Here is a 226,421-nt window from a genome sequence, read left to right on the forward strand (position 1 = left end):
CGGTGCACCGGCGGGGGGCGTCGCGGCCCCGGCGGCCGCAGCCCGCCTGCCCCGGCTCCCCGTCGGGGGGGCGGGCCGCCCCCCCCCCGCCCGCCACCACCCACGCCGCGATCTGCCCCTGTGGACAACTCCACCGGTGGCTTCGTCCGCGGGTCATACTGAGCACCCTGCCAGGAACGAGGGGGAGCGAAAGTCATGACGATGTCGCGAGACGGGGCCCGGCCGCCGCAGCGGGTTCAGGACGTGTCGTCCGCCCGCTGGATCGAGGAGGGGGTCGGCGGGTTCGACAGTGGTGTCCATGCCCTGCTGCCGGCCGGGTTCGAGACCTACGCACGGCTTCTGCATCCCAGCGAGCCGGCGGACGGCCGGTTCGAGCGGTGGGCGGAGGTCGCGCAGCGGTCCGGTCGCCCGCTGCACCCGCTGGCGCGCTTCGAGGAGGTGGCCGGCCCGGGGGACGAACCACCGTGGCAGGGTTCGCTGCCCGCGCATGTACTGGCGGCTCTGTGCGCGGTGCTGGCGACGGAGACCGGCACTCCGCAGCAGTGCCTCTTCGGGCTCTGGGAGGGGTGGGGCTGGCTCCATGACGAGGGGCCCAAGGTACAACTGAGCGGGCGCGCCTACGCGTTGTACGAGGGGCCGGTCGAAGCGGCAACAGCCCTGGGGGACCGGAGCGCGGGGGTCTTCTTTCCGCAGGCGCCGAATCTGTGGTGGCCACAGGACCGGGCCTGGTGCGTCGCCACGGACGTGGATCTCGACTCCACCTACCTCGGCGGGTCCGCCCGCCTGACGGAGCGATTGGCGGGCGAACCACTCTTCGAGGTGTTTCCGGTGGCGCTCAACGACCGGATCGGCTGAGCCGTGCGTTGAGCGCCTGCCGCGAAGTGTCAGCGCTTTCGCGGGACGTTCGGTCAGCTCTTCTTGCAGGCGTTGATGCGGACCGTGGCGCTGGTGTGCTTCACCTGCTTGGTGCGCGGGGTGTACCCGGGCGGGAAGGTGACCACGCCGACGGCGGACCCCGTGTAGTTCTGCCTTTTCACGCAGCGGCGCGCGGCGTTCTGGCTCACCTTGTTCTTTCCGGTGTTGGTCCTGGTCCCGCTCTGCTTGTACAGCGTGCCGTTCTTGTACAGGCCGACGCGGATGGCCAGTTGAGCCACCCGCTTGGTGCACTTGATGTCCGCGGTGACGTTCACCATGTGCCGGTTGTCCGCGTGGGCGTGGTGGGAGTAGTGCGGGAGGTGAGTGGTGATCTTGCAGGTGATCACGTCACCGCTACGGGCGTTCACCGTCTGCACGGTGCCGGTGGCGGTCGCGGTGTCGGGTCCCGCGCCGGCGGGTGCCGAAGCACCCGCGGTCCCCGCTCCCATGGTCAAGGCCAGTGCTCCGGTCAGCGCTCCCGCGAGCAGCGTCCGCTGTACGGTCCTCATGAATTCCCCCTGTGTGTCGCCCGTTGGGGCGCACGGATAGTGCGCCGCCACCTCTCAAGGCCGATGCGAGGTGAGGCGTTTGGTCACATGATTCCGTAAAAGGGACGCGGCGTAGGGGTATTTCACCCAAGTCCCCGCGGGGGTTGGTGCGCCACCATGGCGGCGCACCTTTTCCGAACAGGGCCTACGCGGGCTGCCGGACCGAACCTTCAGGGGCCCGGACCGTCGCGGCAGAGGTCACCGGCCGGAGGCGCGCTGCTTGCGCCACTCCCCGGCCAGGACCGACCAGACCTCCATGTCGTGGCGCACGCCTCGGTACGGGTAGCTCTCCCGCAGCACTCCGTCCCGGACCATGCCGAGCCGCTCGGCGACTTTGATGCTGGCGGTGTTGGAGGAGGAGGCGATCCACTCCACACGGTGGATCCCCCGCTGCTCGACCGCCCAGTCGATGAGCACCCGCATCGCGCGCGTGACCAACCCGCGCCCGACGGCCGCCTCCTCCAGCCAGCAGCCGACCTCGCAGGTGCCGAACTCGGTGTCGAACGTCCTGAACAGGACACCGCCGACGAGCACACCATCCGCCCAGATGCCGTAGAGCCGGCCGCTGTCGGCAGCTGCCTTGTCCGCATAGGACTGCAGGAACGCCGTGGCCGACGCGAGGTCGGTGGCACGGTCCGCCAACGCGACGTACCGACCGATGTACTCGCGGCCCCGGGCCAGGTGTGCGAGGTACTCCCCGGCATGCCATGGCTCCAGCGGCCGCAGCTCGGCACCGTCGTCACCCAGCGCTCTCGCAAACATCTGCTTCTCCCCCGCCCTCGCTGCTACGTCAGCTTGTCTCGTGCTCGCTGCGGCACGAGCTGATCTTCCTTCGCCCCTGTGCCGCGCCCCGAATCGTCCCACAGCGGCCTGCCGGGGGCGGGACCAGCATCGACGAGCGGAATGCGCCCGCACAGGCCCCGGGCCCGGGTGCGGGTGCGGGTGCGGGTGCGAGCAGCGCATGGACACGCTGTTCGAGGAGATCGCCAAAGCCCGCGGTTTCTGCAGGTCCACGACGAGAACATGACGGTGACCGCCGTGGTCCGCGAAATCGCCGAGGGCTGATCGGGTCGGATGCGATGGATTCGGCCCGATGAGTCCGCGTCATGGCGGCAGTCTTACTTCCGACCGCACACTCGGGAAGGTGGACCGATGACCAACCTGCACAACATCCTGGAGACGTACATCAGCGACGGGCCGGTGCCTGGCGCGGTGACTCTGGTGGCTCGCGGCGACCGGGTCGAGGTGCAGACCGCCGGCTCGGCCGACGCCGACGGCACTGCCCCGATGGCCAGAGATTCGATCTTCCGTATCGCATCGCTCACCAAGCCCGTCGTCGCGGCGGCCGTCATGATGCTGGTCGAGGACGGCCGGATCGCGCTGGACGACCCGGTCGGGAAATGGCTGCCGGAGCTGGCGTCACCGACTGTTGTCCGCACGCCGGACGGCCCGGTCGACGACGTGGTCCCGGCTGCCGGACCGATCACCGTGTTCGATCTGCTCACCTCCCGCGCCGGATACGGCTTCCCGTCGGACTTCTCGCTGCCGGTGGTCGGACGGTTGTTCAGCGATCTCAAACAAGGCCCGCCGCAACCGCAGCTCGTCCCGGCGCCGGACGCATGGATGGCGGCGCTGTCCCGCATTCCGCTGCTGCACCAGCCGGGCGAGGGCTGGCTGTACAACACCTCCTCGGACATCCAGGGGGTGCTGATCGCCAGGGTCTCCGGCCGTACGTTGCCCGAGTTCCTGGCTGAGCGACTGTTCGAGCCGCTCGGCATGACCGACACCGGATTCGAGGTACCGGCCGGCAAGCTCGACCGGTTCACCAGCTACTACCGGCTCGGTCCGGGGGGCGAGCGCGAGCTGGCCGACGCCCCCGACGGGCAGTGGAGCAGCCTGCCGGCATTTCCGTCCGGCGCCGGCGGGCTGGTCTCGACCGTCGACGACTGGCATGCCTTCGCCCGGATGCTGCTCGCCGAAGGAACCGTCGACGGCCGCCCACTGCTGTCGCCCGCGTCGGTGCGGCAGATGACCACCGACCAGCTGACCCGGGCGCAGCGCGAGGCCGGGAAAATGTTCCTGGAGGGCCAGGGCTGGGGTTTCGGCGGCTCGGTGGACATCGAGGCCATCGAGCCATGGAATGTGCCGGGACGCTACGGATGGATCGGCGGCACCGGAACGGCAGCCCACCTCACCGCGTCCACCGGCACGGTCGCCATCCTGTTCACCCAACTGGAACTGACCGGGCCGACCCCGCCCCCTGTGATGCGGGACTTCTGGCAGTACGTGGCAGGCGTCTGAGGACGAGGAGGGGTCCCTGACCGGGAGGAGCGGCGGGCTCCGCGGCGTCGGCCGGCGGCACGACGACCGCGGGGCCGGGCATGCCCGGCCGGGAGTGAGGAGCGTCCTCGTACTGGGCTGCCGCTTCCGCCGCATCGAGGAAACTGCCCTTGAGGAACACCCGGTCCCCGCCCGGACGCCCCGCGTACACCTCGTGGACAGCCCTGTGCGGCAGATTCCTCTTCCGGTGCGGCGCACAGGATGGCGCCGGCGGTTGCGCCATGACGGGAAGCGACGATGAGCAGAGAACAAGTACTGTCCGTGGACGGGCTGATGGCCATGCTGGCCGACTGCGCGGACGTCTGGGACACACCGGACCGTTCGGGCGACCCGGTGGACATCCTCGACCACGGTCTGCAGGTCGCGGCCGTTCTGGCGGAGCGGCACCCGCACGACGAGGAACTGCAGGTCGCCGGCCTGGTACATGACATCGGGCATCACCTGGTACCCGGCGACGAGGCGCAGCACGGCGAGCACGCCGCCGCGGCCGTCGCCGGCCTGCTGGGCCCCCGGGTCGCACGGCTGGTCGCGCTCCACATCCCCGCCAAGCGCTACCTCGCGGCGACCGATGCGGAGCATGCGACCGGGCTGTCGCCGGAGAGCACTCGCACCCTCGCCCTCCAGGGCGGACCAATGACGCCGGAGGAGCAGGCAGCATTCGAGGCGAACCCCGACTTCCTCGCGGCGGTCGCGCTGCGGCACGCCGACGACGCGGGGAAGGTCGTGGGCCTTCGGGTGGCGGGCCTGGCACATTGGCGCCCCCGGGTGGCGCAGGTTGCTGCCGACTACGCCGGAACGTCCGCGAGGCGATAACAGCCCCCGAACCACCTCGTCAGGTGGCGTTCCGTACGGGGCGAGGGCAGCGGCTCCGTCGTCACATCAACCGCTCTGGGGCCGGTAGATGCACGCCGCCAGCGGCGTGTGCGTCTTCCAGCCCAGGGTCTCGTACAGTGCGCGCCCGTCGTCGGTCGCGCCCAGCACGCCGAGGTCCGCGCCCTCGCCCACGGCGTGCTCGACGAGGGTGCGCATCACGAAGTTGCCCAGGCCGCGACGGCGGTGGGCCTCCTCGGTCGTGACGCGGTCGATGACCGTGGCCCGCCCGAGGACGGCCATCTGCCCCTGGGCGGCGGGCTCGCCCGCGGCGTCGTGCACCTGGACGTGGACGACGCCGTCGCCGGTCTGCACGGACGCGGTGTAGCCCTTGGGCGCCACCGGCTCGGTGACCCGCAGGTCCACGGCCATCAGATGTCCTGCCTCGTCCTTGTCCACCACCCAGCCCTGCGGGAGCCAGCCCCCGACCTCGTCCGGCTCCATGGGCACCTTGAGCCAGGTGTGCGGCACGGTCACCGAGGCGGCGGCCTCGCGTACCGAGGACTCATCGGCGTCGGGCAGTACATGGCGCCCCACTTGGCCGGGCGTGCCCACCTCGAGATAGAGCCCCCACGGGTGCTCCGTCGGCCGGGGCGTGTGCCGTGACACGGCCCAGCCGGACGCCCAGATCCTGACGAGTTCCGGAACCATCAAGCCCTCCCGACGTAAGCGACGTACCCCCGGAGAGCACCTTACGTCACCGTGCGGGGCAGCGGCGTCACCCAGCGCCTCCGGGCGTCGCGTCCAGTGGTGCTGTCATACGGGGCGCAGACGCCTGAACTCGTGGAGGGACAGGGGAAAGCGTGACGACAGGATTTCGGAGCGCACTTCGCCGGTGAGTGTTGATGCCAGGAACTCCCGCACCCGGCGGGTGGACCGGCGCCGTCCCCGCCGCCGGTCCTTGGCGCCGGCACCCGCCCCGCCGCCTCAGATCCCGGGTGGGGCAACTCGGGTGTAGGTCTTCGGGGCACTGGTGCCACCGGGGGTGGTGACGGTGACATCGACCGGCCCGGCGGCTCCGGGCAGGGCGTCGACCACGATGTGACTGTCGGAGACGACGGTGAACCCGGCGAGGGCGGCACCGAGAAGCACGGTGGTCGCCTGGGCGAGACGGGTGCCGGTGAGGGTGAGGGTGATACCACCGGCGGTGGGTCCTTGATTCGGGACGACCGTCGTGACGACGGGGGCCGCCAGGTAGGTGTAGGAGACCCCGGTGCCGGTTCCGCCGGCGGTGCTGACGGTGACATCGACCGAACCGGCGGCTCCCGCAGGAATCACGGCGGTGATCTGGGTGTCCGAGACCACCGTGAACGCCGTGGCGGCGGTGGTTCCGAAGCGCACCGCGGTGGCCTCGACGAGGTGGACGCCGGCGAGGGTGACGGTGTTCCCGCCCGAGAGCGGGCCCGAGGGCGGGGCGATGCCGGTGAGGACCGGGGTGCTGACGTAGAAGTAGGAGCTCTGGAGGGTCGTGGTACCGCCCGGGGTGGTGACGGTGACATCGACCGGCCCCGGGGTCGCCGCGGGGACCACGACGGAGATCTGGGTCGAGGACACGACCGTGAAGGACGTCGCGGGGGTGGCGCCGAAGCTGACCGCGTTCGCTCCGGTGAGGTTGGCGCCGGTGAGCATGACGGTGTTCCCGCCGGACGTGGGCCCCTGGTTGGGGGTGACGCCACTCAGGGTGGGCGTCACCGAGTAGGTGTAGAAGACACCGTTGCTGGTGCCGCCCGGCCCCGTCACGGTGACCTGCACCGTGCCGGTCCCGGCGGGGGCGATCGCGGTGATGTGCGTGTCGGAGACAACGGTGAACGAGGTCGCCACCACGGATCCGAACCGCACCGCGCCAACGGTGGCCAAGCCCGTGCCGGTGAGAGTGACCGTCGTACCCCCGACCGACGGACCCGAAGCCGGGTTCACAGACGTCAACACCGGCACCGAAACCGCCGTGTACGAGAACGACACACCATTACTCGTACCCCCCGGCCCCGTCACGGTGACCTGCACCGTGCCCGAACCCGCGGGCGCCGTCGCCGTGATCTGCGTACCGGAATTGACCACAAACGAAGCCGACACGGCACCGAACCGCACCACCGTCGCACCCGAGAACCCCGAACCCGTCAACGTGACCGGCATCCCACCCGCCGACGGACCCGAAGCAGGACTCACCGAGGAGAGGCCCGGCGCGGGCGTGGCGACGTAGGCGTAGGTGACGAACTGGTTGCTGATGCCGCTGGGGGTGGTGACGGTGACCTGCACCGTCCCGGTCCCGAGCGGGGTGGTGGCGGTGATCTGGGTGTCGGAGTTGACGGTGAACGAGGGTGCCGGTGTGGCGCCGAAGCGCACGGCGGTGGCATTGGTGAAGCCGGTGCCGGTGACCGTCACGGTGTTACCACCCGCGGAGGAACCCGAGGGAGGAGAGACGGAGATGACTGCGGGCACGGCTGCGGCCTGCTGCGCGGCGGAAGCGGTGGGAGATTGTGCTGAGCGATTCACGGCCAGGTCCTTCGGGGGCGTGAGCCCCGGCCGCTGGGGAGAAGCCCCGGGCCGAGGCTCGTCAAGGGAGGTCGGGTGGGTCCGGGCAGGGCAGGACGCACCCTGTCCGGACAGGCTGTTCGCGCGCCAGGTGCAAGGACCAGGCGGTCAGTGGCTCGGGCTGCCGGTCAGATGCCGGGCCCGGCAACGTAGGTGAAGGCAGCGGTGGCACTGCCACCGCTCGTGGTCACGGTGACCTCGGCGGGGCCGGGGGCACCGTCCGGGGTGGGCGGGGTGACGACGGAAAGCGTGGTGTCGTTGATGACCGAGAACGGTGCGGGCGTAGCGCCGAAGGTGACCGACTGGGTGGTGCTGAGGTTGGTGCCGGTGATGGTCACCACGGTTCCGCCGGTCGCCGGGCCGGAGTTGGGGTTCAGCGTGCCGACGGTCGGCACGTCGACGTAGGTGTAGGACAGACCGTTGTTGGTACCGCCCGCGGTGGTGACACTGACGCTCACCGGCCCGGCCGCCGCGCCCGCCGGTACGGTGACGGTCAGCTGGCCGTCATTGACCACGATGGGGGTCGCCGTGGCGGCACCGAAGTGCACCGCGGTGGCGGTGCTCAGGCCACTGCCGTTGATGGTGACGGTATTGCCGCCCGCGGTGACTCCGGTCACGGGGGCGAGGCTGGACTTGAACGGTGCCCCGACATAGAAGAACGACAGCGGGTTGCTGGTTCCGCCGGGGGTGGTCACGGTCACGGGAACCGTACCGCTGCCGGACGGGCTGGTGACGGTGACCGATGTGGGGGTGTTGGCGGTGATGATGCCTGTCTTGGCGCCGAAGTGCACGGCGGTGGCGCCGCCGAGGCCGGTACCGGTGATATTGACGGTGGTCCCGCCTCCGGTCGAACCCTGGTTGGGGGAGATTGGCATGGCGTTGCTCCTTCGGTGGAGTGTGTGAGTGGGAGTGACGAACCGAGACCGGAGGGCTGCGTTCGGCGCCGGCGGTGCGGTGGGCTGCCTGGTGGAGCATTCGGCCGATACGTCGGCCGGGCCGTCAGGTGCAGCCGATGACGCTGCCTGACGGAGCACAGTTGTCCGGGGTGTTGCCGCTCACGGTGGTGGCCAGCAGGGTCACGCCCCCGGAGTTGACGTAGATGCCGCCCCCGGAGGCGGCGGTGTTCCCGGTGACGGAGCTTGCGGTCAGCGCCACGGCGCCGTTGTCGTTGTAGATACCGCCCCCGGCGACGGCGGTATTGCCGGTGACGGAACTGGTGAGCAGCGAGAGCGTGCCGCCCAGGTTCGAGATGCCACCCCCCGGGAAAGGCAGCACGGCACTGCCGCCCCGGACGGTGACCCCGACCAGGCTCAACTGGCCCTGGGTGCCGGGCACGTTCGCGGCCCCCTGCACCTGGAGGACCCGGAAGGCCGGTGCGCTCGGGTCACGGGTGATGGTGACTCCCAGCCCCAGCAGGGTGATCTGGGTGGTGATCGGCGGTAGCCCCACCGGACCGGTGGGCCCGTTGCCGTGCGCGCTGGTGAGTTGGTACGTGCAAAACGGAACCAGCGCCAAGGTGTCGCCACCGGCCGCGTTGGCCGCTGTGATCGCATTCACCAGCGAGGTTTCGCTGCACAGCACAGGCACCTGGGCGTGCGCCTGGTTCGGGACCGCGACCAGCCCGGCGGTCAGCGCCACGGTCAGGGCGCAGACACCGAGGATGGAGCGCAAAGTACGGACAGTTCGCATGACGTCCCCAGGAAGTGGTGACGTGAGCCGACGCACCGGCCGATGCCGACGAGCGGCACTGCGCGGTGCCTTCACCTTCTCTGCGCGGGAGGGCACCCTCCGCGGTGCCAGGGCTGCACCGCCGCCTACGCCCAAGTGGACTGGGAGACAGGCCGGCTGCCACTCCCCCGAGAGGTTGGGCGGCCCACCGGATTGGATGCCTCAGTAACCCACCCGGGTGAGCACGCCTGCAATGTTCTTGACGCTCCGTCACTCAGACGGCAGAGCGTGCATCGGCTGCGGTGCACAACGCCGGCGACAGCGCTGTGGCTGGAAGTAGTTGGCGCACCGGGCCTGCTGGATCGTCGAGGAAGGGTAGTTGAAGGCTCTCTTCTCAGCAGAGACCGTCTTCTCGGAGAGGCAGCGACGCGCCGCGGCCGCGCGGTGAATTGCGAGCGCGGGATTCCGCACCCTCTCGCCGTCTCGCCGTCTCCGCCGACGATCACCCGGATCCGCACGGCAAACCGCTGCAGCGACGGGCGCCCGCACCGGGGCCGGCGGGGATCGGGGACATCCGTGAGCAGCCGGCGCCGCACGCCGAATTCGCCATAATTCCCAGGCCTGTTCGCCCGGATGGAAGGATGAGGACCATGACGTCGCGACTTCCGTTCGGGGACGGGTTAAGAGCAGAGCTGGGGGCACCCGGACGGCACCGCAGACTGGACAGCAGTCCGCGCTCACGCGTCTGGCGCGTCGCCCTGAACGGGATACCGGCGATCGTCAAGCAGATCGTTGACGCACCCGATGCCGCACAGCGGTACGCGCGCGAGGTGACAGCTCTGCGGCTCGCCTCCCGGGCCGAACCGGCCATCGTGCCCGCGCTGCTGGGCACCGATGCCGGGGAGCGCGTACTGGTACTGGAGCATGTCGAGGCCGGCAGGCCGGCCCGTGACTGGATCGTCGAGTACGCCACCGCCCTCGCGCGGCTGCACGCCACCGGTGCCCCCGAGGACGCCGGTCTCCTGCCGGCCTGGTCCGGCCCGACGCAGGAAGACATCGGCTCCTTCCTCCATCTCGCCGAGGCGCTCGAAGTGTCCGTGCCGTCCTGCGCGCCCGCCGAGCTCGACGCTCTCGTGGACCGGATCGACCGGGCACCGGGGCACGCCCTGCTGCACGGAGACCCGTGTCCCGGCAACGACCTGCACACCGCTCAGGGCGTCAGATTCATCGACTTCGAGCAGGCCGCACTGGGCAACGGACTCATGGAACTCGCCTACCTGCACATCGGATTTCCCACGTGCTGGTGCTCCACCGCGGCAACCGCACCGCTCATGGACCGGGCGGAGACGGCCTATCGCACGGCATGGATCACCGCGACCGGCACCGAACCCCAGGGCGATCTGACCGACGCCTGTGCCGGCTGGCTGCTGCGCGGCGACGCACTGGTGCAGCGGGCCCACCGCGAGACGGTCGACCATCTGGCCCGCATCCCGGACCGTGACTGGAAGTGGGGCACCGCGACGGCCCGGCAGCGAGTGGTCCACCGGCTCGACGTCGTCGCACGGATGACGGCTGACCGTGCCGACCTCCGCGGTCTGCACCGCCTCTCGTCGGATCTGCGCCACCGCATGCTGGCCCAGTGGCCCACGCTCAGGCCATTGCCCTCGCGACGCCGGTAGCGGCCGGCACGCGCGGCCTGATCAGGACGCGGAGATCCGCGTCCGTGTACCGCGCGGTGGAATGACGCGTGGCTGCCCGCTGTCCTGAGCGGGATGTCCGTCGGAGGTCCTCAGCCGTTGCTGTGACGGATGCTGTCCTCCTGGGGGCTGCCCGGCCTCCCCCGCCGCGCGGCGCTGACCGCAGGACCGTGGTGCGGACATCCGCGACCAGGTCCAGCGGTAGCCCGGCATGGAGCCGCACGGGGGGGGAACGAAATCAGCGGGTCGCCGGCCGCACGGCTCGGCGGTCAACTGCTCCCCGCGCACCCGGAGATGAGCGCGGGGAGCAGCTGCCCGCGGAGACGGGGACCGGCCGCCACAGGCCGTTCGACCGCGTCGGCCCGGCGGATCAGTCGAAGTGCGATCCGGTCTTCTCAAGGGCCTCGCGCACCGGCTGGTAGAAGGTCTCGCCGCCCGAACCGCAGGCGCCCCTGCCGCCCGAGGTCAGCCCCAGCGCGGTGTTGCCCTCGAAGAGCGAACCGCCGCTGTCCCCGGATTCCGCACAGATGCTGGCCTGGATCAGGTCGTCGACCGGCCCTTCCTGGTAGTTGACCGTCACCTCGACGGCGATGACGTCACCGGCGTGGACGTGCGTGCTGCTGCCGCTGCGCTGCACCCGCTCGCCCACAATCGCATCGCCCACCTTGTCGATGGACTGCTTGCTGCCGTTGTAGAGGTCCACCTGGCTGGGGTGCGCGATATCGGCGTCGGCGTACTTCGCGATCCCGTAGTCGTCGCCGGGGAAGGAGCCGGCCTCCGTCACCGCGATCTCCGGGCCCCCTTGCTCCGCGGACCAGCTCCGCACCGCGTTGGTGCAGTGCCCAGCGGTCAGGAAGTACGGCTGCCCGTCCCTGATGACGTTGAAGCCGAGCGAGCAGCGTGCGCCGCTCCCCCAGATGGCGTTGCCACCGGCGATCAGGGGCCGGAGCCTGCCCGCCGACTGTTTGAGGGTGACCCGGTCACCGAGCGAGGAGGCGACCTTCTTGAGCTGTGCCAGGCGGTCGCCCGTGACCGTGCGGTCAGCGACGATGACCACCTGGTTGGTCTTGGGGTCCATCCCCCAGGACGTCCCGGGGATGGTGGCCTTCTGCTTGAGGGTCGCACGGGCGGCATTCAGGGACGTGAGGGAGTGCTTGACGACCTTGGCCTCGGCGCCGGCCCCACGGACCTTGCCCGCGGCGGCCTCGGTGGTCACATTGACGATGAGCTTGTTGTTCCGGGCGTCGTAGTAAAAGCCCGCCGCGTTGGCGCCGAGGGCGGAGCTGATACCCCTGGCACGCTGTGCGGCGGCGGTGGCCGACGGGGGCTCAGGGGCGTCGGCAGGAGCGGCTTGGGCGCTCTGCAGCGTGAGTGCGGCGGCGATCAGAGCCACTGCACCCGCACCGACGAGGACGGTGCGGGGTTTGGGTGCGCGTGTGTGCTTCAACTCAAGACCTTTGGTGTGGGGTTGGGCCTGTAGTGGATGTCCGGGCCCACAGAAGTCAGACGTTTTCCCTCCCCCCTTACCGAAGCCGCATCCGCGCCGCACGGTCCTTCACGCAGGGCTTCCCACGCGCTCGCGGCGGCGCATCCAGACCGCGCCTATATCGCCGTACCGCTCTTACCGGGTACCACGTACACCGGCATGCGTTGCATCGTCATATGCCCTGCCCTTGAGGGTTATCGGTGCCACGGACGGCCGGTGCCCGTGGCACGGCGGCATGAAATCATTCTTTCCTGTGCCTGCTTCGTGCTACACCCGCCCGGCCACAGGTCCGCAGGAATCACCTGTACGGCCGGTGGCGTAATTCACCGGCGTCCGGATATCACCGCTCCATTTCCCCGAGGTGTCCCCGGGGGGGCGGCTTCTGGATATGCGCCGAAGGCCGTCATTCCGTGCTGTTCCACGGAATGGCCAAAGGCGACAACCCGCATCACACGCCGGGTCAATTGATGCGGACGGGACTCACGAGGTACTAGCCCGTACGAGTGAAATCGGGTCACCCTCCCTATGCACGGGACGTGGAGCGGTGGGTCAATCAGGATATCCGCGCGACGGGCCGCCCATTCCTCCGCACGGGCCGGATCAGTCCTTCCATCCGATCCCCCGGCGACCCCCTCCGCGCACCCATACGCATCTGCGTGGTGGTCATGGGCCTGGGCGTTCTCCCACAGGAGGCCTCTCGTGCACGATCTCCCCAGACCGCCGTCCCGGTCCACCGGCACGACCGGCCACGCCGTTGTCGGCCGCATCGGCACGCAGGAACCGTCGGTACAGGACGGCACACGATCTGGCCGACCCCAGCGGTTACCTTCTCTGACCGGTCTGCGTTTCGCCGCAGCGGGCGGAGTCGTCTTCACCCACAGCGCGCTGTTGATCAACCCTCACCTCGCCCGGACCCTCGGGCCCGAGGTATGGGTCGGGGCGAGTTCGGTTTCGCTTTTCTTCATTCTGAGCGGCTATGTGCTGACCCATTCCGCCCGCCCGACCGATACCGCACGCGCCTTCTGGCGGCGGCGTGCCGCCAAGATTCTGCCGAATCACGTACTGACCTGGTGCGTGGTGGTGGCCGCGCTCGCCTGCGCCGGCAGGGCGACCGCCCCGCACGGTTCCGGATTGCCGGCGCACCTCTCCAGTCTCTTCCTGGTGAACACCTGGGTTCCCAGCCAGCGCTTCATCTCCGCGGGCAATCCCGTTTCCTGGTCCCTGGCCGCCGAAATGTTTTTCTATCTCCTCTTCCCCCTGCTCCTGCCGTGGGTCATGCGGCTATCGCGTCGTGGTCTGCTGATCGGCGCGGGAGCGGCCATCGCCCTCGTCTGGATCTGTCCGGTGCTCTACGAGTTCGTCCTCAACCCCGGCGGACCGTCGTTCCCCGGATACTGGTCCTTGTACATGCTGCCGATCACGCGGCTTCCCGAGTTCGTCCTCGGCATGTTGGTGGCCCGTATCTCCTCGGCGGGAATACGGATTCCGCGCGTCGGCGTTCTCCCGGCCGCCCTGGGCGTCATCAGCACGATCGTGGTGAACGGTACGTACCTGCCGCACAGCTTCCTGTACGCGGCCTCGACCGTGGCCCCGCTCGCCATGCTGGTGTACGCCACCGCGGAGCTGGACCTGCGGGGCAGAACGTCGTTGCTGCGCACACCTGCCCTGGTGTTCCTCGGTGAGATCTCCTACGCCATGTATCTCCTCCACTTCCTGGTGCTGGGGTTGATGTACCTGTCTCTGACGGGTCATGGATGGAGCAACCTCTCCGTGGTTCTGGTCAGCCTTCCCGTCATCCTGCTGACCTCGTGGCTGCTGTACGCGGGCGTGGAGCGGCCGTGTGTGCGGCGCCTGTCCAAGCCGCGCCGTACTCACCCCCGTGCCGTCCCAACTCCGTGAGCACAACCAGGCGTTCCGGTGGTCCGTGCGGTCCACAGCCGGCCCCGGAGCGGGCCCGGTGTGCCTCCCCCGCCCTCCGCACCAGTGTCCGCGCTCCCCCTTCAGGACTACCTCGGAAAGAAGCCCCCCATGATGAGTACGCGAAGCGAGCACATCGCCGCCCACCGGCCCCGTTACCAGGACGAGCTGGCACGTGGGCTGGAGCGGTTCTTCGAACCACGGCGCACCACGTGCCCCTGGTGCACCTCCTCCCGGCTGCGCGGGCGTCTGCGCACCGCCGACCACCCCCAGCACAAACCCGGGAAGTTCGTCCTCGAACAGTGCCGCAGCTGTGGGCACGTGTTCCAGAACCCCCGGCTGAGCGCGGACGGGCTGGATTTCTACTACCGGGACTGTTACGACGGCCTGGGCGAGGCGACGATGGCGCGGCTGGCCTGCTCGCCCCTCGCGGTGAAGCTCTACAGGGCCCGCGCCCGGGCACTGCTCCCCTTCAGCCGCCCCTTACGCTGGCTGGACGTCGGCACCGGTCACGGCCACTTCTGCGCCGAAGCCCGAAGAATCCATCCGAACACCCAGTTCCACGGGCTCGACTGGGGTGAAGGCGTCGAGATCGCCGCACGCAAAGGCCGCATCGTCCGGGCCTACCGAGGCTCCTTCGTCGGGATGGCAGGCCAACTGGCCTGCCAGTACGACGTGGTGAGCATGCATCACTACTTGGAGCACACCCTGGCGCCGCGGCAGGAACTGGCCGCCGCCCACACGGCGCTCCGGCCGGGCGGTCATCTCCTGGTGGAAGTGCCCGACCCGGAATCCGCCGCCGCCCGGCTGCTCGGCCAGTGGTGGGGCCCGTGGCTCCAGCCGCAGCACCTGCACTTCGTCCCCCTGGACAACCTCTGCGGCGCACTGGCCGAGCAGGGTTTCACCGTCGTGGCCACCGACCGGCAGGAGCCCCATGTCCCCACCGATCTGACGTCCGCGGCGGTGAACCTGCTCAAGTCCGTTCTGCCGAGCGAAGATCTGCCCTGGCTGGCCGAAAGACCGGGACCGTTCCACCGCTGGATCCGCCGGCTGTCCCTGCTGGCCGTCGCACCCGTGCTGCTCATCCTCGTCGGGCTCGACATCCTGCTCGCGCCCCTCACCCGGCGCACCCGGCTGTCCAACGCCTACCGGGTGGTCGCGCGCCGCGACTGAGCCCTGCACCGGGGCGCCCCCTCGCGGGGCGCAGGCCCTGCCCTCGTCCACCACACAACTGCGCGGGAATTCAAGCGCGTTCGGCTGCATCAGAAATTCGGCGGATAGACCACCCGAGTGAAGCCGAGCGCGGTCGGAATCATCGCCGTCGACGAAACGGAACACTGCCGACCATGCACATCCTGATCGCTACCGCGGGTTCGCACGGGGACGTGGCTCCTTACACCGGCCTGGGGGCCCGGCTGCATCGCGCCGGGCACCGGGTGGTGATGGCCACCCATGCGCGCTCGGCCGCGCTGGTGCGCCGCAGCGGCCTGGGCTTCCACCCCCTTCCGCTCGACCGGTACGCCACGTCCGGAACCGATGACACGAGAGGGCACGGCCCGGGGAAGGGCGGCCAGGGGGCCCGCCTCTCCAAGGTCGAGCAAGTACAGCTGGCACGGGAATTGGCTCCGCAGATGGCCGACGCGGTGACCGAGGCCTGCGCATCGGGCGCAGAAGTCCTTTTGTTTTCCAGCAGCCTGGCTCCCTTGGGGCTCGTGGCGGCGGAGGGTCTGCAACTGCCCAGCGTCGGCGTGTTCTTACAGCCCCTCGAGCCCACCCGGGAGTTCCCGCCGGTCATCTTCGACATGCCGTCCTGGGGACCGTTCGCCAACCGGGCCTTGGGACGGTGCGCCCAGTCGTTGCTGGCCCGCGCTTTCGCTCCCGGGGTGCGCCATCTGCAGCGTCGGTTGGGCGTGCGGCAGGATGCCCTGGAACGTCGTCGGGCGACGTGGCCCGTCCATCATGGTTTCAGCCCGGCGGTGGTGCCCCGGCCCGCCGACTGGCGGCCGGGAATGGAGGTGGCGGGCTACTGGTGGCCGTCGGAGGCCCCCGGCTGGACGCCGGAATCCAGGCTGGCCGATTTCCTCCAGGCCGGTCCGCCACCGGTATTTGTGGGCTTCGGCAGCATGGCGCCCGGCGACCCGGAACGCCTCGGACGTCTCCTGGCACGAGCCTTGCGGCTCGCCGGAGTGCGCGGCGTGGTCCAGTCGAGCTGGGCCGGCCTGTCGGTCGAGGGGGACGACGTACTGACGGTGGGTGAGGTTCCGCACGCCCAGCTGTTTCCGCAGATGGCAGCCGTCATCCACCACGCGGGTGCCGGGACCACGGCAGCCGGCCTGCGCGCGGGCGTGCCGGCGGTCCCCGTGCCGATGATGCTGGACCAGCCCTTCTGGGCGTCGCGTCTCACTTCGCTCGGAGTCAGTCCCGGCAGGCTCCCCTTCCAGCGGCTGACCGCGGAGAATCTCGCGGCCGCTGTACGGAAGGCCGTGCACGACCCCCGTTACCGTCATCGCGCCCGGCAGGTGGCGGCGCTGCTCGGCACGGAGGACGGTGCGGGCCGGGTGCTGACGGCGGTGGAGCAACTGGCGGGTGGAGACAGCGGAGAGGGCCAAGGCCCCGGCCGCTGAGGTTGCTTGACGGAGGGCCGCCCGCACGCGTCGCGGCGGCGAACCCCCGGGGCCCCGGCCTCCCTCGGCCAGCCCGGACGCGCCTCAGTGAACGGAGTCCATGAAGCTCACCATGCGGCTGTTGACCGACTCCGCGTGGTCGATCTGTGGTCCATGGCCTGTGTCGGCGACGATGTCGACGCGGGCGCCGGGCACCAGGCGCGGGACGCGCTCCCGCTGCCGTTGCGGGTGGACCAGCAGGCTCCGCTTCCCGAGCAACAGATAGAGCGGGGTGCGGATACCGCTCAGCTCCGCTTCGGTGAGAGGGAGCGGTGCGGGACGGCGGATGCGGTAGGCGCGAACGCCGAGCCGCACCATCGCGCGCAGTTCCGGCACCACCAGGACCGGCTGGTCGAGCCAGGCGGCCAGGCGTGGACGCATCGCCTTCGGCGCGCAGGTCGCGAAGAGGCTGACGAAGATCCAGGCGAAGAACCGGAGTCCCACCTTCTCCAGGCCGCCCGGGTCCAGCAGGGTGACCGAGGCCAGTCGGCCGGGCCGGTGCAGCGCCTGGTTGAGGGCGAGCCATCCGCCGTAGGAGGACCCGACGAGGTGGACGCGGTCGAGTCCGAGGCCGTCGAGCGCCTCGTCGAGCCACTGTGCGGCACGTTCGGGCTGATGAATGGGTTCGCGCTGCACGCTGCGGCCCGGGTCGCCCGGGGTGTCGATCGCATAGACCGGGCGCTGCGCGCTCAGCGCGGCGACGTTCGGGTACCACTGCGACGAGTTGCCGCCGGCGCCGTGCACCAGGACCACCGGGGTCCGGAACGCGGCGCCGGGCTCCGTCGGCCCGTACCGGTAGACGTGTGTGGTCCCGGAGCGGGTCTCCACGTCGCACTCATCACGCGGGGCCGGCCCGAGGGCGTAGACGGCGTCGCACGCGGCGAAGTACCGGTCGCGTACGGCCTCGTTCACATAGCGGCCGACAGCGGGGTTGCGGTCATGCGTCGTGGTCTCGGGCACGGCAGGCCACCTCCGGACAGCGGGTTTAGTGGTACCACCGTATCACCAAAGTGGTACAGCGGTACCATGTAGCTGATCCCGCAGGCCGGACGGAACGAATGAGGCGGAGGGCACGGGCTGATGCCGAAGCGCGTGGACCACGAGGAGCGTCGTACCCAGATCGCCGAGGCGCTGGTCCGGGTCGCCGGGCGGCGCGGATTGCACGCCATCGGGATGCGCGATGTGGCGGCCGAAGCGGGAGTGTCCCTGCGGCTGGTGCAGTACTACTTCGAGACCAAGGAAAAGCTGCTGCTCCACGGCTTGCAGCAGCTGACCACCGAGCTCGGCGCCCGTATCGCCGACCGGGTCCGGGCCGCCGGGGACGCCCCGGGACCGCGCGAGATGATCGAGGCCGTGCTCCTGGAATCGCTCCCCACCGACGAGGAGAGCCGGACCTTTCACCTCGTCTACACCGCCTACGCCGTGCTCTCCGTGACGGATGAGGCGCTGGCTGCCCAGCCGTTCATCGACGGGCCCAATGCCGCCGAAGACTTGGTAGCCGGCCAGTTGGAGCGGGCGCGCGAAGCCGGCCTGACCGCACCCGACATGGACGTACGCACGGAGGCGGTCAGCCTGCTCGCCCTGTCGGCGGGCCTCGGCACCAGCGTCCTGGTGAGCCAGCGCACCGCGGAGTCCGCAGCGGCGGTCCTCCGCCACCACCTGGACCGGCTCTTCCCGAACGGCGGGTGAAGCGGCCCCGCCGTCCCCCGCAGCAGTGGCACACGGAGCACCTGCCCCACAGGCGGTCGCCCGGAAAATTGCGTCGACTAGCTCCGCATCCGGAATTAGCCTCGGCCCCCATGAACACCCTGCAGACGATCCATGACGTGCCCGTCCTGATGTGCGCCCCCGAGGGCGAGACGATCGGAGACGAACGCGACGTCCTGGATCTCATCGGCAATGCCGTCCACCAGGGTGCCGAGTGGGTCGTCATCCCCGCCGAGCGGTTCGATGAGACCTTCTTCCGGCTGCGCACCCGCATCGCCGGCGAGATCATCCGGAAGTTCGTCAACTACCGCGTGGGGATCGCCGTCCTCGGCGACATCTCCCGTCATACAACGGCCAGTTCGTCGCTGCGGGACTTCATCCGCGAAGGCAACCGCGGGCGGCAGACGCGGTTCCTCGCCGATGCCGGAACTGCGCGAGCGGCTGACGGCCAGGGAGCCGCGATGATGCTCCCAGGGAAGGAATGTGCATGACCGAGGCGTTGGCCCAACGACTCATCACTGCCGTCTACGAGGACGAGGTGCGCCAGGTGGACGCCCTCCTGCGGCAAGGGGCTTCCCCGTCCACGCCGCACCCCGACGGGGAGACGCCGTTGTACCTGGCCGCGGTAGGCGGGCGCACGGACATCGTGCGGCTGCTCCTCGAAGCGGGAGCCTCACCCGATGCGGAGAGCAGGGGAGAGCCGGGGAGCGAGGGTCTGCCGCTGTGTGCGGCGGCCTGCTGGGACCATGCCGAGGTGGTGCGCGAACTGCTCGCGCACGGCGCCGACCCCAACCTGCGGGAGGATGACGGCACCTCCTACTCCGCCTTGATGTGGGCGGCCACCGGCGGCCACCACCGGACCGTCCGGCTCCTGCTCGAAGCACATGCCGATCCGGACGCGGGCAACCGCGACCGCACCCCGTTGATGGCGGCGGCCGAGCGGGGATCGATTGCGGTGGTGCGGGCTCTGCTGCGCCACGACGCCGACCCCCAACTCACCGATGCGCTGGGCCGGACGGCAGAGGACATCGCCCGCGAGAAGTGCGGCAAGGACGTCGAGAGCGAGCTGCGGAAGAGGGCGGGCGCCGCCCCGGGTGACGGCTGCGAGGTCCGGCGCAGCCCGCGCCCCGAGGGCACGGAGCTGGTCGAGCTCACGGTCAGCTCACCGGACGGAACTCACGGGTCCCAGTGGCAAGAGGAAACGGGACACGCCGCGATCGCAGCGCTGTTGCAGGATGGAGTCATCGAGCAGTAGTGACGTCATGTGTCGAGGGGCCGGGACAGCGGGGATGCGACGGCCCGGACAGCCCTGCGTCACCGGCACGTTCGGCAGTGCTCCGGTAGGCGAACCACGGCAGGAAGAACTGGGTCGTCGGGCCGACCGTGAGTGCGTAGAGCACGGTGCCCGCCCCCACGCTCCCACCGAGCAGCAGACCCATGGCGAGCACCGTGATCTCCATCAGGGTGCGGATGAGGCGGAGGGAGCGCCCGGTGGTGGCGGATGCGCCGGTCATCAGCCCGTCCCGGGGGCCGGGTCCGCAGCGCGCGCCGACGTAGACGGCGACGGACAGCCCGTTGAGGAGTACACCACCGGCGAGCAGAGCGACCCGGGCGGGGAGCCCGAGGTGCTGGGGGATGAGCAGGAGACCGAGGTCGGATGAGCACGCCAGGACGATGATGTTGGCGACGGTGCCGAATGTCGGCCGTTGCTGGAGCGGGATCCACAACAGCAGTACGAGCAGGCCCAGAACGGCGCTGATCGTGCCGAAGCTCAGGTCGGTGTGGTTCTGCAGGCCCTCGTACAGGACGCTCCAGGGGTTGACGCCCAGCGAGGCCCGGACCATGGCCGAGAGGCTCAGTCCGTAGAGGGCGAGGCCGGTGAACAGTTGGGGCAGGCGCCGCAACGGACGCTCACCGAGAGGGACATAGGCGAGTGGGGGCCGGGACGGGCGCGTACGGGATCTCAGCGGCGTCGCGGCGCGTTCCCCGTGACGGCGCCGGAGTCCGCGCGCGAAGTGGTCCGTGATGTCCTGCCGCATGCCCGGTCGCCTCCACCGTGTGCTGTCTGTGCCTCAAGGCCAACGGGGCAAGTCTGTAGAGTGATTGGCCTGGGCAACACGACCAATTCCGGGAGAGTGGTATGGCTGACCCGCATCCGTTCCAGCAGGTGGAAAGGGCGGACCGCACCGACCGGAACCTGGGGAGCCGACAGCTCGCCGCGATGCTGCCCGACCCGGCGGGAGCGCGGCCCGCCTACCGCCACCTGGCCCGGGCGATCAGCGCGCTGATTCTGGACGGACGTATCGGGTTGCACGTCAGACTTCCCGCCGAACGGGAACTGGCCACGGCCCTGAACACCAGCAGGGCCACCATCACCGCCGTGTACGACCTGCTGCGCGAGAGCGGCCACGCGCACAGCCGCCAGGGATCCGGTACCTGGACGTCCTTGCCCGAGGGCCAGGCCCCCAGCGGCATCACACGCCTCCTCGGCCCCCAGGACACCGCGATCGACCTGGCCAGGGCCGCCCCCGGACTGCCGGAGCAGATACTCGTCGAGGCCCTTGCCCAGGTCACCCCTCGGCTGGCCGAGCACACGCACACTCCCGGCTACCACCCCTACGGCCTCCCGGAACTGCGCGCCGCCGTCGCCGAGCGGTTCACCCGGCGCGGACTGGCCACCGTGCCCGAGCAGATCCTGGTGACCGCCGGCGCCCAGCACGCGCTCACGCTCGTCCTGGGGCTGCTGTGCCGCGCCGGCGACCGGGTCATGGTCGAGAACCCGTCCTACCCGAACGCGCTGGAGGCGATGCGCCGCGCCCAGCTGCGCACCCTGTCGGTCCCTGTGACCGACACCGGCTGGGATGTCGAGATCATCGAATCGACCTTCCGCCAGGCGGTGCCCCAACTGGCCTATCTGATCCCCGACTTCCACAATCCGACCGGCTGCCTGATGCCCGATGAAGAGCGCGTCCGCATCCTGCACGCCGCTCGGCGCTCCGGTGCCTGGCTGGTCATCGACGAGACCCTGGCTGACCTCGCCCTCGACGTCCCCGCCCCGCCGCCCTTCGCCTCCCGCGCCACACCCGGCGGGACCGGCCAGGTCATCACCATCGGCTCGATGAGCAAGACGCACTGGGGCGGTCTGCGCATGGGCTGGCTGCGCGCCCCCGCCCGCCTCGTCACCGAGCTCGCCGGCCAACGAGTCGCCACCGATATGGGCGGCTCGGTCCTGGACCAACTGCTGGCCCTCTCCCTGCTGGCCCGCGCCGGCGACCTGCTGCCGCCCCGCCTGGAACAGCTGCGCCGGCAACGCGCCGCTCTGGCCGCTGCCTTGACCGAGCACATGCCGCAGTGGACCTGGCAACTGCCGCCCGGCGGACTGTCGCTGTGGGCCGACCTCGGCGCGCCCGTCGCCTCGGCGCTGGCGGAGCGGGCCCTGGACTACGGGGTACGGATCGAGGGCGGTGCGTACTTCGCCACCGACCCGGGGATTTTCGAACAGCGCCTCCGCATCCCGTACACCACGTCACCGGACACCCTCCGCGAGGCCGTGCACCGGATGGCCACCGCCCTCACCGATGACATTTCGCCGTCCTCCACCACCCGAAGAGCGCACTGGGTCGTCTGAGGCGGACACTGCTTCCGAGCGCGCCCGCCGCCTACGGCGCTTCCGCTCGGCGTGCACCGCACGGGAGTTGGCGCGATCCCCGTAGCGGCCGCACGACGGCCGGACCCCCTTGGCCGCCACGCCATGCACCAACTCCCCCACAGCCATATTAGTCTGATTGTTACTTTCTTTCGCCTTCCATCTGTATTGTGCAAAACCTTTGGTGTTGGCGGGATTTGGGCGGTGTCGTGGTGCATTGTTCAGTCATGCCCGGCCATCGGCGGGGCATCTCGCACCATGGCAATGCAGAAAGGCAGATCCTCAATGACTGACGGATTCAAGCGCGCCATCGCTCTCGGCGCCGCCACCGTTGCCCTCGCAGGAGGCGCCATCCTCTCCTCGGTGGGTGTCGCCTCGGCCACGCCGTCGCACCACGGAGACCATACGGCCACGCGACACGTCGACCGGGGGCGGTGCCACATGGTCCACGGGCACTGGTCCCGCACCTGGCACCCGGCCTGGCGCGACCGGCACGGCGTGCGCCACCACGGCTACTGGACCAGGATCTGGCACCGGGAGCACCTGGTCTGCCACCGGCACTGACCACTCCCCTTGAGCAATTGCAGGGCCCCCGAGCCGACGCAGACTCGGGGGCCCACCCGTTTCCGTAAGCCGGATTACCTCACCCGGAAGCCGGGTCGGCATGGCACCGGATGACGCGCCCGTCTTCAGTGCACGCCGTGCGGCCGGAACTGGACGCTGACCCGCGGACCCGCCGCCCGCGCGGTCTTGGGGATCGCATGTTCCCAAGTCCGTTGGCAGGAGCCGCCCATCACGATCAGATCGCCGTGCCCGAGCGGCCGCCGTACGGTGCCGCCGCCGCGCCGGGGACGCAGCAGCAGATCGCGCGGCGCCCCCACGGACAGGATGGCGACCATCGTGTCCTCGCGTCTGCCGCGGCCGATCCGGTCGCCGTGCCAGGCCACGCTGTCGCGGCCGTCCCGGTAGTAGCAGAGCCCGGCCGTGGTGAACGGTTCGCCGAGCTCGGTGGCGTAGCGGGCGGAGAGCGCGTCCCTCGCCTCGTCCAGTACGGGGTGCGGCAGCGCGTCGTCGGCCTTGTAGAAGGCGAGCAGCCGCGGTACGTCCACCACCTGCTCGTACATCCGCCGGCGCTCGGCCTGCCAGGGCACCTCGGCGGCGAGCTGCGCGAACAGGGCATCGGCGCCGCTCAGCCACCCAGGCAGCAGATCGAGCCAGGCCCCGTCGCCGAGCTCGGTCCTGCGCATCCCGCGCAGCGGGCCGAGACGGACCTCGTCGGCCTGGTCGAAGAGCGAGCCCTGGAGATGCATGGACATGCTTTCAGGGTACCCAATAATCGAATAAGTGTTCTGTGCGCCCGCTGTCGCGCACCTCGGGGCGGGGCCCACCCCACTCGGGCACACCCTTCTCCGCAAAGAAGCGGCAGCCGCCACGGGACGGCCTTGCCTGCGCGGGGCACCGGGCGCAGGCTGAATACATGGGCAACGGAGAAGGCCCTACGCTCATCACTTCCGTCCAGCGAGCCTTCCGCTTGATGGAGTCCGTGGGTGCGCATGAGGGCGGCGCGCCGGCGAAACAGCTGGCACGGGAGACGGGGCTGCCTCTGGCCACCACGTATCACCTGTTGCGCACGCTTGCTCACGACGGATACATCCGGAAGCTGGAGGACGGCGGTTTCGTCCTCGGGGACAAGCTGGACACCCTGCGCACCGGCGGGCAGGGGCAGGCGCTGCTCAACCGGGTCCGGCCCGCGCTCGCGGCTCTGCGGGACGATCTGTCGGCCGCCGCCTATCTGACCTTCTACGAGGACGGCGAGATTCGGGTCGCCGAGATCGTCGACGGCCCCCGGGCACCACGCGTCGACCTCTGGGTGGGCTTCGAGGACGCCGGGCACGCCACGGCGCTGGGCAAGTGCGTGCTGCGCGAGCTGGACGACGAGGCCCGCGACGACTACCTCTCCCGGCATCCCCTTGCCGACCTCACACCGCGCACCATCACCGGCCGCGCCGAATTGCTGCGGAAGCTCGACACCCTGCCCATGGCGCCGGTCGTGACGGACATGGAGGAGTACGCGCTCGGTACGTTCTGCGTCGCGGTACCCGTCTACAGCGGTCAGACGCTCGGGGCCCTCGGCGTATCGCTCCGGGCGGACCGGGTCTCCCGTATCGACGAGGTCCGGAAGCGGCTGCTTCCCACAGCGAGCCGTGTGACCAGGGGACTGTCACTCACTATCTGAAATTTCGGTCCTTGCCCCTTCCCCGCAGATGCCCGTTTCCTTGATGAAGCGGACATTTTGGAACTCAAGTGCGTTGAGCAGGGAAGCGAGCTGCGGACCAGTACCATGCGCCAAGCCCGGATCCATCACCACGACCACCGGCCGCGGTGGCAGCTCACCAAGCCGTTCTCCGCTCTGCGGGCACCGGTCCGGCAGACCGCCCCGCCCCGGGGCGACGCACCGTCCGGCGTCTCGGACGCCCGCCGGCACTACACCTCCAGCGTGCCGGTTGTGCTCATTGCGGCCGTGGCGATCCTCGCCTTCTCCGGCGGCACCGGTCTGAGCTGGCTGCCGCTGCTCGCCGTGGGCCCCGCGCTGGCAGCCGCCACCAGCGGGCCTTGGGGGGTGATCCGCATCGGTGTCCTGGCGGTGGCGGTGGGTGCGGCGCTGGGCGTTCATGGTGGTGCGCCGGGCAACGAACAGGCGATCGTGCTGTCCACGCTGTCCGCCGTGACCCTGGCCAGCGCTCTGGCCAGCGGCCTGCGCAAGCGTCGCGAACAGGTACTGGCCGCCGTCCGCTCGGTCGCCGAGGCCGCTCAGCACGCCTTCCTCAAACCGGTGCCGGCGACGGTCGGGCAATTCCAGACGGCGGTCCGCTACAGCGCCGCCGCTGCCGAGGCCCGGATCGGCGGGGACTTCTACGCCCTGGTGCCGACGCCGTACGGGGTCCGGCTGATCGTGGGCGATGTACGCGGCAAGGGGCTGCCGGCCGTGGGGATCGCCGCGCTGGTCCTGGGCGTGTTCCGGGAAGCGGCCTACGACGAGGCGGATCTTCTCGATGTGGTCCACAGGATCGAGCGGAGCTTGGCGCGCAACCTCGGTCCGGACGACTTCGTCACCGCAGTGCTGGCCGGATACCCCGAGGCCGACCGTATGGAGCTGGTCAACTGCGGGCACGCCGCTCCGCTCCTGGTCCACGACTCGGGCGTGCTGCCCGTCGAGCCGGTCCGTCCGGCCCCGCCGCTCGGTCTGCGGGCCCTGGCCGGCGAGGCCCCCGGCCTTCAGGACATCGCCCTGGCCGACGGGAACCAACTGCTCTTCTACACCGATGGGGTGACCGAGGCCCGTGACCACAAGCGGGAGTTCTACCCGCTCGTGGAGCGGCTGTCCCGGCACATTTCGGATGAGCCCTCCCGCACCCTCGCCGCGCTCCATGAGGACCTGCTCGCGCACGTGGGCGGCGAGCTGCACGACGACGCCGCCATGCTCCTTCTCCGGAAGCCGGCCCGTACCGCGCCGGTGGCACCGAACGAACCGGACGCGCTGAGCGGACCGCGCTGCTCCTCTTCAGTGGCCGCCGAGTAGCAGTGCAGCACCGGAGGGTGTGTGGTGTGGCGGCGGACCGGGGAGACGGGAACCGGTGCAGGGCTGAGTACAGTCGATCATGTTGATCGTCCTGACCGGCCAACAGCACCGTACTCACGTACTGAGGAGCGCCGCGTATGTCGAAACCACCGCTTCCCGATGCAGCAGTCGCCATGTTGGGCAAGCCGAATCCGGCCGTCATCACGACGCTACGGTCGGATGGACAGCCGGTGTCCACGGCCACCTGGTATCTCTGGGACAACGGCCGGGTCCTGGTCAATATGGATGAGGGCCGCAAACGGCTGGAGCATGTCCGCAATGACCCCCGTGTCTCGCTGACCGTGCTGGACGAGGGCAACTGGTACACGCACATCAGCATCGTCGGCCATGTCGCCGAGCTCCGTGACGACGAGGACCTGGCCGGCATCGACCGGCTGGCGCAGCACTACATCGGCAAGCCGTACCCGCAGCGGGACCGCCGCCGGGTCAGCGCCTGGATCGAGATCGACCGCTGGCACGGCTGGGGCAGCTTGAAGGACAGCAGCCAACCGGGCTGACGACGGACGAAGACCGGCCCTCCCTCCCCGCTGTCGTCATACGCGGCGGGGAGGGAGGGCTGGTCCTCGGCCGTACGTCCGCGGTACGGCGCGTGCCCCGGAAGCGGCCACCGGCCCGTTGCCGTCATCACGGCGGGCAGCTCACGTCTCGGCCAGGAGTCCCTTGCGCAGGGTGGTGCAGGTGCGGGTCAGCAGGCGGGAGACGTGCATCTGGGAGAGGCCGAGCTCCTCGCCGATCTCGGACTGTGTCATTTCCTCCCCGAAGCGCAGCTGGAGCAGGGTGCGTTCGCGGTCATCGAGCTTGGCCAGGTGCGGCTTGAGGGCCTGGATGTCCTCTGCCAGGGCGAGGGCGGGGTCCTCGGTGCCGATGAGGTCGGCGACGAGACCGGACTGCTGCTTGCCGCCGGCTTGGATCGGCCGGTCGATGGAGTCGCTGTCGTAGCCGTTGCTGGCCACGAGCCCCTCCGCCACCTCGGCCTCCTCCAGACCGAGATGGGCGGCGAGGTCGGTGACGGACGGCTCGTGGCTGCCCTCGCCCTCCAGCTCTTCCCGGGCGCGGGCGAGGTCGATGCGGAGTTCCTGCAGGCGCCGCGGCACACGCACCGACCAGGTGGTGTCGCGGAAGAACCGCTTGATCTCGCCCTGGATGTAGGGGACGGCCAGCGTGGTGAACTCCACGTCGCGGGAGGGGTCATAGCGGTCGATCGCCTTGATCAGACCGATCGTCCCGACCTGCAGGACGTCCTCCATGGACTCCTTGCGGCTGGAGAAGCGCCGGGCGACATAGCGCACCAGGGAGAGGTTCATCTCGATGAGGGTGTTCCGCGCGTACTGGTACTCGGGGGTCCCCTCGTCCAGTTCCTGCAGCCGCAGCAGGAACTGCTTGGACAACTCCCGTGCGTCGGAAGGAGCGACGCGCTGCGGAACCTGGATCTGCGGCAGCACCGTCGGAGCCGGAACGGCACACTCCGTCGACAGGGTCTCCGGCTCCGTTCCCACGGTCGTGGTGCTGGTGCTCATGCTCTGGCTCCCGCCTGTTGCTGAGCCCCCGTCGCACGCTCCCCTACCCGCCGCTGCCGCAGGCATGTCCGGTCGTTTCCCTTTCCCGCCCTGTCCCGTCGGCGCCCCCATTCCGCCCTACGCACGCGGCAGATGACCTCAGTGCCGGGCCGACGCCTCCGGGCCGGTCGAGAGGAACAGCGGGGTGACCGAGGCATGAAGGTGCACTCTGGTGCCGTCGCTCTCGACGGGCACGGGGGTGCCGAACGCGTCGAGGGCGTGGACCGTCGCATGGGGCCACGGCCAGTCGACGGGTGTCCCGGGCTCGTCCTCTCCGGTGAAGACGTCCCCGGCCGCCCAGAGGACGTGGAGCGGCCCGCGGCCCTCACGTGACACCTCGAAGGCGTACAGCTCCGGTCGGCCTTCGGCATCGAGTCGACGGACGTGTGTGGTGCCGTCGAGGAAGGCGGTGAGGAGGGCGAAGGTGTCGGCGGACGGATGGCGTCGGGTGAGGCCGGTGCCGTCGTAGTCCATCAAGGCCAGTTTGCCGAACAGGAATCCCATCATGTTCAGACGGTCACGGTAGCCGGGGATTTCGGGGGCCAGATTCCAGCATGCCGTCCGGGGCACACCGGCGGCGAGGGCGAGGACGTTACGGGTGACGATCTGGCGGCAGTTGATCCGGTCCCGCTTCGCGGCGAGCCCGGGGGGACAGCCCTCCATGAACATCTGTAGTTGCGGCGGGAGTTGAGGCATGCGGGCGTAGAGCAGGCGCATGGTCCTGCGGTCCGGGGGCTCGTGGGGCGCCTCGTCCAGGGGCGCGTCAACGGCCGCTTCCGGGGGCGCGTCCACCGTTCCGTCCGAGGTCTCATCCGAAGGCCGGGGCTCGGGAGCGGCCGGGTCCGTCCCCGCGAAGGCCGCCATCATCGTCTGCTGGAACACGGCCTGGGCCTCGGGGAATTCGAAGAGTGTGGGCCCGTTGTACTCCCCCGCCACCACAGGCCGCTCATAGCCGTGGCGGCGCATCATCCCGCGGACGGACTCCACCTGCTCCGGGATGTCGTGCGGGTCGCCGTAGAGATGGACGGAGAACAGGTCGAAGGCCTCGCGGCCGTGGTCGACGACATGATCGAAGAACTGCCGGGCCGGGCTGTCGGCGGGACTGGAGAGCACGTCGTAGCCGCAGCCCCCGAGGACGACCTTCGCTTCCGGGTCCGCACCGCGCACACAGCCGTGAAGGGCGGTGAGCTGCTCCACGTAGTCCGGCGCGGTTCCCGCCCACAGGAGGCCGGTGTTGCTGGGCTCGTTGTTGCACTGCCAGTAGTGGACGCGACCACGGCAGCGGGTCACCAGATCGCCGACGAAGCGCTCGTACCGCCGCAGGTCGTGGGCGGGCGACGACGGCAGAAAGCCGGTCCGGTGCCGGGTCGCCCACGGGGAGCTGGAGCACACGGTCACCCATACCTCGTCGGCCGGATCCAGCTGATCGAGGATCGCGTCGACGACCGTCCAGTCATGGCGTCCCGGCTCCGGCTCGACCTGGCCCCAGTAGACGTAGACACGCACCAGAGTGCCGCCGAGCTTCCTCATCTCGGGCACGAAGCTGTCCGGAGCTCCGAACATGCCGTAGCTGATTCCCCTGACGATGCCCAGACGGACCCCGGCCGGGGCGGCGGTCTGACTCATGTGCTCTCCCTCGCTTACGTATATGACATATACCTTACCTTGATTCAGTAAACTCACCATGTGAAGGAGAATCCGAGCAGCTCACCGGCCCCCTCGATCTGGACCCAGCCCTCGCCACAGCGGCGCCGGAGCCCACTGGAGCGGGACGACATCGTGCGGGCCGCCGTCGCGGTCGCCGACGAGGGCGGGGCACAGGCGCTGACGATGACGGCGGTCGCCAAGCGGCTCGGGCCCTACACGCCGATGGCGCTGTACCGCTATGTGCTCAGCAAGGACGGCCTGACCGACCTGATGCTCGACAGCGTCACGGCGGAGATCCCGGTGCCCGACGAGCCCGGCGACGACTGGCGCGCCGACCTGCAGGCACTCGCCACGGAGAGCTGGGAGATGGTCAAGCGCCACCTCTGGTACGCCCAGCTCATGCCCACACGCCCGCCCCTGGGCCCGCACCTGATGCGCCGCACCGAGTTCGTCCTCCAGGTACTGGTGCGGCAGGGCATCACGGTCGGCGAGGCCATGACCTACGCGGCGCTCCTGGACCGGCACATCCTCGGCAGCGCGCAGCAGGAGGCGGAGGAGCTCGCCATGCGCCGCCGGCATGGACTCCACTCCCCGCAGCAGCTCAGCGAGGCCATCACCGCCGCCCGCGACCTGGCGGCCGAGGGCGGGCGCCATCCGCTGCTCACGGAGTGGATGACCGCGCCGTCGGGAGCCGGTATGGACGAGCAGTTCGAGCTCAGCCTGGCGTTCCTCATCGACGGCATCGCGACGCGCCTGCCGCGCCGGGAGGCGTCCACGGGAAGGGACGGCGCCGCCACTCCTTGACGAGTTCCCGCTGCCGGACCAGGCGTCCCGGCCCCACGCGATCGTCGCCGGTCCGGCCGGTGACTGCTGGTTCACCAAATGGGGAGCCAACCGCATCGGGTCCATCGGTCCTGGCGGCCACATCGAGGAGTACGACCTGCCGAGCCCCTCTTCGGAGCCGCACGGCCGGGCCTTCGGGTCTGACGGGTGCGACGCGTCCATGGTGGTGCGGCCGAGGTCGCGGAGCGACACCGCGCGACGGATTCGGGCCGTCGCTCTCGTACCTCATCGCGGTGTCGCTCTCGGCAAGCTCCGTCTCGGTGTCACCATCGAAAGCACACGCATCGCCGCTGGGAGCAATGGCGACCGACGGTGCCACGAGATGGACAGCCCACGGGGCGAAGGCTCGGCGAGCTGTCGCCCGAGAAGAGGTACCTCAATGAGCAGTCCAGCCGCCCGGGGGCGCATGCTGGGTGACCTGATCGCCGCCAGTCACGTGATCACGCTGGAGCAGCTGCCGGACCTGGTCGTCAAGCACACATCCCGGGTCGGCTGGACGGGGGTGCTGATCTACCTGGCCGATCTCCAGCAGGACGTCCTGTGCCTGCTTGCCGGTCAGGGGCCCGGTGCGGGCGGCGGGGTGGCGGCACCGCCGCAAGTGGTGCGGGTGGAAGGCACCCTCGCCGGGCGGGCGTTTCAGACCGGGGGCATCGTCGCGGGCGCCACGTCCGAGGCCGCCCATTGGTGGGTTCCGCTGCTCGACGGCACCGAGCGGCTGGGCGTGCTGCGGGCCTCCGCCGCCCCGGGCACGGAGATGGACTCCCAGGCGGCCCAGGACTTGCGCAACCTTGCCGGGCTGATCGCGTTGATGATCGTCAGCAAGCGCGCGGTGAGCGACACCTATGCCCGTCTGGTACGGCGCCGGAGCATGAATGTGGCCGCGGAGATGGAGTGGCGCATCATGCCGCCGAGGACCATCGCCACCGACCGGGTGCTGATCAGCGCGGTGATGGAGCCCGCCTACGAGGTCAGTGGCGACGTTTTCGACTACGCCATCGCCCACGAGACGGTGCATCTGGCGCTCTTCGACGCCATGGGCCACGACACGGCCGCCGGGCTGACCGCGAACCTCGCGGTCGCCGCCAGCCGCAACCGGCGCCGGCAGGGCCCCGGAATCCTGCAGATCGCCGAAGCCGTCGAACGGGCCCTGGTGGAACAGTTCGGTTCGAGCCGCTATGCCACGGGCATTCTGGCCGAGCTGAACGCCGCCACAGGGGTACTCACCTGGACCAGCCTCGGGCACCCTCCGCCGGTCGTCATCCGCAAAGGACGCACCGCACTGATCCTGGACTGCCCGCCCGCCCCGCCCATGGGCACCGACCTGGGCCTGCCGCCCACCCTGGGCCGGGACCAGCTGGAGCCCGGCGACCGCCTGCTGCTCTACACCGACGGCATCACCGAGGCCCGCAACCGCGAAGGCCGGGAATTCGGCCTGGCGGGCTTCACCGACTTCCTCATCCAGCACCATGCCGACGGGCTGCCCGTGCCGGAGACACTGCGCCGCCTGATCAGGCGGCATCTCGCCTACCACGACGGGCGGCTCGGCGACGATGCCACCGTCCTGCTGCTGGAGTGGAGCGGCCCCACCCCCTACCGCCCCGCCCGGGTCGAAGCCCTCGCCGGCCTCCCGGAGCACACGACCGCCGCCACCCCTCAGGCAGCCCCCTGGACCACACCCACCAGAGACGTCCTTTGAAGCGCCGGGCCCCCTGCAGAGGGCGGGCGAAGGGCCGGCGGGTACGTCCTCGGCGGAGGCAACCGGAGTGCACCCCCGACGACGGGGCAGAAGCAACTCGCTCTCGTCGGTCGTGGAGACCGGCCGGGTGGCCCCCGGCGACGGGGCAGAAGCCCTCTGGAGGTCCCACATGCCCTCTCGCCGATATCCCGGCCGGTCCCTGGCTGCCGGCCGCGATCGCCGCAGGTCTGGCGTGGTCCGGCCTCATCTCGTTCGCCATGGCCCGTCGGCGCAAGGTCCGAACCGGCGAGGCCGGGCCGCCGTCCGCCGGAATCGTCACCACGCTTCCCGCACTCCCGCCCCCACAACAGGAGCTCCCTTCGCATGACGGAAACCCATCAGAATGCCCCGGCCGCGCGGGCCGTCTACCGCGCCGAGGCCTTTGTGCGCAACGGCCACTGGCACCTCGAAGTCGCCAGCCTCGACCGCGAACCCGACACCGGCGACACCGAAGCCCTGCTCGTCACGCTGTGGCCCGTGGAAGACACACCCGACGGCAGCGGCTTCCCCGCCGCCTCGCTCGGCGCGCAACTGCTCGACAACGGCTTCGCCCTCGCCGACCCCGGTCAGGGCACTGGCGGCTGGACGCCCACGGGCGACCGGGGCCACTACGCCGCCTCGTGCTACGCGGCGGACGAGGCGACTGCTTGACCTGTCGTACGCGTCGCGGCCGGGAAAAGGGCTCAACTTCCGTACGGTACGGACCTGTTCGGCCACCAGGGCGGTACGGCACCGGCCGCACGCCGGTGATCACCGGACGCGCCGGCCGGTGATCGGCATGGGTGGCACCGGAGGGGCAAGCCGGGTGCAGCCTGCCCCTCCGGGCCGTCGGTCAGCCGGTCTGCAGGGTCGCGTCGTCGACGACGAAGCTGGTCTGGAGGCTGGAGTCCTCGGTGGCGGTGAACGTCAGGGTGATCCGCTGTCCGATGTAGGGGGTCAGGTCCAGGGAGCGCTGGGTGTAGCCGCTCGAAGCATCGGTGTTGGAGAGGGTCGTCAAGGTGGTGCTGCCCACCTTGACCTTGAAGGTGTCGTAGGCGACGCGGTCGGTCTCATCGGTGTCGAGGTGCAGCCAGTAGGTCAAGGTGGCCTTGCTGCATCCGGAGGGCACGGTCACCGACTGGTTGAGGGAGTCGGTGGCGGCGGAGCCATAGCCGCCGAGCCAGGCGAACCTGCTGCCGCCGTGGGCTGACTGACCGGCGTGAGCGCCGATCGCCCCGGTGTCGCCCGTCCAGGGTGTGGTGCCGTTCTCGAATCCGCCGTTGCCGATCAGCTGTTGGGCGGTGCAGCCTCCGGCGCCCTTGACCGTCAGGGCGTAAGGCGTGGTGTGGGTGACGGAACCGGTGCCGGTGACGGTGAGGGTGTAGGTGCCGGGTGCCGCGCTCGACGTCGTGGCGACCGTCATGGTGGAGCTGCCGCCGGAGGTCACCGAGGCGGGGCTGAAGGCGACGCTCACACCGGCCGGAGCGCCCGAGGCCGACAGCGTCACCGGCTGGGCGGACCCGCTGGTGGTTGCCGTGGAGATGGTGCTGGTGGCCGAGGCGCCGGGATCGACGCTGCCGGTGGCCGGGCCCGCGGTCAGGGAGAAGTCGTTCGCCGGGGTGGTGTCGGCGACGGCGAGCTTCCAGAGGGTGGCGGCGATGCCGTCGACGCTGCGGTTCAGTCCCGTGCTGTTGATGTTGCTGGTGGTGTCACAGGACTGGTGGTAGCAGGAGTCGTAGGCACGGCTCGCGGTGCCGCCCCACTTGGTCGCCTGCGCCGAGGTCTTCCGCGCACTGGCACCCATCGCATATCCGGAAGTGGGGATGCCCGCCTGCTCGAACGAGTAGTCGTCGGAGCGGCCGGCGCCCTCGGTGTTCTCCTCGGGCTGGAGGCCGAGGGAGTCCCAGTACGCCTTCATCGGCTGGGCGGCGGCGGAGGTGAGGTGGTTGATGAAGTAGCCGCCGTTGGGTGAGGCGATCATGTCGAAGTTGTAGTACGCCTTGATTTTCGACCGCTCGGCGGAGGAGAGGGAACCGACGTAGAAGTCGGAGCCGTTGAGGCCCTGTTCCTCGTCCGTCCACCAGCCGAACCGGACCCGGGCCGCCATGGTGGGGTGCTGCTGCGCGAGGGTGAGTGCCGTCTCCAGCAGCGCGGCCGAGCCGGAGCCGTTGTCGTTGATGCCCGGCCCTGCCCCGACGCTGTCGAGGTGCGCGCCGAACATATAGACCTTGGTGGCGTCGCCCTGCGGCCATTCGGCGATCAGGTTGGGCCCGGCCCCGGTGGCGCAGCCGGAGGTGCAGGGCTGTTCGGTGACGGTGTAACCGGCTGCCTGGAGCTTGGCCTTGGCGTAGGCGACGGAGTCCCGGTAGCCCTGTCCGCTGGATTTGCGGGTGCCGCCGTTGCGGGTGGCGATGTTGTTCAGCTCGGTGAGATGCGCCTGGACCTTGGCCACGTCGATGTCGGGGGCGTCCGCGGTCCGGGTGCGGGCGGCGACGGGGCCTACGACGGTGCCCGGCCCGCTGTGCACGGCCCGGTCGCCGGCGGATATCGCAGCGGCGGGCGGGCGGGCTGACGGATTGCTCTGCGAGGTGGCCGCGGCGGTGGGGGCGATGGCCAGCACGGCTGCTTGGAGGGTGGCGGCGAGGGATACGCCGGCCACCGCGAGTCTTCGTAACACCATGACTCCTTGAGGGGGTAGGGGTTCTACCGACGGAGGTTCTGGTGGAGCACCGGGCCATGGCGGGGTCGTCGTCCCGGCCGGCTTCGACCACGTGGGGCAGCGTCTGCGCGGCGGGAGAACGGCATGTCCATGACCCAGGCCGCCGTACCATCACACGCGACACCCACCACGTCAACGGATGTCCCGGCGCAGCGCGTTGTTTGTCGAAAAACGGCAGATGGCGCCCGATATCCGGGCACCTAGCCGGGCCCCGCGGGCGGTTCCGGACGCCACCGGCATGACGAACCCCCGCCCTGCGCGAGGCAGGACGGGGGAGGTCGAGGGCGCTGAACCGGGTGCGGGACCCGGCCTGCGGCTACAGGAAGCTGACGTTCTGGGCGAGGGCGAGCCGGCTGGAGTAGTTGATGGTGTTGGTGGCGGAGCGCATATAGGCGCGCCAGGCGTCGGAGCCGGACTCGCGGCCGCCACCGGTCTCCTTCTCCCCGCCGAAGGCCCCGCCGATCTCGGCGCCGGAGGTGCCGATGTTGACGTTGGCGATGCCGCAGTCCGAGCCCTCTGCGGACAGGAAGAGCTCGGCTTCCTGCTGATCGCGGGTGAAGATGCTGGACGAGAGGCCCTGCGGGACGTCGTTGTGCAGGGCGATGGCCTCTTCCAGGGTGTCGTAGGTCTGCACGTACAGGATGGGGGCGAAGGTCTCTTCGCGGACAACGTCGGTCTGTTCGTCGACGCGGACGATGACCGGTTCGGCATAACTGGCCCGGGGCGCGGCATCGGCGAGGCGCCGGTTGCCGCCCGCGAGGATCTTGCCGCCCTCGGCCTGTGCCCGCGTGAGGGCGCCCTGCATGGCGTCCAGGGCGGTGGCGGAGATGAGGGGGCCGACGAGGGTGGTCTCGTCGAAGGGGTCGCCGATGGGGAGCTTCTGGTAGGCGGCCGTGAGCCGTGCGATGAGGGTGTCGGCGATGTCCCGGTGGACGATGAGACGCCGCAGCGTGGTGCAGCGCTGGCCCGCGGTGCCGGCCGCGGCGAAGACGATGCCCTGCACGGCGAGGTCGAGGTCGGCGGAGGGTGCGACAACGGCCGCGTTGTTGCCGCCGAGTTCGAGCAGACTGCGTCCGAAGCGGGCGGCGACGCGGGGGCCGACCTCGCGTCCCATGCGGGTCGAGCCGGTGGCGCTGATCAGCGCGATACGGGGATCGTCGACGAGCCTTTCGCCGATGGTGCGGTCGCCCAGCAGCAGGCGGTGCACATCACGCGGGGCACCGACGTCCTCGGCGGCCTGTGCCAGCAGCCGGTCGCAGCCGAGGGAGATCAGCGAGGTGAGCTCGGAGGGCTTCCAGATCACGGTGTCACCGCAGGCCAGGGCGACGGCGGTGTTCCACGACCACACCGCGGCGGGGAAGTTGAACGCGGAGATGACGCCGACCACGCCGAGGGGGTGCCAGGTCTCGGCGAGACGGTGGCCGGGGCGCTCGGAGGCGATCGTACGGCCGTAGAGCTGGCGGGACAGACCGACGGCGAAGTCGCAGATGTCGATCATTTCCTGGACCTCGCCGAGCGCCTCGGAGCGGATCTTGCCCGCTTCGATGGTGATGAGGTCGGCCAGGTCGCTCTTGTGGTCCCGCAGCAACTCGCCCAAGCGGCGCACGAGTTCACCGCGACGGGGCGCCGGGGTGGTGCGCCAGGTGAGGAACGCCTCACGGGTGGCGGCAATGGCCTCCTCGGTGTCGGCGGCGGTGGCCGCGCGCAGGCCGAAGAGGTCTTCGCCGGTGATGGGGCTGCGGGCGGAGAAGTCATCGCCTTCCCGGACGGTGACACCGAGGGCGGCGAGGCTGTTGCGGGCCCGGGCGCGCAGATCCTCGGTGGTGGGGAGGATGGTGCTGGTCATGGTGCTCCCTTGGGGTATTGAGGGGCGCGGGTGGCGGGTGGGGTGGTCAGGTGGGCGTACCGTCGAGTCCGAGTTCTCGGGCGACCTGCCCGAGGGAGCGGTTCTGCTGCTCCTCGTAGAGGTCGAAGGGGTCCAGGACGTCGCGTCCGAGGGCGCCGGAGAGCCATGCACTGTCGTAGGCGGCGCCCTGCTGGTCGTTGTTCCTGGAGCCCTCCTCACTGAGGTTGGACTGGAAGATGCCGGCCGCGGAGCGGGGCAGGAAGTCCTCGTAGACGAGCGGTTCGGCACGGACCCAGCCCTGTTCCAGCAGGTCGTGAAGCCCGGCGGGCGGCCGGCTGCCGTCACGTGGCCGGTCGGGCGCGACGTGATACGTGAAGTGCGCCAGGCCCTGTACGGCGAGCCCCTGCTCGCTGTCGGGAAGTTCCTCCGCCCACAGGGCGCGGGCGAGTTCGGCCCGGTCGGTCCCGGGGTGGCGGGCCGCCTGCTCGTCGACGCGGGCGAGCAGCCGGTCGTAGCGGGCCCGGCCCTCGCGGCTGAGGGCGATACCGCGGGCTTCGACCTCACCGAAGCGCACCCGCAGGGCTCCGCTGATCACGCTGCCGTCCGGGGTGCGCAGGGCGCGGGGCTCGGCGAGGGCCCGGAAGGAGGTCTGGCGCAGCAGGACGTCGGGGCCCTTCCAACGAGGCGGCCCCTGAATGGTGTCGATCATCTCGATGCCGCGCTCGGTCATCCGCCGGTAGAGCTCGTCGATGTCCAGGACGCGGGGGGTGAGGTGGTTGATATGGGTGCTGCGCACTCCCCCGATGTCCGCGGCGACGGCGGAGACCCGTTCCAGGGTCGTGTACCACGCCTGGTCGACCGGCTCGGGGGACAGTTCGAAGGCCTGCACGGCGAGTTGGAGGAACCGTTCGGCGTCCGCTTCGGGCAGTTCCCCGGCGCTTTCCGCGCGGTCGGCGAGGGCAAGCAGTTCCGGGGGGAAGAGCTGACGGTCGGCGAGGAAGTTTTCCAGGCGGGCGCGCAGGTCGGGGTCGAAGAACCTGGGGTCTGCGGGGGTGAGCAGGGAGGTGAAGACGCGGAACGGGTTACGGGCCAGTTCCTCGCCGTCGACGGGGCGGAACGCGGTGGACACGACGGGGACCGCGCTGGCGGCGGCCTCCCGCAGATCGTAGAAGCCGACCGGGTGCATCCCCAGGGCGCCGAAGATGCGGGCGACCTGGCGGAGTTCCTCGGGGGTGCCGACGCGGATGGCGCCGTGCCGTTCCGCGGTCACCCGGCCGATGGATCCCAGGCGCTCGGCGTCGGCGCCCTGCGCACCCAGCACATCCTCGTTGACCTCGCGTGAGACATCCACGAGCGTGGTGTAGGCGGGCACCTCCCGCCCGTACATGTCCGAGAGCCGCTGGGCGAATGCGGCGCGCAGTTGCCACTGGCTGATCATCGGCAGGTCATCCTTCCGTCGGGGGGATTCACACCACATGGATTTCGGGGCGGGTCTCGGCACCGGCCGTGAAGCGGTCGGCGCTGAAGGGGGTGACATCGACGAACGGTGTGCGCTCCAGGTGGAGGTCGCGCATGATCTCGCCGACCGCCGGGGCCTGCAGAAAGCCATGGCCGGAAAACCCGGTGGCGTACAGGAAGTTGTGCGGCGCGCCGGCCCGTCCGATCAGTGCGTTGTGGTCCGGGGTGACCTCGTACAGCCCGGCCCAGCCGCCGGTGGTCTCCATGTCGGCGAGGGCGGGGGCCCTGCGCCGTGCGGCGGCGCGGAACAGTTCGAGCCAGTCGGGTGTCCAGGTGGTGTCGAAGCCGTCGGCCTGCTCGGGGTCGGCGAGGCCGAACAGCAGTCCGTCGTCGCTGTTGTGGAAGTAGGCCGACGAGTCGAAGTCGATGGTGAAGGGGAGGCGCGGGGCGGGCGGCGCGATTGGCGCGGTGAAGGCGAGCTGGCGGCGCACCGGGCGCACCGGGAGGTGGACGCCCGCCATCTCGCCGAGCCGCGCGGACCAGGCGCCCGCGGCGCAGATGACCGTGGAACAGGAGATCCGGCCGTGATCGGTGTGGACGGCGGTGACCCGGTCACCGGTGGTGTCGAGGCCCGTGACGGTGGTGTGGGGGGCGAATGCGACGCCGGCCCGGGCGGCGGCGCGTGCATAGCCCTGGACCGCGAGTCCGGGCCGGGCGTGGCCGTCGGTCGGGGAGTAGGCGGCGGCCACCAGCCCGTCGGTGCTGAGGTAGGGGCACAGCTGGTGTGCCTCGCGGGGGCGGATCATGCGGCTGGGGACGCCGAGGCTGTTCTGGATCCGGACGGCGGTCTCGAAATCGGCGGCCTGCCGGTCGCTGGTGAGAAGGAAGAGATAGCCGACGCTGTCCAGCCGGATGTCGGCGCCGGGACGCTGTCCGAAGTCCTGCCAGGCGCGCAGACTCCTGCTGCCCAGTGCGATGTTGAGCGGGTCGGAGAACTGCGCCCGCACCCCGCCGATCGGCTTGCCCGAGCTGCCGCTCCCCAGCTCGCCCCGCTCGATGACGACGATGTTGTGCACCCCGGCCTCGGCCAGATGGAACGCGATGCTGGTGCCCATCACACCGCCGCCGACGATCACGACGTCTGCGGTCGGCGGCACGGTACGGGAGATGGATGACATGGACAAGAGGCCGATCCCTTCCGGAGGCCCCAGCCGGCGCCGGGGGCAACCGTCCGGCGCGTGGCGAGGGCTGTCAGTGCATGGCGAGAAGAGCTGATCAGCTAGCTGCCCGCCATCGTGCAGCACCCCAACCGTTGACGTCTACGAACAGTTACTGCGTCCGATCTATTACGATCTCTATATGGACTGGACGAGTGCGCAGCTACGGTCCCTGGTGGAGCTGACCAGGCGCGGAACGATCACCGCGGCGGCACAGGCCCTTGGATACACGCCCGGTGGCGTCTCTCAGCAGATCGCCGCGCTGGAGAAGGCCGCGGGCATGGAGCTGCTGCGGCGGGTCGGGCGGCGGGTGGAGCTGACCGACGCCGGCCGGACGCTGGCGCGGCACGCCGAGCGGATCCTGTCCACGGAGGCGGAGGCCGTCGAGGCGCTGGAGCGCACCCGGCACGAGATCTCCGGGGTGCTGCAGGTAGGGCTGTTCGCCACGGCGGCCGCCGAGATCCTGCCGCCGGCACTGCAGGAGGTACGTCGGGTCCATCCCGGGCTGACGGTGCACAGCCGCGACATGGATGTGGACGAGGTGCACGACGCGGTGGCGACCGGAGCGGTGGACCTGGCGCTCGGCCTGGACTACCCGGACGTGCCCATTCCGCGCGAGTCCGCCCTGCAGGTGCGGCAGCTGTACCGCGAGCGCTTCTCGCTGGCGGTACCCGCCGGGTCGATGGCCGGACGCGAGGTGGTCGGCCTGGCGGAGACCCAGGATCTGGGGTGGATCCTGCCGTCGGCCGACAGCTACTACGGCCGCGCGGTGCGCACCGCCTGCCGGCGAGCGGGCATCGAACCCCGTGTCCGGCACGAGGTGACCGATACCGCGGCCACGCTGGCGCTCGTCGAGGCGGGTATCGGGGTGAGCACCGTGACGGATCTGATGCTCGGCCTGCGCGCGTCACGCCTCGATGTCGTACGGCTGCGGGAGACGGTCGAGCGGCACATCGTGGTGATGTTCCGTTCCTCCGTCGAGCACCGGCCGACGGTGGCGGCGCTGGTCGACGTCCTGCGGGCGGTGTCCGGGGCGCGGCGCGGCACCCATGACCGCCATGATCCGTAGGACGGGCCCCGGCCGCTGCCCGGACGCACCGCGCCACGCCGTGCCGCCAACAGGCGTGGCCCCTGGACGAGTTGCCCTTCCCCGGAACAAGGTGCCGTGTGCACAAGAATCCGGTCTTCTCGCCCTGCGGCGCCCTTCCATCAGTTCCGCTTGCCCTCAGCCACGCAAGTTGTCGCGCTGGGGTCCCTTTTGCCGGGGAGGATCGTGAGTGATGGTTTCAGGCCAGTGGTGACCCACGCCACGACGGTGGCCCGTCGTGCCGCCGTTGCCTGACAGGGAGCGAGCGATGTCCCCCCATCACACCCCGAATTCTCCCCTTCGCGCGTTGCTGGGAAGAGGTCCCCAGGGAATCTTCAGGCGAACGCTTCCCCATGAACAGCCGACCGGTGAGCGCATGGTGCGCACGCTCGGCCTCACCCAGCTGACCATGATCGGCATCGGCGCCATCATCGGGGCCGGCATCTTCAGCCTGGCCGCGGCCGTCGCCCGGGACGTGGCCGGCCCCGCCGTCCTCATCTCGTTCCTCGTGGCCGGAGCCGCCTCGCTCTGTGCGGCCTTCGCCTACGCGGAGTTCGCCGGCATGGTGCCGAAGGCCGGCTCGTCCTACACCTACTGCGCCGCGGTCCTCGGGGAGATCGTGGGCTGGATCGTCGGCTGGGACCTGCTCCTGGAGTACACCGCCATCGTGGCCGTCGTGGCGATCGGGATGTCGGGCTATCTGGGATTTCTGCTGCAGGCCGTCGGCATCCATCTGCCGGCCTGGGCCCTGGGCGCCCCCGGCACCGGCACCGGCCACCGGGTCGACCTGCTCGCGATGGCGATCTGTCTCGGCGTGGCCTGGCTGCTCAACCGCGGCACCCGCACCTCGGCACGGGTGGAGACGGTGCTGACCATCATCAAGATCGCCATCGTGCTGCTGGTGATCGTGGTGGGCTTCACCAAGGTCAACACCGGCAATCTGCATCCCTTCGCGCCGTTCGGCTTCGGCGGGGCCTTCACCGGGGCGGCCACGGTCTTCTTCGCCGTGTTCGGCTATGACGCGCTGAGCACGGCCGCGGAGGAGTCGGTGGAGGCACGGCGCAAGCTGCCGAAGGCGATGATGCTGTCGCTGGCGGTCTCCATGGTGCTGTACGTGCTGGTCTGCATCGTGCTCACCGGGATGCAGCACTACAGCAAGCTCAATCCGAACAGCGGCATTTCCAGCGCGTTCCAGAGCGTGGGGCTGAACGGGCTGGCCAATGTGATCGCCGTCGGCGCGGTCATCGGCATCGTCACCGTGACCTTCTCCTTCATGATGGGCGCCTCCCGCCTGTGGTACGCGCTCAGCCGCGACGGGCTGATGCCGGCGTGGTTCGGCGCCATCCACCCCCAGCGCAAGGTTCCGCACCGCGCCACCTGGCTGATCGGCGCCGTGTCCGCCGTGCTGGCGGGTCTGCTGCCGATCAACGCGGTCGCCGAACTCACCAATATCGGAGTGCTGCTGGCGTTCGTGGTGGTCTCCGCTTCCGTGCTGCTCCTGCGCTACCGGAAGCCGGACCTCAAGCGCGGATTCCGGTGCCCGGGAATGCCGGTGGTGCCCGTCCTCGGGATGGCCTTCTCCATCTGGCTGATGTCGTTCCTGCAGTGGGAGACCTGGGTGCGGCTCGGCGGCTGGCTGGTCGTCGGCCTGGTCATCTACGCCACCTACGGCTACCGCCGCACCCGCAAGGTCATGCCGGGAGGCTCGGTGGATCTCGACGCCCTTGACCACATGTCCGAGTCCGACGAACCCGAGCCCGCACCGGTCCGGTGACGGGCGGTCAGCCGCCCGCGCCGGTGCTCCGCCGCTCCCCCGCACCGGGAGCGGCGGAGCCCCTCGCCCGGACGGTCACTCGGCCTGCGCGGGGTGCAGATAGGGCTCGCCGTCGGGTACCGCGCGCCGCAGACAGCTGAGCACGGCGGGGAGCAGCGGGTTGCTGTTCTCGCTGCGGTGCAGCGCCATCACCTTGCGGTGTGCGGAGCGCTGGGTGACCCTGGTCGCTTCAATCCCTTCGCCGGGCACATGGCCGAGCGCCGGGACCACGGCCACCCCGAGCCCGGCGGACACCAGCTCCCGCACCACGTTGTAGTTGTTGCTGCGGAAGGCGACAGCGGCGTCGAACCCCGCGGCGGCACAGAGGCGGACGAACGACCGGGCCCCGGCGGTGTCCTCCCGACTGGTGATCCAGCGGGCCCCGGACAGCTGGGGCAACTGCGCACTCAGCTCGCTGTCGCGGGCCCTGAGCAGGACCAGGTCCTCACGCAGCAGCTGATGGCGGGTCAGGCCGTCGGGCCACTGGCGGGGGCTGAGCCCGTACTCGAAGACGAGCGCGACATCGAGATCGCCGTGGCTGAGCGCGGAGATGAGCTCTTCGGGCTCGCCCTCCTCCAGCTGGATCCGTGCCCGCGGATGGCTTTCGACGAGCGCGGACAGGGCGGAGGGCACCAGCCGCACGTCGGCCGTGGGAAAGCTGCCCAGCCGCAGTCGGCCGGTGGCGCCGGTGGCCAGCTCCTGCACCTGGTGGTCCAGGTCGTCCATGGCCGCCAGCACACGGGTGCTGAGATCGACCAGGCGGTGGGCCGCGGCCGTGGGGCGGATCCCGTGCGCCTCCCGCTCGAACAGCACTAGCCCGGTCTCCTTCTCCAGAGCGGAGATCTGCTGGGAGATGGCGGACGCGGTGTAACCGAGGTCGCGAGCCGCGAGGGCGAACGATGCGCTGCGGACGACGGCCTTCAGTGTGAGCAGATGCAGTGGCTTCAGCAACACGGGCTCCCAAGGACGCGGGAAGGCGAGCATAAACATCTGCCGCCCTCGAAGGCGAGCCTAAGGATCTGTTGCTCTCAAGCATGAATTCTTTCGTCCTGCTGGCCCTTGTCCCTCGCCCCCGGCGGCCCACATCGTGGACGGGACCAGGCGGAACATGACCGGTGAGCACGAAGGAGCGAGCACGGTGACCACGACAGCGCAGGGCCTCGGCGGCCTCGACGCGGCAGCTGTGGCCGAAGCCCTCGACCGCGGGGACTGCGGCAAGGTCGCCGGCGATGCCGGGCACCGGGCACAGTACGCGTCCGATGCCTCCAACTACCGCCGGATCCCGCTCGCCGTGGTCTTCCCCCGCGAGCGGCAGCACGTCCTCAACACACTCCGTGTGTGCCGTCGCCTGGGGGTGCCGGTCACCGCACGCGGCGCGGGCACCAGCACCTCAGGGCAGGCCGTCGGGCCGGGCGTGGTGCTCGACTTCTCCCGCTTCTTCCACCGGCTGACCGCGCTCGACGCGCACACCCGGACCGCGACCGTGCAGCCCGGCATCGTGCTGGACGCACTGCAGAAAGCTGCCGCCGAGCACGGCCTGCTGTTCGGCGCCGACCCCTCCACGCACAGCCGCTGCACCCTCGGCGGCATGATCGGCAACAACGCCTGCGGTTCGCACTCGCTCGCCTGGGGACGCACCGCGGACAACATCGTGGAACTCGAAGTGGCCACCTACCGCGGCACGGTGGTCCGGCTCGGCGAGATGACCCGTGAGGAGATCGACGCGGCCATTGCCGCGGGAGACGACCGCGGAGAGCTGATCGCCTCCCTGTACGGCCTCGCCCAGCGCAATCTGGCGACGCTGCGCACCGAGCTGGGGCAGTTTCCGCGGCAGGTGTCGGGCTATGCGCTGGAACAGCTACTGCCCGAGCGGCGCTTCAACCTCGCCAGAGCCCTGGTCGGCAGCGAGGGCACACTGGCCGTCGTCCTCTCGGCGACCGTCCGCCTGCTGACGCCTCCCCCCGCACGGGCCCTGGTCGTCCTCGGCTTCTCGGACGCCGGCGCCGCGGCCGATGCGGTCCCCGTGCTGCTCCGGCACGAGCCGCTGGCCCTGGAGGGACTCGATCGCGCGCTGACCGACATCGTCACCCGGCCCGGGACCAGGGCCGCCATCGACACCCTGCCGACCGCACAGGCCTGGCTGTTCGCGGAACTCGGCGGTCCGGCGGACACGCTGTCCCAGGAGGCCGAGGCGCTGGCCGAGAGCGCGCACCGGGCCGCCGGCTGCACCGGCAGTGAGGTCATCACCGATCCCGTGCGCGCCCGTGAGCTGTGGCGGATCCGCGAGGACGGCGCGGGCCTGGCCACCCGCCTGCCCGACGGCTCCGAAGCCTGGCCCGGATGGGAGGACGCGGCCGTCCCGCCCGACCAACTGGGCTCCTATCTACGCCAGTTCACCGCTCTGCTGCACCGCTATGAGCTGCAGGGCGCCGTCTACGGGCACTTCGGCGAAGGCTGTCTGCACGTCCGGATCAACTTCGACTTCACCACCGAGCAGGGCACCGCCGTCTTCCGCGCCTTCCTCTCCGACGCCGCCCGGCTGGTCGCCGCACACGGTGGCTCGCTGTCCGGCGAGCACGGCGACGGCCAGGCCCGCTCCGCGCTGCTGCCCCTGATGTACGGACCCGACGTCCTCGCCCTGTTCGAGGAATTCAAGAACATCTGGGACCCCGACAACGGCCTCAATCCGGGCATGATCGTGCAGCCGCTGCCCGTCGACGGCAATCTGCGGGTCAGCCCGCACCGCACCCCCCTGCCGCTGGCCACCGTCTTCCCCTTCCACGCCGATGACGGCGACTTCGCCAAGGCCACCCGCCGTTGCGTCGGCGTCGGCAAGTGCCGCTCCGCCGAGCATCGCGGTGATGTGATGTGCCCCAGCTACCGGGTCACCCTGGACGAGAAGGACTCCACCCGCGGCCGCGCCCGTCTTCTGTACGAGATGACCCAGGGAGAGGTGATCACCGACGGCTGGCGTTCCACCGAGGTCCGCGACGCCCTCGATCTGTGCCTGTCGTGCAAGGGATGCAGCGCCGACTGCCCCGTCGGGGTGGACATGGCCACCTACAAGTCGGAGTTCCTCCACCACCACTACAAGGGACGCCTGCGCCCCGCGTCGCACTACACCATGGGCTGGCTGCCACTGCTGTCACGGCTGGCCGCCCGGATCCCCGGTCCGGTCAACGCGCTCACCTCCTCCCGCCTGGCCCCCGCCGTCAAACGGCTCGGCGGCATCGCCGCGGAGCGGGACCTCCCACGCTTCGCCCATCAGACCTTCCTGGCCTGGTTCCGCCGCCGCACTCCCCGGGGCGACGGCCGGCGCGGACCGGTCCTGCTGTGGGTCGATTCGTTCAACAACCACTTCAGCCCCGATGTCCTCAAAGCCGGCGTGGCCGTGCTGGAGCACGCCGGATTCCGGGTGCAGGTCCCCGAGGGCACACAGTGCTGCGGGCTCACCTGGATCACCACCGGCCAGCTCGGCATCGCCCGCCGTATCGCCCGGCGGACCGTCGCCGCGCTGGCTCCCGCGGTCCATGCCGGCACACCCGTCGTCGGACTGGAGCCGAGCTGCACCGCGGCCCTCAAGAGCGACCTCCCCGAACTCCTCGACGGCAACGCGGACGCCCGCGCCCTCGCCCGGACCACCCGCACCCTCGCCGAACTCCTCGTCCACCACACGCCCGGCTGGCAGCCCCCGCGGATCGAGGCCCGCTCGATCAGCCAGACCCACTGCCACCAGCACGCCACCTCCGGCTTCAGCGCCGACGCAGCGCTGCTGGCCCGCATGGGAGTCGACAACACCACGCTCGATTCGGGCTGTTGCGGCCTCGCCGGCAATTTCGGTTTCGAACGCGGCCACTACGACGTCTCGGTCGCCGCGGGCGAACAGGTACTGCTCCCCGCGGTGCGCTCGGCCGCAGCCGGCACACAGATCCTGGCCGACGGCTTCAGCTGCCGCACCCAGATCGCCCAGCAGACCCGTCGCGGCGGCACCCATCTCGCCGAGCTGATCGCCCAGGCGCTGCCCCCGGCCGACACCTCCGCCCGACCCGCGCTCCCGTCCCTTCCTACCGACAAGGAACACACCCGTGACTGATGCACTCTCTCTCGTCGACGAGTGGGGCCCCGAGAAGATCGTCGTCGTCTCGCACCGGCGCACCGGCATGAAGGGCGTCCTGGTGATCGACAACACCGCTCGCGGCATCGGCAAGGGCGGCACCCGCATGAGCCCCGGCGTGACCGTCGACGAGGTGTCCCGGCTGGCCCGTGTCATGACGTGGAAGTGGGCCGCCGTCGACCTCTTCTACGGCGGAGCGAAGGCCGGCATCGTCGCGGACCCGGCCTCCCGCGACAAGGAGGCGGTGCTGCGTGCCTTCGCCCGCGCACTGTCCAACGAGGTGCCCCGCGAGTATGTGATGGGGCTCGACATGGGCCTGACCGAAGATGACGCGGCCATCATCCAGGACGAGCTGGGCGACCGCGGCGCCGCCGTCGGCACCCCCGAGCATCTCGGCGGCGTGGCCTACGACAAGCTCGGTGTCACCGGCTACGGCGTTGCCGAGGCCGCCGACGCCGCGGCACGGCACCAGGGGCTGCCGATGGCCGGCTCCCGGGTCGCCCTCCAGGGCTTCGGCGCGGTCGGCAGCGCGGCGGCCCGCCGCTTCGCCGAACTCGGTGCCACCGTCGTGGCGGTGTCCACCGCCCACGGGGCGCTGTACGACCCCAGCGGTCTCGACGTCGACGCTCTTCTGGCGGCGCGCGAGGAGCACGGCGACCGCTTCGTCACCCGCCACTCCCCCGGCACCCGGCTCGCTCCGGGCGGCGAACTCACCGTGGACTGCGACATCTTGGTGCCCGCCGCTCTGCAGGACGTCATCGACCGCACCACCGCGCCCGACATCAAGGCGAAGCTCGTTGTGGAGGGCGCCAATCTGCCCACCTCAGCGGAAGCCCGGAGCATCCTCGCGGAGCGTGGCATCACGCTGCTCCCCGACTTCGTGGCGAACGCCGGCGGCGTCGTCGCGGCCGCCTTCGCGATGGACGCCCGCTACTCCGGCTTCCGGCCCGACACGTCCACCATTGTCGAGACGGTCTCGACGCGGCTGCGCGCCAACACCATGACCGTCCTGGACGCGGCCCGGCTGCAGCACATCACCCCGCACGCCGCCGGCCGGCGCCTGGCCGAGGAACGCGTCCGAACAGCCATGCACAGCAAGGGGCGCATCCCACGCGGCTGATACGGCCCGGCGGATCGGGCCCGGCGTACCTCTACGGGCACGACTCCTCGCTCTTGACGACGGTGAGCGTGACCCTCCGGCCCTGCAGAGGGGTGCCCGCCGCCGGACTCTGCGCACAGACCTTCCAGCCCGCCGGCCAGAGCACATGGCGGCCGGCGCCGCGCCCGTCCTTGAGCTGGACGGAGGTGTCGTAATGGAGAGCCTCGTAGGCGGAGACCAGCCGATGGCCCGCCACCTGCGGCATCTTCTCGGGGCCGTCGGCATGAGCCGAAGCAGCCGGCACCAGGCAGCAGAGGGAGAGGACCGAGGCAGTGACGATTCTGTTCACCACCGGAGAACGATCACCGCGCGCAACGGTCACCTCGGGAGCTCACTGTCCCGGGTCCAGGATCATCAGATTCTGAGGATGCGGGAAGGGTACGAAGCCGGCCTTGGCGTAGACCTCGTGAGCATCGAGGGTGGACAGCAGCACCCGCTTCAGCCGGTAGGGGGCGAGGTGATCGCGGATCGCCCCGGCCAGCCAGGTGCCGAGGCCTCTGCCGCGGTGCGCGGGAGCGACATAGACATCGCAGAGCCAGGCGAACGTCGACAGGTCGGTGACCACACGCGCATACGCAGCCTGGGCGCCATGGACGTCGTAGAGACCGAAATTCAGAGATGCACGCACGGACTGCTCAACCGTTTCGCGACTGCGTCCCAGCGCCCAGAACGCATCGGTCGAAAGCCAGTGATGAATCAAGTCGATGTCGAGACGGTCCGGATCGAGGGCGATCTCGTATCCGTCCTCCCTTCGCGCAATCATGATCGTGCATGGTAGTACGAGGCATCTCTTCCATGGACGGAGAGGTCACAAGAGCTCCCCGGGCCGGGGAACCCTCCCTCAACGCCACGCACCGAGAGCCAGTTGGGAATCATCACCATGACCCGCATACTGACCCGAAGTGATCTGCAGGCCGTGCTCGATCCCGAGTCCTGCACCGCCGCGTTGCGCGAGGGGTTCCGCCGCGCCGACGCCTCGCCCGTCGCCGGGCAGCGCGTGCGCACGGATCTGCCGTTCCCCGGCACGGCCACGGCTCTGATCCCTGGCCTGTTGCCCGGTATCGACGCGTACACGGTGAAGGTGAACGCCAAATTCCCGGGTGCCCGGCCTGCTCTGCGGGGAGTGATCTGTCTCCACAGCGGCAGGGACGGAGAGGTCCTCGCGCTGATGGATTCCGCCACCGTCACCTCGGTGTGCGGAACGGCGCGGCATCGGAACCACGACCGATCTGCTCTCTTGACCGCCGCCACACCGCCCGTGTGAGGAATGCCGATCGTCACGCGCGTCGACGACGTCCGCGGCGGCCATCGGCTGGATGCGGGTGGCGGGCAGGCGGACGGTGTTGTCGTCGGAGGTCCACGACAGGACGGCCGCTCCGGCCGGCGCTTCATGGCGGCAGGGTGCGGGTCCGTGGTTCGTGGCCACCGGCTCGCGCCGCCCTTGGCGTGACCGAAGCCCACGGCGCTCCGGTGTACGGGGCGCCGCCCGGCGCGAGGGAACGGGCGGCGCCCCGGGCGCTTAGGGGCCGGTCGTCCAGGAGCGGAGCGCCGCGGCCACCTCCTCGACATCGGGGCCGGTCCAGGCGCGGGCGATATAGCCGTCCGGCCGGATCAGCGCGGCGGACAGCCCCGACCACGGCGGTGCCCCGGCAACCTCGACCCGGGCCGAGCGAAGGGGCCCGAAGACGGCGTCCGGGGTGAAGTCGGCGAGGAGGAAGCGGTCGACCGCCAGCCGGCGTTGCACGGTGCCGTCCGACAGTTCCAGGTCGGGCGCGCGGCAGCCGTCCAACGGGTGCCCCGGGGCAGGAGGGGGATAGGACAGGCCGAGGCCGGACAACCAGGCGGTCAGGTCGTCCGCCGTCTCGCCGCCCTTGGCGATCAGCCCGCTCATCAGGTCACGCAGCGCCGCACCCGCCGGGCTGAAGGTGGTCATCAGGGCCGCCTGAGCCAGCGTGTTGCCGGCCAGCTTGACGGCGACCGGGGCGCGCTCGCTCTCGTAGCCGGCCGCTCCCTCGGTGATCACGGTCGGGGCCCAGCCCTGGATCTCGGCCGCCAGCTTCCACGCCAGGTTCGCCGCGTCCTGTAGGCCGACGTTCATCCCCTGGCCGCCTGCGGCCAGATGGACATGTGCCGCGTCGCCGGCCAGGAAGACACGGTTCCTGCGGTACTTCACGGCGTGCCGCGTCGTGTCATTGGCCGTGGACAGCCACAGCGCCTCGCGCAGTCCGTGGTCACTGCCGGTCATCCGGTGCAGGAGGGCGCGCAGTTCGTCGACGGTCAGTGCCCGCGCCTGGCGTGCGCGTACCTGGTCGGGGGTGAGCCCGGTGTCCGCGGCTTCGGTGCCGAACACCCGGTGCCTACCGTCGGGGAGGGGGACGACACTGATCTGACCGCGCCGGTGGTCCCAGTAGTGCGCGACGCCGTCCGGAGGATCGGTCAGGGTGACGTCGGCGACGAATCCCACCATGGACGGCGGGGTCCCCTGGAAGTCGATGCCGGCTTGCCGTCGTACGAGGCTGCGCGCGCCGTCGGCGCCCACCAGGTAACCGGCTTCGCGCACCCGGCCGTTGACGGTCACCCGGACCCCGTCGGCATCCTGGGTGAACCCGGTGACGTCGTCACCGTAATGCACTGGTATTCCGCGGCTGCGGAGGTGGTCCGCCAGCACTCGCTCGGTCGTCGTCTGCGGGACCATCAGCACGAAGGGGTAGGGCGTGTCGAGCTTCGTGTAGTCGAGCATGGCGGGCAGTGCGGCGAAGTGCGCGCTCGGTACGGGGCGCCCCAGCGAGACCAGTACGTCGGAGAGCCGCCGGCCGCCTTCGGTGCGCAGCAGGGTGAGGACCTCCAGGGTCCGGGGGTGCACCGCGGTGGCTTTGGCGTTCTCGCTCTGACCGGCCCTGCGCTCCAGTACCTCCACGGTGACCCCCGCGGCGTCCAGCAGAGCAGCGGTCAGCAGGCCGACCGGCCCGCCTCCCGCAACGATCACCTCGACGCTCATCGACGCCCCCGCCCGGGGCGCAACAGCCAGATACCCGCGGCGAGACCGGCGGTGGAGGCGAGGTGCACCGTGAGCGCCTTTTCGTTGGGTGCCCAGACACCCGTCGTGGGGCCTCCGGACCACATCGCCGCCGCAAAGCCGGCCCCGGCGGCCGCCATCGCGCCCCACAACGACCGGCCGCGCCGCGGCCCGGCGAGAACGCCGATGCCGATGGCCGTCAGGCTTCCCACGGTGATCAGGGCCTCGCGGGCCATGTGGTACTGCACATGGCCCGCGCCGTCCCGCGCCTCGGGCGCCCGATAGGTGTCATCCGTGATGTGGGTGACGGTCTGCCAGACCGACGGCAGGGCCGCCGCCATTCCGGCGACGGTGACGACTTGGCCGAGCTTTTCCCGCGCGGTGCGCGTCATGGCTCCTCCTAATTGCTTAACGTGAAGATAATTAATGTTCGCCTTTCAGTCAACGCGCTGCTAGGATCCGATGTGTGACCACAAGCTCGCCCCGCGACCGCGTCGACGGCATGATCGACGTCATCTCCGCCGCGCACGACCCGGCCGACCTGGAGTCCAAGGCGTTGGTGTATCGCCTGCGGAGGGTGGCGCACCACATGGAGATCGAGCTCAAGCGCGAACTGGCGCGACACGGGATCGAGTTGTGGGAACTGGAGCTACTGGCCTGTCTGCGCAGGGCCGCGCCCCGCCATCGCCTCAGCGCCAAGGACCTGATGGAGCAGATGCAGCTCACCACCGGAGCCGTCACCAACCGCGTCTCCCGCCTCGAAGCCAAAGGGTGGGTCAGCAGAGAACTCGACCCGGAGGACCGCCGCAGCGTTCTCGTCACGCTCACCGAGCGTGGCCTCGACCGCGCGCTGCAGGTCTTCGCCACCAAGACCGAGGCCGAACGCACCTTGCTCGCCGCGTTCACGCACGAGCAGCAGCACGAGCTCAATGCCGCGATGCGCACGTTGCTGATCAGCCTGGAGGGACGTCACCCCTGACCGGGGTGCTCCGCCTCCTCGCCACGGTAGGGCTGGGCGGCGTACGACCCGGCCCGGCGCGCCACGGCCGCCGCCGAACCGGCACGACGAGCACGTAGAGTGACCGCTCCAGCACGGAATCGGGTGCTCCGCAGCACTCGGTCCCACCGGAGAAAGGGACATGCATGCGCGCTCGCCATCTCCCCACGGCTGCCGTTCTGGCGCTCACCACTGCTCTTCTCGCCGCCGCCCCTGCCCCGGCGCGCCCTTCCACCGCGCCGTCCGGCGGCCGGGCCGCCACCCGCCTCGCCGGAAACACCGAGGTCCCCGTCGAGGGCGGCTCGGCCCGCTTCGACGCGCCCCCGACGCTCCTCGCCGCGCTCAAGGCCCGCGGTGTGGCGATCGCGGAGATCGACACCCAGGGCGAGATCAGCCCGCACTACTCCACCGGCAGCGTGCGTCTGGGCATCAAGAGCGGTGTCGTCACCAACAGCGGCGGCAAGGTCGGCGGCGAGCTCCGGTTCACCCGTGCCGGTATCGCGCTGATCAACATCAAGACGAAGAAGGTCGTCAAGGTCACCGGCTTGGTCGGCGACCTCACCCAAGGCACCCTCAACGCCGCCCTGGACCGGGGCCGGAAGGCCACTCTGGGCACCTTCACCCGGCCCCGCACCACGTCATCCGTCGACCCCGAGGCCGCCGTTCTGCGTATGGACACCGGCATCACCGTCACCGCGGCCGCCGCCGCCAGGCTCAACGCAGCCCTCGGCACCAGGTGCTTCACCGGCGGCGGACCGCTGCTGCACGTCCGTATCGACGCCGCCCTCGACCCGTCCGTCGACCTCGCCACCGCCCTCAACCTGGGCCACCGCGCGTCCCGGACCGACGAAGAGGGCAAGGTGGCCGACAGCGCGCGGTGACGAGCGGCACCGGCCATGCTCCAGCTCCATCAGCAGGCGCGTACGACGGAAGGACACCGAGACCTTCGCTCGGGCGCTCAGCGCCTCGCGGAAATCCTCGACCGTCGGTGTGTACGACAACTCCACCCGTGCCACGATCCGTTGTCCCCCCGCTCATCCGCGCTCCCCGCCGAAGCATCCGGACGGAGATACTAGCGCCGCCCTCCGCGCAGGCCGTCGGCCCCTCACGCCGTCACAGCGGCTGGGGATTCCAGGGCAGTGACAGGCCGTCACTGTGACGTCGGGGAACCAGATGGACATGGGCGTGGAAGACCGTCTGCGTCGCCGCCGGACCGACCGCCGCGATGATGTTCAGGTCGCCCGCCAGTTCCGCGCCCAGCTCCGCCGCGCGCTGCATCACCTCGGCGGTCACGGCCGGATCGGTCGTCGCGTCCCGTACATGGCGGCGCGGGACGACCAGGAGATGGCCGGGGGTGACCGGGCGGCGCGGCACGATCGCCACGGCGTCCGGCCAGTCACGGACGAGCTGGGCGGGCGCGGTGCCGGCGGCGATGCGGCAGAAGACGCAGGCCTCCAGTTGCTTGGCGGGTTCGCGGTGGATCAGCGGGCGGGCGATGTCGCGGTGCTCGACCTCGGCGGCGGTGCCGCGTTCGGCGAGCCAGTCGGCGACCGCCCGGGCGACGGCCGGAGCCCGGTGGCGGCCGTACCAGCAGGCGACGTACAGATGCACCGCTTCCTCGGCGGCGGCACGGTGCAGGGCGAGTACCTGACGGCCGGTGCGCTCGACGGTCAGCCGCGCGTCCGGGCCGGACAGGACATAGTCACGGACCGCGGGGTCCAGTCCCGTCAGCGGGACCAGGGACGCGGTGACGGCGGTGTCGGCCGGGTCCCACATCCGGTCACGGACGTCCAGTACGAGTGCGCCGGCGTCATGCCGGGGCGGGGCACCCCAGCGGGCGCCATAGGACGTGATCCGGACCGGGGCGGCGCTAGTGGGCATGACCTCTCCTGCCATGGGGAGATGGGGGACCTTGCGGGGCGGGAGACCGTTCCCGCGTGCCGCCATCGGCATCGCCGTCAGCGGGCTGCGGATTTCCCTGTGCCAGATGTACATGACGTGAGGCGGGCCGGGCCATGGGATCCGCACGCGGCCTCTGCCTGGCGATCGGCCTCGCGCTCGGCCTCGGGCTCGTGAACGGCCTCTCAACGACCGGCCCGCCGGAGGCAACGGCGGACCGAGGAGGGCCGTCGGAGGCGCCCGGAGTAGGGCGGCAGGCCGGTCGCCACGGCCCTCCGGGCAGCGGACCGTACCGACGGGCAATGGGTGTGCCCAGTTCCGAGCCCGTTCAGCTGCTGGTCACGCTCACCGCCCAAGCTCTGGAATGAGATATTCCGCTTGGTGACATCGCTGTGGTCAGGCACACCGGCCACGGCACGGAGGGCCTCATGGCCGGAATTGAAACCCACATCCCCACCAACCGTCGTCGCTTCCTCCTCAGCTCCGGTGCCGCCGTCGCCGGAGCCGGTGCCGCCTGGGCACTGCCGAGTCAGCGCGGCAGCAGCGCGGCCCCGGCCGCCGCACCCGCACAGCCCCTCACCGATACGTCGCCGGTCCGCTCCGGTGCGCGGCGGTCGGCACCGTACGGAGCCACCACGCTGGACACCGCGGCCACTCTCGCCGGCAGCGGCAGCTACCGCCGGATCACCTCCGGTCCCGGATGGCCCCTGGTCGTCCGGGGTGACATCGCCTCCGCCGCGGCCGGGCGCCAGGACCGGCGGACCGCCCTGGCGTGCTTCGTCCAGTTCACCGACCTCCATGTGGCCGATGTCCAGAGCCCGTTGCGCACCGAGTACCTGCGCGCCGGATCGCCGGGATCGTGGCGGGCGCAGGAGGCGCTGTCGGTGGCCGGTTCGGTGTCGCTGGTGGAACAGGCCAACGCGGTCCGCGGCGGACCGCACACCGGCCGGCCGCCGGCCTTCGTCATGTCCACGGGTGACAACATCGACAACCACTCGATGGTGGAGCTGGAGTGGTTCCTCACCCTCATGAGCGGTGGCCGCATCACGCCCAACACCGGTGACCCGACGTCGTACGAGGGCGTACAGAATTCCGGCCTCGCGCTGTACTGGCACCCGGACGACAGCCTGCGCGACCAGGACAAGAGACGCGGCCTGCCGCCGATACCCGGCTACCTCGAAGCCGCGATGCGCCCGGTCGTCAGCCCCGGCCTGCGGCTTCCCTGGTACTCGACACCCGGCAACCACGACGACCTGCCGGGTGGTTGTCTGGCCCCGCAGGACCCCGTGCTGGCGGACTACCTCACCGGGGCGCGCAAGCTGTTCTCCGTGCCGGATGCCGACGTGGCCGCCTTCGCCAAGGTGCTGAACTCCGGCGGCGACCCCAAGAGCACCGTGCTCAAGGAGATCCTCAGCCGTAACGCCGCCGGCGCGCGCACCGTGACCGCCGACGAGCGCCGCCGGATGTTCACGCCCCACGAGTACCTGCGGGCGCATCTGAACCCGGCGTTCGCCGGAGCGGGACCGGTCGGGCACGGCTACACCGACAACCACCTCGACGGTGACCAGATGTATTACTCCTTCACCGTCGCCGAGGGTGTCATCGGCATCAGCATCGACACCACCTACCGCAGCGGCCACTACGAAGGATCGCTGGGCACCGAGCAACTCCGTTGGCTGGAGCGGACCTTGGCCGCTCACAGCTCGCGCCACTACGACGCGGACGGCCGGCTGGTGCGCAACACCGGCGCCGACGACGCGCACATCCTGGTGTTCAGCCACCACCACAGCCCGAGCATGACCCGGCGCCCCGACGCGGCCCGCACGGAGGAGAAGCGGCACGACGGCGAGGAGGTCATCGCGCTGCTGAGCCGGTTCCCGAACGTGGTGGCATGGATCAACGGCCACAGCCACGTCAACCACATCACGCCGCATGCCCATCCGACGGCCGCCCGCTCCTTCTGGGAGGTCAACACCGCCTCGCACGTGGACTATCCACAGCATGCGCGGATCATCGAACTCGTGGACAACCACGACGGGACACTGTCCCTGTTCGCCACCCTCATCGAATCCGCCGCCCCGCACCACACGGACTTCGACGACCTCTCCGCCGTCGGCCTCGCCTCGCTCTACCGCGAGCTGTCCTACAACGCTCCCGGCCTCGCCGCCGGACTGACCGACGGCGTCCACGAAGCAATGGCGGGCACCGCGGCGGACCGCAACACCGAACTCCTCGTCCGCCGGGCGTGAGACGGGACCGACGCCACCGGTCCCGCACCGGTTCGTCACGGACGTCCCCGGCTTGCACCGCGCGCTGAGCGAGGCGCTCATCGGCCCCGGAGCGTACTTCAGCCGGGCACGGGGACGCGTTCAAGGACTGCCTGTGCGGCGGCTTCGGCGTGGCCGCGCCCCTCACCCTGATCTGGCACGACGCCGATGTCGTGCGCCAGGCACCGGCAGATGTCGTCTCCGCCCCACAGGGACGACTCTCCTACGTCGAGAAGAACGTGCAGCTCCTCGAAGGCGCCGGTGCCACGGAGGTCCTGGAGTGAGGAAGGGCCGGGGGTAGCTGAGGCTCCCTCAAGAGGCGCCGTTCGACCGCGGCTCGGCGGAGGGCGGGTGGCGTTCCTCGTCTGCCCGCGGGCCGGTGCGCTGGAGCGTCCGGGGGACCCCGGCCGACACCTGCGTCCCCGTGGTAGCCGCGAGCAGTACCTTCAGGGGGATATAGCGGTAGATACGCGACAGATCAACACCATCGGTGGAGTCTGCATGTCACCCTCCGTCACACACAGGTTCGCGCGCAGACGCATCGTCCGTACCCTGGGCGTTGTGCTGGCCGTCGGCGTCGTCATCACCGGGCTGGTCCAGGTCGCGCCGTCCCCCACACCCCAAGCGCTCGACCCGCGGATCACTTCGGTCCTGCGGAAACCGGACTACCGCCATGCCCGGTGGGGGCTGCTCCAGCAGAACCCGGAGACCGGCAAGGCGACGCAGTCCCGCCTCGCCGACCAGTTCTTCATCCCCGGGTCAACGGCCAAACTGTTCAGCGTCAGCGGCATCTGGCACACCCTCGGCAGCGGCCACCGCTTCGTCACGCCGGTCCACGCCGTCGGGCAGCGCCGGAACACGACACTCAAGGGCAACCTGGACCTGGTCGCGCAGGGCGACCTGACCCTCGGTGGCCGCACCCGCAAGGACGGAACCGTCGCCTTCACCGCCATCGACCACACCTACGCCAACGACATCCCGGGAGCCACCCTCACCCCGCAGGACCCACTGGCCGGTATCAACCACCTGGCCCGGCAGGTGCGCAACTCGGGGATCCGTCTGGTCGACGGGGACGTGGTCATCGATGCGCGGCTGTTCCGGCCGGACCCCGTCCTCGACCCGACCCCCACACCACTGATCATCAACGACAACGTCATCGATCTGCTGACGACCCCCGGCGCCAAGGCGGGCACCCCGGCCGGCCTGGAGTGGCGCCCGAAGGTCGCGCCCTACCACGTCACGTCCTCCGTCCGCACCGTCGCGGCGGACCAACCGGCCGACATCGCCGTGAGCAGCTCCGCCGACGGCACCCGTATCCGCCTGTCCGGCACCATCCCCGTCGGCTCCGCTCCCGCCCTGCGGGTGTCCGGGATCAAGGACCCGAACGCCTTTGGCCGCACCGCCGTGATCGAGGCACTGAAACGGGCCGGGGTCGAGGTCCGCGCAAAGGCGATCGGCCCCAACCCGGCCCGGCAGTTGCCCAGGACCTACCAGGGCGCACCAACGGTGGCCCGGTACACCTCCCCCACGTACGACCAGTACGCCAGGCTCATCCTCAAGGTGAGCCACAACCTCGGGGCGAACCTCGGGGTCTGTCTGATGGCCACCAGCACGGGAAGCCCCAACTGCGAAGCCGGCTTCCCCGTACTGGCCGCGTTCCTGGACCATGCGCGGGTGGACCGCAAAGCCGTACAGCTCGCCGACGGCCGCGGCGGCAACCCGATCGACCGGACCACCCCACGCGCCGTGGCACAGATCCTGACGTACTGGCAGCACACCCCCGAGGCACAGCGCTTCCGCACCTCGCTGCCGATCCTGGGCGTCGACGGGACCCTGGCGGACTCCTGCCGCAGCTGCCCGTCACGCGGCAAGGTTTTCGCCAAGACCGGCACCGCGGCGGGCGGTGACGCCCTCAACGACCGGCTGGCCGTGGGCGGTGAGACGGCGGCCGGCTATCTGGAGACGCGCCAGGGCCACTTCGATGTGTTCTTCGCCGGAGTGAACGGCGCCTCGACCCCCAACGCCGGTATCAACGGTGTCCTGGCCATCGGCAACGATGTGGCCGATGTCGCCGCCTACCTCCAGCAGCAGTCCTCCGGACGGCACTGAACAACGAGGCCCGCGCACCGGCCGGGTGGCGGCGCGGCGCGCTCTGCCCACAGCCCGAGAAAGGGCGGTGCGGTGTCCCGTCTCCCCATGCATTACGAACGGGGATACGGGCCACCGGCCCCACACCATGTCGTCGATAGCCTCAAGCCATGCAGCGAGAGCCTGACGGTGGGCCACCATGAACGCCGCCCGCCGCATCGCCGCCCTCACTCACGGCGACCGCGCGGCCTGGGAAGGCACCGCCGTCTTCCACGAACTCATCCGGGTCACGCTCGAAGACACCGATCCCCTCGCCGCCCTCCCTGAAATCGTGGCGCTCATCGCCCCCGCCCACCGCGCGCGTTACGCCACGGTCCTCGCACCCGGCTGGCACCCCGACCAGGCCACCGAATTCAACGGAGCTGTCTGGCCCTGCCTGGGCTCCGCCGTATGGGCCCTGCGCACCACGGCCACATACGAGGACGCGATACGCGCGGCCATCGACCTCGGCGGCGACACCGACACCGTGGCCGCGGTCACCGGCGGACTCGCGGGCGCGTACTACGGCCTGGACGCGATCCCCGCGCGCTGGACCGCACTTCTGCATGTGCCCCTGCCGGGCTTCGGCGGAGGCGTACGGAAACTGCCAGAGCTTCTCGACCTGGCACACCGCCTCACGGCGTGACACCTTCCCGCGTTCACACACCTTCCCTCAGGTCCCTCACGTCACCCCTCCCCCTCCCCCTCCCCTGTCCAGACCCCCACCGCTGCCCATTAATTGGTATCTTGGATACCACTTCTATAGAATGCAGAGGTGCGACTCACCAAGAGCACCGACATCGCCCTGCGTATCGCCATGCGCCTCGCGGTGCGCGGCGACACGGACGACGCGCCCACCACCCGCGAGGTGGCGAGCGCCGTCGAAGTGCCGTACACCCACGCCGCCAAAGTGGTGAGCAAGCTCCAGCACCTGGGCGCCGTCGAGGCGCGGCGCGGACGGGGCGGCGGGCTGACGCTGACGACTGCGGGGCGTACGGGTTCGCTCGGGCGGTTGGTCCGTGAACTGGAGGGGGTCGATGACGTGGTGGGCTGCGAGGACGACCCGCCATGCCCGTTGCGCGGTGGCTGCCGGCTGCGCGGCGCACTACGGGCGGCACAGGAAGCGTTCTACGCCTCGCTCGATCCGCTCTCGGTTGCCGACCTGATCGAAACCCCGACCGGGCCGCTCCTGCTCAGCCTGACGCCGCGCCCCACGGACTGAGCGCGTCGGCGCGGGCCGAAGACGGTCGATCGACCCGAGCCCGCGGCACGGATTGCAGGTATCCGAAGGCAAGGCATCCACCTCGGACGGGAACCCCCGCAGCACGGCCGCCACCCCCACGCGCTCCAACCCGTCCACCTCATCCCCAAAAATACGAATCCAAGATGCATATTTCATTACCCTCTCCCTCCCCCAAGAGTCCGGAGTTGTCGATGCTGTCACCGAAGTCCGCCGAGACCGTCCGTGCCACCCTCCCCGCCGTGAGCGGAGCCATCGGTGAGATCACGGCGCTCTTCTACGAGAAGCTCTTCACCGCCCACCCCGAGCTGCTGCGCCATCTCTTCAACCGCGGCAACCAGGCCAACGGCAGCCAGCGACAGGCTCTTGCCGGGGCCGTCGCCGCCTTCGCGAGTCGTCTCATCGAGCACCCGGAGCGCCGGCCCGACGCCATGCTCACACGGATCGCCCACAAACATGCCTCTCTCGGGGTGCCTGCGGACCAGTACCCGATCGTGCGGGAACACCTCTTCGCGGCCATCGCCGAGGTGCTCGGCGACGCGGTGACCGACGAGGTGGTACGCGCCTGGGACGAGGTGTACTGGCTGATGGCCCATGCCCTGATCGCCGTCGAGAAGCGGCTCTCGACCGAGGCGGGCGTCCCGGACGGCGAGGTGTGGCGTCCCTACCGAGTGGCCGCCCGCATTCAGGAGACCGACGAGGTCGCGACGTTCATCCTGCGGCCGGCCGATGGCGCGCCCGTCCCCCCGTCCCGTCCCGGCCAATATGTCTCCGTACAGGTGCAACTCCCGGACGGTGCACGACAGATACGCCAGTACAGCCTGTCCGGGCAGCCGGACGCAGGGTTGCAGATCTCCGTGAAGCGGGTGCCTGCCGCCCGCCGGCCCGGCGCCCCGTCCGACGATCCGGCGGGCGAGGTCTCCGGGTATCTGCACGCGCACGTCCACGGCGGCGAGACCCTGCGCGTGAGCCCGCCGTTCGGTGACGTGGTGCTCTCCGACGAGGACGATGGGCCCCTGCTCCTCGCCTCGGCGGGCATCGGTTGCACACCGATGGTCGGCATGCTCGCGCACCTCGCCGCCGCCGGCTCCCGACGCCGCGTCATCGCCGCCCACGCCGATCGGTCACCCGCCACCCATCCGTTCCGTACGGATCTCCACCGGCTCACCGGCAAACTCCCCGACGCGACAACGGAACTCTGGTACGAAGACGGTCTCCGGTACGGGGACGGACTCCCGTACGAAGACGGACTCCCGTACGGCGATGAGGGGGCCGGCCGGCCGACGGGTGGTGCGGCGGAGCCGGTGACCGTGCGCACCGGGCGGATGGATCTGACGCAGATCGCCATTCCGGCCGGTACCACCGCGTACCTCTGCGGGCCGGTGCCCTTCATGAAGACGGTCCGCGCCCAACTCCTGGCATCCGGAGTGCCGGCCCGGCACATCCACTACGAGGTCTTCGGCCCGGATCTCGGCCTCCAGGCATAGCCATCGGCGGCCGGAGAACGCGCCGCAGCCGCCGGCAGCCGGCCGGTTCCGGCCCGGCGGGCCCCGCCTACGCGTCCGCGAAGCGCCGTACGAAGCGTCGCTGCCAGGGGGTTTCCACAGCGCGATGGTGGTAGTGCCGACGGACGAAGGCTACGGCCCGGTCTGCCGGCACCCCGTCGAGAACAGCCATGCAGGCCAGCGCCGTTCCCGTCCGCCCGCGCCCGCCGCCGCAGGCCACCTCGACGCGTTCGTCCGCTGCCCGGGACAGCGCCTCCTTGAACACGAGGCGAGCCTGCCGACGGTCCTCGGGCAGCAGAAAATCAGGCCAGCGCAGCCATCTGGCGTCCCACTCGGTCGACGGAGGCTGCTTGCCGAGAAGATAGATCGCGAAGGTTGGCGCCGGTCCTGCGGGAAGGGGGTGGCGCAGGCCCCGGCCGCGCACCAGGATGCCCGAGGGGAACCGCATGACCCCTGGGTCCGACGAGCTCCAGTTCTCAGCCATACGCGCACCCTATCGACGGCCGATGCGGGCCGAAGTCAGGGTGAGAACTCCTGGAGCAGCGCCGCGGTGCAGCGCCCGACGCGCCGCTATCTTGCAGCGGTGACCGGTTCTGCAGAGCGCCCGCTCCTCTTTCTCGATGTCGACGGCCCCCTCATCCCGTTCGGCCCGGCGCCTGACGACCGTGCGGGCGGGCATCCGACATACGGCACGGGCCACGAACCGGCGGAGGCCGGCTCGAATCCTCTGCTGGCCAGGATCAACCCGGAGCTCGGGCCCAGGCTGGCAGCCCTTCCGTGCCGCCTCGTCTGGGCAACGACGTGGATGACCGACGCGAACGAGTGCATCGCGCCGCGACTCGGACTGCCGGAGCTGCCCATGGTGACGTGGCCGGACCCCTCCGACGACGAGGAACGAGACGCACGGGCGGGACTGCACTGGAAGACCCGCACACTCCTCGACTGGGCGGCCGGGCGCCCATTCGCCTGGGTCGACGACGAGATCACCGGCATCGACCGGTCCTGGGTGTCCGCCCACCACGGCGAGCGAGCCCTGCTCCACCGGGTCGATCCCCGCCGTGGCCTCACCGACGCGGACTTCGTCGTCCTCGATGACTGGCTGCGCCGGATGGTGAACTGACGTGCCGTGGCACGCTCCTGGCAAAGCCGGCGTTGCCCGCGGCCGGTGCGGACAGCAAGATGCGGAGGATGACAACGAATCCGCCTTCAGTGCCGCCCACCGTGGTCCGGCTCGCGCGGTATGCGGCAACGGAACTGCGTGAGATCGTCGGCGACGACGAGGACCCCTTCGGCGTCTCCGGGACCGGTCTGACCTGGCTGCCCAAGCGGGAGCACTTCGCCCTCAGACGGGACGGCCGCCTCGTGGCACACACGGGTCTGGTCACACTTCCCCTTTCGGCCGGCTCGGCCGAAACACAGGTGGTGGGCTTCGGCGGGGTGGTCGTCGCTCCTGACCTGCGGGGACACGGGTTGGCCCGGCTCGTGGTCACGGCCGCCCTGGAACATGCCCGCACGATGGGACCGCAGTACGGACTCCTCTTCTGCCGGCCGCACCTCCTCCCCCTCTACCAACGCCTCGGCTGGCGGGCGCTGCAGGAGGAGGTACACGTCGAACAGCCCGAAGGGCCCGTGGTCATGCCGTTGCGGACCATGTGGATCCCACTGCGCGACGGGGCACATTGGCCGGTGGGGCCGGTACGTCTGCGGTCCCTCCCGATGTGATCGGCGGCCCCACAGGCCACGACACCGTCCGTCTGTGACGTGACGTGGCGGGGCGGAGCGGGGCCGCCGAGTGCGGTGGCCGGCACCGCGGTCGGCGGCCTCACCTCCCCTTCGACCCCCGGCTCACCGACCCGGAGCCTGGAGGGGGACGGCCTGCCCCGTTACCTGCACCCGCGGGTCGTCGGGGCGGAGGTCGACGTAGAGGTCGCTGGGCCGGCCCATGTCCTCGCCCTGCCGGATGTGCACCCGCAGGGGCTCCGTGACCAGGCCCAGTGCGCGCAGATACCCGCCGAAGGCCGCCGCGGCGGCGCCGGTTGCCGGGTCTTCCACGACGCCGCCGACCGGGAAGGGGTCGCGGGCGTGGAAGTCGAGGCGGTCGGGGGACGGACGGTGGACGAGGTGCACGGTCGTCCAGCCCTGCTGCCGCATGATGTCGTGCAGCGCGTCGAAGTCGTAGTCGAGGGCGGCCAGTCGTGCCCTGCTCCGGACTCCCAGCACGAGATGCTCGTTGCCCGCGAAGGCGATGTGCGGCGGGAGGCCGTCGTCCAGGTCGTCCCTGGTCCAGCGCAGGGCCCGCAGCACCGGCTCGACCTGGGTGGTGTCCTCGGCCGGGTGGGAGTGGGCCGGCACGCTGGTGAGCGTGGCCCGGACCAGTCCGTCGACGAGGCTCGTACCCACCCTGATCTCGCCCACCGGCGTGTCGAACAGCAGCTCACCGGTTCCGGTGCGGGAGGCGAGGGCCACGGCCGTGGCGATCGTGGCATGTCCGCAGAAGGCGACTTCGGCGAGGGGGCTGAAGTACCGCAGCCGGTAGCGGCGGGCGGCGAGGTCATGTGCCGTGACGAACGCGGTCTCCGAGTACCCGACCTCCGCGGCCATGGCAAGCATCCGCGCGTCGTCGAGGGCTTCGGCGTCGAGCACCACACCGGCCGGGTTGCCGCCCGCCGGGTCGGTGGTGAAGGCGGAGTACCGCAGCACCTCGACGGTGCCCGAGCTGTGGAGGGCGTCCGAGCTCTCGGTGGTGTCCGGGCTCAGGCTCGGACCGGTGGGGGAGGTGTGTGTGGTCATGGCTTCACGATGACAGCGCGATGCGATCGCGTCCAACGATGGTTCATGCTCGACTCCATCGAGAATCGCGATACCGTACGTCCGGTGGACACCAGACTTCTGCGTACGTTCGTGACTCTCGCCAGAGCGGGAAGCTTCACCGCCACAGCCCGCGCACTCCATCTCGCGCAATCCACGGTCACCGTCCAGATCCGCACCCTGGAAAAGGAGTTGGGGACCCCGCTGTTCGACCGGATGCCGTCCGGGACGGTCCCGACCCGGGCCGGGTTGCGCCTGCTGGAAGAGGCCGAAGCGGTACTCGACGCGGTGGCCCGGCTCCGCGCGACGGCTGCGGCCGGCGGGCAGCGTGACATGGCGGGCGGAACGACCGAGGGCCAGGTCGCCGTCGGCGCGGGTGATTCGCTGTGCTCCTCACGGCTGCCCGGGGTGATCGCTTCCCTGCGGCGCACACACCCTCGCCTGGATGTCCAGCTGCACGCCGTCAGCACGGCCACGGCGGTGGACGGACTGCGGACCGGCCGGCTCGACATCGCACTGTTGCTGGAGCCGGAGGTCGGCGAAAGTGATCTGCTGGCCCGCAGGATCGCGGACGAGCCGCTGACGTATGTGGCCGCACCCGGGCATCCGTTGGCCGGACGGGCGGCCGGCTGGGACGAGTTGGCGGGCGAATGCTTCTTCGTCCACGAGGAGGGGTGCTCGTACAGTGACCGGCTCGTACGCACCTTGCAGGGCCTGCCCGGTGCCCACCCCCGGATCACCCGGTTCGGCAGCATCGATGCCGCCCGGTCGTGCGTCGCCGCCGGTCTCGGCCTGACGCTGCTCCCCCGTGTGACGGTCGAACACCACCTTCACGAGGGCCGGTTGACCGCAGTGGACGGCCCCGAGGCCCAGCCCGTGCCCGTTCAGCTCGTCCGGCACCGGAGACGGTGGTTCGCGCCGGGCGCACAGATCGTGGCCGAGGAGCTGACGCGCACCTTCGCGGCGGCGTGAGGAGGTGACGCCGCCTCAGGAGCGTCAGACCTCAGGAGGGTGCGTGAGCGGGCGTACACGGTACGCCGGCCGGCCGGAGCACTGCTCCCCGTCTTCGCCTCTCCCCGTCAGCCCAGGAGCCCCACAAGAGTTCGGTTTTGTCCTTCGTCCGCGTGGAGGCTCGGCGCGTCGTTTGGACAGCCCGCGGGCCTCCGACACGGTGAGGTCGTGCGCCCTCTCCTCCTTCGCCTCACCGCAGCGGCGGTCGTCCTCCTGGCCACCAGCAGCTGTGTGTCCCTTCCGGCCGACGGCCCCTGGCACGATCCCGGTCGCGCACCGGGCGGACGCACGGTCGCGCCGGCCCGGCCCTCACCGCTGGTGCTGCCCACGCGGCGCTCGTCGCATGAGCAGCTGGTCGATGTCGCGTCCGTGGGGCGGAAGTCGAAGCGGCCCTCGACGTTACACAAGGCAGCTGCCGCTCCCCGGCACGCAGCGCCGGTGAACCGACGGCAACGGCCCCGCGGACGGACGCTGCCCCGCCCCGCTCACACCACGCCGTCGAGGCCGCGTCCGGTGCCGGTACGAACGCTGCCCCGCCATCGGCAGCCCACGGCCTCGGCCCCGCGAGAGCTTCCGCGGACGTCGCGGCCTCGCCCGAACGTCGATGCCGGCCTTGTGTGCCGGATGGCGTCCGGCCGCGTCCGGCCGGATCTTGTGCGGCTGTGCCACCGGACGTACGGACGCTGAAGCGGCACCTGCGTGGTCGCGCGGTCCTGCGTCTTGACCGTGGTTGCCCGATGGTGGGGCGCCTCAGCCGGCGGTCGGCAGCTCAGGGCGGAGCATCGCCCTGAGCTGCTCGAACGCGGTGGGGACCGGTTGCCGCGGCAGAAAGTCCCTGATCTGCCGCGCACAGTCCTGCGCGCTGGTCGTGGCGGTGTCGCACTCGATGTCGTACAGGCCGTGGGCGTGGACCTGCTCCACCTGGCGGGCTGCCAGCCCCACCGGACGGTCGCCTCGCCGGCTCTCGCGCCGTTCCAATTCCTGCAGCGGACAGCGCACGCCGACCAGCACCACGTCCCTGGGAGGGAACAGCTCAAGGCAGTCCAGCAGACGCCGTGGCTCGCTCAGCATGTGGTCCACCACCACGTTGTTGCCACCCGCAGCCATACCGGCGACCGCCCGGTGGAAGCCAGGTGCGGTGGAGAACGGTGGGCAATTCTTCCGAGGGCAGCTCGTTGCCGGACCGCATGGCATGGAAGGCGTCCACGGGAAGATGGAAGTACGGCTCGTCCAGGACCAGAAGCAGTTCCTTGGCGATACTCGACTTCCCGGAGCTGGAGGTGCCGTTCAGGAAAATGATGCGCCCGTGAGGAGAGCTGTCGGCTCCATCGACCGGGGAGGTGGCCGGCTCAGACATCATTCCGCCTTCGTGGGGCATCTCGGGTCTTTTGCTGCTCGCCAGTTGGTGTTCCGCACTTCCGGGTGGCATCCGCACATCATGGTCTCGCAGGGGGACCGACACCTGATGCGCGCTCAGCGACGGCCGGTTTCCGCTCGCGCTCTGCCATGACCCACGGCAGTTGCGCCAGGCGCCCCTCCGGCCGTCGAAAAGGGAGATCCCTCGGGCGTGCCCGTCGGCCTTGGTCAGCCTTGCGTAAACCACTTGCCGTGGTCGTCACGGGTACTGAGGATTGCGTCATGCCTGCCTTCACCGCTCCCGACGGGACTGAACTCGCCTACCACAACGTGGGTGAGGGCGAACCGCTGCTCTGCCTGCCGGGTGGGCCGATGCGCGCCTCGGCCTACCTCGGCGAGCTCGGTGGACTGTCGAGGCACCGGCGGCTGGTCATGCTCGACCTGCGGGGAACCGGCGACTCCGGTGTCCCCGTCGACCCGGCCACCTACCGCTGCGACCGGCAGGTGGCCGATGTGGAGGCCTTCCGCGAGCACCTCGGGCTGGAACGCGTCGACGTTCTCACGCACTCGGCGGGCGGCGATCTCGCCCTTCTGTACGCGGTCCGGTATCCGCAGCGCATCCGCACTCTCACTCTGATCACGGCCCGGGCTCGCGCCCTCGGTGTCGACTTCACCGAAGAGCACCGCCGGGAGGCGGCCGCATTGCGTGCGGCCGAGCCGTGGTTCGGTGCCGCGATCGAGGCCTATGAAAAGGTCTGGGCCGGTTCCGCGACGGAAGACGACTGGGATGCCATTGCCCCTTTCTTCTACGGCCGTTGGGACGCGACCGCGCAGGCGCACGCGGCGACCGACGTGGCGCAGAGCAATGACGAAGCGGGGGAGATCTACGCGTCCTCCGGCGCCTTCGACCCTGCCGCGGCCCGCGCCGCCCTCGCCGTACTGGACGCGCGGGTACTGGTCCTTGCCGGTGAAAGGGACAGCGGCCCGCTTCCCCGCGTTGCCGCCGGCATTGCGGAGTTGTTCCCCGACGCGGAACTGGCCGTTCAGCCGGGCGGTGGCCACTTTCCGTGGCTCGATGATCCCCACCGCTTTTCCCGGACCGTGGCGAGGTTCCTCGGCGACGGATGCGTCGGGACCCAGGAGCGGGTCGGGCCCCTCGTCTGACTCTTCGGCTCGTCTGACTCGTCGGCCCTCACCACCCGGTGCGGCACCACCCGGTGCGGCACCGGCCGGTGTCGACGACGTGGATGCCGATCCCGCCTCGGTGCGTGCCGCGGTGTGGATGCCGATCCCCTCGGTGCCTGCCGCGGTGCCGATGGAGCCCCGGTGGGTGAGCGCCCGCGCCCGCGCCGTACGCAGACGCTCCCCGGGGTGCGGGTGTCACTCCAGCGGGATGTCCGCCCCGGCCGACTGTTCGCGGGCAGCGGCGACGACGAGGGCTGCGGCTGCCGCGTCCTGCACTGCCACTCCGACGGACTTGTAGAGGGTGATCTGGTCCGGTGAGGAGCGGCCCGGTTTGCTGCCCGCGAGGAGTTCGCCCAACTCGGCGTGCACATGTGCTTCCGTGATGACGCCCTCGCGCAGAGGGGCCAGCAGGTCGTTGCTGCCCGCGGGGAAGGGCGCCAGCGCCGCCTGCCGTGACTCGACGCACACCAGTGCGTCGGCCACCGTGGCGTCGTCGATCTCCCGGCCGGCCGGGTTGAAGCCCACCGAGGTCACATGCACGCCCGGTGTCAGCCAGGAGCGGCGGATCACGGGGTCGACGGCGTGGGTGGTCGCGGCGGCGATCTCCGCGCCGTTGAGTGCCTCGGCGTAGGTGGCTGTCGCCTCGGCGGGGACATGGAGTTCGGAGGACAGGACGTCGGCCAGGGCGGCCGCCTTCGCCCGGTCCCGGCCCGCCACGCGGATGTGCCGGATCGGGCGGACCCGGCACATCGCCTCGGCATGCGACCGGGCCTGCGCTCCGGTGCCCAGGACCGCCAGCACCGAGGCGTCCTCGCGGGCCAGCAGGCGCGCGGAAAGCGCCGAACAGGCAGCGGTCCGCGCCGCGGTGATGGCCGTGCCGTCCAGCAGTGCCGCGGGCTCTCCGGTGTGCGGATCGAAGACGACGATCAGTGCCTGGTGGGTCGGGACGGGGGTACCCCCGTTGTGCGGGAAGACGGAGACCAGCTTGCTCATGAGCACCCCGGCCGACGGTACAAAGCCCGGCATGGCCGCCAGAAACCCCTCCCGTTCCGGCACCAGGGCGGCAACGCGGTCCGGAGAGGAAGCGCGGCCGGCGCTCAGGTCCGTCATCGCCGACGCCAGTGCGTCGATCAGCGAATCCAGGTCGAGCAACGCCTCCACCTGCGAACGCCCCAGTACCAGCATCCGTTTACACCTCCTGATCACAGCGGTACGGCCGACGGTACGCCGAGCCGAGGGGCCGACCGTAGCCCCCTGCAGATTTCGTTCGGTGAACGATCAGCGGCACATCGCACCGCACCTCGCTCACCGCTGCCACTTCCGCGCGCCGCGGCCCGGACCCGACGGCGGGAGGCAGAGATGCCGGCCACGGGCACTCCAGGACGGCCACGCCGCGTGCGTCGGCCGGTGACGTCCCCAGGCTCTCGCCTGCCGCGGCGCCCGAAATACGGCTTCGCTCACCCCCACTCGGCCACCGGACACCTGGAGCCGGATGCGGGATCCGGGAGGGCGCGCGGTGCAGGAGTGCCACGCCGAGCCGGGGGTAGGCGGCGCGATACAGCCGAAGGCAACGGTGTTCGCGCCGCGCCGCGCCGGACCGGAATGCGCCGTTCTGCGGTGACGAAGCATTGTGGGCGCAGGATCGGGCACGCGAGGACAACAAGACGGCCGGGCAAGGCAGTTGAGAACGTCAGTGGGCAGCCCCGGCGCCTCGCACTGAGGGACTCGACCGCGCTCGGCCGAGGAGAACGGAGGTATTCATGGACTGGCGCCACGACGCGGTGTGCCGCGAAGAGGACCCGGAAATTTTCTTTCCCGTCGGCAACACCGGCCCCGCGCTCCTGCAGATCGAGGAGGCCAAGGCCATCTGCCGCCGCTGCCCGGTGATGGGGCAGTGCCTGCAGTGGGCGCTCGAATCCCGTCAGGATGCGGGTGTATGGGGCGGGATGAGCGAGGACGAGCGGCGCGCCATGCGGCGTAGGGCCGCCCGGAACCGGGCTCGCGGCGCCTCCGCGTAGGGGGCGCCCGGGCCGGCACGGTTCCGGCGGCTCCGGAGCAGGTCAGGACATGGCGTGGTGGGTACCGGGTGTGCCGCCGGTGCGCCTGTACGCTTTCGTCACCCCAGGCAGCGGCCGTGTCCAGCGGCAACGGGCACGCGCTCTGCTGTGCCGGAAGGACGTCACCATGCCCACGGATGCACACCCCGGACCCCTGCGCGTCCTCGTTCTCGGCGCCGCGCTGCGGGCAGGGTCGAGCAATGCCCGTCTGGCTTCCCTGGTCGCCCGCATGATGACCGAGGCCGGCGCCGATGTCGACCTCGCCACGATGCGGGAATTCGACATGCCGCTGTACGACGGTGATGTGGAGGCCGAACAGGGGGTGCCGGCGGGTGCGCTGGCGCTGCGTGACCGGCTGGAGCGCAGCGACGCCTTCGTGCTCGCCTCGCCCGAGTACAACGCGTCCGTGCCAGGAGTCGTGAAGAACGCGATCGACTGGGTCTCGCGGGTCCGGCCGCAGCCGTTCAAGACCAAGCATGCGCTGCTGGTCTCCGCCTCCCCGTCCCTGGTCGGCGGTAACCGGGGGCTGTGGGCGCTGCGGGTTCCGCTGGAGCATTTGGGCACCCGTGTCTACCCCGACATGTTCAGCCTTGCTGCGGCCCATGAGGGGTTCGCCGAGGACGGGCAGCTGGCCGATCCCGCACTGCAACAGCGCCTGAGCGAGACCGTCACGGCCTTCCTCCGCCTCGTCGAGGCCGATGCGCGCTACGTCTGTCTGCAACGCCGGTGGTACGAGTTCCCGGGAGACCGCACCGAGGCTCCCGTCACCCAGCGGGCCGAGGACTGAGCCGGATCGCCTGAGCGCGCCGGTCGTGGGGCGCGCTCAGGCGAGGGGACGGCCGGGGCACGGCACCCGGTCGGCAGGCCCGTTGAGGTGGCGGGTGCCTCGGGTGTACTGCTCCTGTGCTCCGTACGCCCCTCCGTCGTGGCGGGGCGTACGCGCGCCGTCTTCGGTGCGGGTCTCAGTGGTCCGCGGCCGCATCGGAGTCCGCGGCGGCCGCCGCGCTCTCGGCACCGTCCACCAGCTTGCGCATGCCCGCCAGGTCGGTGGGCGCGGGCGCGGACGGCGACGGTGTCACATGGGGGGCGTCGCCCTCGGCGCGCACCCCGTTGCCGCATCCGGCGACGAGCAGTCCGCACATCAGGGTGATCGCCCCGAGCACGGCGGCCTGTCCCCTACGGGTCACGACGAGGCCGCGTTGTGGTGGGTACCGCACCAGGTGGCGACCTTGGCGAGGTCCTTCTGCCGCTGCTGGAGCGTGGGGACGAGGGACTTGCGGTGGGTGAGCTTGTGGTTGAGGAAGGTCGCGATCTCGGTGTGCCCCGCAGCCTTCGCCTTCTTCACACGCTTCTCCAGGCGGGCAACGGAGCCACGGGCTCCGGCCTTGCCCTGCAGACGGTGAAGTGCCTTGTGGATGCGCTTCTCGATCTTCGGGACGCGCTTGCACAGCGCCTGCGCGCCGTCTCCCGTGCGGGTCTTGGCCGAGGCGGACGGTGCCGGGGTGCTGTCCGCGGCGGCGGTGCCGGCGACACCGAGCAGGGCGGTCGCCGCAGCCACCGAAGAGAGGGCGATGTTCCGGGTACGCATAAGGGTCCTCCTCACGAGCGTGGCGGGCACGGTGCCCGTCCGCGAGGAGACGTTAGGGACGTTCTTTGTGGAAACCTTGTGGCCGGTTCGCGGGGTCCGCCAGCCAGTCCCGGTGCGCGGGCAGCGCGGTGTGCTGAGGACGGTGGGCGGGCGCGGCGGGGAACACGACCTCGAAGCGGGCGCCCCGGCCCCCGGGGCCGTCCAGAACCCGCAAACCGGCCCGGTGCAGGGCGGCCTGCTGCGCGACCAGGGTGAGACCGAGGCCGGAACCCGGGCTGTCCGGACGGCGCTGGAAACGCTGGAAGATCGCATCCCGGCGCTGGTGCGGCACTCCCGGCCCCCGGTCTTCGACACCGAGGACGATGCAGGGGGAGCCGCTGTCCTCACCGGCACGGAGGGAGAGCGCAACGTGGGCGCCGGTCTCGGCGGACCGGCCGTGGACCAGTGCGTTCGTCAGGAGGTTGTCCAGCATCGAACGGAGTCCGGGCTGCCATCCGTGGAGCGTCAGCCCCGGGCTGCTGTGGACCACGACGTCGGCCCCGGGGTGCCGGCGCCGGATGTCCGCGGCGGCCTCATCGGCGAGATCCGCCATGTCGATGGCGGCAAACGAGTCCGCCTCGACCAGATCGCCCTGGGCAAGTGCTCTCAGCATCACCAAGAGGCCCAGCAGACGGGCGTGTTCATGCCGCAGATCGTGCACCGTCTCCGCCCGGTCGGCGGCATCGAGGTCCTGGAACGCATCGAGGATGTCGAGGTTGGTCTGCATGCTCATCAGCGGGGTGCGCAGCTCGTGGGACGCGGCGGCGGAGAACGAGCGTGCCGAGGCCAGCGCCTCGGCGGTGCGGGTGGCTTGCTCGTCGTACCGGGTCAGGAAGGTCTGCAGGGTCCGGGCGAGGTCGTCGACCTCGGTGATCCGGGTCGGGGCATGATCCAGCCGAGCGGCGCCGGTGTGCGGGTCGAGTCCGCCGGCCGCCTGCTGCAGACGCCGCAACGGCCGGGCCGCGCGGGCGGCGAGCAGCCAGGCCGCCGCACCGGCCGGCGGAGCGGCGAACAGCGCCACCGTGACGACCCTCCGGCGCACCATCCCGAGCTGTGCCTCGCGCGCCGTGTCCGGGGAGAACAGCCACAGCACCCCGTGCACCCCGCGGCCGGTGACCGGCACGGCCAGCACCCGCCAGCTCTTGCCGTGTGACCGGACGGTGGACGGATGGTGTGTTTCGGCCGGCAGGGGAACCGATGCGGCGGGTTGCGGGCCGTCCATGACGGTGCCGTCGGGGCCGGACAGCCGGACGCCGACCTCCAGGGCCGAGGTGAACAGCTTCCGCTGGCGGGCCTGCTCGGCGCGAGGCCGGTCGTGGGAGCTGGCCCGCAACAGGCCGCGCGCCGCCACGGCCACGCTCTGCGCACGTTCGGTGAGGCGCTGATCCGCCTGGGTGCGCAGATCCTTGCCCACCAGCTGCACCAGGAGCCAGCCGGACAGCACCACCAGCAGCGGCACCACCATCCCGACCACGAGCGCGATCCGGGTGGACAGTCTCATCGCGCCGCCCCGCTCTCGTCGTCCCGCATCACAAAACCGACGCCGCGCACCGTGTGCACGATCCGGCTCCGCCCGCCCGCTTCCAGCTTGCGCCGCAGATAGCTGACGAAGGTGTCCACCGCATCGGTGCGCACCTCGAAGTCGTAGCCCCATACGCGTTCCAGAAGCTGGTCGCGGGTGAGCACCTGCCCGGCGTTGCGGGCCAGGACTTCCAGCAGGGCGAACTCGCGTCGCGTCAGCTCCACTTCCCGGTCGTCGAGCCGTGCGCGGTGCGCCACCGTGTCGAGCGCCAGACCGCCGACGCGTACGGCATCGGTGGGGGCGGGCGGGCGGCGCCGCAGCAGCGCATGCAGGCGCAGCACCAGTTCGTCCAGGGCGAACGGTTTGACGAGGTAGTCGTCGCCGCCCGCCTGCAGTCCGGCGACCCGATCGGTGACCTCGTCGAGCGCGGACAGCATCAGCACGGGTATGTCGTTGCCGCTCTCCCGGAGGCGTCGGCACACCGCGATGCCGTCGAGGTCGGGCATCGAGATGTCGAGGACCATGACGTCCGGCGGCGCCTCGTCCATCCGCTCCAGCGCGGCCCGGCCGCCGTCCGCCAGCCCGACGGTGAAGCCGTTCAGCCGCAGCCCGCGCCCGAGCGACCGCCGGATCGCCGCGTCATCATCCACCAGCAGGACCCGGCTGGTACTGCTTTGTCCGTACATGTATGCCTCCGTGGGACCGCCGCCTGACGAAATCATCCGTCATGGGCTCCGGGGGTCCTCAACCACGGTCCAGAAGGCAAGACCGGTCCTACAGCAGGTCCTCGATCCTGATCGGCAGATCCCGGGTGCGCCGGCCGGTCGCGTGGAAGACGGCGTTGGCGATGGCTGCCGCGGCGCCGACCATGCCGACTTCCCCGAGGCCCTTGACGCCCAGCGGATTCACGACCGTGTCCTGCACTTCCACGAACTCGATGTCGACGTCGGGGGCGTCGGCGTTGACCGGTACCAGGTACTCCCCCAGGCTCGCGTTCGCCCAGCGGCCGTCGCGGGGGTCGACCAGCGTGCCCTCCAGCAGCGCCTGGCCGATGCCCCAGATCATGCCGCCCATGACCTGGCTGTGGGCGGTCCTGGCGTTGAGGATCCGGCCCGGGGCGAAGGCACCGACCATCCGGCGGACGCGGACCACACCGAGTTCCGGGTCGACGGCGACCTCCGCGAACTGCGCGCCGAAGGTGGCGAGTCCGTACGGCACGTTCGCGGGCGGCGGGCTCCAGCTGCCGAGCGCATCCATATCGGTCATGAAGTGGCGCTGCATCAGGTCGCGGTAGGACTCGCCGCTGCCGGGCCGGTCCCGTAGCTCCATCCGCCCCGCACGGACGACGACGGCGGCCGGGTCCGCCAGATGCAGCGGGGAGTCGGGGTCGGCGATCGCCTGCTCGATCATCTGGTCGCGGAGCGTGGTGGTCGCGGTGTGCACCGCGGCGCTGATCATGCCGGCGCCTGCCGAGCCGACCGTGGCCGCGACGTTCGGCAAATCGGTGTCGCCGTACTCGAACCGGACATCCTCCAGGGAGACACCCAGGCCGTCGGCGGCGACCTGGGTCATCGCGGTGGCCGATCCGGTACCGAACTCCTGCGTGCCTGCCTGCACCACGGCGGAACCGTCGGCGTAGAGACGGGCCCGGGCTCGCTGCGGCTGCATGGGGAAGAACACCGGGTATCCGGCGGTGGCCATGCCTTTGCCGATGAGCCAGTTGCCGTCCCGCTCGGAGCGGGGTTCGGGGTTGCGGGACTGCCAGTCGAAGCGGGCCGCGCCACGGCGGTAGCACTCCTGCGCACCGTCGCTCGACCACGGGTGGCCGGTGTTGGGGTCGGACTCGGCGTGGTTGCGCATCCGCAGTTGCACCGGGTCGACGCCGATGCGGTGGGCGAGCTCGTCCATCAGGCATTCCAGCGCGTACATGCCGGTGGTCTCGCCGGGCCCGCGGGTGAAGGTGGGCGTCATGGTGTTGCTGCGGATCAGCCGGTAGACACCCTCGTAGTGGGGGCAGGCGTACGCCTGCGAGGCGATGCTGAGCGAGGGTTCGGCCCAGTCGTCGAAGGGTGAGGTCAGCGAGAGCTTGTGGTGGCGCAGGGCGGTGAGCCGGCCGTCGTCCGTGGCACCGAGTTCGATGCGCTGCTCCTGCTCCTCGCGGTGGCCGCAGGAGGTGAACATCTGCTCGCGGGTGAGTGCCAGCTTGACGGGGCGCCGCACATGCCGGGCGGCCATGGCGGCCAGGGTGACATGCGGCCAGATCATGGCCTTGCAGCCGAATCCCCCGCCGACGAACGGAGCACGGACCCGCACCTTCGACGGGGGAATGCCCAGCAGCGCCGCCACGGTGCTCTGGCTTGCCACGATCCCCTGTGTGGCGTCGTAGAGGGTGAGCCGGTCGCCGTCCCAGACTGCTGTGGTGGCCGATGGCTCGATGGGGTTGTGGTGGTTCGCCGCGAAGTGAAATGTCGCGTCGAGTCGTTGGGTCGCCGCCTGGAAACCGGCCTCGACGTCGCCGCGCACGCTGCGTGCCGGGATGAACCCGGCGAAGATCGCCTCGGGTTCGTAGGCCTGGTCCCGGCCCTCTTCGAGGGTGGTCGTGGAGGGGCTGCGCTCGTAGTCGACATGGACCTGCCGGGCCGCGAACTGGGCGCGCTCGTGCGAGTCGGCGATCACCATGGCCACGGGCTGTCCGAAGTAGTGCACGGCATCGTCCTGCATCGGGAAGAAGCTCTCCCCGGGGGCGGCGTGGCCGGCCAGCGACGGAAGCAGATGGGGCCGGCCGGCGACTCTCGGCAGGTTGTGGTGGGTCAGTACGGCGAGCACACCGCCGGCGTTCTCCGCGGCACTCGTATCGATTCCGGTGACCCGTCCGCAGGCTGTGCGGGCGCCGACGAGCGCCGCGTACACGGTGCCGGGCAGGGTGTACTCCGCTGCGTAGCGGGCGCTTCCGGTGACTTTGGCGCGGCCGTCGACGCGGGCGAGAGGCCGGCCGATGGCGGTGAGAGTGGCGCCCGTGGTCATGCTGTCCCCTCTCCTTGCGCGGCAGCGGTCTGCAGGGCACGGACGAGGGTCCGCCGGGCGAGTTCCGCCTTGAACGCGTTCATCGGGCGGGTGAGGGCGGGGGCCAGCTCCACGCCCGCGGCCCGTGCGAACACGCCCACGTCGGCGCGCTGCCCCACGAGAGCCTCCTCGGCCCGGCGAGCGCGCCACGGCTTGGTCGCCACGCCGCCGAGGGCGAGCCGGACCTCGCGGATCACCCCGTCCTCCAGCGCCAGCGCCACCGCTGCCGAGGCGAGGGCGAACTCGTAGGACTCACGGTCGCGCACCTTGAGGTAGAGCGACCTGCGCGCCATGGGGACCGGGGGCACCTCGATCGCGGTGATCAGTTCGCCGGGTGTGAGGGGGTGCTCCCGCTCGGGTGTGTCGCCCGGGAGCAGGAAGAAGTCGTCGACCGGGATGCTGCGGGATCCATGGGTGCCCTCCACATGCACGACGGCGTCCAGGGCGACCAGCGCGACCGCCATGTCCGAGGGGTGGGTGGCAATACAGTGCTCGCTCGTGCCGAGGATCGCGTGACCGCGATGGACGCCGTCCAGAGCGGAACAGCCGCTGCCCGGAAGGCGCTTGTTGCAGGCGGATTCGGGGTCGCGGTAGTAGGCGCAGCGCACGCGCTGCATCAGATTTCCGCCCATGGAGGCCATGTTCCGCAGCTGCGCGGAGGCCCCGAGAAGCAGTGCCTGGGACAGCATCGGGAAGCGCTCCACGACTGCCCGTGCCTCCGCCACCTCGCTCATCCGGGCCAGCGCGCCGATGAACAGCCCTCCGTCGGCCCGGTCCTCGATCCCGGCCAGGGGCAGCCGGTTGATGTCCACGAGGCGATGGGGACGCAGCACATCCAGCCGGAGCAGGTCGACTTCAGTGGTGCCGCCCGCCAGAAAGGAACTTCCGGGGTCACTCGTCACCGCCGCGACCGCACCGGTCACATCCGTCGCACGGGTGTAGCTGATGGCACGCATCACTGTCCTGCCTTCCGGCCACGCACCTCGCGGATGGCGGAGCGGATATGGGGATAGGCCGCGCACCGGCAGATGTTCCCGCTCATCCACTCGGCGATCTCGCGGTCGTTCCCGGCATGCCCTTCGTTCAGCAGGGCGACGGCCGACATGATCTGCCCGGGTGTGCAGTATCCGCACTGGAAGGCGTCGTGCTCGACGAATGCGCGCTGCATCGGGTGCAGCTCATCGCCCTCGGCGAGACCTTCGATGGTGGTCACTTCCCGGCCTTCGCAGGTGACGGCCAGGGTCAGACAGGCCAGCACCCTGATCCCGTCGACCCAGACCGTGCACGCTCCGCAGGTTCCCTGGTCACAGCCCTTTTTGGAACCGGTGAGAGCCATGTGCTCACGCAGGGCGTCCAGGAGGCTCACCCGGGGTTCCAGGTCCAGGACGTGGGAGACGCCGTTGACGACCAGGGCCATTTCCACGCTGTCGGGCCCACGCGTTTCCATGGTCGAGGACTCGGCGACGGACATGTGCGCACCTTTGTCTGCCACGACACTCACCTCGGAGTCGATGCCGTACGTCGAGCGTCCGTCCGGTCGTCCGGGCTCGCAACCGGGCGGGGTGTTCCACGGGAGCGGTCGTGGGTGCACCCGGAGGTCCTGTGCCGTGCCCCTTACGGGATAATGCGGAGCATGCGGATTTCAGCCAGAGCGGACTATGCCGTGCGGGCGGCGCTGCAGCTCGCCGCTGCCCGGGATGCGGGCCCGCTCAAGGCGGAGGCCATCGCCCAAGCACAGGACATCCCGCATAAATTCCTCGAAGGCATCTTGAACGACATGCGCCGGGGCGGGCTCGTCCACAGTCAGCGCGGCGGCAACGGCGGCTACCGGCTGGCCAAGCCTGCGGAGGCCATCAGCATCGCGGATGTCATCCGTGTCGTGGACGGCCCGCTGGTGTCGGTACGCGGCGTCCGTCCACCGGAGTTGTCGTACTCGGGGCCCGCCGAGTCACTGCTGCCGCTGTGGATCGCCCTGCGGGCCAACGTCCGCCAGATCCTCGACGGTGTGTCGCTGGCCGATGTCGCCTCGGCCGAGCTGCCGGACCCGGTGTCCGCACTGACCGAGGACCCCGCGTCCTGGACCAACCCCTAGCCAGCTGAACAAGTACATGAAGCGGGACGTGCCGGCGGGGGGGCTGGTGGGTGGCGCGAGCCGCTGCGGAGGACCAGCAGGGCTGGTGCCTACATGTGCGCCTTCGTCGGACGCACCGGGAGGCGGTCCTGTTCCCGCTGCAGAGATGTGAAGTCGTCGAAGACGGTGTAGTTGTGCGGGAGTTTGTCACCCTTGTCGTGCTGAACGGTGAGGTTGACGTACAGGCTGTTCAGCATCCAGGGCTTCTTGCCCGCGTTGATGTTCGTCACCATCGCCTTTGCCTGCATCACACCGTAGGTGGCTACGGCCAGCCGGCCCGTCTTCCGGTACTTCTTCACCTGATCCCGCATGAAGTGCTTGTGGCTCTCGAACCACGGGCTCATCCGCAGGAAATCGTTCCACTGCTTCTGTGTGAAGGGCTGCTCCTTCGCGAGCTTGAGAAGCTGCCACACCTTCATTCCCCGGGTGATGTCCATTTCTTTCTCGTAGGCATTGACGAAGTCCGTGGGAATGGTCTGGGTCATCTGCTTCTCGTAGTACCCCACCAGCGAGAACTCGGTGACGAGGAACTTCTTGTTGTCGTGGAGCTTGGGAAGTACGTAGTTGAGGTACTTCTGGGCGGCTTCCGCCGACGTCACGTGCGGATGGATGTCCAGGCCCTCGAGCTGTGGAGTCTTGTTGACGAACTCGATCCAGCCCCTGGTCGCCTCCGAGATCATTCGGGGATCGTCGAGGCGGTTGAGCGCTCCCATGTAGAGATGCGTCCGGCAGCCGTTACGGAATCGCTTCTCCCGGTAGGCAATGACGTGCTTGGCCACCTCCCGGTAGAAGGGGTTGAGCTTCGTCACCCTCTCCTCCTGATGGGTTTCGAGGAAGGGCTCGTTGCCGATGGTGAGGATGTCCACCTTGTCGAGTACGGCCTGCAACACCTTGTCCACCGCGGCCAGTTCGGCTTTCATCTCTTCCGTCGCCGGGGAAGGGACGGTCTGATGTTCCTTGCTGAACTGGAATTTCAGCGCCAGGATCGTGCCGAACCCCTGTCCGTGCATCTCCAGCAGCTTCCGGATCGCCGGCTGCTGCAACGGGTCCGTGCCGTCCTTGATTGTGTCCATCAGCACGAAGCCGCGTACCCAGGTGGCGCCAAGGGCCTTCAGCACGGCCTTGTCCACATGGGCCGGGTCCTCATTGAAGTTTGCGCCCAGTACACCGTTCGGGCCGGCGACGGCGGCGCGGTTCTGCAGGGCATCCTTACCCTCGGGCTTCTTCGCCGAGTCCACCTGGTCGCCCTGACTTTCCTTCGTACAGCCGACTGCCAGGAAGGCCCCGCCGGAAACCCCCAGCAGCCATCTGCGCGAGACCGGGTTCCCTCCCCGGGAGGTCCGGACCTCAGCGTCCTGGTTGATCTTCATGGCACAACTCCCTCTCGTTGCGTGCGGATTCGATGGTCACAGGATCCGAAGCTGCCGTCAGCGGCGCGCGGACGCCGGGTGCGGCGTCGAGCCGGGGCGGTGAGCTCGCGGGACTCCCCGGGCAGGGCAGGCTGCACCACCTCGCCCTCCGGCCCGGTGTCAACGCCCGGCACACGAAGGGACCATGCATCCCAAGAAGGGCGGTCGCGCCGCGCGCGACAGGCCCGATATGGCCCGTGCAGCCCCCGTGCTGCCCGCGGACTTGAGGCTCCCGTCCGCGTCGGCAACGACGCTCGTGTGCGGCGCAACCAGCGCTTGGTGCCCAGCTACGCAGACCGCAGGCCGGACATCGGGCGCTGGATGCGCCGCGATTCGGCTTCCTGCATCTATGCGGCGTCGCGTCTGCCAGTCGGCTCCTGCCGCGGCCGGAGCACGTTCCGCTTTCTGACGACTCGCATGCGGACAGCGTGTCAGGGCCGGAAGTTTCTGACAAACGCCCGCACACAGTTCTGGCCCCTCTCCGGCCTCCGGCTCATGCATGGGTTTCGTACGACCGGCTGGACCAGGGCCCGTCTGATAGGTCGGTGACAACCGGACTGCCGAGCGGCTGCGCCAGGCGACCGGTACCCAAGTGTGGGTGGTGGACGACGTGCGGCTCCCAAGTGCGGTGCGCCGGCCGGCAACAGCGACGGGCGTCGCCGCCGAAGACGCCGGGGCGACCGCGCCGAGGCACTGGCGCAGTGGCAGCAGTGGCAGCAGTGCATCCTCCGGCACGCGATGGAGCACGGCGGCAGCCGCTCCCGGTGAGCGCCTTGTGGGGTGCTGTGAAGGTCAGCCCTTCCTCGTCGGTGGCTTGATCAGGTAGAGCCGGCGAGCCAGGTCCAGCGCGGTCAGCAGCACGTGGGCCCCATTCCAGTCGTATTCACGGCGCTGCTGCCACACCTCGCCATAACCGCTCGGGTCGGTGGCGCGTGCTTGAAAGACGACCCTGGACCGCTGGTCCCAGTTCCTGATCTCGTCCGCGTGGTTGCCCACGACCCAGGCCGACCTGCCACGGATCGCCTGAGCGATCTGCGCGGGAATCGCCTGGAACCGCGCCCCTTCCGCCAGGGCCACGGCCAATGCCTGGACTCCGGTCTCCAACGTGTGGGTGCTCGTGTTCGGGTCGTGATGGAAGATGGCGAGCACCGCCTCCCGCAGGCGGCTCCGGCTGATAGTGGTGGTGGGGAGGCCCTGGTAGGTGACGCCCCAGCCGAAGTGCTCCCTGCGGACGCGCGGGTACACGTCGTTCGGGACCATGTCCCTCGTGCGGCCATTCACCTGCTCGGTGAACGTGTAGAACACCCGCCGGCTCGCGTCCCGGTTCTCCACGTAGAACCCCAGCAGATAGCTGTCGGACCTACGGAAGACCGCTCGGACCATGCCGCCCAGGATGAACTCGTCCTCGGTGAACCGTCCGATGTTGATCGACTGAAAGGCTTCGGGGTCGGGATTCTGGATCAGGTGGCCGGCACCGGGCCGTCGGACGCTCTGCTCCCCCAGCATCGCGCCGCGGACGTTCGCGACTGTACGGGTATAGAGGTCGGCGAAATCCTCGTCATCCGTCACCGCCCTCGGCTGCGCCTGCTCCTGGGACTGGGCTTGGACACTCTGGTCCTGTCCGGGCCGGGCCGGTGCACCGTAGGTAACCGCCTCTCCCGCGCCCAGGGTGCCCGCCAGCACCGAAACCACCACCGCCGCGCTGACCAACCGCCGCCGCACCGGCCCGCGTTCGGACCGTTCGGCCCGCTCAACCCTTCGCGTCATCTCTTCCGTGTCTCCCATGTCAGGCCCAGAACTCGAACTCGGCCTGCAACTGGCCCTTGGTGACCCGGCCCCCGTCGCTGTAATAGAGGGCCTTGTACTCCTTGCCCTTCGTCAGGTTCGCGTCGATCAGGGTCGAGCCGTACGCGCCGCAGTTGGCGTTGCCACAGGCCCAGTCCCACGTGATGCGCTTGCCGCTGCTGTCCTGGATCTCGATCCAGTCCCAGCCGTTGTACGGATCCCGCCCAGAGGGCGCCACCCACGTGACACTGACCCCCTTGATGTGGGACTGGTACCAATAGCCCCTGAACTGCGCCGGCGATACCTCGCTGATCAGGTAGTCGGTGTTGATCTTGCCTGGCTGCGGGTCATCGGGGCCATCGCTCCGGACCGTCGGCGGCTGCCAGTGCTCACGCGCCGAGTCGGTCGCCGGAGCCGCCTGCACAGCACCCTTCGTCGGCTCCCCCGAACCCTGCGACGCCGCGGAAGCCGTCCCCAGCGCCACCATGGACACACTCACGAGCACCCCGGCCATGACCGCGGACCGCCGCCGGGGCGTGTTCACCCCGGCGTATAAGGAAGAGACCTTCCCTTTGCCTCGCGTGCGGAACAACATGCGTACTTCACCTCGCCGTTGATCGGAGATCGATGCGCCAGAAACGCTAGGGAGCCGCGATCTACGTTCCATTGACGACTGCTCAACGCGAGCCTTCACGAATGCCGGACATGAGGCCGAGGAGCCGTTGGCGCGACTCCGCGGCTGTCCGGCGGGTCACGACCGAAGCCAGAGGCGAACAGCAGCAACGGTCACGGTGCCGTGGAAGAGGTACGCCACGTCTTGTCGCCACCCAGGTGGCCGGGGCGGGTACGCGGATGACCGCCGGCCGGACGTGGGGCACGGATGCGTCCCAGGGCCTCATCTGAACGAGGTCGAGCAGGTCGGCCCGCGTCGTCCGGGGAAACGCGGCGCGTCGGTGCGGGCGCCTGCGGCGTGCTGATGGGCGCGGCAGGAGGTTGAGCCCACGCTGACCATGTCCCCGTATCGGTTGTTCGGGGCGTTCGGGTCCGGGTCGTAGGCCGGGTTCTCGAGCACGCGGACCTGATCGGCCCGGGAATCGGTGACCATCGCCAAGTTCATCTGGCCGCCGTTCCAGGTGTCCTGGCCCGAATTGCCGAACCTGCGAGGGTCGGTCCGGAGGAAGTACACGTAGCGGTCGCCATGGTGGACGCCACTCCCGTGGAACTGCCGTGAACGCCACTCCCGTGGAACTGCCGTCCTCCCCTCGCAGGTAAGAGCCCCAACGTCGGCCAGCCGGCCAGGACGTGTCCGGCCGATCGTGCGCTGAGCGGGAGGACGGGCACGTATCGGGACGCAGTGGACCCTGGCGCCCGGTCACCACGGGGGTACCACAGAGCGCGCGGCCGACTTCGCAGCGGGCCCGGCCGCCCGGAGGGCCTCCACAAGCGGTCCGGATGTCAAGACCGGTCTGTCCACCCTTTGAACGCCCCTTGATCCGCCCGCAGTCCGGAAGCATTCTATTCCCTATCAATCCAGTGGGAAAACTAGGGAAGCCGGAGGGGGTCGAAGTGGGCGTGCGGACACCGATGCGTTCCGTTCCTCTGGCCGGCGGCCGGATCTCCCTGCCCGCGCCGGAGACACCCGACAGGACGGTGAACGGCGCAATGCCGAAGAAATCCGCAGTACGGCCCGCCTTCATAGAGCTCAACCACCTTGCCGATGAAGGGCTCCGGCTCCGTGTCACCCGGGAGATCGCGGACGATCTCGCCGTCGACGCCCTCGGCCGCGACCGCGCGGGCAAGCCGCCGTTCGACGAGGTCTCACGGCTGCGCGAAGCGGGACTGCCCGCGCTGCTGACGCCGCCCGGTCCGGCCCGGCGCGGCACCGACTGGCGCACCGCCTGCGCGGTCATCCGGGAGATCGCGGCGGCCGACAGCTCGGTCGGCGAACTGCTGGGCCGGCACTATGTGTTGTCGTGGAGCGCACGGTTCTTCGGCAGCCCGGAAAAGGCCGACGGACTCGAACTCCGGACGGCGGCGGAGCAGTGGCTCTGGAGCGGGAGTACCGATCTCCCGGACCTGGAGCCGACGGCAGGTCCCGACCTGACGCTCACACCGGTCGACGGCGGGTACGTCCTCCACGGGTGCAAGACACTCGCCGCGGGTGTCCAGGTCGCCGACCGGCTGGTGCTCGGCGCGGTATGCGCCTACAGCGGTGAGTCACTGATCGTGTATGTCGACCCGGCTCATCCAGGCGTGGCGGCCGATGCCGAGAACGACCGCCTAGGCCAGCGGCTCACCGGCGCCGGCAGCATCAGCTTCGACGGCGTCCCCGTCCCCGCTGACCACGTCCTCGGTGCCGTCCCCCGCGACGAGCACGCCGTCGCCCCCTTCGCCACGCTCGCCCCGCTGGCTCTCCGGCTCGCCCTCGTCCATGTCAGCCTGGGGACCGCCGAAGGAGCGCTTGCCGAGGCCCGGGACCTCAACCGGGCCGCACCGCGCAGTTGGCCGGCCGCCGGTGCGGACGACGGCGCGTACCCGGAGCGGCCGGGTGCGGATCCCTATCTCCTTCTCGCGTACGGGGAGTTGGTGACGGCCGCCCACACCGCCGCGGCGGTGGTCGACTCGGCGACGGAGGCACTGGCACGCGGTCTGCTCGCGGGGCAGGGGCTCGGTGTGGACGAGCGCGCGGACATCGCGGTCCTCGTCGCCGCGGCCGAGGCCGTCACCAGCAGGTCCGCGATGGACATCACCACTCGCGTCCTGGAACTCACCCAGGGCGCCGAGTCCCCGGCCGGTGCCCCGGGATTCGACCGGTTCTGGCGCAACGCACGCATCCTGACGGCGCAGGCCTCCCCCACCCACAGGCTCCGTGACATCGGCGACCACTATCTGAACGGTACGCATCCGCCCTTGACCTTGCGCGTCTGACGAAGCTGCGGTCCGCCGGGCGGAGTCCGTCATTCCGCGCGGAGCCGGGGTGAGGTGGTAATTCGCCGGAACTGTCGGCGTAGCGTCGGACGGATCGGCGCCGCGGCTGCTACATCTCGTGTGTGCATCCCGAAGCGGGGGCAGCCTGTCGGTCCTGTGAGGTGGCGCCTTGTCCGTAGTTCGCAGCGATTCCCTGCCGCCCGCCAGACGGGGGGAACCCCTGCAGCGGTTGCTGTTCGGCGGGGTGTACGGTTCGGTGCTCGCCAGCGCGCTGGCGGCCGCGCTGAGCCATGAAGGCACACCGGCGGATCCCGGGTACGACGCATTGTGGGTGGCGCTGTCGGCAGTGGCGTCGGCCGCGGCGCACGGCTATGCCCACTCCATCGCGCACCGGACGGACGACGACGCCCAGGTCACCGCCAGCGCGGTACGTTCGATGCTGACCGAATGGCCGCTGGTGGCCGCGATGGTGCCGACGATGGCCGTGCTGCTCGGCGCCCAGGCGAAGTGGTGGGGCGAAGAGAGCGCGATCGACGTCGCCCTGACCATCAACATGGTGGCGTTGTTCGGCTGGGGGGTATGGGCGGCCCGGGTGGCGGGCCGGGGCTGGCCGGGGTCCTTCCGGGTCGGTGGTGTGGATGTGCTGATCGGGCTGTTCATCGTGGTGGCGAACGTCTTGATCAAGTAGGGGGACGGCGGTGGTGGCCGGGGCGCGCCGTGCTCGGGAGACGGCGCGCCGCCGGGACCGAAGGGAGGAGGGGGACGACGCGGCCTCGGCCTCGCGGCGCCGTGGTCCGCGGCCGACCGCCGCTCCGGGGTCAGGTCAAGGTTCCACCGCCAGCCAGGTGGCGATGGCCTGGGCGATGGGCTGGTCGGTCTCCAATTGGACGAAGCCGAACTGGCCGCCCTGGTTGCATTCGAGGAACCACCAGGCCCCATCCGGGTCTTCTGCGAAGTCAAAGGCACCATAGGCAAGTTGGGCGGTTTCCATATAGTTGCTCACCGCCCGGTGGACGGAGTCCGGCACCTCGGCAGGTTCCCAGGTGCCGTGCTGGGTGAAACGGCTGTCCACTTCCTCGGGATCGGCTTTCTTGCGGGCGGCGAAGAGATGTTCGCCGACGCAGGTCAGCCGAATGTCGGCCTCCTTGGGGATGTGCTGCTGGAGCAGGGTCGGGCCGGCCGCGACCCCGCTGAAGTCCGCGTCCGGGCTGATGCGTGTGGTGGGCAGCACCAGTGGCGGGTCGCCGGGGTGCTTCCCGCTGACCGATTTCACCACGAGGTCCTGGTGGGCGGCGGCGAACTGCCGGGCGACCGCGGGGAACGTAGTGATCAGCGTGGGGGGCACGAGGAAACCGCTGCGATGGGCTATACGGAGCTGCCACGGCTTGTTGCGTGCCTGCAGGGAGGCGACGGGATGGTTCATCCAGCGTGCCGGGGTGCAGGAGAGCATGCCGTACAGCGCCTGTTCGGACTCCGCCGTGATCCAGGCGGACTGTTCCGCGGCGCGCGCCCCTGGGGTGCCGGGGCGGCGGACCCATACCGAGCGCAGACTATTGAGGCTCACCATGCGTTCGCCCGATTTGAGATACCCGTGGAAGTCGTTCTCGGCGTACTCCGCCGACACGGCGACCCTCCCCGGCAGGTCGGCGGGGTCGAGGCGGACGAGCGGGACCCCGAGGTCCTGCAGCGTCGACACCACGATGTCCGCCGTCAAGTCTTCCTCGCAGGTAAGGACCAGGACGGTCATCGGCGCTCAGTCGTCGAAGTGGGTCTTGGAACCGGCGGTGGAGGCGGTGGTGCCGGTTGCCAGCAGCACCGCCCGGCTACAGGTGGCCGGGCGCCCGTCCGGGAGGACGTTGAGTTGCCGGGTGGCGTCATAGCTGTATGGGGTGGTCGTCGGTGATTTCACCGCCGGACGGGCGTAGCTCAACGCAAACGGTCGCATACCTTCTCCTTCGAAAGCCCGGTTTCTGAGCCCTTGGCACGGGGCAAGCTTTTGGGCCCCGTTTGATGACTCTGCACGGAAGACGCGACAATCTGGTCAGTAAGTTGCCTCTTTTGCTCGTTTCCGGCGATTCTCTTGACGGAAAAGCGACGATCACGTACTCGCCGGCCTTGCCAAGTACCGCCGTCGAGGCATGCCCTGACGGCCCGTTCGGGCAAGAGCGCACTCGGATGCCCCCACCCTGAAGAAGACTTCCCCACACGGGACTTGGGCACGCGGAAGGGCCCCGGCACGGGATCCGTGGGGCGGCGAGAACCGCGCCGGATCAGGCCATCTCTCCCTGCGTCCCGGCCGTGTGGCGACTGACGGGGCGCCGGAAGAAAAGCGTGCCGTGCGGGGCTGCTGGTGCGGGCGGTGCGGGCCGCTACCCGGGGAACCTTCCGTCGGCCGAGACCTGCAACGGTGTGCCGTCCAGGAGGGCGGCGACGAGATCCACGGTCAGCCGGTGCCACTGGCGGGCGCCACGGAGCATGGTGTGTCCGCCGCGCGGCATGGCGACCGAGTGGGCCCGGGCTCCCAACTGCCGGGCGCGGTCGGCGAAGAGCCAGGAGCCCTCGGCGTCGGTGATCCGGTCGTGCGTGTCGTGCAGCAGCACGACGGTCCTGTCGCGCAGATGGGAGACGGGCTCGTCGGGCGGGCACCACGGGGCGAGGGCGACGATGCCGCGGACCGCCGGATGCCCGCCGATGTGCAAGGCGGCCCTGCCGCCCATGGAGTGGCCGACGAGCACGACCGGTAGGTCAGCGGCGAGCGCGACCAGCTCGTCGAGCGCCCGGCGGGCGTCCTGGGCGGCGTCCGCCTGCGGCCCGTTCCATCCTCGGCAGCGGTAGCGCACGGAGGCGAGCAGCAGCTCCCGCCCGCGCGGGGGCCGGGAAAGCGCGGATCCGAAGGGCCGCATCCGCAGTGCGGGGAGGTTGAGCCGCGGGGGTGGAGTGCGGCCGTCGGCCCTCCCCCCGTGCATCAGCAGCACCGCGGCCCGTGGCGCGTCCGGATGGCGGTGGACCACCAGCGGCCGGTGCGCGCCCCGGCCTCCGTCGCCGCTGCCGGGGTCCGTGGGCCGTGCCGGGCCTGTCCTCATGGGCGGGGATCCTCCGGGTCGGGGCGGCGGCGCGGTGGCAGCGGAAAGAAACCGCTGGTGCGGGCCGTGTAGGCGGCGTATCCGGGGCGGTCGGCCAAGTGGTTCTCCAGCAGTCGCTTACCGCTGCCGTAGATCAGCAGGTACGACATCACCAGCGGCGAGACCACGGCGACCGCGGCGCTCTGCACGGTGCCACAGGCCAGCAGGAACAGCCCCCACCAGACGAGGAAGTCACCGAAGTAGTTGGGGTGTCGGGTCCAGCCCCACAGGCCGCGGTCCATCACCCGGCCCCGGTGGTCCGGGCCGGCCTTGAACCGGTCGAGCTGGAAGTCCCCGACGCTCTCGAAGACGAAGCCGACCGCCCACAACAGCCCGCCGGCGACGGCACTCGCCCCCAGCGGCACCGCCACATACTGCGCCAACTGCACCGGGAGCGAGATCAGCCACACCAGTCCGCCCTGCAACAGGTACACCGTGCGCAGGGCGTAGACATCACGGCTGCCGGGGGCCTTGGCCAGCAGGCGCTCATAGCGCGGGTCCTCCCCGTGCCCGTGCCCGCGCCCGCGACGGGCGATATGGACGGAGAGCCGCAGTCCCCACACCGCCGTGGCGAGGGTGACCAGGATCCGCCGGCCGTCGTCCCCGTGACCGGTGGACAGGGCACAGGTCGTCAGGGCCACCGCCGTGAACGCCGCTCCCCATGCGATGTCCACCAGCCGGTGCATCCCCTTGACCCGGGCGACGGCGAACGTGGTGAGCATGACGGCGAACGCGGCACCGGCCGCCGCGGCGAGGTTGACGGCAAAGGCCGCCCAGGGAAATCCGGTCATTGCCGGACTTCCCGTGTATGCCAGTCGTCCGGCGTCGCCGGCATGAGGGCTTCTCCCTCCGGAGTGGGGCGTACGGCGAGGATCTGGTCGACGCCCATGCGGCGCTCGGTGAACGCCAGGCCGGCACCGGCCAGATACAGCCGCCACACCCGGGCGGTCGGTTCCCCTCCCAGCGCCACGAACTCCTTCCAGCGGGTCTCCAGTGTGCGGTGCCAGGCGGCGATGGTCCGTGCATAGTGTTCCCGCAGGGATTCGACGGACCGCACTTCCAGCCCGCCGGCCTCCAGCAGGCCCACGGTCTCGCCCAGCGGGCGCATATGCATGTCGGGGGCGATGTAGGACTCGATGAACGCACCGCCTCCGGGCGCGGCGGCACCACGGGACATCTGCTGGATCAACACCCGCCCCCCGGGGCGCAGCAACGCATGCAGCCGGACGGCGAAGTCCGGGTACTCGGCGTCGCCCACATGTTCCCCCATCTCGATCGCGCACACCGCGTCATAGCCGTCTCCCCTGATGTACCGGTAGTGCCGGAGTTCGACATCGACCAGCTCGCTCAGCCCCAGCGCCGCCACCCGGGCGGTCACAAAGTCGTGCTGCTCTCGCGAGAGCGTGACCGCGGTGACCCGTGCGTGGTACTCCCGCGCCGCGTGGAGCGAGAGGCTGCCCCAGCCGCAGCCGACGTCCAGGAGGCGGGCCCCGGGACGAAGGCCCAGCTTCCGGCAGACCAGCTCCAGTTTGTCCCGCTGGGCGTCGGCCGGCCCGTAGGACGGGTCGTCGGGGCGTTTCCAGTAGCCGCAGGAGTAGGCCATGGTCTCGTCCAGCAGCAGCGCGTACCAGTCGTTGGAGAGGTCGTAGTGATGGCTGATGGCGGCGCGGTCCCGGACGGTGCTGTGGAGCGCGCCCCGCAGCCGTGCCCGCGGCGCCCCGGGCGCGGGCGGGCGCGGGCCCAGTGCACCGAGCCGCAGTGCGGTGACGGCGGCCCTGGCCAGTTGCCGGGGGCCGGGAGAGCCGGGGGCCGGGCCGTGCTCCCGTACCGAGCGCCACACTCTGCTCAGACCGTCGGCGAGGTCGCCGTCGATGTCGAGATCGCCCGCGATGTACGCCTGCGCCAGGCCGAGTTCACCGGGCTGCCACAGCAGACGGCGCAGCGCCCGGGGTGAGCGCAGCACCACGACCGGGGCGGTCTTCGGCCCGGCCTCGCTGCCGTCCCAGGCGCGCAGCCGCACCGGCAGGTTTCCCCCGAAGTGGGCTGCGAGCAGTGCGGCGAGACGGGGCGCAACACGCGTCATCGGAGACCCCCGTCCCGTGCCGTCGTGGCGGCCTTGGTCAGCAGCAGCTGGCGTACGTCCAGGTAGCCGGCCCGGAATCCGGCCTCGCAGTAGGCCAGGTAGAACTCCCACATGCGGCGGAACACCACGTCGAAGCCCAACGCACCGACCGTGGCGGGCTGTGCGGTGAAGCGGTCGCGCCACAGCCGCAGCGTTTCGGCGTAGTGGCCGCCGAATCCGTCGTTCTCCTCCACCCGTAGACCGGCGGGTGCGGCGGACTCCTCGATGGCCTGGACGGAGGGGATGAGGCCGCCGGGGAAGATGTACTTGTGGATCCAGGTGTAGGTGGTGCGGGTGGCGCGCATCCGGTCGTGCGACATGGTGATCGCCTGGAGCGCGATCCGGCCGCCGGGCACCAGCAGGCGTTCGAGGGTGTCGAAGTAGACGGGCCAGTAGTCCTCGCCGACGGCCTCGATCATCTCCACGCTCACCACGGCGTCGTAGGCACCGGTCACCTGCCGGTAGTCACACAGCTCGACCGAGACCCGGTCCGCGTAACCGGCCTGCGCGAGACGCGTCATGGCGAGCTCGCGCTGCTCCTGGGACAGGGTCACGGAGACGACGCGGGCGCCGCGGGCGGCGGCGCGCAGGGCCAGCTCTCCCCAGCCGGTGCCGATCTCCAGCAGGCGCGTGCCCGCGCCGACGCCGGCCAGATCCAGCAGCCGGTCGATCTTGCGGTGCTGGGCATCGGCCAGATCGCTCCACGCGGCGGGACGCTTCCGGAAGAGGGCCGAGGAGTACGTCATGGTCCGGTCCAGGAAGAGCGCGAACAGGTCGTTGGACAGGTCGTAGTGGCGGTGGATGTTCTCCCGTGCGCCCTCCAGTGTGTTGCGCTGTCCGCGGGGCCGGCGCTGCGCCCAGGCGCCGCGCAGCCGCTGCAGAGGGCGCGGTACCAGCGAACTGAGGCGGGAGGCGAGGACCGTCAGCGCGCCGACCAGCTCGTCCGCGTCCCACTCCCCCGCCATATAGGACTCGCCGAAGCCGATCAGCCCGTCGGTGCCGATCCGGCGGAAGAAGGCGTCCGGGTCGTGTACCCGTAGCAGGGGGCCCTCGGCGCCCGTGACGGGTGCGTCGCCGAGCGCGATCCGCAGCGGCAGGGAGGCGAGTGCCCGTTGGACGATCAGCCGGGTCACGGCGGTCCGGCCGGCCGAGCCGCGTGAACCGCGCGCCACATCCGGCCACTTGGCGGCGTCCACCCGCTCCCGAGTCGTCGTGTGTGCGGCGTACGGGGCGAGGGCGGAACCGGCTGCGGTGCGGTCCGGGACGGAAGTCTTCACTGCATACCCTCCTGGATACGGTGGCGGGGGCGGGCCTGGACGGGCAGGCCTCGCAGGAACAGGGCGATGCCGTGGCGGCGGATCCCGGCGGTGACCGCGGCCGTCGACCAGGGGTGGCGCAGCACCGTGGCCAGCAGCTGCCCCGCGGTCGCGGGCCGCCGGGTGCCGCGCACGGTCGCGGTGAACGGCCTGGTGTCACCACGTCGCAGCTGTACGGTCAGATCGAGCCGGTCGGCCGGTTCGGGCAGGCGCATCCGGTAGGCGCCGTCGACCGGGAAGAACGGCGAGACATGGAAGTCCTTGGGGACCTCCGCCCGGCCCTGCTCATCGGTGTGCAGCAGATAGCAGTGGCGCTCGCCGTAGGTGTTGTGCACCTCGGCCACGACGCAGAGGGGCGCGCCGCCGCGGTCGTGGCACCAGTACAGGGTCAGCGGATTGAACACATGGCCCAGGACCCTGGCGTGCGCGAGCATCAGCACCCGCCCGCCGTCCAGCCGCACCCCACGGCTCGCCAGGAACCATTCCAGCCCGGCCCGGAGGGACGGTGCGGTGCCGCCGAAGTGATCCCGGGGGTCGAACCGGGCCAGCGGGCGCAGGGCACAGGGCAGCCGCGGCGGACGGTCGAGGTCGACCAGCCACATGTAGGTGCGGTGGCGCAGGGAGTGCTGGACCGGGGCCGTGCGGGCGTGCGAGATCAGGCACTCGTAGAGCGCGGGTGTGCGGACGCCGGTGGCGGGGACGGCGGCCGGTTCGGCGGTACGCGGCGTCACCAGCGCACCCCCAGGGCCGCGGCGGCCTGCACCCCGGAGCGGCAGCCGTCCTCGTGGAATCCCCAGCCGTGGTAGGCGCCCGCGAAGGCGGTGACCGCCGAGTTCAGCTGCGGCAGACTCTGCTGGGCGGCGACCGACTCCGGTGTGTAGAGGGGGTGTTCGTAGACCATGCGCGCCAGGACCCGGTGGGTGGCGACCCGGTCGGTGGCGTTGAGGGTGACGAGGTAGTCCTCGGGGGTGTCCAGCCGTTGCAGACGGTTCATGTGGTAGCTGACCTGCACCTGGTCCGCGGGCGTATGGCAGGAGGCCATCAGGTAGTTCCACGAGGCCCGGGCCCCGCGTGCGCGCGGCAGCAGCGAGGTGTCGCTGTGCAGCAGGGTGGTGTTGCGCGAGTAGCGGAACGCGCTCAGGACCCGCCGTTCGTCATCGGTGGGGTCGGCGAGCATCCGCAGCGCCTGGTCGGGGTGGACGGCCACCACCACCGCGTCGTACGCGCGCTCCGTGCCGTCCTCGGCGACGACCGTGGCCCGGTCGTGGCTGCGGTGCACCGCCCGCACCGGCGTGCCGGTACGGACCACCGTGAGCTGCTTGCCGACCCGGCTGACGTACTCCACCGAGCCGCCGGTCACCGTCTTCCACTGGGGGGAGCCGCTGACGGACAGCAGCCCGTGGTGTTCGAGGAAGCGGAACAGATAGGCGGCCGGATACTGCATGGCGGTCGTGGGGGCGCAGGACCATACCGCGGAGACCAGCGGAGTGACGAAGTGGGTGATGAAATACCGCGAAAAGCCGCAGTTGGTAAGGAAGGTGCCGAGGGTCAGCGTGTCACCGCGCTCGGTGGCGAGCGTGGTGCGCGCGGCGCGGTGGAAGGCCCGGATCTCGGTCAGCATCCGCAGATAGCGCCCCCGCAGGGCGCTGCGCGGCTGGGCGAACAGCCCGGCCGGCCCGCGGGCGCCGGCGTACTCCAGACCGCAGCCCTCGCACCGTACGGACATGCTCATCTCGGAGTCCTGGGTGGCCACCCCGAGTTCGCGGAACAGCCGCAGCAGCAGCGGGTAAGTGCGTTCGTTGTGGACGATGAAGCCGGTGTCGACGCGGACCACCCGGCCGTCTCCCGAGGCCGTGTCGTGGGTGTGGGCGTGGCCGCCGAGACGGTCCTCCGCCTCGTACAGCGACACCTCACATCCGCCTTGCTGCAGCACATACGCGGCGGTGAGTCCCGCCACCCCGCCGCCCACCACAGCTATCCGTCGACGCTCCACAGCAGGTGCCTCCTCATATCGGGGCGGGGCCGCGTCCGGGGTGCGACGGCCCGCTCACTGAGGGATTCGGTACCGGGTGCGGCGCGGATTGGTCCCGATGTTCCGGACCGCCGCGACGAGCGGGAGTTCGTGGCGCCTGGAGGCCGGCGGTTCAGACCGGGCACGCCGACGGGACCGGCGGCCGCGCCGTGGGACGGCCGGCCGCCGGTGTCACCCGTCGTTTCCGGAGGTCACACCCGGAGCAGGCCCAGCGGCGGACTGGTGGGACTGCTGGAACCACCCGGAGGTTCGGCCGTGACGCCGACCCCGTCCGCGCCCTGCGGCCCGCCGGTCAGCAGCATCGTGCCCGAGGAGCGGCCGGGCTCGACGAGACCGGCGGGCACCATGGTCCCGTTGCGGCTGTACCAGAGTTCGTACACCCGCTGGCCCGGCAGTGCCGGCAGCCCGTGGTAGAGGAAGGCGGTCTGTCCCTTCCGCTTGGAGGCCACCACGGTGCCGCTGCCCCCGCCCTTGAAGGCCGTGGTGTGGAAGGTGGCGTCCGGCGCCGTCATCAGGGCACTGACCGCGGCCGCCTGCTGTTCGGCGCGGACGGTACGGTCCCGCTGCCGGTCGGCGTCGAACCGGGCGTTGACGGCCAGCCCGCCGGCGACCGCGGCGACGGCCAGACAGGCGGCGGCCGCGAAGTAGGGCAGGCGATGGCGCAGTCGCCGTCCGCGCATCGGGACCACGGTCGCCTCACGCCGTATCGGCGGCAGCTGCCGGACCTCGGGCAGGGCCGCCATCACCCGGGTCCGGAGGTCCGCCGGGGGCACCTCGGCGACCGCCAGGGCGAGTCGGGCCGCGGTTTCCTGCAGCTCCCGTACTTCCTGGGTGCAGGCCTCGCACTGGGCGAGGTGGCGGGTGAACTCCGCCGCCTCGTGCTCGGACAGTGCGCCCAGGGCGTAGGCACCGGTGAGCGTGTGCAGATCGACGGTGTTCATGCCGACACCCCCAGGCAGTCGCGGAGCCGGATCAGGCCGTCGCGCAGCCGTGTCTTGACCGTCCCCAGCGCCGTGCCCAGCAGGTCGGCGGTCTCCCGGTAGGTGTAGCCGCGGTAGTAGGCGAGCGTCACCGACTCCCGTTGCAGTTCGGTCAGCTGCCCCAGACAGCGCCGCACCTGCTCACGCTCCAGTCGCCGCTCGACCTGCTCGCTGACCTCGTCGAAGGCCGCGGTGTAGGCGTGCAACCCGGCCCGGTGGTCGCGGTCGGCCGCCGCCTGGACCGAGCGCACCCGGTCCACCGCCCGCCGGTGGGTCAAGGTCATGATCCAGGCCATGGCGCTGCCCTGCCGCACGTCGAAGCGGGCCGCGGACCGCCACACCTCGATCAGCACCTCCTGTGCCACCTCCTCGGACTGGGCCGGATCCCGCACCACCCGGCGCACCAGGCCCAGTACGGAACCGGCCACCGCTGTGTAGAGACTCTCGAACGCGTGCTGGTCGCCGCGGGAGACGCGGTCGAGCAGTGATTCCAGGGCACCGGAATGCGGCGCTGAGGATCGGTCGCCGCGGGCTGCGACGGGCATGGACACCTCCGGACTGTGACATGGTCACCAGTGATTCGGCGCCGGGCGACACCTGGATTGGTCGGAAAGGATTCTGGCGTACGCCGCGGCGGGCGCCGCACGCGGGCCCGGCCACCGTGATGCCGTCACCGGCGTCGGCGCCGGGCGGCCGGGACCGCACGGAACCCGCCTACCCGGCCACCGGGCCGCACCATGCGCGCGACGGCGGACGCGCAACCGGCCCACCGAACTACCGCGCGTCGCATGCCACTTCCCGGCCCCGTACTGCGGAAGGATCACGGTCGGGCTCGTCGAGGCGCAGGGAGGAACGGGCGTCCGGCTCCCGCCGGCCCGCACCACACTCCAGCAGCACTTCCGGGGCTGGTTCGTCCGCACCGGGCGACCGGCCTTCGATCCCGCGACCGCGGATCTGATGGACTTCCGCAGCCCGCACCCCGCACCCCGCAGCCCGCAGCCCGCAGCCCGCCCATGGTCTGTCCTTCGGGTATGTCCTCCCGCTGAGCGAGCGCGCAGCCCTGGTGGAGTACACGGAGTTCTCCCGCCGGATCCTCGGCACCGCCGCCTAGGAGCAGGCGTTGCGCCAGTACACCGGGCACCTGCTGCGGCTGGACGCGTTCCGGGTCAGCACGGTCGGTCCGGTGTCGATGCGGTAGCCGTGGCTTTCGATCCGGCCGGCCCGGCCGCCGGGCAGCTCATCGCGCTCGACGACCGTCAACCGGCGGCCGGCGCCGAGCAAATGCAGCGCGGCGCGGCGGACAGCCCGGAGAGACCCGCACCGACCACCACCACGTGGTCGGTGGGACCGACCCTTGATGCCCCTCATGGACCGCCTCTCGTCACGTCGAGGGGAGGAGTGCCCGGCGCGCACCGTGGGCTGTTCGCCGCCCCGACTGCGCGTCAGGCGGACCGGAAGACCAGTGCGGCGTTCTGGCCGCCGAAGCCGGTGGAAAGGCTGGCGGCGGCGGACTGGGCCGTGGTGCGGGGGACCTTGGCCACGATGTCCAGGTCGATGTCGAGGTCGGTGTCCTCGTGGTTGGCGGTGGGAGGGATGGTGTCCCGTTGCAGGCTCATGACGGTGACGGCCGCTTCGATGGCACCGGCCGCTCCGATGGCGTGCCCGAGCGCGCCTTTGAGGGAGGTGACGGCGGGGGGCTCGGGGAAGACGCTGCGCAGCGCCCTGGCTTCGGCCAGGTCGTTGCGCCGGGTTCCGGTGCCGTGCGCATTGATGTGGTCGATGTCCCCGGGCGCGGTGCCGGCGTCGGCCAAGGCGGCGGTGAGGGCCGCCGCGGCTCCCCGGCCGTCCGGGTCGGGGGCGGCGTAGTGGTAGGCGTCGCAGCTCGCCCCGTAGCCGACCAGATGGGCACGCGGGCGGGCGCCACGGGCAAGCGCGTGGTCGGGGCGCTCCAGCACCAGGACGGCCGCGCCTTCGGACAGGACGAATCCGTCGCGCCCGGCGTCGAAGGGGCGGCAGGCCCGCGCGGGGTCCTCCGTCCGCCGGGAGAGGGCACCCATCCGGTGGAAGCAGGCAGCGGGGATGGGGTGGCGCGCGGATTCCGCTCCGCCGGCCAGCACGATGTCGCAGGTCCCGGCGCGCAGCAGATCACGGGCGATGCCCAGGGCGTTGCTGCCGGAGGCGCAGGCGGTGGATACGGCGAAGTTGGGTCCCGTGACCGTCAGGTCGAGCGCGATTTCGGCGGCTGCCATGTTGGGCACGCTGCGGGTGATGGCGAGCGGCGAGATGTCCAGGGGGCGGCCGGCCGCGAGCTTGGCGAACTCGCCGACATAGCGTTCCATGCTGCCCGTGCCCGTCCCCATGACCACCCCGACGCGCGCGGCGTCCCAGTCGGTGGAGCCAAGGCCGGCGTCGGCGACGGCATGCCGGGCGGCGAGGAGAGCCATGGCCACGAAGCGGTCCAGCCGCCAGGCGGCTTTGCGGCCGACCATGGCGGCGGTGTCGAAGTCCGGCACCCGACAGGAGATGTCCACCGGCAGGCCCGCGAGTTCCGGGTCCGTGGCGGCGGTGGACCGGCCGGTGAGCAGACCGTCCCAGGTTGCCCGGGCGCCGATCCCGGCCGGGCTGATGACCCCGAGGCCGGTGACGGCGACCTCGCGGCACTGACTGGGCATCAGACCCCGCTGTTCGGCGCCGCGGTCAGAGCCGTGTCGGCGTCCCGGGCGTCCATGAGTGCCGCCAGCCCGCCGATGGTCGTCTGCAGGGGAATGTCCTCCAGCGAGATCCCGGTGCGCTCCTGCAGCATCAGACCCATCTCGACGAGAGCGAGCGAGTCCAGCCCCAGATCCTCGAAGGTGCGCTCGGGGGTGACCTCGGCCGGGTCGAGATCGAAGGTTTCGGTGAGGGTGCTGGTGATCAGCTCGGTACTGGTGGGCACGGGTGACTCCTTCGGTGGGTGAGGTGGTGCCGGCGAAGGCCACGGGCGCAGTGCGGTCCGGGCGCGGTACGTCGGTGCGGACGGGCACCACGCGTGCGTTCAGCGGGAGCCCGGGGCACCCCGGAACGTGCCGGTGCGGACGGGGCTGTGCATCGCGGCTCCAGGCAGGCGGGCGGCGGTCGGCACCGGAGACCGGTGCGCAGAGGGCGGTCTCGCGCTCCCTACTGTCGCCGACCCGGTCCTCGGGCAACGGCCCTGATGGCACCTCTGAACGAGTGACTTATCGCTCTATAACGCCGGGTGCGTGTCCTCCCCGGGCTCCGGCCGCGGCCGGCGGAGCGGTATGACCGTCGCGGGGGAGGCGGGCGTCGTGGTGCTCGGCCGGCCGGCCGAGCCAGCGTGCGGCCGCGGCGGCGGTGAGCAGTGTGACGGCTCCGGCGACGACGGCGGTGAGCGTCATCGCGTCCGTGAAGGCTCTGCGCGCGGCGGCCAGCACGCCGGCGCGCAGCGGGCCGGGGAGGCGCATCGCCTGTGCGGGTACGGACAGCATGCTGTGCTCGGCCGCTTCCGCCACGAGTGCGGGGGCGTGCAGATCGGTGAGGGAGGTGGTGAGCCGGGAGGTGAAGACGGCCGCGAGCACGGAGCCTTGGACGGCCACCCCGAGGGCGGAGCCGACCTGACGGGTGGCGTCGTTGATGGCCGATCCGAGCCCGGCTCGCTCGGTGGCGACCGAGCCCATCACGGACTCGGTGGCCGCTGCCGCCACCAGTCCGGCGCCCACCCCCGCGACCAGCTGGAAGGCCGCGCAGTGCGGGTAGCCGGAGTCGGGGGTGGTGGTCGCCAGGACGGCGAAGCCGGCCGTCACCAGCAGCAGGCCGCCGACGACGGGGACCTTCCCGCCCAGCCGTGCCCGTACGGGCACCGCGCACACCGCGCCGAGCGCGAGTCCGGCCGGCAGGGGCAGCGTCCGTACACCGGCCTGCCAGGGGCTGAAGCCGAGCACCCCCTGGAGATACAGGGTCAGCACGAACAGCGCCCCGAACATCGCGAAGGACATCAGGGCGAGGGCCGCCGCGGCCACACCGATGCCCGGCACCCGCAGCAGGTACAGCGGCAGCATGGGGGCGGGCGTGCGCAGTTGCCGGCCGACGAAGGCGGCCAGCAGCAGTGCGGCGGCGGTGAATCCGGTGAGCGCGGCCGGACTGGTCCAGCCGCGGTGCGGGCTTTCGGTGATCGACCACACCAGGGCCAGCAGCCCCGCGGCCGACAGGGCGGCACCGGGCACATCGAAGCCGGTGCGCCGCTTCGCACGGGACTCGGGTACCAGGGCAAGGGCCAGGACGATGATGACGGCGGCCAGGGGCAGATTGATCCAGAAGGCGGCTCGCCAGGAGGCGTGCTCCACCAGCCAGCCGCCGATGACGGGACCGCACAGGCCGCCCATGCCGCCGACCGCGGCCCAGGCGGCGATCGCCCGGCTGCGCAGACGGGCTTCGGGGAACAGCTGGTGAATGACCGCCAGCGTGGCCGGCATCAGCAAGGCAGCCCCGGCTCCCATGGAGCAGCGCGCGGCGATCACCTGCCACGGGTGACCGGCCAGCGCGCCGCCGAGCGAGGAACCCGCGCAGACCGCCACCCCGCAGACGAAGGAACGCCGCCGGCCCCAGGCATCGGTGAAGGCGCCCACGGCCAGCACCGTGCCACCGAGTACCAGGGCGTAGCCGTCCACGATCCACTGCACCTGCGCGGTGGAGGTGTCCAGGTCGCCCTGCAGGTCGGGGACGGCGACATTGAGGACCGTCAGATCCAGGCCGAGCATGAACAGGCCGAGGCACACGACGGCGGCCGCTCCCACGCGCCGGGCAGGTCCGACCGGTCCGCCGGCCGGCGCAGCGGCCGTCATGCCGTCGCCACGGGGTGGTTGATGACGGTGTCGAGCGCACCGGTGAGGTGGCTCACCAGCGCCTTCGTCCCGGTCTGCAGGTAGGTGTGCCCGCCGGGGAAGAGCTCGGGCAGGGTGGGCGTGGTGACCAGGTCGTTCCATGCCTGGAGTTCGTGCACGGGGGTGACGGGGTCCTGCTCGCCGCCGTAGAGAGCCAACGGCACATCGAGGGGCGGCTCGGGGCGGTGGCGGTAGTGCAGAAGCAGCAGGCAGTCGGCCAGCAGCGGGGTGCAGGCGGCGGCCATCAGACGTGCGTCGGCGAGCAGTTGCTCGGGGATCGGGCCGACGAGTTCCCTGATGCCCTCCAGGCCGGCCGTCAGGCGCGGCGGCAGCCCGGCGCTGTAGGCATCGATATGCGGCGCCGACAAGGAGGACACACCCAGCAGCGAGGGCAGGCGGCCGTGAGTGCGCCGCAGATGACGGATCGCCTCGTAGGCCAGCAGCGCGCCCGCGCTGTGTCCGAAGACCGCGAACGGACGGGGGTCGGCCCAGTCGTCCAGCACCGCGGCAAGCCGGGCGCTGAGGTAGGCGGGATCGGTCAGTGACGGTTCCGCCGAGCGGGCCCCTCGGCCGGGCAGCGCCACGGAACACGGCTCGACCCAGGGCGGCAGCATCGGCACCCATCGCAGATAGCAGTCCGGACCGGCCCCGGCGGGCGGCACGCAGTACAAGCGCAGCGCCGCCTGCGGACGGGCGGCCAGCACCACGCGCTGCGGCACGGCCGACGCCGCTACCGTCACCGACGTCGACTCTTCCGTGAAACCGACACCCACGACACACGCCCTTCGCCTCGCGCTCCACTGGTCCGGGCTCCGCCCTTGTAGCGCAGGGCGCCCCGAACGGGGCCGCGTTCAGCCGTGGCGTCGGGACCGTCCCGGCACCACGGCCGGCCGGCCGGCGGGGCCCGGGAGCCGTCCGGCCGGGCACAAGACCAATGCCCACGCCGACCCTGCCCTCCCCCGCCGCCGCACTCCACACACCACGCACGGCGGCGCCCCCCTCTGACACCAACGGCGGCAGCCGGCGCAGGTGCCCTGAAGCGGCCTCCGCTTCATCGGCTGTCGGGGTCGCCTTCGAGCTCTCGGTGCACGGTGCCGGCGCTCCGGTGGTCGGCGTGCCCCGCGGCGCCGGACAGCTGGGAGAGCAGAAGCCGGCGGGTTCGCGGAAACTGAACGCCGGTGTGTGCCGAACCTGCGGGTGGCGGTGGCTCCGCGAGGGGAGGGGGCGCTCGGGCCCGATGAGGGAGGCCTGAGTACCTGTTCTTCGAAGCTCTGGCAGGTCTACGCTCGGCGGATGACCTTGGAATGGGAACAGGTAATTGTTCACTCGGTAGATCCGGTGGCCTTGGGACAGTGGTGGGCCGAGGCTCTTGGTTGGGTTGTGGTCCACTCCTCTGATGAGGAGTTCGAGATCCGCCCGGAGCCGGATCGCCTGCCGGGGTTGGAGTTCGTCCGGCTTGATGAGAGCAAGAAGACCAAGAGCCGACTGCATCTCGACTTCAGGCCTGATGACCAGGACGCCGAGGTGGCTCGTCTGGTGGCTCACGGCGCACAGCATGTCGATATTGGCCAGGGTGAGCAATCGTGGGTTGTCTTGGCAGATCCCGAAGGTAACGAGTTCTGTGTCCTTAGCCGGCGGCGTCGGTAAGGCTCACGCCTGGGTGAGGTCGATGGTGAAGCATGCGGGGTGGGCGGCGCGGCCCCACTGGCCACCGCCCGTCCGTCGCCCCTACCCCTAGTACCTGAGAGCTACGCGGGAAGTGCGCTCCACGGCGGGACGCCGACCAAGTGGGGTGATCCATAGCTTCGGTACCGGAAGCACGACCGGCTTCCGGTACGGAAGGACCCTCCCTCATGGCGCCCCGCCCGCCCGGCAGCCGCCCGCTGCGCACCCTGCTCGCCGTGCTCGTCGCCGCCTCGGTGGCCGTACCCGTGTCGGGGGCGGCCCGTCCCTCGGCCGTTCCGGCACCTGTCCCGGTGGCCCTCGCACCGCTGCGGTCCCCCGGACCCGGCGCCCTCGCCGAGCGGTACGCCGTCAACCGCGACAGCATCCGCGCGGCGGAGCGGATGGCCGAGGGCCACGGCGACCGGGCGCGGGCCGAGGCGTTGCGCCTCCTGGCCGGTCCGGCGCGGCAGTTCCTGTCCTTCGACGGCCGCAACGGGGGCCGCACCGCCGAGGTCTTCGGCGACCTGGCGCGGGCCGACCGGATCGCCGTACTGGTGCCGGGCTCGGACACCAACCTCGACAGGTACGGACGCCTGCGGGCCGGTGCGGCGGCGCTCAGTCAGGAGCTGGGTGACCGGTCCGCCGTCATCGCCTGGCTCGGATACGAGACGCCGGCCACGGTCAGCACCCGGGCCGTGACACCGGGCCTCGCCGAGGATGCCGCTCCCCAACTCCGCGCATTCGTCCGCGAGGTGGTGGCACTTCGGCCGCCCGCCCGGATCACCGTCCTCTGCCATTCCTACGGTTCCGTGGTCTGTGGCCGGGCCGCTTCGGGGCTCGATGCCGCGGACATCGTCCTGTACGGCAGCCCCGGGGCCGGTGCCGACAGCGTCGCCGCACTGCACACCCGGGCAACCGTGTGGGCCGGCCGGGGTGACGACGACTGGATCGCCGAAGTGCCGCACACGCAGGTGCAATTTCCCCTCTTCACCCTGGGGTTGGGGGCCGACCCGGTCTCGCCCGCCTTCGGCGCCCGGATCTTCCCGGCAGGTGCCGGCGGCCACAGCGACTATCTCAAGCCCGGTTCCGTATCCCTGCGGAACCTCGCCCGGATCGTCTCCGGACAGGCCCTTGCCAAGGAGGGCCACGATGCGTGACCTCGTCCGGCGGATCGCCTCCGCGACCCCGCCCGATCGCGACCGTGGCATCGACGCACTGCGTGCGCTCGCCATCCTCGGTGTGGTGCTCGGGCATTGGCTGGTGACCGCCCTGGTCACCGACAGCGGCGCGGTGCACGCCGCCAGCCCGCTCCACTCCATGCCGCAACTCACCCCGGTCTCCTGGGTTTTCCAGACCCTTGCGGTCTTCTTTCTGGTGGGCGGCCGGGTGGCGGCGAGGAGTTATGCCGCTGCCCGTGTCCAGGGGGGTACGTACGGGCGGTGGCTCGGCGCCCGGACAGCCCGGCTGTTGCGGCCGGTTGCGGCCCTCCTGGTGGTGTGGAGCGTGGTGGCGGGCGCGCTGCTCGCCACCGGCGCCGGCCTGGAGACCGTACACACGCTGGGCAAACTGGCGCTGTCCCCCCTCTGGTTCCTGGTGGTCTTCATGGCGCTGACGGCAGCGACCCCGCTGGTCGCCGGACTGCATCCGGTGTGGCCACTCGCCGTCGTCCTGCACATCGACCTGATCCGGTTCGGCCTGGGCGGGCCGGCCTGGCTCGGCTGGATCAATGTACTGGCGGGCTGGCTGGTCCCGTACTGCCTGGGCGCGACCTGGGCCCGGGGCGGGCTGCGGAGCCGGCCGACCGCATGGGCGCTGCTGCTCGGCGGCGCCACCGCCACCGCCGGACTCGTCGTGTGGGCCGGCTACCCCGCCGCCATGGTGGGGGTGCCCGGCGCCGCAATATCCAACCTCAACCCGCCCACCCTCGCGGCCGTCACCTTCGGTCTCGCCCAGTCGGGGGCGGCGCTGCTCTTGCTCGGCCCGCTGCGCCGGATGCTGCAACGCCCTGTGCTCTGGGCGGCGGTGGCCGTGATGAACCTCTGGGCGATGACTGTCTTCCTGTGGCACCAGACCGCGCTGATGGCGGTGACGGCGGTCGGACTGCCGGCGGGCGAGCCGCTGGCCGGCCTGCACACCGTCCCCGACGGCTTCGGCTGGGTGGTCGCCCGGCTGGCCTGGCTGCCGGTGTTCGCGCTGACGCTGCTGATGTGCTGGGCCGCGTTCCGGACGTATGAGCAAGGGCGCCCCCAAGTCGGCGGCGTCACTCGGGTCGTACGCGAACAACAACCCGTACACGTGGCGGAAGTGGGGCGTGACTAGGGTGAGCCTTGTGGATACGGGGGCTGGGGAGGGTGGGGGGCGGCGGTCGACAGCCTCCCTCGGGACGGTGCTGCGCACTTTGCGCACGGGCTTGTGGACGGTGGCACGCGACCCACTGCCACGCCTGCCATGGCTGGCCTGGCTGCCACATGTCCACGTGGTGCTGTTCGCGCTGCTCATGCTCCTGCTCAACACCAACGAGTACCAGCATGAATTCGACCCGATTCCCACCGGCGTGCTGCTGCTCAACGGGCTGCAGTCGGCAGCCGCCGTCCTCGCGCTGTCCCACCCGGTACCCGCCTGGTGGTTGTCGACGATCAGCCTCTTCCTGACCTCGGTGACCGTGGATTACGGTGCCACCCACGACACACCGTGGCCCTGGAGCATCGCGGGGATCGCGCTGCACACCCTCGTGCTGCTCCTCCTCGCACTCCGGGTCCGCCCCCTCATCGCGGCCGAGGCGCTGGTGATCAGCGTCCTGGCGGGAGCGGCCCCCCTGTCCTTGGCGTATCCCGGCCCGCACCAGGACGTCATGCAGGGCGCCGTGAGCTTCGCGATTGCAGTGGTGGTCGGCGGCTCGCTGCGCATCAGCCGGGTGGCCCGCAGACGTCTGGTCGAGCAGGAGGTGCTCACCGCGGAGGAGCGGGCCCAGCGCACTGTGCTGGAGGAGCGCAACCGGATCGCCCGCGAGCTGCACGATGTGGTCGCCCACCATATGTCGGTGATCTCCATCCAGGCACAGGTCGCACCGCACCTGGTCGAGAGCCCGTCCGACGAACTGCGGGAGAACCTCACGGGCATCCGCGAGAGCGCGGTCGAGGCCCTGACCGAACTGCGGCGGGTCCTGGGTGTTCTGCGCTCGGAGGACGCCCTGTCGGCAGGGGCACAGCATGCCCCGCAGCCCACACTCGGCCGGCTGGACGAACTGATCGGCAAGGTACGCGGCGCCGGGGTTGTGGTGACCGCCGAGACCGTCGGTGAGGCTCGCCCGTTGGCACCGGGCATCGAACTGTCGGCGTTCCGCATCGTGCAGGAGGCGCTGAGCAATGCGATGCGGCATGCGCCGGGAGCCGCGGTGCGGGTGACGGTCGGATACCACCCCGACGGCCTCACCCTCCGGATCACCAACACCGCACCGGACGGGCCCGCCCTGCCCTCGCCCGGGTCGGGGCACGGGCTGCTGGGGATGCGCGAACGCAGTGCCATGCTCGGCGGCGAACTGGCCGCCGGCCGCACTCCGGACGGCGGCTACGAAGTCACCGCCGTCCTGCCCGGCAGCCCCCCTCGGCAGACCGCCGGTCCTGCCACCCCTGCCCTCCCCGTCGCCCCTGTTGAGGACGCCCCGTGACCACCATCCGCGTGCTGATCGCCGACGACCAGGTGATGGTCCGCCAGGGGTTCACGGTGCTGCTCAACGCCGAACCCGGCATCGAGGTCGTCGGCCAGGCCGTCGACGGTCTCGATGCCGTCGCCCAGGTCGCCGAACTCGCCCCGGACGTCGTCCTGATGGACGTCCGGATGCCCCGGCTCGGCGGCATCGAGGCGACCCGTCAGCTCACCGAACCGGCCGGCGCCACCGTCAAGGTCCTTGTTCTGACCACCTTCGACCTCGATGAGTACGTGTACGAGGCACTGCGAGCGGGCGCCTCCGGGTTCCTGCTGAAGGACGCCTCGGCGGCCGAACTCGCCCAGGCGGTACGGGTGGTGGCGGCCGGCGACGCCCTGCTCGCGCCGAACATCACCAAGCGCCTGATCGCCGAGTTCTCCCGGGTCACCAGCTCCCCTCGCACCCCGCTCAAGGACCGCATCGGTGACCTGACGGAACGCGAGACCGAGGTCCTGGGCCTGGTCGCCCAGGGTCTGTCGAACGGGGAGATCGCGGAGCGTCTGGTGGTGGCGGAGCAGACCGTGAAGAGCCATGTAGGCCGGATTCTGGTCAAGCTGGGCCTGCGCGACCGGACACAGGCCACCGTCTTCGCGTATGAGACGGGGCTGATACGCCCGGCCGGATATTGAGCCGCCCTTCGGCAGGGCGCTGCCGCACCGATTCCGGTCGACGTCCACTTCCGCATCGACGCCCACGGGTTCGCCGACAAGGGGCGCGGCACGTTCTCCGTCAGCCATCGCCTCGGCAAGGACTCAGGCACTGATCCCTGCGGCTACAGCTGGAAGGAATCGGCCAACAGGTCGATCTGGGCGGTGAGCAGAGTCTGCGCCCGGTGCCCCATCCCGGCGTACTGGCCGGACACCTCCAGGCTGACCGTGCCGTGCAGTTGCGACCAGGTCAGCACCGTACCGGCGAGGGCCGCCCCCGCCGCCTCGTCGTGCGGAGCCAGCCCGGTGTGCTGCGCCAGCCAGTCGGCGACGCCGTCGTCCTTGCGTACCCAGGCGTCCATCTCGTCGACGACCGGCCGCAGCGCCGTAGTGGGGACGCCCTCGGCGAACACCTTCAGGAACGGGCCCAGGACAGCCCGCGCACGGAGCAGGGTGTCGGGCGGAGCCGCGTAGCCGGGTACCGGGGTTCCCTGGATCAGCAGATAGCGGTGCGGCTGCGCGAACGCCCAGCTCCGGTAGGCGTCGGCGAGCGCGTGCAGGGTGGCTCGCGCGCCGTCGGCGGGCACTGCGCCGACGCCCTCGACGGTGCGCGCCACCTCGTCATAGGCGTCCCGGATCAGCTCACCCAGCAGGTCGTCCCGGCCGGCGAAGTAGCGGTAGAGGGCGGGGCCGGACAGCCCCATGTCCTTGGCGATACGGGTGAGCGCCACGGCTTGCACTCCCCCTTCGGCGAGCTGCTGCAGCGCGGCCGCCTTGATCTCCGCGCGGTTCTGCTCGCGGTAGCGGGCCCGGGGGCTCCGTCCTTCGGCGGCCATGTTCTCCTCCTGCGTTCGCGACGGCATCCAGCAAGTGTGAGTGGTCATTGCTGATCGTATCCAACACATCTATTGCAACAGACCATCACTAGAGCTATGGTCTCTAACAGAAGCGAAAGAGCGAAGCGGAGATCGCCTCACCGGCGCTCCGCCCGTCCACCCCCTCGGCCCTCGGTCACCGGCCATCGGCTCGCAGAGAAGGAACCGCCATGTCTGCCACAGCACGTCCCCTCCATGCAGTGCTCGGCGCCGGGCCCGCAGGCACCGCGCTCGCCGGCGAACTCGCCCGCCGCGGTCACGCCGTACGGCTGGTCAGCCGCTCGACTCCGGACACCGCCGTCGAGGGCATCGAGCGGTACGCCGCCGATGTGAGCACTCCCGAGGGGGCACTGGCCGCCGTCGAGGGCGCCGCCGTCGTGTACCACTGCGTGAATGTCGACTATCACCGCCAGGTCGAGGTGATGCCCCGGGTCCAGCAGTCGGTGCTGGCCGCCGTCGAGACCACGGGCGCCCGACTGGTCGTCCTGGACACGCTGTACCCGTACGGCCCGACGCAGGGCGAGGTGATGACGGAGGACACTCCGTGGCGGGCGACCAGCCGCAAGGGGCAGATGCGGGCGCAGCTGGACGAGCTCTATCTCGCCGCCCACCGTGCGGGGCGCGCCCGGGTCGTTCTCGGGCGGTCGGCGGACTTCGTCGGCCCCGGCGTGCTCAACTCGACGCTCGGCGGAGCGGTCTTCCCCGGTGCGCTGACCGGAGGGGAGGTCCTGGGCATGGGGGATATCGACCTGCCGCACAGCTACACGGACATCCGGGATGTGGCGGTCGGCCTCGCCACGCTCGGCGAACGCCCGGAAGGCGACGGCAGGGTCTGGCATCTGCCCACCGCTCCCGCCGTCACCACGCGGGAGATCCACTCGATGATCGAGGAGCGGGTGGGGCGCCCGCTGCGGAGCGTCATCCTTGCCGAGCCGCGCCCCTTCGGGCCGTTCGACGCGGCCTTCATGGACGAGTACGCGGAGATGTTCTACCAGCACACCGAGCCGCAGATCGTGGACTCGGCAGCCTTCGCGCGGACCTTCGGCGTCCATCCGACACCTCTGGGCGCCACCCTCGACGCCACCGTCGACTGGTACCGCACACTTCTGGCCGGCGCCCGCGGCTGACCCGGCCGCCCGCAGAGCGGAGGCCCGGCGCTCGGTGCGCCGGGCCTCCGCTCTGCCGGGAGGGGTCAGGAAGCGCTGGGCAGCTTCGCCGACCAGGCGGTCACGGACAGCGCCCCGCCGTCGACGGCGTTGTCGAACGCCACGACGCTGTGCGAGTTGCTGCCCGTCGGAGACACCTGCAGGTACTTGGCCTGCGCGGAGGACGGACCGGCGTGCGTCCAGACCAGGTCAGCGAAGGCGCTCTTGCCCGGCTTCAGGGTGACCTGGTGCGCGCCGGGGTCCTTGGCGAAGTAGGTGTCACCGTGGTGCGCGGTGGTCTTCAGGGCCGTGTGACCGGCACCCTCCAGCGCCAGCCCCGGGTAACCGCTTATCGCGCACGTGCTCTCCCCCGTGTTCGTCACCTTCAGGTAAGTGCCCGCGTGATTCATTCCGGCCTGGCTCGAACCCGCGCTGGTGGTCGTGGCCTTCAGCGTCCCCGGTTCGCACGCGCCGGCCGCGGCCGCGCCGGATCCTGCCGTACCGGCCGCGGAGGCGATTCCGGCGCTCGCCCCCGCAGCAAGGGCGACAGCGGCGGCGACGGTGGCGACGGTACGCAGACCACGGATGGTCATCAGTCATCAACTCCCTCTTCTCCGGAACCCGGAGAAACATCGGTGCAACACCGCCGTCCGGCCCGCACGGCTCCCTCCAGCCATCCGGGAAGGGTGACTCCGAGCGGGAGAGCCGACGGGGGACGGCCGGTCTCGTTCGTTTCGCACCACTCACCCTGGGTGCCGCCGCTGATGATCGGCTAACGGTTGGCTAACGCCGGGAAAACCAGGGGTGCGAGAAGACGAAGGAGTGCGTGAAGCAGGGGGAGTTGGCGGGGATCCGCGGAACTCACAGCTGCCGCGCGGCTGCGCCGGGACGATGCGGATGAAGCCATTCCGATCAGGCGTGCGATGCTGGAGCACCCCTGACCAAGGCAAGAAGCGGGAGTGTACGGCATCGTGATGGCAGCGATACGGCGGACTGGGACGAGAACCTGGGACCGCTTCGCGGCATCCGACCCAGGGCTCCTGCGGCTCAAGGCGGGGCTGCGGACGGTCGGGGCGATCGTGCTCACGCTCGTCGTCCTCGCACTGCTCCGGACCGGCATCACCCTGATGGTCGCGGGTGCCATGGCGGCCATGGTCGCCACCTTCGCGATCCGGGAGAAGGAGGTCCGCGGCCAGGCGATCACGCTTGCGCTGGGCCTGCCCGTCGCGCTGGCCGCCATGTCGCTGGCGGCGCTGCTGCAGACCCTGGTGATCGCCGGCGATGTGTTCTTCGTCCTCCTGATCTTCGGCGCCGTCTACTCCCGGCGGTTCGGTGACCGCGGCACCGCGCTCGGCCTGATCGGCTTTCAGGTCTACTTCGTCTCGCTGTTCGTGCACGCCACCGTCCCCACCCTCCCCGAGCTGTATCTGACCCTCGGCGTTGCCTTCGCGTGCAGCGCGGTCGTACGGTTCGCCGTCGTCCTGGAGACACCGCAGCGCACCCTGGGCCGGCTGCGCGAGGCCTTCCGGGCGCGCCTCGCCCAGCTGCTGGCCACCCAGATAGAGCTGCTGGACGCCGGCCCCGAGGAACTGGACAAGGTCCTCGACGACCTGCGGCGGCACACCGCCCGGCTGCACGAAGCGGCCTTGATGATCCAGGGCCTCCTGGAGGAGGGCACCCGCGACGCGGGCGTGGCGGGACTGGTGCAACGCCGCGTCGCCGATGCCGAGATCGCCGCCGAGCGGCTGGGCATGCTGATACTCAACGCCCGCAGCGCCGAGCGGGCGGACACCCTCACCATGCATCTGCCGCACGCCCCCGTGCCGGCCACCGCGACCCGTACGCAATCCGAGGACGATGCCACCGTCACCCTGCGCCGGGATCTGAACGCCCTGCTCCTGCTGGTCGCCCGGCGCGCGCCCGACGACCGCGGCACCGCGCTGGCCCATGTACGCAACAGGCTGCTCGGCTACCGCGACGAGGACGACCTGCCGCGTGCCTCCTCCGTCGTCCAGGACGTCTTCCGCGGGCTCGGTGAGGCCGCCCGTGCCGTTCTCGGTCTGCGGCTGGCGCTGGACGGGCCGCAGGACGAGTCGGACGACACCCCGGCCACCACTCGCTCACGCGAAGAGTTCGACGCCGAGGACCTCGCGATCGTCGGGGCCGAGGAGACCGACGAGGCGGAGGAGGACCGCACCGGGCTCCAACGGCCCACCACCCGGGCCGCGTTCCAGGTCGCGGTGGGCTCGACCCTGGCCATCATCGGCGGTGAGTTCCTGTCCAGCCAGCGCTGGTACTGGGCGGTACTGACCTGCTGGGTGGTCTTCCTCAACACCGCCTCCACGGGCGAGATCCTGGTCAAGGGCTACCGCCGGCTGGTGGGCACGGTCCTCGGCGTGGTCGCCGGTGTCGCTCTCGCCGGGCTGGTCGGCAACCACACCTGGACCGCCTTCGCCCTCGTACTGCTCTGCATCTTCGGGATGTTCTTCAGCGCACCGTTGTCGTATGCGCTGATGTCCTTCTTCGTCACCGCGATGCTCGGGCTGCTCTACACCCTGCTCAACACCTACAGCCTGACCGTGCTGGTGCTGCGCATCGAGGAGACGGCGCTGGGCGCCGCGTGCGGGATCATCGCCGCCGTACTGGTGCTGCCGGTGCACACGGACCGCCGTACGGACGAGCAGCTGGGCACGGTGCTGGTCCGGCTGCGGGATGTCGTCTCCGCCGCGGTGGAACAGCTCAGCGGCGGGCCGGCCGTCGACCTGCTGGGCAAGGCGCGCGATCTGGACACGGCGCTGGACGATCTGCGTGCCTCCATCCAGCCCTTGACCCATCCGATCACCCCGCTGCGCGTACGGCGGCAGACCGCCCGTTACCTGGTCGCGCTCCTGGAGACCTGCGCCTACCACGCCCGTTCCCTGGCGGCGACGGCCGAACTGGTGCCGTACAGCAAGACCATCGCGGCCGATCCACGCCTCGAACGAGCGGGCCGGCGGATCGCGCACAACATCGATCTCATCGTCGCGCGCGTGCTGGAGGAGAGCACCGAGGGCGAGGTGGAATCCGGCGTCAGCATCGCCGCGATGCTGGATGCCGCCGGTTCCGGGGCACTGCGTTCCGGCACGGTCACCTTCCGCGTGCTGCGGCACCTCCAGCGCCTCGACGAGGGGGTGGTGGGCATCGCCCGCCCGCTCGACGTACCGGTGGCGGGCCCCAAGGGGGGCAAGGGGGGCAAGGCCGACTAGTCCCGGGCGGTCGTCGGCCGCGTACCGGACTCCGGGCGTCAGGTGCGTCCGGAGTCCGTGTACCTCGGTGAGCCGCCGCCCGGGAAGTCAGGCACCGCTGTCCGCGCCCGTGCGGCACGCGGGGTGCCCCCAGCCGTCCGGGTTCTTGGTGATGGGCTCACCTGCGGCATAGGAGCGTCCGCAGCGGCAGCGTCCCGGGAACTTGGCGTTGAGTGTCCGCGTCGCGTTCCCCGAGGTGCGCCGCTTCGGCGAGGACGCGGTCTTCGCTGCCGCTCCGGAGGCGCCTCGGCGCGTGCCTGCGGGCCGGACTGCGGCCGCGGCGGGCGGCGGCTGCGGGGAGCCGAGCTCACTGCCGGCGGCTTCCTGGACGATCGCCGCCTGGCTCGCGGCGCGGTCCGCGAAGTCGTTGAGCGGGTCTCCGTCGACCTGGTGCGCGGGCACATACCGGAACTCCACGGAGCGGTCCGTGAGCAGCGCGTCGATGCGCATGACGAGTTCCTGGTTGGCGACCGGCTTGCCCGCGGCGGTCTTCCACCCCTTGCGCTTCCAGCCGGGCAGCCAGGTGGTGACGGCCTTCATCGCGTACTGGGAGTCCATCCGGATCTCCATGGGAACGGCCGGATCGGTGGCTGCCAGCAGGCGTTCCAGTGCGGTGAGTTCCGCGACATTGTTCGTTGCGGTGCCCAGCGGCCCGGCCTCCCACCGCACGACGGCTCCCTCACCGTCGCCGATGACCCAGGCCCAGCCCGCGGGCCCGGGGTTTCCTTTCGACGCGCCGTCACATGCGGCAATTACGCGTTCAGCCATGGACGCGATCATGCCAGCCGATGACGCGCCGAGCGAAGTCCCCTCCGGATACGCCCGGAGCCGGCCCGCATCTGAGTTCCAGGTCACACGCGGCACCACGGATCCGGTGGTGGGGCGGCGTCCGGCGTGCGGCCGTGCGCGGCCCGCGGCGCCCCGGCCGCTTCGCGCGGAGTCCGGCGTGCGCATCCGCAGTGGGCTCCTACGCTGGAACGGGAGGCCTCCTGGCCTCCGGCACAGCGGCCTGAGGATCAGTTGCCGGCCGACTTCTCCGGGCGGAGTTCACTGGGCCGTACGATCACGAAGCCCTCCCCGTCGAGGCGGAGCTGCACGGCCTCGCCGGAGCCGCCACGGAGCATCGAGCCAAGGCTCTGCGAACGGTGCAGCGTGGTCTGCAGGCTGCTGCTCCAGCCGACCACGGCGTCGGTGTCGACAAAGACCGGGGACTGCGGGGACACGGGTATGACGAGGGGGTTGCCCTCGCACATCACCGCCAGCTTGCCCTGGCCGCTGAAGACGGAGTTGAAGAGTCCGCCACCGACCATGCCGGCGCCCTTGACGACCTTGATCTCGTAGGAGAGGGACGGGTCAAAACACAGCACGTTGCGGCCGTTGACGGTGATGCCGTCGCCGGGGGCGAGGTCGATGATGAAGCAGTTGGCGGCCTCGTGCGCGAACCACACCTCGCCGCGGCCCCGTACGGCCATCAGCGCCAGCCCCTCGCCGGTGACGGCGCGCTTGAGGAACTTGCCGACGCCCTGCCCCTGCTTCTCGAATTGCAGATCACCCCGGTAGGCGATCATCGAGCCCTGTCGCGCATAACACTCCCCGTCCAGGGCGTACTTGACCGACTTTGCGTTCTGCTGGGTCATCCCGGGCGCGGTGGCCGGCGTGGCCATGTTCTCGGAGGAGAAGAGATCGCTGTTCATGGCCAGCATGCTAGGCCGGGTGCGGACAGGGCACAGCGAAAAGCGCCGGCAGCGAGTGCGAGCGGGGTGCGGCCGCCGCCCGGCCCGGGGCCCCGAAGCGTCGGCCGAAACCCGATCACGCCTCCGTTGCCTTGTAAACAATGGGACACAAGAACACTCAAAATAGGTAAACCGCAGCAGTCGGGCGCATCGTGCTCTAACGTCACGTCCGACACGGAGGCGGTTGTGTGGCCGGGGGGCTCCAACTGCGCCGGAAGTGAGGGGACGACCAAGTGGGGGGCCATGGGGTTGTTCGAAGCTGCCGGATCACGGGTGATCGAATCACCTGCCGGAACAGCCAAGTTGGATCGTGCGCCGGAGCGCAACGAGGGAGGCAGGGACAAGCCGACGGAACGCTGGCTCGTGCACCTGGCGTGGGTCGTGGACGCCTTCGGTGCCCTGGTGCCGGTCGGCGTGCTCTGTGCCGTGACGCGACAGCCGCAGCCGGTGCTCACTGCGGTGCTGGCCGGTCTCTCCTGGCTGGCCGTCGGAACGTCAAAGAATCGTTACACCAGGGATGAGGTGGGCAGCGGCGACGCCGTGAAACCGGCCCTGCGGGACTGGCTGACCATGCTGGGCGTGCTGGCCGTCGTCTGCGTCGCGGTGCGGGTCGAGGTCTCACTGAAGGTCTGTGTCGTCGCGCTGCTGCCCTGCCTGGCACTGAGCGTGGTCCGGCGCAGGCTCGTACACCGGTATCTGCTGGCGATGCGCCGTCGGGCGCAGGCCTTGCGACGCGTACTGATCGTCGGGGAAGCGGGCGCCGTCGATGTGGTGCTCGCGGAACTGGCGCACCGCACCGACCACGAATACGTCGTCGTCGGCAGCTGTCTCGTCGGGGAGGAAATCACCGACTCGGCGCTGCCCGTCCCTGCCCGGCTCGCTTCCGACGGTGCGGCACCCGAGGGGACGCTGGAAGGGGAGACCGTCCTCAGGTGCGCCGCGGAACTCGATGCCGACCTCGTCTTCGTGGCGCCGGGCCGTCAGCTGTCCGCGGCGCGGGTGCGGCGCCTGGCCTGGGCGCTGCACGACGGAGGCCGGAATCTGGCCATACTTCCGGGCCTGATCGACGTGTCACAGCACCGGGTCCGGCTCGCCAAGGCGGCGGGCCTGACGGTGATGCACATAGACCCGGCGGCTCGACGGGGGCTTCCGGTGCTGCTCAAGCAGGCCACGGACCGGTTGGGGGCCCTGCTGCTGCTCGTGCTGTTCGCTCCCGTCTTCGCCGCGGTGGCCGCGGCCATCAGGCTCACCAGCGCCGGCCCGGTGTTCTACTGGCAGATCCGGATCGGCCGGGATCTGATGCCGTTCCGGATGTGGAAGTTCCGCACGATGGTGGTCACCGCCGACCGGATGCGGGCCGCGCTGGAGGCGGCGAACGAGAACGACGGGGCGATGTTCAAGATCCGGCGGGATCCCCGGGTGACACGGGTGGGCCGGCTGCTGCGGCGCTTCTCGCTGGACGAACTGCCCCAGCTCTTCAACGTCCTGGCCGGCCATATGTCCTTGGTCGGCCCGCGGCCCCCGCTGCCCGAAGAGGTCGAGCGGTACGACGGGACCGAGGTCCGCCGGTTATCCGTCAAGCCGGGGCTGACCGGCCTGTGGCAGGTCAGCGGGCGGTCCGACCTCACCTGGGACGAGACCGTCGCACTGGATCTGAGCTATGTGGACAACTGGTCCTACGGCAGCGACATCGGAGTGCTGGTCCGGACCGTGCGTGCCGTCGTGGACGGGCGCGGTGCCTACTAGACGCCGGGAGCCCCGGTGTGCGGCCGGCGCCTCGCCGAGGGGCGGGCGCCGGCCGCACACCATGGGACCGGCCCGTTCACACCCGGGCCGGCTCCGCCTGCCACGCCCGGTAGGTCCGGGCGATGCCCTCGGTCAGCGGGATGGTGGGAGACCAGCCCAGCGCACGCATCTTGCTGATGTCGAGCAGCTTGCGCGGGGTGCCGTCGGGGCGGGAGGGGTCGAAGGAGATCCGCCCCTCGTACCCCACCGCGGAGGCGACACAGGAGGCGAGGTCGGCGATGGTCAGGTCCTCGCCGCATCCGACGTTGACGGTGTCGTCGCCGTCATAGCGGCGCAGCAGTACCTCGCAGGCCGCGGCCAGGTCGTCGACGTGCAGGAACTCGCGCAGTGGGGTGCCGGTGCCCCAGAGCGTGAGCTCCGCCAGTCCCTTCTCCTTCGCCTCGTGGAACCGGCGGATGAGCGCCGGCAGGACATGCGAGTTTTCGAGGTCGTAGTTGTCCCCGGGCCCGTAGAGGTTCGTCGGCATGGCGGAGATGAAGGAGGCACCGTACTGCCGGCGGTAGGACCGGATCTGGACCAGTCCGGCGATCTTGGCGATCGCATACGCCTCGTTGGTGGGCTCCAACGGCCCGCTGAGCAGGGCGTCTTCGGTGATGGGCTGGGCGGCGTGCTTGGGGTAGATGCAGCTCGATCCGAGGAACAGCAGCCGGCGCACCCCGGCGTGGTGCGCACCGGCGATGACGCTGAGCTGGATGCTCAGGTTGTCCTCCAGGAACTGCACGGGCTGGGTGCTGTTGGCCATGATTCCGCCGACTTTGGCGGCCGCCAGGACGACGGCATCGGGCCGGGCCGCGCGCAGAAACGCCGCGGTGGCGTCGGCGTCACGCAGGTCGAGCTCCGCGTGCGAACGGGTCAGTACGTCATAGCCCTGGGCGGTCAGCCGCCGGGCCACGGCGGATCCCACCAGACCTCTGTGGCCCGCGACAAAGACCCGGGCGGGTGTGGGCAGCAAGTCATCCATGGGCCGGATTGTGTCAGTGAACCCGATACGTCCACCGGCTATTTCAGGAAATATCTGCCGCACTTCGCTCTCGACCACCGGCCACGGAGCGGGTAGCGTCCACGCCCCGCGGCCCGCCGGCCGGCGCGGGAATTCCATCGATCGATCCCGATGTACATCACTTCTCGTGGGGGGAAGCCATGCCGAAAACCGCGGTTGTCACCGGTATCACCGGTCAGGACGGTTCCTATCTCGCCGAATTGCTGCTCGGTAAGGGCTATGAAGTCCACGGCCTGATGAGACGCTCGTCGAGCTTCAACACCGAGCGCATCGACCACATATACCAGGACCCGCACACACCGGACCGCCGGCTGCTGCTGCACCACGTCGACCTGTCGGACGGGGTCGCCCTGGTGAACCTGCTGCGTGATGTGCAGCCCGACGAGGTCTACAACCTCGGGGCCCAGTCCCATGTCCGGGTCTCCTTCGACGCTCCGCTGTACACCGGCGATGTGACCGGGCTGGGCGCCGTACGGCTGCTGGAGGCCATCCGCGCCAGCGGGGTGCGGACCCGGCTCTACCAGGCCTCGTCCTCGGAGATGTTCGGCTCCACCCCGCCGCCGCAGAACGAGGCGACGCCCTTCCACCCGCGCAGCCCGTACGGCTGCGCCAAGGTCATGGCGTACTGGTCCACGGTCAACTACCGCGAGGCGTACGGCCTGTTCGGCGTGAACGGGATTCTCTTCAATCACGAGAGCCCGCGGCGGGGCGAAACCTTCGTCACCCGCAAGATCACCCGCGCGGTGGCCCGCATACAGGCAGGCCTGCAGGAGCACCTCTATCTGGGCAACCTCGATGCCGTCCGCGACTGGGGTTACGCCCCGGAGTACGTGGAGGCCATGTGGCTGATGCTCCAGCGGGACGAGCCCGACGACTACGTGGTGGCGACCGGTGTGGCCGCGACCGTTCGCGACTTCCTGCAGGCCGCCTTCGCCACGGTGGAACTGGACTGGGAGCGCTATGTGCGCTTCGACCCGAAGTACGAGCGGCCCTCCGAAGTGGATGCGCTCATCGGCGACGCGTCCAAGGCGAAGAGCCTGCTGGACTGGTCGGCGAAGGTGCAGTTCGACGAACTCGCGCGGATCATGGTCGAGTCGGACGTACGGCAGCTGGCGGACGAACGCTCCGGCCACCGGGTGCGGGTGGACCGATGACGGTGCCCGCCACCGCTCGCCGGCTGCGCGGTTTCAGCGGCACCGGCTACGACAAGGGGCGGGGGCTGCTGGCCCAGGCCGCCTGGTTCGCCGTGCTCAACGTCCTGTTCATGAAGTGGTGGTTCCCGCCGCGGCTCCGACCCCCGCTGCTGCGGGCCTTCGGCGCCCGGGTGGGCGAACGGGTACTGATACGGCATCGGGTGCGGGTGCAGTGGCCCTGGAAGCTGACGGTCGGCGATGACGTCTGGCTCGGTGAGGACTCCTGGCTGATCAACCTGGAGCCGATCAGCATCGCCAGTGATGTCTGTGTGTCCCAGGGCGCCGTGCTGTGCACCGGAAGCCATCAACGGCGCTCGCCCACCTTCGAGTTCGACAATGCGCCGATCCGTCTGGAGCCGGGGTCCTGGGTGGCCGCCCGCGCCATGGTGCTGCGCGGCGTCACCGTCGGGGCGGGTGCGGTGGTCGGGGCCGGCGCGATCGCCCACCGCGATGTGCCCCCGGGGGCCGTGCACACCGCCGGAGGTGCCGTATGAGGATCACCCATGTCGTGACCTTGGTCAGCGACGACGGTGCGTACGGCGGTCCGGTGAGCGTCGCCACCGGGCAGTTGGGCGAACTGGCCTCGCGCGGCCACGAGGTGGAGCTGGTCTCGCTGTGGCGGGGGCGGGGCGCGTCACCCCCGCGGGCCGTGGACGGCGTGCCGCTGCGCGCCCGGCCGGCCCGCACCCTGGTGCCGGGGCAAGGGTTCCTCGGCCTGTTCCACCCGGGGCTGCTGCCGGTGCTCTGGCGGAGTGCCGGGCGGGCCGACGCCTTGCATCTGCACGCCGGGCGCGATCTGGTCTCGCTGGCCGCGCTCGCGGTCGCCGCGGTGCGCCGCCGCCCCTTCCTGGTGCAGACACACGGCATGGTCCAGCCCCGCCGCTCGGCGGTGGCCCGGCTCTTCGACCGGGTGTACGTCCCGCTGCTGCGCCGGGCGGCGGCGGCACTGGTGCTCACCGACGAGGAAGAGGCCGGGCTGCGGCAGGTGCTGGGGCCGCGTGGGCCGTGCCTGGTCAGGCTCCCCAACGGAGTCCGCGCCCGGCCCGTCGCCGCGGACCGGAACGAAGCGGATGTGCTGTTCCTCGCCCGGTTGCAGAGCCGCAAACGGCCCGAGGCCTTTGTGCGGATGGCGGCGCTGGTGCACCGCAAGCGGCCCGAGGTGTCCTTCACCGTGCACGGTTCGGACGAGGGGCGGCTCGCTGAGGTCCGGCGGCTGATCGCCGACGAGGGCCTCGGCGAGGTGGTGACGTACGGCGGGGCCCTCGATCACGACGCCGCCGTGCGACGGACCGCGCGGGCCACCGTGTACGTCCTGCCCAGCGTCGACGAGCCGTTCCCGATGAGTGTGCTGGAGTCCCTGGCGGTGGGCACACCGGTGGTCTGCACGGTCAGCTGCGGTATCGCCGCCGCTCTCCAGCGGCGCGAGGCCGCGCTCGTCACCGACGGTTCGCCGGAACAGCTGGCGGATGCGGTGCTGCGGCTCCTGGAGGACCGCCCGCTGCGGGAGCGCGTCACCCGCGCGGGCCGGGCGGCCGTCGAGGCGGAGTTCTCGCTGGCGGCCGTGACCGACCGGCTGGAGGAGTGGTACGGCTCCCTCGCACGGGCCGGCGCCGGGTGACCCCGGGCGGCGGGGACGGACACCGCCCCGCCGCCCGCGGCTACCGGCCGGCCTTCGCGGTCCGCAGCAGAGCGATGATCCGCTCCAGACCGGCCCGGCTGCTCAGCCGCTGCTCGACGTACTGCGGGCCCCGGGCTCCCAGCCGGGACGCCCGCTCGGGGTCGTCGGCGAGCGCCCGGACCTCCGCCAGCAGCGCCTTCGGGTCCTCCGGTGCGATCACCGATCCGGCGCCCGAGCGCAGCACCTCCTGGGCGGTGCCCCCTTCGGCGGCCACCGAGGCGATCACCGGCCGGCCCGTCATGAAGTACGAGGTCAGCTTGGACGGCAGGCTCATGTCCAGCACGGAGGCCTTCTGGGTCACCGCGAGCACATCGGCGGCGGCGAGCACCTCGGGGAACTCCGCGGCGTCGGCGGGCGGCAGGAAGGACAGCGAGGAGACACCCGCGGCGAGCCGTTGCAGGGATGCGCGCTGGTTGCCGTCGCCCATCAGCACGATCCGTACGGGCGCTGCTTCCTGATCGGCGAGCCGGGCGGCCTCGACCAGTACCTCCAGTCCCTGCTTGAGGCCCATGTTGCCGGCGTGCAGCAGCACGGTGTCCCGGTCGGACCAGCCCAGCCGCGCCCGGGTCCGTTCCCGGTCGCCGCTCGGGCCCTCCACATGCGTCCAGTTGGGCACCACATGCACCCGCGCCCGCGGCACGCCCATCGCCGTCACCCGGTCCACGAACGACTCGTGCACCACCCCGACGACGGCGGCCCCGCGCAGAACCCTGGCCTCCACCGCCCCGGCCAGAGCGGCGGCCCGGCCACCGCCCTGGATGCCGCTCTGTTCGGCGGCGGCTCCCATCAGGTCCTGGACGACCACGACATGCGGGACCCCCGCCTGTCGCGCCAGGCGCCCGCCCAGCACTCCCCCGGCCAGGCTGGGCATCTGGGTGAGCACCACGTCGGGGCGGATGCGCGGTGGCGATACCGCACCGTGCGCCAGGATGCTCGTCTCGAACAGCGCCCGGCGCAGGGCGGTCTGACGCGGCGGCACGGTGTGGCGCCGACGGTGCACCGTGACCCCGCCGCGGCGCTCGCGTATCCGCCACCGGCCGCGATACCCCTCCGCCACCCGCCAGGCCGGGTAGTGCGGCATGCCCGCGAGGACATGGGTGTCGGCGCCGGCCGCGGCCAAGTGCTCGGCTATCTGTGTCGAGTACGGCCCTATGCCGGTGTGTTCGGGCGCGTAGTTGGTCGAGACCACCAGCACACACCGGCCCGCGAACGAGTCTTCCAAGACTGGCCCCCCTCTGGATGTGCGGTCATCGTAGGAGCCCGCCGGGGCTCGCGGACTGTGAATTGGGTTGCGATTGTGTCCCGAAGGCGCCCTTGTCTCCCGATGTCCCTTAGATTGTGGGCGCTGGTGGGGAGTTGGGGGGAGGTGGGCCGATGATGCCTGTGAAGCGGCCCGGCGCCGCGGCACCGGTGCGTGGCATCGCCGCACTGTGCTGCTGGGCGCTGCTGCTGGTGGTGCTGGTGCCGGTGCTGATCCTGCAGTCGCTGGACGCCCGCTTCGGTGCCGCGCTCGCCGTGCAGTGCGTGGTGGTGGTGCACACCGGTGCGGCGCTGGCCCGGGTGCTGACGGATGTCCGGGCCCGGGTGATCGCCTTCGGCTTCTGGCTCTTCTCGTACGTATGGCTGGGGCTCGCGCCGTTGGCCATGCTCGCGACGGACGCGTATCCGCGGGGGTTCGTCGTCGACGCGAACACGGCGTTCGTAACAACGGCCGTGGTCGAGACGGGACTTCTGGCCTACAGCGCGGGCTCGGCGGTGGCGTCCTGGCGGTCGGCGCGTCCCTCCACGGTCCTCGAACCGCTCCTCGCCCGGCGGCTGTCGCCGGGGCGGGTGCTGCTGCTGTGCGGTCTGGCGCTGTTGCTGGCGGTCGTGCTGATTCCCGGTCAGGGCGGACTGTCGGCGTTCTTCCTGAGCCGGCAGGCCGCCAACGAGGCTGCGGCACATGCGGAGCCGTCCGGGTCGGCGGACCGGGCGATGGCGGCCTGGGCCCTCTCCGTACCGGCGTTCTGGGCGCTGGTGGCGCTGGTGCATGTGCCGCGCTTCACCGAGGGCGACCGGACCCTGCGCGGATTACGGTGGCTGCTGCTGCCGCTGCTGATCGCGGTGAACGTCGTGGTCAACAACCCCATCAGCCAGCCGCGTTTCTGGGCCGGCACGGTCCTGCTGGCGCTGGTCTTCAGCGCGCCCTGGCTGCGGGGGCCGCGCGCCTTCCGCTTCGGTGCGGCGGCCGTGGCGGCCGTGGTGCTGGTGGTCTTCCCGTACAGCGACTACTTCCGCTACGACAAACGGGAACCCGTCCATGTCGTCTCGCTCGCCGAGCAGTTCACCTCCAACGGCGACTATGACGCGTTCCAGCAGATGGAGACGGGTGTGGACTACGTCCGGACCCATGGCTTCACCCCGACGGCCGCGCTGGGTCCTCCGCTGTTCTTCGTGCCCCGCTCCGCATGGCCCGGCAAGCCCGACGACGCGGGCATCCTGCTCGCCCGGCATGCCGGCTACACCTTCGAGAACCTCTCCGCCCCGTTGTGGATCGAGTCCTACATGTGGGCGGGCTTCCCGTCGGTCGTCGCCGTCTTCGGTCTGATCGGCGCGGTGGGACGGCGCATCGACGTCCTGCGGCACCGGCTGCGGCGGCGCCGCGGCACCCTCGCGGCGCTGCTGGTGCCCGCATTCGGCTTCTACCAGCTGGTGTTGTTGCGCGGCAGTCTGATGGCCATCGTGGGCCCGCTCGCGCTGCTGGTGTGCATCCCGCTACTGATCACCCGTAAACCGGGACGGCGGGTCCTGCCGCGGTCCCCGGAGGAGCCCGCGTGCGCAGCGACGTCCACAGCGCACCGCGTCGCCTCACCTCTACACACAGGAGGAGCACGTACGTGAGCGTCTTCGACGAGCCTGCGGAGGAGCCGGACCAGATCCGTGACCAGCTGCGCCAGCTCTTCCGGTATCGCGCTTTGCTCGTACTCGGGCTGGTGCTGGGCATGCTCGGCGGCGGCGCCGTGTCCCTGCTCGGTGGCTCGACCTATACGGCGACCGGCGAGGTCGTGGTGCATGCGATCAGTACGGCGCCGTTCGAGGCCGGTGGTGTCTCGGTGGACAAGCAGATCAGCATGGGCACCGAGCGGCAGATCGCCCAGAGCGCCTCGGTCGCGGCCGGCGCGGCCAAGTCCCTCAAGCTCGACGCCGACCCGGCCACCCTCCAGCGCGATCTGCGGGTGAGCAATCCGCCCGAGACCCAGACCCTGATGTTCGAGTACAGCGCGGACTCGGCGGACCGGGCCGCGGCGCTCGTCAACGCCTTCCTGCATGCGTATCTCGACTACCGGCAGGATGCCGCGAGCCACCGGATCGATACGACCGTCACCAAGCTCGGCGCCGAACTCAGGCCCCTGGAGGAGCAGCGCAAGGTGCTGGACCGGCGGATCGCGGGCGCGAGCGGGTCGGGGCGGGCCACCGACGAGTCCGAGCGCAGCAACCTGGTGTCGGAGATAGCGGATCTGCAGGGACGGATCTCCAGCCTCAAGTCCCTCGACACCACGCCCGGCGACATCGTCCGCAAGGGCGATCCGCCGGCCTTCCCGTCCAGTCCGGGTCTCGCCGTGCTGCTGCTCGCCGGCGCCGTGATCGGTCTGGTGCTGGGCATCCTGGCCGCCTGGGTCCGCTCGGTGCTGGAACCGCGGGTCCGGTCGGTGGCCGATGTGCAGGACAACCTGCGGGCACCGGTGCTGGGCATCCTGCCGCGCCGGCAGGGCGGTACGGACCTGCTGGAGGTCGGCCGGAGCGGCCGCGGCAACCGTGCGGAGGCCTACCGCACGATCGCGTTCCGGCTGGTGCACGACCAGCGGTTCGCCGGACGGGGCAGCCTGCTGATCGTCGCCCCCCGGGAGAACGCGGACGCCGTCTCGGTCGCGGTCAACCTGGCCGGTGCGTTCGCCGAGATCGGCAACGACATCCTGCTGGTGGAAGCCGATTTGCGTACCCCGCGGCTCGCCCAGCGGCTCCCGCTGCACCCCGGCCACGGCCGGCCGGTGCCGGGCAGCTGGGCGGACGGCGAGCGGCTGGCCGTGGACGCGGGAGTCGACGGGCGTTTCGATCTGCTGCCCGGCCGGGAGGTACCCAACCCGGCGCGCACCCTGTCCTCCCCGCAGTTCGCACGGCTGCTGAACGCACCGTCGGGGCCGAACGAGAACGTCGTGGTCATCACCGGGCCGCTGCTGTCGCACGCGGACGGGCTGGCCGTCGCCAAGCAGGCCGCGGGCGTCGTGGTGGTCTGCGATCTGAACGAGGTCCGCCGGGACGACCTGGACCGGGTGTGGGAGCTGATCACCGGGGCCGGCGGGCACATTCTGGGCGCCGTACTGGACAAGGGCAGCCGCGGGCCGTCGCTGCGCCGGCTGACGGACGGCGGTCCCACCCACCGCAAGCGCGGCAGCAGCCGTGCGCGCGCCGCCATGGTGGTGGCACCGCCCGAACCGCCAGGCCCGCCGCCGCCTCGCACCGCCCCCGCGCCGGCAGGCGGAACCTCCCTCGACGCCGACACCACCTCGCTGCGCAGATGACGGCCGTCCGTCCGGCGGGCTCCGGCGGCCGGCCCACGCCGACGGCACCCGTACCGGCCGCGGCCGGCGGGCGCGGGGTGTCCACGACCGCACGCGGCAGTCTCTTCGGCCTGGCCGGCTCGGCCGCGAACGCGCTGTTCGGGTTCGTCCTCGTCGCCGTCGTCACCCATGGGCTCGGGGCCCGCGGGGCCGGTGCGGTCTTCACCGGTGTCGCGGCCTTCACCATCCTGAGCAATGCGCTGAAGCTGGGGGCCGATACCGCCCTGGTCCGCTTCGTCTCCCGGGACCTCGAACTCAGCGGCGGGGGCGGGGTTCCGGGGCTGCTGCGGATCTCGGTGCTGCCGACGCTGCTGGCGAGCGTCGCGGGGGCGGCGGTGCTGTTGCTCTCCCCCGGGCTCGCCGGCCTGCTGCTGCCCGATCTGGAGCCGGCCCAAGCCGCGGCGCTGATGCGGCTGTTCGCGGTGTTCCTGCCGGTGACGACGGTGGCGCTGGTGCTGCTCGGGGCCACCCGGGGGTACGGCTCGGTGATCCCCTTCGTGGGCGTGGAACAGATCGGCAAGCCGGCGCTGCGCGTCCTCTTCGCGGTGCCGCTGGTGCTGCTCGCCCCGAGTGTGGCCGCGCTCTCCGCGGCCTGGCTGGTGCCCGGGGTGCTGGGTGCGGTGGCCGCCGGTGTCTCGCTGCGCAGATCCTGCCGTACGCATCCCGGCACCGGCCGACCACCGCCGCAGGCAAGGGAGTTCTGGGCCTTCGCCGGTCCGCGGGCAATCTCCTCGGTGTTCGACATCACCGCGGTGTGGACCGGGGTGATCCTGCTGTCGGTGCTGGGCACCGCCGCCGAGGCCGGCGTCTACACCGCGATCGGGCGTCTGGTCACCGCGGGGACGCTGCTCCAACTGGCGATCCGGCTGGCGGTGGCGCCGCAGATCAGCCGACTGCTCGCGGGCGGCGACGCGCACGGCGCCCAGCATCTGCACCGGCTGTCGACGCGCTGGATCGCACTCTTCTCCTGGCCCGTGTTCCTGGTCCTCGCCGCCTACCCACGGACCGTGCTGTCGCTCTTCGGCCCCGGCTTCTCCGGTGGAGCGGCCGGCCTGGTGGTGCTGGCGGCGGCCTGTCTGGTCAACGTCGCTGTGGGCAACGCGCAGACGGTCATCCTCATGGCCGGACGGAGTGTCTGGAATCTGGCTGTCGCCGGCACCGCGTTCGTGATCCAACTGGGCAGCGGCGTATGGCTGGTTCCGCGGTACGGGGTGCTGGGCGCGGCGGTTTCCTGGGGGCTGGCGATCGTGGTGGACAACGGCGCCTCGGCGCTGCTGGCCCGCTATCGGCTGGGCTTTCGCACCGTCGACCGCGGCTATGTGTACGCCGCACTTGCCGCCGTCGTGGCGGTGGCGCTCCCGGTGTTCGCCATGCGGACATTTTTCGGCGACAGCGTTCCTGGCCTCTTCTTGGGAATTGTTTTGTCGATTGGGGCTTTCGGCGCCGCCGTCTGGCGCTATCGTTTGCCGCTGGGGGTAGGGGAGTTCTTCGGGGCACTACACAAGCGTGGTTCGGAAAACTCGCGATGAACACCGGGCTCATTTCCGCACAGAAATCGCCTCGTTCCCGCTTCCTATCCTGACAATTCCCATCGCGCCATGCTTCCAGGGGGGACCTGTGCGCCAAAGAAACAGAACCATCCATCTCTTGCTCGCGGCCGCGGTACTGGGTACCGCGTCGACGGCACTTTCCGCCGGTCCCGCCCAGGCCACCGGTGAAACCACACTGACCGCCGATCCGCTGAGCACCTGGCAGACCGACGGCATCGTGTGGGCCATGGCCTACGCCAAGGGCATCGTGTACGTAGGAGGCACATTCAGCCACATCCGGCCCCCGGGCGCGGCCCCGGGTACCGGCGAGATCGCCCGCACGAACTTCGCGGCCTTCGACGCCAAGACCGGTGAACCGCTGCCGTGTGCCCCGGCGTTCACCGGCGGCACGGGCACGATCCGGGCCATGAAGGCCTCGCCCGACGGCTCGATGATCTACATCGGGGGCTCGTTCGGGAAGGCCGGTCCGGTGGGGCGGTCCAACACGGCCGCCCTCAACACCGCCGACTGCACGATCGGTGCGGACTGGCAGCCGACGGTCAGCTCGACCGTACGGGCCATCGACGTCACCGCCGACACGGTCTACATCGGCGGAGGGTTCGGCACGGTCCAGGGACAGACGCGGGAGCGGATCGCCGCGCTGCGGCCCACGGGCGCGCTGCTGCCGTTCAAGGCGACGATCCGTGGTTCCTCGGTCTCCAACGACCCCACGCCGGGGGTCAACGCCATCACGGTCGCCCCCAAGCTCAACAAGGTCATCATCGGCGGCCGGTTCACCTCGGTGAACGGGAGCCTGCTGGGCGTGCATGCGCTGGCCGGGCTGGACGCGACCACCGGCAAGGTCGTCAACTCCTTCAGCGGCTGGATCCCCAGCAGATCGGCCGTCAAGACGCTCGTCAATGACGGCACCAACTTCTACCTGGGCGCCGAGGGCACCGGCGGCGGGGTCTTCGACGGCCGGGCGGCCGGCCGGCTGTCCGACGGCTCGCAGCTCTGGAAGGACACCTGTCTGGGCGCCACCCAGGCGGTGCTGCCGTACAAGGGCGTGCTCTACAGCGGTTCGCATGCGCACGACTGCTCCGGCACCCCGGGCGGGTTCACGGACATCAACAACCGCCAGCACTTCCTGGCGCAGTCGATCTCCGACAAGACGATCCTGCCGTGGTTCCCGGACACCAACGACGGGATCGGCGAGCAGATCGGGCCGCGGGCGCTGACCATGGCGGACGGCATCCTGTGGGCGGGGGGCGAGTTCACCACCGTCAATGACGCACCGCAGCAGAGCCTGACCCGCTTCGCGGCGGGGCCGGACACCGGGGCGCCGCAGGTGCCGCTGCTCAGCGGTGCGAGCGGCTCCCGGGGCAAGATCACGCTGAAGTGGAAGGCCTCCTGGGACCGGGACAACGGCGTCCTGACCTACAAGATCTACCGCGATGGCACGTATCTGACCTCGCTCAATCAGGACTCGCGCTACTGGAACCGGCCCGATATGAGCTTCACGGACACCGTGGATCCCGGGTCCCAGCACCGGTACTCGATCGAGGTCACCGACGGCACCAATGTCTCGGGACGCAATGGCCCGGTCTATGTGACCGCCAGGAACTGACCGCAGGGCGAGTGGGGGGTAAATGACGCACCGAGTAGGTTATGCACCCGGGGTCTACGACCTTTTCCACGTCGGGCACCTGAACATTCTCCGGCACGCCAAAAGCCAGTGCGACTATCTGGTGGCCGGTGTGGTGTCGGACGAAATGGCGACTCAGGCCAAGGGGAAGGCGCCGGTGATTCCGCTCACCGAGCGGCTGGAGATCGTGCGCAGCGTCCGGTTTGTGGACGCGGCGTTCGTCGAGACGGTGCCCGACAAATTGGAGACATGGCAGCAGGTGCGGTTCGACGTCATCTTCAAGGGCGACGACTGGCGGGCGACGAGCAAGGGCGACAAGCTCGAAAAGGATTTCGCGACGGTCGGGGTCGATGTGATCTATTTCCCCTACACCGTGCACACCTCGAGCTCCTTGTTGCGCAAGGTGCTCGACGGGCTCGCGAATTCGGCGTGAACCGGCCGAGTTGACCCCGCGCCGTGCCCGCGCAGCTTGACCGGGTGCCCTGTCCGTCCCCGGCCCGTCAGCGGCCGGGGGCGGACAATTCGCGGTACCACTTGACCAGGAACGCCCCCATGAAGAGCACATGGGCGACGAGCAGACAGCAGTACAGCGCCATGAACAGATCCCGGCTGCCGAACAGCAGGAATATCGCGCAGAACACCCCGTAGTCGACCGGAAGCAGCGCGACGGAGCGCAGCGTGGAGGCCGGTGCCGCGGGCGCCGGCCCGCCCGCACCGCTCTTCAGCCGGTCGGCGCGCTTGAGTTGCTCGGTGAGGATGCCGCCGAAGAACACCATCACCGCGGCGAACTGGAACATGACGGGAACGAGCAGACAGCGAGGGTCGGAGAAACCGAAGTGGCGGTAGAACGAGACCAGCACGGCCATGTGGAGGGCCAGCATCTTCGCGCAGTCGACCACATGGTCCAGCCACTCCCCCGCGGCGCTGCCGGTCCGGGTCAGCCGGGCGAGCTGCCCGTCGGCGGAGTCGAGGGCGAAGCCGACGACCAGGGCCACGAATATTCCGACCGCCACTGCGGGGGAGGGACGCAGCGCCGCAATCATCACCACGCCGGTAAAGGTGAACACGGCGCTGATCATGGTGACTTGATCGGGTGTCAGTTTCAGACTGTAGCCCGCGGCAGCTAACACCCGTCCGGCCGGCCGGTTCACATAGCGCGAGTACAGGGACACTCCCTTCGCGGATTTCTGGGCCGCCGACAGCTGTCTGATCGCATATCCGAACTGGCTCATGTCCCCCACCTGATGAATGGCCCCCGAAGGAGCAACATCATGGCAGGCAGAACCTCCCCGTCAACCGGTGGTGCCACCCGCCGGTCCGTGCTGGCGGGCACGGCCGCCGCGCTGGCTGCCACCCTCACCGGGTGCGACTCCCAGCCGCCGCCTGCCACCCGGCAGTCGTCCGACGACGCCAAGGCGCCCGTGGTCACCGGTCACAAGCCCAAGGGCAAGGACGTCATCGACGTGGTGGCGGACTTCGGCGCCAAGGGCGACGGGCGCACCGACGACAGCCGGGCGTTCGCCCGCGCTTACGCGTATGCGGCAGGCCGGGTGTGGGACCACATAGGCCGGACCGTGATCGATGTACCGGCCGGCACGTACCTCATCCGCGCCCCTCACGCCCTGCTCAACGCCCAGGGCGGAAAGCTCAAGGCCAATGGCTTACGGTTCCGCGGGGCCGGGAAACGCATGACCCAGCTGCTCTTCGCCCCGCACCGGGCCGACAACGCCTATCTGTGCCGCAACGAGGACAGCTGGGCGAATGTGATGTTCGAGCAGATCGGCTTCGCCGCCGCCACTCCCGGCGCGTCGTTCTTCTACTCCTACTCGACCGGCCAGGCACAGGACTACCGCTTCACCGAATGCGAGTGGACCGGCGAGTGGACCTACGGGCTGGCCCTCGACGGCAGCAACACCAACTCGGAGATGCGCTGGGACGCCTGCCGCGTGGGCGGCGCCTACCGCAAGGCGTTCCTGTACTCCGGGCTGTCCCAGAAGTCACTGAGCCGCCCGCAGCAGGACCAGTTCCTCAACTACTGGTTCAACGACATGAAGGTCGAGTACGCCTGGGGCAACTTCCTGGAGTTCCCCTACGGCGGTTCCATCACCTGCCGCGGCGGCTCCTACATCGTCACCGGCCGCCGCCCCGAGGACTCCGGCGACTACGGGCACACCAGCACCTTCTTCCGTTTTCCGCGCGGTCCGCACCACGACTCCGTACAGCGCTTCCACGCCGAGGACATCCGCTTCGAGGTGCGCGACCCGGACACCGTCGTGATCGACTGCGCCTGGGACAGCGGAACGGTGCACTTCAACGACTGCGACGACACCGCGAACGCCTTCAAGTCCTTTGCGGAGGACAGCAGCCCCCACCGCTACCGCATCGGTGCCCGGGGCCCGCTGGTGCGCTACGACTCGTGCCAGCTGTCCGGGCAGCACGCTTACGAGCCGGACGGCGGAGGAGCCGGCCCCCGGGCCCGCTACGACATGTGCCACTTCCGCAATCACTCCCAGCAGGACTTCATCAAGGGCGCCGGCGACCGGGTGTCCTTCGTCGACTGCCTGGGGTCCTGAGCGGGCCGCCGGCGGTGGCAGCGAGCCATCGCGGCCGGCGGTATCCGCCGCGGCACGTCCCTGCCGACGGTGATCAACGGCACACGTACTGGTCAGTAGCGTTCTTGTCGTGCGGGCCTAGAGTGAGGGCCGCAATGGCGCCGCCGGGCACCCGGCGGCGGACCGCCCTCCGAGCCGACCAGGGAGACTGCATGCGCTCTCCGAAGGACTTCTTCCGCCCGCTGGCCGTCGGGGCGCCGACACCGGTACGCGAGGTACCGTTCCGGCCGTCCCGGATGATCCACTTCTTCGACCCGGGCAACGAGAAGATGGCCGCGAAGGTGCCGTCCATCGCCCCCACCGTGGACGTGCTGCTCGGCAACCTGGAGGACGCGGTCGCCGCCGACCGCAAGGAAGCGGCCAGGTCAGGTCTGGTGAAGATCGCCAAGGCCACGGACTTTGGTGACACCCAATTGTGGACCCGGGTCAACAGCCTCGACTCGCCGTGGGCGTTGGACGACCTGGTGACCCTGGTCGGCGAGATCGGTGACAAGCTCGACGTGATCATGGTGCCCAAGGTCGAGGGTGCCGAGGACATCCACTACGTCGACCGGCTGCTGGCCCAGCTGGAGGCGAAGGCGCAGGTCCGGCGGCCGATCCTGGTCCACGCCATCCTGGAGACCGCCACCGGCGTCGCCAATGTCGAGGAGATCGCCGGCGCCAGCCCCCGGATGCAGGGCATCTCGCTCGGTCCTGCCGACCTCGCCGCCAGCCGCCGGATGAAGACGACCCGGGTGGGCGGCGGTCACCCCGGGTACCTGGTCCGGGAGGACCCGCACGGCGAGGACGGCGCCGCTCCGCGGGCCACCTTCCAGCAGGACCTGTGGCACTACACCCTCGCGCGCATGGTCGACGCCTGTGCGGCGCACGGCATCCTGCCGTACTACGGACCGTTCGGTGACATCAAGGACACCACCGCCTGCGAGGACCAGTTCCGCAACGCCTTCCTGCTCGGCTGCGTCGGCGCATGGAGCCTGCACCCGGTGCAGATCGCCATCGCCAAGAAGGTCTTCTCGCCCGCACCCGCCGATGTCGCCTGGGCCCGCCGGGTCATCGAGGCGATGGGGGACGGCACCGGCGCGGTGATGATCGACGGCAAGATGCAGGACGACGCCACGTACAAGCAGTGCCAGGTGGTCGCCGAACTCGCCGACACCCTCGCCGCCCGCGACCCCGAGCTGCGCGACGCCTACGCCGCGGCCGAAAAGGAGTAAGTCCCGTGTCCGACGCGATCCTGCGACCGCGCCGCTCCGTGCTCTACATGCCCGGTGCCAATGAACGCGCTCTGGAGAAGGCCAAGTCCCTCCCCGCCGACGCGCTGATCCTCGATCTGGAGGACGCCGTCGCCCCCGACGCCAAGGCCGACGCCCGGATGCGGGTCGCGGCCGCCGCGGCCTCGGGCGAGTACGGCTACCGCGAGGTGGCGATCCGGGTCAACGGGCCGGGCACCGCCTGGCATGCCGACGACCTCCGGGCCGCCGCCGAGGCCGGTCCGGACGCGGTGGTGGTGCCCAAGGTGGACTCCGCCGAGACCGTACGGGACGTCGAGCGTGCGCTGGGGGCCGCCGGTGCTCCGGACCACACGGCCCTGTGGGCCATGGTCGAGACGCCGCGGGCGATGCTGGACGCCCGTGCGGTGGCCGCGGCCGGCGAGCGGCTCACGGTGCTGGTGATGGGCACCAACGACCTGGCGAAGGAGCTGCACGCCGAGCACGTCCCCGGCCGGGCCCCGCTGCTGACCGGGCTGTCCCTGGCGCTGCTGGCGGCCCGCGACACCGGCAAGGTGATCCTCGACGGCGTCTACAACGACGTGAAGAACCCCGAGGGTTTCGAGGCCGAGTGCGTGCAGGGGCGGCAGTTCGGATTCGACGGGAAGACGCTCATCCATCCGTCGCAGCTCGAACCGTGCAACCGGGTATTCGCCCCGTCGGCGGAACAGATCGCCCGCTCGCGGAAGATCATCGACGCGTTCGACGAGGCCACCCGTGAGGGACGCGGGGTCGTCACCGTCGACGGCCGGCTGATCGAGAACCTGCATGTCGAGGACGCCCGCAGGATTCTCGCCCTCGCCGAGGCGCTGTCCGGGCGCGCATAGGCGGGTGCGGCCGACGGCCGTACCGGTGAATCCCATGATCGGACAGGGTGAATACGCAGGACGGGCCGTTGCTCCTGCTTGGTGGATGCGGGCATCCGGGATAGCAACATCCCGGGGACCAACCATGAGGTGCAGGAGCACAGTGTGAAGAACATGGCACGCATCAACTTCGTGATTACAGGGGCTTGCGGTCTGCTCCTGGCCGCCGGAGCGGTCGCGCCCGCCCAGGCCTGGGCGGGTTCATCCGGCGGGGACAGGATCACGAACAGCGATACCGTCTCCAGGGTCAACGCCTCGTTCCGCTGCGGACCGAGAGCCAGATTCTGCGTCAACGGGCCGCTGAGAAGCGGAAACGCCAGGGGACAGGACGTTCGCATCTCCGGCGGCAGCATCAACAACAGCGGCAGCCCGACCAACACCAACGGAAACACCAACTCGAAGGACGAGACGTCCGGCCCGACGACGAAGAGCAGCAACAACGCGCAGGCTCTCGGCGGCGGCAACACGCAGAAGGCTTCGTGACGCCACGCTGATCCGAAAGAACGGCCCCCGGTTTCCGGGGGCCGTTTCGGGTTGAGGGGCCACAAACGACGATCGCCCGGCGGATTCGCCGGGCGATCGTGTGACGGCTCGGGGTGTTGCCGTCAGGGCGGTATCCGGATCAGTGGAGAAGGCCTCCGAGGATGCCCTGAATGTTGTTGCTGCTGCCCGTCGAAGCGCCCGAGACGGAGTCGGCGCTGTTGGTGGACCCGTTGGTGTTGGCGAGATTGCCGCTGTTGTTCGGGTTTCCGTGGTTGACGAAGTTACCGCTGTGCAGGCTGTTACCGCTGTGCACCGGCCCATTGATGCAGGCGTGGCCCGACCGGAACACCGGCGACTTGTAGTGGATCTGGCCGAGGCGGTTGTTGCAGACCACTCCTTGGACCGTGCCGGTCACGCTGCCGATATCGGCGTCCGTCACCGCCGAGAGCAGGGAGTCCGGAATGGTCACCGCTTGGGCGATTCCACTGCCGAGCAGCACCAGCCCACACGCCCCGACGACACTTCCCGCCCGCATGATTCTTCTCACGACGCTCCTTGCCTCTTCATCCTTCTGCTGCCAGACATATCGTGCTGCCGTTGTCGGCCCGCGTCGTCGTTCAACCCGCGTGAGTAAAACGCCCGTCGGCCACAATCAGCCGGGTGGCCCAACACTGCGCTTTCGGCCACCGCGTGGGAGCGGGTGCTCTCGCACCTCGTCCGGCGGTCCGCCTCCCCGGTGCGTCGGGCCGTCCGCGGGCGAGGCCTCGGCCCGGCGCCGCACCGCTCAGGTGGCGCTGTGCGGATGGCAGGCCGTGGCCGAGCGGGGCGGCCACGTCTGGGGGGCGAGGATGCCCAGGACATAGGCGCGGGCTACGAGGGCGGGTCTGGTCGGGGCTTCGAGGAGGTCGCGCAGACGGCTGAGGTGGTAGTCGACGGTCTGCCGGGAGAGGTGCAGGGAGGTGGCGATCTCCGCGTTGCTGCGGCCGGCGGCCAGCAGGGACAGGATGCGGACCTGACTGGCTGTCAGCGGGGGATGCGCCTCATGGGCGAGTCCCTGGTGGGTGACGACCGCCCACACGCTCGTGGCCCGGTCCGCACTCCGGCCGACCGTGGTGAGATGCAGCCGGGCGCGGCACTGCCGGCCACGGGCGTCCTGGAGCACCGCGGAGGTCTGGATCCGCCGGCTGCGGCGCGCTATCAGATCGTGCCAGCTGCGACGCAGTGCCCCTAACTCCGGAGCGGGTGCCAGCACGGTGTGCGCACGGCGGCCGACGAGGTCCGACAGCCGGGTCTGCAGCAGCTCGGCGGCCGCCGCGCTCGCCTGCTGGATCCGTCCGCCCGCGGAGATCAGGGCGCACGCCAGTCCGCTGTGATCGCGCAGCGCATGCAGGCTCTCCTCGGCCTCCCGGCGCTGGCGCAGGGCGCGGGTGTAGTCGCTGATGTCGACGTAGATGCCCGCGACGCAGGCCTGGCCCCCTTCCCGGACGGGGAATCGATGCCCGGCCGCCTGCCCGCTGGTGCCGTCGGCACGGTGGTAGGTGAGGGTGTGCCGCACGGGTTTGCCGCGGGCGAGTACCTCCCGGTCCAAGTCGAGGACTTGCGGACAGTCGGCGGGGCCGTCGACGTCCGCGACGTATGCGCCGATGACGTGTTCCGGTGTGGTCCCGTACAGATGGGCGTAGGCGTGGTTCGCCCAGAGGTAGCGCCCGTCCGCGTCCCGGATGAAGGCCGCGGCGGGGGCGAGGTCCGCGAAGGCGTCGTAGCGGCGGACGCCGGGGGCACGCGTGGCGACCTCCACCGCCAGGCCACGGGAGCGGCCCTGCCGGGGCACGCCGAGGGGCCAGTTCACATCGAAGACACGACCGTCGAACTGCGCTTGCCAATGGCTGGTTTCGGGTGCTGCGGCGGGTGCGGGGAGCTCTCTGCGCACGGTGTCGAGGAACCGCTGGGCCGTCAGCGTGTCATCGAAGGCACCACCGCCGCTGTCGATCACGCGCAGCTCACGGTCGGCCTCCCACCAGGACACCGGAAGGTGTTCGAGCAGCGACTTCAGACTGGTCTCGTCCACGACGGGCCCCTTTGCGGTAAAGAGTTCAACGGGTTCGGACGGCGCGCCATCGCCATGCGTATCCCCCTGCGTTGCGCGGCATGCCCGGTTCTCGGCCGATCTGGTGGCGTCCGCGCACCCCGGCATTGCTGCGGCCGCCATACGGCATCACGGAACCTTCACCGCTGCTCGACGGTATCCACAACTCTGGCATTTGCCTGAGCGGTTGCGGCCCGATGCGGGGAACCGTGTGCCGCACGGCTGCTTCGCTTGAGGCACGGCGTCCGGACGTGAGATCCGGGCGTCCTCGGCCGTTGCGAAGGTCCATACCCGTATGAAGAGGAGTCGGATTCCAGTGAGCAAGGTGCTGTTCGTGTATGCCAAGGGCGGACCGCCCTTGGGGTACGCCCTGTCACGGGTCGCCGCACGGTCGGCAGTGCACCTGCTGGCGCTCAGCGCGCTCCCGCCCACCGTGGCCGCATCCGTGGACCGGCTGTGCGCCTCGGTGCTGAGCCCTTCCGAGCCCGAACGGCGCGACCTGGTGTCCCTGATCGTCTCCCGGGCCCAGGCGGTGGGCGCGGACGCGGTCGTCACCTTCTCCGAGTACGCGGTCGTCGCGGTCGCGGAGGCCTGCGAGAAGCTCGGCCTCGCCGGGGCGGGCGGCTCCTGTGCCCTCGCCCGCGACAAGCGGATGATGCGGCGCACCTGGCAGGACCAGGGCATATCCCAGCCCCGGTTCCGTCCCGTCGCCACCGAGCAGGATCTGCACGACGCGGCCGCCACGCTCCGCTTCCCCCTGCTGCTGAAGGCCGCCTGGAGCGCCGGCTCCACCGCCCACCGGATCATCCGCTGCGCCGGCGAGGTGCAGGCGGCCTGGGAACGGGCGCGGGAGGTGATGGCCGAATCCGCGCAACTGGGCTACGCCGAGCTCCATGTGGCCGGTGCCGGGGCGGACTTCCTCGTCGAGGAGATCGTGCAGGGCACCGCGTCCGAGTGGTTCGGCCAGGAGGGCTGGGGCGACTACGTCAGCGTCGAAGGCGTCGTGGTGAACGGCGACTTCCGCCCGGTGTGTCTCAGCGGGCGGATGCCGACGGTGGAGCCGTTCACCGAGCGCGCCGGCATCACCCCCGCCGCGCTGCCGCACGATGCCCAGCGGCGCATCGTGGCCCTCGCGCGCGATGCCGTCGACGCGCTGGGGCTGCGCAACTGCGGTACGCACACCGAGATCAAGCTCGGTGCCGACGGGCGGATGTGGGTGATCGAGACCGCCGCCCGGTTCGGCGGGGCGATGACCGTCCCGCAGATCGAGGAGGTCTTCGGCCTGGACCTGATCGGTATGCTCACCGACCACCTTCTGGGGCGTCCGGTCTCCTGGCCCGCCGAGGCCCGCACCCCGCAGGAGGCGGACGGCGCGGCCGGATCCCTGGTCGTCCTGGCCGTCGACGGCGCCGGTGACGCCTGGCCGGACCGGCGCATCTGGGACTTCCCGACGGTGCGCGAGACCGTGCCCGTCAGCGCGGGCAGCCGGCTGTCCGTGGTCGACGAAAACTCCCTCCCGGACGGGACGTTGGTGCCGGTGTACGACCCGGCCGCGGGCGCCAACACCATGGCGGCGCTGTGTCTGCTGTCCGCCGCCGACCCGGAGACCGTGATCCGCGACTTCCGGACCCTGGTGGACGCCCTCCCGCAGATCCTCCCCCACGGCACCACGGAGGCGCAGTCATGACCACCGCCGTCCTGCCCTCCGGCGCGCCGGGCCCGGTCACCGATCGCACCGTCATCGGCGAGAACCTCTCGCTGCCGCTCTTCCGTACCCTCTCCGGTGTCCTGGCCGGCCACCCGTACCTCAAGGTCGTGGTGGACCGCATCGAGGACACCTGGCATCTGCTCGACACCGCCGCCCACCCGTTCCACGTCAACTACATCGCCACCCGCGTCCTCGGCATGGAGCTGGCCGCGCTGGACGACTGCCTGGACGCCTTCAACGCCTCGGTCTACATGGACCCCGAGCGCCGCTTCCTGCTGGGTGTGCTCTCGCTGCACACCGACGAGGACCCGGAGGGCCGCGAACGGCCCTTCCTCGTCCTGGAGACGACCGAGGCCGACACCATGAACGGCCGGCTGCTGGAGGAGTTCTACACCTTCGTCCGCCACCGGGTCGACGGCCGGCTGCCGCTCCTGCTGAAACCGGCGAACCACGGGCAGGAGCACGAACTCGCCGCGATCAGCGATGTACGGGTGCCGCGGATCCTCGGCCATGAACTCTTCGGCAACCGCACCCGTACCCCGCTCAACCCCGGCGAGGCCATCGGCCGGCTCCGCTACTTCCGGACCCCCGAGGAGTACGTGGCCGCGGCCGGCGAGCTGGGCTGGTCCGACATCGTGGCCATGCCGTCGCTGCCGGACGATGTGCCGCGGGTGGCCGGCTTCCTCAACACCGCGCCCGGTACACCGCTCTCGCACACCAATGTCCTCGCCTCCGGCTGGGGCATCCCCAACGCGATCGTGCGCGACCTGGAGCGCCTCGTCGAGGCGGACGGCCTGGACGGCGCATGGGTCCGCTACCGGGTGCAGGACGACGAGATCACCCTCGCCCCGCTGGCCCATGTCCCGGCGCTGGACGCCCCGGCCTGGCACCAGCAGCGGATCCGGATGGAACCGCCACTGCTGGAGGACGTGCCCGCGCTGTTCCTGCACCGGCTGCGCCGCGCCGACCAGGACCGGTACGGCACCAAGGCGGCCAACCTCGGGGAGCTCCATCACGTCCTCGACAGCCGCTCGGCCGATCTCACCGCCTTCTACGGGCAGCCGAGGCCGCCCCGCACCGACCTCTACGGCCACCTCGCGGCCCGCCTGGGCACCCCGGACGCATCGCCTGCCGAACTGCGGGAACGGGCCGCCGACTTCGTGGCCGACACCATCGCCGCGCCGGACGGAATCGCCCTCCCCTTCGCCCTGCAGCACCGCTTCCTGACGTCCTCGCCGGCCGTGCAACAGGGCCTCGGCAAGCTCAAGATGGCCCTCGAACTCGACGCCGTCGATGTGCTGGACGCGCTCTGTCTGCATCTGCAGCAGCTCATCCGGAACACCCCCATGCCCGATGAGGTCACCCGGCAGATCACCCAGGCGCTGCCCGACGGACCCGACGCCGGCAACCGTCTCGTGGTGCGCTCCTCCTCCAACGCCGAGGACCTCCCCGGGTTCTCCGCGGCCGGGGTCTACGACTCCATCAGCACCGTCCACGACGCCGACGAACTCCTCGATGCGGTACGCCAGGTGTGGGCCTCTCTGCTGTCGCCGCGCAGCGTCCGGCTGCGTCATCAGGCGGGCATCTCCCTGGACGACACATACATGGGTGTGATCATCCAGCGGTATGTGCCCGCGGACCTCGGCGGCGTCCTGGTGACCTGCGACCCGACCCGGCGCACGGACTTCCGCAATGTCTACGTCAACTGCTCCCCCGGCTCGCCCGAGACGGTCGTCGACGGGACGACGCTGCCGCTGCAGTACCTGTACAACACGGTCGAGGGCGGCGGCCGGACCGTCGCGCTCGGCTCGTCCGGCAAGGACCTGCCCGTCGGCACCCGGGACAAGCTGGCCCGGCTCGCCCTGACCGGGCGGCTGCTCCAGTCCCACTTCAACGACACCGATGTGGACCATCCGCTGGACATCGAGTGGCTGATGACAGATCAGGGGGACTTCCGCCTGGTCCAGATCCGCCCCTACGCGCTGTGATCCGCCCGTTCACGGCCTTGCGAGGAGCCCGCGGTCCCCGGGCCGCGGGTGTGCCCCTGACGCCGCGGGCCCGCCGGATCATCAGGCTCAACAACGGCTTCCAGCTGCTGTTCAACCTGTTGTGGTGGATGCCGGTCTTCTACGCCTACCAGCGGGAGGCGGGGCTCTCCGACGGGCAGATCTTCGGCATTCAGAGCATCTACTACGTCGCGTTCTGCCTCTTCGAGATCCCGACCGGGATCGTGGCCGACCGGATCGGTGCCCGCAACTGTCTGCGGGCCGGTGCCGTCGTGATGACCGCGGCGAACCTGGCCCCGGTCCTCTCCCCCAGCTACACCGGCTTCCTGGTGCACTTCCTCGCCATCGCCGCCGGCCGCTCGCTGACCTCCGGCGCCGCCAGCGCCTATCTCTACGACGGCCTGGCGGCCGAGGGGGCCGGAGAGCACTATCTGAAGGCCGAGGGGCAGGCGCGGGCGCTGGGGCTGGCCGCGAAGGTGCTGTGCTGGCCGCTGGTCGGTCCGTTGATGGCCCTCGCGCACGCCACGCCGTACGTGCTGAGCGCCGCGAGCGCGGCGGGCTCGCTCGTCTGCGCCATGGTGCTGCCGCGGAACGCCGCGCCCGCCGGCCGGGACCGGACCGAGGAGACCTCGCGCGGCGGGCTCGCGTTTCTGCGCGATGCCACCAAGGCACTGCGCTGTGTGTGCGCCACGCCCTGGCTCGCCCTGCTCATGGTGCAGGGCGTGGCCGTCTTCACGCTCTCGCGGATCTGCCAGGTCAACCTCTTCCAGCCGGTGCTGCTGGCTCACGGCATCCCGGAGGGCTCACACGGCGGTGTGCTGGCCGCCATGACCGTCGCGGAGGCGGTGGCCTCGGCCCGTCCGCAGTGGCTCGGCTCGCGGCTGTCACCGGTGGCCTGGGTCTCGCTGCTCAGCCTCGCGATGGCGGCCGCGCTGGCGGGCAGCACCCTCGGCGGGCCCTGGACCGTGGTCGCCCTGCTGTGCGTGTTCGCCGCGGTCACCGGCTTCGCCTATCCGCTCCAGCGCAAGCTGGTGAACGATGCCATCCCGGCGGGTGCGCCGCGTGCCACGCTGCTGTCCGTCGAGAGCATCGTGGACCGGGCCGTGTGCGCACTGGCGGCGGTGGCCGCGGGCGCCTATCTCTCGGCGGGCCGGCTGGACGCGCTGCTGTGGCACAGCGCGGTGGTCACCGGCGTGGTGATGCTCGTCCTGCAGGTGATCCTGCGGCGTGCCCCGGGACGGCCCCGGAAGCGGCCGGCGGCGGAGCCGGTTCCGGAGCTGGTCACCACAGCAGGAAACCCCTGAGCGTCACCGTCATACTGGTGACGTGCGGGGTACGGATGCCGGGCGCTACGGCGAAGGCATGTTCCGTCCGGAAGAGGCCGGCGAGGCCGGTCGTATCGACCTGGGAGCGCTCGCCTACGACGAGGTGAGCGCCGCCCGGTTGACGGCGTTGGGAGTCGGCCCCGGCTGGAACTGCCTGGACGTGGGCGCGGGAACCGGCACCCTCGCGCGCTGGCTGCTGGAGTCGGCCGGTGTCAGGACGGTGCTCGCGGTGGACCGTGACACCCGGTTCCTCGCCGGCGACGGCACACCGGGCCTGACGGCGCTGAGCGCCGACATCACCGCGCCGGACTTCGATCCCGGCCGGTTCCAGCTGGTCCATGCGCGGTTCGTGCTGATGCATCTGCGCTCGTGGCGCCGCATGATCGCCAAGCTGGTTTCGCTGGTCGCGCCCGATGGTGTGCTGGTGCTCAGCGACGCCGTCGACCTGACGAGCGCCACCGCGCCGCATACCCCGTACACCATGGTCATGCGGGCAATGTGGCAGGCGCTCCGGGAGACCATCGGCACGGACATCTCCTGGGTGCCGGATTACCCGCAGCTCCTCCACGAGGAAGGCCTGTGCCACGTGGCCGCCGAGATCCACGTTCCCCCGTTGGTGCCGGACAGCGCGGTCAGCCGCTTCTGGGCCGATACGTGGAGCCGGGCACGGGGCGGCATGCTGGCGACCGGGCGGGTGGACGAGGCCCAGATCGAGCGGGCCCTGCACGATCTGTCCTCGCCCCGGTGCGCCGACCTCTCCCCCGGGATGCTCACCGCTTGGGGATGGAAGACCGAGGAGACCGCCCGTGACCAGCGCAGTTGACCGGGAACGGGAGCGTGTCTGGGAGCTGCACACCAGCAGCGAGTTCAGCACCCTCGATCTCGACATGACGATGGCCACCATGTCGGACGCCCCGGAGGTCGTGCATGTGCCCACCGCCATGGGTGCCCGTGGCAGGGCGTCCGTGCGGCACTTCTACCGCCGCTGGTTCGTGGGCCACAACGCACCGGATTTCGCCATCGAGCCCCTGACCCGCACCACGGGCGGGACACGGCTCGTCGACGAAATGCTGGTCTCGTTCACCCATGACGTGGAGGTGCCGTGGATCCTCCCCGATGTGCCGCCGACCGGGCGGCGCGTCGAGATCCCGCTCATCGCGGTGGTGTCGTTCGACGGTGCGCTGGTCTCCGGCGAGCACCTCTACTGGGACCAGGCCGCGGTGCTGGGCCAGACCGGGCTCCTCCCGGCGGAGACGATGGCGCGGCTGCCGGTCGTGACGGACCAGCGCGGGACGCTGGCGGACGGCCCGCTCAATCAGCTGGCCGGTGGAGGGCGCCGTACCTGAGGCCCCCGCCGGGCGCGCAGCGGCTCGTCGCTGCCGCGCCCGGCGGCACCGGAACGGCCGGCGAACCGCCGTCCCCGGCAGGGCCGTTCAGCCGGCCTCGGGGAGTTGCTGGGTGGAGCAGTGGATGCCGCCGCCGCCCTCGCCGAGGTTGTCGACGGGCAGTGGCACCACCTTCCGCCCCGGGTACAGGTCCCGCAGGACGGCCGCGGCCTTGCTGTCGGCCTTCCTGTCGCCGAAACGGGGCATGATGACCGCCCCGTTGGCCACGTAGTAGTTCACATAGCAGGCCAGGAACCCCTTCCCCCGGCGCCCGATGTCGGCCGGCTCGGGCAGCTCGACGACTTCGAGCCGCTTCCCCCGGGCGTCGACGGCGCGGTCCAGGACCGTGCGGGCCTGCTCGTAGGCGCCGGTGAACTCATTCGGGCGGGAGTTCTTCGGCGGGGTGCTCAGGACCACGACGCCGGGTTCGGAGTACCGTGCCAGCGCGTCGATGTGATAGTCCGTGATGTCCTTGCCCTTGACGCCCTTCACCCAGATCACCGTGGTGGCGCCGAACAGGTCCTTGAGCGCGCGCTCGATGTCCTTGCGGGACCTGCCGGGGTTGCGGTTGTCGTTGACCAGCGAGCTCTCGGCCGCCAGCAGGGTCCCCTGGCCGTCGCCCTCCACCGCTCCGCCCTCGGCGGTGACCGGCGCCTTGATCCGGGTGATGTGCGCTTCGTCCAGGACTGCGCGGGCGACCCGGCTGTCGCGGCCGTGGTCCTGCTTGTTGCCCCAGCCGTTGAAGTTGAGGTCGACGCCCGCGATGCCGTCGGGCCCGAGGACGAAGACCGGCCCGCTGTCCCGCATCCACAGGTCGTCCACCGGGACCGGGACGACCTCCACCCCGGACCCGCACGCCTGCCTTGCCGCCTGCGCCTCCGGCTCGTTGGCCAGGAGGACCACCGGCTCGAAATCGGCGATCGTCCGGGCGATGCGGGCGATGTCCTCGCGCACGCCGGCGATGTCCGGCCCCCAGATCCGGCGGGTGGGCCACGCCATGTAGGTCGACTCGTGTGGATGGGACTCCTCGGGCAGCCGCCACGTGCCGGCCGTGTTCGCGCCCGCGGGGACAGCGCGCTCGCCGTGCGGTGCGGGCCCGCCGCTGTCCTGGGTGCCACAGGCGCCCAAGGCGCCGCCTACGGCAGCGACAACCGCCGCTTGCAGTGTCTGACGTCGGGATATGTTCACGATCAGCCCCCTGACTGAAATTTCGGTCAGGACGATGTTAGGGCATGATCGGAGCCGAGCCACCATGATTCTTCGGACCCAGGAGCATGTGATGCCGGACAGGCCCACCCAGATCCTCGAAGCCGCCGCCCGGCTGATCGCCCGGCGCGGCGTACGCGGGCTGCGCGTCGAGGAGGTGTCCGCGGAGGCCGGCGTCTCGACCGCGCTGATCTATTACCACTTCAAGGACCGCACCGGACTGCTGCGCCGCACACTGGAGTTCATCAACCGGCGGGCGGTCCGCTACACCGACGCAGCCTTCGATGTCTCCGACGACCCCCGTACGCAGCTCACCGAGATCCTGCTGCGGGAGCTGCAGGACGTGGCCCACGTCAGGGAGAACAGCGCGGCGTGGGGCGAGTTGCGCGCCACGGCCGTCTTCGACCCGGACCTGCGGGAGCTGCTGGCCACCGCGACCCGCGAGTGGAACGAGGACCTCGCCGATCTGATACGCCGGGCCCAGGCGTCCGATCCGGCGCTCTCCGGGACCGACCCGTCCGCGGCGGCCGAGCGGCTCACCGCCCTGGTCGAGGGCGTGAGCGAACGCTGGCTGAGCGGCACCACCTCGCTCCGGCGCGCGCACGAGCTGATCCGTGGCGCCGTCGACGCGGAACTCCGGCCGGCCTGAGGGGAACTCCGCTCGGTCCGCCCGTCCCGCGGCCGCCATGACCTGCGGGACCGGGTCCTCTTCCGTGAAGCGGCGTCCTAGCGGAGGAACTGAACGCTTCGGTCAATAAGAGGACATCAACGACTGTTTTCGGTCGGATTCCGGCACGTGACGCTCTGTGCATGATCGCCCGGTCTGGCCGTACAACCGCCATGGAATCCCCTTCCCGCATAGCGGGGCAACGTGTGGCAGTCATCCGGTAGTTGCCGGGATCTGACGGAGAATTTTCTGTTCTGGTGTGTAAATGGTGAAGAAATCCGGCCGAAAGTGTGCATCAGGTTTTGACCCCTGATCGACCGTTCGGCGATGGTCGACCACATGCCCGTCATACCCCGACCCGCAGCCGGCGGCCCGCTGCGTCTGCGCGACTTCCGTCTTCTTCTCGCCGGTGCCGCGGCCGGACAACTCGGCGCCCAGGTCACCCTGGTCGCCCTGCCGCTCGTCGCGGTGCTCCAGCTCAACGCCCCCGCCTTCCAGGTGGGGTTGCTCACCGCCGCGGAGACCGCCGCGTTCTTGCTGGTCGGCCTGCCGGCCGGGGCCTGGGTCGACCGGATGCGCAAGCTGCCGCTGATGATCCGCGCCGATGTGGTGCGGGCGCTGGCGATGGCGAGCATTCCGCTGGCCGCCGTCGCCGGTGTGCTGACGATGGCGCAGTTGTACGTCGTCGCCCTGGTCACCGGCGTGGCGACCGTCTTCTTCGACGTCGCCCACCAGAGCTTCCTGCCCCAGCTGCTGCCCAAGGACCAGCTGGTCTCGGGCAACGGGGCGCTGGAGACGATCCGTTCCTCGGCGCAGGTCGCAGGTCCCGGGATCGGCGGCGGTCTCGTCCAGCTGCTGGGAGCCGCCCTGGCCATCGTCGCCGACGCGGCCGGCTATGTCCTCTCGGCGCTCTTCCTGTGGGGCATCAAGCAGCCCGAGGCCCGCCCCGAACGCCGGCCGGATGCCTCGCTGCGCCAGGACATCGGTGAGGGGCTGCGCTTTGTGTTCGGGCATCGCCTGCTGCGCGTGATCGCCGTGACCACCGGGCTGGCAAACCTCTTCTCCGCGGTGCTGATGGCCACTCAGTCCGTCTTTCTGGTCCGGGTGCTGGGACTTGCGCCCGGAGTGGTCGGCCTCGTGCTGGCCGCCGCGGCCCTGGGCGGACTGGCCGGCGCGCTGTGCGCGGGCCGGCTCGCCGCCCGGCTCGGCCAGGCCAGGATCATCTGGCTGTCCGCGCTGGTCACCGGCCCGTTCGCGCTGCTGTGGCCGCTCTCCGGACGCGGCGCAGGGGCAGCGCTGTTCGCTCTCGGCTCGGGCGTGGTCTTCTTCGGCGCCGTGGTCTACAACGTCGCACAGGTGAGCTTCCGTCAGGCCCTGTGCCCGCCCCGGCTGCTCGGCCGGATGAATGCCACGCTGCGGTTCCTGATGTGGGGCACCCTGCCGCTCGGTGCCCTGGCCGGCGGCGCCCTGGCCGAGGCCTTCGGGGCCCGTGCGGCGCTGGTGTGGTGTGCGGCCGGATTCCTGGCCGTACCGCTGCCGCTGCTGCTCTCCCCGCTGCGGCGGATGCGTGAACTGCCGGTCACAGGGCCGGCCGCGGACACGGATGGCGCCCCGTCGGGCTCCGCCGACCCGGCCGAACCCGCGTCCATCGGCTGACGGCCGGCCACCGCGTCCGGCCGCACCCCTCCTGCCTTCCCCCGCACGGCCTTCCCGTCCGCATCACTTCCGGCGATACATGTCCGCCACGTCAGAGAGGATCACGTGCTCAGCATCACGAGCCAGTACCTGGCCCGCTACCGGCGACTCGACTCCGGCGACGGGGCCCCGGTCCTGCTGCCCGTCACGGGCGCCCAGCGTCGCTTTGCACTGGTGCGTGCCATGGACCCCGCGGGGCGTCCGGATCTCGTGCCGATGTTCTTCGCCTTCCCGCGCGGCACGGTGGATCCGGCACGCCTCGCGGCGGCCGCGAACCGTCTCGCCGCCCTGCACCCCGTACTGCGTGCCCGGCTCACCGTGCTGCGCGGCACCCCCGTGCTCCGCCCGGAAGAGCCGCAGGTACCGGTGACCCGTATGACGTGCGCGTCCGGTGAGGATGCGGCCACGGTGCTGCGCCGCGCCCTGGGCGACTGGACCCCGCAGGGCTCGCCGCTGCGGCTGTTCCTGGTGCAGGACGGTCCTCAGGGTGCGGACGAGGTGCTCGCCGTCGTCCTGGACCACACCGCGTGCGACGGCCGGTCGCTGGCCCGGCTCGTCGAAGAACTCGGCGCCGCCTACGAGGAAGGTCCCGGCGCCGCGGGCCCCGCTCCCTTCGAGATCGCGGCCGAGCTGGCCGCCTACCGGGACGCCGTTCTGCTCCAGCTCGACGCGGAGGAGCGCGCGGGCGCACCGGCGGCGATGGCCTACTGGGGCGAGCGGCTCCGCGCGGTGCGCGAACAGGCCCCCGCGCCACGGCCGGAACTCCTTGGCGCCGGGACCGCGCCGAGCGGTTCGGCCGCGCTGCGGATGCCCGCGCCGTCTGCCGGTGTGCCCTTCCCTGAGCTGCTCAACGCCTGCCGGACGGCGGCAGCAGCGCTGTTCGGGGCGGGCCAGGTGGTGCCGCTCGGCTACCCCTGGGGCGGCCGGCCGGCCGCTGCCGCGCCGGTGCTCGGCTGCTTCCTCAACACCGTGGTCTTCCCGACCACCACCGGGGACACGCCCGCGGCCTCCGCGACGGCCGAGGCCTGGTGGGACGACCTGGACCATGCCGCCACCCCCTTCGACGCCGTGGTGCACGCCGCCCGCGCGGCCGGCTCCGGCTGGACCGGCCGGCTGGACGGCATGCTGACCGTCGACGACACCCGGCGCCATCCCCCGCTCCGCCTGGGCGGGGTGACGGGCCGTGAGATCCATATCGACGGCAGGGCCGTGCGCGGCCCGTTCGCGGTCTCCGTCACCCAAGGACCCGAGCTGCATCTGCGCATGGTGTGGGACCGCGCGATCCTTCCCGACCACACCGCCGAGAGCGCCTTCACCGCGCTCGCCGACGCACTGCGGACCCCGGCTCCGACGGCCGGCTGACCTGCCCCGGGGCCCCGCCCCGCGCTCACCACTCACTTACCGACACCGCCAGACTCGCCGCGCGATCCGCGGCCCGGTCTGCGCACCCCAGGCCGGGCCCGACCACGCCCCGGCCGGAGAAAACCCGCCCCGACAACCTCAGGGATCGCCCATGCTTCCGCTCTCCTCCTCGCAGGAGATCGTCTGGCTGCACGAACAGGTGCAACCGGGCAGCCGCGCCTACAACTTCACCGCCGCACTCGACCTGTGGGGCACCCTCGACACCGACGCACTGCGCCACGGACTCGCCGCCGCACTCGACCGGCACCCCGGCCTGCGGCTGGAACTCGTCGCCGTCGCCGGGGCGATGCCGGGGCAGCGGGTCGCCGAGGGCTGTGTGCCGCGCCTGCACACAGTGGATCTGAGCGGGGAGGCGGACCCGGAGAGCGCGTTCCAGGACCTGCTGCGCACCGAGGCGGAGACCCCGCTCGACACCTTCGAGGCACCGCTGCTGCGCTGGACGCTGGTACGGCTCGCGGACCACCGGCACCGGCTCGTCCATGTCGAACACCATCTGATCCACGACGGTCACTCGTTCGCGATCCTGCTGCGCGATGTGTTCAGCGTCTACCGGGGCCACGTCCTGGGCGAGCCGGTGGAGCTGCCGTCCGCGCCTTCGTACGCCGACCATGTCCGGGCCCGCTCCCGGGACGAGGCGACCGGGGAGCGTCGTGACGGTCTGGAGTTCTGGGCCGGTGAACTGCGCGAGATGTCCTACGACATGCCGCTGCCCGGTCTGACCCGGCCCGGCTCCCGGCGCCGGCACCACGGCGGTCAGCTGCGGCAGTCGATCGGTGCGGATCTGGCGGAAGCGCTGCGCGGCCATGCCCGGGAGCGCGGTCTGACGCCGTTCGCCACGCTCCTGGGGCTCTTCGCCGAGCTGCTGCGCCGGCACAGCGGCCGCTCGCAGATGGTGATCGGCACCGCCGTCGGCAACCGCCCGCGCGGTTTCGAGGGCACGGTGGGCATGTTCGTCAACACCATCCCGCTCGCGCTCCGGCTGGACCCGGCCGCCCCGGCCGAGGAGTCCATGGACGAGGTGACCGACACCCTCATCCGTGCGCTGCCGCACCAGGAGGTGCCGATCCAGGAGCTGACCCGCGCGCTCGGCCTGCACACCTCCGGCGCCGACAACCCGCTGTTCAGCGTCATGTTCAGCGCACACGACGCCGAGTTGCCCGAGATCGACGTCCCCGGTCTGGACATCACCCTGTTCGAGGGCTTCAACACCGGCACCACACGCTTCGACCTGGACGTGGTGCTGCTGCCCGACGACCGGCGCGGGGTCGGCCCCCGGCACGGCGCGCCGGGGATGACCCTGGTCTGGGACTACGACGCCGACATGTTCGGCGAGGACGTGGCGAAGCTGCTCGCCGGACGGTTCCTCGACCTGCTGCGGGCGTATCTCGACTCGCCCGGCACCGCCCTCGCGGACCTGGCGCCGCCGGCGTCACCGCAGGCCGTCCCGGCCGCCGCGCCACCGGCGCCGGAACACGATCCGCTCGACCCCGCCACCGCCCACGACCCGTCCCTGCCCGCGCTGCTCACCGGCGCCCGCCGGATCACCTACGGCGACCTCGATGCTCAGGTCACCTCGCTGGCACAGCGGATGCGGGCGGCGGGGGTGACCGCCGGGCAGCCGGTGGCCGCCGTGCTGCCCCGCGGCGCCGATTCGGTCGTGGCGCTGCTGGCCTGTCTGCGGACCCGGGCGGTGTACTGCCCGCTCTCGCCGTCCGACCCGCCGGCCCGGCTGGAGCTGCTGCTGGGCCGGCTGGGCCCGGCGCTGGTCCTGACCTCAGCGGACGCGGCCGTCACCGTTCCCGACGGCCTGCCGACGGCCACGGTCGACGCCCCGGTCCTGCCGCCGGCGCGGGCGGCCGAGGTCGTGCCCGGTGCCGCCTACCTCATTCACACCTCCGGATCGACCGGCATTCCCAAGCCCGTCGCCGTCGGCCGCGCGGCGCTGGAGAACCATCTGACCGGCGCGGCCCGCCGGTTCGGCCTGGGCCCGGGTGACCGGGTTCTGCTGTTCGCCCAGCCGTCGTTCGACGTGGCCCTCGAAGAGGTGCTGCCGTCGCTGTACGCCGGGGCGTGCCTGGTCGCCCCCGAGCGCGAGGTGCCGACCGGCGCCGAGCTGGCCGCACTGCTGGTCGCCGCCCGCGTCACCGTGGCCAACTTGCCGACCAGTTACTTCCTCGCCACCCGCGAGGAGATGCGCCCCGTGCTCCGCGACGGCCACTGGGCGCCGCGGCTGCTGGTGCTCGGCGGCGAGCGCCTCCCGGCGGACGTGATGCGCGCGTTCCTGGCCGACAGCGACAGCACCGTGCTCAACGTCTACGGCGTCACGGAAGCCGCCATCAGCTCCACCGTCCACGAGATCACCCGGGACGGTCTCGCCGACGCTGCGGAGATTCCGCTCGGCACCGAGCTGCCCGGCGAACGGATCCATGTCCTGGACGCACACCACCGGCCGCTGCCGGCGGGCGCGGTCGGTGAACTGGCCATCGCCGGGGCCGGGTTGGCCGAGGGCTACGTCGGCAACCCCGAGGCCACCGCCGCTCGGTTCCTCCGCGTCGAGGCCCTCGGCGGTGAGCGGGTCTACCTCACCGGCGACCTCGGCTACCGCGGCCGCGACGGGCTGCTGTACTTCCTGGGACGACGGGACCACCAGATCAAACTGCGGGGCTACCGCATCGAACTGGAAGAGGTGGAAGCCGCCGCCTCGGCCGCGCTCGGCGGCCGGTCCTGCGCCGTCGTCCTGGACCGTGAAGCCCCGGGCGGGCCCCGGCTGGTCGGCTTCCTGGAGAGCGCGGACGACAGCGAGTCGTGGGACGAGCAGGCGTTGCACACGGAGCTCGGCCGCCGGCTGCCGAGCGCCCTGGTACCGGGGCGCTGGGCACGGCTCGACACCATGCCGCGGCTGGCCGGCGGCAAGCCGAACCGCGTCGCGCTGACCCGCCGGGCCGCCGAACTGGAGCCGGCCGCCCCCGTCGAGGAGAGCCACGGCGCGCCCGCGCAGCTGCCCGCCGATCCGATGACGCAGCTGCTCGCCGAGGGCTGGCGGGAGGCTCTGGGACACAGCCGCTTCGACGCGTCCTCGGACTTCTTCCGGGCGGGCGGTCACTCGCTGCTCGCCGCGCAGCTGGCGGCCTGGCTCGAACCGCGGCTGGGAGAGCGTCCGCCGCTGCGGCTGCTGTTCCAGAACCCGGTGCTGGCCGACCAGGCCACCGCGCTGGCGGCCGTCGGCACGGCCGTCGGCTCCGCCGCCGTGCCCGCTTCCGCCGCTTCGACCACCGTGACGGAGTCCCGATGACCCAGCCGATGACCGCCCGGACGGCGGCCCCGACGACCACCGCCGGCACCCGACGGCCCACCCCGGACAGCAGCACGCTCAGCGTCGCCCGCGCCGGTGCCCCGGCGACCGACGGCGCGAGCGGAGTGCTCGCCCTGTTCGAGGAGTGGACCCGGCGCTCCCCCGAGGCTCCCGCGGTGATCGACGGTGCCCACAGCTGGACCTACCAGCAGATCGGCGCCGCCGCCGACGAGGTCGCCCAGACGCTGCGCGACCGGGTACGGCCCGGAGACCTGGTCGGCGTCTGCCTCGACCGTTCCGCGGCGCTGGTGGTGACCGCCGTCGCGCTCGCCAGGATCGGCGCCGTCTATCTGCCGCTGGGCCCCCGCCCCGGTGAGCGCCGCACCGCAGCCGTCACCGAGGACCTGAACGTCGTCTGTCTGATCGGCGACCCCGAGGTCCTGCCGCCCCGGCACCGGACGGCCGGCCATCTGCCGCTGGCGCTGCCCGGCGAGGGCGCAAACGCCACCGCCACGGTGGTGGCGGCGTTCGCCGCGCCCGGTGCCACGGCCCGTTCCGCGCCCTCCGGGGCGTTCTACGCCGTGCTGACCTCCGGCTCCACCGGCCGCCCCAAGGCGGTGGCCGTCGGCGAGCCCGCGCTCGGCGCGCTGTTGGGCTGGTATCGCGCCACGAGCGGTCTGGCCCCCGGCGACCGGCAGTCCCTGCTGATCGGCGTCGCGTTCGATCCTCATCTGCTGGAGCTGTGGGCCGGGCTGACGTCCGGGGCGGCTCTGGTGCCCGCGCCGGACGAGGTCCGCTGGGACCCGGTGGTGCTGGCCGACTGGTGGCGGGAGTCCGCGGTGTCGGTGGGTGTCGCGGCCACCCCGATGGTGGAGCCGCTGCTGGAGCGGCCCTGGCCACAGGATTTGACGTTGCGTCATCTGTTTGTGGGCGGTGACCGGATGCGCCGCCGGCCCGGCACCGACGTGACCGCCACCGTCCACAACGCCTACGGACCGGCCGAGGCCACCGTGGTCTCCACCGTGTACGCCATGCACGGCACGGACAGCGCGGCGGGCACGGAGTCCGCGCCGCCGATCGGCCATCCCCTTCCGGGTGTGACCGTGGTCGTCGCCGGCCCGGACGGCCGGCCCGTCGCACGCGGCACGGAGGGTGAACTCCTCATCGGCGGAAGCGGTCTGGCGCTCGGCTACCTGGACCCCGAACTGACCGCGCGCCGCTTCCTGGCCGTGCCCGCGGGCCTCGCTCTGCCGGGAGTGGAGCGCCTGTACCGCACCGGAGACCGGGTGCGGATGCCGGCCGACGGGGAGCTGGAGTTTCTCGGCCGCCTCGACGACCAGGTCAAGATCAGCGGTGTACGGATCGAGCCGGCCGAGGTGGAGGCCGCGTTCGAGCAGGACCTGGCGGTCCTCGGCGCCGTCGTCACCGCGCCGCGTACCGCCGACGGCCACACCCGCCTGGTGGCCTACGTAAGGGCGGCGGCCGGCGCCGTGCTGACCGCGGACGCGCTGCTGCCGGCCGTACGCGCCTGGCTGCCGGAGCAGGCGGTGCCCTCGGACGTACGGATCGTGGACGCCTTCCCCCTGGACGCCAACGGCAAGGTGGACCGGGCCGAGCTGACCCGGCAGGCGGCCGCCACCGCCGAACCGCGTCCCGACGACGTCCCCGCGCACGACGACCGGTCCGCCGACGCCACCCCGGGCGAGCGGCTCGTGCTGAGCGCCGTACGCGATCTGCTCGCGCGGCCCGGGACCTCGCTGACGGAGAACTTCACCGAGGCCGGCGGCACCTCTCTGCTCGCCGCCCGGCTGCTGACCGTCATCGAGAAGGAGAGCGGTATACGGCTGCGCGCCCCCGAACTGCTCCGCCAGCCGGACCTGCGCGCGGTGGCCCTGCTCGTCGACACCCGCCGCGCCGCCCGGCAACCGGCAGGAGTCTGAGATGACCACCCGCACCCCGCACTCCCCCGCTATCCGGAAGGAAGGCCCCGTGCCCACCGAAGGCACCCCGAAGGACGAGCGCACCCCGTCCGGCTCCGCGCCCGCCCCGGCGGCCGGACGGCCCACACCCGCGGCCGGCCTGACGGCCCTCGTGGCATGGCATGCCGCACGGACCCCGCAGGCCCTGGCCGTGGCGGACGGCGACACCACGCTCACCTACGCGCAGCTCGTCTCCTCGGCCCGTGCGCTCGCCGCCCATCTGCGCGAGCACGGCGTGCGCCAGGGTGACTCCGTAGCCCTGCTGATGCCGCGCTCCGCGCGCACGGTCGTCGCCCAGCTCGCGCTGTGGTGGGCGGGCGCCGTGTGCGTACCGCTCGATCCGGCACATCCGCGCTCCCGTTCCGAGGCACTGGCCGCCGACGCGGGCGCGACGCTGACCGTCGGCGACAGCAAGCTCCTCGAATCGGCGGCTCCCGCCGGCGCCACCCTCGCGCTGCCCGGCGAGCCGCTGGTGAACGGCGACCCGGCCCCCGGAGCCGAACTCGCCCCGGACGCCGTGGCGTTCATCATGTTCACCTCGGGCTCGACCGGCCGGCCCAAGGGCGTGGCGGTCCCGCACAGCGCGATCGCCGAGCTGGTCACCGATCCGGCGTACCTCACCCTCGCCTCCCGCGACCGGGTGCTCTTCCACTCGCCGATGACCTTCGACGCCTCGACCTTCGAGATATGGGGAGCCCTGGCCAACGGCGCCGCCGTGGTGGTGTGCACCGCCGAGCGCCCCTCGTTCGAGGACCTGGCCCAGCACGTGGAACGCCACGGCGTCACCGTCGCCTTCTTCACCACCGCGCTCTTCCACCAGCTGGCCGCCCGCCGCTCCCGGGTCTTCTCGCTGCTGCGCACGGTGATCGTGGGCGGCGAGGCGCTGTCCGCGCACCATGCCGGTGAGGTGCTCCACGCCTTCCCCTGGCTGGAACTGGTCAACGGCTACGGGCCGACCGAGGCGACGACCTTCACCACGGCCCACCGCGTCACCGCCACCGACTGCGACGGCCAAGTGCCCATCGGCCGGCCGATCGCCGGCGCGACCGTGCACCTGCTGGACGACGGGGGCCGGCCGGTCCCGGACGGGCAGCGCGGCGAACTGTGGATCGGCGGCAGCCGGCTGGCGCACGGCTACACCGGGCAGCCGCAGCTGACCGCCGAGCGCTTCTGCCACCACCCCGGGTCGGGGCGGCTCTACCGCACCGGCGACCTGGTCTCCCGGCGTCCGGACGGCACCCTCGACTTCCACGGGCGGTCCGACGACCAGGTGAAGATCCGCGGCTTCCGGATCGAACCGGCGGAGATCGAACACGCCCTGCGGGAGCAGCCCGAGGTGGCGGACGCGGCCGTCACCGTGCACCGCCCCTCCCCCGACGACGCCCGCCTGGCGGCCTTCGTCGTGGCCTCGCCCGGACCCGTGCCCCGCCCCGGCACCCTGCGGGACCGGCTCGCCGCCGTCCTGCCCGCCCATCTGATCCCCGACGAGATCCAGCTCGTGGACGCGCTGCCGCTCACCGCCTCGGGGAAGGTCGACCGCCGCGCGCTGACGGATCTCGTCACCGCGGACGGGCCCGACGCGCCGGCCGGGCCGCTGAGTCCGCTGCAGCAGGCCGTCGCCGAGGTCTGGGGCCGGTCGTTGGGCCGTGATGTCACGCGTCCTGATGCCGACTTCCTCGCGCTGGGCGGTCACTCCCTGCTCGCGCTCGCGGTCACCGACGACCTCCGCGAGGAGCTCGGCGTCGAGCTGACGCTCGCCGACTTCTTCGCCGCCCCCACGGTGGCGGGGCACGCCGCGCTGGTCGAGCGCGCCCTCCTCGCCGCGCACAGCGATCTGCACCCCGGCACCCCGGAGGACACCGATGGCCACTGACACCCCCGCCGCCGCGGCGCTCCAGGAGGAGTTGCTGCGCCGGGCCCGCTCCCGCGCCGCCCGCCCCGCCGCCGCCCCCGCGACCGTCCGGCAAGGGCCCGCGCCGCTCTCCCACGCCCAGCGCCGCATGTGGCTGATGGACCGGCTGGGCCATGGTGACGCCTCGTACAGCGTGCCCTTCGCCACCCGGCTGCGCGGCCCGCTCGACCTGGACGCGCTGGCCGCCGCGCTGACGTCGCTGGTACGCCGTCACGAGATTCTGCGTACCCGCTACGGGCAGCAGGACGGTGCGCCGTACCAGGAAGTGCTTCCGGCCCCGGAGGCGCTCGCGCTGCGTGTCGTGGAGTCCGACGCGGACGGCTCCGCCGCGCTGCTGGCCGAGGAGGCGCACCGCCCCTTCGATCTCGCCGCCGGTACCCTTCCGCGCGCCCTGGTCCTGCGGCACGGGGAGCAGGATCACACGGTGTTGCTGACGTTCCATCACATCGCCATCGACGGCGCCTCGTTGGATACCGTCGCCGGTGAACTGGCCCGGGTCTACTCGGCCGCCGTCCAGGGCACCACCCCCGAGGAGCAGCCGGAGCCCGCGCAGTACGCGGACTTCGCGCGCCGCGAGCAGGCGGCCGCCGACCGCCTCGAAGAGGGTCTGAGCCTCTGGGCCGGCCGCCTCGAAGGCGTCTCCCCGCTGCGTCTGCCCCGCCCCGCGCAACCGCCCGCCGACACCGGAATCCGCCCGGCCGGCACACACACCGCTCCGCTCGACCCGCGGGTGCCGGCCGCACTGCGCGAACTGGGACGGCAGCACCGGGCCACCCTGTTCACCGTGGCGCTCGCCGCGTCCTTCGCCGCTCTGCACCGCTTCACCGGCCAGGACGACCTGGTGATCGGGGTCGCCGGCACCCACCGGCAGGGCGCGGACATGCGCGGTCTGGTCGGACTGTGCGTCAACACCCTCCCGGTGCGGGTGAACGCCGCCGGCGACCCGTCCTTCACCGCGCTGCTGGAACGCGTGCGGGAGGCGCTGCTGGACGCCCAGCAGCGCCGCGAGGTCCCTTTCGACCTCGTCCTGGAGCGCCTCGGCGCCGCCGCCCGCGACACGGACGGGACGGCACTGATCCGGGTGACCGCCGACGTCCTGGGCGCACCCGCGACACTGCGGCTGCCGGGCACGGTGGACGAGTATGTCGAAGTCGGCGCCGGCGAAGCCAAGTTCGACCTCTCCTTCGGCATGGTGGACACCGACGCCCCCGCCGGGATCGTCCAGTACAGCCGGACCGCGCTGGACGAGGAAGCGGCGGCCGCTCTCGGCGCCCACTACGCCGCCCTGCTCACCGCCGTGGCGGACGAGCCGGGCCTTCGGCTGTCCCGGCTGCCCGGTGCGCCGCCGGCGCCGCGCGGCGAACCGGGCGGGCACCCGGCCGAGGTGCTGCTGCGGTCGTACCCCGAGGTCGCCGAGGCTGCGGTGGTCGCACCGGTCGGCGGCCCGCTGCTGGCGTACGCCGTACTGCGCGGCATCGGCGGCCCCTCACCCGCCCAGCTCCGCTCCCGTCTGCGCACGGCGCTGGCCGCGGAACTGGTACCCGCAGCGGTGACCTTGCTGGACACCCTGCCGCGTACGGCCGGCGGTGCGGCGGACCCGGCCCGGCTCCCCGGATTCCCGTCGGCCCCCGCACCGGAAGGCGCGCGCGCCGACGCCGTGACCGAAGGATTCACCGCGCTCCTGGGCCACTTGCCCGGACCGGACGACGACTTCTTCCTCCTCGGCGGCCACTCCCTGATCGCCGTCCAGCTCGCCGAGCGTCTGCGCCAGGCGTTGAAACTGCCGCTGACCGGTCTGGACATCCTGCAGGCCCGCACCCCGCGGGCGGTCACCGCCCTGTTGGACGCACGTGCGGCGGAGCGTGCCGCCGCGCCCTCGGCCGCCCCCTCCCGCCCGCGGCGTTCACGCGAGGGCACGGTCCTGGTCACCGGCGGCACCGGCGGGGTCGGCGCGTTCGTGCTGCGCGAACTGGCCGCCCGGGGACGTCCCGTACTGGCGCTGGCCCGCCCGGAATCCGCGCATCTGGTCGCCGCGGAGGGCGTGGACGTCATCGAGGGCGACCTCACCGACCTGGACGGCCTGCGCAAGGCCGTCGACGGCGCCGATGCGGTCATCCACGCGGCCTGTACCTTCACCCGTCCCGAGGTCGATGTGACGGCGATGGCCGCGATGGTCGGCGCCTGGTCGCGCGGCCCGTTCGTCTTCGTCAGCAGTGTGGACGCCTATGGACACCCGGACGGCGAGTGGGTGGCCGAGGAGTCCGCCCCGCGGCAGCCGCTGAGCGGGTACGGACAGGCAAAGATCGACTGCGAAGGGCTGCTGCTGAGGGCGGCCGGCGCCCAGGGCCGGGGCGGCGCGAGCGCCGTCCGTTCCCCGCTCGTCTGGGGGCCGCACCACCGGCTGCGGGACCAGTTGCGCTGGGGTGCGACCGGTGTGCTCTACCAGGCGGCGCGGGAGGGCCGGCCCATCGACCTTCCGCGGCCGGGTACGCAGGGGAATGCGTGGTACGGCGCGGCCTGGGTGCATGCCGCGGCCCTGGCCCGGGCCGTGGTCTCCGGTCTGGATTCCCCCGTGCACGGCGTCGCCAACGCCGTCAGCGGACACCTCTCCTGGCGGGACCTCGCCACCGGACTGACCGAACTGCTCGGCAGCGGCAGCGAGATCCGTGAGACGGACGAGGTCCATCCGGACCTGAACCACCGCTGGCACTACCACGCCGACCGGCTGGCCCCGTCCCTGCGCGCACGGCCGGACGAGGACTGGCGCTCCGTACTGGCCGCCATGGTCGACCCGTCCGAGCAGTGAGCGGCGTGGCGTGACGACGGGAGGACACCCGATGGCCCCGACCACCGGGTGTTCTCCCTCCGCCGGCCTGCCGCGACCCGCTCGGGCCCTGCCGGTCAGCGGCGGTCCACTGGTGGTCAGCGGCGGTCCACTGGTGGCCGAAGTCCTGCGTCCAGTACGCCTTGAGCTTCCCGCCGAAGACGACAGCTACCCCGGTGGCGCGGGAGGAGCAGCCGAGATTGTCGGCCCGGTGCCCCCGGGCCGGTGATCACGATCTCTATGGTTGGCGCCATGAGCCCGGATGCCGACGCCACCCCCAAGCGCCGCCCGACAAGGACGGAAGCCAGGGCCCGCACCCACCGACCGCTGCTCGACGCGGCCACGCGGACCGGTGCGCGCAAGGGATGCTCCGACGCGTCCGTGGAGGAGACCGCCGAGGCGGCGGAATTCTCCATCGGCGCCCGCTACTCGAACGTCGGCAGCAGTGCCGGCGCTACGCGGTGCGCAACCCCCGGCTGATGCACACGCGCGCCGAACGGCTGCGGGGCCCCCGGGCCGAGACGGAAACCCTGATGACCCGGCGCCGGAGCGCATCGGCGCACACGAGACCGTATCCGCAGGGAGGTCGCTCGGATCGCCCAGGACACCGCGGTCGCGCACCCGCGGAGGACACCGCACCCGCCGATCCGCCCGAGGAGAAACGATGACCCACATCGACACCACGGCGCCCCTGCCCTCGCTCCAGGATCTGCTCGACCCACGGCACCAGGCCGACCCCTACCCCCTCTACTCCCGTTGGCGGACGCATGCGCCGGTCGCGCGCATCGATGAACAGCTGATGGTGCTCAGCCGGTACGAGGACTGCGCCGCGGTGCTGCGCGACGCACGGTTCGGACACGCCGAGGCCGACGATCCGCGGTTCACCGGCGAGCGGGCCCGTCCGGCTTCCAAGGTGCTGGTCGACGACGACGGCCGGCCCGTACGGGGCTTCTTGAATCTGAATCCGCCCGACCACACACGGATGCGCTCCCTGGTCTCCCAGGCCTTCACCCGGCGCCGGGTGGAAGGTCTCACGCCGCGCATCGAAGAGCTCGCCACCGAGCTGTTCACCGCCCTGGAGTCCGCCGAGGGGCCCGTCGACCTGATCGAGGACCTGGCCACTCCGCTGCCGGTGGCGGTGATCAGCGAACTGCTCGGTGTCCCCGCAGCCGATCGTCACCGGATGCTGGAGTGGTCGCACGCGGTGGCCCGCGCCCTGGTCCCCGACTTCCTGCTGCCTCCCGGAGCCGCCGAGCAGGAGGCGCAGGCCTGGCGCGAGTTCACCGACCACCTGCGCGGACTCGTCGCCGAACGCCGCCGCTCGCCCGGCGACGACCTGCTCTCGGCGCTGGTCGCCGTGCACGACGACGGTGATGCGCTCACCGAGAACGAGCTGCTGGCCACCTGCACCCTGCTGCTGATCGCCGGCCACGAGACCACCGTCAACCTCATCGGCAACGGCACCCTCGCCCTGCTGCGCCACCCTGACCAGCTCGACCGTCTGCGCAGCGACCCGGACCTCATCGCACCCGCGGTGGAGGAGCTGCTGCGCTACGACTCGCCGGTCCAACTCGTCGCCCGCTTCGCCCTGCAGGATGCCGAGGTCGCCGAGGTGCCGGTCGAGCGCGGCACCACACTCCTGCTCCTGACCGGTGCCGCGAACCGCGACCCCGCCGCGTACGACCACCCCGACCGCCTCGACGTGGGCCGCGCCCCGCGCCATCTGTCCTTCGGCCATGGCATCCACTTCTGCCTGGGCGCTCCGCTCGCCCGCCTCGAAACCCAGATCGTCCTGGCCCTGCTCCTGCGGCGCGCCCCGAACCTCCGGCTCGCCGGTGCGCCCCGGTGGAAGGACCACATCACCCTCCGCGGCCTGAGCAGGCTCCCCCTCTCACTCGGATGACGCCCGGACCGCCCTCACCGCGGCCTCTTCCCCAGCGGCGGTGGGCGGCACCTCTCGCCTCCCGGCACTTGCGTACGTGCCAGAGCAGGCAACGGCACAGCTCGCCGAAGCCCCTCAGCGGCTTCTGAACGCCCCCTGCACATAGGGCGGTCTGCCGCGGAGCGCCCGCGGGCGGGCGGCCGTGCCGGAACGTGCCGCCTGCGGGGCGCGCAGCGCCGCCCGTCCGATCGAGTTCGCCGGGCCGGGAAAATCCCGTCTCTCGGCCTGCCCCGCACCGATTCCTGCGGCCGGCTTGCGACCATGGGCGAGCTGCCGGGGCTGACGCCCTCCGGGTGCCTGACCGCCACCGGAGCGCGACACATCGGTCAACCGGTACCGGTATCCGCGGAACTTCCGCGCGAAGACCTCCGTCGCCGCAAAGGAGCCCTGTATGAACGCCAGCACGGATCTGCTTGTCGACGCCTTCGGACGTATCCGTGAGGTCGTCGAGGACACGGTCACCGGGCTCGACCCCGACGAGCTCAGCACCCGCCCCGACGACGCCAATTCGATCGCCTGGCTGGTCTGGCATCTCACCAGGATCCAGGACGATCACCTCGCCGGGGTGGCGGACACCGAGCAGATCTGGACCTCGGACGGCTGGTACGACCGCTTCGGACTCCCCTTCGCGCCCGACGACACCGGCTACGCCCACTCCAGCAAGGACGTGGCGGCCGTAAGCGACCTGAGCGCACAGCTCCTGACCGACTATCACGGCGCTGTCCACGACAACACCGTGCAGTACCTCGCCGGGATCGACGACAAGGACATGAAGCGCGTCGTCGACCGCGCCTGGACACCGCCCGTCACCCTGGGAGTCCGCCTCGTCAGCGTGCTCGCAGACGATCTGCAGCACGCCGGACAGGCCGCTTACGTCCGCGGCCTGCTCGGTCTGTGAGAACCGGTCCGGGCCCCGCAACGGTCACCGCGGCCTCACCCCCTGCGGGGCAGGCGGTGCAGATCCACCGCGGCGAGCCGGCCCGCCGCCAGCTCCGCCGTCATGTACGTGCAGTACGGCTGCCGGCGGCGGTCGGTCGGCGAACCCGGATTCAGCAGGCGCAGCCGGTCGTCCGCCGTGGAGTCCCAGGGGATGTGGCTGTGCCCGAACACCAGCACATCGAGCTCGGGGAACCGTTCGGCGCAACGGCGCTCCCGCCCCTGCGCCGAGCCCGTCTCGTGCACCACGCCGAGCCGGACTCCCGCCAGTTCCGCATGCGCCACCTCCGGCAGCCGAGCCCGCAGCTCCGGGCCGTCGTTGTTGCCGTACACCCCGATCAGCCGCCGGGCACGGGCCTGCAGCAGGTCCAGCGTGGCGGTGTCGACCCAGTCACCGGCATGCACGACGACATCGGCGCGTGGCACCTCGTCGAGCAGCTGTGACGGCAGCGCCTTGGCGCGCTTGGGCACATGGGTGTCGGAGATGAGCAGGAGTCGCACGGGGCTTTTCCTCTGCTGGGCTGGGCTGGGCTCGCGGACGCGTGCGGGGCGGGGCGGTCAGCGTTCCTGGGCGGTCGGCCGCACGGCGATCTCGTTGATCGCCACATGCGGCGGCTGAGTGACCATGAAGGTGATGACCCGGGCGATGTCCTGGGCCTGCAGCCAGCTCTCCGGCGGCAGCCCGTGGGCCGATGCGGCCTGGGAGCCGCCACGTGTCATCTCCGTCCCGGTCATGCCCGGCTCGACGAGTCCGACCCGTACCTGCCGTCCGGTCACTTCCTGGCGCAGCGCCTCGCTGAAGGAGCACACCGCGTGCTTGGTGGCTGAGTAGACGCTGTTGTCCTTACGGGGCACCCGGCCCGCGACCGAGCTGACGGTCACCAGGTCGGCCACGCCCCGCGGCCCCTCGTGCGCCGCGCGCAGCAGATGCGGGAGTGCGGCGTGCGACATCCGCAGAACCGCCGTGAAGTTGAGGTCGACCATCCGCTCCCAGTCCTGGGGATCGCTGTCCTCCACCGAGCCGCGCACGCCGAAGCCCGCGTTGTTCAGCAGGACGTCCAGCCGTCCGAAGTGGTCGACGGCCTCCTCGACGGCGCGCCGTGCCTGCGTCGTGTCAGCGAGATCGGCCGTCAGGGCGAAGGCTGATCCGCCCAGTTCACCGATCGTCTCCGTGAGCTGCTCCAGCCGCTCGGTACGCCGGGCGACCAGTGCGAGGGAGCAGCCCTCGCGGGCCAGCGCCAGGGAGGCGGCCGCACCGATACCGCTGGAGGCGCCGGTCACCAGCGCCACAGTGCCCGACAACGCCTTCCGGTCGCCGCCGCCTGCTCCGGCCCCGTCCTGACGCACCGTCATGGAATGCCCGGCCTCTGAGCTGCCCATCGTCGTCCCGCTCCTCCCGCTCGATCTCGTCGGCCCACAGCAGCCGAATCCCGCTCCGCAGACCCGTACCCCGCCCGGCGCCCGCCGTCCCTCCCCTCCGCCATCTGGCATGTGCGCTCCGTCCTCCGCCGACACCCGCCCGCGGACGCGGTGCGTCCGCCCGGACAGCGGGTATTACCCACGGGAACCCCCCTTTGGCTCTGGGAGCTGCTCATGAAGCACACCCATCCCCTGCCCGGCGACATCGGACTCACCCAAATATCCGGCGCCACCGGCCAGTTGATCCGCTTCGGACAGTGGATCAACGGAGACGGCTTCGCCGACTACGAACACGCCTTCCTCGTCCTGCCCGACAACCGGCTGCTAGAGGCCGAGCCGGGTGGCGCCCGCATCGTGCCCCTCACCACCTACGCCGACGCGGACGTGGTCTACGTCTGCCCGGAACGGCTCACCGAGCGGCAGCGCGCCGACATCTGCGCGGCCGGCGCCCGCTATGCCGGGGTGCCCTACAGCTTCCTCGACTACCTGGCGATCGCCACGCACCGGTTCCACCTGCCCGTTCCGGGGCTGCGCCGCTATGTCGCCAGCACCCGGCACATGATCTGCTCCCAACTCGTCGACCAGTCCTATCAGGACGCCGGTGTGCATCTGTTCGCCGACGGCCGCTGGCCCGGCTATGTGACGCCGATGGCCCTGTACCACCTGCCGGCCCGCTGACCCGACCACCCGGCACCGTCCGTAGACGGACCCGGGTACGGGCATGAATGCGCCCGGCGGCACGCACGGAACAACGGGCCCCGCCGGGCGTGTCACGGAGTACGGCCGTACGTCACCCGCGTCGCCCTCCTCCGTGCGACGCCGCGTGGTGCGCCGTACCGCTCGCGGCCGCTTCCTCGTTCACCACCCGGTCTCCGCCCCACCGCCCGCTGCACTCCGCTTCCATCTCGTCTCGCCGTACCGCTCATGGCCGGTGGGGCGGAACCCGGCAGCGGCGGCGACGGCGGCAGAGGCACGGTGGTCCGGGTGGATATGGGCGACGAGGGTCTGCACGGGCTGTTCGCGGAGCCAGCCGACGAGCCCCCGGGCCGCCTCGGTGGCGATGCCGCGACGCTGCCGGTCCGTCCCCACCACCCAGGCGACCTCCGCTACATTTCCGTGCTCGTCGGCGGTGACCGTCGCCTGGACCGTGCCTGCCAGGCAGCCCTGATCGCGGACCTGGATCACCCAGTTGCACCAGGTGACAGCGGGGTCGGGGGAGCCGGCAACCAGCCGTTCATGGCGGGTGCGCAGCGCCTGCGGGGTCGCCGGGGCGCCGCCGGTGAAGGTGTGCAGGTCCGGATCGGACAGCACAGCGGCCAGTTCCTCGGCATGGTCGACCCGCAGCGGCAGAAGAGTCAGCCGGCCGGTGTGGATGATCTCGGCCTCCATGGCGAGCGGCATCCGACTCCTCCCCCGGGCGACGCACCGCTCCGCAGTTCCTCGTGGTGGCGGCTCGCCTATCATTGTGACTGCCCGGACACCGGAGCGGAGGCTACGGGACGATGCAGCGGCAATCCGTACTTGTCTATGACGGCGACTGCGCCTTCTGCACCTCCTCGGTCCGGTTCGCGGAACGGTGTCTGCGGCCGCGCTGTGCCGCGACGCCCTGGCAGTTCACCGACCTCGTACGGCTCGGCATCACTCAACAACGCGCCGAACGCGAGGTGTTGTGGGTGACCCCGGCCGGATCCGTCCACGGTGGCGCCCAGGCTGTCGCCAAGCTGCTGATGAGCGCACGCGGCGGATGGCCGGTGGTGGGCGCACTGCTCATGCTTCCGCCGGTGCGGTGGGTCGCCCAGGGCGCGTACCGGATCATCGCGAACAACCGTCAGCGGCTGCCGGGCGGTACGGCGGCCTGTGCGCTGCCGTCCTCCCGGAACGGCCGGAACCGGTCATAGCGCGTCCGGCCGGACGGACGGAGCCGGTCCGGCGTGCGGACGGCTCGGCGTGCGGACGGCTCGGCGTGCGGACGGCTCGGCGTGCGGACGGCTCGGCGCCCGGTGGCGTTCCGCCATCGGGCGCTTCTTCCCTCCGCAGCGCTGCCCGGCCTGCCCGGTCCGGGCTCAGGTTCCGGACTTACGGCCGTAGACGTAGACGTCATCACCGTTCTTGAGCAGGGACCAGTACTTCTTGGCGTCGTTGCTGCGCATATTGACGCAGCCGTGCGAGCCGGGGGCCGACCAGACGCTGCCGCTGATGGAGTGGAAGGCCTGGCCGCCGTCGAAAAACTGGCTGTACGGCATGGCCACGTGGTAGATCGTCGACACGTGGTGCAGGTTGCGCCAGTAGATCTTCTTGGCGCCGGTGCGGGTCTCGTACCCGTCGCGGCCGCTGCGGACCGGTACCGGCCCGAACACCAGCTTTGATCCGTCCTGGATCCAGCTGAGCTGGCGGGTGAGGTCGACGCAGGCGATCCGGCCCTTGTCGGTGGGGCACTTATGTGCCTTGTTCGGGTTGTTCCCGGCTGCCTTCTGCTGCGCCACGAGGCTCATCACGCCCCAGGTGACGGGGCCTGCGTAGCCGATGTTCGGGGTGATGCCATGGCTGGTCTGGAAGTCACGGATCGCCCGGCAGTCCGCCGCCGACTGCCGGCCGTCCACCGGACGCCCAAGGAACTTCTCGGCCTGCTTCTGGTACGGGCCGCGGCTCGCGGTGCAGGACGAAGCGGTGGCGGCCTGGGCCGTGGAGCCGAAGGCCACCGTCAGCGGAAGGGTCAGCGCCGTGAGGGCGGCCGCCGCGCCTGCCCGGCGGCCGGCGCCGCCCCGCCGTATCCGCAGGTTCAGTTGTCTTTTCATGCCCCGTAGGACTGTTTGCCCGACCCGTCGGTTGCAGGCGTGACCGACCCGAAATATCTGATAGGTCACGCCATGGCCCGACAGGGTGCGGCACGCCCCGGCAGACGGGGGATTGTCCGGCCCTCCGCCCGGGGGTGACGGCCGCGTTTACAGCACCGTGCCTGCGGCGACCGAGCCTTCGTGGCCGGTCCGGCTGGTTGCGTTGGCGACCAGCTGGTGGTCCATGCCGGGGTCACAGGAGTAGGTGACCTTAACCTTGTCTGTGCCCCCCGTCTGCCCCCCGCCGCAAACCCGCACAGGTTTCCGCCATCACGGCCGCCTGCTCCACCGCCCCGCCCGGATCCCGCCCGCCTCCCCAGTGGCGCGAACCCGAACACACCCCGGTCGATAACGCTCCGCTATCCGCTCGCCACTTACTGTGCTCATGGCGGGCGGTCGCGGCACCCCGCGCACGGTCGCCTCTCCAGGCTCCGCCGAGAGCCCACCTCCAGAAGGGACCACACATGATCACCGATGCCCTGCGGACCGAGTACGAGCACCGCTTCGCCACGTACGACACCGATGGCGACGGCTACCTGACCGCGCAGGACTTCACCGAGCGGGCCCGCGTGCTGACGAAAGCGGTGGGCGAACCGGAGGAGTCCGCCAAGGCGCAGGCGTTGCGGGCGGGGATGCGCAACACCTTCGACGAGCTCGCCGCCCTGGCGAACGTGGACGGTTCGGGCCGTCTGGACCGGGAGCAGTTCGTCGCCGCGTTCGCGCGGGCCGGCGAGTCGGGGATGCTCGGCAGGGTCGTGGGGCCGTCGGTCGCCGCGACCGTCGCACTGGCCGATGCCGACGGGGACGGTGTGGTCAGCCTGGCGGACTTCACGGCCGTGCACCGCGCGGCAGGGTACTCGGCCGCCCAGGCGGAGGCGGCCTTCACGGCGCTGGACGATGACGGCGACGGGCGGCTGATGGTCGACGCGTGGCAGGCGCCGTGAGCGCGTAGGCGTCAGCGGCGTCGACGGGCCGCGTTCCCGGACGAGCGGTGCGCCGGTTCACCGCAGCGGGCAGGTCGGCCCGTCGCCGACGGGTGCCGCCGGCCGCCGCTCACGTCCTGAAGGTCAGCGCGAGCTGGGCCAACAGCTCCGGACCGCTCGCCCGGTCGGTCCACAGCCCCACGTAGCCGTCGGGCCGGATGAGGAATCCTTCGCCGCCGCGTGCGCCGTAGATCTGCCGGAACTCGTCACGGCTGTCCTGGACGACGGGCAGCAGCAGACCGTCCGTCCGGAGGTGCGGGGCGGCGATCACCCGGACGTTCAGCAGCCCGTGCGCCCTGCTCCGTGCCGCATCCGCCACCTCGTCGTACGGCGGCAGCTGGTCCTCGTGGTCCGCATACAGCAGCAGGGTGTGTTCGTCGCCGCGCAGCAGGTCGAACAGACGGGACGGGAAGGTGGCGAGGTCGTAGCGGAGGCCGCCGCAGTCCGGCGCACGGTCCCCCGGCGCCTGCTCGAAACCCACCAGTTCCGTGCCGCGCTCGACCCGGCCTCCCCAGCGCATGAGCAATTCCTCAAGGAGGCGTTCGGTGTCGTTCTGCGGAAGCGCGGCAAAGCGGTACGGGACCTCCGGCGGCAGCGTCAGCTCGATGCGCGCCTGCTGGATGCCATTGACGTAGAGCAACTGCCCCCGGAGCGGGACCGCGGCTTCCAGTGCCTCCCGGACCATCCCCATGCGGTCCCAGATCTCAGCGTCCTGGGCTGGATGCCCACCGCCTTGGCGAACGGCTGCGGCGCGGGCAATCGGTCGATGACGCGGCAGCGCACGCCTCGACGCTGCAGCTCGGAGGCCGCCGTCAGCCCTACGGGACCCGCCCCTACGACCAGCACATCCACATCGGCCACGGCTGCCTCCCGAGCGGGAACGCGCTCCTCTCCAATGCAACACAACGCGGAATGTCTGTCCATTTCGCACGAGCGCGCCGCCTCGCGACACCGCCGGGCCGCACTGTGTCCAGCAGGTCGGGTGCGCGAGGGCGTCGGCACGGCATGCGCCACGCACCGGCGTCGCCACTCCCCCAACACCCTTGTGATGCAGGCCACATGAAGTGATGTCATACGGGCACGGAGGCCCGTTCGTGTCCGAAGTGAGGGGCTCGCAAGGGGCTCTGACGCTGCAGGGAAAGGACATCACATGCGTAACGGGCGAATTCTCACCGGCGCCTTCGCCGCCGCCACGCTGGCGGTGGTCGGACTGGGTGCCACCCATGCCAGTGCCGCTACGGGGGCGGCGAGCGCCACCCCTGCCGCTTCCCACGCACAGCACCAGCAGAAGCCGATGGACGGTCCTCCCGGAACCGTCTGGACCGGCAAGAAGTTCTGGACGCTCAGCGATTGCCAGGCGGCAGGTACCGACCTGGTGGCTAGCGGCAAGTGGGCCGACCCGTTCTGCGACGGCTCGGGGCTCCAGTACGACCTGTGGGCCAGGCCCCTGTAATTCCCCACGTTCCCAGGGGCTTTCGCCCCCTCGCTACCTCAGCTCCAGCAGACCGGCCGGCTGCACGGTGAGGGGCGGGCGGTGAGCGCACGGCCCGAAGAGCCGGACGACTGCCGATACGGCGGGCGTCCGGCTCTTCCGCTGGTGCTGCCCGCCGGGTCCGGCCGGCCTCCCGGACGACAGGGTCGGCAACGGGGACCGGCGGCAAGGCCGTACGGCGACGCGGTTCGCGCCGCCGTACCCGTGCACGATGCGCCGTTGCACCAGGGCAGAACGGGCCGTTGCACTGCCGGCAGCCCGTGCGCGGTGCATGCGGACCTGCGCAGCGCGTGCGTCGAGTGCGCCGGTTGCGCTCGGCGGACACCCCCGGGCCGGGCGGGTGATCGCCGGATGCAGGGGGGTGATGCGCCTGCGGTATCACGGGTGCGCCCCTGCCCGTCTGAACAGGTCCGTACGGCACAAGCATGGCCGCGCTCCGACGGCAAGGGTGCAAGCCGACCCTCGGCGGCGCTACCGCGCGCTCTGCCGGGGCGAACTCGGGGCGTGGTTGTCTCTTCCCCGTCAAATTCATGGCGCCGCACGGAAACGCGGTTCGAGCACCATGCGAACGCGTACGCCGAAAAGCGCCAGGATTCCTGAATGACCGCCAGGCAACTGCGCGGCGAGCGACGGGAGTAAGGGCATGGAATTCTCGCAGGCATCGGCATCGCCTGCCCGGAGTGAATTCCGGGGCTATGGCGTCCGGGGCATCACGGCAGCGGCAGTCCTGCTCGCGGCCGGCACGCTGAACCTGGCGTCCGGGCAGTCCGCCGAGGCCCGGTCGGGCGGGGCCTGGGACCGCCTGGCCGGGTGCGAGAGCGGAGGGAACTGGCGTATCGACACGGGCAACGGGTTCTCCGGAGGGCTGCAGTTCGCCCACTCCACCTGGCACTCCTTCGGCGGCGGTGCCTTCGCGTCACGAGCGGCGCGGGCGACCCGGTCCGAGCAGATCCAGGTGGCGGAGAGGGTACTGGCCCGTCAGGGCTGGGGCGCCTGGCCGGCCTGCTCCGCGTCACTGGGACTCAACTCGGCCACCGCGCACCGCACTCCGCGGACCACCACAGCGCGCCCCGCTCCGCAGCGGCAGGCAGACCCGTCGGCCCGGGCGCGGGCCCGCCATCCGCAGTCCCATGAGAAGCGATTCAAAGTGGGACGCCATCGGAGTACCGGCGGCTCGGTCGTCGTCAATGCCGGCGACACGGTGAGCGGCCTCGCGTATGCACACGGCCTCGGCTGGCAGGAATTCTACCGGCTGAACCGGAAGGTGATCGGGGCGAATCCGCATCTGATTTTCCCCGGCACACGACTGGCTTTACCACACTCCGCCGCCCACTGAGCGCGTAACGGAATAGCGGGGATTCCCGGGCCCGCCGCCAGGGGAATTCCGCTGATGCTCCGCGCTTTCACACCGCGGTGGCTCGTCGGAGGGGACGGGCCACCGCGGGACGTGGTGGTGGGGCCGACGTCGCCTGCGCCGACTCCGTAGGTGCGTGCCGTCGCGGGGACCGGCGCCTCAGTCGGCGGTCGCGTACACGCGGTTCGCGAACTCCGCGATCTCCGCGTCGCTGAGGTTCTTCGCGAGGTTGGCCTCGGTGATCATTCCCACCAACTGGTGGCCGCCTTTGACGTCGATCACCGGCAGGCGCTTGATGTGGTGATCCTCCATGGTCCGCAGGACCTCGGAGGCGTCCGCATCCGCGTCGATCCAGTGCAGCTTGCCCCCCATGGAACCGGCCTGCACCGTCGCCGGGTCGACCCCTTCGGCACAACAGGTGACGACGATGTCGCGATCGGTGATCATACCCATGAGCCTGTTGTTGTCACCGCAGATGGGTACGCAGCCGACGGACAGGTCCCGCATCATCTTCGCCGCATCCATCAGCGACTCATGTGCACCCACACAGTGCGCTCCGCCGGACATGATGTCGCGGGCTCGCAGCTTGCTGGCCATGATTCCTCCTGTCGCAGGAGTGGGTACTTGCCTCGCTTCGATCACACCACGAATGGCCCCACGACGCTCCCCGGGCGATGCTGCCCCGGCGGGGCGGGATCGCTCTTCAGCCGGCGCCGCGCGAGGGCGCGGAAGACGACGGGAGACCCGCCACCGCCTCGCGGCCACCGCCGCACGTTCCGGGTGTCAACTACCCGCGCGCACAAGCGTCATCATGGGGCGACTGCGGGACCGGACCGCACCCCCGGGCGTAGTGTCAGCCTCTGTGACCATGTCGAATCCTTTCTTCGAGCCGAGTGATCTGCCCTACGCCCTGCCGCCCTTCGCGCAGATCAGGAACGAACACTTTCTGCCTGCCTTCGCACGCGGAATGGCCGACCAGCTGGCCGAGGTGGCAGCCATCGGCGCCGACGCCGAGCCGGCGACCTTCGAGAACACCGTGGAGGCGCTGGAGCGCAGCGGCGCGGTCCTGGGCCGGGTGCGCAGGGTGTTCTTCAACAAGGCGGCGACGGATACCGACGAGGAGATCCAGGCGATCGAGGTCGAGATCGCTCCCCGGCTGGCCGCCCATGACGATGCGCTGCTGCTCGACTCCGCGCTGTTCGCCCGGCTGGACGCGCTCTTCGGCCGACGCGAGCGGCTCGGCCGGGACCCGGAGCAGCTGCGGCTGCTGGAGCGGCACCACACGAGCCGGATCCGGGCCGGCGCGCGGCTCGCCCCGGAGCAGCAGCAGCGCCTGCGCGAGCTGAATGCCGAGATCGCAGCCCGGTGCACCGAGTTCGGGCAGAACCTCCGGGCAGCCACCGCGGATGCTGCCCTCGTGCTGGACCGTGCCGAGGAGCTGGCCGGTCTGCCCGCGGACCAGATCGCGGCCGCCGCCGCGAACGCCCAGGCACTGGGGCACCAGGGCAAGTTCGTGCTCAGCCTGAAGAACTTCTCCCACCAGACCGAACTCGCCGCTCTGGACGACCCTGCGCTGCGCGAGCGGCTGCTCACCGCCTCCCTCGGGCGCGGCATGGACAGCAACGGCCCGGTCGCCGTCGCCCTGGCCACCCGGCGTGCGGAGCGCGCCGCCCTGCTCGGCTACCCCAGCCATGCCGCCTGGGAGGTCGCGGACCGGACCGCCGGCACCACGGACGCCGTCGAGGAACTGCTCGGCCGGCTGGTCGCTCCCGCCACCGCCAATGCCGAGCGGGAGGGTGCGGCCCTGGCCGAGGCGGCCGGCGTTGCGGAGATCCGCGCGGCGGACTGGCAGTACTTCTCCGAGCGGGTGCGCAAGGAGCGGTTCGCGCTCGACGCGTCGGTGCTGCGGCCCTATCTGGAGCTGGAGACCGTGCTGCACGACGGTGTGTTCCATGCCGCCGAGCTGGTCTACGGGATCACTTTCACCCGGCGCCCCGACCTGGTGTCGTACCACCCGGACGCCCGCATCTACGAGGTGCACGACGCCGACGGCAGCCCGCTCGGCCTGTACATCGGCGACTTCCACGCGCGCGATTCCAAGCGGGGCGGCGCCTGGATGGACGCACTGGTACCGCAGTCCCATCTGCTCGGCCACAGGCCGGTGGTGGTCAACAACCTGAATGTCGCCAAGCCCCCGGCGGGCGAGCCGGTACTGCTGACCTGGAGCGAGGTCAACACGCTGTTCCACGAATTCGGGCATGCGCTGCACGGCCTGTTCTCCGACGTACGCTACCCGCTGCTGTCCGGGACCCAAGTGCCGCGCGATTTCGTCGAGTTCCCCTCCCAGGTCAACGAGGTGTGGGCGGACTGGCCGGAGGTGCTGGCCCATTACGCCCGGCACCACGTCACCGGCGAGCCGATGCCGGCCGAACTGCCGGCCCGGCTGCGCGAGGCGGAGAAGTTCGGCGCGGGCTTCCGGATGGTGGAGCACCAGGCCGCCGCGGTGCTGGACTGGGCCTGGCACACCCTTTCCGCCGATGGCGACGCCCCGGGGGCCGACGAGGCCGAGGCGTTCGAGGCGGCCGCGCTGGAGCGCTACGGGCTCGCGATGTCCACGATCCCGCCGCGCTATCGCACCGGCTACTTCGCCCATATCTTCAGCGGCGGCTACGCGGCCGGGTACTACGGCTACCGCTGGGCCGAAGTGCTGGATGCCGACACCGTGCGCTGGTTCCGCGAGAACGGGAAGACGATCCGTGAGAGCGGTGAGGTCTTCCGCCGGGAACTCCTCGGCAAGGGCGGCAGCGTCGACCCGCTCGGAGCCTTTCGCGCGGTGGTCGGGCGGGACCCGGAGCTCGGGCCGCTGCTGGCGCGCCACGGGCTGGACGGCTGATCCCCGGAGACCGTGCATGAGGGCGCCGCGGCCCGCTGGTGCCTGACCGGCGGCTGCTCCGTGGTGGGGCGGGAGCGGCCGCCGAACCGTTCGGCCGGGGTCAGCCGACGGCGAACCGGTGGTGCCGCTCCCCCTGGAGACGGCCCGGCGGGAGCCTACGGCCGTACGCGACCAGCAGCAGATCCTGGGCGGCGCCGGACAGCGGCGTGCCGTTGCCGAAGGACCAGTCGAGGTCGTCGGCGCGGAGCTCGGTACCGGTGAGGTCGGCGCCGAAGAATCTGGCGGTCCGGAGGGTGACCTTCTCCAGGAGGAGGCGTATCCGGTCCTCGGGAACGCGCCGGTCGAGGCCGAGGGCGACCGTGATGTCCAGGCCGTGCACCACGTCGTGCGCCAGCGCCGACGCGAGGCCGCCGACCGGTGGCTTCCAGGGGTGATGCGCGTTGTCCCGGAGGAAGTCGGCAAGCTCACCCGTCGACGCGGCGGCCGCGTCCCTGCGGGCGCACCGGTCGGTCATCCGGTGGAGATTGCCGCCCGCTCTGACGAGTTCGACGGCCGTCTTGGGGAGCGAGTAGCGGAACCCCATCGACATATGGGCCGCGACATGCCGTACCCGCCACCCCGCGCAGAGCGTCGGCGCCTCCCACTGCTCGGCCGTCAGACCGTCCAACAGGTCTGCCAGTTCCCGGCGTTCGGCCGCGATCGCCGCTTCGATACTCATCTGTGTACTCCTCCCGAACCCGTAGACGTTCTCCTCCGGCAATCAGCCATCGGCGTTCCCCCTCGGGATGCGTCTCTCGAACTGTCTCTCACCCAAGGGTCTTGGCACCTTCGTCATAAGTCCAAGAGCTTGCTGTTCTCCTCTCTAGAATCAGCAGTTATGGAACTTCGGCAGCTGCAGTACTTCGTCGCTGTGGTGGAGGAGGCCAACTTCACCCGTGCGGCCGCCCGGCTGCATCTGGCGCAGCCAGGGGTGAGCGCACAGATCCGGCAGCTCGAAAGGGAGTTGGGGCAGCCGCTCCTGGACCGCTCCGGCCGTTCGGTGACCACGACGGAGGTGGGCGAGACCGTCCTCACGTATGCGCGGGCCGCGCTCGCTGCCGTCGAGGAGATTCGGCAGACCGTGGACGAGTTCAGCGGGCTGCTCCGCGGCCGGGTACGGGTCGGCCTGGTCTCGGGCGCCGGCACCCGCAGATTCGATCTGGCTTCGCTGCTGGCCGACTTCCACGATGCGCACCCGCAGGTCGAGATCTCCCTCACCGAGGACACCTCGGAGCGGATGCTCGCCGCACTGCACGGCGGTGCTCTCGACGTCGCCGTGATCGGGCTCGCGGCCGAGGAACCGCCGCCGGGCCTCTCCTGCCAGGTCGTGGTCGACGAGCCCCTGGTCGCCGCCGTCGCCCCGGACGACCCCCTCCTGGCGGGGCACGCCGACCGTACGAGCGTCCCGCTGGCCGCCCTCCGCGATCGCCCGTTGATCAGTCTGCCGCGCGGTACCGGTCTGCGCGGGGTGCTGGAACGCGCCTGCGCGGAGGCCGGAATCCGGCCTCGCGTCGCCTTCGAGGCAGCCGCCCCGCAGGTGCTGGCGCGGCTTGCGGCCCGTGGCCTCGGCGTCGCCGTCGTCCCGGCGCTGCCGGCGGACGAGGCGTCAGCTGCCGGGCTGCGGACGCTGGAGATCACCGCGCCGCGACCGCGTGGCCGGGTCGCGCTGACCTGGCGGACGGAGGGGCCCGCCGGCCCCGCGGCCAGAGCCCTGCTGGGCCGGCTGCGCGCCAGCCTTCCCGTCCCGGGGACCCGCGGGGAACCACCGGCCGGACCGCTGACCGGGAACGCCCGGCCCGCGGCGGCAGGCGGTCCGGATCACCAGGCCGCGGGCGCGTAGTCCTTGAGGAAGCAGCCGAACAGGTCCTCACCCAGCTCGCCGCGGACGATCGGGTCGTACACCCGGGCCGCTCCGTCGACCAGGTCGAGGGGAGCGTGGAAGCCCTCGTCGGCCAGTCGCATCTTGTCGGGGTGCGGGCGCTCATCGGTGATCCAGCCGGTGTCCACGGCCGTCATGAGGATGCCGTCGGTGTCCAGCATCTCCCGGGCGCTGGTCCGGGTGAGCATGTTCAGCGCCGCCTTGGCCATATTGGTGTGCGGATGCCCGGCGCCCTTGTAGCCGCGGCTGAACTGGCCTTCCATGGCCGAGACGTTGACCACGTACTTGCGGCGTGCGGGGGCCGCCGCCATCGCCGGGCGCAGCCTGCTGACCAGCAGGAAGGGCGCGGTCATATTGCACAGCTGGACTTCCAGGAGCTCGACCGGGTCGACCTCGTCCACCTTCTGGATCCAGGTGTTGGTCGCGTGCAGATCCGGTACGAGGCCGCCGGCGTCGATCGCGGTGCCCGCCTCGATCCGCGCGGGCGAGGCGGAGCCGGTGGTCAGGGCGAGGGAGGTGAGTTCCTCGGCGCTCAGCGCACTGTGCGTGGCGGATGCGGCGGTGAGGGCGGCGGGAGTGCCGCTGCCGAATCGGCCGAGGACGACGGAGGCGGGCAGTTCCCCGGCGGGCAGCGGGGCGGACTCGGCGGCGATCAGCTGCCCATACGCCTCGGGGGACCGGCGGACGGTCTGGGCGGCGTTGTTGATCAGAATGTCGAGGGGGCCCTCGGCGCTCACCGAGTGGGCGAGCGCGATGACCTGGGCCGGATCACGGAGATCGATTCCGACGATCTTCAGCCGGTGCAGCCACTCCGCGCTGTCGGGCATCGCCTTGAAGCGACGGACGGCGTCGCTCGGGAAGCGGGTGGTGATGGTCGTGTGGGCGCCGTCACGCAGCAGACGGAGGGCGATATACATGCCGATCTTGGCCCGGCCGCCGGTGAGCAGTGCGCGCCTGCCGCTGAGGTCCGTGCGGGCGTCGCGGCGGAACCGGTTCTCCTTGGCGCAGGGCGGACAGAGCTGGTGGTAGAAGGCGTCGACCTCGACGTAGCGGGACTTGCAGGTGTAGCAGGACCTGGGCCGCTCCAGGATTCCGGCGATCTCGGTGGTCACGGAGCTGGTGAGGGCCAGTCCCTGTGTCTCGTCGTCGATCCGGCCGGGCGCACCGGTGGCCGTGGCCGCGGTCACGGCCCTGTCGTTGGCACTCTTGGCCGCCCGGCGTTCCTGCCGGCGGCGCTGCTTCACCTTGCGGTAGATGCCGGCGGTGGCGCGTCGTATGGCGATCGCGTCCGGGTGGTCGACGGGCAGCGCGTCGAGCTCCTCCAGCACGCTCAGGCAGACCGCCATCCGCTCCGAGTCGATACCCGTGCCATCGGCCCGGCCTGTTTCGGTCACCGTCATTGCCGCTGCCGCTTCCCTGGGATCGTGTGTTCTATTCAAGCTTCGGCGGAACTGTACGTAGGCCGAGGCTGCAGCGCCAAACCCGGCAGGGGCGCTTCTGCTGGTGAGCGGGGGCCGGAGGTGCGGCGGGCGCCGTTGAGCAGGCCCCTGCCTTTCCTGGCCGGCTCATGGGCGAGGGGCCCGGCGCTGCTCCCCCGCCGAGCCCCTCACCTGTATCGATCGCCGCTCGTCAGCTCGCCGGGTCGTGGCTCAGTTCGAGGTCGAACCCGCTGTTTCCGTCGGCCCCCAGGTTCAGTGGGGCGGCGACCGGCGGATAGCCGGCGGCGATCACGGTGTACTCGCCGCTGTCGAGGTCGGTGAAGACGTACTCACCGTCCTGACCGCTGGTGGCGGTGGCCACCACGTTGCCCGCCGGGTCGAGCAGGGTCACCCGGGCATCGTCCACCGGGCCGCCGCGTAGCGTACGGACGGTCCCGCGTACCTGGGCACCGAGCGTCAGCCGCACCTCGTACCAGTTGCGGTCGCCGGAGGTGACCTCCACCTGGAGGGCGGACGGACGGTGGTGCTGGGCGCTGACGGCCAGGGTGTAGCTGCCCGGGGTCAGTTCACCGAACGCGAAGCCGCCGTCCTGGCCGGCCACGCCCGAGGCCACGACCTCGCCGCGTACGTCGGTGGCCACGACGAGTGCGCCGGGCACCGGGTCGTCGCCCTTCTCCTCGCGGACCTCGCCCAAGAGACCGGCCGCGCCGCTGAGGGTCAGGTCGAACGACACCGGCTCGCCGCCCACCGCCACGGTCACGGCCTGCGGCCGGCGGGCTCCCGCGGAGCCGATCAGTACATAGGTGCCGGCGCCCGTCGTGGGCAGGACGTAGCCGCCGTCGGCCCCGGTCGCCGTACGGCCGAGCTGCCGGCCGCCGACACTGATCAGGGTCACCGCGGCCTGCGCCACCGGCCTGCCGCCGCCGTCGCGCACCGTTCCCCGGATCACCGGTCCGGTCGTGCCCGCTCCGCCGTCCGCTGAGCCCGAGGGGGCCGCGGCGAGGACCGGTACGGCGTCGGCGGCCGGAACATCGGCCGGCTCGTGCGCATCCGCGCCGCCGGTGGCGTCAACCGCACCGTCGGCCGCGCCCTTGGCGGACTCCGCCTCGGCCTCGGCCTGCGCACGTGCCTGCAGGCCGGAGAACTGCCGCAGCGGCACCTCCTTGATGAACCACATCAGCAGGAAGGCCAGGGCGACGACGATCGCGCCCATGAGGAACACGGTGTGCATCGAGTCGGCGAAGCCGCGCTTGAACGGCTCGGCCAACCGCGGGTCGAGGTGCTGGATGAACGACGAATCGCTCAGCACACCGGAGGAGTTGCCGTTGCCGGGGTGCTTGAGCATGTCCAGCACGGGCTTGTTCGCGGGGTCGTGCAGCACCGCGGGATCGTGCAGTGCGGCCTGGAAGCGCTCGGTGGACACCGCGTCCTTGAACGCCGAGGAGATCTTGTCGCCGACCGTGCTGAACAGCACCGACAGGAAGATCGCGGTACCGGCGGTGGCACCCATCTGACGGAAGAACGTGGACGAGGCGGTCGCCACGCCCATGTCCCGCGGCGGCACCGCGTTCTGTACGGCCAGCACCAGGGTCTGCATACATCCGCCCAGGCCCAGGCCGAAGACCAGCATGTACACCATGGTCTGCCACAGCGGGGTGTCCCACTGGACCCTGAAGTGGAAGAGCAGCATCGCCGCGATCATCAGTGCGGTACCGATGATCGGGAAGATCTTGTAGCGGCCGGTCTTGGCGGTGATCTGGCCCGAGGCGATCGAGGCGATCATCATGCCCGCCATCAACGGCAGCATTTCCAGACCCGACTTGGTGGGGCTGGCACCCTTCACGATCTGGAGGTACTGCGGGATCATCAGCATCCCGCCGAACATGCCCATACCGATCAGCACGGACAGCAGACTGGTCTTGCTGAAGGTGCCGTTGCGGAACAGCCGCATCGGGATCAGCGCATCGTCGCCGATCCACCGCTCGACGAAGATCCAGGCGATGATGCCCACCGCACCGATGGCATAACAGGCGATCGACCGGGACGAGTCCCAGCCCCACTCCCGGCCCTGCTCCGCGACGAGCAGCAGCGGAACGACGCCGACGGAGATGGTGAGCGCACCCCACCAGTCGATGCGGTGATCGCGCCTGGTGTGCGGGATGTTGAGCACCCTCGCGACGACGAACAGCGCGACGATGCCGATCGGCACGTTGACCAGGAAGACCCAGCGCCATCCGGTGATGCCCAGCAGCTGGTCCTGACCGGCGAGCGCGCCGCCGATCAGCGGCCCGGCCACGCTGGAGGTGGCGAAGGTGCCCAGCATGTAGCCCTGGTACCGGGCGCGTTCGCGGGGCGGAACGATGTCACCGATGATCGCCAGCGCCAGCGACATCAGACCGCCGGCGCCCAGGCCCTGCACCGCCCGGAAGGCGGCGAGTTCGGTCATCGAGGTGGAGAACGTGCACAGCACCGAACCCGCGACGAAGATGGTGATCGCGGCCAGGTAGTACGGCTTGCGGCCGTACAGGTCGGACAGCTTGCCGTACAGCGGTGTGGCGATCGTCGAGGTGATCAGATAGGCGGTGGTCGCCCAGGCCTGCTCGCTGAGGCCGTGCAGATCGTCGGCGATGGTCCGGATGGACGTGCTGACGATGGTCTGGTCGAGCGCGGCCAGGAACATCCCCAGCATCAAGCCGCTGAGGATGGTGAGGATCTGACGGTGGCTCAGGGTTCCCGGTTGGGGTATCGCCTCGGCTCCCGCCGGGGGCGGGGAGGTGGCTGTGCTCATGTACGTATGTCTCCCTGCTCCACGGCGTCACCCTGGTCTCCCCCGGGGCCCAGCCGTGTGTGTTGTCGTTCTGCCATGTCCTCGTTGAGACGGCCCAGCAGCCGGATCAGGTCGGCCCGGTCGTCGGGCGACCACGGTTCGAGGAGCGCGGCCAGTTCGGCGTCGCGCTGAGCGCGGTACTGCGCGAAAGCGGCACGCCCCGCGTCGGTCGCCGCCAGCAAAGACCCGCGGCGGTCCTCCGGGTCGGGGCGACGGGTCACCAGTCCCCGCTCGACCAGCGAGCGCACCTGACGGCTGACGGTCGACAGGTCGAGGAACGCATCGGCGGCCAGATCGGTCGCCCGCTGGTCCCCGCCGACCACCAGTCTGGCCAGCAGTACCCGGTCCGCGGCGCCTCCGTCGGTCTTGGCGCGCTGCTTCCACGCCGCGATCAGCCGCGAGAAGCGGACGATCTCCGTCCCCAGCCCGGAGGCGGCCTCGTCGAGTCCCGACGAGGCGGTGACCTGCGGAGCAGCCCGGTCGCAGTCATGGACCGTGCCCTTACTCATCGTCGTGATCCTTCGCGGTGATGTCGTCGGTCCGCTGAACACATTGCTTGTATCCAGCAAGCATAGCGGCTGGCACCGACTGCTTCGCACCACCCAACAGCGGGTCGGGCGAGAGGGGATGGGGAGAGGGATGAGGAGAGGGAGGCAGCGGCCCCTCGCACCTGACGGGAGAGGACGGCGGAAATCGAAACCGCGGCCGGCGAGGTCCGGCTCCGGATCTCCCCTCGGTCCCTCCTCTTCGGGCCCCGCCCGGTCCGCGCCGCCCGAAGATCGCGGCGCGGACCGGCCCGTATATGCTCCGCCACGGCCACCACATGCAGCGCACCTGCACCCAGCGGCGGAACGAGACCGGACGGACCGCCGCCCCATCCGCGACCGGCCGGGAGACCGTTGTGCACTTTCCCTCTGAACTTCTCGCGCTGCTGCGCCGCCCGAGCACCTGCTATCTGGCCACCTCGATGCCGGACGGTTCACCTCAGCTGACCCAGACCTGGGTCGACACCGACGGCGAGCATGTGCTGATCAACAGCGTCCGGACCCATGTGAAGACCCGGAACATCGGGCGCGACGCCCGCGTGGCCGTCGCCGTCTCCGACCCGGACAACCCGTCGCGCTACTTCCAGATACGCGGCCGGGTGGTCGAGACGACGACCGAGGGCGCGGTCGAGCACATCGAGCAGCTCGCCCAGAAGTACCTCGGCCGGCCCTATCCCTGGTACGGGGGCCGCGACCAGGAGCGCGTGCTCTTCGTCATCGAGCCGGAGAGCATCAGCGGCACCGGTTAGAGGGGACGGTACGGGGTGTACCGGGTGTACGAGCCACCGGCGGCCGGCCCGGTTCAGCCCGATGCGCCGCCCGCATCTCCGCTCAGCTGCCGCACCACCTCATCAGGGTCGGCGAGCAGCCACGTCCGCCGGACGACCGCCGGATGGTCCCTGCGGAACTCCGCCACCACGGCGGCCGCATCCCGCAGGGCGGATCCGTCGCGACCGGACAGCTCCCGTGTGATGACGACCGTGTTGTCGAACGTCACGTTCCGATCGAGCAGCAGGGCCTGCACCGCGTCCATGCCCCGCCCGGCAAGGACCTCAGCGAATTCCGCGGTGAGCGAGGCGAACCAGGCGGCCCGCTGCCGGTACGCGGCGGTATCGCCGCTGCCGTCGTCCCTGGCGAAGGTGGGCTCCAGAGCCGTCACGAGACGATCGACGTACTCGTGCTCGACGCACGGGCCCGCGCCCGCGAACCCGGTCCGGTCCGGATACTCCTTGCGGAGCTCGGACCAGTCGCCCGCGATCTCGGAGAGGGTCTGCAGCAGCACCGGATGCCGGTCGAAGCTGCCGCCGTCCACGCCCCGGAACACCTCGCGCAGCAGGGCGAACGGCAACTCGGTGCACTCGGCGAGCAGGACGGCGTCGTAGAGATCCTTGCCCTCCGGGTGCAGGTCGCTCACCAGCCAGAGCACCTTCCAGGCGAGCGACAGTGCGGGGGTCGCCGCACGGACCAGCACCGGTGCGGTGCCCTGCGGTCCGCGGATCTCGGTGGGCTCCGCTGGCGCGGGCAGCCGCTCGTGGAAGACGAAGTCGAGCTGCACGCTGCCCGCCGGTACACCGTCGGCTTCGGCGGTCCACGGGATGACGAGCCGCCGGCCCGGCACCCGGTCGTACGACCAGATCTCGTCGCCGACCGCGGCATGCGCGTCCAGGCGTACCGGGCCGCCGCGGTGGGACAGCGCCTCGGCCGCGGCGGCGATGCCGTCGAGCATCCGGTCCGTACGGTCGTCCGCCGGCTGCCAGGTATCCGGCACCACGACGAAGTCGAGATCACCCGGCTCGCGTGCCGCTTCCCCGAACCACGACGCGAGCAGCATGCTGCCGCGGAGGACCAGATGACCCGCCCACGGGGACTGTGCGAGCGCCGCCAGTACGTGATGCAGCGCATGGCGCCGCGCCTCGTACCAGCGCTCACCGACCGCCGCGTCCGCGAAGCTCGGCTCGCCCAGGCGCATCCCGAAGACATGATGGAGTGCCGCGGGGTCGAACACCGGGCGCTGCACCACCCCGTCATCCGGTACGGGAAGCAGGGTGGCCGGCAGATCCATCTCCGCCCGCGTCACCTCGTCCGGCCGGGCCCGTGGCACGACCGCCGTGTCCTCCCACGGCCCGTACCGGAACGCCCGCCACTTCGCCGCCGCGCCCGTCTCGTCGGTCCCCGTCATGAGCCGATCCTCTCCCCCGTCGCTGCGCACTCCCCGTCCAGCCAGCCCGCGTCGAGCGCCACATTCCCGTCATGGACCACGAACTCCCGCTCCACGGCGGCTATTTGGTGGCCCGCGGCCCGCAGCCGCCCCGACAGGGCGTCCAGCCGCTGCCCCGCGGTCGCCAGGCCCACCATCCGGCAGCGCTGGGTCACAAACCGCTCCTCCCGGCCGTCGGACCGCACCCGCCGTGCGTTGCGCGAGAGGTGCGCACCGTGTCCGACGGCGAGGGCGAGCAGGGAGTCGACGGGAGCGGAACGCGCCAGTACCAGCTTGAGGTGATGCTCGAAGTAGTAGTCGGGACCGAGCCCCGCGGCCTCCGCGTCCGTGCCGGGGACGCCGGCGCTCCAGGGCGTGGCCTCGATCTTCGTCCGCACCACCTCGAACCCCGCGGCCCGCAGCCCGTCCGCCCTCGCGACGGCCTCGGCCCGGACCTCCTCGTACGTCCCGGTCCCCCGCAGCGTCAGCATCGGCTGCGAGGGCACCTCTCCCTGTGCCAGCAGGATATGGACGCACTTGATGCGATGTGCCGCCGCATACTCGGCCAGTTGCCCGGCCACCTCGCGGTCCCCGTCGTCCCGGACGGTGAGATGCACCTCGAACTCCCCCGCAAAAGCGGGGCGCCCGGCCGCTGCCGTCCGGTACCCGGGCACCATGCCCCGCCGCTCGCACTCATCCCGAAATGATCACACAGCGTCCGGCGGCAGGGTCTGGCACCATCCGCCGGACCGCTTCACGTGGTGGCGGCGGTACGGGAGTCCTCGGTGAGTTCCATCTTCGGCGGGGGCCTGCGGAAGCCCTTCGTGAGGAAGGTGAGATAGGCGATGCCCAGCGCCAGCCAGATCAGGCCCAGGAGTTGGGCCTTGAAGTCGAGATGGGCCAACAGCCAGATGTCGACGGCGGCGCCGATCACCGGGGCGATCACGTAGGGCAGGACGCGGGGGCGGTCCCCAGCCCGGCGGCTGCGGAGGTACGTCGCAAGGACGCTGAGGTTGACGAAGGTGAAGGCGGTGAACGCGCCGAAGTTGATGAAGGACGTGGAGGTGGCCACGTTCATCCGCAGGGCGATGAGGCCGACGGCGCCGGTGAGCACGATGTTGAAGACGGGGGTGCGCAGCCGGGGGTGGATCCACCCGAAGGTCTTGCGCGGGAGGACCGAGTCGCGGCCCATGGCGAGCAGCAGCCGGGAGGTACTGGCCTGGGCGGAGATGCCGGAGGCGAACTGGGCGACGACCAGCCCGGCGAGGAAGACGGCGGCGAACACATCCCCGCCGATGACCCGGGCGATCTCGAAGGCCGCGGAGTCGGCGTCGGTGAACGCGCTGCCCGGGTGGACCAGTTGGGTCGCATAGGCCACCGCGACGAAGATTCCGCCGCCGATGAGGGCGACGAGGAGGATGGCGCGGGGCATGGTCCGTTTCGCGTCGATGGTCTCCTCGGTGAGTGTGGTGACCGCGTCGAAGCCGAGAAAGGAGTAGGCCGCGATGGCGGCGCCCGCCGAGATGCCGGCCAGGGTGGTGGCGTGGTTGGCGAAGGGCGTGGCGTCGGCGAGTGCGCCCGCCCCGCCGAGCTGGACCACGTGCCGCAGGGACAGCAGCACAAAGAACGCGATCACCAGGAACTGGAAGACCATCAGCAGGTCGTTGACGCGTTCCGCGGTCTTGATGCCCCGGACGTTCAGCGCCGTGGTCAGCACGATGAAGCCGAGGATCCACACCCAGAACGGGACGCCGGGGAACTCCGCCTGCAGATAGGCACCGCCGATGAGCCAGATGACCATGGGCAGGAAGAAGTAGTCCAGCAGCGTCGCCCAGCCGACGAGGAAGCCGACGCGTCCGTCGATGGCCTCCCTGACATAGGTGTACGCCGATCCGGCGACCGGGTAGGCGGCCGCCATTTTCCCGTAGCTGTGCGCGGTGAACAGCATCGCGCACAGGGCGAGGAGATAGGCCGTGGGCACGGCGCCCCCCGTGGTGTCGGCCACGACGCCGAAGGTCCCCAGGACGATCAGCGGGGTCATGTACGCGAGTCCGAACAGGACGACGGACTTGAGGGTGAGGGTGCGGGCGAGCGTGTGCTCGGAGGGGTCCATGGGTGGCTCCGGGGATGTGCCGCGGTACGGGGAGGGAGGCGGGTCGGGGGTCAGTCGCCCGTGTGGGGAGGGAACGGGGCGGGGCCGGCGGGCCGCCAGCGGCGTGGGTCGATACGTCCGTCGTAGAGCGGGAGTTCCAGCGGAGCGTCGGTGTCGGTGAACTGGTCCCACATACGGTTCAGACCGGCCGTGCCGAACTCCCGTACCCGGGTGACGTCGTCGAGGTCCAGCACATCGGTGAGGACGGCGGGACCTTGGCCGAAGGCCTCGGTGCGCACCCGGCCTTCGGGGTCGACGACGAGACTGCGGCCGGTGCCGGTGGGGCCCGCGGTGTTGACGCTGAGCACGAACACCTGGTTGACGATGGCGTTGGCGCGGGCGAGCACCAGCTCCTGGGCGCGGTCGGAGGTGGTGGTCATGACGGGATTGATGATCACCTCGGCGCCCATCCAGGCGAGGTGGCGGGCCACTTCGGGAAACCAGGCGTCGTAGCAGATCGAGAAGCCGACCCGGCCGGTCCCCGGCAGGTCGAGGACGACGAAGCGGTCCCCGGGGACGTAGGGCTCGTGCGGCCGCCACGGGAAGAGCTTGCGATAGGAGGCGGCCGGCCGGCCCTCGGGCGAGAAGGCCAGCGCCGTGTTGAACAGTTCGCCGTCCGGCCCCCGCTCACAGACGCTGCCGGGTACGAGCCAGATGCCCAGGTCGCCGGCGAGCTCGGCGAGTTGCCGCGCACGGGGGCCGTCCAGCGGTTCGGCCGCCGCTCGCAGCTGGTCCTCGGACGCGTCGGCGGAGCCGGTCACCCCGCACAGATGCAGCTCGGGATACACGACGAGCCGGGTCTGCGGGAAGCGTGCAATCAGCTCCCCGACCTCCTCGGCGAAGCCGGACAAGGGTGCCGTGGCCGGGCGGGGCGGCGCCTGGACGAGGGCTACGGGCAGGGGTCGGGACACGGGCCTCACCTGCGTTCTCACTGGCCGGACGGCGCTGTGGCCGACGGGCCGCCGGGGGGAGCACCCCGACGGGCCGCCGGGGGACATCAAGACCCGCATGAAATTAGAGCAAGATGAGCTCTTATTCAAGAGATCTCATAATGAGATCTTTGTTAGGGTGAGTCATGCCCGGACACCTTCCCGACGCCACGGAGCCCGAGGCCGCGGTGCGGGGCCTGAATGCCCCGCCACTGGGCGGCATTCAACGGCTCTCCGCCCTGGATACGGTGCGCGCCCGTATCGCCCTCGCCGTCGAGCTCGGCCTGCTGGCCCCCGGCGAGCGGCTCCCGCCGACCGATGAGATCGCCGCCGCACTGGGCGTCGGGGACATCACCGTCCGCCGCGCGCTCGCCTCGCTGCACGCCGACGGTGTGCTGGAGCGCCGGCGCGGCCGGACCGGCGGCACCCTCGTCGCCGAGCGGCCGGCCAAGGGAACCGTCACCGAGGCCGCGGCCTACCGCGCGGCAGCGGCCGAGGTCCACCGGCTGATCGACCACCGGCTCGTCCTCGAATGCGGTGTCGCCCATCTGGCGGCCCTGCATGCCGGCGAAGCCGCCCTCGACGCGCTCGACCGGCTCGTCGGCGAGATGGACGCGGCCGAGAGCTGGACCGAGTTCCGCGGCCACGACGAGCGGTTCCACCTGGCGGTGGCGGAGGCCACCGGCGTCACCTTCGCCGCCGCACCGTACGGCGCGGTGCTGCAGGACCTCTACCGCTACTACCTGCCGTATCCGCTGGACACCCTCCGGCGGTCCAACTGCGAACACCGCGCCCTGGTCGACGCCCTGCGCCGCGGCGATCCGGTGGGCGCGGCCGAGGTCGCCCGGCGGCACGTCGCCCAGCTGCACCGGACGATGTTCGTGGGCCTGATGGACGGTGCCGGGCCGACGGCCGGCGAATGAGCGGAGCCGGCCGTCGGCCCGGCATGGCACGCTGACCGGCGGACCGACAAGGGCAGGGCGGACGGAAGGACAGTGACGATGACCTTGGGCAGCGGCGCCCCGCGGCGGGCAGCACTCGGGACCTGGCCGACCCCGCTGGAGCCGGCGCCGCGGCTGGCCCGTGCGCTCGGCCTCGGGACGGCGGACCTCTGGATCAAGCGCGACGACCTCACCGGTCTCGGTGGCGGCGGCAACAAGGTGCGCAAGCTGGAGTGGACCTGTGGTGCGGCGCTCGCCGAGGGGGCCACGACCCTGGTGACGACCGGCGCCCCGCAGAGCAACCACGCCCGGCTGACCGCGGCGGCCGGTGCCCGGCTGGGACTCGATGTCGTGCTCGTACTGGCCGGCTCCCCGGACTCGTCGGCCTCCGGCAACCTCGCTCTCGACGGCCTCTTCGGGGCCACCGTCGCCTGGGCCGGGGAGGTGCGGGGCGAGGAACTCGCCGCCGCGGCGGAGCGGGTGGCCGGACAGCTCCGGCGAAGGGGCGCCGTACCGGCCCTCATTCCCTTCGGTGGTTCCAGCCCGCTCGGCGCGTACGGCTACGCCGAGTGCGGGCGCGAACTGCTCGGCCAGGCCCCGGACCTGGACACCGTCGTCGTCGCCCTCGGGTCCGGTGGCACCATGGCCGGCCTGGTGGACGTGCTCGGGCCCACCCGCGTGCTGGGTGTCGACTGCGGCGCGCTGGCCGACCCGGCGGGCGCGGTGACCGGGCTGGTCGCCGGCCTCTCCGGTGCGGTCCTCGCTCCGGGGTCACTGCGCCTGCGGCGGGACCAAGTCGGCGCCGGCTACAGCACCTTGACGGACGCCTCGATGGACGCGCTGACACTGGCGGGCCGTACGGAGGGCGTCGTACTCGACCCCGTCTACACCGGGCGCGCGCTGGCCGGTCTGCGGGCAGCGGTCCGGGACGGGACCGTGGTGCCCGGACAGCGCACCGTGTTGCTGCACTCCGGCGGTCTGCCCGGTCTGTTCGGCCATGCCGCGGCCGTCGCCCGGTCCCAGGAGGCGCTCACGGTCTTCACCCCGTAGCGGCGCCCCGGCGCCAGACTGCCGCCCACGGCGGCGCCGCGGGTTCACGCGGCCCGCGCGCCGCCCGGCCCGCGCCTCAGACCTCGGGGAATCCCTCGGGAATGCCGAGCGGCCCCGCGACGGCCCGCCAGATGGCCGCTTGGGCGGTGGGCAGGTCGATGTGGGGATCGCCCAGCATCAGCCGGATACCGAACCCGTCGCTCAGGGCGAGCAGCAGCGTGCTGGTCGCCTTGACATCGCAGTCAGTGAACTCGCCCGACTCGATGCCCCGCCGGATGGCCTGGCTGATCCAGGTGTCCAGCTGGTCGTACAGGTCCACGGCGAAGTGCTGGGCGGCCTCGTCGCGCAGGGCCCGCACCCACAGTTCCTGCCACAGCCGCCAGTCCTGCCGCAGCTCCGGGTCCGTGGGCAGCATGTTGAGCAGAATGCGGGCCAGGACCACCGAGGCGGGCACCGTGTCGGCATCCCGGTCGAGTTCCGTGCCGGTCTGCGCGAAGGAGTGGGTCATCGCCTCGGCGAAGAGCCGCTCACGGTTCTCGAAGTGGTAGTGGAGCAGGGCGGTGGACACTCCGGCGTGTTCCGCGACCATGCGCATACGGATCTTTTCGAAGCCGACCTCGGCGATCACTTCGCACGCGGCGGACAGGATCCGTTCCCGCGTTTCGAGAGTGCGTTCAGCCTTGGCCACGTGAGTGCTCCCCGGATCGGTGTCGGTGTCCTCGGCGGGCTCGGCGGGCCCCGTCCCGTCCATCTTCCCGCATCGCCGCCTTCGACCGTCCGTCGCCCGGTGGGCTCATGGGTAGCTGTGGAAGCCCCGGCCCGACTTGCGGCCGAGGAGGCCCGCATCGACCATCCGCGCCAGCAGCGGTGGGGGTGCGTAGCGCGGTTCACGGAACTCCTCGTACAGCGACTCGGCGATCGCCTGCGTCGTGTCGAGGCCGATCAGATCGGCCAGCGCGAGCGGCCCCAGCGGGTGGGCGCAGCCCAGCCGCATCCCCCGGTCGACGTCGTCCGCCGAGGCCGCGCCGGACTCGACCATCCGCACCGCGTCCAGCAGATAGGGGACGAGCAGGGCGTTGACGATGAACCCGGCACGGTCCGCGGCATGCACGACCTCCTTGCCCAGTACGTCGGCGGCGAAGGTATGTGTCCTGCGGGTGGTCTCCTCGCCGGTCAGCAGGGACGGCACCAGCTCGACGAGCGGCAGCACCGGAACGGGGTTGAAGAAGTGCAGGCCGATGACCTGCTGGGGGCGTGCGGTGGCGGCGGCCAGGCGGATGACGGGAAGGGACGAGGTGTTGGTCGCGAGGATCGCGTCGGGTCGTCGTACCGTCCGGTCCAGCCGCGCGAAAACGGCCAGCTTGGCGGCCTCGTCCTCGGCGACGGCTTCGATGACGAGATCACGGTCGGCCAGCGCGGCCAGGTCCGCGGTGACCGTGATCCTGGCGAGCGCGGCGTCCCGGTCCCGGACCGAGAGCTTTCCGGCAGCCGTGGCACGTGCGAGAGAGCCGGAGATCCGGCGGAGTCCGGCGTCCGCCGCCTGGGAGGTCGTCTCGACGACGGTCACGTCCCGACCCGCCCGGGCGCACACCTCGGCGATTCCGGAGCCCATCAGGCCACAGCCCACGACTCCGATCTGTTCGACAGTGCCAGTGCCAGTGCCGTCGGACATCTGACCTCCTTGGTGGTGTACGTATACGGACGGATCGGGGAGTGCCGGTCGCGCACCAGGGGGGCGGACGCGGACCCGTCCCGGCCGTCGGTCCGTGCTGCCGGGCGGGACACGGTGGCCCGCGGTGCCGGGCGGGGTGTGGCAGCGGTCGGGGCGGCGTGCCCCGGCCCCTGCCGTGCCCCGCCCGGGCACGCCGGGAAGGTGTCAGCCGGCGGTGGGCATCTGCAGCACGCCGGTGCCCCGCTTGACCAGTTCGCCGGCGATGATCAGGCGCTGGATCTCGGAGGTGCCCTCCCAGATCCGGTCCACCCGCAGCTCGCGGTAGAGCCGCTCGACGGGGTAGGAGCGGTCGTAACCGCGGCCGCCGAAGATCTGCACACAGCGGTCGATCACCCGCCCCGCCGCCTCGCTCGCCGCGAGCTTGGCGATCGCCGCCTTGGCGTGCAGGGTCTTGCGGTCGACGGTGCCCTCGTCGACCTCCCAGGCGACCTGGTGCGCGTAGGCGCGGTTGACCGCGATATCGACCGCGCAGTCCGCCAGCATCCCCTGCACCAGCTGGAAGTCGGCTATCGGGGACCCGAACTGCTTGCGCTCCACCGCCCAGTCCCGGGCCAGCCGCAGCGCCCGCTCGGCGGCGCCCGTCGTACGGGCCGCGATCATCAGCCGTTCCTCCGTGAACCAGGACCGGGTGATGTCGTAGCCCTTGCCGACGTCCCCGAGAACGGCGTCCTCGGGGACGTGCACATCGGTGAAGGTGAACTCGGGGTGCTCGTAGACGAAGGTGTGCATGAAACGCGGCACCCGGGTCATCTCGATGCCGGGGGTGTCCTTGTCGACGAGGAAGAGCGTCGGCTCCCGGTCCGTACCCGCCGCGGCGAGGACGATCATGAAGTCGGCGTGGTCGCCGACGGTCACGAACCACTTCTCGCCGTTCAGTGCCCAGCCGTCGGCCGTCCGCGTCGCGGTGGTCGCCAGGTTCTGCGGGTCGGAGCCGGCCCCGGGTTCGGTCACCGCGTAGCAGTCGCGGCGCTCACCGCGGATGACCGGTTCGAGGTAGCGCGCACGCTGTGCGGGGGTGCAGAAGCGCAGGGCGTTGGCGGGGCGCCACACGGTGTCCCACAGGGCGCCGGTGAGCTGCCCCAGTTCCTCCTGGACGATCGCCTGCTCCAGGATGGTCAGCCCGGCGCCGCCCCACTCCCGCGGCATGTTGACGGCCTGCAGCCCGCTGTCGAGGACGGCGTCGCGGATGTCGGCGTGGGCCTGCGCCGGGAGGCCGTTGTTTTCCTCGCAGTCGGTTTCGTAGGCGGTGAGGGTCTCGGTGAGCTCGCGCGCGGTGCGCTTGAGGTCCGCCTGGCGGGGGGTGAGACGGAAGTCCATGTCAGTCCTCGAAGATCGTGGTGGGCCGGGGTCCGGTGGCGGGCGGCGGGTCAGGGCAGGGGCAGGTCGAGGGCGCGGGTACCGCGCTTGATGAGCTCGTTGGCGATGATCAGGCGCTGGATCTCGGAGGTGCCCTCCCAGATGCGGTCCACCCGCAGCTCGCGGTAGAGCCGCTCGACGGGATAGGAGCGGTCGTAACCGCGGCCGCCGAAGATCTGCACACAGCGGTCGATCACCCGCCCCGCCGCCTCGCTCGCCGCGAGCTTGGCCGTCGAGGCCTTGGCGTGCAGCGCCTTGGGGTCGGCGCCCGGCTGGTCGGCCTCCCAGGCGACCTGGTGGGTGTAGGCACGGTTGACCGCGATATCGACCGCGCAGTCCGCCAGCATCCCCTGCACCAACTGGAAGTCCGCGATCGGCGACCCGAACTGCTTGCGCTCCACCGCCCAGTCCCGCGCCAGTTGCAGGGCCCGCTCGGCGGCGCCCGTGGTGCGGGCCGCGATCATCAGCCGTTCGTCGGTGAACCATTCCTTGGTGAGTTCGTAGCCGTTGCCGACGCCGCCGAGCACGTCGTCGTCGGGCACGAAGACATCGGTGAAGGTGAACTCGGGGTGCCCGTTCACGGCGGAGTGCATGAAGCGCGGCACCCGGGTCATCCGTACGCCCGGTGCCTGCTTGTCGACGAAGAAGAGGGTGGCGGCCCGCTCCGGGCCCGCGTCGGCCTGCACCAGCAGGAAGTCGGCGATGTCACCGCAGGTCACAAACCACTTCTCGCCGTTCAGCAGCCAGCCGCCCTCGGTACGGGTGGCGGTGCTGGTACCCGAGGAGGGGTCCGATCCCGCGCCGGGTTCGGTCACCGCGAACGCGTCGAAGCGCTCGCCCCGGATGACGGGGAGCAGATACTTCTCCCGCTGGGCCTCGGTGCCGTACGCCAGCACATTGGCCGGCCGCCAGGGGATGTCCCACAGGCAGTTGGTGACCTTGCCGAATTCCTCCTCGACGATGACCTGATCGAGCAGCGAGAGTCCGGGACCGCCCCACTTCTCGGGCATGTTGATGGCGTAGACACCGGCGTCGATCGCGGCCCGGGTCAGCTCGCGGACGGTTTCGGCGGGCAGCGGTCCCCCGGCCTCCTCGGCCTGCTCCTCGTACGGGAACAGCAGCTCGGTGTAGGCGGCGGCGCGGGCCTTCAGATCGGCCTGTCGGGCGGTGTAGCGGAAGTCCATGGTGTCCTCCGGGACGGCGGGCGTGGGGCGGGGCGTCAGGTCAGTACGGCGCGGGCGTCGAGGGCGAGGGCGCCGTCCGGGCGGACGAGCAGCGGATTGACCTCGATCTCGGTGATCTCGGGGTGGGCGGCGGCGAGCGTGGTGAGGCGCTCGATGACGGCTGCCGCGGCTGCGAGGTCGACCGCGGGCCGGCCGCGGACTCCCTTGAGGAGCGCGGCGGTCCGCAGCCCGGCCAACAGCTGTTCGGCGCGGGCCGCCGGGACGGGTGCCAGGGCGAAGGCGACGTCGTGCAGTGCCTCGGTGAGCACCCCGCCGAGGCCGACCATGGCGACCGGACCGAACCGGGGGTCGCGGTTCACCCCCACGATCAGTTCGACACCGTCCGTCAGATCGGCCATCGCCTCGACCGAGTAGGAAGCGGCGCCGAGCCGGGCGTGCATCTCCCGGAAGGCGGTGACGAGCGCCGGCCGGTCCGGCAGCCCCAGGGCAACACCGCCGGCGTCCGACTTGTGCAGGAGGTGGAGGGCCTTGAGGACGTAGGGCCCCGGGAACGCGTCGGCGGCGGCGCACAACTGGGCTTCGTCGGTGATCTCACCGGCCTCGGGGAACGGCACTCCGGCGGCGCTCAGCAGGGTGCGGACGCTGTGGTAGCCGGGGTCGCGCAGCGGCGCGGCGGCCGGGGGCAGCCGGCGGACGCCGGGCGGGCCGGCGGCCTCGGCCGCGGTCACGGCCGCCAGCGCGCGGGCCGCGTCCTCGGTGGACGCGAACACCGGTATGCCCGCCTCGACCAGCGTCCGGCAGCTGGGGGCTTCCGGGAACATCGACTGCACCACCAGGGGTTTGGCGGTGCGCGCCGCATGGACGGTCATCTGCTGTGCGGTCTCCAGCTCGCCCGCGGCGAGCGCGCTCCCGCCGCCGGCGGTGCCGCTCTCGGCCGACGGCCCGCCCAGGCCCCCGGTCGCCGCCGAGTAACCGCCGAAGTACCCGGTCAACATGACGGAGTCGACCTCGTCCAGGGCGAGCAGGGCACCGACGGTGTCCCCGTAGGAGTGCGGGTTCTGCTCCCCCATCCCGGCCAGGTCGACGGGGTTGCCCACCGCGGACTGTTCCCACAGCAGCGTCCTGAGGCGTTGCTGTGCGGCGGGCCCGAGTTCGGGCACGGCCAGCCCGGCGGCTTCGGCGGCGTCGGCGGCGATGGCTCCGTGGCCGCCGCCGTCCGTACAGACCGCGGTGCGGTGTCCGGTGGCGCGCCGCCCCCCGTTCAGCGCGGCGAGGACGACGGTCATCTCGTGGGGTGTGGCGACCAGTTCGACGCCCGCGTCGCGACAGGCGGCGGCCACGACATCGGCGGAGGTGGTCAGGGCGCCGGTGTGCGACTGCGCGCTGCGCGCGGAGGCGGCGCCCCGCCCGGCGGTGAGCAGGACCACCGGTTTGCCCGCGGCGGCGGCCGCCTCGGCGAAGGCCCGGCCGTCGCCGAAGTCCTCCGCGTAGACGGCGATGGCCCGGGTGGCGTCGTGCCGGGCGGCGTCCTCGACGAGGTCGACGAGGGTGACGTCGGCCTGGTTGCCCAGCGAGACGAAGCGGGAGAATCCCAAACCGTGCGGGGCGCAGCGGAGTTGGAGTTCGAGCGCGAGGTTGCCGCTCTGGCTCAGCAGGGCGATGCCGCCGGGCGCGAAGCGGTCCGAGGCGAGATAGAGCTCGGTGGTGTTGTCGGCGATGCCGAGGCAGTTCGGGCCGACGAGGACGGCGCCGGCGGCGCGTACCCGGTCGGCGATCGCCTGTTGGCGGGCCAGCCCGAGGGGGCCGGTCTCGGCGAAGCCGGCGGTGATGCCGACGATGGCGCGGGCGCCGCAGGCCAGCGCGTCGTCGACGGCGGCCTCGAAGCCGGGGCCCGGTACGGAGATCACCACGAGTTCGACCGGTTCGCCGATCCCGGCGAGCGAGGTGGCCGTGGTGCGCCCGAGGACCGTGCCGCCCCGGCGGTTGACGAGGTGGACGGGGCGGCGGTCGGGTGCCCGCAGCGCCTGGGCGGCGACCGCATGGCCGTACTTCGCCGGGTCGTCACTGGCACCGACCACCGCGACCGACTTCGGGTCGAACAGGGCCGACAGATCACGTCCCATGGTCACCTCTCCCACCGGAGCGCGGAGTTGGGGCAGGCCTCGGCGGCGGCGCGGGCGGCATCCTCGGAGGCGCCCGGCACGGGGTCGGCGACGACGGCGGCGTAGCCCCATTCGTCGAGGTCGATGAGGTTCGGTGCGGGTTCCTGGCACAGGCCGTAGCCCTGGCAGCGGGTGGCGTCGAGACGGAGTTTCACGGTGGTCGTCCTTTCAGCGGGAGGCGGGGGCGGTGCGCGGGCGGGGCACGGCAGGGTGGGCGACGTGCGGGACGGGCACGGTGAGCCGGCCGGCGTCGGCGGGGGCGGCACAGCCCGGGCAGGGGGCGTCGAGGTGCGAGCGGACCAGGTCGGGAAAGGCGCGCAGGAGGCTGCCGGCCGTGCCCGCCGCGGCGTCGAGCAGTCCGCAGGCGCCGCGGCCGGGCAGTGCGGTGGACCAGCGGTGCATCCGGGTGAGGAGGTCGGGGTCGGCCGTGCCGGTGGTCAGGGCGCCGACGGCGTCGTGGAGGGAGCCGGTGCCCGCGACGCAGATGCCGCACTGCCGTGCGCTCTCGGCGGCGAGATGGGCGAGGACGGCGGCGGCGAGGGACACCGGGCACTCGTCCGGGGCGAGGAAGCGGATCGCCCCGCAGCCCAGTGCCGTGCCCGCGGCCGCGAGGGTGTCGGGGTCCAGTGCGAGGTCGAGTTGGCCAGGGCCGATCAGCCCGCCGAAGAGGCCGCCCATGAGGGCGCCGGCCGGCTCGGGGATGCCCTGGGCCCGCGCCAGGGTCCGCAGGGTGCAGCCGTAGGGCACCTCGGCGAGCAGGGGTTCGGCGCCGCTGCCCGCGAGCGTCACGAGGGTGGCGCGGGCCGTGCGGTGCCGGCGGTCCGGCTGTGCCGCGATGAGCGCGATACGGGCCAGGGTCTCGACGTTGGCGACGAAGGTCGGTGCGCCGCCGACGCCCTGTTGGTAGGGGCGGGGTGGTTTGGCGGTGGGGAGGGCGGGGCCGCCGTTGATCCGGCGGACCACGGCGGTCTCCTCCCCCGCGACATAGGTGTGCGGGGTCTCGACGACATCGCACGGCAGCTGAGGTGCCCGTTCGGCGAGCGCACGGCGGATCCGTTCGCCCGCCACGGTGTCGGAGACGTAGACATAGCCGCGTTCCGCACCGGTGATCTCCGCGGCCCGCGCCAGCCCGTCCAGGACCAGATGCGGGCGGGCCCGCAGCAGCCAGCGGTCCTTGACGGAGCCGGGCTCGCCTTCCTCACCGTTGGCCACGACGACGGGGCGGGGCCCGGCGTCACGGACGGCGCGCAGTTTCGCGGCGGTGGGGTAGCCGGCGCCGCCTCGTCCGCGCAGGCCGTCGGCGATCCGGTCGAGGAGCTCCGCCGCTCCGATCGCCTTGCGGTAGCCGCCGGTGGCCGCGTAGGCCCCGGCGTTCTCGGTCACGCCCGGTGCCGAGCCGAGCACGGAGGGGGTCCCCTGCGGTGTCAGGGAGTCGATCCCGGTCATCCTCGGTCTCCGTCCGGTGAGGTGGTGCGCAGGCTGCGCACCGCGCTTTCCAGGGCGCTGCGGTCCGCGGCCGTGCGGTCGTACCCCGGTCCGGGGAGGCCGATCAGCATGCGGTGGTGGTCGAGCACGACCTCTCCGGCACGGAGTGCGGCCCGGCGGTCGCCGGGGCGGGTACGGCCGGCGACCGCGGTCACCAGGTCCGTCACCTCCGCGAGATAGCGGAGCCAGCCGTGCTGGGTGCCGTGCAGGATCAGGCGCTCGACGCGGCGCCGTTCGGCCTCGGTCGCCTCCGCGGGGGCGTCCGTCACCCGCCGCGCCGCGGTGCGCAGGGCCGCGACGGTGACGGGCAGTTCCCGTTCGGGTTCGGGGGTGAGCCCGAGCCAGATCAGGTTCCGACGACCGCTCATGCGTGCCTCCGGGGAGAGGAGTGGGTGCCGGCACGGGTCGGGTCAGGGCAGCTGGGTGTGGGGCGTTGCCGTGGCTCGGTGCCGGGGTGAGGTGCCGTTGCGGGGGTGCGGCCGAAGGGTCGGGGCGCAACGCGCCCGCTCGCTTCCGGGATCCGTGCGGCGGAGCGCCGGAGCAGCGATACGACTACGCTAACTAATCAATTAGTCAGGACACAAGTCTTGACTTCGTTGAAACCCGCCAGCAATCTGACTGACCAATTAGTCAGCACGGATCCGGTGCGCCGGTTCAGGGACTTTCCACCGCGCCCTGCCGCCCCGGCCCCCATCACCCGTGCGGCATGGAGGAGTGACCCGATGCACCCCGAAGCCACCACGGCACCGCCGAAACAGGATGTTCCCGGGCCGGCACTGGCCGCCCGCTACTACACCGACCCGGCCACGGCCACCGCCGAGACACGGCACATCTTCGCCAAGTCCTGGCAGCTCGTGTGCCATGAGTCCGATCTCCCCGGCCCCGGTGCCCGGCTCGCCGCCACCGTCGCCGACCGCGAGGTACTGGTCGTCCGCACCGAGGACGGCACCCTGGCCGGGCATCTCAATGTGTGCCGGCACCGCGGCACACGGCTGGTCGCGGCCCCCGAAGCCTCCGGCAAGGCCATCCGCTGCCCGTATCACGGCTGGACGTACAAGCTCGACGGACGGCTGGTCGGTGCGCCCGAAGCACGGCAGATCCCCTGCCTGGACAAGCCCGCGCTCGGACTCTTCCCGGTCCGGGTCGAATCGTTCCTTGGGTTCGTCTTCGCCAACCTCGATCCGGATGCCGTGCCGCTGGCGGAGCAGTGCGCCGGACTGGCGGAGGCCGTCGGCCACTACGCGGGGGCCGATCTGGTGCCGGTCGGACGCAGCCGCATTTACGATCTGGCCGGCGCGGACGTACAGGAAGCCAACTGGAAGGTCGCGGTCGACAACTACCTGGAGGGCTATCACGTCCCGGTCGCCCACCCCGGGCTGATGCGCCTGCTCGACTACCAGGGCTACACCAGCGAGATCGACGAGTCCTATGTCCTCTTCGCCTCGCCGCTGCGCGACAAGCCGTCCTCGAACTGGGCCGAGCGGCTCTACCAGCGCCTCGCGTCCCCAATGCCGGGTCTGAACGAGGCCGACCGGCGAATCTGGCGGTACGCGGTGATCTACCCCAACACACTCATCGACTTCTACCCCGACCATGTGCTTGCCTGGACCGCCATACCGACGGCGGTCGACCGGGTAGCCGTCCCCGGCGCTTTCTACACGCGCCGCGGGACGAGTCCACGGACCCGGCTCGCGCGCCGGCTCAACATCCACATCGGCTGGATCACCAATGACGAAGACGTCGAATTGGTGTCCCGGGTACAGAAAGGCCTCGGCACCCCGGGCTTCGAGCCGGGCCCCCTGTCCCGCCGGGAAGCCGCGGTCGGCTGGTTCGCCGACCGGGTGCGCACCGACCTCGGTGGCACCATGCGCTGACACCCACCGGTGAGACAGCGCCATGAGCCGTCCCCCTCGGCGCGCGACGCCCCGCGCCACGGCTGACAGGTCCCGCACGGAGGACAGGGCTTCCGTGCATCCGTGACCGCTCCCTGAAGCAGCGCTCATCCCCTACGGAGAGGACCCCATGTCCCCCGAGGAACCCCCACCTCCGTCCCGGCGCGCGTTCCTGCGCTCGGGCGCGGCCGCGGCGCTCGGTCTCACCCTGGCCGGATGCGGCTTTCTGCCGGAGGACCGTAACGCCTTCGGCGACCCGGACCAGCCGATCGACGTCAAGGTGGACGGCGACCTGGTGTATTTCAACTGGGCGGACTTCGTCGCCCCGGCCGTCTTCGACGGATTCGAGAAGGAGTACGGCGTCAAGGTCATCCAGTCGAACTTCGACTCGATGGAGGGCATGGCCGCCAAGCTCAACGCCGGGAACCGCTACGACATCATCTTTCCCACCGCGAAATGGGCACAGCGGCTGGCCGACGGCCGGCGGCTGCGCCGTATCGACCACTCCCGGCTGCACCACGCCGACGCGGTGTTCGGCCGGTACCGCTACTTCGCCGACCCCTGGTACGACCGCCGCTCCGCGCATACCGTCCCGTTCACCATGTACAAGACGGGCATCGGCTGGCGGAAGGACCGGATAGGCGACGACCTGGCCGGCTCCTGGGGCGACCTGTGGAACGCCCGGGCCAAGGGACAGGTCTTCGTGCTCGACGACCGCGACGAGGTGCTCGGCATGGCCGCGCTCAAACTCGGCCTGGACATCGACACCTCCGACGAGCACGACCTCGCCCGTATCACCACCACGCTGCAGAGCCTCCGCCCCCGGCTGCGCGGCTTCTCCAGCGACAGCTACAACAACCTGCTCAACGGCAACGCGGTGATGACCCAGGCCTGGAGCGGGGACATGGCCGCCATGCTCGGACAGGCCAAGGACCCGTCCGTGCTCGGCTTCGAAGTCGCCCGGGAAGGCGCGCCGATCAACTCGGACTGCTACGCGATCCCCTCCAACGCCCGCCATCCCGGCACGGCGATGCTCTTCATCGACTACATGCTCAGACCCGAGAACGTACGGAAGAACATCCAGTACATCGGCTACCCCATGCCGGTCGGCGGCAGCGAGGACGTCTACGCCTCGATCGTGAAGCCGTTCCCGCAGTGCCTGGTCGCCCCCGATGAGCTCAAGGCCCATCTCTTCTTCCGTAATGCGTCCTCGAGGGGCGAGCAGGCCCGCGATACCGCCTGGACCCACGTGAAAGCCGGCTGACATGGCACAACGCACCCCCTCCGGGGCACTCCGGGACCGGCGCGGGCGCTCCGCGTCCGGCACCCGGCTGTGGACCTGGCTCATGCTCCCCGGCACCTTGTGGATGACCGGGTTCCTCATCGCCTCCCTGATCCTCGTGGCCACCCTGGCTCTGGGCACCACCGACCCCCTCGGCAACCCGCGGTTCGGGTTCAACTTCGACAACATCGCGGCGATGGCCGACCCGGCGTATCGCATCGTGCTGCTGCGCTCGCTGGGCTTCGCGCTGATCGCCTGCGTCGTCTGCCTGATCGTGGCCTACCCGGTCGCCTACACCATCGCCCTGCACGGCGGGCGGTTCAAGAATCTGCTGATCGCCGCGATCGTCGTGCCGTTCTTCGCCAACTACCTGGTGCGGATGTACGGCTGGTCGGTGGTGCTGTCCGACGGCGGCCCGGTGCTGAAGGCGCTGCGCGCGGTCGGACTCGCCGATGCACATACCAAGATCCTGCAGAGCGGGGTCGGCGTCATCGCCGGGCTCGTCTACGGCTTCATCGTCTTCATGATCATCCCGCTGTACGCGGCGCTGGAGCGGATGGACCTCTCGCTGATCGAGGCGGGGCGTGACCTGTACGGAGGGCCCTTGCGGACCTTCTTCTTCGTCACCCTCCCGGCGACCCGGCAGGGCGCCGCCGCGGGCGCCGTCCTGGTCTTCCTGCCCGCCATGGGCGACTTCGTGAGTGCCCAGCTGATGGGCGGCCCGGACCAGATCATGATCGGCAATCTGATCCAGGACAAGTTCTTCCAGGGCCAGAACTGGCCGCTCGGCTCCGCCCTCACCATGCTGATGATGGCGGTGCTCTTCATCGGGATGCTCGGCTATCTGCGGCGCACCCGCAAGGACGAGGCGGAGGCCGCCCGATGATGCTCCGTAACCCGCACCGCCGGCACCGCCGCGGCACCGACCGCAGACCACGGCTCGCCCTCACGGTCACCACGCTCTTCTTCCTCCTGCTCTACCTCCCCATCGGCGTGGTGGTCCTCTTCTCCTTCAACGGCCAGAAGTCCCTCACCGTCTTCAAGGGCTTCAGCCTCCGCTGGTACTCCGCCTTCTTCCACGACAACGTGCTGATCGAGTCGCTCGGCATGAGCCTGCGGGTCTCCCTGGTGGCCATGGCGGGGTCGGTGATCCTGGGAGTGGCGCTGGCCCTCGGCCTGGTGCGCTGCCGCACCCGGCTCGGCTCGCTGGCCGGCCTGATCATGCTGGTCCCGCTGATCACCCCGGAGATCGTCACCGGTGTCGCCGCGATGCTGCTCTTCAAGGGCATGGACGTCACCCTCTCCTCCGGCACCGTGATGCTCGCGGAAATCACCTTCTCCATCTCCTATGTGACGGTGATCCTGCGCTCGCGGATCGCCGCCCTCAACCCGGAGGTCGAGGAGGCCGCGATGGACCTGGGCGCCACCCGCTGGCAGGCCTTGCGGCTGGTCACCCTGCCCGCTCTGCTGCCCAGCATCCTGGCCTCGGCGGTCCTGGTCTTCGCCCTCGTCTTCGACGACTTCGTGCTGGCCTACTTCACCACCGGCGTGGACCCACAGCCGCTGTCCGTACGCATCTACTCGGCGATCCGGTTCGGCGTGCAGCCCACCATCAACGCGGTCGGCACGCTGATGCTCGTCGGTTCCATCGGCCTCATCGGTCTCGCCCTGGCCATCCCGCGTCTGTTCGGCCGCCGCGGTGGCCTCGATCTGCTCTCCGGGAAGTGACACCCATGACCTCCTCCGACGCCCCCTCCGCCGGTGCGGCCCCGGCCGGCGCCGCGCCCGCCGTCCGGCTCGACAACATCAGCAAGAACTACGGCGGGTCCTACGCGGTGCAGGATCTCAGCCTGGACATCGCTCCCGGCGAGTTCTTCTCCCTGCTGGGCCCGTCCGGCTGCGGCAAGACCACCTCGCTGCGGATGATCGGCGGCTTCACCGACCCCACCGCGGGCACCATCCTTCTCAGCGGGGAGGACGTGACCGCGCTCCCGCCGGACAAGCGCAACGTCAATACCGTCTTCCAGAGTTACGCCCTCTTCGACCACCTCTCGGTGGCCGACAATGTGGCCTTCGGCCTCAAGCGCAAGGGCGTCGCCCGGACCGAGATCCGCGAGCGGGTCGGCGCCATGCTCGACCGGGTGCAACTCGGCGGTCTCGGCAGCCGCAAGCCCGGCACGCTCTCCGGCGGTCAGCGCCAGCGGGTGGCCCTGGCTCGCGCCCTGGTCAACCGGCCGCAGGTGCTGCTGCTCGACGAGCCGCTGGCCGCGCTCGACCTCAAACTCCGGCGGCGGATGCAGGTCGAACTCAAGCAGATCCAGCGCGAGGTCGGTATCACCTTCGTCTTCGTCACCCATGACCAGGACGAGGCGCTGACCATGTCGGACCGGGTGGCGGTGATGAACGAGGGCCACGTGGAGCAGTGCGGCACACCGGAGGACGTCTACGAACGCCCCGCGAGCCGCTTCGTGGCGTCCTTCATGGGGACCTCCAACCTGGTCCCCGGCACCTACCGCGACGGGCAGGTCGTACTCGACTGCGGCCCCGCTCTGCCGGTCGGCAAGCGCAGCGGCGTCGCGGACGGCAGCAGCGTCAGTCTGTCGATACGGCCGGAGAAGATCTGGCTCTCCGACTTCGAACCGGGCATGGCGATGGTGCAGGGCGTGGTCCGGGAGACCGTCTACTCCGGGCCCACCACCACCTATCTGATCGAACTCGCCCCCGGCGTCACCGTGTCCGTTCTGGAGCAGAACACCGACCGCTCGCGCATGGAGGACCGCTGGAGCGGCGGCGAGAGCGTGGAGATCGGCTGGCAGCCCGAGCACTGCCTGGTCCTGGACTAGGGGTCCGATGGATCAGCCCTGTGGCGGGGGCCGCACCGGCCCCCGCCCCGCCGGCCAGACCTGGTGCGCACGCCCTCAGCCGCCCACCGACAACGAAGGAACGCCCCCATGAACCACGATGTCATCGTGCTCGGTGCCGGCCTCGCCGGGCTCGCCGCGGCACGGGACCTGAACGCGGCCGGCGCCGACGTCCTCGTCCTCGAAGCCCGCGACCGGGTCGGCGGACGCGTCGAGCAGGCCGTGCTGCCCGACGGCCGGCTGGTCCAGCTCGGCGGCGAGGTGGTCGGCCGGGCCCACACCGCCTATCTCGCCCTGGCCGCGGAGCTCGGCCTGACCCTCATTCCCAGCTATGTCGCCGAGCCCGGACGGATGGCTCGGGCCACCGCGGAAGGGGTCTCGGCCGGCGACCCGCCGCACTGGTTCGGCCCCGGTGACGAGGCCTGCCACCGCAAGGTCACCGACACCTTCGTCGCGCTGGCACGGACCGTGGACCCGCAGGACCCGTGGTCCCATCCGCACGCGGCGACTCTGGACCGCCTGTCGGTCGGCGCCTGGCTGCGCGGCGAAGGCGCGAGCCCGGCCGTCGTGCGGCTCTGGGAGATCGGCCAACTCGCCCTGGCCAGCGGTTCCTACGAACGCACCTCCCTGCTCGCCTCACTGCGCAAGCACGCCGCGGTCCCCGGTGACGACCCCTACGCCTACGAGGACTGGGAGGGCCTGCGGGTGGCCGAGGGCTCGGCGACCGTGGCGCTGCGCATGGCCGCGGAACTCGGCCGGCGCATCCGGCTCGAAGCGGCCGTCGAGGAGGTGGCGGTGCGGCCGGGAGGCTGCCGGGTGCGGCTGGCAGACGGGGAGACCCTGACGGCGCATGCCGTGGTCAGCGCCCTGCCGGTCGGACCGCTCCGCTCGGTCGCCCTCACCGGCGTCTCCGAGGCCCGGCTCGCCTCGCTGCACCGCCAGCGGCAGGCCGTCGCGGCCAAGTTCGCCGCCGCCTACGACAAACCCTTCTGGCGCAGCCTGGACCTCAACGGCCTCTCCGAATGTGAGGGCGTGCTCGGCAGCACCTGGCCGCAGAGCGAGGGCATCCTCTCCGCGCTGATCCCTCCCGAGCGCTACGGCGTCCTGCTGGGCATGCCCGCCGCGGTCCGCGACCACGAGCTGCTCTCGGACGTGGCCCGGCTCTACGGCGCAGAGGCCCTCCAGCCGTTCACGTCGTATCTGCGGTTGTGGGGCACCGACCCCTGGACCCAGGGGTACGTCACGCAGTGGAACCCCGGCGATGTCATGGCGGTCGGTCCGCTGCACGGCTCCCACGAACCGCCCTTCTATGTCTGCGGTTCCGACCAGTGGGTCGCCGGCTATATGGAGGGCGCGGTGCGCACCGGCCGCGGCGCGGCACAGGAGGTGCTCCGCCATGGCTGAGTACGTCACGTCCGCCCCGGTCCGCAACCACCTCGCGGGGACGGACCGCCCGGCGGCCTCCGGCGCGACGATGGACCTGGTCAACCCCGCCACCGGTGAGGTGCACCGCAGTGCCCCGCGCTCCGGCCCGTCCGACACGGATGTGGCCTGCAGCGCGGCGGAGGCCGCCCTCGACCGCTGGTCGCTGACCACTCCCGCCGAGCGGCAGCGGGCGCTGCTGCGGATCGCCGACGCGATCGAGGAGCAGGCCGACGCCCTGGTGGCCGCCGAGGTCGGGGACACCGGCAAGCCGCCGGAGCAGTACCGGACCGAGGAACTGCCCGCGGTCGTCGACACCTTCCGCTATTTCGCGGGGGCGGCACGCAATCTGCCGGGGGCGGCCGCCGCCGAGTACACCGAGGGCCGCACCTCGGTGCTGCGCCGCGAACCGGTCGGGGTCTGCGCCCAGATCACCCCCTGGAACTACCCGCTGATGATGGCCGCATGGAAGGTCGCCCCGGCGCTCGCGGCAGGCAACACCACCGTCCTCAAGCCCGCCGACACCACCCCGTCCTCCGCCGTGCTGCTGGCCCGGATCGCCGCGGAGCATCTGCCGCCCGGCGTGCTCAATGTGATCTGCGGTGACCGCGACACCGGGCGGTCCCTGACCGCGCACCCGGTGCCCCGTCTCGTCGCCGTCACCGGCAGTGTCCGGGCCGGGCGGGAGATCGCCGCCACCGCAGCGGCGGACCTGAAGCGGGTGCATCTGGAACTGGGCGGGAACGCCCCGGTCCTCGTCCATGAGGACGTGGACGTCGAGAGCACCGCGGCCGAACTCGCGGCCGTGGCGTACTACAACGCCGGACAGGACTGCACCGCTCCCACCCGGTTTCTGGTGCACCACCGCCGCTACGACGCCTTCGTGGCCGCGTTCGCTGCGGCCGCGCACCGGCTGCGGACCGGGCCGCCCGACGAGCCGGCCGCCGACTACGGCCCCCTCAACAGCGCGGCCCAACGGGACTCCGTACAGGCCTTGTTGAGCCGTCTGCCGCACCATGCCGAAGTGGTGACGGGAGGGACGGCACCGGCGCGGCCCGGCTGGTTCCACTCCCCCACCCTCGTTGCGGGGGTGCGCCAGAGCGACGAGATCGTGCAGGAGGAGATCTTCGGCCCGGTCGTCACGGTGCAGTCCTTCACCGACGAGGCCGAGGCCCTCCGGCTGGCGAACGGGGTCCGGTTCGGTCTGGCGGCGAGCGTGTGGACCGGCGACCACGAGCGTGCCATGCGGGCCACCCGCGCCCTGCACACCGGGATCGTCTGGGTGAACACCCATGGCACCACGGTGTCGGAGATGCCGCACGGCGGCGTCAAGCACTCCGGTTACGGCAGCGATCTGTCCCTCGCGGGCCTGTTGGACTACACCCAGGTCAAGCACGTCATGCTGTGAGGCGGCGGCTCCCGGGCGCGGCCGTGCCCGGGAGCGCGGTGCCGCGTCACGCGGCGCTCACGTATCCGCCGGTCCGGGCTCCGTACCGGCGTCGTGGGCGGCTGCGGGTACCTTTTCCTGAGCACCCGTCAGATCCCGGGCCAGTGCGACGCGGGAGAGCAGCATGGCGCCCCACAGGACCAGCGCGACGCCCAGGCATTCGGGAACCAGCCACCAGCCGGTCCGTACCCGTTCGTCGTAGAGGGTGACCCCCAGCGACAGGCTGACCAGCGCGTCTCCGAGGGTGAGGACGGGCTGCGAGGCGGTCAGCGGGCCCGACTGCATGGCGTTTTCCAGGAGGAAGAGGGCCATGACTCCGACGGCGGCGAAGCCATAGGTCTGCCACGCGGTGAAGAACGCGGCGGGGCCGCCGGTCTGCCAGGCGTGGGTGGCGTCCTTCATCAGCGCCGCGGTGAGTGCGTAGGCGACCGCCGTCGCCCCGGCGAAGCAGGCCGCCCGTACGCCGCCCGCTCCCCGGCGGAGCGCGGCGCCGACCGCCGTGGCGATCACCGCGGCGCAGACCACGAGGGCGAGCACCCAGCGGCTGAACGGGGCATGGTCGGTGCCGATGGTGGGCGCGGCGGCCGCGAGGGCGCAGCCGAGTCCGACGACGAGCAGTACCACGCCCGTCCATCCGCCGCGGGAGATCCGTCCGCCGAGGAGGACCCGTCCGATGAGCAGGGCGAGGGGCAGTTCGAGGACGAAGAGGGGCTGTACCACCGACAGCGCTCCTTGCGACAGCGCCAGCGCCTGGAAGCAGGCGGCGGCGACGACCGCGAGCATCCCGCCGAGCCAGACGGCACGGTGCAGCAGATCGACGAGCAGCCCGAGGCGCAGCCCGGCGGACAGCGGGACCGTACGGGCCGCGCGTCGCTGCAGCACCGTGGCCAGTGCGTTGCTGGCTGCCGCGAGCAACGCGAACAGTACGGCCGGCCACGTGGCCACGCACCCACCTCCTCGTCGGCCACCCGGACACCGGGGCGGGGTCCGCCCGCCGGTGGCCGGGCGGTGCGGGGCGGGGCGGCGCCGTACCGGGCTTCGACGCTATCCGGAGGGCGGCGCGGACGGCCCGGCGACACGGACGCCGGACGGCCGCATTCGCTGGGCCGGACGGCAGCAGCCGGGGTGGCGGAGGCGCTGCGTCAGGCATGCCGGGGGCGCTTCGAGGGGTGGCGGGTGGCGGCGCCCTGGGTGGCAGATCTTGCCGCGGCAGTGCCGGACCCGCAGGTCACGGCCGCGGTCCGGGCGGCGGAAGGTGGCGCAATACTGCGGCAACACCACTGGCCGGATCTCATCGGTATGGTCCACCGCATGCCAGCCGAACGCACCCGCCAGCACACGACTCCGGTAGCGGCCGCGCGCCGTCGCCGGCTCCGCGCGGACCGCGCCCGGCAGCTCGCCGACCTGCTGCGCCACCAGGTGCTCGGGGGCTGCTTCCCCGAGGGCGTGCTGCCGCACGAGGAGGTGATCGGCGCGGACTACGGCGTGTCCCGCAACACCGTCCGCCAGGCCCTCGACCTGCTGCGTGCCGAACAGCTCGTGGCGCGCCAGCCGGGTGTGGGCACGGTGGTGGTGGGCCAGAAGTACCCGCATGCGCTCGACCGGCTGATGGGGCTCGCCGAGACCCTGCACTCGCACGGCCGGGTCACCAACGAGGTCCGCACCATCAGCCCGGTCGCCGCACCGGCCCCGGTGGCGGACCGGCTGCGGATCCCGCCGCGCAGCGAGGTGCTCTATGTGGAACGGCTGCGCCGACTCGACGGCCTGCCCCTCTCCCTGGACCTCACCTATATCCCGATGGACATCGGGCTGCCCCTGCTCGACGCCGATCTGGAGAACAACGACGTGTTCCGGCTGATCGAGGCGACCGCCGGACAGCCCCTGGGCACCGCCGAGATCACCCTGGAGGCCGTCAACGCCGATGCGCATTCGGCCGCTGTACTGGAAGCCCCGCGCGGCACGGCCGTGCTGATGCTCGAACGTCTCACCCATCTTGCCGACGGCACCCCCGTCGACCTGGAGTTCATCCGCTTCCGCGGTGACCGGCTCACCATGCGGGGCCTGCTGCACCGCACTGTCTGAGCCCCCTCGCCCGCTCCTGTCCTCCCCGACCGCTCCCCCTGCCCCGCCATGCCCTGGAGACCGCCATGCCTCTTGCGTCCCAACGCGCCGACGTGCCCGTGACCATCGACGAGTCCAAGTGCATCGACGGCTGCACGCTGTGCGTCGACATGTGCCCGCTGGACTCGCTCGCCATCGACCCGGCGAGCAACAAGGCGTACATGCACGTCGACGAGTGCTGGTACTGCGGTCCGTGCGCCGCACGCTGTCCCACCGGTGCGGTCACGGTCAACATGCCCTATTTGTTGCGATGAGAGGCCCCCGTTCATGAGCTCCCGATTCACGGGCTCCCCGTTCGTGCCGTCCCCGTCCCCCGTCCGGCGCGCGCCGGCCCCTTCTTCCGCCGCACCGCGGGCCGCGCGCCGCAGGGCGCTCGCCGCGGCGCTCTCCGCCGCCGTGCTGGCGGCCTCGCTCAGTGGCTGCGGCACCACAGCGGACGCCTCGGACGGCAAGACCGTCACCGTGACCGTCGGCTACCAGTCCAAGACCATCAACACCGTCACCGCCGGTACGCTGCTGCGCTCGCTGGGCTTCTTCGAACGTGCGCTGCGCGCCCAGGGCAGGCGCGACGGAAAGACGTACAAGGTGCGGTGGCAGGACTACGCGACCGGTGCGCCGATCACCGCGCAGATGGTCGCCGGGAAGGTCGACATCGGCTCGATGGGCGACTTCCCGCTGCTGATCAACGCCGCCCGCGGCAGCCAGCTGCACGCCCCGACCCGGCTGGTGTCCGTCACCGGCTACAACCTGCGCGGGGCGCTCAACACCATTGTCACCAAGCCCGGTTCCCCCCTGCGCTCGCTGGCGGACCTGCGCGGCAAGAAGGTCTCCAGCAGTGTCGGTTCGGCCTCCGACGGCACTCTCGTACGGGCCCTGCAGCGGGCCGGGATCGACCCGGAACAGGACATCCACAAGCTCAACCAGCAGCCGGCCGTGGGTGCCTCGGCGCTCCAGTCGGGCAGCACGGACGCCCTCTCCCAGTTCGTGGCCTGGCCGGGGCTGCTCGCCTTCCAGGGCAAGGCGCAGGCTCTCTATGACGGCGGCGCGCTCGGCCTGCCCACCTTTCACGGGGTGACCGTACGGGACTCTTTCGCCGCACAGCGCCCCGCCGTGGTGCGGGCGTTCCTCACCGCACAGCGGGAGGCGACGCGCCATCTGCAGGCCCACCCGGTCGATGCCGCCCAGCAGGTCGCCAAGGCCACCGGGCTGCCGCCCGAGGTGGTCTACCTCTACAACGGCTCCGGCGGCGTCGCCACCTTCGACCCCACCCTCAAGCCGCAGCTGATCGCCGCGCTGAAGAAGGATGTGGCGGTGCTGCGGGCGGCCAAGCTGACCGGGCCAGTCAATGTTGACTCCTTTGTCAATGACCGTTACGTCAAGCAGAGTTACGGCAGCGGGTACGCCAAGGCCCGGAGCAGCACCGCGCACCCGTCGTCCGACGAGGTGTGGCTGCGCGGCGAGGACCGTACCCACTCCTTCACCGGCCCGGAGGCCCTGCTGCGGTTCGCCGCCACCCATCACGACACGGTGCGGGCCGCGTATGTGGCCGATGCGACGACCGGCACCCGCTGGTTCGCCGACAAGTCGGTCTGGGTCCACGACGGCGCACGGCTGCTGCCCTTCGCCACCCGCGCCACCGCCGACGCCTGGACGCGGCACCACCACGGTGCGCGCACCCTCAGCTACGCCGCCGCCCTGAAGCAGGCCCGGTGAGCGCGCCCACCGCCACGGCGGCCCGTACGGGACGGGCGGGCTCGCGCCGATGGACCTGGACCCGCCGTGCCCGGCGCACCGCAGCGGTCCTCGCGGCGCTCGCGGTATGGCAGTTGCTCGCCCAGTTCCGGGTGAACCTGTGGCTGCGGTTCTCCCAGTTCCCGACCGTCACCGAGACGGCTCAGGAGTTCGGCCGCCGGCTCGGCACCGCCGCCTACTGGCAGGACGTCTCCGACAGCGTGACCCGGATCGTCGGCGGCTTCGCCCTCGCGGCGATTCTCGGCGTCGCCGTCGGCACCGCCGTCGCCCGCTCCCCGCTCGCCTCCGATCTCCTCGGCCCGCTGCTCGAAGTGCTGCGCCCCATACCGGCGATCGCGCTGGTGCCGGTGGCGATCCTGCTGTTCCCCAGCAATGAGCAGGGCATCGTCTTCATCACCTTCGCCGCGGCGTTCTTCCCGGTCACGGTCTCCACCCGGCACGCGGTACGGGCGCTGACACCCGTCTGGGAGGAGGCGGTGCGCACCATGGGCGGGGGCCGGTGGCGGGTACTGCGGTCGGTGGTGCTGCCGGGGGCCTTGCCCGGCATCCTCGGCGGGCTGTCGGTGGGGATCGGTGTCTCGTGGATCTGTGTGATCTCCGCCGAGATGATCTCCGGCGAGTACGGCGTGGGCTACCGGACCTGGCAGGACTACACCATCGTCGACTACCCGGGGGTGTTCGTCGGCATGGCCACCATCGGTCTGCTCGGCCGGTTCACCGCCACGGCGGTGGAACTGCTGGGGCGGCGGTTGACCCGCTGGCTGCCGCGGACCGCGGACGACTCGCCTCCGTCCACGGCCGGCCGCGGCCGGTGGCGGACGGGCCGGGCGGCGATCGGGGAGTCCTCATGACCCGTACCGAGATCACCGCGGCGGCCCCGGCACAGGAACCCGCCCCGGGCCTCCGGCTGACCCTGGACGAGGCCGCACTGGGCCGGCCCGGCGCCCCCGTTCTGGACGGCCTGGACCTCGATGTCGCCCCGGGTGAGATCCTCACCGTCGTCGGACCGTCCGGCTGCGGCAAGTCCACCCTGCTGCGCACCCTGGCAGGTCTGCTGCCGCTGCTCGGCGGCCGGCTGAGCCAGGACGGCGAGCCGGTCGAGGGGCCCGCCGCCGACCGTGCGCTGATCTTCCAGGAGGACGCGCTGCTGCCCTGGCGCACCCTGCGGGCCAACGTGGAACTCCCGCTGGCCATCCGGGGCGTGGCACGCGCGGAGCGCCGGACGCGGGCGGACGACTGGCTGGCCCGGGTCGGACTGACCGAGCATGCCGCACACCTGCCGCACCACGTCTCCGGCGGCCAGCGGCAGCGCACCCAGCTGGCCCGCGCGCTGGCCGGACGGCCGCGTGCGGTCCTGATGGACGAGCCGTTCGGGGCGCTCGATGCGCAGACCCGGGCGGGGATGCAGCAGTTGCTGGTGACGGCGCTGCGCGGCACCGGCGCCACCGTCGTCTTCGTCACCCACGACGTGGACGAGGCGCTGTTCCTGGGCGACCGGGTCGCGCTGCTGGGCACCGGCCGGGTGCTGGACGTACCCCGGCCTCGCACCCGCGCGGCGCACGCCGAGCCGGCGACGGTCGCACTGCGCCGCGAGGTCCTCGCCTCCCTGGGCGACCGGCCCGTCCCCTGACCTGGCCGGTCAACCGGAATGACCCGAAACATCTGACCGACGAGACCGGCGCGTCATACGACGTGACCCGGCGACCGAAAGGCACCGCCATGCCGCACGGCACCGCCCTGGAGGGCACGGAAGCCATGGAGATCCCCTCCCTCGACGCCGCCGAGGAGCTGTCCTGCGACGTCCTCGTGATCGGCGGCGGCACCGCCGGGACCATGGCGGCGCTCACCGCTGCCGAACACGGCGCCGCCGTCCTGCTGTTGGAGAAGGCGCACGTCCGTCACTCCGGTGCGCTCGCCATGGGCATGGACGGGGTCAACAACGCCGTCGTCCCGGGCCGCGCGGAACCCGACGACTATGTCGCCGAGATCACCCGCGCCAACGACGGCATCGTCGACCAGTCCACCGTCCGCCAGACCGCGACCCGCGGCTCCGCGATGGTGCAGCGGCTGGAGTCGTACGGCGTGAAGTTCGAGAAGGATGAGCACGGTGAGTACGCGGTGCGCCAGGTGCACCGCTCCGGCTCGTATGTGCTGCCGATGCCGGAGGGCAAGGACGTCAAGAAGGTCCTCTACCGGCAGCTGCGCCGCCGGGAGATGCGGGAGCGGATCCGCATCGAGAACCGGATCATGCCGGTGCGGGTGCTGACATCCGGCGGCCGGGCGGTCGGCGCGGCCGGCTTCCACACCCGCACCGGGCAGTTCGTCACGGTCCGGGCCGGCGCGGTGATCCTCGCCACCGGCGCCTGCGGCCGCCTCGGCCTGCCCGCCTCCGGCTATCTCTACGGCACGTACGAGAACCCCACCAACGCGGGTGACGGTTACGCCATGGCGTATCACGCGGGCGCCGAACTGACCGGCATCGAGTGCTTCCAGATCAATCCGCTGATCAAGGATTACAACGGCCCGGCCTGCGCCTATGTCGCCAACCCCTTCGGCGGCTACCAGGTCAACCGGCACGGCGAGCGGTTCGTGGAATCCGACTACTGGTCGGGGCAGATGATGGCGGAGTTCGCGGCCGAGGTCGCCTCCGAACGCGGTCCGGTCTATCTGAAGCTGAGTCACCTACCGGAGGAGTCCGTCTCCGCGCTGGAGACGATCCTGCACACCACCGAGCGCCCCACCCGCGGCACCTTCCACGCCGGGCGCGGCCACGACTACCGCACCCACGACGTGGAGATGCACATCTCCGAGATCGGCCTGTGCGGCGGGCACTCGGCGTCGGGCGTACGCGTCGACGACCACGCCCGCACCACCGTGCCGGGGCTGTATGCGGCGGGTGACCTGGCCTGTGTCCCGCACAACTACATGATCGGCGCCTTCGTCTTCGGCGACCTGGCGGGCGCGGACGCGGCCCCGTACCGGGCGTACGAGGGCGAGTTGCCCGCCGACCAGCTGCGTGCGGCCCACGAACTGGTCTACCGTCCGCTGCGCAACCCCGACGGCCCGCCGCAGCCCCAGGTCGAGTACAAGCTCCGCCGCTTCGTCAACGACTATGTCGCCCCGCCCAAGAGCGGCGCCCGCCTGTCGCTGGCCGTCGAGCACTTCGAGCGGATGCACGCCGATATCGCCGGCATGGGCGCCCGCACCCCGCACGAGCTGATGCGCTGCGCCGAGGTCAGCTTCATCCGCGACTGCGCCGAGATGGCCGCCCGCTCGTCGCTGGCCCGCACCGAGTCCCGCTGGGGCCTCTACCACGAGCGCACGGACCACCCGAAGAGCAATGACGACGACTGGCTGCACCATCTCGATCTGTGCAAATCAGCCACCGGCGCGATGGAGTTCACGGCCCGCCCGGTGGCGCCGTATCTCGTCCCGGTCGACGAGTACGCCCCCGTGGGCGGCATCCCCCGGTTCCTCGGCGAGGTCCACCCGGAGCAGGTCGCCACGGCGGGGCGGACGGATACGCCGCCGGTGGGGTCCGCGGGCGGGGCGGAAGGGGAAGGTGCCGGGGCGACGAACGACGCGTTGCCCGGCGCGGGCACCCCGGCCACGCCCCCGCCGGGGACCGCTTCCGCGCCCGGCCCGTCCCCCCGCATCCTCGAACTCCTCGCCCTCACCGAGGACCAGCCGGACCTCCCCACGCTGCGCCCCTACCTCTCCGACCCCGACCCGGCCGTCCGCCGCGCCGCCGTCGATGCCCTCACCGAAAGCGTCCCGCCCGGAACGGGCCCGGCCCTCGCCGCCACCCTCGCCGACCCCGACCCGGCCGTACGAGCCGCCGCCGGCGCCTCGCTGCGGGAGCTGATCGAGGTCCTGACACCGGAACCCGACCTGCGTACGCCGCTGGCCGCCGCCCTTGACGGACCCGACGCCGTCGTCCGCTCGGCGGCCGTGGAGGTGCTGCGCGCGCTCCGCCTCGGTGACCGGGCCCTCTTCGCCGGCGCGCTCACCGACCCCGCGGTGGAGGTACGGGTCCAGGCCGTCCGCGCCCTGGTCTCCGTCGACGCCTCCGACGCCCTGCAACATGCCACAGCGGATCCCTCCCGCGAGGTCAGGGTGGCTGCCGCGCACGGCCTCGGCACGGTCGGCGGCCCCGACGACCTGGCGGTGCTGCTGCGCGACGAGGACCTCCTCGTACGGGCCGCGGCGCTCGCGGCGCTGGCCACCACCGGCTGCCCGCCGCCGTACGACACGGCGGCCGTCGCGGCGCTCGACGACCCGGCCTGGCAGGTCCGGGCCGGTGCCGCCACGGCCCTGGCCGCCGCCGACCCCGAACGCGCCGTGTCCGCGCTGCGCTCGGCGCTCGCCGACGGGCACGCGGATGTGCGCAAGGCAGGGGTCCTGGCCCTGCGTGCGCACTCCGGTCGCGCGGATGTCCGCCAGGCCTGGGCCGCGGTCGCCGACGACCCGGACGCCGATGTCCGCGCGTACGCCCGGCTCGCATCGAAGGAGTGACACACCTTCGGGCCGCCCGGGGAGGCCGCCGGCCGTGGGCTGCGGGCCGAGGACGCCCTGCGGGCGACCCGCCCGCATCGCCCGACCACCGAAGCCCACTGTATAAATCTCCCTGAAACAGGCATATTCCTGCTATCCGACATGGACGGCTGGTCAGGAACCTCTATGCCCTCTTTCTCCTCGCGATGGCCCCGATACGTCGAGTTCGCCCCGAGCGTCCTGGTCGCCGGAGGGCTCGTCTGGGACGCGTTCTCGCCGGCGGACTACTGGGGAGACCCGATGCTGACGGCGGCCAGCGTGACGGCCGGCGCACTGCTCTCGCTACGGCACACCCTGGCGATCGGCGCCGCCATCGTCGTGGGCGTCTTCGCGCTGACCGTGAAGGACGGCACCGCCGACAACCTCGAGGGCCATCTGGAGCTCATCAACACCCTCTTCGCCGCGTTCATGGGCATCGGGGTCAATCGGGTGATCGCCCGTCACGGACGCCATCTGGATGTCGTCCGTTCGGTGGCGGAGGCCGCCCAGCGTGCCGTGCTGCCCGCGCCGCCGGAACGTATCGGCCGGCTGACCATCGCCGCCCGCTACCAGGCCGCGCAGAGCGAGGCCCGGATCGGCGGGGACGCCTATGCCGTCCAGCGGACCCCGTTCGGTGTCCGGCTGATGATCGCCGATGTGCGGGGCAAGGGACTCGGGGCGGTGAGCGCGGTATCGGTGCTGCTCGGCGCGTTCCGTGAGGCCGCCGAGCAGGAGCCCGACCTGGCGGCGCTGGCCGACCGGATGGAGCACGCGCTGCTGCGGGAGAGCGAGCACACCTCCGAGGAAAACCGGCTCGAAGGCTTCATCACGGCCCTGATCTGCGAAATCCTCCCGCGGGCCGCGGGCCTGCGGCTGCTGAACTGCGGCCACCCCGCGCCCTACCTCTGCCAAGACGACGAGGTACGCGCGCTGGAGGTCGACGATCCGGGCCTTCCCCTGGGGATGGGTGCCCTGGGCACGGCCCGGACCGCGCCCACCGACTGGCCGTTCCCGGCGGGCAGCACCCTGTTGCTGGTGACCGACGGGGTGACGGAGGCCCGGGACCGTACCGGAACCTTCTACGACCCCGCGGCCCAACTGGCGGGCCACGGCCCGTTCCGGGGGCCCCGGGAGGTGATCGACCGCCTGGTGGGGGACGTCGAGCGCTGGACCGGCGGGCCGCGCGACGACGATATGGCGGTCCTCGCCGTCACCCGGCAGGCGGAGGGCCGCAGAAGGCTCAGCCATAGTGAGAGCAGCGCCGAACGCTGACTTGGAGGCCGGGATGCGGGACCTGATCGTCACGGAGAACATCACGCTCGACGGGGTCATCGACGCGGAGGGGGACTGGTTCGGCCCGGCGGGCGAGGCCGGCGCCGATCAGACCGACGTCGAGGCGGCGCTGCGCGCACAGCTGGCCGCGGCCGACGCGTTCCTGGTCGGGCGGGTGACCTTCGAGGACATGCGCGCGTACTGGCCGCAGCGCACCGATGACACCACCGGCGTTTCCCGTTATCTCAACAGCGTGTCGAAGTACGTGGTGTCCGGGACGCTGGACGATCCCGGATGGGAGCCCACCACGGTCCTGCGGGGCGACCTGGGCGATGCGGTGCGGGAACTGAAATCCGCGCCGGGAACCGACATCGTCACGACGGGCAGCATCACACTCGTCCATGCCCTCATCGCCGCCGGACTGGTCGACGAATACCGGCTGTTCGTCCACCCGGTCGTCCTGGGGCGCGGCCGTCGGCTGTTCGCGGACGCGACCGGCGTGCGGAGTCTGCACCTCGCCGAGACCCGGCCCTTCAGCTCGGGCGTCGTCCTGTTGCGCTATCGGACCGCATAGCGAAACCCGGTTCCCACGGGGAGTTCGGCGCCTGCCGGAAATCCGTGCCATCGCTCGGCCCCGAAGGCCACGTTGATTCTTTCCGGGGCCCTTTCGGAATTTCCTCGTGTGCTGCCGAAAATCCGGGGGGTGAGATGAGAAGATCAATCAGAGCATCAGCATCCGCACCGAGCGATTCGTCGCTCCCGCGCAGATGGGAGTTGATGTGTCCCACAACAGATCAACCCTGCTGAGTCAGCGCGCCGCCGTCATTTTTCTGCTTGGCGCCCTCACCGCTATCGGCGCCGGTGTGCTCACCTTCTTCAACGGCGGCACCCCGGCTTCCGCAACCCTCGTCGGCGGCGCTGCGTTCGGCGCAGCCGTCACCTTCTTCCATACGGTCATCGACTGAGATTCCGCTTGGGCACTCCGCCCCCCGGCCCGGCCCGGCGGCTCATCGAGGCATGGACGGCCGGTACGGCCCCAGTCCGCTCCGTCACCCCTGTGCGGACCGGGACCACTCCCCTACCGGTGCGGTGCGTCCAGGAACGCCCCGGTGAGCGAGCCGGCCGACTGTGCGATGTCCTTCGACGTGCTTTCGGCCATCCCCTTCCCACCCGCGGCGCCGGCTGTCCCGGCTGCAGATGGCCGGGCCCGACGTCGGTCATGCGTCGCTGCCTGACACCCCCTCAAAGAGGGCCGGCGCCTCGTCCACCGTCATGTCGAGGACCTGCGATGTCGTGGCCGCTGTTGCCCAAGTCCCGGAGCGGACACCGCACTTGGCTCCACCTGGAGGCCGTCGAGCCAGGCGGCGGTTCGTCGAGAGGGAGGACCGTGGTGGGAGGAGGGAGGTGGAGGACGGGCGACGACGACTGCCTGCCCCTCACGCCGCACCCGCGCGCCCCGGCAGTCCGGGCAGGTCTTCTTAATCAGCGGCTGCTCGTCCTTTTCACAAGATGGGCGGCCTCATCGATGCGCTGGGCGTTGCGCCGCATCATGGTGGTGACGACGCCCTCGAAGTGGCCGCGGGCGACCGTGGCGGGTGGCTCGGTGCCGGAAAGGTGCCGGCGGAAGTCCGGGCTGTCGACTCCGTGGAGCAGAGATCGCGCGGGCGTCCGGGAGGAGAAGTTTCCCGTCACCCTCTCGGGGACGGGGGTGGCGCCGTGCAGGCAGGACACAGCCGGGCCGGCCCCGGACGCGTCGTCCTCGGACATGCCACCCTCGGACGCGCCGCTCACGCGGAACGAGGGCGGGGCTGGCCGCAGGCCGGGCACGGACCGTGACCGATGCGCGCCCAGAGCAACCGCAGAGATGCGGCACTGCAGGGCCCGGTACCGCAGCTACGGCGCCACCGGCGTCCCGGACGCGGGACTGATCCATACGCTCCGGCAGAGCCGCTGTCTGCCGCCCGGGGTGCGGCCGGTCCTCGGCAACCTGCACCACTCCGTAAGCAGCGACGCCCTGCGCACGGGGCTCACCCAACGCCGGGCGGAGCTCACCGAGCGAGCGACGGCGATACTCCCAGCGGGACGACGCCCCGCACACCTGCCTCACCGGGGACGAGCCGGCCACCGCGGCCCGAGAAGCCGCCGCACCGGCCCGGCGGGGCCACGGCGCCGACGCGCACGACCCGCCGACTGCGGGGGCCAGCCCCAGGCCATCGCACGCCTTGCGGAATCTGCGCCACCGCATGCGGTGCGCTCCCGCACCTCAGGTGCCAAACTTGAGTCACCGCGCCCGGCCGCCGGCCGGGGCCCTTGTCGCCGAGGGGAACATCATGACCTGGGCATCTTGGACCACTGTCGGGATCCACGCCCTACCCGGCGCCGTTCGCACCGCGGAGATCGGCGTGATCAACGGCGACCTGACCATCCATACGACCTGGTCGGACGACCTGGCTCATGTAGCTGTGCAGTACACCGGAGCCACGGACTGGTACACCATGGCCGGCAGCCCCGTCCCGTGCCATTCCGAAGAAGCCAGCCGTTCCTTCCACCAGGCCGTCGTCGAAGCCGCACGCGGCGGAGATCGGGCCGAAGCCTCCCTGGAAGAACTCTTCCACACCTAGCCCGACGCCCCGGCCGGTCAGCGCGGCCGCACCGTGATCGCCGGTATCCGCGCGCCCTTCTCCGTACGCGGACGATGACGGCCGCCGGGCAACGAACACCACCCAGGTGCCGGGCCCATGGCACTTCTCGCCTCGATCGCCTCCCGCTCAGCAGGTAGCAGCGCGCCTCGGAGGCATGCGCATCGGGCCTCCGGCCCTGCGCACCCCGGGGCGAAGTCGATCAGCCGGCCCCGGGCGTACGCGGTCTTCGGCAACCGACGACGCACGATCCGCGGCGCGACTTCGACCGCTGCCATGTCGTCGTCGGCCTGAACGACTGTCTTCAGCTCGCTGTTCTGCGCCGCACCGGTCCGGCCGCCGGGGCGGACGACGTCGCTTCTGCAGCAGCTCACGATTCGCCTCGACTCCCGAGCAACCATTTCGCGCCACTCCATGTCTCTTCCCATGGAGCACTGTTGGTCATCTTCTGGCTACTTAAAGCTGACCAATTGTTAAATTTCGACCAGGAATCTTGAATCCTGACCATTTTGCTTTACATGCCCATGCCAGACATACCAGGGTTTGCGCGGGGCCCCACGGCCCCCGTGGTGCTCAACAGCACCGCGCGTATGGGCGGTTGGCCAGCCGACCGCCCCCGCAGCGCTAAGGACCCACAGCAGTGCGTAGACCCCACATACGCAGGCACCGCCTGGCCATCGCCGTAGCCGTGACGACCGCCGCGACCTTCACTGCGGGGGTGGCGGGCAGCGCCTCCGCCAGCTCCGCGGCCTCGCCGGTCGCTGCACCCTCCTCCTCAACTTCCGCTCCCCAGAAGGCCGTGGACGCGGCCCGCGCCGCCGCGTATGCCCACGCTTCGGCCACCGGGGTCGGCAAGAAAGACACCCTCAAGGCCACGGACGCGCTCGTCGACCCGGACGGCCGTCAGCATGTCCGTTTCATACGCACCCACCGCGGACTGCCGGTGCTCGGCGGCGACCTCGTCGTCCACCTGACCGCCAAGTCGGCGTACGAGAGCGTGACCCGGGCCTACCGTCACCAGGTCGACGTTTCCGACACGGACCCGAAGCTGTCGGCCGGAGAGGCCCGGACGAAGGCCGCCGGTGTGGCGAAGGGCCACGCCGGCGAGGCCGAACTGGTCGTGGACGCCCGCGAGAACCGGACCACACTGGCCTACCGGGTGCAGGTGGCCGACAGTCGTACCGCCGAGGCCGGCGGCGCCCGTACCGTCGTCATCGATGCGGCCACCGGAGCGGTGCTCAGCAACGCCCCGGTCGACGACTCGTTCCTCTCACCCACCGTCCAGGCCAAGCTGCGGGCCCGGGGCGAGCGGCTCAACCCCGCGACCGGCCTGGCCACTCCGGCCGCGCCCGCCACGGACAAGGCGGCCGGCGCCGCCGGCTTCCCGTCCGCGGCCACCGGCTCCGGCGCATCCTTCTTCGTCGGCAGCGTGCCGCTGTCCACCACCCGGACCGCGCAGAAGTCCTACACCCTCAAGGACTCCACCCGCGGGAACACCGAGACCCGGGACGCCGGCGACAAGGAGCTGCAGAAGTTCACCGCCGGCAAGGCATTCACCAGCACCACCAACCGCTGGGGCAACAGCACCACGAGCAACCGGGCGACCGCCGCCGTCGATGCCCAGTACGGCATATCCAGCACCCTGGACTTCTACAAGAAGGCCTTCGGCCGCAAGGGCATCAAGAACGACGGCCGCGGGGCACACGCCCTGGTGCACTTCGGCAAGAAGGTCGGCAACGCCTACTGGTCCTCGGACTGCGGCTGCATGCTCTACGGCGACGGCGACGGCAAGACGTTCGCCAAGCCCCTGGTCGTACTGGACGTCACCGGCCATGAGCTCACCCACGGCGTCGTCGACGCGACGGCCAATCTCCAGCCCACCCGCGTCGACGCCGAGGGGAACCAGTTCGGCGAGCCCGGCTCCCTCAACGAGTCGCTGGCGGACATCTTCGGCAGCTCGGTCGAATTCTCGACCAACAACCCGAAGAACCCGCCGAACTACCTGATGGGCGAGAAGCTCGGCCTCGACCAGAAGTTCCTGCGCCGGCTGGACAAGCCGTCCCTCGACAAGCTCGAAGGCACGGTCGACTACTGGTCGAAGGCGTCCTACGACGCCGAGGTGCACGCCGGTTCCGGTGTCTCCTCGCACGCCTACTACCTTCTCGCCGAGGGCAGCGGCAAGAAGACGATCGGTGGCGTCGCCTACGACTCGCCCACGTACAAGGGCTCGAAGGTGACCGGCATCGGCCGGAGCAAGGCGACGGCGATCTTCTACCGGGCGCTCACCCGGTACATGGTCTCCACGACCGACTTCCATGACGCCCGGGCCGCGACCCTGCATGCGGCGAAGGACCTGTACGGCGCCGGGAGCACCGAGTACAAGACGGTGGACAAGGCCTGGTCCGCCGTGAACGTGACGGCGGCCAACGCGCCCACCGCCAAGCACTGATCCTCCCGGACCAGGCGCAGCATGGTGCCCCCGCCGCTCGCGGGGGCACCATGTGCGTCCGGTCCACGGCATGGCCCGCGGGTCCCGCTCGTGGTTCTCGACGGCGCGGCCGACGGGAGCCTACGTTGTGACCATGATCAGCGATCGCACGGGCGGCACTCGGCGACTCGGCTATCCGGTGGCGGCGGGCGTGTTCGCGATCGGCATGGCCGGGACGACACTCCCCACCCCGCTGTACGGGCTCTACCGGCAGCAGCTCGGATTCTCCGAGCTCATGGTGACCGTGGTGTTCGCCGCGTACGCCCTCGGCGTGATCACGGTTCTCCTCCTCGCCGGCAATGTCTCCGACGAGGTGGGCCGGCGCCCGGTGTTGTTCTGCGCGCTGGGGCTGTCGGCGGCGAGCGCGCTGTGCTTCATCTTCGAGGGCGGGCTGCCGATGCTCCTGCTGGGGCGGGTGTTGTCCGGGTTTGCCGCCGGTTTGTTCAGCGGCGCCGCCACGGCGACCGTGCTGGAGCTCGCGAAGCCGGGTCAGGAAGCGCATGCGGGATTCGCCGCCACCGCGGCGAACATGGGCGGTCTCGGCTGCGGCCCGTTGCTGTCGGGCCTGCTGGCCCAGTACGCGCCATGGCCGTTGACCCTGCCGTTCCTGGTGCACCTCGTACTGGTGGCTCTGGCGGCCGTGGCGACGTGGTTCCTGCCGGAGACCGTCGAGCATCCGCACCGCCCGCACACACTGCGGCCCCAGGGCCTTCGGCTGCCGCCCGAAGTGCGGGGAGTCTTCACCCCCTCGGCCGTCGCCGCGTTCGCCGGATTCTCCCTCCTGGGACTGTTCACCGCGGTCGCCCCGAGCTTCGTCGGCCAGACCCTGGGCGTGCGCAATCTGGCCGTGGCCGGGCTCATCGTCTTCACGGTGTTTCTGGGGTCGACCGCCGGACAGTCCTTGACCGAACGGATCGGGGTGCGCAAGGCCCTGCCGGGCGGCTGTCTGGTGCTGGTGGTGGGCCTCGTACTCGTCGCCGTCTCGCTGGCCGTGACCTCACTGCCGGTGCTGGTCATCGGTGCGGTGTGCGGCGGTATCGGACAGGGCCTGGCATTCCGCGCCGGCCTGACCGCCGTGAGCCGCGCGGCGCCACCCGAGCACCGGGGCGGCACCATCTCGGCCTTCTTCCTCGTTGCCTACCTGGGCATTTCCCTGCCGGTCGTGGGCGTCGGAGCGCTCACGCTGGCGCTCGGACTGCGCGGCGCGGGCCTGACCTTCGCCGCCTGCGACATCGTGCTCGCCGTCACCGTCGGCCTCTACGTGCTGCGCCGGCCGCCGACAACCACCGACTGACCGGCCCCGCATGCCGCCCGGTCCCCCGAGGCACTTCCCGCCTCAGGCAGTACCGCCGGGCCGTGCCGTCATTAGGAAGTGAGCCGCAACGTCCCGTCGTTCGCCTGCAGACCAGGCGGAAATGTGCGGACAGCACGCCTAGGGCCTGAGCCGCACCCGCAGGCGCGCCGGCCCCCGGGTGAACACTCCCGCGTCGGCGGGCGCCGTACCGTCCGCGAAGCGCATGGCGGGGAATGCGTCGAGCAGTTGGTTGGCGCCGACCTCTATCTCGGTCTTGGCCAGGAGTGCGCCTACACAGAAGTGCCGGCCCAGGGCGAAGGCCACATGGTCGGCGGCGGCGCTGAAGGCCGTGGTGGAGGTCAGGTCGGTGCGGAAGACATTGAATGCGTCGGGCCGGGCGTACTGGCGCTCATCGCGGTTCGCGGAGCCGATGAGACAGGTGACCGTGGCGCCGGCGGGGACCGTGCCGCCGCTGAGGGTGACCTCGGCATCGGGCTGACGCATGATCATCTGGACCGGCGGGGTGTAGCGCAGGGTCTCGGCGAAGGCCGCGGGAATCAGCGACCGGTCGGCGCGTACGGCGGCGAACTGGTCGGGGTGGGCCAGCAGGTTGCGGAACAGGGTGGCGAGGGCCTTGTCCGTGGTTTCACCACCGGCGGCCAGCAGCAGGCTGACGAACGAGGTGATGTCCTGATCGTTCATCCGGGTGCCCTCGACCTCCGCGGTGCAGAGGGTGGAGAGCAGGTCGTCGCCGGGTGCGGCACGTCGTGCGGCCAGGAGCGGCAGCAGGTAGGCGGAGAGCTCTTCACCGGCGCGCCGGCCGGCGGCCGCGACCTCGGGGTCCTGGGCCAGGTTGGACAGGAATCCGACGACGGATTCGTACCAGCCGTGGAAGCGGTCGTGGTCGGCCCGGTCCAGGCCGAGCATGTCGACGATCACGTTGATCGGGAAGCGGGTGGCGAACTGCCCCACCAGATCGGCTTCGGCATCGTCGCGGAAGGCGTCGATCAGCTCCCTCGCGTTGTGCTCGATGACCGGCAGGAACTTCTCCCGCAGCTCCCGGCCACGGAAGGCGGGGGCCACCAGGGCGCGGCGTACGGAGTGCTCGCGGCCGCTCATCTGGGGGAGGGTGCGGCCGCCGTGCGCCGGTTCGAGCTGCCACTCATAGTTGTCGGTGGTGAAAACCGGCTCGCGGAAGGCCCGTGCCACGTCCTCGTACCGCGAGAGCAGATAGCTGTCGGTGCCCTTGTCGTGGAACAGCGGGTAGTGCTCACGCAGGATGCGGTACGCGGGGTAGGGGTCCGCCGCGAACTCCGGTGACAGGATGTCGGGCGGCTGAGGGAGAGTGGTCACAACGCGTCCTCGGCTTCCCTGGGCGGAGTCGGACTCGGACGGTGGTGCACGGCCGGCTTGTGACGCTAAGGCACCGCGTCGTGCCCGTCCAGAGCGCCTCGTTGAGCGGCAGATGGGCCGTTGCTGCGGTCGCCCCGTGCACGGAGCACCGTGCCGGGGGACGTGGCCTCGTGGACGGTGCCGGTCCGCGCTGCCCGGCCCGGCGCGACGGTGTGTGCGCAGAGGGCCGGGATGCACCGCGGGGCCGCTCACCACTCGGATGGCCGCCCGCCTTCACTCTGCTGCCTCTCACGACACGCTCTTCCGGCCGAGGCCGGGAACGCTGAGACCCAGCAATCCCCGATCCAGCAGCCTCCCGTCGAGGCGGAGAAGTGAGAGTCGCATGGCCGCACCGTCCGCCCCGGGCCTGCTGAGCCGCCTTTGTGGTGGGTATCTCGTCACCGTCCTGCTCACCGCGGTGTTCGCCGCCGCCGCACCGGCTGTCGCCGACGGCGGTGCCCCCGGGCCGGGCGAGCGGGCCGGAACCAAGCCCACCGTGGTGCTGGTGCATGGTGCGTTCGCCGACGCCTCCGGCTGGAACCAGGTGACCGAGCGGCTGCAGCGCTCCGGGTACACCGTCGTCGCGCCGGCCAATCCGCTCCGCGGTCTGCCGCAGGACTCCGCGTATATATCCAGCGTCCTCCAGAGCATCCGAGGTCCGGTCGTGCTGGCCGGCCACTCCTACGGAGGTGCCGTGATCAGCCGCGCCGCGGCCGGCAATCCGCAGGTGAAGTCGCTGGTGTACATCTCCGCATTCATGCCGGACAAGGGTGAGGCGCTCGGCGGGCTGGCGGCCAGGTTCCGGGGCAGCGAACTCGACTCCGCTCTCCGGCGCGTGCCGTTCCGGAATGCCGACGGCAGCGGCGGGACCGATCTGTATCTGCAGCCCGCCCGGTTCCACCGGGTATTCGCCGCGGACCTCCCCGTCGCCACGACACGGGTGATGGCCGCTGCCCAACGCCCCCTCTCCGCCTCGGCGTTCACCGACAAGGCCACGGCGGCCGCCTGGCGGACCATCCCCTCATGGGCGCTGGTCGCCACCGAGGACAGATCCATCGCCCCGGACCTGGAGCGCTTCGAGGCCCGCCGCGCCGGCGCCCACACCGTCGAGGTCGACTCCTCGCATGTCGCCATGATCTCCCATCCGGGCGCGGTCACCGATCTCATCCTGGACGCCGCCACCGCCCGGTCGGCCGCGAAACCCGCCCTCGCCGCGACGGGAACCAAGCCTCTGGTGTTCATGGGCTTCGGCACGATGGCCGGTCTGACCGTGCTCGCCGGCGCGGGGCTCGTCGCGAGTGCCCGCAGACGTCGGGGCGCCGGCCGGCCGGCGGACCGCTGCTGAGCGCCCCGGGGACGGACACCCACCTCCCGGCCCCCGCGGCCACGTCTCGTACGCCGGTGAACGACAGGAAAGGACCGACCACATCATGGGCACCCTCACCACGACCGACGACACGGAGATCTACTACAAGGACTGTGGAACCGGCCAACCCGTCGTGTTCAGCCACGGCTGGCCGCTGAGCGCCGACGCCTGGGACGACCAGCTGTTCTTGGTCGCCTCCCACGGGTTCCGGGCGGTCGCGCACGACCGCCGCGGACACGGCCGCTCCAGCCAGCCGTGGCACGGCAACGACATGGACACCTACGCGGACGACCTGGCACAGCTGATGGAGACCCTGGACCTGCGGGACGCGGTGCTGGTCGGGCACTCCACGGGTGGCGGTGAAGTGGCCCGCTACATCGGCCGTCATGGCTCCGACCGGGTGGCCAAGGCAGTCCTGCTCGGCGCCGTCCCGCCGCTGATGCTCAAGACCGAGGCCAACCCGGAGGGGCTGCCCATCGAGGTCTTCGACGAGATTCGCGCCGGTGTCGCCGCCGACCGCTCGCAGTTCTACAAGGACCTCAGCGCCAGCTTCTACGGTGCCAACCGGCCCGGTTCCACCGTCTCCCAGGGGGTCCGCGACGCGTTCTGGCTCTGGAGCATGCAGATGGGGCTCAAGGGGGCGTACGACTGCATCAAGCAGTTCTCGGAGACCGATTTCACCGAGGACCTCAAACGGTTCGATGTCCCCACCCTCATCATCCACGGCGACGACGACCAGATCGTGCCCATCGTGGCCGCCGGCCAGAAGTCGGTGACATTGGTGAAGGACGCCACGCTCAAGGTCTACCCGGGTGCGCCGCACGGCCTCTCGGCGGTCGGCAAGTACAAGGAAGACTTCAACGCCGATCTGCTGGCCTTCCTCAACAGCTGACGGAGCGGCCCGAGAACGGCCGACCGAGGCCGGATCCCGGGCGCTCCGCACACACAGCCGGTGCCGGCCGAACGGACCTGTGGTCGTATCGGCCGGCACCGGCTGGAGAGCTGTCTGGATTACCGCCGGTGGCCGCCGCCCCAGCTGCCGTTCTCGCAGCCCTCGTTGAAGACCGGGCCGACGTGGTCGAGGACACCCGCGGAGAGCCAGCAGGAGCCGTAGTGGCCGCGGTGGTGGTTGTGGTGGTGGCGGTCCTTGTGGTCCTTACCGTGAGCCAGGGCGGCGCTCGCACCGCCCATGACGATAGTGGTGGCAAGGGCGGTAGCTGCGATCGCGGCGCGGATGCGCATGTCTGCTCCTCAGGAGGATCAAGGGGGTATATCGATCTTTTCAGGAATCACCTTCACAGAACCTCCCAAAACCTGACTCATCGTTAATTGCGCGAGTCGGAGTAACCGACCACCAGGTTTGCGCGAAGCACACACCCGGCCACGACAGCATCGAGCGGTCCTTCCGGCGAGACCTCCGTCATGCCCAACTCCCGGGCACGAGCGGCTCGTTCACCGCAGGTTCGGGCGCCCGGCACGAGGAGGGGCGGGCGCCGCCCCTGGCGCGGACCTGACTTCCGAGAATTGCCGTACAGGCGTCGTCCGTTCGAGGCGAGGACCGTCGGCGGGAATAGTCATATCAATATGACTGAGCGTCAAAAATGGCGATCCGGGCGCATGTCGCCACCGGTCGGCTCGACCCGACCGCCCCCACGCCGATGCTCTCGGCGTGGGGGCCTCGTCCAAGCGACGGGCCGGCCCGCGACCCGAACTGATGGGGCGTCAATAGGGCAGTCCCTCAGGCTTTCTCCGGTGCCTGCCCGGCCACCTGGCGTACGGGGCGCACGCTCGGGCGCAGGCCCAGGGTCACCAGTGCCACGGCCACGGCGAGGAAGGCGGACAACACCGCGAAGCCGGTCACGCTGGATCCGGTGGCGTCGGTCAGCCAGCCGACCAGGTAGGGGCCGGCGAAGCCGCCGAGGTTCCCGAGGGCGTTGATCAGCCCCATGGCGACGGCCACCACCTCGAAGCGCAGCAGCTGGCCGGGGATCGCCCAGAACGGTCCGTACGGCGCGTAGACCGCGGCGGCCGTCACACACAGCAGCAGCATCCGGGGCAGGGCGCCGTCCACGGCCTGTCCCAGCAGCAGTGCGGCGACGCCCACCACAAGCGGGACGGCCACCGCTTGGCGTCGTCGGCCGGTGCGGTCGGACCAGGCGGCGTTGGCGATCATCACGGCCAGTGCGACGGTAAACGGGATCGCGGTGAGCAGACCGACCTCGGTGGACGATCCGTTGTGTGTCAGCTCCTTGATGACCGACGGCAGCCACAGGTTGAAGCCGTAGAAACCGGTGATCCAGAAGAAGTAGACGCCGATGAGGACGAGGACCGGCTTCTGCTTGACCGCGTCGAGGTACGAGCCACTGCCCGCCGACGGTTTGGCGGCTTCGTCGGCGGCGATCGCGCGCTCCACGTGGTCGGCTTCGGCGCGGGATATCCACCGGGCCTGCGCGGGCCGGTCGGCGACCGCGAACCACCAGACCACCGCCCACAGCAGAGGCGGGACGCCCTGCAGCACCAGTACCCAGCGCCAGCTCCCATGGTCGAGCATCCACCCCGACAGCGGCGCCATCAGTACCGAGGAGAGTGGCAGACAGGCCATCCACAGGGCGTTGGCCCGGGCCCGCTCACGCAGCGGGAACCACGAGGCGAGCAGGATGAGTACGGCGGGCCAGACGCCGCCCTCGAAGAGGCCCAGCACGAAACGGGCCACGTAGAACTGCGACTTGGTGTGCACGAGGCCGGAGAGCGACGCGGCCACCCCCCACGCCACCATCAGGAGGAGCACGGTCTTACGGGCGCTCCAGCGCTGGGCGAGGATCGCCGCCGGGATCTGCAGGAAGACATAGCCGAGGAAGAAGACGCCGCCGACCAGCCCCTTGTCGGCGTTGGACAGCTCCAGATCGCCGTGCATGTAAGGGAGGATGACGGAGACGTTGTTCCGGTCGAGATACGCCAGCATGTACATGATCGCGGCGACCGGGATGACATACATCCAGCGCTTGGCGGGGGTCGCCGGCGGCGACTGCGGGATCGGCTGCGGGCCGGTGTCCGTCACTGAGCGACCGCCGTTCCGTACGCGGCCCGGATCCGGTCGGTGAAGCGGCTGAAGCCGGCGGCGGCACGGAAGGCCGCGGCCATCGTGCCGTGGGAGGCGCGGCCGCTGCCGGCGATGTCGAACGCGGTGCCGTGGTCGACGGAGGTGCGCAGGATCGGCAGGCCCACCGTGACGGACACGGTGCCGTCGAAGTCGACGGTCTTGGCCGGGATATGGCCCTGGTCGTGGAAGTGGGACAGCACTCCGTCGAAGCGGCCTTCGAGGCCCTGGTGGAAGACCGAGTCGGCGGGGATCGGCCCGACGGCCCCGAGTCCCTCGGCGGCCGCCTTCTCGACCGCCGGACGCAGCACGGTGATCTCCTCGTCGCCGAAGTGGCCGCCCTCGCCGCCGTGCGGATTGATCGCGGCGACGGCGAGCCGGGGCTCGTCATGGCCGAAGACGCGCAGTGCGGTGGCGGCGTGCCGGATGCTCGATACGACCCGCTCCTCGGTGATCTGGTCGAGCGCCTTGCGCAGGGAGACATGGCGGGTGGTGAAGAAGATCTTGAGGCCGCGGACCACGAACATGGTGTCGAAGTGTGCGGCGCCGGTGAGTTCGCCGAGCATCTCGGTGTGGCCCAGGTGCTGCGAACCGGCCGCCCAGATCGCCTCCTTGTTGATCGGCGAGGTGACGATGCCGTCGACCTCGCCGGCCAACGCGGCGCGGGTGGCGGCCTCGATCGCGGCCACGGCGGAACGGCCCGCCACCGCGTCGACCGTGCCCCAGGGGAGGTCTGCGGGGGCGATCCCGAGGTCGAGCACGTCGATGGTGCCGGGCTCGAAGCGTGCCTCACCGGGCGCGGCGACCGCGTTGACCTCGACATCCAGGCCGCAGACGGCGACCGCGCGGCGCAGTACGGCGGCGTCGCCGACGGCGAGTCCACGGCCGAGGGCGGTGGTCGCCGGGTCGGCAAGGGTGCGGGCGGTGATCTCGGGACCGATGCCGACGGGATCGCCGAGCGTGACGGCGAGGAGCGGCAGCGGGCCGTCGGAGGCCGTCCGGTGGCCGGTCGCCTGCTGAGGGTGGGTCATGGGATCGCCTTTCGGGGTGCGGTGTTCAGGTCGTGCTCAGGGTGGGGCCGAGGGTGTGCCGGGTGCAGGCCGCCCGCAGGTGCTCCAGGCAGTCGCGGGCGGCGTCGGGGCCGCCGATCAGGCCGCCCTTCGTGGCGAAGAGCAGTCCGTCGTGCGGGCCGCCGACCAGGTGTCCGGCGATGGCGAGCGGCAGCACCTCGGTCTCGATGGCGAAGCCGTCGGCTCCCAGTGCCGAGGTGACCGCGGCGGCGACATCGCCGCCCGAGGCGTACAGGCCTCCGGGGCACAGCTCGATGACCGCGCGGCGGGCGATCTCGGCGAGGGCGCGCAGGATGCGGGCGGCGGCGTCGGGAGCGGGCACGGGAGCGGATCCGGTGGCGGTGGCCGGCGGTTCGGGGGCCACCCGGACGCCGAGCACCGTGGCGCCCTCCCCCGCCGCCGCGCGCAACTCCGCCAGCACCGCGGCGGGGTCGGGCGCGGCGGGGTCGAGGTCGGCCCAGCGGGCGCCGAGGGCGGTTTCCGTGCGGGTGAGCTGCGTGCGGGTGCGGTCGGTGACGCTGCCGACGACCGCCAGGATGCGGGCGGGTGGGCCGCCTGCGGGCCGCAGGCCCAGCTCGTCGGCGAGGGCGGCGCCGAACGGGCCCGAGTCGAGCGCGACCCAGCGGATCCCGTCCTCGACGGCGAGGCGGGCGGCGGCCACCGCGACCGTCCGCAGATGTGCGTTCTCGGTGGCGTCGCAGACCACGACCTCGGCCGGGCTCTCCCGCAGCGCGGCGGCCACCGCGTCGGGGCCCCGCTCCACCACGTCCAGGGCGAGTTCGTCCGTGCTGCGCCTGCTCTGTGCGCCGAGCACGGCCGCGACCCGGGAGTGCCGGACGGGGTCGAACGGGTCGTTTGCCACGGCCGTACGGGTCAGCGGGACGCCGTCGACGAGATGCAGTCCGCCGACCGTGCTCCGGCCGGCGTCGGGGAAGGCGGGGACGGCCAGCGTCCGGATCCTGGCCGAGGGCTCACGGGCGGCCAGGACCTCCACCAGCGCGTCGAGTTCGCTGCCCGGGTTGCCGCGCAGAGTGGTGTCGACGCGCTTGACGATCAGGGGCGCGTCGCCCGCGGTCCCGGCGGCGTCCCGGACGGCCGCGTAGGCGCGGGCCGGGGGCCAGTGCCGTGACGCGGTGTTGACGACGAGGACGTCCACCCGGTCCGCGTAGCGCTCCACTTGGGCGAGCGCGCCGACGGTGACGGCCCGCAGGCCCAGTCGCGCATAGAGCGCGCCGGTGGCATTGCTGCCGGTGAGGTCGTCCGCGATGACGAGCACCTGGGCCACGAGGTCTCCTCCTGTCGGCTCCGGTGCCGCCGTTGACCCCGAAGTGACCGGACCACGCATTATTGATTGCGCGGTTCACGCAACTCAGAGTGGCCACTCGCCGAACGGGCTGTCAAGAGGTGTGCAGTCAGGCGCTCTCGGCAGGGTCCGGGACACCGTCCACGGCGGGGTGCACCGACCACCCCGCAGCCGCGAACGCGGCCAGCTCCCGCTCGTCGCCCCCGGAGATCAGGCCCGTCCCCGCCGGCATCGCCGCCCAGTAAGGAAAGCCCCCTCCCCCGCCGAGTTTGGAGTGGTCGGCGAGCACCCAGGCGGCACGGGCGCACTCGGCCATCGTCTCCTTCAGCGCGGCCTGTTCGGGGTCGGGACAGTTGATGCCGCGGCGGGGGTCGAGACCGTCGACGCCGAGGAAGGCGATGTCCGGGGTGAGCCGGCGCAGCGCCTGTTCGGTCCGGGTGCCCAGCAGCGACTCGTTGGGGCGCCGCAGCCGGCCGCCGAGCACCACGACCTCCACCTCCGCGTCCGCCAGCTCGACGAGCGTGGACAGGCCGTTGGTGACGACCGTGACGTCGCCACGGTCCCGCAGCTCGTGTGCCAGCCGGGCGACGGTGGTGCCCGCGTCGAGGAGCACGACATCGCCGCTGCGGACCAGCGCGGCGGCGGTGCGGGCGATGGCGTCCTTCTCGCCCCGCTGTTCGCGTTCCTTGTCGTGCCAGGAGCGCTCCACCGCTCGGTGGTCGACCGCGCCGCCGTAGGTGCGGGTGATCCGGCCGAGCGCCGCCAGGGTGGCGAGGTCTCGGCGGACGGTGGACAGCGAGACGTCGAACTCGGCGGCGAGATCGTGCACGCTGATGTCGCCGGCGCCGAGCAGCTCCACCATCCGCTCCCGTCGGCGCCGGGTGGCCGAGCGTTCCCCACTGGTCACTTCACTGCCCGCCTCTGTCTGCCGTCACCTGCCGGGCGCCCGCGAGGGAGGCCCGGCAAGTTGCGCGTTTCGCGCAATTTGAGGCTAGCAGTCGAGGCAGCAACAGCGGTGGCCACCGCTGCATTGGTCTCCGCGGTCAGGCGAGAATCTTCGCCTTGGCCTTCTGGAACTCCTCTTCCGTGATGTCGCCGTGGTTCTTCAACTCGGCGAGTTTCGCCAGGGAGTCCGCGTGCCCGCCCGCCTCGTCACCGGTCGTGACGGTGTCGCGAAGGTAGGCCTGCAGCTGCTTTTGCTGTCGTTCGGCCTGAGCCACCTCCCGATCGCTCATCCCGTGGCCACGCACCAGCACGTAGACGAAGACGCCCAGGAAGGGCACCACGATCACCAGGACCAGCCACCCTGTCTTGGCCCAGTTGTTGAGGTCCCGGCTGCGGAAGATGTCGCCGATGATCCTGAACAGCAGGACCAGCCACAGGATCCAGACGAAGATCAGGCACATGGTCCAGAATGCGTTGAGCAGCGGGTAATCCATCACGGCCTCCTCGTGACACACGGGGCCCCCGGCCTCATTCCGTCCCCTCAAGCATCCTCTCCGCCGGTCTCCTCCGCGACCAGATCGATCCCGGTGAGCGCCTGCTCCGTCCAGATGACCTTGCCACTGGCCGTGTAGCGGGTCCCCCAGCGTTCGGCGAGCTGGGCGACCAGGAAGAGGCCGCGGCCGCCCTCGTCCGTCGTGGCGGCCTGCCGCAGATGCGGCGAGGTGCTGCTGCGGTCGGAGACCTCACAGATCAGGGTGGTGTCACGGATCAGCCGTACGCGGATGGGTCCCGCGGCGTACCGGATGGAGTTGGTGACCAGCTCGCTCAGGATCAGCTCGGCGGTGAACGCTTCCTCCGCCAGGCCCCATTCGATCAGCTTGTGGACCGCCGCGGCCCGTATCTGGCCCACGGCCGAGGGATCGGGCGGCACGTCCCAGTCGGCGACATGCGCGGTGTCCAGCACCCGGGTGCGCGCAACGAGCAGCGCGATGTCATCACTGGGGCGCTCCGGCAACAGCGCGCCGAGCACCGCCTCGCAGGTCTCGTCCGGTGTCCGGCCGGGGTGGTCGGACAGCGTACGGCTCAGCAGCGCCATGCCCTCGTCGAGGTCCCGGTTCCGGTCCTCGACGAGCCCGTCGGTGAAGAGCACCAGACGGGTCTCCTCGGGCAGTTGCCGCTGCCAGGTCTCGAACGGCAAGCCACCCAGGCCGAGGGGCGGGCCGCCGGGCACATCGGCGACCTCGGCGGTGCCGTCCGGCAGCAGCAGCATGGGCTGGACGTGCCCGGCGCGCGCCATGGTGCAGTTCCCTGACGCCGGGTCGTAGATCGCGTAGAGGCAGGTGGCTCCGGTGACCGAGCCCTCGACCTCCTCGGCGCCCTCGTCCTGGTCGATGCGGGTGACGAGTTCGTCGAGGTGCCAGAGGATCTCGTCGGGCGGCAGGTCCAGGTTGGCGAAGTTGTGGACGGCGGTGCGCAGCCGGCCCATGGTGGCGGCCGCATGCAGACCGTGCCCGACGACGTCGCCGACGACGAGCGCCACCCGGGCGCCGGGCAGCGGGATGATGTCGAACCAGTCACCGCCGACGCCGCCGAGCCCGCCGAGACCGGCCTGCGCGGGCAGATAGCGGTAGGCGGCCTCCACGGCGTTGTGCTCCGGCAGGCCGCGCGGCAGCAGGCTGCGTTGCAGGGTGACCGCCATGGTGTGCTCGCGGGTGTAGCGGCGGGCGTTGTCGATGCTCACCGCGGCACGGGCGACCAGTTCTTCGGCGAGGGAGAGTTCCTCGTCCTCGAACGGCTCCGGCTTGTGGGAGCGCCAGAAGATCGCCACACCCAGGATGACGCCGCGGGCGCGCAGCGGCACCGCGATCCTCGAATGGATGCCGTGCGCGACGATCTTCCTGGCCCGGCCGGGACTCTGCAGATGCCACCCGGAGAACGCCGCCAGATCCGCTTCGAGAGCCGCCTTGCCGCTGCTGAGGCTGGCGCCGAGGGTGGTGGCCGGTTCGAAGCGGATCAGCTTGCCGACGGGGTAGAGGCCGCTGTCCGCCGGGGCGCCGCTGGTGGCCGTCCGCCGCATCTCGATGGCCGCGCCCGTGGGGGCCGTCGGCTCCTCGCCGATCAGCACGTCCTCGGCCACGTCGACGGTGACGACGTCGGCGAAACGGGTCGCGCCGAACTCCGCGAGCTCCTCGCAGGTGCGCACGACATCGAGAGTGGTGCCGATCTCGGTACCGGCGTCGTAGAGCAGCTTCAGACGGCCGCGGGCCACATCGGCCCGGCCGGTGAGTGCCCGGAGCTCGGTGGTGTCGCGCAGCGTCGTGACGCTGCCGGGCGGTCCGCCGGCCTGGTCGGTGGAGCGCTGGTTGATGGCCAGCAGCCGCTCGCCGACCGGGTGGACCTCGTCGGTGACGACCCGGCCGGAGGCCAGCAGGTGGGCGGTGGCGGGGTCGAGTCCGAGCTCGGCGACCGCGCGTCCCTCGACGTCCGGCGGCAAGTCGAGCAGCCGGCGCGCCTCGTCATTGGCGAGCAGCAGACAGCTGTCGCCGCCCACGATGATCACGCCCTCGCGTACCGCGTGCAGCACCGCGTCGTGGTGCTCGTACATCCGGGTCATCTCGGCGGGGCCCAGACCGTGGGTCTGGCGCCGCAGACGCCGGCTCACCAGCGCCGTACCGCCGGTGGTGAGGAGGAGGACGCCGGCGGCGGCGCCGAACAGCAGCGGGAACTGGTCGTCGACGACACCGCTCACCCGGTTGACGGTGATACCGGCCGAGACCAGCCCGATGACCTTTCCCTTGTCCTTACCGCTGTGGCCGAAGACCGGCACCACCGCCTGGACGAGCGGCCCGATGGTGCCGGTGATCTTCTCGGTGACCACCCGGCCGGCCAGCGCCGGCTGCAGGGTGCCGACGAACTTCTTGCCGATCCGGTTGGGGATCGGGTGGGTGTAGCGGATGCCGTGGGTGTTCATCACGACGATGAAGTCCACCTCGGAGCGCTTACGGGCGGCCTCCGTCAGCGGCTGCAGCACCAAGGTCGGATGGGCGCTCTTCAGGGCCGTATCGATGCCCGGCGCATTCGCGAAGGCCTCCGCCACGGCGACGGACCTGTTGCGGGCTTCGCGGTCTCCGTCGGCCCTGGACTGCAGCACGAGCGCTGCGATGGCGGCGGCGACGAGCAACACCACGATCGCCACCTGCAGGAGAAAGACCTGACCTGCGACAGTTCGCATCCTGAGAACCGAACGCGGGCGGCCGTAGCGTCCGGCCATGTCCTCTTTCTACACCTCCCGCATACGGTGGGCGAGCCGCGCGATGCGGAGCGCAGCAGCAGTCAGGGCCCGCGCTGCGCCGGGCGACTCCACGGGCTGTCCGAGGATCGTCCCGTGATCGGCGGCCGGGCGCCAGAGGGCGGGAAGACCTCCGGGTAGGTTTTACTGCTACGCATATGCGAACCTCTTTAACGAAGGGGACATACCCGGCAGCCACATCGCGCCACGTCACCGGGAACAAATCGCCCAAGGCTGGAAGGGTGCATGTAACTCTTCCCACAGGCCCGGCCGCTTGCCTGACGGGCCTGTGCCGGTCGGGTGAGCCAGGCGCCGACACAACATGCCTGGTCAGCCGGTCTCGCCGGGGCCCGGAGCCGGCCCGCGGGTGGTCCCGCGGTCCTCTATGCCGTCATTCGGCCCGGCGCAACGGTATGAGACGTTCGTGGGCATGCATGTTCCCGAGGAGATCCGAGCCGAGGCGGCCGCGCTGATCGACCACCACGCGCTCGGACTGTGGAAGCCGAACGACGCCGACCGCCGAGCCGCCGTCGCGCTGTTCCGCTTCCTCGAAACCGGTCAGCCGCTCACGGGCGAGCAGCTCCGGTCCGTCCTGGCGCACGCGGAAACGGCGGCCGACGCGAACGAGCGGCTGCTGAAGCTGCTGCAGGCGACCGCCGGGCTGCTCGACGACGCGCCGGTGGCCGAGGGCCCGGCCGGGCGGGACGCCGTCGACCACGTTTGCCTTCTGCTGGACGCGCTCGCGCTCTCCCGGCTCGCCGG

Annotated in this window: 195 protein-coding genes and 8 pseudogenes (1 of these 203 only partly in view); 108 read left to right on the top strand and 95 right to left on the bottom strand. The window is 71.2% G+C overall.

The window, feature by feature from the left end:
- Window positions 1-195 precede the first annotated feature (195 nt).
- Entirely contained in the window at window positions 196-855 is a 660-nt protein-coding gene (locus tag ACGFWI_RS06100; protein WP_393904713.1) for a hypothetical protein, read from the top strand.
- A gap of 53 nt (window positions 856-908) precedes the next feature.
- Here ACGFWI_RS06100 and ACGFWI_RS06105 read toward each other — a convergent pair whose 3' ends face one another.
- The gene (locus ACGFWI_RS06105) at window positions 909-1,424 is read right to left on the bottom strand and encodes a hypothetical protein (RefSeq protein WP_393904714.1); all 516 of its coding nucleotides are present in this window, start codon (window positions 1,422-1,424) and stop codon (window positions 909-911) included.
- A 237-nt stretch (window positions 1,425-1,661) separates the two neighbouring features.
- Window positions 1,662-2,225, bottom strand: coding sequence for a GNAT family N-acetyltransferase (locus ACGFWI_RS06110; protein WP_393904715.1), 564 nt, complete (start codon window positions 2,223-2,225; stop codon window positions 1,662-1,664).
- A 390-nt stretch (window positions 2,226-2,615) separates the two neighbouring features.
- Here ACGFWI_RS06110 and ACGFWI_RS06115 point away from each other — a divergent pair, with 390 nt between their 5' ends.
- On the top strand, window positions 2,616-3,764 hold the full coding sequence (locus tag ACGFWI_RS06115; protein WP_393904716.1) for a serine hydrolase domain-containing protein: 1,149 nt from the start codon (window positions 2,616-2,618) through the stop codon (window positions 3,762-3,764).
- Between the two features lie 276 nt (window positions 3,765-4,040).
- Window positions 4,041-4,616 (top strand): HD domain-containing protein, encoded by a 576-nt coding sequence (locus ACGFWI_RS06120; RefSeq protein ID WP_393904717.1) that lies wholly within the window; start codon window positions 4,041-4,043, stop codon window positions 4,614-4,616.
- Between the two features lie 66 nt (window positions 4,617-4,682).
- Here ACGFWI_RS06120 and ACGFWI_RS06125 read toward each other — a convergent pair whose 3' ends face one another.
- The 4 genes from ACGFWI_RS06125 to ACGFWI_RS06140 form a co-directional block, all read right to left on the bottom strand.
- Window positions 4,683-5,324, bottom strand: a complete 642-nt coding sequence (locus tag ACGFWI_RS06125) for a GNAT family N-acetyltransferase (RefSeq protein ID WP_393904718.1) — start codon at window positions 5,322-5,324, stop codon at window positions 4,683-4,685.
- Window positions 5,325-5,600: 276 nt separating this feature from the next.
- The gene (locus tag ACGFWI_RS06130) at window positions 5,601-7,166 is read right to left on the bottom strand and encodes an IPT/TIG domain-containing protein (protein ID WP_393904719.1); all 1,566 of its coding nucleotides are present in this window, start codon (window positions 7,164-7,166) and stop codon (window positions 5,601-5,603) included.
- Between the two features lie 167 nt (window positions 7,167-7,333).
- Window positions 7,334-8,080: an IPT/TIG domain-containing protein gene (locus ACGFWI_RS06135; protein WP_393904720.1), complete on the bottom strand. Its 747-nt coding sequence runs from the start codon at window positions 8,078-8,080 to the stop codon at window positions 7,334-7,336.
- A 124-nt stretch (window positions 8,081-8,204) separates the two neighbouring features.
- Window positions 8,205-8,894 (bottom strand): hypothetical protein, encoded by a 690-nt coding sequence (locus ACGFWI_RS06140; protein WP_393904721.1) that lies wholly within the window; start codon window positions 8,892-8,894, stop codon window positions 8,205-8,207.
- A gap of 629 nt (window positions 8,895-9,523) precedes the next feature.
- Here ACGFWI_RS06140 and ACGFWI_RS06145 point away from each other — a divergent pair.
- Window positions 9,524-10,552: a phosphotransferase gene (locus ACGFWI_RS06145; RefSeq protein WP_393904722.1), complete on the top strand. Its 1,029-nt coding sequence runs from the start codon at window positions 9,524-9,526 to the stop codon at window positions 10,550-10,552.
- Window positions 10,553-10,940: 388 nt separating this feature from the next.
- Here the strand turns inward: ACGFWI_RS06145 and ACGFWI_RS06150 are convergent, their stop codons facing one another.
- Complete coding sequence (locus tag ACGFWI_RS06150; RefSeq protein WP_393904723.1) at window positions 10,941-12,017, bottom strand: S1 family peptidase; 1,077 nt, start codon at window positions 12,015-12,017, stop codon at window positions 10,941-10,943.
- Between the two features lie 738 nt (window positions 12,018-12,755).
- On the opposite strand from ACGFWI_RS06150, the gene ACGFWI_RS06155 reads away from it, so the two are divergent.
- The 3 genes from ACGFWI_RS06155 to ACGFWI_RS06165 all read left to right on the top strand — a co-directional run bounded on the left by ACGFWI_RS06155 (window position 12,756) and on the right by ACGFWI_RS06165 (window position 16,597).
- Complete coding sequence (locus ACGFWI_RS06155; RefSeq protein WP_393904724.1) at window positions 12,756-13,955, top strand: acyltransferase family protein; 1,200 nt, start codon at window positions 12,756-12,758, stop codon at window positions 13,953-13,955.
- A gap of 129 nt (window positions 13,956-14,084) precedes the next feature.
- On the top strand, window positions 14,085-15,146 hold the full coding sequence (locus ACGFWI_RS06160; RefSeq protein ID WP_393904725.1) for a class I SAM-dependent methyltransferase: 1,062 nt from the start codon (window positions 14,085-14,087) through the stop codon (window positions 15,144-15,146).
- Between the two features lie 173 nt (window positions 15,147-15,319).
- Window positions 15,320-16,597 carry a glycosyltransferase gene (locus ACGFWI_RS06165; RefSeq protein ID WP_393904726.1) on the top strand — a complete coding sequence of 426 codons (1,278 nt, stop codon included), beginning with the start codon at window positions 15,320-15,322 and terminating at the stop codon, window positions 16,595-16,597.
- Between the two features lie 84 nt (window positions 16,598-16,681).
- On the opposite strand, the gene ACGFWI_RS06170 is transcribed toward ACGFWI_RS06165, so the two are convergent.
- The gene (locus tag ACGFWI_RS06170) at window positions 16,682-17,596 is read right to left on the bottom strand and encodes an alpha/beta fold hydrolase (protein WP_393904727.1); all 915 of its coding nucleotides are present in this window, start codon (window positions 17,594-17,596) and stop codon (window positions 16,682-16,684) included.
- Window positions 17,597-17,716: 120 nt separating this feature from the next.
- Between ACGFWI_RS06170 and ACGFWI_RS06175 the strand changes: the two genes are divergently transcribed.
- From ACGFWI_RS06175 to ACGFWI_RS06185, 3 genes are all read left to right on the top strand, one after another.
- Entirely contained in the window at window positions 17,717-18,325 is a 609-nt protein-coding gene (locus tag ACGFWI_RS06175; RefSeq protein ID WP_393904728.1) for a TetR/AcrR family transcriptional regulator, read from the top strand.
- A gap of 110 nt (window positions 18,326-18,435) precedes the next feature.
- Window positions 18,436-18,834, top strand: a complete 399-nt coding sequence (locus tag ACGFWI_RS06180) for a DUF4180 domain-containing protein (RefSeq protein WP_393904729.1) — start codon at window positions 18,436-18,438, stop codon at window positions 18,832-18,834.
- A complete protein-coding gene (locus ACGFWI_RS06185; protein ID WP_393904730.1) occupies window positions 18,831-19,598 on the top strand; it encodes an ankyrin repeat domain-containing protein in 768 nt (255 codons plus the stop codon). The genes ACGFWI_RS06180 and ACGFWI_RS06185 overlap by 4 nt, the downstream gene beginning before the upstream one ends.
- Here the strand turns inward: ACGFWI_RS06185 and ACGFWI_RS06190 are convergent.
- Window positions 19,585-20,382 carry a YitT family protein gene (locus tag ACGFWI_RS06190; RefSeq protein ID WP_393904731.1) on the bottom strand — a complete coding sequence of 266 codons (798 nt, stop codon included), beginning with the start codon at window positions 20,380-20,382 and terminating at the stop codon, window positions 19,585-19,587. The genes ACGFWI_RS06185 and ACGFWI_RS06190 overlap by 14 nt on opposite strands.
- 101 nt (window positions 20,383-20,483) lie before the next feature.
- On the opposite strand from ACGFWI_RS06190, the gene ACGFWI_RS06195 reads away from it, so the two are divergent.
- Window positions 20,484-21,971: a PLP-dependent aminotransferase family protein gene (locus ACGFWI_RS06195; RefSeq protein WP_393904732.1), complete on the top strand. Its 1,488-nt coding sequence runs from the start codon at window positions 20,484-20,486 to the stop codon at window positions 21,969-21,971.
- 303 nt (window positions 21,972-22,274) lie between these two features.
- Window positions 22,275-22,553, top strand: coding sequence for a hypothetical protein (locus ACGFWI_RS06200; protein ID WP_393904733.1), 279 nt, complete (start codon window positions 22,275-22,277; stop codon window positions 22,551-22,553).
- Between the two features lie 125 nt (window positions 22,554-22,678).
- On the opposite strand, the gene ACGFWI_RS06205 is transcribed toward ACGFWI_RS06200, so the two are convergent.
- Window positions 22,679-23,305: an alpha-ketoglutarate-dependent dioxygenase AlkB gene (locus ACGFWI_RS06205; protein WP_393904734.1), complete on the bottom strand. Its 627-nt coding sequence runs from the start codon at window positions 23,303-23,305 to the stop codon at window positions 22,679-22,681.
- Window positions 23,306-23,466: 161 nt separating this feature from the next.
- Here ACGFWI_RS06205 and ACGFWI_RS06210 point away from each other — a divergent pair, with 161 nt between their 5' ends.
- The 3 genes from ACGFWI_RS06210 to ACGFWI_RS06220 all read left to right on the top strand — a co-directional run bounded on the left by ACGFWI_RS06210 (window position 23,467) and on the right by ACGFWI_RS06220 (window position 26,126).
- Window positions 23,467-24,225, top strand: a complete 759-nt coding sequence (locus ACGFWI_RS06210; RefSeq protein ID WP_393904735.1) for an IclR family transcriptional regulator — start codon at window positions 23,467-23,469, stop codon at window positions 24,223-24,225.
- A gap of 105 nt (window positions 24,226-24,330) precedes the next feature.
- On the top strand, window positions 24,331-25,569 hold the full coding sequence (locus ACGFWI_RS06215; RefSeq protein ID WP_393904736.1) for a PP2C family protein-serine/threonine phosphatase: 1,239 nt from the start codon (window positions 24,331-24,333) through the stop codon (window positions 25,567-25,569).
- 137 nt (window positions 25,570-25,706) lie between these two features.
- On the top strand, window positions 25,707-26,126 hold the full coding sequence (locus ACGFWI_RS06220) for a PPOX class F420-dependent oxidoreductase (RefSeq protein ID WP_393904737.1): 420 nt from the start codon (window positions 25,707-25,709) through the stop codon (window positions 26,124-26,126).
- A gap of 141 nt (window positions 26,127-26,267) precedes the next feature.
- On the opposite strand, the gene ACGFWI_RS06225 is transcribed toward ACGFWI_RS06220, so the two are convergent.
- Together ACGFWI_RS06225 and ACGFWI_RS06230 are read right to left on the bottom strand one after the other, a co-directional pair.
- The gene (locus ACGFWI_RS06225) at window positions 26,268-27,146 is read right to left on the bottom strand and encodes a SigB/SigF/SigG family RNA polymerase sigma factor (RefSeq protein WP_393904738.1); all 879 of its coding nucleotides are present in this window, start codon (window positions 27,144-27,146) and stop codon (window positions 26,268-26,270) included.
- Between the two features lie 138 nt (window positions 27,147-27,284).
- Window positions 27,285-28,811 (bottom strand): hypothetical protein, encoded by a 1,527-nt coding sequence (locus ACGFWI_RS06230; protein WP_393904739.1) that lies wholly within the window; start codon window positions 28,809-28,811, stop codon window positions 27,285-27,287.
- 60 nt (window positions 28,812-28,871) lie between these two features.
- Here ACGFWI_RS06230 and ACGFWI_RS06235 point away from each other — a divergent pair, with 60 nt between their 5' ends.
- The 3 genes from ACGFWI_RS06235 to ACGFWI_RS06245 all read left to right on the top strand — a co-directional run bounded on the left by ACGFWI_RS06235 (window position 28,872) and on the right by ACGFWI_RS06245 (window position 32,061).
- A complete protein-coding gene (locus ACGFWI_RS06235) occupies window positions 28,872-29,636 on the top strand; it encodes a TetR/AcrR family transcriptional regulator (RefSeq protein WP_393904740.1) in 765 nt (254 codons plus the stop codon).
- Between the two features lie 445 nt (window positions 29,637-30,081).
- Window positions 30,082-31,371, top strand: a complete 1,290-nt coding sequence (locus ACGFWI_RS06240; protein WP_393904949.1) for a PP2C family protein-serine/threonine phosphatase — start codon at window positions 30,082-30,084, stop codon at window positions 31,369-31,371.
- A gap of 363 nt (window positions 31,372-31,734) precedes the next feature.
- Window positions 31,735-32,061, top strand: coding sequence for a hypothetical protein (locus tag ACGFWI_RS06245; RefSeq protein ID WP_393904741.1), 327 nt, complete (start codon window positions 31,735-31,737; stop codon window positions 32,059-32,061).
- Between the two features lie 181 nt (window positions 32,062-32,242).
- On the opposite strand, the gene ACGFWI_RS06250 is transcribed toward ACGFWI_RS06245, so the two are convergent.
- The 4 genes from ACGFWI_RS06250 to ACGFWI_RS06265 all read right to left on the bottom strand — a co-directional run bounded on the left by ACGFWI_RS06250 (window position 32,243) and on the right by ACGFWI_RS06265 (window position 38,590).
- Complete coding sequence (locus tag ACGFWI_RS06250; RefSeq protein WP_393904742.1) at window positions 32,243-34,069, bottom strand: M28 family peptidase; 1,827 nt, start codon at window positions 34,067-34,069, stop codon at window positions 32,243-32,245.
- A 355-nt stretch (window positions 34,070-34,424) separates the two neighbouring features.
- Complete coding sequence (locus ACGFWI_RS06255; protein ID WP_393904743.1) at window positions 34,425-35,954, bottom strand: aldehyde dehydrogenase family protein; 1,530 nt, start codon at window positions 35,952-35,954, stop codon at window positions 34,425-34,427.
- 46 nt (window positions 35,955-36,000) lie between these two features.
- A complete protein-coding gene (locus ACGFWI_RS06260; RefSeq protein ID WP_393904744.1) occupies window positions 36,001-37,392 on the bottom strand; it encodes a 2-oxoadipate dioxygenase/decarboxylase family protein in 1,392 nt (463 codons plus the stop codon).
- 28 nt (window positions 37,393-37,420) lie between these two features.
- Window positions 37,421-38,590 (bottom strand): NAD(P)/FAD-dependent oxidoreductase, encoded by a 1,170-nt coding sequence (locus ACGFWI_RS06265; RefSeq protein WP_393904950.1) that lies wholly within the window; start codon window positions 38,588-38,590, stop codon window positions 37,421-37,423.
- A gap of 181 nt (window positions 38,591-38,771) precedes the next feature.
- Between ACGFWI_RS06265 and ACGFWI_RS06270 the strand changes: the two genes are divergently transcribed.
- Window positions 38,772-39,698 carry a LysR family transcriptional regulator gene (locus tag ACGFWI_RS06270; protein WP_393904745.1) on the top strand — a complete coding sequence of 309 codons (927 nt, stop codon included), beginning with the start codon at window positions 38,772-38,774 and terminating at the stop codon, window positions 39,696-39,698.
- A gap of 394 nt (window positions 39,699-40,092) precedes the next feature.
- On the top strand, window positions 40,093-41,490 hold the full coding sequence (locus ACGFWI_RS06275; protein ID WP_393904746.1) for an amino acid permease: 1,398 nt from the start codon (window positions 40,093-40,095) through the stop codon (window positions 41,488-41,490).
- A gap of 75 nt (window positions 41,491-41,565) precedes the next feature.
- Here the strand turns inward: ACGFWI_RS06275 and ACGFWI_RS06280 are convergent, their stop codons facing one another.
- Window positions 41,566-42,483: a LysR family transcriptional regulator gene (locus ACGFWI_RS06280; protein ID WP_393904747.1), complete on the bottom strand. Its 918-nt coding sequence runs from the start codon at window positions 42,481-42,483 to the stop codon at window positions 41,566-41,568.
- Between the two features lie 184 nt (window positions 42,484-42,667).
- Here ACGFWI_RS06280 and ACGFWI_RS06285 point away from each other — a divergent pair, with 184 nt between their 5' ends.
- Entirely contained in the window at window positions 42,668-45,622 is a 2,955-nt protein-coding gene (locus ACGFWI_RS06285) for an FAD-binding and (Fe-S)-binding domain-containing protein (RefSeq protein WP_393904748.1), read from the top strand.
- Window positions 45,615-46,763, top strand: a complete 1,149-nt coding sequence (locus tag ACGFWI_RS06290) for a Glu/Leu/Phe/Val dehydrogenase (protein WP_393904749.1) — start codon at window positions 45,615-45,617, stop codon at window positions 46,761-46,763. Before ACGFWI_RS06285 ends, ACGFWI_RS06290 begins: the two co-directional genes overlap by 8 nt.
- A 31-nt stretch (window positions 46,764-46,794) precedes the next feature.
- Here ACGFWI_RS06290 and ACGFWI_RS06295 read toward each other — a convergent pair whose 3' ends face one another.
- Both ACGFWI_RS06295 and ACGFWI_RS06300 read right to left on the bottom strand, forming a co-directional pair.
- A complete protein-coding gene (locus tag ACGFWI_RS06295; protein ID WP_393904750.1) occupies window positions 46,795-47,094 on the bottom strand; it encodes a PASTA domain-containing protein in 300 nt (99 codons plus the stop codon).
- Window positions 47,095-47,133: 39 nt separating this feature from the next.
- Window positions 47,134-47,565, bottom strand: a complete 432-nt coding sequence (locus ACGFWI_RS06300) for a GNAT family N-acetyltransferase (protein WP_393904751.1) — start codon at window positions 47,563-47,565, stop codon at window positions 47,134-47,136.
- Between the two features lie 117 nt (window positions 47,566-47,682).
- Here ACGFWI_RS06300 and ACGFWI_RS06305 point away from each other — a divergent pair.
- Window positions 47,683-47,994: pseudogene (locus ACGFWI_RS06305) on the top strand (ornithine cyclodeaminase family protein); the annotation flags it as partial.
- Between the two features lie 90 nt (window positions 47,995-48,084).
- Here the strand turns inward: ACGFWI_RS06305 and ACGFWI_RS06310 are convergent.
- The 3 genes and pseudogenes from ACGFWI_RS06310 to ACGFWI_RS06320 form a co-directional block, all read right to left on the bottom strand.
- Window positions 48,085-48,174 (bottom strand): annotated as a pseudogene (locus tag ACGFWI_RS06310) (LysR family transcriptional regulator); the annotation flags it as partial.
- A gap of 147 nt (window positions 48,175-48,321) precedes the next feature.
- On the bottom strand, window positions 48,322-49,800 hold the full coding sequence (locus ACGFWI_RS06315; RefSeq protein ID WP_393904752.1) for an FAD-dependent monooxygenase: 1,479 nt from the start codon (window positions 49,798-49,800) through the stop codon (window positions 48,322-48,324).
- Complete coding sequence (locus ACGFWI_RS06320) at window positions 49,797-50,210, bottom strand: hypothetical protein (RefSeq protein WP_393904753.1); 414 nt, start codon at window positions 50,208-50,210, stop codon at window positions 49,797-49,799. The genes ACGFWI_RS06315 and ACGFWI_RS06320 overlap by 4 nt, the downstream gene beginning before the upstream one ends.
- 74 nt (window positions 50,211-50,284) lie before the next feature.
- Here ACGFWI_RS06320 and ACGFWI_RS06325 point away from each other — a divergent pair, with 74 nt between their 5' ends.
- Window positions 50,285-50,797, top strand: a complete 513-nt coding sequence (locus tag ACGFWI_RS06325; RefSeq protein ID WP_393904754.1) for a MarR family winged helix-turn-helix transcriptional regulator — start codon at window positions 50,285-50,287, stop codon at window positions 50,795-50,797.
- 164 nt (window positions 50,798-50,961) lie between these two features.
- On the top strand, window positions 50,962-51,696 hold the full coding sequence (locus ACGFWI_RS06330; protein WP_393904755.1) for a hypothetical protein: 735 nt from the start codon (window positions 50,962-50,964) through the stop codon (window positions 51,694-51,696).
- Between the two features lie 232 nt (window positions 51,697-51,928).
- Here the strand turns inward: ACGFWI_RS06330 and ACGFWI_RS06335 are convergent, their stop codons facing one another.
- Window positions 51,929-52,696, bottom strand: a complete 768-nt coding sequence (locus ACGFWI_RS06335; protein ID WP_393904756.1) for an HIT domain-containing protein — start codon at window positions 52,694-52,696, stop codon at window positions 51,929-51,931.
- A gap of 446 nt (window positions 52,697-53,142) precedes the next feature.
- Here ACGFWI_RS06335 and ACGFWI_RS06340 point away from each other — a divergent pair, with 446 nt between their 5' ends.
- The 6 genes and pseudogenes from ACGFWI_RS06340 (at window position 53,143) to ACGFWI_RS06365 (ending at window position 59,835) form a co-directional block, all read left to right on the top strand.
- The gene (locus tag ACGFWI_RS06340; RefSeq protein ID WP_393904757.1) at window positions 53,143-54,963 is read left to right on the top strand and encodes a TIGR03767 family metallophosphoesterase; all 1,821 of its coding nucleotides are present in this window, start codon (window positions 53,143-53,145) and stop codon (window positions 54,961-54,963) included.
- A 149-nt stretch (window positions 54,964-55,112) separates the two neighbouring features.
- Window positions 55,113-55,265: a hypothetical protein gene (locus tag ACGFWI_RS06345; protein ID WP_393904758.1), complete on the top strand. Its 153-nt coding sequence runs from the start codon at window positions 55,113-55,115 to the stop codon at window positions 55,263-55,265.
- A gap of 217 nt (window positions 55,266-55,482) precedes the next feature.
- Window positions 55,483-57,090 (top strand): D-alanyl-D-alanine carboxypeptidase/D-alanyl-D-alanine-endopeptidase, encoded by a 1,608-nt coding sequence (gene dacB, locus ACGFWI_RS06350; protein ID WP_393904759.1) that lies wholly within the window; start codon window positions 55,483-55,485, stop codon window positions 57,088-57,090.
- Window positions 57,091-57,262: 172 nt separating this feature from the next.
- Window positions 57,263-57,754 (top strand): annotated as a pseudogene (locus ACGFWI_RS06355) (ADP-ribosylglycohydrolase family protein); the annotation flags it as partial.
- A gap of 129 nt (window positions 57,755-57,883) precedes the next feature.
- Window positions 57,884-58,330: an RrF2 family transcriptional regulator gene (locus tag ACGFWI_RS06360; RefSeq protein WP_393904760.1), complete on the top strand. Its 447-nt coding sequence runs from the start codon at window positions 57,884-57,886 to the stop codon at window positions 58,328-58,330.
- A 212-nt stretch (window positions 58,331-58,542) separates the two neighbouring features.
- On the top strand, window positions 58,543-59,835 hold the full coding sequence (locus tag ACGFWI_RS06365) for a globin domain-containing protein (protein WP_393904761.1): 1,293 nt from the start codon (window positions 58,543-58,545) through the stop codon (window positions 59,833-59,835).
- 67 nt (window positions 59,836-59,902) lie between these two features.
- Here the strand turns inward: ACGFWI_RS06365 and ACGFWI_RS06370 are convergent, their stop codons facing one another.
- Complete coding sequence (locus ACGFWI_RS06370; protein ID WP_393904762.1) at window positions 59,903-60,337, bottom strand: protein phosphatase; 435 nt, start codon at window positions 60,335-60,337, stop codon at window positions 59,903-59,905.
- A gap of 99 nt (window positions 60,338-60,436) precedes the next feature.
- On the opposite strand from ACGFWI_RS06370, the gene ACGFWI_RS06375 reads away from it, so the two are divergent.
- Together ACGFWI_RS06375 and ACGFWI_RS06380 are read left to right on the top strand one after the other, a co-directional pair.
- Window positions 60,437-60,973, top strand: a complete 537-nt coding sequence (locus tag ACGFWI_RS06375; protein ID WP_393904763.1) for an HAD domain-containing protein — start codon at window positions 60,437-60,439, stop codon at window positions 60,971-60,973.
- A gap of 68 nt (window positions 60,974-61,041) precedes the next feature.
- On the top strand, window positions 61,042-61,575 hold the full coding sequence (locus tag ACGFWI_RS06380) for a GNAT family N-acetyltransferase (RefSeq protein WP_393904764.1): 534 nt from the start codon (window positions 61,042-61,044) through the stop codon (window positions 61,573-61,575).
- 123 nt (window positions 61,576-61,698) lie between these two features.
- On the opposite strand, the gene ACGFWI_RS06385 is transcribed toward ACGFWI_RS06380, so the two are convergent.
- Window positions 61,699-62,643, bottom strand: a complete 945-nt coding sequence (locus ACGFWI_RS06385) for a PhzF family phenazine biosynthesis protein (protein WP_393904765.1) — start codon at window positions 62,641-62,643, stop codon at window positions 61,699-61,701.
- 84 nt (window positions 62,644-62,727) lie between these two features.
- Between ACGFWI_RS06385 and ACGFWI_RS06390 the strand changes: the two genes are divergently transcribed.
- Window positions 62,728-63,633, top strand: a complete 906-nt coding sequence (locus ACGFWI_RS06390; protein WP_393904766.1) for a LysR family transcriptional regulator — start codon at window positions 62,728-62,730, stop codon at window positions 63,631-63,633.
- Between the two features lie 789 nt (window positions 63,634-64,422).
- Here the strand turns inward: ACGFWI_RS06390 and ACGFWI_RS06395 are convergent.
- Window positions 64,423-65,029, bottom strand: a pseudogene (locus ACGFWI_RS06395) (chloramphenicol phosphotransferase CPT family protein).
- Between the two features lie 281 nt (window positions 65,030-65,310).
- Between ACGFWI_RS06395 and ACGFWI_RS06400 the strand changes: the two are divergent.
- Window positions 65,311-66,192 carry an alpha/beta fold hydrolase gene (locus tag ACGFWI_RS06400; RefSeq protein ID WP_393904767.1) on the top strand — a complete coding sequence of 294 codons (882 nt, stop codon included), beginning with the start codon at window positions 65,311-65,313 and terminating at the stop codon, window positions 66,190-66,192.
- Window positions 66,193-66,408: 216 nt separating this feature from the next.
- On the opposite strand, the gene ACGFWI_RS06405 is transcribed toward ACGFWI_RS06400, so the two are convergent.
- Window positions 66,409-67,398 (bottom strand): ornithine cyclodeaminase family protein, encoded by a 990-nt coding sequence (locus tag ACGFWI_RS06405; RefSeq protein ID WP_393904768.1) that lies wholly within the window; start codon window positions 67,396-67,398, stop codon window positions 66,409-66,411.
- A 575-nt stretch (window positions 67,399-67,973) separates the two neighbouring features.
- Between ACGFWI_RS06405 and ACGFWI_RS06410 the strand changes: the two genes are divergently transcribed.
- Together ACGFWI_RS06410 and ACGFWI_RS06415 are read left to right on the top strand one after the other, a co-directional pair.
- The gene (locus ACGFWI_RS06410) at window positions 67,974-68,231 is read left to right on the top strand and encodes a WhiB family transcriptional regulator (RefSeq protein WP_393904769.1); all 258 of its coding nucleotides are present in this window, start codon (window positions 67,974-67,976) and stop codon (window positions 68,229-68,231) included.
- A gap of 166 nt (window positions 68,232-68,397) precedes the next feature.
- A complete protein-coding gene (locus tag ACGFWI_RS06415; RefSeq protein WP_393904770.1) occupies window positions 68,398-69,057 on the top strand; it encodes an NADPH-dependent FMN reductase in 660 nt (219 codons plus the stop codon).
- Between the two features lie 175 nt (window positions 69,058-69,232).
- On the opposite strand, the gene ACGFWI_RS06420 is transcribed toward ACGFWI_RS06415, so the two are convergent.
- The 7 genes from ACGFWI_RS06420 to ACGFWI_RS06450 all read right to left on the bottom strand — a co-directional run bounded on the left by ACGFWI_RS06420 (window position 69,233) and on the right by ACGFWI_RS06450 (window position 75,974).
- Window positions 69,233-69,457 (bottom strand): hypothetical protein, encoded by a 225-nt coding sequence (locus ACGFWI_RS06420; RefSeq protein ID WP_393904771.1) that lies wholly within the window; start codon window positions 69,455-69,457, stop codon window positions 69,233-69,235.
- Entirely contained in the window at window positions 69,454-69,858 is a 405-nt protein-coding gene (locus ACGFWI_RS06425; protein WP_393904772.1) for a hypothetical protein, read from the bottom strand. The genes ACGFWI_RS06420 and ACGFWI_RS06425 overlap by 4 nt, the downstream gene beginning before the upstream one ends.
- A gap of 52 nt (window positions 69,859-69,910) precedes the next feature.
- Complete coding sequence (locus ACGFWI_RS06430) at window positions 69,911-71,398, bottom strand: sensor histidine kinase (RefSeq protein ID WP_393904773.1); 1,488 nt, start codon at window positions 71,396-71,398, stop codon at window positions 69,911-69,913.
- Window positions 71,395-72,105, bottom strand: coding sequence for a response regulator transcription factor (locus ACGFWI_RS06435; RefSeq protein WP_393904774.1), 711 nt, complete (start codon window positions 72,103-72,105; stop codon window positions 71,395-71,397). The genes ACGFWI_RS06430 and ACGFWI_RS06435 overlap by 4 nt, the downstream gene beginning before the upstream one ends.
- An 88-nt stretch (window positions 72,106-72,193) precedes the next feature.
- A complete protein-coding gene (locus tag ACGFWI_RS06440) occupies window positions 72,194-74,443 on the bottom strand; it encodes a xanthine dehydrogenase family protein molybdopterin-binding subunit (RefSeq protein ID WP_393904775.1) in 2,250 nt (749 codons plus the stop codon).
- Window positions 74,440-75,438 (bottom strand): FAD binding domain-containing protein, encoded by a 999-nt coding sequence (locus ACGFWI_RS06445; RefSeq protein WP_393904776.1) that lies wholly within the window; start codon window positions 75,436-75,438, stop codon window positions 74,440-74,442. Before ACGFWI_RS06445 ends, ACGFWI_RS06440 begins: the two co-directional genes overlap by 4 nt.
- Window positions 75,438-75,974: a (2Fe-2S)-binding protein gene (locus ACGFWI_RS06450; protein WP_393904777.1), complete on the bottom strand. Its 537-nt coding sequence runs from the start codon at window positions 75,972-75,974 to the stop codon at window positions 75,438-75,440. Before ACGFWI_RS06450 ends, ACGFWI_RS06445 begins: the two co-directional genes overlap by 1 nt.
- A 141-nt stretch (window positions 75,975-76,115) precedes the next feature.
- Between ACGFWI_RS06450 and ACGFWI_RS06455 the strand changes: the two genes are divergently transcribed.
- A complete protein-coding gene (locus tag ACGFWI_RS06455) occupies window positions 76,116-76,574 on the top strand; it encodes an RrF2 family transcriptional regulator (protein WP_393904778.1) in 459 nt (152 codons plus the stop codon).
- Between the two features lie 89 nt (window positions 76,575-76,663).
- Here the strand turns inward: ACGFWI_RS06455 and ACGFWI_RS06460 are convergent, their stop codons facing one another.
- From ACGFWI_RS06460 to ACGFWI_RS06475, 4 genes and pseudogenes are all read right to left on the bottom strand, one after another.
- Window positions 76,664-77,983: a hypothetical protein gene (locus ACGFWI_RS06460; RefSeq protein WP_393904779.1), complete on the bottom strand. Its 1,320-nt coding sequence runs from the start codon at window positions 77,981-77,983 to the stop codon at window positions 76,664-76,666.
- An 831-nt stretch (window positions 77,984-78,814) separates the two neighbouring features.
- Complete coding sequence (locus ACGFWI_RS06465; protein WP_393904780.1) at window positions 78,815-79,807, bottom strand: ribosome-inactivating family protein; 993 nt, start codon at window positions 79,805-79,807, stop codon at window positions 78,815-78,817.
- A 1-nt stretch (window position 79,808) separates the two neighbouring features.
- Window positions 79,809-80,351 carry a hypothetical protein gene (locus ACGFWI_RS06470; protein WP_393904781.1) on the bottom strand — a complete coding sequence of 181 codons (543 nt, stop codon included), beginning with the start codon at window positions 80,349-80,351 and terminating at the stop codon, window positions 79,809-79,811.
- 207 nt (window positions 80,352-80,558) lie between these two features.
- A pseudogene (locus ACGFWI_RS06475) lies at window positions 80,559-80,819 on the bottom strand (hypothetical protein); the annotation flags it as partial.
- A 650-nt stretch (window positions 80,820-81,469) separates the two neighbouring features.
- Here ACGFWI_RS06475 and ACGFWI_RS06480 point away from each other — a divergent pair.
- Together ACGFWI_RS06480 and ACGFWI_RS06485 are read left to right on the top strand one after the other, a co-directional pair.
- Entirely contained in the window at window positions 81,470-82,735 is a 1,266-nt protein-coding gene (locus ACGFWI_RS06480) for an acyl-CoA dehydrogenase (protein ID WP_393904782.1), read from the top strand.
- Between the two features lie 169 nt (window positions 82,736-82,904).
- Window positions 82,905-83,423, top strand: coding sequence for a hypothetical protein (locus ACGFWI_RS06485; RefSeq protein ID WP_393904783.1), 519 nt, complete (start codon window positions 82,905-82,907; stop codon window positions 83,421-83,423).
- Between the two features lie 135 nt (window positions 83,424-83,558).
- Here ACGFWI_RS06485 and tgmB read toward each other — a convergent pair whose 3' ends face one another.
- The 10 genes from tgmB to sigK form a co-directional block, all read right to left on the bottom strand.
- Entirely contained in the window at window positions 83,559-84,482 is a 924-nt protein-coding gene (gene tgmB, locus ACGFWI_RS06490) for an ATP-grasp ribosomal peptide maturase (protein ID WP_393904784.1), read from the bottom strand.
- A 6-nt stretch (window positions 84,483-84,488) separates the two neighbouring features.
- A complete protein-coding gene (gene tgmA / locus ACGFWI_RS06495) occupies window positions 84,489-84,680 on the bottom strand; it encodes a putative ATP-grasp-modified RiPP (RefSeq protein ID WP_030079154.1) in 192 nt (63 codons plus the stop codon).
- Window positions 84,681-85,104: 424 nt separating this feature from the next.
- Window positions 85,105-85,818, bottom strand: a complete 714-nt coding sequence (locus tag ACGFWI_RS06500; protein ID WP_393904785.1) for an alpha/beta hydrolase — start codon at window positions 85,816-85,818, stop codon at window positions 85,105-85,107.
- A complete protein-coding gene (locus ACGFWI_RS06505; protein ID WP_393904786.1) occupies window positions 85,815-86,648 on the bottom strand; it encodes a DUF1295 domain-containing protein in 834 nt (277 codons plus the stop codon). Before ACGFWI_RS06505 ends, ACGFWI_RS06500 begins: the two co-directional genes overlap by 4 nt.
- Complete coding sequence (locus ACGFWI_RS06510; protein ID WP_393904787.1) at window positions 86,645-87,940, bottom strand: class I SAM-dependent methyltransferase; 1,296 nt, start codon at window positions 87,938-87,940, stop codon at window positions 86,645-86,647. Before ACGFWI_RS06510 ends, ACGFWI_RS06505 begins: the two co-directional genes overlap by 4 nt.
- Window positions 87,937-89,256, bottom strand: coding sequence for a class I SAM-dependent methyltransferase (locus ACGFWI_RS06515; protein WP_393904788.1), 1,320 nt, complete (start codon window positions 89,254-89,256; stop codon window positions 87,937-87,939). Before ACGFWI_RS06515 ends, ACGFWI_RS06510 begins: the two co-directional genes overlap by 4 nt.
- Entirely contained in the window at window positions 89,253-90,026 is a 774-nt protein-coding gene (locus tag ACGFWI_RS06520) for a DUF1365 domain-containing protein (RefSeq protein ID WP_393904789.1), read from the bottom strand. Before ACGFWI_RS06520 ends, ACGFWI_RS06515 begins: the two co-directional genes overlap by 4 nt.
- Window positions 90,023-91,288: an NAD(P)/FAD-dependent oxidoreductase gene (locus tag ACGFWI_RS06525; RefSeq protein WP_393904790.1), complete on the bottom strand. Its 1,266-nt coding sequence runs from the start codon at window positions 91,286-91,288 to the stop codon at window positions 90,023-90,025. The genes ACGFWI_RS06520 and ACGFWI_RS06525 overlap by 4 nt, the downstream gene beginning before the upstream one ends.
- 230 nt (window positions 91,289-91,518) lie before the next feature.
- Window positions 91,519-92,268, bottom strand: coding sequence for an anti-sigma factor domain-containing protein (locus tag ACGFWI_RS06530; protein WP_393904791.1), 750 nt, complete (start codon window positions 92,266-92,268; stop codon window positions 91,519-91,521).
- Window positions 92,265-92,852 carry an ECF RNA polymerase sigma factor SigK gene (gene sigK / locus ACGFWI_RS06535; protein ID WP_393904792.1) on the bottom strand — a complete coding sequence of 196 codons (588 nt, stop codon included), beginning with the start codon at window positions 92,850-92,852 and terminating at the stop codon, window positions 92,265-92,267. The genes ACGFWI_RS06530 and sigK overlap by 4 nt, the downstream gene beginning before the upstream one ends.
- A 319-nt stretch (window positions 92,853-93,171) precedes the next feature.
- Here sigK and ACGFWI_RS06540 point away from each other — a divergent pair.
- Window positions 93,172-93,478, top strand: a pseudogene (locus ACGFWI_RS06540) (lycopene cyclase family protein); the annotation flags it as partial.
- On the opposite strand, the pseudogene ACGFWI_RS06545 reads toward ACGFWI_RS06540, so the two are convergent.
- The 5 genes and pseudogenes from ACGFWI_RS06545 to ACGFWI_RS06565 all read right to left on the bottom strand — a co-directional run.
- Window positions 93,472-93,641: pseudogene (locus tag ACGFWI_RS06545) on the bottom strand (NAD(P)-binding protein); the annotation flags it as partial. The pseudogenes ACGFWI_RS06540 and ACGFWI_RS06545 overlap by 7 nt on opposite strands.
- A 108-nt stretch (window positions 93,642-93,749) precedes the next feature.
- Entirely contained in the window at window positions 93,750-94,979 is a 1,230-nt protein-coding gene (locus tag ACGFWI_RS06550; protein ID WP_393904793.1) for a beta-ketoacyl-[acyl-carrier-protein] synthase family protein, read from the bottom strand.
- A complete protein-coding gene (locus tag ACGFWI_RS06555) occupies window positions 94,979-95,242 on the bottom strand; it encodes an acyl carrier protein (RefSeq protein ID WP_393904794.1) in 264 nt (87 codons plus the stop codon). Before ACGFWI_RS06555 ends, ACGFWI_RS06550 begins: the two co-directional genes overlap by 1 nt.
- A 280-nt stretch (window positions 95,243-95,522) precedes the next feature.
- Complete coding sequence (locus ACGFWI_RS06560) at window positions 95,523-97,145, bottom strand: MFS transporter (RefSeq protein ID WP_393904795.1); 1,623 nt, start codon at window positions 97,143-97,145, stop codon at window positions 95,523-95,525.
- Window positions 97,142-97,924 (bottom strand): thioesterase II family protein, encoded by a 783-nt coding sequence (locus ACGFWI_RS06565; RefSeq protein ID WP_393904796.1) that lies wholly within the window; start codon window positions 97,922-97,924, stop codon window positions 97,142-97,144. Before ACGFWI_RS06565 ends, ACGFWI_RS06560 begins: the two co-directional genes overlap by 4 nt.
- A 553-nt stretch (window positions 97,925-98,477) precedes the next feature.
- Here ACGFWI_RS06565 and ACGFWI_RS06570 point away from each other — a divergent pair.
- The 5 genes from ACGFWI_RS06570 (at window position 98,478) to ACGFWI_RS06590 (ending at window position 103,184) form a co-directional block, all read left to right on the top strand.
- Complete coding sequence (locus tag ACGFWI_RS06570) at window positions 98,478-98,831, top strand: VOC family protein (RefSeq protein ID WP_393904797.1); 354 nt, start codon at window positions 98,478-98,480, stop codon at window positions 98,829-98,831.
- Window positions 98,832-99,037: 206 nt separating this feature from the next.
- On the top strand, window positions 99,038-100,006 hold the full coding sequence (locus ACGFWI_RS06575; protein ID WP_393904798.1) for an alpha/beta hydrolase: 969 nt from the start codon (window positions 99,038-99,040) through the stop codon (window positions 100,004-100,006).
- Entirely contained in the window at window positions 99,999-101,168 is a 1,170-nt protein-coding gene (locus ACGFWI_RS06580; protein ID WP_393904799.1) for an acyltransferase, read from the top strand. Before ACGFWI_RS06575 ends, ACGFWI_RS06580 begins: the two co-directional genes overlap by 8 nt.
- Before the next feature lie 100 nt (window positions 101,169-101,268).
- A complete protein-coding gene (locus ACGFWI_RS06585) occupies window positions 101,269-102,516 on the top strand; it encodes a sensor histidine kinase (RefSeq protein WP_393904800.1) in 1,248 nt (415 codons plus the stop codon).
- Window positions 102,513-103,184 (top strand): response regulator, encoded by a 672-nt coding sequence (locus ACGFWI_RS06590; RefSeq protein WP_393904801.1) that lies wholly within the window; start codon window positions 102,513-102,515, stop codon window positions 103,182-103,184. The genes ACGFWI_RS06585 and ACGFWI_RS06590 overlap by 4 nt, the downstream gene beginning before the upstream one ends.
- 143 nt (window positions 103,185-103,327) lie before the next feature.
- On the opposite strand, the gene ACGFWI_RS06595 is transcribed toward ACGFWI_RS06590, so the two are convergent.
- On the bottom strand, window positions 103,328-104,038 hold the full coding sequence (locus ACGFWI_RS06595; RefSeq protein WP_393904951.1) for a TetR/AcrR family transcriptional regulator: 711 nt from the start codon (window positions 104,036-104,038) through the stop codon (window positions 103,328-103,330).
- 209 nt (window positions 104,039-104,247) lie between these two features.
- Between ACGFWI_RS06595 and ACGFWI_RS06600 the strand changes: the two genes are divergently transcribed.
- Entirely contained in the window at window positions 104,248-105,204 is a 957-nt protein-coding gene (locus ACGFWI_RS06600; RefSeq protein ID WP_393904802.1) for an NAD-dependent epimerase/dehydratase family protein, read from the top strand.
- Between the two features lie 65 nt (window positions 105,205-105,269).
- On the opposite strand, the gene ACGFWI_RS06605 is transcribed toward ACGFWI_RS06600, so the two are convergent.
- Window positions 105,270-105,815, bottom strand: coding sequence for a DUF4232 domain-containing protein (locus ACGFWI_RS06605; RefSeq protein ID WP_393904803.1), 546 nt, complete (start codon window positions 105,813-105,815; stop codon window positions 105,270-105,272).
- A 381-nt stretch (window positions 105,816-106,196) separates the two neighbouring features.
- Between ACGFWI_RS06605 and ACGFWI_RS06610 the strand changes: the two genes are divergently transcribed.
- Window positions 106,197-108,467 (top strand): FUSC family protein, encoded by a 2,271-nt coding sequence (locus ACGFWI_RS06610; RefSeq protein ID WP_393904804.1) that lies wholly within the window; start codon window positions 106,197-106,199, stop codon window positions 108,465-108,467.
- Window positions 108,468-108,554: 87 nt separating this feature from the next.
- Here ACGFWI_RS06610 and ACGFWI_RS06615 read toward each other — a convergent pair whose 3' ends face one another.
- Window positions 108,555-109,286, bottom strand: a complete 732-nt coding sequence (locus ACGFWI_RS06615) for a ribonuclease H (RefSeq protein ID WP_393904805.1) — start codon at window positions 109,284-109,286, stop codon at window positions 108,555-108,557.
- Between the two features lie 236 nt (window positions 109,287-109,522).
- Window positions 109,523-110,200, bottom strand: a complete 678-nt coding sequence (locus ACGFWI_RS06620; protein ID WP_393904806.1) for an AIM24 family protein — start codon at window positions 110,198-110,200, stop codon at window positions 109,523-109,525.
- 282 nt (window positions 110,201-110,482) lie between these two features.
- Between ACGFWI_RS06620 and ACGFWI_RS06625 the strand changes: the two genes are divergently transcribed.
- Window positions 110,483-111,985, top strand: coding sequence for an exopolysaccharide biosynthesis polyprenyl glycosylphosphotransferase (locus ACGFWI_RS06625; RefSeq protein WP_393904807.1), 1,503 nt, complete (start codon window positions 110,483-110,485; stop codon window positions 111,983-111,985).
- A 76-nt stretch (window positions 111,986-112,061) separates the two neighbouring features.
- On the opposite strand, the gene ACGFWI_RS06630 is transcribed toward ACGFWI_RS06625, so the two are convergent.
- The gene (locus ACGFWI_RS06630; protein ID WP_393904808.1) at window positions 112,062-113,006 is read right to left on the bottom strand and encodes a GDP-L-fucose synthase family protein; all 945 of its coding nucleotides are present in this window, start codon (window positions 113,004-113,006) and stop codon (window positions 112,062-112,064) included.
- Between the two features lie 179 nt (window positions 113,007-113,185).
- Between ACGFWI_RS06630 and gmd the strand changes: the two genes are divergently transcribed.
- The 3 genes from gmd to ACGFWI_RS06645 are packed head-to-tail and all read left to right on the top strand — an operon-like array spanning window position 113,186 to window position 115,856.
- Complete coding sequence (gmd, locus tag ACGFWI_RS06635) at window positions 113,186-114,199, top strand: GDP-mannose 4,6-dehydratase (RefSeq protein WP_393904809.1); 1,014 nt, start codon at window positions 113,186-113,188, stop codon at window positions 114,197-114,199.
- Window positions 114,196-114,732, top strand: coding sequence for a putative colanic acid biosynthesis acetyltransferase (locus ACGFWI_RS06640; RefSeq protein ID WP_393904810.1), 537 nt, complete (start codon window positions 114,196-114,198; stop codon window positions 114,730-114,732). Before gmd ends, ACGFWI_RS06640 begins: the two co-directional genes overlap by 4 nt.
- Window positions 114,729-115,856 (top strand): glycosyltransferase, encoded by a 1,128-nt coding sequence (locus ACGFWI_RS06645; RefSeq protein ID WP_393904811.1) that lies wholly within the window; start codon window positions 114,729-114,731, stop codon window positions 115,854-115,856. The genes ACGFWI_RS06640 and ACGFWI_RS06645 overlap by 4 nt, the downstream gene beginning before the upstream one ends.
- A 40-nt stretch (window positions 115,857-115,896) precedes the next feature.
- Here ACGFWI_RS06645 and ACGFWI_RS06650 read toward each other — a convergent pair whose 3' ends face one another.
- The gene (locus tag ACGFWI_RS06650) at window positions 115,897-117,105 is read right to left on the bottom strand and encodes a glycosyltransferase (RefSeq protein WP_393904952.1); all 1,209 of its coding nucleotides are present in this window, start codon (window positions 117,103-117,105) and stop codon (window positions 115,897-115,899) included.
- A gap of 185 nt (window positions 117,106-117,290) precedes the next feature.
- Between ACGFWI_RS06650 and ACGFWI_RS06655 the strand changes: the two genes are divergently transcribed.
- The 5 genes from ACGFWI_RS06655 to ACGFWI_RS06675 all read left to right on the top strand — a co-directional run bounded on the left by ACGFWI_RS06655 (window position 117,291) and on the right by ACGFWI_RS06675 (window position 124,121).
- Window positions 117,291-118,796 (top strand): hypothetical protein, encoded by a 1,506-nt coding sequence (locus ACGFWI_RS06655; protein ID WP_393904812.1) that lies wholly within the window; start codon window positions 117,291-117,293, stop codon window positions 118,794-118,796.
- Entirely contained in the window at window positions 118,793-120,475 is a 1,683-nt protein-coding gene (locus ACGFWI_RS06660) for a lipopolysaccharide biosynthesis protein (RefSeq protein ID WP_393904813.1), read from the top strand. The genes ACGFWI_RS06655 and ACGFWI_RS06660 overlap by 4 nt, the downstream gene beginning before the upstream one ends.
- The gene (locus ACGFWI_RS06665; protein WP_393904814.1) at window positions 120,472-122,043 is read left to right on the top strand and encodes an oligosaccharide flippase family protein; all 1,572 of its coding nucleotides are present in this window, start codon (window positions 120,472-120,474) and stop codon (window positions 122,041-122,043) included. Before ACGFWI_RS06660 ends, ACGFWI_RS06665 begins: the two co-directional genes overlap by 4 nt.
- 118 nt (window positions 122,044-122,161) lie before the next feature.
- On the top strand, window positions 122,162-123,670 hold the full coding sequence (locus ACGFWI_RS06670; protein ID WP_393904815.1) for a fibronectin type III domain-containing protein: 1,509 nt from the start codon (window positions 122,162-122,164) through the stop codon (window positions 123,668-123,670).
- Between the two features lie 22 nt (window positions 123,671-123,692).
- Complete coding sequence (locus ACGFWI_RS06675) at window positions 123,693-124,121, top strand: adenylyltransferase/cytidyltransferase family protein (protein WP_393904816.1); 429 nt, start codon at window positions 123,693-123,695, stop codon at window positions 124,119-124,121.
- A 67-nt stretch (window positions 124,122-124,188) separates the two neighbouring features.
- On the opposite strand, the gene ACGFWI_RS06680 is transcribed toward ACGFWI_RS06675, so the two are convergent.
- Window positions 124,189-124,920, bottom strand: coding sequence for a CDP-alcohol phosphatidyltransferase family protein (locus ACGFWI_RS06680; RefSeq protein WP_393904817.1), 732 nt, complete (start codon window positions 124,918-124,920; stop codon window positions 124,189-124,191).
- Window positions 124,921-124,959: 39 nt separating this feature from the next.
- Between ACGFWI_RS06680 and ACGFWI_RS06685 the strand changes: the two genes are divergently transcribed.
- The 4 genes from ACGFWI_RS06685 to ACGFWI_RS06700 all read left to right on the top strand — a co-directional run bounded on the left by ACGFWI_RS06685 (window position 124,960) and on the right by ACGFWI_RS06700 (window position 128,917).
- Entirely contained in the window at window positions 124,960-126,261 is a 1,302-nt protein-coding gene (locus ACGFWI_RS06685; RefSeq protein WP_393904818.1) for a glycosyl hydrolase family 28-related protein, read from the top strand.
- A gap of 191 nt (window positions 126,262-126,452) precedes the next feature.
- Window positions 126,453-127,514: an HpcH/HpaI aldolase/citrate lyase family protein gene (locus ACGFWI_RS06690; protein ID WP_393904819.1), complete on the top strand. Its 1,062-nt coding sequence runs from the start codon at window positions 126,453-126,455 to the stop codon at window positions 127,512-127,514.
- A gap of 5 nt (window positions 127,515-127,519) precedes the next feature.
- Entirely contained in the window at window positions 127,520-128,395 is an 876-nt protein-coding gene (locus ACGFWI_RS06695) for an HpcH/HpaI aldolase/citrate lyase family protein (protein WP_393904820.1), read from the top strand.
- Window positions 128,396-128,476: 81 nt separating this feature from the next.
- Window positions 128,477-128,917: a hypothetical protein gene (locus ACGFWI_RS06700; protein ID WP_393904821.1), complete on the top strand. Its 441-nt coding sequence runs from the start codon at window positions 128,477-128,479 to the stop codon at window positions 128,915-128,917.
- Window positions 128,918-129,056: 139 nt separating this feature from the next.
- Here the strand turns inward: ACGFWI_RS06700 and ACGFWI_RS06705 are convergent, their stop codons facing one another.
- On the bottom strand, window positions 129,057-129,452 hold the full coding sequence (locus ACGFWI_RS06705) for a hypothetical protein (RefSeq protein WP_393904953.1): 396 nt from the start codon (window positions 129,450-129,452) through the stop codon (window positions 129,057-129,059).
- Between the two features lie 249 nt (window positions 129,453-129,701).
- Window positions 129,702-130,985, bottom strand: a complete 1,284-nt coding sequence (locus tag ACGFWI_RS06710) for a PAS domain-containing protein (RefSeq protein ID WP_393904822.1) — start codon at window positions 130,983-130,985, stop codon at window positions 129,702-129,704.
- Between the two features lie 334 nt (window positions 130,986-131,319).
- Between ACGFWI_RS06710 and ACGFWI_RS06715 the strand changes: the two genes are divergently transcribed.
- Genes ACGFWI_RS06715 through ACGFWI_RS06735 form a run of 5 tightly spaced genes read left to right on the top strand, consistent with a single transcriptional unit; the run spans window position 131,320 to window position 137,388 of the window.
- On the top strand, window positions 131,320-132,690 hold the full coding sequence (locus tag ACGFWI_RS06715) for an acetyl-CoA carboxylase biotin carboxylase subunit family protein (protein WP_393904823.1): 1,371 nt from the start codon (window positions 131,320-131,322) through the stop codon (window positions 132,688-132,690).
- Window positions 132,687-134,699: a PEP/pyruvate-binding domain-containing protein gene (locus tag ACGFWI_RS06720; protein ID WP_393904824.1), complete on the top strand. Its 2,013-nt coding sequence runs from the start codon at window positions 132,687-132,689 to the stop codon at window positions 134,697-134,699. Before ACGFWI_RS06715 ends, ACGFWI_RS06720 begins: the two co-directional genes overlap by 4 nt.
- A 50-nt stretch (window positions 134,700-134,749) precedes the next feature.
- Window positions 134,750-136,021, top strand: coding sequence for an MFS transporter (locus ACGFWI_RS06725; RefSeq protein ID WP_393904825.1), 1,272 nt, complete (start codon window positions 134,750-134,752; stop codon window positions 136,019-136,021).
- A gap of 22 nt (window positions 136,022-136,043) precedes the next feature.
- Complete coding sequence (locus ACGFWI_RS06730) at window positions 136,044-136,865, top strand: class I SAM-dependent methyltransferase (protein ID WP_393904826.1); 822 nt, start codon at window positions 136,044-136,046, stop codon at window positions 136,863-136,865.
- On the top strand, window positions 136,849-137,388 hold the full coding sequence (locus tag ACGFWI_RS06735; protein ID WP_393904827.1) for a nuclear transport factor 2 family protein: 540 nt from the start codon (window positions 136,849-136,851) through the stop codon (window positions 137,386-137,388). Before ACGFWI_RS06730 ends, ACGFWI_RS06735 begins: the two co-directional genes overlap by 17 nt.
- Window positions 137,389-137,475: 87 nt before the next feature.
- On the opposite strand, the gene ACGFWI_RS06740 is transcribed toward ACGFWI_RS06735, so the two are convergent.
- Window positions 137,476-138,555: an agmatine deiminase family protein gene (locus ACGFWI_RS06740; RefSeq protein ID WP_393904828.1), complete on the bottom strand. Its 1,080-nt coding sequence runs from the start codon at window positions 138,553-138,555 to the stop codon at window positions 137,476-137,478.
- Window positions 138,556-138,706: 151 nt separating this feature from the next.
- On the opposite strand from ACGFWI_RS06740, the gene ACGFWI_RS06745 reads away from it, so the two are divergent.
- The 10 genes from ACGFWI_RS06745 to ACGFWI_RS06790 all read left to right on the top strand — a co-directional run bounded on the left by ACGFWI_RS06745 (window position 138,707) and on the right by ACGFWI_RS06790 (window position 155,264).
- Window positions 138,707-139,282, top strand: a complete 576-nt coding sequence (locus tag ACGFWI_RS06745) for a TetR/AcrR family transcriptional regulator (protein ID WP_393904829.1) — start codon at window positions 138,707-138,709, stop codon at window positions 139,280-139,282.
- Between the two features lie 357 nt (window positions 139,283-139,639).
- On the top strand, window positions 139,640-140,956 hold the full coding sequence (locus ACGFWI_RS06750; RefSeq protein ID WP_393904830.1) for an MFS transporter: 1,317 nt from the start codon (window positions 139,640-139,642) through the stop codon (window positions 140,954-140,956).
- A 105-nt stretch (window positions 140,957-141,061) separates the two neighbouring features.
- Window positions 141,062-142,357 carry a non-ribosomal peptide synthetase gene (locus tag ACGFWI_RS06755; RefSeq protein WP_393904831.1) on the top strand — a complete coding sequence of 432 codons (1,296 nt, stop codon included), beginning with the start codon at window positions 141,062-141,064 and terminating at the stop codon, window positions 142,355-142,357.
- A 151-nt stretch (window positions 142,358-142,508) separates the two neighbouring features.
- Window positions 142,509-145,709, top strand: coding sequence for an amino acid adenylation domain-containing protein (locus ACGFWI_RS06760; protein ID WP_393904832.1), 3,201 nt, complete (start codon window positions 142,509-142,511; stop codon window positions 145,707-145,709).
- Window positions 145,706-147,649 carry a non-ribosomal peptide synthetase gene (locus tag ACGFWI_RS06765; protein WP_393904833.1) on the top strand — a complete coding sequence of 648 codons (1,944 nt, stop codon included), beginning with the start codon at window positions 145,706-145,708 and terminating at the stop codon, window positions 147,647-147,649. Before ACGFWI_RS06760 ends, ACGFWI_RS06765 begins: the two co-directional genes overlap by 4 nt.
- A gap of 1 nt (window position 147,650) precedes the next feature.
- Window positions 147,651-149,561 (top strand): amino acid adenylation domain-containing protein, encoded by a 1,911-nt coding sequence (locus tag ACGFWI_RS06770; RefSeq protein ID WP_393904834.1) that lies wholly within the window; start codon window positions 147,651-147,653, stop codon window positions 149,559-149,561.
- Window positions 149,551-152,406 (top strand): condensation domain-containing protein, encoded by a 2,856-nt coding sequence (locus ACGFWI_RS06775; protein ID WP_393904835.1) that lies wholly within the window; start codon window positions 149,551-149,553, stop codon window positions 152,404-152,406. The genes ACGFWI_RS06770 and ACGFWI_RS06775 overlap by 11 nt, the downstream gene beginning before the upstream one ends.
- Before the next feature lie 270 nt (window positions 152,407-152,676).
- Entirely contained in the window at window positions 152,677-152,904 is a 228-nt protein-coding gene (locus ACGFWI_RS06780; RefSeq protein ID WP_393904836.1) for a hypothetical protein, read from the top strand.
- Window positions 152,905-153,088: 184 nt separating this feature from the next.
- Entirely contained in the window at window positions 153,089-154,327 is a 1,239-nt protein-coding gene (locus ACGFWI_RS06785) for a cytochrome P450 (RefSeq protein ID WP_393904837.1), read from the top strand.
- A gap of 430 nt (window positions 154,328-154,757) precedes the next feature.
- Window positions 154,758-155,264 (top strand): DUF664 domain-containing protein, encoded by a 507-nt coding sequence (locus ACGFWI_RS06790; RefSeq protein ID WP_393904838.1) that lies wholly within the window; start codon window positions 154,758-154,760, stop codon window positions 155,262-155,264.
- 35 nt (window positions 155,265-155,299) lie between these two features.
- On the opposite strand, the gene ACGFWI_RS06795 is transcribed toward ACGFWI_RS06790, so the two are convergent.
- On the bottom strand, window positions 155,300-155,803 hold the full coding sequence (locus ACGFWI_RS06795) for a metallophosphoesterase family protein (RefSeq protein WP_393904839.1): 504 nt from the start codon (window positions 155,801-155,803) through the stop codon (window positions 155,300-155,302).
- 57 nt (window positions 155,804-155,860) lie between these two features.
- On the bottom strand, window positions 155,861-156,682 hold the full coding sequence (locus ACGFWI_RS06800) for an SDR family oxidoreductase (RefSeq protein ID WP_393904840.1): 822 nt from the start codon (window positions 156,680-156,682) through the stop codon (window positions 155,861-155,863).
- Window positions 156,683-156,895: 213 nt separating this feature from the next.
- Between ACGFWI_RS06800 and ACGFWI_RS06805 the strand changes: the two genes are divergently transcribed.
- Window positions 156,896-157,399, top strand: a complete 504-nt coding sequence (locus tag ACGFWI_RS06805) for a hypothetical protein (protein ID WP_393904841.1) — start codon at window positions 156,896-156,898, stop codon at window positions 157,397-157,399.
- A gap of 180 nt (window positions 157,400-157,579) precedes the next feature.
- Here ACGFWI_RS06805 and ACGFWI_RS06810 read toward each other — a convergent pair whose 3' ends face one another.
- Window positions 157,580-158,122 carry a GNAT family N-acetyltransferase gene (locus tag ACGFWI_RS06810; RefSeq protein WP_393904842.1) on the bottom strand — a complete coding sequence of 181 codons (543 nt, stop codon included), beginning with the start codon at window positions 158,120-158,122 and terminating at the stop codon, window positions 157,580-157,582.
- Between the two features lie 101 nt (window positions 158,123-158,223).
- Between ACGFWI_RS06810 and ACGFWI_RS06815 the strand changes: the two genes are divergently transcribed.
- Entirely contained in the window at window positions 158,224-158,619 is a 396-nt protein-coding gene (locus ACGFWI_RS06815) for a thiol-disulfide oxidoreductase DCC family protein (protein WP_393904843.1), read from the top strand.
- Window positions 158,620-158,784: 165 nt separating this feature from the next.
- Here ACGFWI_RS06815 and ACGFWI_RS06820 read toward each other — a convergent pair whose 3' ends face one another.
- Entirely contained in the window at window positions 158,785-159,516 is a 732-nt protein-coding gene (locus ACGFWI_RS06820; protein ID WP_393904844.1) for a L,D-transpeptidase family protein, read from the bottom strand.
- Window positions 159,517-160,019: 503 nt separating this feature from the next.
- Between ACGFWI_RS06820 and ACGFWI_RS06825 the strand changes: the two genes are divergently transcribed.
- The gene (locus ACGFWI_RS06825) at window positions 160,020-160,499 is read left to right on the top strand and encodes an EF-hand domain-containing protein (protein WP_393904845.1); all 480 of its coding nucleotides are present in this window, start codon (window positions 160,020-160,022) and stop codon (window positions 160,497-160,499) included.
- A 499-nt stretch (window positions 160,500-160,998) separates the two neighbouring features.
- Here the strand turns inward: ACGFWI_RS06825 and ACGFWI_RS06830 are convergent.
- Window positions 160,999-161,399, bottom strand: a pseudogene (locus ACGFWI_RS06830) (FAD-dependent monooxygenase); the annotation flags it as partial.
- Between the two features lie 289 nt (window positions 161,400-161,688).
- Here ACGFWI_RS06830 and ACGFWI_RS06835 point away from each other — a divergent pair.
- Together ACGFWI_RS06835 and ACGFWI_RS06840 are read left to right on the top strand one after the other, a co-directional pair.
- Window positions 161,689-161,991, top strand: coding sequence for a hypothetical protein (locus ACGFWI_RS06835; RefSeq protein ID WP_393904846.1), 303 nt, complete (start codon window positions 161,689-161,691; stop codon window positions 161,989-161,991).
- A 682-nt stretch (window positions 161,992-162,673) separates the two neighbouring features.
- Window positions 162,674-163,366: a transglycosylase family protein gene (locus tag ACGFWI_RS06840; protein ID WP_393904847.1), complete on the top strand. Its 693-nt coding sequence runs from the start codon at window positions 162,674-162,676 to the stop codon at window positions 163,364-163,366.
- A 177-nt stretch (window positions 163,367-163,543) separates the two neighbouring features.
- Here the strand turns inward: ACGFWI_RS06840 and ACGFWI_RS06845 are convergent, their stop codons facing one another.
- Entirely contained in the window at window positions 163,544-163,981 is a 438-nt protein-coding gene (locus tag ACGFWI_RS06845) for a CBS domain-containing protein (RefSeq protein WP_393904848.1), read from the bottom strand.
- A 271-nt stretch (window positions 163,982-164,252) separates the two neighbouring features.
- Between ACGFWI_RS06845 and ACGFWI_RS06850 the strand changes: the two genes are divergently transcribed.
- A complete protein-coding gene (locus tag ACGFWI_RS06850; RefSeq protein WP_393904849.1) occupies window positions 164,253-166,277 on the top strand; it encodes a M3 family metallopeptidase in 2,025 nt (674 codons plus the stop codon).
- 100 nt (window positions 166,278-166,377) lie between these two features.
- On the opposite strand, the gene ACGFWI_RS06855 is transcribed toward ACGFWI_RS06850, so the two are convergent.
- Window positions 166,378-166,995: a maleylpyruvate isomerase family mycothiol-dependent enzyme gene (locus ACGFWI_RS06855; RefSeq protein ID WP_393904850.1), complete on the bottom strand. Its 618-nt coding sequence runs from the start codon at window positions 166,993-166,995 to the stop codon at window positions 166,378-166,380.
- Window positions 166,996-167,154: 159 nt separating this feature from the next.
- Here ACGFWI_RS06855 and ACGFWI_RS06860 point away from each other — a divergent pair, with 159 nt between their 5' ends.
- Entirely contained in the window at window positions 167,155-168,156 is a 1,002-nt protein-coding gene (locus tag ACGFWI_RS06860; protein WP_393904851.1) for a LysR family transcriptional regulator, read from the top strand.
- Here the strand turns inward: ACGFWI_RS06860 and ACGFWI_RS06865 are convergent.
- The 3 genes from ACGFWI_RS06865 to ACGFWI_RS06875 all read right to left on the bottom strand — a co-directional run bounded on the left by ACGFWI_RS06865 (window position 168,135) and on the right by ACGFWI_RS06875 (window position 172,970).
- On the bottom strand, window positions 168,135-169,595 hold the full coding sequence (locus ACGFWI_RS06865) for an SDR family NAD(P)-dependent oxidoreductase (RefSeq protein WP_393904852.1): 1,461 nt from the start codon (window positions 169,593-169,595) through the stop codon (window positions 168,135-168,137). The genes ACGFWI_RS06860 and ACGFWI_RS06865 overlap by 22 nt on opposite strands.
- 229 nt (window positions 169,596-169,824) lie before the next feature.
- Window positions 169,825-172,422: an MFS transporter gene (locus ACGFWI_RS06870; RefSeq protein ID WP_393904853.1), complete on the bottom strand. Its 2,598-nt coding sequence runs from the start codon at window positions 172,420-172,422 to the stop codon at window positions 169,825-169,827.
- On the bottom strand, window positions 172,419-172,970 hold the full coding sequence (locus tag ACGFWI_RS06875; protein ID WP_393904854.1) for a MarR family winged helix-turn-helix transcriptional regulator: 552 nt from the start codon (window positions 172,968-172,970) through the stop codon (window positions 172,419-172,421). The genes ACGFWI_RS06870 and ACGFWI_RS06875 overlap by 4 nt, the downstream gene beginning before the upstream one ends.
- 392 nt (window positions 172,971-173,362) lie before the next feature.
- Here ACGFWI_RS06875 and ACGFWI_RS06880 point away from each other — a divergent pair, with 392 nt between their 5' ends.
- Window positions 173,363-173,755: a PPOX class F420-dependent oxidoreductase gene (locus tag ACGFWI_RS06880; RefSeq protein ID WP_393904855.1), complete on the top strand. Its 393-nt coding sequence runs from the start codon at window positions 173,363-173,365 to the stop codon at window positions 173,753-173,755.
- Between the two features lie 53 nt (window positions 173,756-173,808).
- Here ACGFWI_RS06880 and ACGFWI_RS06885 read toward each other — a convergent pair whose 3' ends face one another.
- From ACGFWI_RS06885 to ACGFWI_RS06900, 4 genes are all read right to left on the bottom strand, one after another.
- Complete coding sequence (locus tag ACGFWI_RS06885) at window positions 173,809-175,185, bottom strand: nucleotidyl transferase AbiEii/AbiGii toxin family protein (protein WP_393904856.1); 1,377 nt, start codon at window positions 175,183-175,185, stop codon at window positions 173,809-173,811.
- Window positions 175,182-175,820, bottom strand: coding sequence for a hypothetical protein (locus ACGFWI_RS06890; protein WP_393904857.1), 639 nt, complete (start codon window positions 175,818-175,820; stop codon window positions 175,182-175,184). The genes ACGFWI_RS06885 and ACGFWI_RS06890 overlap by 4 nt, the downstream gene beginning before the upstream one ends.
- 137 nt (window positions 175,821-175,957) lie before the next feature.
- Window positions 175,958-177,316 (bottom strand): APC family permease, encoded by a 1,359-nt coding sequence (locus ACGFWI_RS06895; protein ID WP_393904858.1) that lies wholly within the window; start codon window positions 177,314-177,316, stop codon window positions 175,958-175,960.
- A 50-nt stretch (window positions 177,317-177,366) separates the two neighbouring features.
- Window positions 177,367-178,266 carry a carbon-nitrogen hydrolase family protein gene (locus ACGFWI_RS06900; RefSeq protein ID WP_393904859.1) on the bottom strand — a complete coding sequence of 300 codons (900 nt, stop codon included), beginning with the start codon at window positions 178,264-178,266 and terminating at the stop codon, window positions 177,367-177,369.
- Between the two features lie 164 nt (window positions 178,267-178,430).
- Here ACGFWI_RS06900 and ACGFWI_RS06905 point away from each other — a divergent pair, with 164 nt between their 5' ends.
- Together ACGFWI_RS06905 and ACGFWI_RS06910 are read left to right on the top strand one after the other, a co-directional pair.
- Window positions 178,431-179,207: a FadR/GntR family transcriptional regulator gene (locus tag ACGFWI_RS06905; protein WP_393904860.1), complete on the top strand. Its 777-nt coding sequence runs from the start codon at window positions 178,431-178,433 to the stop codon at window positions 179,205-179,207.
- 78 nt (window positions 179,208-179,285) lie between these two features.
- Window positions 179,286-180,275 carry a D-cysteine desulfhydrase family protein gene (locus ACGFWI_RS06910; protein ID WP_393904861.1) on the top strand — a complete coding sequence of 330 codons (990 nt, stop codon included), beginning with the start codon at window positions 179,286-179,288 and terminating at the stop codon, window positions 180,273-180,275.
- A 76-nt stretch (window positions 180,276-180,351) separates the two neighbouring features.
- Here the strand turns inward: ACGFWI_RS06910 and ACGFWI_RS06915 are convergent, their stop codons facing one another.
- The 8 genes from ACGFWI_RS06915 to ACGFWI_RS06950 all read right to left on the bottom strand — a co-directional run bounded on the left by ACGFWI_RS06915 (window position 180,352) and on the right by ACGFWI_RS06950 (window position 188,562).
- Window positions 180,352-180,963, bottom strand: coding sequence for a TetR/AcrR family transcriptional regulator (locus ACGFWI_RS06915; RefSeq protein WP_393904862.1), 612 nt, complete (start codon window positions 180,961-180,963; stop codon window positions 180,352-180,354).
- A gap of 105 nt (window positions 180,964-181,068) precedes the next feature.
- Window positions 181,069-181,947 carry a 3-hydroxybutyryl-CoA dehydrogenase gene (locus tag ACGFWI_RS06920; protein ID WP_393904863.1) on the bottom strand — a complete coding sequence of 293 codons (879 nt, stop codon included), beginning with the start codon at window positions 181,945-181,947 and terminating at the stop codon, window positions 181,069-181,071.
- A 204-nt stretch (window positions 181,948-182,151) separates the two neighbouring features.
- Entirely contained in the window at window positions 182,152-183,324 is a 1,173-nt protein-coding gene (locus ACGFWI_RS06925; RefSeq protein ID WP_393904864.1) for an acyl-CoA dehydrogenase family protein, read from the bottom strand.
- A 50-nt stretch (window positions 183,325-183,374) separates the two neighbouring features.
- Window positions 183,375-184,547, bottom strand: a complete 1,173-nt coding sequence (locus ACGFWI_RS06930) for an acyl-CoA dehydrogenase family protein (RefSeq protein ID WP_393904865.1) — start codon at window positions 184,545-184,547, stop codon at window positions 183,375-183,377.
- 35 nt (window positions 184,548-184,582) lie between these two features.
- Window positions 184,583-186,670 (bottom strand): acetate--CoA ligase family protein, encoded by a 2,088-nt coding sequence (locus ACGFWI_RS06935; protein ID WP_393904866.1) that lies wholly within the window; start codon window positions 186,668-186,670, stop codon window positions 184,583-184,585.
- Window positions 186,671-186,672: 2 nt separating this feature from the next.
- Window positions 186,673-186,864, bottom strand: coding sequence for a ferredoxin (locus ACGFWI_RS06940; protein ID WP_393904867.1), 192 nt, complete (start codon window positions 186,862-186,864; stop codon window positions 186,673-186,675).
- 13 nt (window positions 186,865-186,877) lie between these two features.
- Window positions 186,878-188,155, bottom strand: coding sequence for an NADH-ubiquinone oxidoreductase-F iron-sulfur binding region domain-containing protein (locus ACGFWI_RS06945; RefSeq protein ID WP_393904868.1), 1,278 nt, complete (start codon window positions 188,153-188,155; stop codon window positions 186,878-186,880).
- Window positions 188,152-188,562: a hypothetical protein gene (locus tag ACGFWI_RS06950; RefSeq protein WP_393904869.1), complete on the bottom strand. Its 411-nt coding sequence runs from the start codon at window positions 188,560-188,562 to the stop codon at window positions 188,152-188,154. Before ACGFWI_RS06950 ends, ACGFWI_RS06945 begins: the two co-directional genes overlap by 4 nt.
- Window positions 188,563-188,916: 354 nt before the next feature.
- Here ACGFWI_RS06950 and ACGFWI_RS06955 point away from each other — a divergent pair, with 354 nt between their 5' ends.
- The 7 genes from ACGFWI_RS06955 (at window position 188,917) to ACGFWI_RS06985 (ending at window position 197,059) form a co-directional block, all read left to right on the top strand.
- Entirely contained in the window at window positions 188,917-190,068 is a 1,152-nt protein-coding gene (locus ACGFWI_RS06955; protein WP_393904870.1) for an aromatic ring-hydroxylating dioxygenase subunit alpha, read from the top strand.
- Between the two features lie 148 nt (window positions 190,069-190,216).
- On the top strand, window positions 190,217-191,350 hold the full coding sequence (locus tag ACGFWI_RS06960; protein ID WP_393904871.1) for a spermidine/putrescine ABC transporter substrate-binding protein: 1,134 nt from the start codon (window positions 190,217-190,219) through the stop codon (window positions 191,348-191,350).
- Window position 191,351: 1 nt separating this feature from the next.
- A complete protein-coding gene (locus ACGFWI_RS06965; protein WP_393904872.1) occupies window positions 191,352-192,254 on the top strand; it encodes an ABC transporter permease in 903 nt (300 codons plus the stop codon).
- Entirely contained in the window at window positions 192,251-193,096 is an 846-nt protein-coding gene (locus ACGFWI_RS06970) for an ABC transporter permease (RefSeq protein ID WP_393904873.1), read from the top strand. Before ACGFWI_RS06965 ends, ACGFWI_RS06970 begins: the two co-directional genes overlap by 4 nt.
- Window positions 193,097-193,101: 5 nt before the next feature.
- Entirely contained in the window at window positions 193,102-194,211 is a 1,110-nt protein-coding gene (locus tag ACGFWI_RS06975) for an ABC transporter ATP-binding protein (protein WP_393904874.1), read from the top strand.
- 108 nt (window positions 194,212-194,319) lie between these two features.
- Window positions 194,320-195,633: a flavin monoamine oxidase family protein gene (locus tag ACGFWI_RS06980; RefSeq protein ID WP_393904875.1), complete on the top strand. Its 1,314-nt coding sequence runs from the start codon at window positions 194,320-194,322 to the stop codon at window positions 195,631-195,633.
- Window positions 195,626-197,059 (top strand): aminobutyraldehyde dehydrogenase, encoded by a 1,434-nt coding sequence (locus ACGFWI_RS06985; RefSeq protein WP_393904876.1) that lies wholly within the window; start codon window positions 195,626-195,628, stop codon window positions 197,057-197,059. The genes ACGFWI_RS06980 and ACGFWI_RS06985 overlap by 8 nt, the downstream gene beginning before the upstream one ends.
- 57 nt (window positions 197,060-197,116) lie before the next feature.
- On the opposite strand, the gene ACGFWI_RS06990 is transcribed toward ACGFWI_RS06985, so the two are convergent.
- On the bottom strand, window positions 197,117-198,043 hold the full coding sequence (locus ACGFWI_RS06990) for a DMT family transporter (protein ID WP_393904877.1): 927 nt from the start codon (window positions 198,041-198,043) through the stop codon (window positions 197,117-197,119).
- Window positions 198,044-198,409: 366 nt separating this feature from the next.
- Here ACGFWI_RS06990 and ACGFWI_RS06995 point away from each other — a divergent pair, with 366 nt between their 5' ends.
- The 9 genes from ACGFWI_RS06995 (at window position 198,410) to ACGFWI_RS07035 (ending at window position 207,741) form a co-directional block, all read left to right on the top strand.
- Window positions 198,410-199,180, top strand: a complete 771-nt coding sequence (locus ACGFWI_RS06995; protein WP_393904878.1) for a GntR family transcriptional regulator — start codon at window positions 198,410-198,412, stop codon at window positions 199,178-199,180.
- 65 nt (window positions 199,181-199,245) lie between these two features.
- Window positions 199,246-199,473, top strand: coding sequence for a ferredoxin family protein (locus ACGFWI_RS07000; protein WP_393904879.1), 228 nt, complete (start codon window positions 199,246-199,248; stop codon window positions 199,471-199,473).
- Between the two features lie 13 nt (window positions 199,474-199,486).
- A complete protein-coding gene (locus ACGFWI_RS07005; RefSeq protein ID WP_393904880.1) occupies window positions 199,487-200,932 on the top strand; it encodes an ABC transporter substrate-binding protein in 1,446 nt (481 codons plus the stop codon).
- Complete coding sequence (locus ACGFWI_RS07010) at window positions 200,929-201,822, top strand: ABC transporter permease (protein WP_393904881.1); 894 nt, start codon at window positions 200,929-200,931, stop codon at window positions 201,820-201,822. Before ACGFWI_RS07005 ends, ACGFWI_RS07010 begins: the two co-directional genes overlap by 4 nt.
- On the top strand, window positions 201,819-202,601 hold the full coding sequence (locus ACGFWI_RS07015) for an ABC transporter ATP-binding protein (RefSeq protein WP_393904882.1): 783 nt from the start codon (window positions 201,819-201,821) through the stop codon (window positions 202,599-202,601). Before ACGFWI_RS07010 ends, ACGFWI_RS07015 begins: the two co-directional genes overlap by 4 nt.
- A gap of 125 nt (window positions 202,602-202,726) precedes the next feature.
- Window positions 202,727-205,486: a fumarate reductase/succinate dehydrogenase flavoprotein subunit gene (locus ACGFWI_RS07020; protein WP_393904954.1), complete on the top strand. Its 2,760-nt coding sequence runs from the start codon at window positions 202,727-202,729 to the stop codon at window positions 205,484-205,486.
- Window positions 205,487-205,651: 165 nt separating this feature from the next.
- Window positions 205,652-206,776 (top strand): PP2C family protein-serine/threonine phosphatase, encoded by a 1,125-nt coding sequence (locus ACGFWI_RS07025; RefSeq protein ID WP_393904883.1) that lies wholly within the window; start codon window positions 205,652-205,654, stop codon window positions 206,774-206,776.
- A gap of 13 nt (window positions 206,777-206,789) precedes the next feature.
- Entirely contained in the window at window positions 206,790-207,350 is a 561-nt protein-coding gene (locus ACGFWI_RS07030; RefSeq protein ID WP_393904884.1) for a dihydrofolate reductase family protein, read from the top strand.
- A 205-nt stretch (window positions 207,351-207,555) separates the two neighbouring features.
- Complete coding sequence (locus tag ACGFWI_RS07035; RefSeq protein ID WP_393904885.1) at window positions 207,556-207,741, top strand: hypothetical protein; 186 nt, start codon at window positions 207,556-207,558, stop codon at window positions 207,739-207,741.
- Window positions 207,742-208,258: 517 nt separating this feature from the next.
- Here the strand turns inward: ACGFWI_RS07035 and ACGFWI_RS07040 are convergent.
- Window positions 208,259-208,543, bottom strand: coding sequence for a hypothetical protein (locus tag ACGFWI_RS07040; protein ID WP_393904886.1), 285 nt, complete (start codon window positions 208,541-208,543; stop codon window positions 208,259-208,261).
- Between the two features lie 563 nt (window positions 208,544-209,106).
- Here ACGFWI_RS07040 and ACGFWI_RS07045 point away from each other — a divergent pair.
- From ACGFWI_RS07045 to ACGFWI_RS07055, 3 genes are all read left to right on the top strand, one after another.
- Entirely contained in the window at window positions 209,107-209,397 is a 291-nt protein-coding gene (locus ACGFWI_RS07045) for a hypothetical protein (protein WP_393904887.1), read from the top strand.
- Window positions 209,398-210,055: 658 nt separating this feature from the next.
- Window positions 210,056-211,864 (top strand): M4 family metallopeptidase, encoded by a 1,809-nt coding sequence (locus ACGFWI_RS07050; protein ID WP_393904888.1) that lies wholly within the window; start codon window positions 210,056-210,058, stop codon window positions 211,862-211,864.
- A gap of 133 nt (window positions 211,865-211,997) precedes the next feature.
- Entirely contained in the window at window positions 211,998-213,197 is a 1,200-nt protein-coding gene (locus tag ACGFWI_RS07055) for an MFS transporter (protein WP_393904889.1), read from the top strand.
- Window positions 213,198-213,335: 138 nt separating this feature from the next.
- On the opposite strand, the gene ACGFWI_RS07060 is transcribed toward ACGFWI_RS07055, so the two are convergent.
- On the bottom strand, window positions 213,336-214,550 hold the full coding sequence (locus tag ACGFWI_RS07060) for a cytochrome P450 (RefSeq protein ID WP_393904890.1): 1,215 nt from the start codon (window positions 214,548-214,550) through the stop codon (window positions 213,336-213,338).
- 382 nt (window positions 214,551-214,932) lie between these two features.
- On the opposite strand from ACGFWI_RS07060, the gene ACGFWI_RS07065 reads away from it, so the two are divergent.
- On the top strand, window positions 214,933-215,934 hold the full coding sequence (locus ACGFWI_RS07065; RefSeq protein WP_393904891.1) for an alpha/beta fold hydrolase: 1,002 nt from the start codon (window positions 214,933-214,935) through the stop codon (window positions 215,932-215,934).
- 85 nt (window positions 215,935-216,019) lie between these two features.
- The gene (locus tag ACGFWI_RS07070; RefSeq protein ID WP_393904892.1) at window positions 216,020-216,847 is read left to right on the top strand and encodes an alpha/beta fold hydrolase; all 828 of its coding nucleotides are present in this window, start codon (window positions 216,020-216,022) and stop codon (window positions 216,845-216,847) included.
- Window positions 216,848-216,966: 119 nt separating this feature from the next.
- Here the strand turns inward: ACGFWI_RS07070 and ACGFWI_RS07075 are convergent, their stop codons facing one another.
- The 7 genes from ACGFWI_RS07075 to ACGFWI_RS07105 all read right to left on the bottom strand — a co-directional run bounded on the left by ACGFWI_RS07075 (window position 216,967) and on the right by ACGFWI_RS07105 (window position 225,641).
- Window positions 216,967-217,197 (bottom strand): hypothetical protein, encoded by a 231-nt coding sequence (locus tag ACGFWI_RS07075; RefSeq protein ID WP_393904893.1) that lies wholly within the window; start codon window positions 217,195-217,197, stop codon window positions 216,967-216,969.
- Between the two features lie 496 nt (window positions 217,198-217,693).
- Entirely contained in the window at window positions 217,694-219,013 is a 1,320-nt protein-coding gene (locus ACGFWI_RS07080; RefSeq protein WP_393904894.1) for an MFS transporter, read from the bottom strand.
- Window positions 219,010-220,083, bottom strand: a complete 1,074-nt coding sequence (gene pdxA, locus ACGFWI_RS07085) for a 4-hydroxythreonine-4-phosphate dehydrogenase PdxA (protein WP_393904895.1) — start codon at window positions 220,081-220,083, stop codon at window positions 219,010-219,012. Before pdxA ends, ACGFWI_RS07080 begins: the two co-directional genes overlap by 4 nt.
- Before the next feature lie 25 nt (window positions 220,084-220,108).
- A complete protein-coding gene (locus ACGFWI_RS07090) occupies window positions 220,109-221,407 on the bottom strand; it encodes a four-carbon acid sugar kinase family protein (RefSeq protein ID WP_393904896.1) in 1,299 nt (432 codons plus the stop codon).
- A 127-nt stretch (window positions 221,408-221,534) separates the two neighbouring features.
- On the bottom strand, window positions 221,535-222,332 hold the full coding sequence (locus ACGFWI_RS07095; RefSeq protein WP_393904897.1) for a DeoR/GlpR family DNA-binding transcription regulator: 798 nt from the start codon (window positions 222,330-222,332) through the stop codon (window positions 221,535-221,537).
- Window positions 222,333-222,468: 136 nt separating this feature from the next.
- The gene (locus tag ACGFWI_RS07100) at window positions 222,469-222,864 is read right to left on the bottom strand and encodes an SHOCT domain-containing protein (protein ID WP_393904898.1); all 396 of its coding nucleotides are present in this window, start codon (window positions 222,862-222,864) and stop codon (window positions 222,469-222,471) included.
- A gap of 47 nt (window positions 222,865-222,911) precedes the next feature.
- Window positions 222,912-225,641: a SpoIIE family protein phosphatase gene (locus tag ACGFWI_RS07105; RefSeq protein ID WP_393904899.1), complete on the bottom strand. Its 2,730-nt coding sequence runs from the start codon at window positions 225,639-225,641 to the stop codon at window positions 222,912-222,914.
- A gap of 448 nt (window positions 225,642-226,089) precedes the next feature.
- Between ACGFWI_RS07105 and ACGFWI_RS07110 the strand changes: the two genes are divergently transcribed.
- Window positions 226,090-226,421, top strand: the 5' portion of a protein-coding gene (locus tag ACGFWI_RS07110; protein ID WP_393904900.1) for a hypothetical protein. 7 nt of this gene lie beyond the right edge of the window; the window shows 332 of its 339 coding nt (coding positions 1-332); it begins with the start codon at window positions 226,090-226,092; its stop codon lies off the right edge, out of view.

The sequence above is a fragment of the Streptomyces sp. NPDC048434 genome (assembly GCF_043200375.1).
Taxonomy (GTDB): Bacteria; Actinomycetota; Actinomycetes; order Streptomycetales; family Streptomycetaceae; genus Streptomyces.

Excerpts from the sequence above, each read along its gene's own strand:
- ACGFWI_RS06960 (WP_393904871.1), top strand. The coding sequence starts at position 190,217 with ATGTCCCCCGAGGAACCCCCACCTCCGTCCCGGCGCGCGTTCCTGCGC.
- ACGFWI_RS06465 (WP_393904780.1), bottom strand. The coding sequence starts at position 79,807 with ATGGGAGACACGGAAGAGATGACGCGAAGGGTTGAGCGGGCCGAACGG.
- ACGFWI_RS07005 (WP_393904880.1), top strand. The coding sequence starts at position 199,487 with ATGAGCTCCCGATTCACGGGCTCCCCGTTCGTGCCGTCCCCGTCCCCC.
- ACGFWI_RS07070 (WP_393904892.1), top strand. The coding sequence starts at position 216,020 with ATGGGCACCCTCACCACGACCGACGACACGGAGATCTACTACAAGGAC.
- ACGFWI_RS06505 (WP_393904786.1), bottom strand. The coding sequence starts at position 86,648 with ATGACCGGATTTCCCTGGGCGGCCTTTGCCGTCAACCTCGCCGCGGCG.
- ACGFWI_RS06935 (WP_393904866.1), bottom strand. The coding sequence starts at position 186,670 with ATGGGACGTGATCTGTCGGCCCTGTTCGACCCGAAGTCGGTCGCGGTG.
- ACGFWI_RS06385 (WP_393904765.1), bottom strand. The coding sequence starts at position 62,643 with ATGACCACACACACCTCCCCCACCGGTCCGAGCCTGAGCCCGGACACC.
- ACGFWI_RS06240 (WP_393904949.1), top strand. The coding sequence starts at position 30,082 with ATGCTGGGTGACCTGATCGCCGCCAGTCACGTGATCACGCTGGAGCAG.
- ACGFWI_RS06785 (WP_393904837.1), top strand. The coding sequence starts at position 153,089 with ATGACCCACATCGACACCACGGCGCCCCTGCCCTCGCTCCAGGATCTG.
- ACGFWI_RS06445 (WP_393904776.1), bottom strand. The coding sequence starts at position 75,438 with ATGCGTGCCATCAGCTACACCCGTGCGACGGATGTGACCGGTGCGGTC.
- gmd (WP_393904809.1), top strand. The coding sequence starts at position 113,186 with ATGCCGAAAACCGCGGTTGTCACCGGTATCACCGGTCAGGACGGTTCC.
- ACGFWI_RS06835 (WP_393904846.1), top strand. The coding sequence starts at position 161,689 with ATGCGTAACGGGCGAATTCTCACCGGCGCCTTCGCCGCCGCCACGCTG.
- ACGFWI_RS06145 (WP_393904722.1), top strand. The coding sequence starts at position 9,524 with ATGACGTCGCGACTTCCGTTCGGGGACGGGTTAAGAGCAGAGCTGGGG.
- ACGFWI_RS06370 (WP_393904762.1), bottom strand. The coding sequence starts at position 60,337 with ATGGCTGAGAACTGGAGCTCGTCGGACCCAGGGGTCATGCGGTTCCCC.
- ACGFWI_RS06805 (WP_393904841.1), top strand. The coding sequence starts at position 156,896 with ATGAAGCACACCCATCCCCTGCCCGGCGACATCGGACTCACCCAAATA.
- ACGFWI_RS06930 (WP_393904865.1), bottom strand. The coding sequence starts at position 184,547 with ATGGACTTCCGCTACACCGCCCGACAGGCCGATCTGAAGGCCCGCGCC.
- ACGFWI_RS06780 (WP_393904836.1), top strand. The coding sequence starts at position 152,677 with ATGAGCCCGGATGCCGACGCCACCCCCAAGCGCCGCCCGACAAGGACG.
- ACGFWI_RS06265 (WP_393904950.1), bottom strand. The coding sequence starts at position 38,590 with ATGTCATCCATCTCCCGTACCGTGCCGCCGACCGCAGACGTCGTGATC.
- ACGFWI_RS06440 (WP_393904775.1), bottom strand. The coding sequence starts at position 74,443 with ATGACCACGGGCGCCACTCTCACCGCCATCGGCCGGCCTCTCGCCCGC.
- ACGFWI_RS06365 (WP_393904761.1), top strand. The coding sequence starts at position 58,543 with ATGCTGTCACCGAAGTCCGCCGAGACCGTCCGTGCCACCCTCCCCGCC.
- ACGFWI_RS07055 (WP_393904889.1), top strand. The coding sequence starts at position 211,998 with ATGATCAGCGATCGCACGGGCGGCACTCGGCGACTCGGCTATCCGGTG.
- ACGFWI_RS06215 (WP_393904736.1), top strand. The coding sequence starts at position 24,331 with ATGCGCCAAGCCCGGATCCATCACCACGACCACCGGCCGCGGTGGCAG.
- ACGFWI_RS06260 (WP_393904744.1), bottom strand. The coding sequence starts at position 37,392 with ATGATCAGCCAGTGGCAACTGCGCGCCGCATTCGCCCAGCGGCTCTCG.
- ACGFWI_RS06570 (WP_393904797.1), top strand. The coding sequence starts at position 98,478 with ATGACCTTGGAATGGGAACAGGTAATTGTTCACTCGGTAGATCCGGTG.
- ACGFWI_RS06620 (WP_393904806.1), bottom strand. The coding sequence starts at position 110,200 with ATGAACAGCGATCTCTTCTCCTCCGAGAACATGGCCACGCCGGCCACC.
- ACGFWI_RS06135 (WP_393904720.1), bottom strand. The coding sequence starts at position 8,080 with ATGCCAATCTCCCCCAACCAGGGTTCGACCGGAGGCGGGACCACCGTC.
- ACGFWI_RS06945 (WP_393904868.1), bottom strand. The coding sequence starts at position 188,155 with ATGACCGGGATCGACTCCCTGACACCGCAGGGGACCCCCTCCGTGCTC.
- ACGFWI_RS06810 (WP_393904842.1), bottom strand. The coding sequence starts at position 158,122 with ATGCCGCTCGCCATGGAGGCCGAGATCATCCACACCGGCCGGCTGACT.
- ACGFWI_RS06630 (WP_393904808.1), bottom strand. The coding sequence starts at position 113,006 with ATGGATGACTTGCTGCCCACACCCGCCCGGGTCTTTGTCGCGGGCCAC.
- ACGFWI_RS06955 (WP_393904870.1), top strand. The coding sequence starts at position 188,917 with ATGCACCCCGAAGCCACCACGGCACCGCCGAAACAGGATGTTCCCGGG.
- ACGFWI_RS06430 (WP_393904773.1), bottom strand. The coding sequence starts at position 71,398 with ATGAGACTGTCCACCCGGATCGCGCTCGTGGTCGGGATGGTGGTGCCG.
- ACGFWI_RS06850 (WP_393904849.1), top strand. The coding sequence starts at position 164,253 with ATGTCGAATCCTTTCTTCGAGCCGAGTGATCTGCCCTACGCCCTGCCG.
- ACGFWI_RS06820 (WP_393904844.1), bottom strand. The coding sequence starts at position 159,516 with ATGAAAAGACAACTGAACCTGCGGATACGGCGGGGCGGCGCCGGCCGC.
- ACGFWI_RS06925 (WP_393904864.1), bottom strand. The coding sequence starts at position 183,324 with ATGGACTTCCGTCTCACCCCCCGCCAGGCGGACCTCAAGCGCACCGCG.
- ACGFWI_RS06270 (WP_393904745.1), top strand. The coding sequence starts at position 38,772 with ATGGACTGGACGAGTGCGCAGCTACGGTCCCTGGTGGAGCTGACCAGG.
- ACGFWI_RS06500 (WP_393904785.1), bottom strand. The coding sequence starts at position 85,818 with ATGAGGACAGGCCCGGCACGGCCCACGGACCCCGGCAGCGGCGACGGA.
- ACGFWI_RS07020 (WP_393904954.1), top strand. The coding sequence starts at position 202,727 with ATGGAGATCCCCTCCCTCGACGCCGCCGAGGAGCTGTCCTGCGACGTC.
- ACGFWI_RS06335 (WP_393904756.1), bottom strand. The coding sequence starts at position 52,696 with ATGCCCACTAGCGCCGCCCCGGTCCGGATCACGTCCTATGGCGCCCGC.
- ACGFWI_RS06210 (WP_393904735.1), top strand. The coding sequence starts at position 23,467 with ATGGGCAACGGAGAAGGCCCTACGCTCATCACTTCCGTCCAGCGAGCC.
- ACGFWI_RS06190 (WP_393904731.1), bottom strand. The coding sequence starts at position 20,382 with ATGCGGCAGGACATCACGGACCACTTCGCGCGCGGACTCCGGCGCCGT.
- ACGFWI_RS06840 (WP_393904847.1), top strand. The coding sequence starts at position 162,674 with ATGGAATTCTCGCAGGCATCGGCATCGCCTGCCCGGAGTGAATTCCGG.
- ACGFWI_RS06970 (WP_393904873.1), top strand. The coding sequence starts at position 192,251 with ATGATGCTCCGTAACCCGCACCGCCGGCACCGCCGCGGCACCGACCGC.
- ACGFWI_RS06985 (WP_393904876.1), top strand. The coding sequence starts at position 195,626 with ATGGCTGAGTACGTCACGTCCGCCCCGGTCCGCAACCACCTCGCGGGG.
- ACGFWI_RS06140 (WP_393904721.1), bottom strand. The coding sequence starts at position 8,894 with ATGCGAACTGTCCGTACTTTGCGCTCCATCCTCGGTGTCTGCGCCCTG.
- dacB (WP_393904759.1), top strand. The coding sequence starts at position 55,483 with ATGTCACCCTCCGTCACACACAGGTTCGCGCGCAGACGCATCGTCCGT.
- ACGFWI_RS06665 (WP_393904814.1), top strand. The coding sequence starts at position 120,472 with ATGACGGCCGTCCGTCCGGCGGGCTCCGGCGGCCGGCCCACGCCGACG.
- ACGFWI_RS06980 (WP_393904875.1), top strand. The coding sequence starts at position 194,320 with ATGAACCACGATGTCATCGTGCTCGGTGCCGGCCTCGCCGGGCTCGCC.
- ACGFWI_RS06225 (WP_393904738.1), bottom strand. The coding sequence starts at position 27,146 with ATGAGCACCAGCACCACGACCGTGGGAACGGAGCCGGAGACCCTGTCG.
- ACGFWI_RS06645 (WP_393904811.1), top strand. The coding sequence starts at position 114,729 with ATGAGGATCACCCATGTCGTGACCTTGGTCAGCGACGACGGTGCGTAC.
- ACGFWI_RS06340 (WP_393904757.1), top strand. The coding sequence starts at position 53,143 with ATGGCCGGAATTGAAACCCACATCCCCACCAACCGTCGTCGCTTCCTC.
- ACGFWI_RS06320 (WP_393904753.1), bottom strand. The coding sequence starts at position 50,210 with ATGACGCGCACCGCGCGGGAAAAGCTCGGCCAAGTCGTCACCGTCGCC.
- ACGFWI_RS06415 (WP_393904770.1), top strand. The coding sequence starts at position 68,398 with ATGCCCACGGATGCACACCCCGGACCCCTGCGCGTCCTCGTTCTCGGC.
- ACGFWI_RS06125 (WP_393904718.1), bottom strand. The coding sequence starts at position 5,324 with ATGGTTCCGGAACTCGTCAGGATCTGGGCGTCCGGCTGGGCCGTGTCA.
- ACGFWI_RS06860 (WP_393904851.1), top strand. The coding sequence starts at position 167,155 with ATGGAACTTCGGCAGCTGCAGTACTTCGTCGCTGTGGTGGAGGAGGCC.
- ACGFWI_RS06600 (WP_393904802.1), top strand. The coding sequence starts at position 104,248 with ATGTCTGCCACAGCACGTCCCCTCCATGCAGTGCTCGGCGCCGGGCCC.
- ACGFWI_RS06910 (WP_393904861.1), top strand. The coding sequence starts at position 179,286 with ATGACCTTGGGCAGCGGCGCCCCGCGGCGGGCAGCACTCGGGACCTGG.
- ACGFWI_RS06405 (WP_393904768.1), bottom strand. The coding sequence starts at position 67,398 with ATGCTGGTACTGGGGCGTTCGCAGGTGGAGGCGTTGCTCGACCTGGAT.
- ACGFWI_RS06160 (WP_393904725.1), top strand. The coding sequence starts at position 14,085 with ATGATGAGTACGCGAAGCGAGCACATCGCCGCCCACCGGCCCCGTTAC.
- ACGFWI_RS06560 (WP_393904795.1), bottom strand. The coding sequence starts at position 97,145 with ATGACGGCCGCTGCGCCGGCCGGCGGACCGGTCGGACCTGCCCGGCGC.
- ACGFWI_RS06120 (WP_393904717.1), top strand. The coding sequence starts at position 4,041 with ATGAGCAGAGAACAAGTACTGTCCGTGGACGGGCTGATGGCCATGCTG.
- ACGFWI_RS06315 (WP_393904752.1), bottom strand. The coding sequence starts at position 49,800 with ATGAGCGTCGAGGTGATCGTTGCGGGAGGCGGGCCGGTCGGCCTGCTG.
- ACGFWI_RS06410 (WP_393904769.1), top strand. The coding sequence starts at position 67,974 with ATGGACTGGCGCCACGACGCGGTGTGCCGCGAAGAGGACCCGGAAATT.
- ACGFWI_RS06605 (WP_393904803.1), bottom strand. The coding sequence starts at position 105,815 with ATGACCATCCGTGGTCTGCGTACCGTCGCCACCGTCGCCGCCGCTGTC.
- ACGFWI_RS07100 (WP_393904898.1), bottom strand. The coding sequence starts at position 222,864 with ATGGATTACCCGCTGCTCAACGCATTCTGGACCATGTGCCTGATCTTC.
- ACGFWI_RS06975 (WP_393904874.1), top strand. The coding sequence starts at position 193,102 with ATGACCTCCTCCGACGCCCCCTCCGCCGGTGCGGCCCCGGCCGGCGCC.
- ACGFWI_RS06530 (WP_393904791.1), bottom strand. The coding sequence starts at position 92,268 with ATGAACACCGTCGATCTGCACACGCTCACCGGTGCCTACGCCCTGGGC.
- ACGFWI_RS06825 (WP_393904845.1), top strand. The coding sequence starts at position 160,020 with ATGATCACCGATGCCCTGCGGACCGAGTACGAGCACCGCTTCGCCACG.
- ACGFWI_RS06640 (WP_393904810.1), top strand. The coding sequence starts at position 114,196 with ATGACGGTGCCCGCCACCGCTCGCCGGCTGCGCGGTTTCAGCGGCACC.
- ACGFWI_RS06185 (WP_393904730.1), top strand. The coding sequence starts at position 18,831 with ATGACCGAGGCGTTGGCCCAACGACTCATCACTGCCGTCTACGAGGAC.
- ACGFWI_RS06920 (WP_393904863.1), bottom strand. The coding sequence starts at position 181,947 with ATGTCCGACGGCACTGGCACTGGCACTGTCGAACAGATCGGAGTCGTG.
- ACGFWI_RS06675 (WP_393904816.1), top strand. The coding sequence starts at position 123,693 with ATGACGCACCGAGTAGGTTATGCACCCGGGGTCTACGACCTTTTCCAC.
- ACGFWI_RS06105 (WP_393904714.1), bottom strand. The coding sequence starts at position 1,424 with ATGAGGACCGTACAGCGGACGCTGCTCGCGGGAGCGCTGACCGGAGCA.
- ACGFWI_RS06460 (WP_393904779.1), bottom strand. The coding sequence starts at position 77,983 with ATGAAGATCAACCAGGACGCTGAGGTCCGGACCTCCCGGGGAGGGAAC.
- ACGFWI_RS06895 (WP_393904858.1), bottom strand. The coding sequence starts at position 177,316 with ATGGACCCCTCCGAGCACACGCTCGCCCGCACCCTCACCCTCAAGTCC.
- pdxA (WP_393904895.1), bottom strand. The coding sequence starts at position 220,083 with ATGACCCACCCTCAGCAGGCGACCGGCCACCGGACGGCCTCCGACGGC.
- ACGFWI_RS06330 (WP_393904755.1), top strand. The coding sequence starts at position 50,962 with ATGCGCGCTCGCCATCTCCCCACGGCTGCCGTTCTGGCGCTCACCACT.
- ACGFWI_RS07105 (WP_393904899.1), bottom strand. The coding sequence starts at position 225,641 with ATGGCCGGACGCTACGGCCGCCCGCGTTCGGTTCTCAGGATGCGAACT.
- ACGFWI_RS06300 (WP_393904751.1), bottom strand. The coding sequence starts at position 47,565 with ATGATTGCGCGAAGGGAGGACGGATACGAGATCGCCCTCGATCCGGAC.
- ACGFWI_RS06195 (WP_393904732.1), top strand. The coding sequence starts at position 20,484 with ATGGCTGACCCGCATCCGTTCCAGCAGGTGGAAAGGGCGGACCGCACC.
- ACGFWI_RS06165 (WP_393904726.1), top strand. The coding sequence starts at position 15,320 with ATGCACATCCTGATCGCTACCGCGGGTTCGCACGGGGACGTGGCTCCT.
- ACGFWI_RS07000 (WP_393904879.1), top strand. The coding sequence starts at position 199,246 with ATGCCTCTTGCGTCCCAACGCGCCGACGTGCCCGTGACCATCGACGAG.
- ACGFWI_RS06790 (WP_393904838.1), top strand. The coding sequence starts at position 154,758 with ATGAACGCCAGCACGGATCTGCTTGTCGACGCCTTCGGACGTATCCGT.
- ACGFWI_RS06690 (WP_393904819.1), top strand. The coding sequence starts at position 126,453 with ATGCGCTCTCCGAAGGACTTCTTCCGCCCGCTGGCCGTCGGGGCGCCG.
- ACGFWI_RS07030 (WP_393904884.1), top strand. The coding sequence starts at position 206,790 with ATGCGGGACCTGATCGTCACGGAGAACATCACGCTCGACGGGGTCATC.
- ACGFWI_RS06770 (WP_393904834.1), top strand. The coding sequence starts at position 147,651 with ATGACCACCCGCACCCCGCACTCCCCCGCTATCCGGAAGGAAGGCCCC.
- ACGFWI_RS06865 (WP_393904852.1), bottom strand. The coding sequence starts at position 169,595 with ATGACGGTGACCGAAACAGGCCGGGCCGATGGCACGGGTATCGACTCG.
- ACGFWI_RS06250 (WP_393904742.1), bottom strand. The coding sequence starts at position 34,069 with ATGGTGTTACGAAGACTCGCGGTGGCCGGCGTATCCCTCGCCGCCACC.
- ACGFWI_RS06905 (WP_393904860.1), top strand. The coding sequence starts at position 178,431 with ATGCCCGGACACCTTCCCGACGCCACGGAGCCCGAGGCCGCGGTGCGG.
- ACGFWI_RS06765 (WP_393904833.1), top strand. The coding sequence starts at position 145,706 with ATGACCCAGCCGATGACCGCCCGGACGGCGGCCCCGACGACCACCGCC.
- ACGFWI_RS06720 (WP_393904824.1), top strand. The coding sequence starts at position 132,687 with ATGACCACCGCCGTCCTGCCCTCCGGCGCGCCGGGCCCGGTCACCGAT.
- ACGFWI_RS06760 (WP_393904832.1), top strand. The coding sequence starts at position 142,509 with ATGCTTCCGCTCTCCTCCTCGCAGGAGATCGTCTGGCTGCACGAACAG.
- ACGFWI_RS06550 (WP_393904793.1), bottom strand. The coding sequence starts at position 94,979 with ATGCCCAGTCAGTGCCGCGAGGTCGCCGTCACCGGCCTCGGGGTCATC.
- ACGFWI_RS06220 (WP_393904737.1), top strand. The coding sequence starts at position 25,707 with ATGTCGAAACCACCGCTTCCCGATGCAGCAGTCGCCATGTTGGGCAAG.
- ACGFWI_RS07045 (WP_393904887.1), top strand. The coding sequence starts at position 209,107 with ATGACCTGGGCATCTTGGACCACTGTCGGGATCCACGCCCTACCCGGC.
- ACGFWI_RS06110 (WP_393904715.1), bottom strand. The coding sequence starts at position 2,225 with ATGTTTGCGAGAGCGCTGGGTGACGACGGTGCCGAGCTGCGGCCGCTG.
- ACGFWI_RS06855 (WP_393904850.1), bottom strand. The coding sequence starts at position 166,995 with ATGAGTATCGAAGCGGCGATCGCGGCCGAACGCCGGGAACTGGCAGAC.
- ACGFWI_RS06655 (WP_393904812.1), top strand. The coding sequence starts at position 117,291 with ATGATGCCTGTGAAGCGGCCCGGCGCCGCGGCACCGGTGCGTGGCATC.
- tgmB (WP_393904784.1), bottom strand. The coding sequence starts at position 84,482 with ATGACCGTCCTGGTCCTTACCTGCGAGGAAGACTTGACGGCGGACATC.
- ACGFWI_RS06800 (WP_393904840.1), bottom strand. The coding sequence starts at position 156,682 with ATGGGCAGCTCAGAGGCCGGGCATTCCATGACGGTGCGTCAGGACGGG.
- ACGFWI_RS06275 (WP_393904746.1), top strand. The coding sequence starts at position 40,093 with ATGGTGCGCACGCTCGGCCTCACCCAGCTGACCATGATCGGCATCGGC.
- ACGFWI_RS06775 (WP_393904835.1), top strand. The coding sequence starts at position 149,551 with ATGGCCACTGACACCCCCGCCGCCGCGGCGCTCCAGGAGGAGTTGCTG.
- ACGFWI_RS06680 (WP_393904817.1), bottom strand. The coding sequence starts at position 124,920 with ATGAGCCAGTTCGGATATGCGATCAGACAGCTGTCGGCGGCCCAGAAA.
- ACGFWI_RS06205 (WP_393904734.1), bottom strand. The coding sequence starts at position 23,305 with ATGTCCATGCATCTCCAGGGCTCGCTCTTCGACCAGGCCGACGAGGTC.
- ACGFWI_RS06480 (WP_393904782.1), top strand. The coding sequence starts at position 81,470 with ATGCCGAAGAAATCCGCAGTACGGCCCGCCTTCATAGAGCTCAACCAC.
- ACGFWI_RS07065 (WP_393904891.1), top strand. The coding sequence starts at position 214,933 with ATGGCCGCACCGTCCGCCCCGGGCCTGCTGAGCCGCCTTTGTGGTGGG.
- ACGFWI_RS06815 (WP_393904843.1), top strand. The coding sequence starts at position 158,224 with ATGCAGCGGCAATCCGTACTTGTCTATGACGGCGACTGCGCCTTCTGC.
- ACGFWI_RS06705 (WP_393904953.1), bottom strand. The coding sequence starts at position 129,452 with ATGCGGGCGGGAAGTGTCGTCGGGGCGTGTGGGCTGGTGCTGCTCGGC.
- ACGFWI_RS06615 (WP_393904805.1), bottom strand. The coding sequence starts at position 109,286 with ATGATCGCGTCCATGGCTGAACGCGTAATTGCCGCATGTGACGGCGCG.
- ACGFWI_RS06400 (WP_393904767.1), top strand. The coding sequence starts at position 65,311 with ATGCCTGCCTTCACCGCTCCCGACGGGACTGAACTCGCCTACCACAAC.
- ACGFWI_RS06995 (WP_393904878.1), top strand. The coding sequence starts at position 198,410 with ATGCCAGCCGAACGCACCCGCCAGCACACGACTCCGGTAGCGGCCGCG.
- ACGFWI_RS06455 (WP_393904778.1), top strand. The coding sequence starts at position 76,116 with ATGCGGATTTCAGCCAGAGCGGACTATGCCGTGCGGGCGGCGCTGCAG.
- ACGFWI_RS06950 (WP_393904869.1), bottom strand. The coding sequence starts at position 188,562 with ATGAGCGGTCGTCGGAACCTGATCTGGCTCGGGCTCACCCCCGAACCC.
- ACGFWI_RS07075 (WP_393904893.1), bottom strand. The coding sequence starts at position 217,197 with ATGCGCATCCGCGCCGCGATCGCAGCTACCGCCCTTGCCACCACTATC.
- ACGFWI_RS06885 (WP_393904856.1), bottom strand. The coding sequence starts at position 175,185 with ATGACGGGGACCGACGAGACGGGCGCGGCGGCGAAGTGGCGGGCGTTC.
- ACGFWI_RS06200 (WP_393904733.1), top strand. The coding sequence starts at position 22,275 with ATGACTGACGGATTCAAGCGCGCCATCGCTCTCGGCGCCGCCACCGTT.
- ACGFWI_RS06870 (WP_393904853.1), bottom strand. The coding sequence starts at position 172,422 with ATGAGCACAGCCACCTCCCCGCCCCCGGCGGGAGCCGAGGCGATACCC.
- ACGFWI_RS07015 (WP_393904882.1), top strand. The coding sequence starts at position 201,819 with ATGACCCGTACCGAGATCACCGCGGCGGCCCCGGCACAGGAACCCGCC.
- ACGFWI_RS06625 (WP_393904807.1), top strand. The coding sequence starts at position 110,483 with ATGGGGTTGTTCGAAGCTGCCGGATCACGGGTGATCGAATCACCTGCC.
- ACGFWI_RS06435 (WP_393904774.1), bottom strand. The coding sequence starts at position 72,105 with ATGTACGGACAAAGCAGTACCAGCCGGGTCCTGCTGGTGGATGATGAC.
- tgmA (WP_030079154.1), bottom strand. The coding sequence starts at position 84,680 with ATGCGACCGTTTGCGTTGAGCTACGCCCGTCCGGCGGTGAAATCACCG.
- ACGFWI_RS06875 (WP_393904854.1), bottom strand. The coding sequence starts at position 172,970 with ATGAGTAAGGGCACGGTCCATGACTGCGACCGGGCTGCTCCGCAGGTC.
- ACGFWI_RS06115 (WP_393904716.1), top strand. The coding sequence starts at position 2,616 with ATGACCAACCTGCACAACATCCTGGAGACGTACATCAGCGACGGGCCG.
- ACGFWI_RS07025 (WP_393904883.1), top strand. The coding sequence starts at position 205,652 with ATGCCCTCTTTCTCCTCGCGATGGCCCCGATACGTCGAGTTCGCCCCG.
- ACGFWI_RS06685 (WP_393904818.1), top strand. The coding sequence starts at position 124,960 with ATGGCAGGCAGAACCTCCCCGTCAACCGGTGGTGCCACCCGCCGGTCC.
- ACGFWI_RS06100 (WP_393904713.1), top strand. The coding sequence starts at position 196 with ATGACGATGTCGCGAGACGGGGCCCGGCCGCCGCAGCGGGTTCAGGAC.
- ACGFWI_RS06580 (WP_393904799.1), top strand. The coding sequence starts at position 99,999 with ATGCGTGACCTCGTCCGGCGGATCGCCTCCGCGACCCCGCCCGATCGC.
- ACGFWI_RS07040 (WP_393904886.1), bottom strand. The coding sequence starts at position 208,543 with ATGTCCGAGGACGACGCGTCCGGGGCCGGCCCGGCTGTGTCCTGCCTG.
- ACGFWI_RS06750 (WP_393904830.1), top strand. The coding sequence starts at position 139,640 with ATGCCCGTCATACCCCGACCCGCAGCCGGCGGCCCGCTGCGTCTGCGC.
- ACGFWI_RS06965 (WP_393904872.1), top strand. The coding sequence starts at position 191,352 with ATGGCACAACGCACCCCCTCCGGGGCACTCCGGGACCGGCGCGGGCGC.
- sigK (WP_393904792.1), bottom strand. The coding sequence starts at position 92,852 with ATGCCCGTCGCAGCCCGCGGCGACCGATCCTCAGCGCCGCATTCCGGT.
- ACGFWI_RS06745 (WP_393904829.1), top strand. The coding sequence starts at position 138,707 with ATGCCGGACAGGCCCACCCAGATCCTCGAAGCCGCCGCCCGGCTGATC.
- ACGFWI_RS06595 (WP_393904951.1), bottom strand. The coding sequence starts at position 104,038 with ATGGCCGCCGAAGGACGGAGCCCCCGGGCCCGCTACCGCGAGCAGAAC.
- ACGFWI_RS06425 (WP_393904772.1), bottom strand. The coding sequence starts at position 69,858 with ATGCGTACCCGGAACATCGCCCTCTCTTCGGTGGCTGCGGCGACCGCC.
- ACGFWI_RS06180 (WP_393904729.1), top strand. The coding sequence starts at position 18,436 with ATGAACACCCTGCAGACGATCCATGACGTGCCCGTCCTGATGTGCGCC.
- ACGFWI_RS06175 (WP_393904728.1), top strand. The coding sequence starts at position 17,717 with ATGCCGAAGCGCGTGGACCACGAGGAGCGTCGTACCCAGATCGCCGAG.
- ACGFWI_RS06610 (WP_393904804.1), top strand. The coding sequence starts at position 106,197 with ATGGCAGCGATACGGCGGACTGGGACGAGAACCTGGGACCGCTTCGCG.
- ACGFWI_RS06510 (WP_393904787.1), bottom strand. The coding sequence starts at position 87,940 with ATGACGCGTGTTGCGCCCCGTCTCGCCGCACTGCTCGCAGCCCACTTC.
- ACGFWI_RS06245 (WP_393904741.1), top strand. The coding sequence starts at position 31,735 with ATGACGGAAACCCATCAGAATGCCCCGGCCGCGCGGGCCGTCTACCGC.
- ACGFWI_RS06255 (WP_393904743.1), bottom strand. The coding sequence starts at position 35,954 with ATGACCAGCACCATCCTCCCCACCACCGAGGATCTGCGCGCCCGGGCC.
- ACGFWI_RS06380 (WP_393904764.1), top strand. The coding sequence starts at position 61,042 with ATGACAACGAATCCGCCTTCAGTGCCGCCCACCGTGGTCCGGCTCGCG.
- ACGFWI_RS06230 (WP_393904739.1), bottom strand. The coding sequence starts at position 28,811 with ATGAGTCAGACCGCCGCCCCGGCCGGGGTCCGTCTGGGCATCGTCAGG.
- ACGFWI_RS06575 (WP_393904798.1), top strand. The coding sequence starts at position 99,038 with ATGGCGCCCCGCCCGCCCGGCAGCCGCCCGCTGCGCACCCTGCTCGCC.
- ACGFWI_RS06845 (WP_393904848.1), bottom strand. The coding sequence starts at position 163,981 with ATGGCCAGCAAGCTGCGAGCCCGCGACATCATGTCCGGCGGAGCGCAC.